This window comes from Erythrobacter sp. A6_0 (genome assembly GCF_017744235.1).
Lineage (GTDB): Bacteria > Pseudomonadota > Alphaproteobacteria > Sphingomonadales > Sphingomonadaceae > Qipengyuania.
The window spans coordinates 1-221,210 of record NZ_JAGHQR010000001.1 but is presented as its reverse complement, the minus strand read 5'-3'; the positions used below and the strand labels follow the sequence as shown (position 1 = coordinate 221,210).

The window sequence follows — 221,210 nt, the reverse complement described above, 5'->3', positions numbered from 1 at the left end:
GGTCGCGTATCAAGTGCTGGCGATGGCGTTCACCCTTGCGGGCAGCCTGTCGATATACGAGCTCGCCCGGCCGCTCGCCGATCGCTGGGGGGCGCTGCTGGCGGGGATCGCCTACCCGCTGATGCTGCCGCTTTATGGGAGCCATGCCGGGCAGAGCGAGGTGTTCTTCCTGCCGCTTCTTCTGGGCGCGCTCTATCTCGTGACGAGCGATCGCGAGCACCTTTCTTTTAGGCGAGCTGCATGGGCCATGTTGCTCGGCGGTCTGGCCCTTCAGTTGAAGTATACGGCCCTCCCCGCTTGCCTGGCGCTTGGAGGGCTCGCTCTTCTGCGCTTCCATCGCCAAGGCGTTCAACTTGACGGCCTGCCAAAACCCGCCCTCCTTTTCGCCGCGATCGGGATTGCGCCCACCGTGCTGGCTTATGCGATCTTCGCGGCTTTGGGAGCCGGTGACGCATTTTGGTGGGCCAATTTCGGCTCCTTCTTCCTGCGCGAGGGCGCGGGGCGCTGGCGCGGCGAACTGCCGATTGCCATGCTCCCGATCCTCGTCCCCGCCCTGCTCGGCCTGTGGGCGGCGGTACGGCTTGCTCCGCCACGCGATCCGATGCTTTATGCCAGCTATGCGCTGTTCGCTGTCGGACTGGTCGGGACGGTGTTCCTGCCGGGGACGGTGTATCTCTATTATCTGGCCGCGCTGGTGCCGGCGGCCATAGTGCTGGCCCTGCCCCTGTTCGCATCCCCGGCGCCGCTTGCACGGGTCTCGGTCCTCATGCTTTTCGGCTTCTATGCGCTGTTCTATGTCGGGCTCGATCAGGCGGGGAAGAGCGCGGATCGGCGCGCGAGCGTGGCGCATCTGTCGCGGGCGATCGCGCCGTTCGTCGATCGCGACAGCGAATGCCTGTGGATCTTCGACGGGCCGAGCGTTCTCTACACCACCGCCGACAGCTGCATCGCGACGCGCTTCGTCTATCCCGATCACTTGAACAACGCGCTGGAAACGGACGCGCTCGGCGTGGATCAGACAGGAGAGGTCGCGCGTGTCCTCGCGACCCAGCCCTCCGTCATCGTGACTGCAAGCGACCCGTTGACGCGGCAAAACGAAACGGCGGGGCAATTGGTTCGCAACGCGCTGCAAAGCGATTACGAGCCGCTCGCAAGTGCTAAATTGGGTGAACGAACCATCCGGGCCTGGCGCCGCCGCTGACGCCCGATTTGCGGCCCGGCCGGGTCAGTCCTTCTTCGCCGCTTTCTTCTTTCGCATCGCGTCGTGGAACCGGTCGGCCCAGCCCGGTTTCACGATCTGCTCGCCGCGCACCATGCGCAGATCCCCATCGGCCACATCGCTCGTCACCGCGCTGCCCGCGGCCACGATGGCGTCCCGCCCGATCCGCACCGGCGCGATCAGTGCGCTGTTCGATCCGATGAAGGCACCTTCGCCGATCACGGTGCGATATTTGAAATAGCCATCGTAATTGCAGGTGATCGTGCCCGCGCCAATATTGGCGCGCGCGCCCACCTCCGCGTCGCCCAGATAGGTCAGGTGGCTGGCCTTGGCACCTTCGCCCAGATGGGCGTTCTTCATCTCGACGAAATTGCCGACGAAGCTGTCCTTCGCCATGACCGCGCCGGGCCGCAAGCGGGCATAGGGGCCGACTTGCGCGTCCTCACCGATCGACGCGCCTTCGAGATGGCTGAAGCTCTTGATGTGCGCGCCATCCGCCACGGTGACGCCGGGGCCGAACACGACATTGGGATCGACCGTGACGTCGCGACCCAATTGCGTGTCCCAGCTGAAGAACACGGTCTCGGGCGCGCGCAGCGTTACGCCTTCGGCCATCCAGTGCGCCCGCTGCTCCGCCTGCCAGAGCGCTTCGGCGGCGGCGAGTTCGCCGCGCGAATTGATGCCGGCAACCTCGCCCGGATCGGCCGTGGTGACGGCGGCGCAAACGTCCCCGTCCGATATCGCGATATTGACGATGTCGGGGAGGTAGTATTCGCCCTGCGCATTGTCGTTGCCGACGCGGTCGAGCAGCGCGAACATATCCTCTGCCCGCGCCGCCATCAGGCCCGAATTGCACAAGCGGCAGGTGCGCTCGTCATCGCTCGCATCCTTGAATTCGACCATCTTCGCGATCCGGCCCGCATCGTCGGCGATCACGCGGCCATAGGCCAGCGCGTCGTCCGGTTCGAATCCGAGCACGACGACTTTCGGCGCATCCTCGGCATGGAGGCGATCGAGCATGGCCTGCATGGTCTCGCCGCGCACGAAGGGGACATCGCCGTAAAGGACCAGCACGTCGCCCTTGAAGCCCGCCAGCCGCTCCTGCGCCTGCTGGACCGCGTGGCCGGTGCCGAGTTGGGGTTCCTGAAGGCAGGTCTGCGCCGTATCGCCCAGCGCACCTTCGACCTGCTCGCGCCCTGCGCCGACCACCACGACCTGCTTCTTCGGGCCCAGCGCCTCCACGCTCGCCATCAGATGCTTCAGCATCGGGCGCCCGGCGATGGGATGGAGGACCTTGTGCAGCGCGCTCTTCATGCGCGTGCCCTTGCCTGCGGCGAGGATGATGGCGGCGAATTCGTGTTGGCTCATACTGGGCGCCTTGCCACGACAAGCTTGCGGTTTGAAGGCGTATCCTGCACCCATCCGCGCCATGAGCGATTTTCCCTTCGACATCGTGTGCTTCGACCTCGACGGCACTCTCCTCGAAACCCACCGCGATCTCGGCACGGCAGTCAATCACGCGCTGACGCTGGGCGGGTTCGCGACGGTCCCGATCGACAATGCGAAGGATCTGATCGGCGGCGGCGCGAAGGCGATGCTGAGTCAGGCGGTGGACGCCCAGAGCAAGGCGGAAGGCGGGCTCGACAGAGACGAGTTCAAGCGCCTCTACAAAGCGATGCTGGCCTATTACGGAGATCATTACGCGGTCCACACCCGTCCCTATCCGGGCGTAATCGAAACTCTCGATAGGCTGACCAAACGCGGGGCGCGCCTCGCCGTCGTCACAAACAAGTTCGAGGATTTCGCGCGCGGCGTCCTGACGGAACTGGACCTTATCGATCGCTTCGAATGTGTGATCGGTGGAGACAGCCTCGGCAAAGGCGAGGATGGACAATATCGCGCCAAGCCGCTGCCCGATCCCATCGTGGCCGCGCGGGACCGCTGCGGCGGCGGATCGCTGATCTATATCGGCGACAGCAGTTACGACCGCGATGCGGCGCGTGCGGCGGACGTGCCCTTCATCGCCGCCTGCTACGGCTATTGCGATCTGAGCGAGGATGATTTCAAAGCGGATGCGCTGATCCATCAGATGGACGAGCTGATCCCGGCGATCGAGGCGCTCTGAGGCGCGATTCGCGCAAAAATAGGCTCTCGAAGCTCGTCCCGCCCCTACGGCATCGCGCCCTGCCGTGCGGCCTGTTGCCAGCAAGCGGCGCACATGGCATTCCGCTTCCCAGATTGACCTTAACGTAAACGAGAACGGAGAGCCGCATGAGCATCGATTTCAAGGACAAGGTAGCCATCGTCACTGGCGCAGGCGGCGGTTTGGGCCGCGAATACGCGCTCGAGCTCGCCAAGCGCGGCGCCAAGGTGGTCGTCAACGATCTGGGCGGATCGCGTGACGGCACCGGCACGTCCGACGCGGCGGCCAAGGTGGTCGAGGAAATCGAAAAGGCGGGCGGCGAAGCGATCGCCAACGGCGCATCGGTCACCGAATACGATCAGATGGAAAAGATGATCGCCGACGCCAAGCAGAAATGGGGCGGTGTCCACGTCCTCATCAACAATGCGGGCGTGCTGCGCGACAAGAGCTTCGCCAAGATGGAACCGGCGGATTTCGACTTCGTCGTGAAGGTCCACCTTCTGGGCAGCGCCAACGCCACCAAAGCGGCGTGGGAAACCATGCGCGAGCAGGCCTATGGCCGCGTGCTGATGACCGCGAGTTCCACCGGCCTGTTCGGCAATTTCGGCCAGGCCAATTACGGCGCGGCCAAGCTCGGCCTCGCAGGTCTCACCAAGACGCTCTATCTCGAAGGCGCGAAGTATAACATCAAGGTCAACACGCTCAGCCCCGTCGCGGGCACGCGCATGACGGAAGATCTGTTCCCCGAACAGGCCTTCGAACTGTTCGATCCGGTGAACGTGGTTCCCGCCGCGCTCTTCCTCGTCAGCGAAGATGCGCCGACCAACGCCATCGTCGGCGCGGGTGCGGGCGGTTTCCACAGCGCCTGGACCGTGATGAACGACGCGGTGTGGCTGCCCGAAGAGCAGCGCACGGTCGAAGGCTTTGCCGAAAACTGGGACAAGATCAGCGACTTCTCTAACCTGAAGGCACCGCAGAGCGGTTCCGAACAGTCGGGCGCGATCCTGACCGCGATGCAGAAGGTCACCGGCACCGGGCCGAGCTCGGCACGCGGCTGACACGACGATCCTCAGGCGTATTGACTGAATAACACACCGGACGTAGTATCCGCCCTTCAACAGGGTAGGAGCCGTCCGGTGTATTCAGAAGAGGACATCAATTCCGCCGTCAGTGCCGGGGCGCTTAGCGCCGATGCGGCGGCTGCGTTCCGCGCGCATATGACGCAGATTCGCGACATGCCGCGCGGTGACGAAGAGAATTTCCGGCTGATCAACAGCTTCAACGACATCTTCGTGGCGATCGGCGTGGTCATCATGCTGGTCGCGGCAGGCGCGATCGGGCAGGCGATCGCGAGTGCCATGGCGCCGATGACGGATATCTGGACGCTTGGCTCCAATGTCGAACCGACCGAAGCCGAGATCGCAGCCTGGTCTGCCGCATCCGAATGGCGCAGCGCGCTCACGACCCTGTTTGCCGGGGCCCTGATCGCCGCGACTGCCTGGCCGCTCTCCGAATTCTTCACCCGCCGCCGCCGCATGGCGCTGCCCAGCATCATCCTGCTGCTGGCTTTCGTCGGTGGATGTTTCGCCGCCGCGATGGGCATCGGGCTGTCTCTTGGCGCGATGGACAATGAAAGCACCGGCGCGTTGTTCGTGGCCGGGGCTGGCCTGCTGGCCGCGGGAGCTGCATGGCTCCACTGGAAGCGGTTCATGGTGCCGATCACTGTCGCCGCCGGTGCAGCTGCCGCCGCCGTTACGGTGATCGCGCTGATCGTCTCGCTGCTCTACGGCCCGCTCGGACTGAACGAAGAAACGGTCGGCGACACCCTGCTGACACTGACCTTCCTGATGGGTCTCGGCGTCTTCGCCTTCGCGATGCGCTGGGACATGTCGGACCGTGAACGCACCACGCGCCGCAGCGATGTCGCCTTCTGGCTGCACCTGCTCGCAGCGCCCATGATCGCGCATCCGGTGTTCTATTCGCTCGGCGTAATGGAGGGTGGCGATCGGGTCGGCGTCGGTTCCGCAATCGGCGTGCTGGCGATCTATGTCCTGTTCGGCCTCGTCGCGCTGGCGATCGACCGGCGGGCGCTGCTGGTTTCCGCTCTCGCCTATGTCCTCGTGGCGCTGGCTTTCCTGTTCGACCGTTTCGGTGCGGTTGAGCTGACCTTCGCGCTGACCGCGCTGGTGATCGGATCCGCCCTGCTCAGCCTGTCGGCCTTCTGGACGCCGATCCGCAACAAGGTGGTCGCGGGATTGCCCAATGGGTGGCAGGCGCGCGTGCCGGTGGCGGGTGTCGTCGCTGGATAGAAAAAGGGGCCGGGGTCTTCGGACCTCGGCCTTTTCTCGAACGAAGCTTACGTATCGACGGCTTTCATAAGCCGCCGCTCCATCGGCGCGAGCACGCCAGCCAATTCATGGCCGCGTTTCAGCACTTGGCCGTGCTCTCCGAATAAAGTCCACATGCCCTGCCGCTGGCGCAGCGAGGGCCGCTTTTCCACGCGGGCCTGAGGCTTTTCAGCGGCGCGGCGAAAGGCGGCGAAGCTGGCGAAATCGCGCGTGAAATCCATCGCGTAATCGCGCCATTCCCCTGCCGCGACCATCCGGCCATACAGGTCGAGAATGCGCGTCAACTCTTCACGCGTGAAGCCGACCTGATCGGCATTGCGCGCAGGAAATGGCAAGACTGCCCCGCCTGATCCACCGCTCGGCTGCATCAGTTTGTCGATCCGCTCCGCTTGGCGTCCGCAATGTCGGAAGCTTCGGGCGTCGATATCTTGCGAAGCGCTTCCAGCTCGGCGCGCATTTCCGTCAGCTGCTGCTCCAGCGCCTCGAACCGGCGCATGTCGGGCTCGCACGGTTCCTCGCACGGTGTGCCGTAGGGCATGAATTCGCGCATATAGGTTTCGACCGGCACCAGCGTGCTGCGCGCCTTGAAGCCGATCATCGTCGCGCCTTCGGGCACGTCGTCGGTGACGACCGCATTGGCGCCGATCCGCGCGCGCTCGCCCACCGTGATCGGGCCTATCACCTGCGCGCCCGATCCGATGATGACATTGTCCATGATGGTCGGGTGGCGCTTGCCCCCGATCCCATTGGTCGGATTGGTCCCACCCAAAGTCACGTTCTGGTAAATCGTCACGTCGTTGCCGATCACCGCCGTCTCGCCGATCACGGTAAAGCCGTGGTCGATGAAGAAATTGCGTCCGATCTTCGCGCCCGGATGAATGTCGATCGCGGTCAGGAAGCGACTGAAATGATTCACGAACCGGGCAAGGAAATGCAATTCGGCTTCGAACAGCCAATGCGCGATGCGGTGCCAGAACACCGCCCAGACGCCCGGATAGGTGAGGATTTCCCAGCGGCTGCGCGGCGCGGGATCGCGCGCGCGGATGGAGTCGAGATAGGCGGTCAGCCGGTCGAACATGACGCAGGATTCTCCCACCAATCGCGTATCAAAGCAAGCGCCCCTGCTCCGGCCCCTGGACCGCTTCGAGCGCATCGCGCCATACCGACATGGTGGCGGGCAGTTTGCGTTCAAGGGAAATACGGTCGATTTCCGCCACCACCCTCTCGATCGCGGCATGGCTGCGGGTGACGCGCGGGACGAGGTAATCCGCCGCCGCAGGCGCGAGTTGCAGGCCGCGCTGCTCCGCATGCGCCAGGATAAGCTCGCCCGCCATGACGTCGTCCGGCGGGGCGATTGCAAGCTGGATTGATCCGCCCAGGCGCGAGCGCAGATCCGGCAGGTCGATCCTCCATCCATCCGCATCGCTGACGAGGAGCAGTGGGCGGCCATCCTCCTGCGCGCGGTTCCAGCGGTGGAACAACGCCGTTTCATCCCAGCGGTCCGCCCCGTCGATCGCCTCTCCATGCCCGGACGACGCGAACCAGCGCGCCAGCAGCGTCTTGCCCGAGCGTGGCGGCCCCACCAGAACGGCCGTGCGATAGGGCCAGTCCGATGGCTCGGCCAATGCGGCGATGGCGGCTCGATTCGCACCACCCACCACGATCCGCACCGCCCGATCGGGATCGGCGACGGAAAGCGGAAGAGCGATCTGAGACACGGGAATGGCGGTCGCGACGATGCGCCTAGCGGCTGACGGACAGCGCGTTGTTCGCCTGCCGGACCGTGAAGCCCTGGCTGCGCAGAGCGGCGGCGAGCTGGTCGATCGAACCTTCGAAGCCGACCGTCAGGACCGACGTGCCGCCGATCGCCGTGCTGCGGATCCCGGCGGTGCGAACGCCCGAAGCGCCGCGCACCTGCGCAACGCCTGCGTTGAATGCGTCGGCATCGGGCGTAGCGATCTGGACTGTGTAGAGCCCGACAGAGCCCGGCGGGGGCGGATTGTCGATCGGCGCGGACGTTACGCTCGAGCCCGGTTCGGCCTGCTGGTTCTCGCGCGTAGCGCGCGCCGCGGCCGCCGCTGCCCGCTCACGCTCGGCCTCGGCCCGGCCCAGATCGATCAAGCGCTGGATCGCCGGATCGATCTCCAGATCGCCGAGGTCCAGCGTGGGATCGGGCGCCAGCCGCCCATTGGCGAGCGCCTGTTCGAAGATCGCGTCGAAGCGGACCACGGCCTTTTCCAGCATCGCGGGCAATTGTTCGGGATTGGCGGCCGTCATCCGGAATCCGGCGAGATAGACATTGTCCGGTCCATGGCGCGCCGTGAACGTGCCTTCGATCGGTCCGCCGGGATAGGTGTATCGCAGGTCCGCGATCGGCACGAGAACGTCCGATGCGCTGAACTGATCTAGCACGGTGCGCCACCAGATTCGGCTTCGACGCCCGATCTGCCCGTAAGTGACCAGCAGCGAATCGCCACCCGATCCCGCCGGACGGACATAGTCGATCCGGCTAGACCCCGATTGATATTCGGCCCAGGCGCGCTGCCAGGGATTGCGCATCTCGTAGACCAGCTCCGTCCCGGCGGAAAACGTCACCGGTACCAGCAGCATCGGCGCGGACCGGCGCGCCTGTTCGGTGCCGCCAAGATAGGCATTGGCGCGCTGCCGGTCGAAAATGACGCCCAGCCGCGCGATATAGCGGCGCGGACCCAATTGCTCGCGTTCGATCACGATCGCCGAAACGAGACCGGCTATCTGCGAATCCGACAATTCCGGGCCCTTCAGCCGCTCCCACGCCTTGCGCTGTGCCTGCTCCCAGCCGTTAGCGCGCGCTTCGTCGCTGCTCTTGCCGGTGGCGTCGACTTCGATCCCCGTGACCGAAATGTCACTCGAGGCCGCGACTGGAGCGATGCCGCGCTCGCCCCCCACCTGCGCCCAGACCGCCGCTGCAAGCAGGACAAGCGCCGCCAACCCGGCGAAAATGGGGAGCGGACGGCGCAGCGCAGGAAGGGATGGGATCAAGTGCATGGGGGAAACCGCGCGCCTTTTGCCCAATGGCTTATGGAAATCCAAGCGCGAATGCGTATGGCAGGCGCCATGCAGGAAAAGAATTCGTCCTATACCTATTCCGATGCGGGGGTTTCGATCGCCGCAGGCAATGCGCTGGTCAAGGCAATCGGGCCGCTGGTGAAGGCCACTGCGCGCCCCGGCGCCGATGGCGAAATTGGCGGGTTCGGCGGCTTCTTCGACCCCAAGGCTGCAGGATACACCGATCCGCTGCTGGTCGCCGCGAATGACGGTGTCGGCACCAAGCTGAAGCTCGCCATCGATCATGACCGGCACGATTCGGTCGGCGTGGATCTCGTCGCGATGTGCGTGAACGATCTGATCGTCCAGGGGGCGGAGCCGCTGTTCTTCCTCGATTATTTCGCCACCGGCAGGCTGGAAAACGGCATTGCCGAGCGCGTGATCGCAGGCATTGCCGAAGGCTGCAAAATGGCGGGCTGCGCGCTGATCGGGGGCGAGACGGCGGAAATGCCGGGCATGTACCAACCGGGGGATTACGATCTCGCAGGCTTCTGCGTCGGCGCGGTGGAGCGTGGCGAACAGCTGACGGGCGAGCGCGTTCGGCCCGGCCATGTCCTGCTCGGCCTCGCCAGTTCGGGCGTGCATTCCAATGGCTATTCGCTCGTCAGGAAGCTTGCGGCGGACAAGGGCTGGAAGCTCGACCGCCCGGCCCTGTTCGATTCCGACCGCCTGCTGATCGATGCTCTGATCGAGCCGACCCGGATTTACGTGAAGAACCTGCTTCCCCTCGTACGCGACGGGCTGATCGACGCGATGGCGCATATCACCGGCGGGGGGCTGCTCGAAAATATTCCGCGCGTCTTGCCCAAGGGCGCGCATGCGATGGTCGATGCCGGTCTGTGGGATCAGCCGCGCCTGATGGCCTTTCTCCAGGCGCAGGGCGCGATCGAACCGGAGGAAATGGCCCGCACCTTCAATTGCGGCGTCGGCATGGTGCTCGCCGTCGAGCCCGCGCAGGCCGAGATGGTCCGCACGCGGATTGAAGAGGCGGGCGATACGGTGCTGGCGGTGGGCGAGATCGTTGAAGGCGAGCGCGGCTGCACCGTGCGCGGCGCGGCGGGCGTCTGGTCCGCGCGCGCCGATTGGGAAGCCGTGCATAATGCCTGAAACCGCCCTGCAACGGGCGCGCGTCGCGGTTTTCGTCTCGGGTCGCGGAAGCAATATGGCGGCGCTGCTCTATGCCAGCCGCCTGGATGGCGCGCCTTACGAAATCGCGCTGGTGGCCAGCAACGATCCGGATGCGGAAGCGCTTGCTTTGGCCGAGGCGGAGGGAATCGCGACCTTCGCCCTCTCGCACAAAGGCATGGCGCGCGAGGACCATGATGCCGCGATGGAAGATGCGGCCCGCAAGGCAGGGGCCGATCACATCGCGCTCGCCGGTTATATGCGCATTCTGACCCCGGCTTTCGTGCGGCGCTGGAAGGGGCGAATGCTCAATATCCATCCCTCGCTGCTGCCGAAATACACCGGTCTCGACACCCATGCCCGCGCCATCGCGGCGGGCGACACGCATGGCGGCGTGTCGGTCCATCTGGTGACCGAGGAACTCGATGCGGGCGAAGTGCTGGGACGGATCGCGATCGCCATCCGTCCGGGCGAGACCGCCGAGAGTCTCGCCGAGCGAGTACGCATCGCCGAACATCAGCTTTATCCGCGCATCCTCGCCGAGCATGTGCTGCGGCATGCCGGGACCTGCGCGACCGTCTGATGCCGCCCCGCCCTCACCCCCTCTGCGTGTCGCGCACCGCCACGCTGGCCAACCGCGCGATCGCCGGCATGTGGGAACGCGGGCTGACCGTGCAGCCGCCGCTCGATCCGGATTTCCTGTGGGCGAAAGGCAGCGAGGGTTTTGCGCCCGACGACGAGATATCGATCCGCGCGCCCGAGGATGTGGCCGATTTCCGTGCCCGGCTGGAGGCGCTGTGCCACTCGCTGCGCGAAGAAGCGCAGCTCAACGCGCTGGGCCACACCATGGCCTATGGCCAGATCGTCGCCGCCATCGAGAAGCGCCATGCGCTGGGCCGCTTGTGGCGCGAACGGCCCGATTTCGCGGAAACGCCGATTGCGCCACCGATCGCCGTGGTCGGCCAGATGCGCGCGGGCACCACGCGAGTCCACCGCCTGCTTGCCGCCGATCCGCGCCATGCGGGGACGCGGTTCTGCAATGCGGTCGATCCGGTGCCTCCCGCAGGCAATGTTTTCGACTGGCGTCCGCTCAAACTGCGCGCGGGCCTCGCCATAGCACGGCTCGTCAATCCGTGGCTCGACAGCCAGCACCCCTTCGGACCCACCCGCGCGGACGAGGAATTGGGCTGGCTGACCACCGCGCTCGACGTGTGCGCCTTCGAAGCGCAATGGCGCATCCCCGGCTATGTCGCCTTCAGCGAGGCGCGCGATGCAGCCCCGCTCTATCGCGAATTCGCCCGCATCCTGCGCACCGATGCCGCGATGATGGGCAATGCGGACCGGCCCAGAGTGCTAAAATGTCCGAAGTTCGCCGAAGATATCCCCGCGCTGCTAGCCGAGCTTCCGGGCACGCGGCTGGTAGTCACCAGGCGAGAGCCGGACGATGTGCTGGCAAGTTCGGTGTCGCTGGTGGCGGCGCAGTCCGCCTTCCAGAGCGCGGAGCTGTCGCTTGAGAAGATCCGGCAGGAATGGGCTCGCAAGCTGGCGCTGCGCGAAGAGCGGATGGCCGCAGCGCTCGCCGATTTCACAGGCCCTCTGGCCTGCGTCGATTTCGCAGCATTGGGGCGCGACTGGCAGAGCGAGATCGCGCAGATCTACGCCGCGCTCGGCCTGACGCTGACCGACGAGGCGCTAGAGGGCATGGGCGCCGAACAGGCCCGTGCCGCGAACGGCGCGCATCACGCGCACCGTTCGCAGATCGCGGGCTTTTCGGCGTCCTAAATCAACCGACGATTTCGTCGTCGTTGAAGAAGAATTCGATTTCGGTCTTCGCGTTCTCGTCCGAATCCGAACCGTGGACCGAATTGGCTTCGATGCTCTCGGCATAGGTCTTGCGGATGGTGCCCTCTTCGGCGTCGGCCGGGTTGGTGGCGCCCATCACGTCGCGATTGCGCTTCACGGCGTCTTCGCCTTCGAGCACCTGGACGACGACCGGGCCGCTGGTCATGAAATCGACCAGTTCGCCGTAGAACGGGCGTTCGGCGTGGACTTCGTAGAACTTCTTCGCCTGGTCTTCGCTCATCTGGATGCGCTTGGACGCGACGACGCGCAGACCGGCATCTTCCAGCATCTTGGTGACGGCGCCGGTCAGATTGCGGCGCGTGGCATCGGGCTTGATGATCGAAAAGGTGCGCGTAACCGCCATCGTAATTTCCTCGAATTTAGGGGGTGCAATGCGCGCGCCCGTAGCCGCGTGAGGGGATAACGGCAAGCATCAGTTGCGTGGCCTGTTTCCATGGAGTTGATCCACGCTGAGCTGGCCCACGGTAAGCTGGCCCACCGTCTCGTCCTCCTCGCGCGCCGCCTGGAACGTGAAATGCGTCCCGTCCTCGGCACGTCCGCCGACCATCGACAGCGTATCGGTGGCGAGCTCGACATCGACCGCGACGCCCGCCGCCTCCGCCTCGGCGCGATAGAAGGCGATCATGTCCGCCGGGGGCGCATCGCTGGCAAGTGTCATCGTGACCGAGCGCCGCTCGCCGCGCCCGACTTCCACGGTGGAGCGTATTTCGGCGTCGGGATAAACGGTGAAGCCGGTCGGCAGCTCGGCCACCTTGCCTTCGCTGCCATCCCGTGCGCGCAGGATCGTGGTGCCGTCTTCATTGGTGATCGAGGCGCGTGTCGCTCCCGTTTCGGGATCGACGACGTAATGGCCCTTGGGCTGCGGATCGTCGCGCGGCGGCTCGTCTTCGGACGCACCGCAGGCTGCGAGCAGAAACAGAGCGGCGATGGAACCGGCGATACGCAAAAGAGCCTCCTTCTCCCAACCAACAGGTGGGAGTCACAGAGGGTTCCAGCCGCCATCCTCGTTCTGGCGAAAGGCGCCGAATTCGACGGTGCCGTCGCTGGCGGCGCGCGCTTTCAGATCGCGCCACAACCCGCGCGCAGCCTCGGTCTGGTCGGGGCCGAACATCAGGAACGTGCGCGCGAAGGCGCTCGCCTCTTCGCGCCAGACGCCATCCGCGAGCAGGAGAAAGCGCGCTTCGTTGAGCGGCTCGCAGCTGTCCGACAGCAGGATCGGCTGGCGCGCGGCGTGCGGCTCCGCCGCCTCCCCATTGGCGAGGAAATGCGCCGGGCCTTCCTTCCACAATTCTTCGGCAATGATCCGGCGCTGCTCCTGATCCGCGCCGACGATCAGCATGCGCTGGCCCGCCTGCAGGGTCTTGCGGGCGAGCGCAGGAACGACCTTTTCGACCGGATCGCGGGTCAGCTGGTAGAAGTCGACGCGCATGCGATCAGGCCGATTGGCCGGTCGTTTTTGCAGAGCGGCGGCAGCGTTCGGAACAGTATTTCACACTGTCCCAATCCCGCTCCCACTTCTTGCGCCAGGCGAAATCGAGCCCGCAGGCGGCGCAGGTCTTGTGCGGCAGGTCGCCCTTGGGCCGCATCTTGCCTGTACCGCCGCCTGCCATTGGCCGATCAGCCTTCGATCGTGTCGGCGACCAGCCGGTCGATCAGGCGCACACCGAAACCGGTCGCGCCCTTGCCCCAGGTGGCACCGGGCTTGTCGCTCCACACGGTGCCCGCAATGTCGCAGTGCGCCCAGGGGGTGCCGTCTTCGATGAAGCGGTGGAGGAACTGCGCCGCCGTGATCGAGCCCGCGCCCTTGCCGCCGATATTCTTCATGTCGGCGATCGGGCTGTCGATCAGCTTGTCGTAGGCCGGGCCGATGGGAAGGCGCCACACCTTGTCTCCGCTGGCCTTGCCCGCATCGGCAAGATCCTGCGCCAGCGCATCGTCGTTCGAGAACACGCCCGCATGTTCGTTGCCCAGCGATACGATGATCGCACCGGTCAGCGTCGCGAAATCGACGATCCGGGCGGGCTTGAATTCCTTCTGCGTCCAGTGGAGCGCGTCGCACAGAACCAGGCGGCCTTCGGCGTCGGTGTTCAGGACCTCGATCGTCTGGCCGGACATGGAGGTGACCACGTCGCCGGGGCGCTGCGCGTTCCCGTCGGGCATGTTCTCGACCAGGCCGACCACGCCGACCACGTTGGCCTTGGCCTTGCGCCGCACCAGCGCCAGCATCGCGCCTGCGACCGCGCCGGCGCCGCCCATATCCCACTTCATGTCTTCCATGCCGGGTCCGGGCTTGATCGAAATGCCGCCCGTGTCGAACGTCACACCCTTGCCGACGAAGGCGATCGGCGCGTCGCCGTCATTGCCGCCGTTCCAGCGGATGGCGAGGATGCGCGAATCGCGGGTCGAGCCCTGCCCGACGCCGAGCAGCGCGCCCATGCCGAGTTCTTCCATCTTCGCTTCGTCGAGCACGATCAGTTCCGCCCCGCTGCCTTCGAAGCGCTTCTGGCAGCGTTCCACGAAGGTTTCGGGGTAGATGATGTTGGCGGGCTCGGTGACGAGTTCGCGCGTGAACTCGATCCCGTCGGCGAGATGGGCGGCCTCGTTCCAGGCGTCTTCGGCACCTTCGGGCGCGTTCAGGACGACGACGCGCTTCAGCGTCACCTTCTGCTCGTCCTTCAGCTTGGTGCGATAGATGTCGTAACGCCAATTGCGCAGTCTGAGGCCGAGCAGGATATGCGCGAGATCTTCGGCGGCGAGGCCGGTCGCATCGAAGCCGATCGTCTCCTCGCCTGCCGACTGGTACTTGGCCGAAATCGCAGCACCCGCCTTCTCGCAATTCGCCGCGCGTCCTTCGGCGTCGACAGCGCCGGTGCCGACCAGGACCAGGCGCAGGACCGCGCCGTCACGCTCGACGAAGCCGTCGAAAAGCTGGCCTGCCGAGCCCTTGAAACGCGCCGCCTTAGCGCCTTCTTCCATCGCCCGCTCCAGCCCGTCGGGCAGCGTGCCCTTGACGGTGGCCTGGGCGACGAGGCGCAATCCTTCGGGACGCGATGGGCTGAATTCGATCTGCATGGAAACTCCCGCGAGTAATAGGTGTGGCGCGGCCGCGACGCGATTTGAGGCAATGCGAAAGGCCGCTCGTGAACGCGATTGCAGTTAGGGAGCGGCGATGCGATAGGCAAGCCATGCACACGCCCAGCGTATCCGCGCCCGATTTGCACCGCATCCGGGCGGGGCTCTCGCTGTCCAGCGCGCTAAGCATCTGTCTGATAGCCGGTTTTCACGGCTCCGCCGCACTCGCGCAGGACGGCGCGGCCACCGGCATGGCGACCGCGCAGGAACAGGCCGACCGGCCTGATCCCGACCGGTTCGACGACGAGGAAGAAAGTGCCGACCTCTCCACGCGCCCGCTGGAAGATGCACCGCAGGACACGGTCGACCTGCCGACCGGCCAAAGCGCCGACAGCGAAGAGATCGCCTTCGAAGCCGACACGCTCAGCTACGATTCGTCCAGCGACACCGTCACTGCCAGCGGCAGCGTCGTCCTGCGCAGCGGCGATCGCTCGGTGCGGGCCGATCGCGTAACCTGGAACCGTAACAGTGGCGAAATCCTCGCCGAAGGACGCGTGCGCTTCGTGGACGAAAACGGCAATCAGCTGTTCTCGGACAGCGTGGTGCTGACTGACGAATTCGAAGCCGGCGCGATGGAGAACCTGCTGCTGGCGCTGCGCCAGGGCGGGCGGCTGGCCGCAGAAACCGGATCGCGCGGCGCGGATGGGACGATCGAGCTCGAACGCGCGGCCTACACCGCCTGCTCCGTCACCACGCCCGAAGGCTGCGACAAGGCGCCGAGCTGGCGCATCACCGCCGATCGCGTGACGTACGATCCCAGCGACAGCCGGGTCCGGTTCCGCAACGCCTATCTCGAACTGTTCGGCGCGCGTCTCCTGCCGTTGCCCGGCCTTTCGATCCGCACCGATGGAGGACCGGTCGCAGGCTTCCTGGTGCCCGATCTGCGCATTTCGAAGAGCAACGGCCTTGAGGTCAGCGGCAGTTATTACTGGCGTCTCGGCCCCAATCGCGATGCGACCGCCAGCGCATATGTCTTCACCGAAGCGCTCCCGATGGTAAGCGGGCAGTACCGCCAGCTGACCGATAAGGGCGCGTTCCAGATCACGGGGTATGCGACCTATAGCCGCCGCATCTCCAGTCTGACGGGCAATCGCGTCGGAGAACGCGATTTCCGCGGCTATGTCTTCGCCAACGGCCAGTTCCAGTTCGATCCCAATTGGAGCCTGACCGGATCGGTGCGCCGCGCGAGCGACCGCACGTTCCTGCGCCGTTACGACATCAGCCGCGACGATCGCCTGCGCTCCACCATCGATCTCGAGCGGATCGACCGGCAATCCTATCTCTCGATCGCCGGCTGGGCGACGCAGACCTTGCGATTGGGCGCGGATCAGGGGCAGGTTCCGCTGGCCCTGCCCGCGATCGACTATCGGTATCGGCTCAACGATCCGGTTCTGGGCGGCAAGGTCGAGCTACAGGCCAACAGCCTCGCCATCCTGCGCGACGAGGGGCAGGACACGCAGCGCGCCTTCGCCCGCGCGCGCTGGGATTTGCGCCGCGTGACCGGGATGGGCCAGCTGGTGACGCTGACCGGCCGGGTGCGCGGCGATGTATACCATTCGAGCGACAATGCGCTCACCGACACGGCGCTCTATCGCGGCAATCCGGGATGGGAAGCACGCGGTATCGCAGTCGCGGCGGTGGATGTGGAATGGCCGTTGGTGGGCCAGTTTCTCGGCTGGGATCAGGTGCTGACCCCGCGCGTCCAGTTCGCCGCCAGCCCGCCGATCCGCAACCTCGCGATCCCCAACGAGGATTCGCGCGCGATCGATCTGGAGGATTCCAACCTCTTCGCGCTCAACCGCTTTCCCGGATACGACCGGGTCGAGGATGGCGCCCGCGTGACATATGGCGTGGACTGGCAATTGCGCGCGCCGGGATGGGATCTGAAGACCACGCTCGGCCAGACCTATAGGCTGGACAAGGATCCGGGCGTGTTCGTCGATGGCACCGGCCTGTCGGAGCGCGTATCGGACATCGTCGGACGGACCCAAGTGCGGTTCCGCGATTTCGTGAAGCTGACCCACCGCTTCCGCCTCGACAAGGATAATCTGGCGGTGCGCCGCAACGAGATCGACGCGACTGTCGGCAGCGCGCGAACCTACGCCGAGGTCGGCTATCTCCGGCTCAACCGGAATATCTTCCAGGTCGAGGATTTGCAGGATCGCGAGGAATTGCGCGCCGCCGCGCGTGTCGCCTTCCGCCGCTACTGGTCTGTATTCGGCTCCGGCGTCTTCAATCTCACCAATCGCGACGAGGATCCGAATCTGGGATCGGACGGCTTCCAGCCTATCCGTACGCGGCTGGGTGTCGCCTACGAGGACGATTGCCTCGAAATGGGGCTGACCTGGCGGCGCGACTATCTCGACACGGGCGATGCGCAACGCGGCGACACCTTCCAGGTCTATTTCGCGCTCCGCAATCTGGGCTTCCGCTGACGCGTGCGGGCCGCGCCCGTTGGCATGCGGGCTCCTATGCGCTAATCGCCGCCGCCAATCAGCTACGGTTAAGCCGGACGGCGGCAATACCGGACTGTATCCGGGCGCCTGCATGGCGCCGCAATTGGACGATCTACGTGACGCGCAAACCGCTATCCTCTCTCGTTTCCCTTACGGCGATGCTCGGCCTGATGGCCGCGCCGGTGCCTGCCATCGCGCAGGTGCAGGCCGATGCGCCCGAAGCCGGCAACCCGCTCGGCCTGCCCGAATCGGTAACCTTGCTGGGCGAGAGCAATCCGAACGTTCGCACCGCGACCGCGGTCGTGAACGGCGATGTCATCACCGGAACCGATGTCGATCAGCGGGTAGCGCTCGTCACGGCAGCGAACGATCAGGAATTGAGCGCCGACGATTTCCAGCGCCTCAAAATGCAGGTGCTGCGCAATCTCATCGACGAAACCCTGCAAATTCAGGAAGCCGCAGCGCAGGAAATCGAGGTCACCGACCAGGAGGTGGAGCAGCGTTACAACGCCGTGGCCCAACAGAATTTCGGCCAGAAAGACGGCGCGATGGCGGCCTATCTCCAGCAGGTCGGTTCCTCGCCCGCGTCCCTGAAGCGCCAGATTCGCGGCGAGCTTGCCTGGCAGCGCCTGCTGCGCCGCAATGTGGCTCCGTTCGTCAGCGTATCGGGTGAAGAAGTGAACGAGCAGCTCGAGCGGCTCGAAGCCTCGCGTGGGACCGAAGAATTCCGGCTGGGTGAAATCTTCCTGTCCGCAACGCCCGAAAGCCAGGCGGCGGTGCAGGACAATGCGCGCCGTATCGTCGAACAATTGCGCCAGGGCGGCAGTTTCGTCGCTTATGCACGTCAGTTCTCCGAAGCGTCGACAGCAGCCGTGGGCGGCGATCTGGGCTGGGTGCGGCTCGGCCAGTTGCCCGCCCAGCTATCGGAAGTCGCAGGCCAGATGCAGCCCGGCCAATTGGTCGGCCCCCTGCCCATTCCGGGCGGGTTCTCGATCCTGTATCTGATCGACAAGCGTCAGGTGCTGACCGCCGATCCGCGTGACGCCGTGCTCAGCCTCAAGCAGATCTCGATCGGATTCGATCCGGGCACCACGCAGGCGCAGGCGGCTGCGCGCGTGCAGGCCTTCACCCAAGGCGTGTCGCAGATTCGCGGCTGCGGCGATGCGGACAGCGCGGCCGCTGCGCTCGGCGCCAGCATCGTCACCAACGACGAAATCCGCGTTCGCTCGCTTCCCGAGGCTTTGCAGAACGCGATTCTGCAATTGCAGATCGGTCAGACCACCCCGCCCTTCGGCAGCGTGGAAGACGGCATCCGTGTGCTGATGCTGTGCGGTCGTGACGATCCCGAACAGAATTCCGGACCCGATTTCGAGACTCTGATGAACCAGATCGAGGATGAGCGCATCGGCAAGCGCGCCCAGCGTTACCTGCGCGATCTGCGCAACGACGCCTATATCGAGTATAATTGACATGCCCCCTCTCGCCGTATCGCTTGGCGATCCGGCGGGGATCGGGCCGGAGATCATCGTCGCGAGCTGGGCGCGGCGCCGTGAAAGCAAGCTTGCGCCCTTTTTCGTAGTCGGCGGTACTACCGTGCTGGAGAAAGCGGCTGCGGTTCGCGATCTCGCCTGCCCTATCGTGCCTATCGACGATGCGGCAGAAGCGAACGACGCTTTCGATCGGGGCCTTCCGGTGCTCGGAGCGGAGGACGGCACCTATCGCCCGGGAGTGCCCGACGATGCGGGAGCGGCGCTCGCGCTCGGCTCGCTGGCCGGGGCGGTCCGCATGGCCTTGCTCGGCAAGGCGTCCGCAGCCGTCACCGCTCCCGTCTCCAAAGCCCATCTGGCGCGCGTCGGTTTCGAATTTCCCGGCCAGACCGAATTTCTCGCCGCCGCCTGCGGGCTGGGGCCAAACGATGTCGTGATGATGCTGGCCGGGCCGAGCCTGCGCGCGGTTCCGGTGACTGTGCATTGTGCTCTCGCCGACGTGCCCCGCCTGCTCGACAAGGCGACGATTGCCGCGAAAGCGCGAATAACTGCCGCGGCTCTTACGCGGGATTTCGGGATCGCGGCTCCGCGCATCGCGATCTGCGGCCTCAATCCCCACGCGGGCGAAGGCGGCAAATTCGGCAGCGAGGAGCGCGACATCATCGCCCCCGCCATCGAAACGCTGCGCGCAGAAGGCATGGCGGTGACAGGTCCGCACCCCGCCGACGCGCTCTTCACCCCACGCGCGCGCCAGACCTACGATGCGGCACTGGCGATGTATCACGATCAGGCGCTGGTCCCCATCAAGGCGCTCGATTTCGACGAAGGCGTCAATGTCACGCTCGGCCTGCCGATCGTCCGTACCTCGCCCGACCACGGAACGGCGTTCGACATCGCAGGCAAGGGCCTGGCCGATCCCGGCGCGATGATCGCCGGTCTGCGCATGGCAGGTACGATGGCTGAACGGCGCGCGAAGCCTTGATGGCCGACCTGCCCCCCTTGCGCGAAGTGATCGCCCGGCACGGCCTGTCGGCCAGCAAGGCGCTCGGCCAGAATTTTCTCTTCGACGAACATCTGCTGGACCGGATCGCAGCCGTTCCCGGCGATCTGGCGGGCCGCAACGTGCTCGAGATCGGCCCCGGCCCCGGCGGCCTGACCCGCGCGCTGCTGCGTGCGGGAGCGCGTGTCACCGCGATCGAAATGGACCCGCGCTGCCTGCCCGCGCTTGCCGAACTGTCGGAGGCGTTTCCGGACCGACTGACCGTGGTTCCGGGCGACGCGATGAAGCTCGACCATGCCGAGTTGATGGGGGGCGAACCGTTCGAAGTGGTCGCCAACCTGCCCTATAATGTCGGCACCGCGCTGTTCGTGCGCTGGCTGTCGGGCGAGGACTGGCCCCCGCTCTGGACGGGGCTGACGCTGATGTTTCAGCAGGAAGTCGCCCAACGGATCGTCGCCGCGCCTGGAGGTTCTGCCTATGGCCGGCTGGCGGTTCTGGCCCAGTGGCGCGGCACGGCGAAGCTGGCGATGAAGGTCCATCGCAGCGCCTTCACGCCCCCACCCAAGGTGATGAGCGCCATCGTCCATGTGACGCCCGCGTCCATGCCGGACGGCGTCAGCGCCCGCACGCTCGAACGCCTCACCGAAGCCGCCTTCGGGCAACGCCGCAAGATGCTGCGTCAAAGCCTCAAGGGCGTGCCGGGCGCGATCGAGGCGATGGAAACCCTCGGTATCGATGCGCAACGGCGGGCCGAAACCTTGCGCGTCGCCGATTTCGTCGCACTGGCGAGGCAGGTGGACGGGATGGCGAAACGATAGCGTCGCGCCATGCATTGACGGGCTGAAGGAGACAATTTCCATGTCCGTCAAAGCCATCGCCATCAATTGTTCGCTCAAGAAAAGCAGCGGCGAGCCCAGCTCGACCGACGCGATGATCGCATTGCTGAGGGAAAAATTCTCCAATCACGATGTCGAGATCACCGAAACGCTGCGGATCGCGGACTACAATGTGCTACCCGGGGTCACCTCGGACGAAGGCGACGGAGACGACTGGCCGGAACTGCGCACAAAGATCCTCGCGCATGATATCCTGATCTTCGGCGGCCCGATCTGGATGGGACAGATCGGTTCGATCGCCAAGCGCGTGCTCGAACGCATGGATGCGTTTCTAGGCGAAACCGACGACAAGGGCCGTATGCCGAGTTCTGGCAAGATCGCGGTGGCCGCGATCGTGGGCAATGAGGATGGCGCGCACTGGAGTTCGGCGCAGCTTTTCCAGTCGCTGAACGATACGGGCTGGACGATCCCTGCCGCTGCCGCTTGCTATTGGGTCGGGGAAGCCATGGGCAGTATCGACTTCAAGGATCTGGACGAGACGCCCGACAAGACGGACGTCACTGCGGCCACGGTGGCAGCAAATGCCGCCCATCTTGCCAGGCTGCTCAAGAACGAGCCCTATCCAGGCACGAGCTGACCTTCAGCCCGCCGCCTTCTTTTCCCGCCGCCATTGGTGCAGCAGCGGTTCGGTATACCCGCTCGGCTGATCGACGCCCTTGAAAATCAGATCCTTCGCCGCGCTGAAAGCAGGCGCGTCCTGATTTTCGAGCAGCGGTTCGTATGCCGGATCGCCCGCATTCTGTTCGTCCACCTTGGCGGCCATGCGAGTGAGCGAATCCATGACCTGATCCTCGCTGACGACACCGTGCAGCAGCCAGTTGGCGATATGCTGCGAGCTGATCCGCAGCGTCGCGCGGTCCTCCATCAGCCCGACATCGTTGATGTCCGGCACTTTGGAACAGCCGACGCCCTGATCGATCCAGCGCACGACATAGCCCAGAAGGCCCTGGCAATTGTTGTCGAGCTCCTCTCGAATTTCCTCTTCCGACCAGTTCACGCCTTCGGCCAGCGGGATCGTCAGCAGCTCGTCCAGCTTCGCCGCATCGGGCAGGCCCCGCTGGATCTCGAACACGTCCTCGCGGTGGTAATGGATCGCATGCAGGGTTGCGGCAGTCGGGCTCGGCACCCAGGCGGTGTTGGCCCCGGCGCGCAGATGGCCGATCTTTTCCAGCATCATCTGCCCCATCAGATCGGGCGCGGCCCACATGCCCTTCCCGATCTGCGCCCGGCCCGAAAGGCCATGAGCGAGACCGATACCGACATTGCGCGCCTCGTAGGCCTTGAGCCACGCAGAGCCTTTCATCGCGCCCTTGCGCAGCATCGGCCCGGCCCGCATCGAGGTGTGCATCTCGTCACCCGTCCGATCGAGGAAGCCGGTGTTGATGAACACGACGCGGTCCTTCACCGCATGGATACAGGCAGCGAGATTGGCGGATGTGCGCCGTTCCTCGTCCATCACGCCGACCTTCATCGTATGCCGATCAAGACCGAGCATATCCTCCACCGCATCGAACAGGTCGTTGGTGAAGGCGCATTCTTCGGGCCCGTGCATTTTGGGCTTCACGATATAGATCGAACCGGTGCGCGAATTTCCGAAGCGCCCCTTGCCCGCCACGTCGAGCGCGCCGATCGCTCCGGTGACGACCGCGTCCATGATTCCTTCCGGGATCTCGCCGCCGTCCCACAGCATGGCGGGATTGGTCATCAGGTGCCCGACATTGCGGACGAACATGAGGCTGCGGCCCGGCAGGCGATGTTCGGCCCCTTCCGCGTCGCGAAAGATCTTGTCTTCGCACAGCCGCCGCGTCTGTGTCGATCCGCCCTTCTCGAAGCTTTCTTCCAGATCGCCCCGGATCACGCCGAGCCAGTTGCGATAGCCGAGCAATTTGTCCTCGGCATCGACTGCGGCGACCGAATCCTCGAGATCGGCGATCGTGGTAAGTGCCGCCTCGAGGACGATGTCGCTGATTTCGGCCTTGTCGGTTTTGCCAACCGGGTGATCGGATGCGAACTGCACTTCGATGTGCAGGCCGTTGTTGCGGAACAGCAGCCCATCTTCGCTCCGGCCGACGAAGGCGCCCTTATCGGCAAGGTCGATATCCTCCGCGCCAGCGATATCGCGCCAGCTCCCGCTCGCCAGCGGCAGGACTTCGTCGAGGAACCGGCGTCCTTCCGCGATCACCGCATCGCCGCGCGCCCGGTCGTACCCGCCGGGCTTTGGCGGCGGCGCGTCGAGCGCATCCGTGCCGTACAGCGCATCATACAGGCTGCCCCACCGCGCATTGGCAGCGTTGAGGAGGAAACGCGCATTGAGAATGGGCACCACGAGCTGCGGCCCGGCCATGGTCGCGATTTCGGGATCGACGTTTTCGGTCCCGATCGTAAACGCTTCGGGCTCGGGAACGAGATAGCCGATCTCTTCGAGGAACGCGCGATACGCATCTGCATCGTGCGTCTGCCCGGCCCGATCCAGATGCCAGCTGTCGATCTTCGCCTGGAGTTCTCCGCGCGTGTCGAGAAGCGCCCGGTTGCGCGGGACGAAGCGTTCGAGAAGGGACGCGAAGCCCGTCCAGAACGCGCCCGTATCTTTGCCGAGCGGCTGGAGAATCTCGTTCTCGATAAAATCGGCCAAGGCCGGATCGGCCTGGATCCCGGCGCGGTTCACGTAATCGGTCATGAAAGGCAACTCACCCGTATACTGCTAATAATCGAAAAGCGGATCCCGGGGAGGAGCGAGCCCGTTTATGTCCCGGGGCAAGATGATTTGCAAGCCTTCGCTTGCAAGCCGATTCCCATGGCGTTTGGGGCGGTCCGCGCAGACTTGTGGCTCGTTGCCTTACGCAGCGGGCACCGGACTGGAAAAGCCTATGGACCGCCGCTAAGCCCGCTGGCGATGACCACACAAAACGCCCTGCTCGACCGCATCGACGCGAAGACCATGCTCGACCAGACGCTCGATTGGGCGTCGGTCAACAGCGGAACCGCCAATCTCGAAGGGCTGGCGGTGATGGCCGACAAGCTATCCAGCGCATTCTCAGTGCTTCCGGGCGAGGTCGAACTGGTCGAGCCCGCGCCGGTCTCCGCCATTTCCGCCGACGGGACCGAATTCGAAAAGCCGCACGGCAGGCACTTGGTCCTGCGCGTCCGCCCCGAAGCGGCTCGGCGCGTGGTGCTGACAGGGCACATGGACACCGTCTATCCGGTCGATCACCCGTTTCAGGAAAACAGCTGGCTGGACGACGAGACCGTCAACGGCCCCGGCACCGCCGATATGAAGGGCGGCCTGTGCGTGATCCTGCATGCGCTCAGGGCCTTCGAGGCGAGCGGGAATGCCGACCGTCTCGGCTATGACGTGATGATCAATTCGGATGAGGAAACCGGCAGCCTCGCCAGCCGCCCCCTCATCGAAAAACTGGCGCAGGGCAAATACGCCGCGCTGACTTACGAGCCAAGCGCGCGGCCCGACGGGACGCTCGCCCATGCGCGCGGGGGGACGGGGAATTATTCCATCACCCTGCGCGGCCAAAGCGCCCATGCCGGGCGCAATCCGCAGGACGGGCGCAACGCCATCGTCGCCGCCTCCGATCTCGTGATGCGGATCGTGGAGCTCGCCAAGGACGATATCACGATCAATCCGGCCAAGATCGAAGGCGGCGCGGCCAACAATGTCGTACCGGATCTCGCCATCCTGCGCTTCAACATCCGCCCCAAATCCACCCACGCGATGGAGCGGTTCGACGGCGAACTGGCCCCGATCCTCGCCGCGATCGAAGCGGACCATGAAATCGCGATCCATCGCCATGGCGGCGTGACCCGCCCGCCCAAGCCGGTGGACGATCGCGCGCAGAAACTGTTCGACTTGGTGAAGAGCTGCGGCGCCGAACTGGGGCAGACCATTGGCTGGCAGCCGACCGGCGGCGTGTGCGACGGCAACAACATCGCCTCCTGCGGTGTCCCCGTGGTCGACACGATGGGCGTACGCGGCGGCGCCATCCATTCGCCGGACGAATACATGATCGTCCCCTCGCTCGCCGAGCGGGCCGCGCTGTCGGCTCTGGTGCTCGAAAAACTCGCCAACGGAGACCCGCTTTGACCTTCCGCCTGCGCGCCGCCCGGCCCGAAGACATCGAACCGCTTTACGAAATGGCGAAACTGACGGGGGGTGGCTTCACCAATCTGCCCGCCGATCGCAGCGCACTGGAAGCCAAGCTGGCCCGCGCCGAAAACGCCTTCGCGCGAGAAGACGACGAGCTTGGCGACGATCAGTTCGTGCTGGTGCTGGAGAATACCGAGAACGGACAGGTGCGCGGCACGTGCCAGCTGTTCACCCAGGTCGGCCAGCAATGGCCGTTCTATTCCTATCGGCTCACCACGCTGACGCAGCACAGCCAGGAACTGGACCGCACGGTGCGCGCCGAATTGCTCAGCCTCGTCACCGATCTTGAAGGATCGAGCGAGGTGGGCGGCCTGTTCCTTCATCCCAACGAGCGCGCGGGCGGGCTTGGCCTGCTCCTGGCGCGCAGCCGCTATCTCTTCATCGCCATGCATCGCCTGCGCTTTGCCCCGCGTATCCTCGCCGAATTGCGCGGGATTATCGACGATGCGGGCGGCTCGCCGTTCTGGGACGGGGTCGCGGGGCGTTTCTTCGGGATGAGCTTCCAGGAAGCGGATTATTTCAACGCCATCAACGGCAACCAGTTCATTGCCGATCTGATGCCCAAGCACCCTGTCTATATCGCGATGCTGGACGAGGATGCGCGCAAGGTGATCGGCCTGCCCCACCCCACCGGCCGCGCTGCGATGCGGATGCTGGAACAGGAAGGCTTCGCGTACGAAAACTACGTCGACATCTTCGATGGCGGCCCCACCATGACCGCGCGGACCGATCAGGTGAAGAGCATCGCTGAAGCGACGCCGGGCACGTTGAGCGACATCTCGCTCGATATCGGGGAACGCGCGCTGATCGCCACCGGATCGCTCAAGGATTTCCGCTGCGCCTACGGTCGGCGGGAAGTCGACGCAGACGGCAATATCGCGATCGATGCGGCTTGTGCACAGGCTCTCGAAGTCGCCGTGGGCGACGAGGTCTGGAGCGTGACGCGATGAGCCTGGTCGAAATCAATTTCGACGGGATCGTCGGCCCGTCGCACAATTACGCAGGGCTCAGCCTCGGCAATATCGCCAGCGCCAGCCACAAGGGCGATCCGAGCTTTCCGCGCGCCGCCGCCCTGCAAGGCATTGCGAAAATGCGGGGGAATATGGAGCGCGGATTGGCGCAAGGTTTTCTGCTGCCCTTGCCGCGCCCGAATGACGGCCTGCTGCGCGCTATTGGCGCGGATGAGAGCCTGGACGGTCCGCTCCTCGCCGCCGCCTGGTCCGCGTCGAGCATGTGGACTGCCAATGCCGCCACGGTCAGCCCGGCACCCGATACCGCCGACAATCGTTGCCATCTGACGCCCGCCAATCTCGTCACCATGCTGCATCGCGGGCAGGAATGGCGGGATACCAAGGCCCAGCTCGACATCGCCTTTGCCGATCCCCGCCATTTCGCAGTGCATGACGCGGTGCCTTCCAGCTTCGGAGACGAAGGCGCGGCCAATCACATGCGCTTTTGCGAAAGCCACGGATCGCCCGGTGTCGAAGTGTTCGTATGGGGTCGGCAGGGCGGCAAATTCCCCGCGCGCCAGCACGAACAGGCCAGCCGCGCCGTGGCGCGCCTCCATCAGCTGAACCCCGACGCCTGCGTCTTCATCGAACAGAACCCCGAAGCCATCGCCGCCGGGGCTTTCCATAACGACGTGGTCGCAGTCGCCAACGAGCGGATGTTGTTCACCCACGCCCGCGCCTTTGCGGACCAGCAGGGCGCCTACGCAGCGATCCGCGCCGCCTTTCCGGCGCTGGAAGTGGTCGAAGTGCCCGAAGAGGCTGTCAGCCTCGAAGAAGCGATCCGGACCTATCTGTTCAACGCCCAACTTCTCACGCTGCCCTCGGGCGAAATGGCGCTGGTCGTGCCGAGCGAGTGTCGGGATAGCGCCAGCGTCTGGTCGTGGTGCGAGCGGATGCTGGAGAGCAACGGCCCGATCCGCAAGGTCATCCCGGTCGATGTGCGCCAGTCGATGGCCAATGGCGGCGGGCCGGCCTGCCTGCGTTTGCGCGTCGTCGCCGATCCCAGGACCGTGGATGCGCGCTTTCTGCTCGACGAAGGAAAGGCGACGCGGATCGAGGCGGTGGTGGCCGAAATGTGGCCCGAAACCATCCACCCTTCCGAGATCGGCAGCGAATCGCTGGCAGGGCGCGTCAGAGATGCGCGCGAAGCCTTGCTCGGCGTATTGTCGCTGGACGAATTGCTCTGACGTAGGCGCGTTCGGTCGGCGCTGTCGGGTAGCTTTACAAGAGCGTTTGCGTTAACGATCGCAAGCCGCAGGAATCCTCGCCTGGCACGGCTCTTGCGTCGGGTATGGTTAAGAAAGGATCGCGTTCCCTGTGCTGCATAAGATCAAGCGTCTCTTTGTCATCAAGAATCGCTTCGAAGCGTATCTGATCATCTTCGCCCTGGCTCTGGGCGCGATGACGCGTGGCGCGCACTACACCGAGATCTATCCCGGCCCGATGGGCTACGTCCTCATGGCGGCAACGGCGGGCGCAGTGTTTCTGGGCGGCGCGAAGATCCTCGACTGCCTGCGCTACGAGCGCGCGGAGAAGGAAGCGGCGGAACCACCAGAGGCATGAGCCTCGTCATCGCTCGATATCTTGAATGTGTGAGGTGGGGGTTTCTGTTGCTAGCTACCCCCGGAGCCCCGGAATCCGCTTCTGTTGCCCGGTGGGTCCAACCGCGCTTTAGCTTTGTAAGATCAGGCCGCTAGGCCGTCAGATTACGCAGCGAGAGCGAGTGCTTCGTTATCGTTGGCACTTGTGTGTTGCGAACAGTTTTACGGGTTACTCAGCCCGGGCGAAAATACCGTCTTTCAGCACACGTCGATCCTAGTTCGGCCCCGTCATAAACCCCGAAAATACGCGGTTTGTGGTGGAGCCGCCGGGTACCGCCCCCGGGTCCGTTGTACCTATTGCACGGCACCATTTATCGCCATAGTCGGTCGAAACCGACAGACCCCATATAGGCGCTTCCGCCTTAATGTGAAGTGGATGAAGGCGCGGATTTGCCGTCCTTCAGTTCCGCCAGGATCTTCTTCAGAACGTCCAGCTGCGGATCGGTGGGCACTTCCGGGTTGGTCGAGCTCTCTTCGGTTTCCGCCTGTTTGCGCTGAATTTCCTCGGTCACCTTGTTGACGCTGCGGACCAGCATGAAGAGCGCGAAGGCGACGATCAGGAAATTGATCATCGCAGTGATCAGCGCGCCATAGCCGATCATGGCCACGCCCGCTTCCTTCAGCTGCTCGTAATTGTCGAGCGCGCCCTCATAGCCTTCCGGAACGTCGCCCAGCATCAGGAACCAGTTCGAAAAGTCGATATCACCAAAGATCCAGCCGATCAGCGGCATCAGCACCGCCTCGGTCAATTGCGTAACGATGCCGCTGAACGCCGCGCCGATCACCACGCCGACCGCGAGATCGATCACATTGCCGCGCGCGATGAATTTCCTGAATTCGGTTCCCAGTGCCATGCCGTCCTCTCTATCTATGACCCGGCGCCGATTTGCCTTTTCCCGGCGGCGCGATCAAGCACCGGAAATCGTCCACCCACGCTTGAACCGCGCATCGGGTGTGCTATCTTTCCAAGACACTCATCAGGGGAATTTGTCGCATCATGAAACGCATCGCCGCTTTCCGTACCGCAATCGTAGCCATGGCCGCGCTCACGCTGTCGGCCTGCGGGATCAATTCGGTCCCGACCAAGGAAGAGGCGGCCAAGGCGCAGTGGGGCAATGTCGAAACCGCCCTTCAGCGGCGTTCGGATGTCATTCCCAATCTCGTTTCGGTGGTTCAAGCCGCTGCGATTTCGGAGCAGAACATTCTTCAGGGCGTCGTCGATGCCCGCGCCCGCGCGACCTCGATCAACATCACGACCGACGATCTCAGCGATCCCGAAGAGTTTCAGCGTTTCAACGAAGCGCAGAACCAGCTTACACAGGCACTGGGCCAGCTTCGCACCGTGGTCGAAAACTATCCGCAGCTCGCCAGCCAGCCGCGCTTCGGGGATTTGATGGTCGCTATCGACGAGGCGAACAATCTCATCAACACCGAACGCGTCCGCTATAATGAAGCGGCGCGCGATTATAACACGGAAATCCGCACCTTCCCCTCGACCATCGGGGCGAACATCATTCACGGTGCCGAGCCGCTCGAATATTTCGAAGCCGATGCCGTCAGCCGGGAAAATCCGGAGGTGGATATGAGCGGCATCACCGGAAATAGCGCGACGGCCGTACAGACGCCCGGAACTGAAAGCGCGAACTGAGCGGCGCGATGATGCGCCTGTTCCTTGCATGCTGGCTGCTCCTGGCGGCCCTCGCTACTGCGCCTGCCCTGGCGCAGGCGGAGCTGCCGCCGCGCCCCGACGGGCCGGTCTATGATGGCGCGGACATGCTGTCCGACGCGACCGAAACCGCACTCGACCAGCGGTTGCGCGATTACAATCGCGAAACCGGACGGTCGATCATAGTCGCGACGGTACCTTCGCTGGGCGGTGAGACCATCGAACCCTATGCGACCCGATTGTTCGGCGAGTGGGGCATCGGGGGCGAGCAGCGGGACACCGGGCTGTTGCTGCTCGTCGCCAAGGACGAACGCCGTATGCGGATCGAGGTCGGCTACGGCCTCCACCCGTATTTCGGCGGGATCATGGCCGGGCGCGTCATCAACGATGTGATCACGCCGCAATTCAAGGCAGGCGATTTCGATGCCGGAGTGACGCAGGGTGTCGATGCCATCCTGGATCACCTGGCGAACAGTCCGGAAGACGCGATCGCGATCGAAGAGGCGCAGCAGGCCGCCCGGCAGGAACGTCAGTCGCGCGATGGTGGTTTTCCCATCGGCGCGATCATCTGGATCGCCTTCCTCCTGTTCTTCTTCGTCCTTCCGATGTTGCGCGGCCGCGGGCGCAAGCGTCGCTTCGGAGGCAGAAGGCGCGGACGAGGCGGCCCATGGGGCAATGCGGCGCGCGACATCATCCTGTGGGAAGCTGGCAAGGCCGTGGTTCGCGGTCTTTCCGACGGCGACGATTGGGGTGGTGGCGGCGGCTTCGGCGGTGGTGGCGGCTTCGGAGGCGGCGGGTTCGGTGGCTTCGGCGGCGGCATGTCCGGTGGCGGCGGCGCTTCGGGAGGCTGGTAGATGGCGTATCTTTCCGAAAAGGAGCATAAGCTCGTTTCCGATGCCGTTGCACAAGCGGAAACGGCGACCAGCGGCGAAATCGTGACCGTCCTGGCCGATCGCAGCGATGGCTTTTCGGACGTCGTGCTCGTCTACGCGGCGGGCATGGGTTTTACCGCGATGAGCGTGTTTGCCGCCCTGCCCCTGCCTTTCCTCGACCTGTGGGACGCCCTGATCGGCGGCTGGGGGCACGATTGGACGACCGGAGAACTTGCGAGCATGACGATCGCACTGGGCCTCGTGGCGTTCGCGGCGACCTGGTTGCTTCTGGCCATCGATCCCCTGCGGTTCGCCCTCATTCCCAAACCCGTAAAAGCCGCGCGCGCACGCGACGCCGCGATCCGTCATTTCAAGGTCGGCGCGGAAAGCCGCACGCATGGGCGCACCGGCGTCCTCCTCTACCTCTCCATGCGCGAGCACCGCGCGGAGATCGTCGCCGACGAAACGATCGCAGGGCAGGTCCCGGCAGAGGTATGGGGTGAGGCGATGGCAGACATGCTGGCCGAAATTCGCGAAGGGCGCATCGCCGAAGGTCTGGCGGTGGGCGTACGCGATGTCGGCGCGGTTCTGGCCGAACGCTTCCCGCGCGATGCCGAGGACACCAACGAACTGCCCGATCGGCTGATCGAGGTCTGACCTTCGATTCCGCCTCTCCCGTGCCGAATGCCAGTCCCGAACGGAAATCCATGATCGATCCCCGCAACACGCCCGACCACGACGCCCCCGAAACGATCGAGTGGAAGGGCGACTATATCACCGCCAAGACGCGGGGGCGGTGGGAATATGTCGGGCGTGCGCGCAATATCCGCGCCGCCGTGATCCTGCCCCTGATCGGCGACGACGTGATCCTCGTCGAACAATATCGCGTGCCGCTGGGTTGCAATTGCATCGAACTGCCCGCGGGCCTGATTGGCGATGAAGAAGGCTATGCCGATGAAGACGATCTGGCCGCCGCAGGCCGCGAACTTGAGGAGGAGACCGGCTTTCGCGCGGGCAGGCTGGAAGAGATCGGCCGGTTCTATTCCTCTCCCGGCATGGTCAGCGAAAGCTTCACGCTCGTCCGCGCGACCGAGCTCGAAGAGATCGGACCCGGTGGCGGAACCGACAGCGAGGATATCGCGGTACACCGCGTTTCGCGCGCCGGGCTGAAGGATTTTCTCGACCGGAAACGCGCCGAAGGTTGCGGCGTCGACGTGCGCCTGCTCTTGCTGCTGGGACAGGATATAATCGCAGGAGAGTGACTATGGCCGAAGCGAATAAGAGCCGGGCGAATAAAGGCAGGTGCGCGGGCAAGCTGGCGCTGGTGACGGGTGCGGCGCAAGGTCTGGGGCGCGCCCATGCGACCCGGCTGGCTGAAGAAGGCGCGCGCGTGCTCTGCACTGACCGGAACGGCGAAGGCGCCGAAGAAACCGCGCGACTGATCAACGAGGAATTCGGCGAAGGAACCGCCTTCGCCTGCGCCCACGACGTCACCGATCCGGACGATTGGACGAAGGCGGTCGATATGGCGCGCGACAAGCTCGGCGGGTTGAACGTTTTGGTCAACAATGCCGGGATCGGCGTGGGCGGTAATATCGAGACCTGCGATTTCGACGACTGGAAGCGATGCTTCTCAGTCAATGTGGATTCGATCTTCCACGGTTGTCGGGCCGCGCTTCCGCTGATGCGCGAACATGCGCCGGGATCGATCGTGAATATCTCCAGCATTGCCGGGCTGATCGCCAGCGACACCATGCCGGCCTATAATTCGTCGAAGGCGGCGGTGTGGATGCTGTCGAAATCGATCGCGCTCCACTGTGCGAAGAACCGTATGGATATCCGCTGCAATTCGGTTCACCCGACCTTCGTGGATACGCCGATCCTGGACGGGACGGCGAAGAACCACAATCTGGACAAGGACGTGCTGCTGGAAAAGCTTGCCCGCCAGATCCCTTTGAAGAAGGTCGGCGAACCCAACGATATCGCCGATGCCGTGGTCTATCTCGCCAGCGACGAGAGCAAGTTCATGACCGGCGCGGAGCTGAAGCTCGACGGCGGAATCTCCGCTATGTAAATTTCTCTGCGATTGCTTCCGTGGAACGGCTTGGCGGCCGGGAGGGAGAGCGGATCATCTCCCTCCCCTCAATCCGCGATCAGTCCGATCGCGAGGTAGATCAGCAGGAAGCTGCCGAAGCTGAGCAGCGTGCCGAGGACGAAACCGACCCGCACCAGAGTAACGTCGATCCCGAAATGACGGGCGATGCCGGAACACACGCCCATCAGCTTGGCATTGCGGCGGTCGAGCGCGAAGCTCTTGCTAGGCGCGCCGCCAGTGGATGAGTTGCGAAGATCGTTCATGCCAGCATTCCGTTCGGAGTAGCGGGGACGATCGCGGTGGCGAGGAACACGGCCGAGAGGGCCAGCGAGAAGGCGGCTGCGAACAGCTTGCTGCCGTCGAAGTCGAACATGAGATGATTTCCTTTTTTCTAAATGGGCTTAGGCGATGAGGCCGGACGGGCTGGCGGGGACGATCGCGGCGGCCATGCAGATGGCCGAAATGGCGAAAGCGGCGATGGCGGCGAAGGCGTTGTTGGCTTTGAAGAGAGACATTTTTGAATTTCCTTTTTCCCTGAACCCCGGCCCTTCCGGGGATGCCAGAATGATTGCAACCGCCGTGCCAAACTTGAAAAACGGCTGAATTTCGCCGTTTCGGCCTCCTCGCTTCCTGACGCGTTCGTTCATCAATCCGAAAGGTTGGGAAATCTCACCACATTTTGGAATCCACCCAATTCGAGTGGCGGTATCGCGAGCGCACGGCTATCTCCTCACCCGCTCATGGCGCTCGACCGCATCTCTCTTTCGAACTTCCGCAACCATGCCGAAACCGCGATCGATGGGACCGGTCGGCTGAACCTGCTCGTCGGCGGAAATGGAGCGGGCAAGACCAATATCCTCGAGGCGCTCTCTCTCCTCGCGCCGGGCCGGGGCATGCGGCGGGCGGCGCTGGCCGATATGGCGCGCCAGGACGGGCCCGGCGGTTTCGCGATCGGCGCGAGCCTGGCTCACGATAATGTCGGTGACGAACCCGTTCGGATCGGCACTTATACCGAAGCCGCGCAGCCGGGCCGCCGCCGCGTGCGCATCAACAGCGCCGAGACCAGCGCCGTCTCGCTCGGCGAATGGATCGCGATCGGCTGGCTCACCCCGGCGATGGATGGCCTCTTCACCGGGCCTGCGCAGGATCGAAGACGCTATATGGACCGGCTGGCGCTTGCGCTCGATCCCGAGCATGCGAGCCACGCCAACCGTTACGAAGCGGCCTTGCGCGAACGTAACCGCCTGCTCGGCGAAGATCGCGAGCCCGATCCCGCCTGGCTCGATGCGATCGAAAAGCAGCTCGCCGAACATGGCGACGCGCTCTCTGCGGGACGCGCGCGGCTGGTCGATGCGATGATGGCCGAGATCGTGGCGCAACCCGAAGCGCCCTTCCCCCGTCCCGCGTTGAGCTACGCGCCGGGCGGCCCGCTCGGTTTCGAAGCCCTGTCGCAGGCGCTCCATGACGGGCGCCGCCGCGATCGCGCCGCCCAGCGGACGCTGACCGGCCCCCATCGCGACGATCTGGACGTGCTCTACGCCGCGAAACGGATGCAGGCCGCCGCCTGCTCGACCGGAGAACAGAAGGCGCTGCTGCTCGCAATGACGCTGGCGCACGCGGCGCTCGCGGCGAGAGGTCGCGCGTCGCTGCTCTTGCTGGACGAGGTTGCCGCGCATCTCGATCCCGATCGGCGCGTGGCCTTGTTCGATCGGTTGCGCAGCGGCGGCGCACAGGTCTGGATGACTGGGACAGAGACCGCTCCCTTCGAAGCGATCGCGGGCGAAGCGTCGGTCTGGGAAGTGCGCGATGGCGCGGTTACGCGCCCCTGACTCAGTGGCCCGCGCGTTTCTTGGCTTCTACTCTTCGGGCTCCGGCAAGGCCTTTGCGACCTGCGCCACCGTGTCGTTCGCCAGGACCTGCAGGCCCTCTTCGGTCGGGTGGATGCGGTCGTCCTGAAACAAGTCGGGCCGCTGATAGACCGTCTCCAGCCAGAACGGGATCAGCTCGGCTCCGTATTCCCTCGCCAGATCGCCATAGAGCGCGTCGAATTCACGCTGGAACTCCGGCCCGTAATTGGGCGGTGCCCGCATTCCCATCAGCAGGACTGGAATGCCCCGCTCACGCAATTCACCCAGCATCGTTTCGAAATTGGCGCGCGTTTCGGCAGGCGGGATGCCGCGCAGCAAATCGTTACCGCCCAGTTCCAGAATGACGAGATCGATATCCGTCTGCTTGTCCAGCACGAAGGGCAGACGCTGGCGCCCCGCCCCACTGGTGTCCCCCGACACGCCCGCATTGACGATCCGAGCATCGATCCCCCGCGCCCGCAGCGCGTCTTCCAGCTTGGCGGGATAGCTGTTCTCCACTCCCACACCGTAGCCCGCAAACAGACTGTCTCCGAAGGCGAGGATGCGGCGCTCCGGCCCGCTTACAGGGACTTGCGGCGTATCGTCGTTCGCGGCGGAGGGCGTCGCCCGACGTGCCGTTTCGTCGGCCTGAGGCGCAGGGTCGGCGCTTTGGCCGCAGGCGGCAAGGAGGATCAGCAGCGGAAGGATCGACAAACGGACGAGATGCACCAGCGAGGCTCCTTGTGACGGGCGGCACCCTGTGCCATCGCAGCGATGTGACCAATTCTCAAGCTGCGATCTCCGCCCGCAATCTCACCCTCACTCTTGGAACCGCGGAAGCGCCGGTTGAAATCCTGCGCGGCGTCGATCTCGACGTGATGCCGGGCGAAACGGTGGCGCTGCTCGGCCCGTCCGGCTCGGGCAAGAGCTCGCTGATGGCTGTCCTGTCCGGTCTCGAACGCGCGAGCGGGGGTACGCTTCAAGTCGCAGGTCAGGATTTCGTCGGCATGGACGAGGATGCGCTGGCCCATGCGCGGCGCGGGCGGATCGGGATCGTGCTGCAGGCCTTTCACCTCCTGCCGACCATGACCGCGCAGGAAAACGTCGCCACGCCGATGGAACTGTCGGGAGAGAAGGAAGCGCAGCCACGCGCCCGAACGGAGTTGGAGGCAGTCGGGCTCGGCCATCGGCTCGACCATTATCCGCAGCAATTGTCCGGCGGCGAACAGCAACGCGTCGCCATCGCCCGCGCCATCGCGCCGCGACCCGACCTGATCTTTGCCGATGAGCCCACGGGCAATCTCGACGCGGCGACGGGGCAGGAAATCGTCGAACTGCTCTTCGCCCGCCGCGCGGAAACCGGCGCGACCCTGCTCGTCATTACTCACGATCCGGAACTCGCCAAACACTGCGATCGGGTGATTCAGCTGGGCGACGGGGTGATTGCGAGCGACACGCGCACATGACCTGGGGCGAAGCCTGGCGGATCGCGCGGCGCGATCTGAATGCGCGGTTCAAGGGATTGCGCCTTTTGCTGGTCTGCCTGTTTCTGGGCACAGGCGCGCTGGCGGCGATCGGGACTCTGACTGCGGCGATCGAAGGAGAGATCGCGTCGAGCGGGCAGGAACTGCTCGGCGGCGACCTCGAAATCGAATTGTGGCAGCGTTCGCTCAACGCGCAAGAAGACGCCGCCCTCGCCGAATACGGGTCGCTGACGCGTGGATACCGGTTGCAGGCGATGGCGCGGCGCGGCGATCAGGCGGTGCCGATCGGCTTGAAGGCGGTCGACGATGCCTATCCGCTCTACGGTGCATTGACCCTGCAAGACGGTCGCAATGTGGGTGCGCCTGCGCTGGACGAGGCCTGGCTGGATCGCGGCGCTGCCGAACGACTCGGCGTCGAACCCGGCCAGACCATCGCCATCGGCACGCGCACGCTGACAGTCGGCGGCATCATCGCGACCGAGCCCGACAAATTGAGCGAGGGGTTCCAGTTGGGCCCGACCGTGATCGTGGCGGAAGGCCTGCCGGAAGCGGCTGGATTGCTTGCGCCGGGATCGATGTTCCAGAGCAAGACCCGCGTCGCTTTTGCCACGCCCCGCGATCCGCAGGCCGTGCGCGACGAACTGGAAGACCGCTTCCCGGAAGCCGGGTTCGATTTTCGCACCGCCGATCGCGCGTCGCCCGGCGCGGATCGCTTCGTCAGCCGAATGAGCGAATTTCTGACTCTGGTCGGCCTTGCCGCGCTCGTCATCGCCGGTATCGGGATCGGCGGCGGCGTAACGTCCTATCTCGACGCGCGGCGGCAGGCGATCGCGACGCTCAAGATCCTGGGCGCGAGCAGCAGCGATATCGCGCGCATCTACGCGCTCCAGATCGGGGCGGCGGCGCTGGCGGGCAGCCTTGCCGGGCTGCTGGTGGGCGTGGCGGTGACCCCGCTTCTGGCCGTGGCCCTGTCCGGCCTGCTGCCGGTCGAAACCGGCTTCGTGGTCGATCCGCTCGCTCTGCTGACCGCGCTGGCTTACGGCTTGCTGGTCGCCTTCGTGTTCGCCGCGCCGCCGCTGCTGCGCGCGCGCCATTTCCCTGCCATGGCGCTGATGCGGGCGCGGATCGCGCCGCTGGCGCGGGATCGGCAGGCCCTGATCGCCGTCGGCGCGGGGCTGGCGGCGATCGTCGCGCTGGCGCTTCTGACGGCGAGCAATTGGCAGCTATCGGGCCTGTTCCTGATCGGCGCGGCGGCCGCTCTGGGATTGCTCGCTCTCCTGGGTCTAGCGATCCGTAAAATCGCCGGGGCGCTCCCTCGCCCGCATAATCCGATCGCGCGCAACGCGCTTGCCAATCTCCACCGCCCCGGATCTTCGACTGGCGCGCTGGTTACTGCGCTCGGCTTCGGCCTTGCCGCCTTCGTGCTCCTCGCCGCAGTCCAATCCGCGATCGACGGGAATATCGAGCGCCGCGTTCCCGATCAGGCCCCCGATTACTTCGTCCTCGACGTTCCGCGCGATCGCGTTACGGCGTTCGAAGATCTCGTCCGCAGCGAAGATCCCGAAGCCGATATCCGCACCGTTCCCGCCCTGCGCGGCGCGGTGCTGGCCTTCGGGTCGGACGGCGACATGACCCGCACCGCCGAGCTCGAGGAAATCCCCGACGGCGCGTGGGCGCTGCGCGGCGAACGCGGCCTGACCTATGCCGACGAGGTTCCCCCTGGCAATACCATCGTCGAAGGAGACTGGTGGGGCCCGTTCCATGAGGGCGAGCCGCTGGTCTCGGTCGATCAGGAATTCGCCGAGGCTGCCGGGCTCGAAATCGGCGATCTGCTGACCTTCGGCGTGTTGGGGACCGAGCGGACCGCGCGCATAGCCAATCTGCGCACGATCGATTGGGAAAGCCTGGGCTTCAATTACGTCTTCGTGCTCAGCCCCAATGCGCTCGACGATGTGCCGCACAATCTCGCCGCCACGATCGAACTTGCGGACGAGACGCCCACTGCACCGATTCTCCAGGGGCTGGTGCGCGAATTTCCGTCTTCCTCGGTGATCGAGGTCGGCGGCATTCTCGAACAGGCGCGCACGCTGCTCGAACAGGTCGGCCTCGCCACGTTGGCCGCGGCAAGCGTTGCCGTGCTGGCGGGTCTTTCCGTGCTGCTGGGGGCCATCGCCGCTGCGCGTGCGGCGCGGACCTACGATACGGTGATCCTGCGCGTCCTCGGCGCGGACCGGCGGCAGGTGCTGGCGATGCAATTGATCGAATACGGCGTGCTGGCGCTGGCGCTGGCCGTGGTGGCTCTGGGGCTCGGCAGCCTGCTCGCCTGGCTGGTCATCACCCAATTGTTCGAGTTCGACTGGCTGCCCGACTGGAGCGAGATCTTCGCCGTGCTCGGCATGGGGCTTGCGGTCGTGATGGCCTTCGCGATCGGCGGCTCGCTGCCTCTGCTACGGGCCAAGCCGGCGCAGGCGCTGCGCACGCTCTGACATGCCGCTCCGCAGTCCCGGCTTTCTCAGGCTCGGATCACAGGACAAAGAAAAGGGGGCTCGAAAGCCCCCTTTCTCCTTAGTCGATGCTGTGAAGCGCGGTCTTAGAACCGGACCCGCGCCGTCACGCCGTACGTGCGCGGCTGGCTGGGATAGCCCGAGATCGAGCCCGCCTGCGCGGTGCTGGGGAAGATCTGGGTGAGGTACTGCTCGTCGCCCAGATTGCGGACATAGCCGGTCACTTCGAATCCGTTCTCCATCGCGAAGGTCAGCGAGGCGTTCACCTGATTGACTTCGCGCGTGTAGTTGCGGGCGATCGCGCGCTGCTGGTCGAATGTGCCGAACCCCGGAACGCCTTCGATCAGCTGAGTGTCGCTCTCGTGATAGAAATCCACGCGTCCGATCAGCAGATTGCCGCTCGATCCCAATTCCTGCGTATAGGTCGCCGAGGTGGCGATCGTGAACGAGGGGATCCCCGCCGGGCGCGTGCCCGTCAGATCGCCGACAGCCGAATTGGTGAAGCTGTTATAGATCGGATCGAGATGGGTCAGCGCGAAGGTGAACACCAGAGCGTCGGTCGGGCTGATCGTGCTGTCGAGCTCGAAACCCCGCGTCGATTGCTCGCCCGCATTCGCCAGAGCGAAGCCGGTGCCGGTGAAGACGTTCGACTGGAAGCCGTCCAGCGTCTGGTCGAACAGCGCGACGTTCAGCGCGAAGCCGGGATAATCGAGCTTGATGCCGAGTTCGTAGACTTCCGATTCTTCCGGCCCGGCGAAGCGCGACCCGGTGCCCAGATTCGGCACCGCAATGCCCGCGTCGCGGATCGGCGAGGACGGCGCGAGGATCAGGCTGCCGCGCGGACCGGGCGTGAAGTCGGAGGCCAGCGGCCGGCTGTCCCGCGACAGGTTGACCGAGCTCGCCTTGAAGCCGGTGGCGTAGGTGAAATACGCGTTGATATTGTTGTTCACCTCGTACGCGATGCGGCCGGTATAGCTCCAGTCGTCGTCTTCCGTCTGGCCCGGTTCGACCGCATTCGGCACGCCCAGGAAGGGCGGGATGAACTGCAGCGGCTGAAGGGCGAGCAGCGGATTGACCGCCGGATTGAGCGCGGCATTCGTGATCGCTCCGAAGGCCGGTCGCGTGGCGGGATTGGTCGCAAAGCCGTTGATGACCGTAGGGGTCACCGCGCCGGGCGCCACGTTCAGCGCACGGGCGATCTGGCCGACGATGAAGGCATCGACGAGATTCACGTTCGCCAGCGGATCGAAGGATTGCTGTGCGAGAGTGAAGTCCTTCTCGTCCTTCGTGTAATTGAAGCCACCCGTCAGCGTGATGCGATCGGTGACTTCGAAATCCACCGTTCCGAAGACCGAATAGCTTTCGTTCTGAAGCGTGAAGGCTTCACGCGAAAGCGGCCCTTGGGCGAAGCTGCCACCCTGCGGGATGCCCAGCGCCGCTTCGGCCGCCGGAAGCGCGCCGCCCGCCAAGGCGTTGAAGAACGGCCGTGCCGCCGCGCCATTGTCGAGGCCGCTGGTCTGCACCACGTCTTCGTTGAAATAGAAGCCGCCGAGCAGGAAGTTGAACGGACCGTCGAAATCCGACGTCAGGCGCAGTTCCTGCGTGAAGGTGTCGACCGCCTGGTCGCGGAATTCGCTGACCACGTCCGCGCTGGTGAAATCGACGTCCTGCTGGTTGAAAGCGCGCAATTCGCGATAGGCAGTGATCGAGGTCAGCGAAAAGGCGCCGATCTCGTAATCGGCCTGGATCGAGCCGCCATAGCTTTCGATGTCGTTGGTCGGCAGCTGGTTCAGATAGGCTTCGTAGCTGAACGGATCGTTCGCCGCGACATTGCCGCCCACCGCGCGGGTCGCAGCGAAGGTCGGCCCGGCGAGGACGTTGCCGGCGAAGCAGCAATTCTCGTCGATCTTGGAATAATCGCCGATCGCGCGGACACGCAGCGCCCCGCCATTGTCGAAGAGAAGCTGCGCGCGCGCGCCGTAGCGGTTGCGATCGTTGATCTTCTCGTCGAGGTTGACGACATCGACATAGCCGTCGCGCGTGTTGTAATTGCCTTCCAGAGAGAAGGCGACGCTGTCGGTGATCGGGCCGGTGACGTCGCCGCGCACGACGATATTGTCGTAATTGCCGTAGGTCAGCGCGGCGCTGCCGCCGAAGGTGAATTGCGGCTCACGCGTGACGACCGAGATGATGCCGGCGCTGGCATTCTTGCCGAACAAGGTGGACTGCGGCCCGCGCAGCACTTCGATGCGCGCGACATTGGCGAGATCGTTGATCTGCGCCGCCGAACGCGAACGGTAGACCCCGTCGATGAACACGCCGACCGAAGGCTCGACGCCGACATTGTTCGCACCGTTGCCGAAGCCGCGGATGAAGAAGGTGGTGTTGGCCGAGCTCTGCAGCTGGCTGACGCGCAGCGACGGCGCGACCGTCTGCAGGTCGAGCAGGTCGCGGATTTCCGCGCGTTCGAGCGTCTCGCCCGTGGTGACGCTGACCGAGACGGGCGTTTCCTGAAGAGTCTGGGCACGCTTGGTGGCGGTGACGATGATGACGTCGTTATCGGCGGCGGGGGCCACATCGGGCTCGCCATCCGTCAGGTCGGCATCGTTGTCGAGCGTCGTCGTATCTTCCTCGATCGCCTGCGCGGCGACCGCGCTGGGCATGAGGGCGATCGCGGCGACACCGGCAAACAGGCCGGCGGAAACGCCACGCGAAAACGAACGCGAAAAATTCATGAAAAAAAACCTCTCTTCTCGAAAGCGATATCGTTGGAACCGCTTTTCTCTCCGATGCGCGCGGTAAAGCCGCGCTTGCACCGCCGCCCTTTACGTGGCGCGCCCCCCCGGAACAAGCGCGATCCCGCCATTTCGACGAGCTTCGATCCGTGTTGCGCCTCCGCCACACCTTCCGCTACGGCTTGGCGAGGGTGGGAAGCCGTCTGTGAGCTTGCCGCATTGCAGCAAGTCGGCTAGGGGCCGCGCGGACAGGGTGTTCGCTCGCCCGTTCCCCCTATTTTCCGATCCTCACGAAAGCACCCCGCCCATGTCCCGCGACCTGCGCAATGTCGCCATTATCGCCCACGTCGACCACGGCAAGACCACGCTGGTCGACCAGCTGTTCCGCCAGTCCGGCACCTTCCGCGAAAACCAGCGCGTGGAGGAGCGCGCGATGGATTCGGGCGATCTGGAAAAGGAACGCGGGATCACCATTCTCGCCAAGTGCACCAGCGTGGAATGGGAGCACGAAGGCAAGACGACGCGTATCAACATCGTCGACACCCCCGGCCACGCCGATTTCGGCGCCGAGGTGGAGCGTATCCTGAGCATGGTCGACGGCGTGATCTTGCTGGTCGACGCTGCGGAAGGCCCGATGCCGCAGACCAAGTTCGTCACCGGCAAGGCGCTGGCGCTAGGCCTCAAGCCGATCGTCGTCGTAAACAAGATCGACCGCAGCGATGCCCGCCCCGACGAAGTGCTGGACGAATGTTTCGAGCTGTTCCTCAGCCTCGATGCGAATGACGAGCAGCTCGACTTCCCCTCGCTCTGGGCCTCGGGTCGCGATGGCTATGCCAGCCCCGATGCGACCGCGCGCTCGGGCGATCTCGAACCGCTGTTCAAGCTGATCGTGGACCATGTCCCGTCCCCCGGCCTCGACACCAGCGGGCCGTTCAGCTTCCTCGCCACCCTGCTCGACCGCGACAATTTCATGGGCCGCGTCCTGACGGGCCGGGTCCAGTCCGGCACGGTCAAGATCAACGATCCGATCCGCGCTTTGGATGCCGACGGCAACGTGGTCGAAGTCGGCCGCGCGACCAAGCTGATGAGCTTCGACGGGCTCGACCGCGTGCCGGTCGAAAGCGCGCAGGCGGGCGACATCATCGCCATGGCGGGCCTCGAAAAGGCGACCGTGTCGAACACCATCGCGGATCCGGCCGTGACCGAACCGATTGCCGCCCAGCCGATCGATCCGCCCACGCTGGCAATGCGCTTCTCGGTCAATGACAGTCCGCTGGCGGGCCGCGAGGGATCGAAGGTCACCAGCCGCATGATCCGCGATCGCCTGATGCGCGAGGCGGAAACCAATGTCGCCATCCGCGTTACCGAAAGCGCCGACAAGGACAGCTTCGAAGTCGCCGGGCGCGGCGAATTGCAGCTCGGCGTCCTCATCGAAACGATGCGCCGCGAAGGCTTCGAGCTGGGCATTTCGCGCCCGCGCGTCCTGTTCCGTGAAGAAAACGGTCAGCGCATGGAGCCGTTCGAAACGGTCGTCATCGACGTGGACGACGAGCATTCCGGCACGGTCGTGGAAAAGATGCAGCGCCGCAAGGCCGAGCTGACCGACATGCGCCCCTCCGGCGCCGGCAAGACGCGCGTCACTTTCTCCGCCCCCAGCCGCGGCCTGATCGGCTATCACGGCGAATTCCTGTCCGACACGCGCGGCACCGGCATCATGAACCGCCTGTTCGAGAAATACGACGCGCACAAGGGCCCCATCGAAGGCCGCCAGAACGGCGTGCTGATCTCGATGGTGGCGGGCGAGGCGACCGGTTACGCCCTGTACGCGCTGGAAGATCGCGGCGAGCTGTTCATCAGCGGCGGCGCAAAGATCTATGAAGGCATGGTGATCGGCGAGAATGCCAAGCCGCAGGACCTCGAAGTCAACCCGCTGAAGTCCAAGCAGCTCACCAACTTCCGTTCGACCGGCAAGGACGATGCGATCCGCCTGACGCCCCCGCGCGTGATGACGCTGGAACAGGCCATCGCCTATATCGACGATGACGAGATGGTCGAAGTGACGCCGCAGACTATCCGCTTGCGCAAGGCGATCCTGGATCCGCACGAGCGCAAGAAGGCCAAGCGCAAGGACGGCTGAGATCCGCCCGCCGGGGTCCGATCAGTCCGGGCAGCGGCGCAACACGAATCCGTCTCTGGTATCGTAGCGCGCCCGCATCCGGTCCGGACCTTCCAGCGCCATATAAAAGGCGTATCGGGTGCCCGGGCCGTCGCCATATTGTTCGAAGACGGTCGCGGCGGCGTAGTCGCCGCGAACCCGCACCGTGCGCACGATGCCGGTGCTTTCGAAAAAGCCGATGCGGCTCTCTCCGATGTCGTAGCGCTGGTGTCTGGGCACGCCGCAATGGTCGAGATCTTCCGACCAAAGCCCGTGGAAACGCGCCGGTATCGTGTCCTGCACGGAAGCCCCGGCAACGCCCCGCTCCTCTTCTTTTTGCGGAGCCGGGCTTTCGTTAGGCGCCAATTCCGCAGAGCTGGACGGGTCAGGTGGAGCGACCTCGCCCGGTTCGGTCCGCGTAGCGACTTTTCCGGAGTTCCGGTCTTCCTGCGAGTTTGACGGATCGTTCGAACATGCCGCTAGCAAAACAAGTGCGGCGAGCGAGCCGAGGCGAAGCGGCAGCGCGATGATAGGTCGATGGCCCAAAGTCAGTCGCCGAGCGCCATGAAATTCGGCTGTCCGTTCGACGCGCTGACCCCGCCATCGACCGGCAGGTTCGCCCCTGTCACGAACCGCGCATCCTCGCTCGCGAGAAAGGCGACGACGCTCGCCACATCTTCCGGCTCGCCGACGCGGCCCAGCGGAATGCGGCGCAGAAACGCGTCCATCAGGTTCTTATTGTCGCGAATGCCCTCGCTCATATCGGTCCGGGTCAGCGAAGGCATGACGGCGTTCACGCGGATGCCCTGCGCGCCCAATTGGAGAGCAAGACCGCGAGTCAGATTGGTCACCGCGCCTTTCGATGCGTTGTAGATCGGCATGGTCCAGTCGCCGCCGCTGCCCGACACGCTGGAGGTGTTGATAATCGAAGCACCACCCGCACTCTGGCTCTTCGCCAGTTCGGGGATGGCCGCGCGGCACATATAGAGCATGCCCTTCACGTTGATATCGATCACGCTCTCGATATCGTCCTCGTCCGCCTCGGCCAGAGGACCGGCGGCGGCGATGCCGGCATTGTTCACCAGCACGTCGAGCCCACCGAAGCGTTCGACGGTCTTCCCGACGATCTCCTTCGCAAAATCCGCGCCGCCGATCGCGCCTTCGACGATCAGAGTGCGATCGTCAGGCAGATTCTTCGCGACCTTTTCAAGATCCTCGCGCGTGCGGGAATTCAGGACGACATTCGCCCCTTCTGCGGAAAACCGGCGCGCGATCGCGGCACCGATGCCGGAAGACGAGCCTGTGACGAGGACGGTGGTTTCGGAAAAACGGTTCATGGAGTCGGGCCTTTGAAGAATGAAGGGTTCACCCCTTCAACCCTTCTGTCCGCTGGAAGGTCCGATACCTCTACCGGTCTTTTCACCCGGTCAGATAGAATTCCGCCAGCACCAGCCCTGCATACAGCGTCGCGCCAAGCAGGAACGGCCAGAACTTGCTCTCCCGCTCCTCCGGCAGTTCTTCCTTCAATATCACAAGGACCATCGCCCCGCCGACGAAAGCGAACAGACAGCCGATGGCGATTTCGGGCAGCTCCACCAACAGGCCGGTGATCCACCCCGCCAACGTGGCGCCCACCAGCGCCCAGCGACCTGCATGGTCGTAAATTTCGGGATGATCGGCGCGGCTGGCGAAATCGGCCGTGACGAAGTGGAGCAGCAGCGCGACGAAGAACAGGATCAACCCGCCCGCCGTCTCGTCCTCGCGGTGGTTGAGAAGATAGGCGACGATAAAGATGAGCAAGCCGCTCGCCGCGATGTGCAGCCAGAAGATGCCGCTGCCGGGTCGTTTGTTGGTACGATCGCGGCCCCCGCGCGAGACGACCAGCGCCCGCTCGATCCCGTAGAACAGCGCGAGCCCTGCCAGCGACATCGTATAGACCCAAGCCTCCGCCGCTCCGCGCGCTAGGCCCATGGCGCGCTGAAACGTCGCTCCATGCGCGCCCAGTTCGGGCAGGATGTGCAGGAACACATAGGCGACCGCCACCCCGCCCGCAAAGCTCAGCCAGCGGCTGCGCGGCTCGACATCGAGGAAGCGCAGTTTCCCGACGAACAGATGCACCGCGCAAAAGCCAAGCGCCATCAGCGCGGTAACAGGTTCGATCGCGGGCATCCCGCGATGCCTAGCGCGCCTCGCCCGGGGCCGAAAGGGGCGGCTCTACGAACCGCCCCGGTGACGATGTCAGAACCGGGCGGTTGCGCTCACCCCATAATGACGCGGTTCGGCGGGAATGAAAGTCGGGATCCCGAAGGCGCCGCCAGTATTGCCGGCATCGAGCAGATAGTCCTCGTCGAAGGCATTGCGGATAAACCCGGCGATCTCGAAGCTGTCGTCGGCGAAGCTCACGCCTGCGCGCGCATTCACCAGCGTCACGCCTTCCTGCGAAATCAAAGGTCTGTTCGGCACTTCGAAGAAGATGCGGCTGCGATAGGTCACGCTGGGCGTCGCGAAGGCGCGCATCCCGTTGCCGATTGGCGCATCCACGGTAAAGCCGCCCGCCGCCTGCCATTCCGGCTGGAGACGGAAGCGATCGCCCGCGAATACGCCGTTCTCCGGTTTGTCGTCGATCCCTCCGTCGATATAGCCGACATTGCCGAACAGGCTCAGCCACTCGGTCGGGTTTACCGCGAGTTCCGCTTCGACGCCGAGATTGCTGGCGCTGCCCGCGCTCCGCGTAACCGTGGTACCGTCGGGCTGCGTGATGCTGACCTGGAAGCCTTCATATTCCTGGTAATAGACGCCCAGCGATCCCGACACGATCCCGCTCGCGAATTTGAGCCCGCCCTCGTAATTCCATACGGTTTCCTCGGGCACTTCCTGCAAATTCGACACGACCGCCCCGCCCGCGCGCCGTGCGCTCAACTGCACCACCGGCGAACGGCGGCCCTTCGATACGGTGGCGAAGACGTTGAGATCCGGGGTCAGACGGTAAAGCGCGTTGAAGCGTGGGAGCACGGCGGAATAGCTACGGTCGGCCTCGAACACGCGGCCGCCGGTATCCACCTGTCCCGGGATCAGGGGCGCGCCGGTAATGATCGAGTTGGGAACATCGGTGACATAGCCGGACTTGCGCTGTTCGATCAGCAACCGCGCGCCTGCGGTCAGTTCAAGCGCGGGGGTCGCGATGTAGGTCACGTCGGCGAAAACCGAATAGCTCTGATTCTCGCCGCGGTTCTCGAAGGTCGAGGTATAGGGAATCGCCGATGCGGCCCCGCCTGTTACGAGAGCGGTGACCTGAGAGGCCGACACCGATCCGTCCGGCGCTACACACGGAATACCGGGGATCAAGGGGCGCGGTGTCGCCACCGAGGTCAGGCATTGCAGGAAGGTGCCTTCCTCGGTCGAGAACGGTACGTTCTGGCGCCCCTTCTCGGTGAAGAAATTCCACCCGAACGCCGCGCGCCACATCGGATCGACATAGCTGAAGCGGCCTTCGTGGCTGAACTGCCAGCCGTCCGCGATCTCGGCGAATTCGAGGAAGGGCGCGGGCCCGCCATCGGCATCGAACACTTCGGCGCTGTCGAATTCGCGATATCCGTTGACGGTGGTGAAGGTCCAGCTGTCGCCGAATTCGTATTCGGCAGTGAGGTTCGCGTCATAGACTTCACGGTCGAGGCCAAGCTGCGCATCGCCCAGATGTGCTTGCGAATATGGCGAGCCGCCCAATTGCGCCGGGCCGAACGGATCGGCGGAGCCATTCGCAGTCGGGAACGTGCCCGAGATGAACGGTGTGCCGCCATTGCGCTGACGGTCGAACGTCCCGATCAGGTCGACGGTCAGGCGATCGGTAGGCATGAAGCGCAGCGAGCCGCGAAGCCCCAGATTGTCCTGCGCGTACAATTCTTCCTCCTGCGAGGCGGCGAGATTTTCGACATATCCGTCGCGCGTGCGCCACTCGAAGGCGATCCGCCCTGCCAGGACGTCCGATCCGGCATTGACGTAGCCTGAGAGCAAAGTGGCATCGAAATTACCGTACCCGCCTGTGATTTCGGCCGAGAAACCGGGGCGCGGACGCGCGGAGACGAGGCTGATCGCGCCAACGGCGCTGGCCGTTCCGAACAAGGTCGCCTGCGGGCCCTTGATAACCTCGACCCGGTCGAGATCGTAGATCGCCTGATACGACCCGCGTGAGCGCGAGATATCGACGCCATTGTAATAGAGCGTCACGCGCGGCCCCTGTTGCGAGGAGCCCGAATCCGACGTGATCCCGCGAATCACCACGCCGGGATTGTTGGCGCTCTGTTCCTGAATGTTCAGGCCGGGCACGTAGTTCGACAATTCGTCGAGGTCGGTGACGCCCAGTTCCTGAATCCGCTCGCCGCGCAAGGCGGAAATGGTGATCGGCACATCGGCGGCGCGCTGTTCGATCTTCTGCGCGGTGACGATGATCTCGTTGCCTCTCGTTTCCGCAGCTTCCTCGCCTTGCTCGGGCTGGGCGGCGGCCTGTGCCTGCAAGGCCGTCACGGGAACAAGAGCGCTCGACAGGACGAGCAGGCGGACGAGCGAGGTAAGATGCGACATGGCTTTTTTCCCGTCATTGGAAGACGCGAGGGCCTTTCGTATCCGCGCATGACCGGGCCGTGTCGGTTGCGTGTCGTCTCGATGAAACTGGCGAAAAATCGGTGAGGCGGCGTCATTTTCACCACGCCGATGTGTCGGATGGGCCACATCCGCGACCCGTCGACACGGCTCGCCGGGGACAGGAAGCTTCGATCCGGTGAGCCTCAGCGTAAAGATATAAGCCGCGTAGACCCCACCGGCTTGGCTTCGATCAAATTTCCGGCCCAAGGATGACAGAGCCTCTCGCGTCTGTATGTATCGCCCCATGCAAACAGGAACCCTCATAACGCTCGCCCTCTATTTCCTCCTGATGATCGGGATCGGCCTGTTCGCCTGGAAACGATCGACCGATACCAGCGAGGGATACATGCTGGCCGGGCGCAATCTTCATCCGGCGGTCGCGGCGCTGAGCGCGGGGGCTTCCGACATGAGCGGATGGCTGCTGCTGGGCCTGCCCGGCGCGCTCTATGCGGCGGGCCTGGTCGAAGCGTGGATCGGGATCGGCCTGTTCGTTGGCGCGGTCGCGAACTGGATCATCGTCGCCCCTCGCCTGCGCCAGCAGACCGAGGAGATGGGCAATGCGCTGACGATCCCCGAATTCCTCGCCAACCGTTTTCCCGACAAGGCGAAGACGCTGCGCGTCGTGTCCGGCCTCGTGATCGTCGTCTTCTTCACGGTCTATACCGCGGCGGGCCTCGTCGGCGGGGGCAAACTGTTCGAGACCGCCTTTGCCGACATCCTGCCTGCGGGCGGGATGAGCGATTACATGATGGGCATCTGGATCACCGCGCTGGTGGTGCTGGCCTATACGATGGTGGGCGGGTTCCTGGCCGTCAGCCTGACCGATTTCGTGCAAGGCTGCATCATGGTCGTCGCGCTGGTGCTGATGCCGCTGGTGGTGATGTTCGGCCCCGGCGGCACGGCGGGCGGATCGATCGAGGCGGTCGCGGCGAGCCAGCCGGGCTTTCTCAGCCTGACGCAGGGCCTCACCTTCCTGGGCTTCGTCAGCGCCGTGACCTGGGGGCTGGGCTATTTCGGGCAGCCGCATATCATCGTGCGCTTCATGGCGATCAGCACGGTCGAAAAGGTCAAGGTCGCGCGGAATATCGGGCTCGCCTGGATGGGCGTGGCGCTGATCGGGGCGCTCGGCGTGGGGATCGCAGGCCGCGCCTATGCGCAGCGCAACGGCATCGTGCTCGACGATCCGGAGACGATCTTCATCGTCCTGTCGGACCTGCTTTTCCACCCACTCATCACCGGCTTCCTGTTCGCAGCCCTGCTCGCCGCGATCATGAGCACGATCAGCTCGCAGCTGCTCGTCTCCTCCAGCTCGCTGACCGAGGATTTCTACCGCCTGTTCCTGCGCAAACACGCCAGCGAACGCGAGGCGGTGAATGTCGGGCGCATCTGCGTGGCGCTGGTGGCGGTGGCCGCGATTTTCATCGCACGCGATCCCAACAGCGAGGTTCTCGGCCTCGTCTCGAACGCATGGGCCGGCTTCGGCGCAGCGTTCGGCCCGCTGATCATCCTGGCACTGACCTGGAACCGGATGACGGGCGCAGGCGCGGTGGCCGGCCTTCTGACCGGTGCCGCCGTGGTCGGGATCTGGATCGCGCTGGGCTGGAACAGCGATTTCATCAACGGTCAGGGCCTTTACGAAATCGTGCCCGGCTTCATCGCATCTTGGCTGGCGATCGTGCTTGTCAGCAAGGCAACGGAAGGCCACAAAGCTCCCGCCTGATTGGGAGAGAATTCAATGCGTTTCCTTACCGCCGCGGCCATCCTGGCCCTGATCGCCCACCCCGCCACGGCGCAGGATGCGAAACCCATCGAGGAGCAGATCGGCGGCGGCGGGCGCCCGGTCGGCGCGAACTGGTCGCGCAGCCCGGTGATCGCGGAAAACGGCATGGCCGCCACCGCGCATCCGCTTGCGACCCAGGTGGCGCTCGATACCCTGAAAGCGGGCGGCAGCGCGGTCGATGCGGCGATTGCCGCCAATGCGGCGCTCGGTCTGATGGAGCCGACCGGAAACGGCATCGGCGGCGATCTGTTCGCCATCGTCTGGGACCCAAAGACCGAAAAGCTCTACGGCCTCAACGGATCGGGCCGCAGCCCGCGCGGTCAGACGCTCGCTCAGCTGAAGGAAAAGCTCGGCGATGCGACATCGATACCCGCTTACGGCCCCCTCCCCGTCACTATTCCCGGCACGGTCGATGCGTGGTTCGCGCTGCATGAACGGTTCGGCAAGCGCCCGATGGCGGACAATCTCGCGCCGACGGTGCGCTACGCGCGCGAAGGCCATCCGGTCGCGCCCGTGATCGCCATGTATCTGGAACGCTCCCTCGCCGCCTATTCGCGGCGCGAGGACGAGTTCGACTTCTCGAATGCGCGGCAGGTCTGGTTTGCGGATGGCAGCGCGCCGGAAGCGGGCGAGATGTTCAGGAACCCCGACCTCGCCAACACATTGGAGACTATCGGTCGCGAAGGGCGCGATGCGTTCTATGACGGCGCGCTGACCGAGACGATGGTGGATTACCTCCAGCGTCAGGGCAGTGCCTTCACCCGCGCCGATTTCGCCGCGCATGACAGCGAATGGGTTGATCCCGCCTGCGCGACCTATCGCGACGGATTCGAACTGTGCGAACTGCCGCCCAACAGCCAGGGCTTTGCCGCCTTGCAGATGCTCAACATCCTGAAGAATGTGGATCTGGCCCAGTGGGAGCGCGGCAGCCCGGAAGCCATGCATTACATGACCGAAGCCAAGCGCCTGGCTTACGAGGACGTTGCGCGATTCTACGCCGATCCCGACTTCTCGCCGACTCCGATGGACCTCTTGAGCGAGCGCTACGGGCGCGAGCGGTTCGCGCTGATCGATCCGGCGAAAGCCACCGCCTACGGCCCCGGCGAGCCCAAGCTGGAGGGCGAAGGCGACACCACCTATCTGACCGTGGTCGATGGCGACGGCATGATGGTGAGCCTCATCCAGTCGAACTATCGCGGTATGGGCGGCGGGCTGGTGCCCGATGGCCTCGGCTTCATGTTTCAGGACCGCGGCGAGCTCTACAGCCTCGATCCCGCGCATCCCAATGCATACGAGCCCGGCAAGCGCCCCTTCCAGACGATCATTCCCGCTTTCGTGAAGAAGGACGGCGCGCCTTACATGACGCTCGGCCTGATGGGCGGCGGGATGCAGCCGCAGGGCCACGTCCAGGTGCTGGTCAACATCGTCGATTACGGGATGAACCTGCAGGAAGCGGGCGATGCGGCGCGGTTCAACCACGATGGCGGCCGCCAGCCGACCGATACTCTGGACGGCGAAATCGAGGATCCGATGGGCACGCTCTATGTCGAGCCGGGCATCCCTACCGCCACGATCGAGCGGCTGCGCGGGATGGGCCACAAGGTCGAAGTGGTCGATAATGGGATCATGTTCGGCGGCTATCAGGCGATCGCGCGCGATCCCGAAACCGGGGTTCTCACCGGAGCGACCGAGATGCGCAAGGACGGGCAGGCCTCGGGGTATTGAGCGAGTGAAGGTGACGCGGGCTCTCTTCGGCCTGCGTTAACCAGACCTGCGGCATAGCAGAGGGCATGTTTCGACGCGCCGCTGCCCTGCCGCTTCTCGTTCTGCTTGCCGCCTGCAATGCCCTTCCCGCCGGACGCGCGCCGGAGCGGGTGCCGAGCGGCCCGATCAGCCGCCCGGCCACCCCGCCCGAACCGACACGCGAAGCGCGGCGTTGTCTTGCCGAACTGGCCGAAAATCAGACGCGTTTTACGGTCCAGCCGGATGCCTATTATGGCGCGGGCTGTTCCACCATCAACACGGTGCGGATCGAGGGGTTGTCAGGCGACGCGGCCAATATCGCCGTCACCAATCTGGGCGCTGTCACATGTCCGCTGGCACAGACCTTTGCCGGATGGGCGCGCTACGGCGTCGATCGGGCGGCGCGGCAGATCCTGGGCAGTTCGCTCATCCGGATCGAGACGATGGGCAGCTATTCCTGCCGCAATGTCGCGGGCACGGGCCGCCGGTCCGCCCATGCGCGGGCCGAAGCCATCGATGTCGCGGCCTTCGTGCTGGCCGACGGGCGCAGGATCAGCGTCCTCGAAGACTGGAATGCGGGCGACGCGGAGGAGCGCGAATTCCTGCGCACCGTACAGCGCAGCGCCTGCAAACGGTTCGGAACGGTGCTGGGACCGGATTACAATGCGGCGCACGCCAATCACTTCCATCTGGAGGAAGGGAGCGGCAGCTTCTGCCGCTGATTTATTCCGGGTCGGGCTGGTAGAAACTGTAGTCGGGCAGCGAATGAAACGCGTGTTTCAGCGCATCGCCCCAGCTTGACGAGATCGCCTGGAAATACGGGTCGTCATGCGCGATCCGGTCCGTATGCGTCGCTTCGAACGTGTCGCGCGGGATCACCATCAGATCGAGCGGCAGACCGACCGAGAGATTGGCCTTCAGCGTCGAATCGAAGCTCACCATCAGCAGCTTGACCGCATCTTCCATGCTCATTTCGCGGTCGTATCCGCGTAGGATGATCGGGCGCCCGTATTTCGTCTCGCCGATCTGGAAGAAGGGCGTGTCCGCGCTCGCTTCGATGAAATTGCCTTCGGGATAGACCAGGAACAGGCGCGGCTCCATGCCTGCTATCTGGCCCGCCACGATGATCGAGGCGGTAAAACGCCCCCGCCCGCGATCGCCGTTTTCCTGCTGGCGATTGCCGACCGTGTGGCGCAGCAGGCGCCCGATCTCGCTGGCGACCTGAAACATGGTCGGCGATTTCAGCAGCACGTTGTCCCGCTCGTCCGGCGCCTTGGTGCGCTCTTCCAGCTGGCTGACCACGGCCTGCGTCGTGGCGAGATTACCCGCGGTCATCACCGTGATGATCCGCTCCCCCTCGACCCGCCAGGAGAACATCTTCCGGAAAACGGAAATGTTGTCGACGCCCGAATTGGTGCGCGTGTCGCTCATCAACACGAGGCCCTTGTCGACCATCATGCCTACACAATATGTCATTGAAACCCCTCGCCCTTCAGGCGTTACTGCTGAACCTGTCGCTGTTCGACCGCGACTTCCACCTCAAGCTCCTGCGATGCCGTGCCGAAGCTGATTCCGGTGACCGGAGCGGCATCGCGATAATCGCGTCCCGTGGCAACCCGGACGTAGCGCTGATCCGGGCTGATCCCGTTGGAAATGTCGAAACCGACCCAGCCCAGCCCTTCGACATAGGCCTCGGTCCAGGCGTGGGTCGCGTCCTGTTCGACCCGGTCGTCCATCATCAGATAGCCGCTGACATAGCGCGCCGGAATGTCGAGCATCCGGGCCGCGCCGATGAAGATATGGGCATGGTCCTGGCAGACCCCGGCCCCCTTGCCGAGCGCCTCTTCGCCTTTCGTGTCGACCCCGGTGCTGCCGATCCGATATTCGACGCGATCGAGGATCTCGGCCGACAGGGCATGAAGCATGTCGAGAGGTCCGAGATCGCGCCCGCGCAACTCCGCGGCGAGCGCACGCATCTTGGGGCCGGGCCGGGTCAGGTCGCTCTGGCTGCAAAAGCTCCATAGCGGCAAGTGCCCGGCGTGCTGCCCGATCACGCCGGCATGGTCGCTGGTGTTGACTTCCCCCCGGCAGGTGATCGTGACGATCGACGCCTCGCTATCGACAGAAACCAGCGTCGTCGTGTTGTGGTGCTGATCTTCGTAAGTCAGTTCGGGCGAGGCATTGTCGTACTCCATCTCCCAGGACACGATTTCCTGGCCCTGCGTTTCCTTGGGCGTCAGCCGCAGGCGCTGCAACGCGTGGACGACCGGTTCGGAGAAACGATAGCGGGTGGTGTGGCGAATGGAGAGGCGCATCAGGACAGGAACCTGTAATCTTCGGAAATGGCCGCGCCGATCGTCGCGTTCGACGCCATGAACTGGCGCAGGAATTCGTGCAGCCCCTGATCGAAGATCGAGTCGATAGTGCGTTCGCTCAAGGATATGTCGGCGCTGCGCATCAAGCGGTTGCTCTGCCCTTCGCTGCCGCGCATCCGGGCCAGCGCCGCGAGATTTTCGCGCAGGGCCGTCTGGCAATAGGAAAGGCTGCGCGGGAAACGCTCGTCCAGCACCAGGAATTCGACGATGCCCCGCGCATCGACCTGACCCGCATTGAGCCAGCGATAGGCGCGATCGCCCGAGACGGCGCGTAGCACCGTGTCCCACTGCCCGGTATCGAGGCTGGAGCCCACATAGGATAGCGAGGGCAGCAGCAGATAATATTTCATGTCGAGGATGCGTGCGATGCTGTCCGACCGCTCGATGAACGTGCCCGCACGGGCGAAATGGAAGCTTTCGTCGCGCAGCATCGTGCCGATCACCGCGCCGTGAACCAGTGTGCCCGCGCGCCGTACCGCCGCCAGGACGTCGCCCACCCGCTGTTCGCCCACCGGGCGGGCCAGCATCTCGCTGATCTGCAACCAGCTGTCGTTGATCGCTTCCCAGACCTCGCCGGTGATGACGTTGCGCGACTGGCGCGCATTGGACCGCACATTGCCGAGCATGGCGAGCACGCTGGCGGGATTGTCCTTGTCCCGCAGAACGTAATTCCACGCCTGCATGCCGGTATAGCTGGCGTGCTTGGCTTCGTAGCCCGGCTGCTGTCCGGCGGTGAGGATGACGGAGCGCCATTCCTCTTCCGCGCTGACGACGTCCCGCGTCAGGGCCATGCGAACGCCCGTATCGAGCAGGCGCGCCGTATTCTCGGCCCGCTCGAGATAGCGGAACATCCAGAAGAGCGAATTGGCTGTCCGGGCTAACATCAGTCCTTCAACACCCACGTATCCTTGGTTCCGCCACCCTGGCTGGAATTGACTACCAAAGACCCTTTCTGAAGCGCCACGCGCGTCAGCCCGCCCGGTGTGATGTCCACATTGTCGGGCGAAACGAGCACGAAGGGTCGCAGGTCTACATGGCGCGGCGCGAGGCCCTGCTTGGTGAAGATCGGACAGGTCGACAGCGACAGCGTCGGCTGCGCGATGTAGTTTTCCGGCCTCTCCTTCAGCTTGTCGCGAAAAGCGGCGATCTCGCGCTTGGATGCCGTCGGGCCGATCAGCATCCCGTATCCGCCCGAGCCGTGGACTTCCTTGACCACCAACTCTTCGAGATTGTCGAGCACGTACTTCAGACTGTCCTCTTCGGCGCAGCGCCACGTCTCGACATTGGGAAGCAGCGGTTTCTCGCCAGTGTAGAACTCCACGATTTCCGGCATGAAGCTGTAAATCGCCTTGTCGTCGCACACGCCGGTGCCGGGCGCATTGGCGATGGTGATGCGGCCCGCGCGATAGACATCCATGATGCCCGGAACGCCCAGAACGCTGTCCGGATTGAAGGTCAGCGGATCGAGAAATTCATCGTCGACCCGGCGATAGATCACGTCGACCGGCTTGTAGCCGCCGGTGGTGCGCATCTGTACGCGCCCGCCGACGACGCGCAGATCGCTGCCCTCGACCAGTTCGGCGCCCATCTGATCGGCCAGGAAGGCGTGTTCGAAATAGGCGGAATTGTAGATGCCCGGCGTCAGCACGGCGATCACCGGCTTGCCTTCGGTGCAATCGGGCGCGCAGGCCGCCAGGCTGCGGGCGAGGCGACGTGGATAGTTGGAAACCGATTCCACCGGAACGCGCATGAACAGTTCGGGGAACATGTTCATCATCGTTTCGCGATTTTCGAGCATGTAGGACACGCCGCTGGGCGTGCGGGCATTGTCTTCCAGCACGAAAAATTCGTCCGGCCCGGTCCGCACCAGATCGATGCCGACGATGTGCGTATAGACCCCGCCCGGCGGCGTGAAGCCGACCATGTTGGGGAGCCATGCGGCATTGTTGCGGAACAGGCGTTCGGGCACGCGGCCCGCGCGGATGATTTCCTGCCGGTGATAGAGATCGTGCATGAAGGCGTTGAGGGCCGACACGCGCTGTTCGATCCCGCGCGTCAACCGGCGCCATTCGCCGGCGGAAATGATGCGCGGCACCATGTCGAAGGGGATCAGCCGCTCTTCGGCCTCGTCCTCGCCATAGACGTTGAAAGTGATGCCGGTGCGGCGGAAAGCGTGTTCGGCATCGCGGTGCTTGCGCTTGAGAAAGGACCCATCTTGTTCCGCGAACCAATCCTGATAGCCGCCATAAGCCTCGCGCACGGAGCCGTCAGGCATGTGCATTTCATCGAATTGGTCGCTAGCGGCCATGGTCCCCCGATATGTCTCGCCCCGCCGGAATCGGCAGGTTCGATAAGAATGGTGCGGTGCAACGCCGCGTCACCTTAACAAAGGATCAACGCGCGTCCAGTTCCCGCAATACCGCTTCGATCGCCTCCGGCGTGTTCACGAAGCCCATGTGGGTACAGCGCAAGCACACCGTCCGATCGCGTTCTCCCGGGCGGCCACAGGCGCTGCGCGGGCTGACGACGCCGTCGCGCGGGCTCCACAGCGCAATCGTTTCCACCGGAGGCTTTTCGGACGGAATGGCGTCGAATTCGGGCTCGTCCACCCGATGCCCGGCAATCGCCTGATAGGCGCGCCAGCCATTGTTGGCGCGCGGACTGCCCGAAAAAGGCGAACCCATGGTGATGATCTTGGAAACCTTGTCCGGATGCAGCTTGGCGATTTCACGCGCCATGACCCCGCCGAGGCTCCAACCGACGAGGACGACCGGCTCGCCCTTGCGATCGAACAGGTCGATCAGGCGATTTTCCACCTTGCGGAAGCGGTCTTCGGTGGCGCCGAAATTGTATCCCACGCCCCAGCGTTTGGCCGTGTGCCCCGCCTTTTCGAGCTGCCGCGCCATGTAGCGCATGCGGATGGGGTGCGCGCCGAAGCCGGGCAGCAGCATCACCGTCTGCGGATGGCGGGCCTGCGGGATGTGGAGCGCGGGCCGGAACAGGCGCTTCAAGGGTTCGGCCACCCAGCCCAACTCGCCAAGCAGCAGCTTGGTCGGCGGGGTCGAGACCTCTTCCGCGCACGGCTCGCTCGCCAGCGCCCAGCGCCGCGCCAGCTCCGCCTTGTGCTGAAGCGCGGCTTCGCGCAGCGGAATGTCTTTGAACGGTAACGTTGCCATCATGGCTTCATAACGCGGACCCCCGCCGATCCGATCCCGAAAGCGCATGCGTCTTCGTCGTGTCACGAAACCGTAACGCAAGCCAAAGCGCCTCCGCCCGTTGCCTCGTGCCCTCGCGTTCCCCATATGTGCGCGCATGGCCGAACTCGTAATCCGCAGGGGGCTGGAAGAGCCCGACACCACCGGGCAATTCGTGCCCCACAAGCCCAACCGCCCGGAGAAATCCATGGGCGGCAAGCGCTTCGAACTGGTGAGCGACTATACCCCCGCAGGCGACCAGCCGACGGCGATCGCCGAATTGACCGAAAGCGCGAAGGAGGGCGAACAGACCCAGGTGCTGCTCGGCGTCACCGGCTCGGGCAAGACCTTCACCATGGCCAAGGTGATCGAGGAATTGCAGCGCCCTGCCCTGATCCTGGCCCCCAACAAGATCCTCGCCGCGCAGCTTTACGGGGAATTCAAGAGCTTCTTCCCCAACAACGCGGTCGAATATTTCGTCAGCTATTACGACTATTACCAGCCCGAAGCCTACGTCCCCCGCTCGGACACCTATATCGAGAAGGAAAGCTCGGTGAACGAGGCGATCGACCGGATGCGCCATTCGGCCACGCGCGCGCTTCTGGAACGCGACGACGTCATTATCGTCGCCTCTGTCAGCTGCCTCTACGGCATCGGCTCGGTCGAAACCTATTCGGCGATGATCTTCGACATCAAGAAAGACGAGACGGTCGACCAGCGCGAGCTGATCCGCAAGCTCGTCGCGCTGCAATACAAGCGCAACGATGCCGGCTTCGCGCGCGGCAATTTCCGGGTGCGCGGCGACAATCTCGAACTCTTCCCCAGCCACTTGGAAGACACCGCCTGGCGGATCAGCTTCTTCGGTGACGATATCGAGGAGATCGCCGAATTTGATCCCCTGACGGGCAAGAAGGGCCAGATCCTCGACAAGGTGCGCGTCTACGCCAATTCGCACTACGTCACCCCCGGCCCGACGATGAAACAGGCCGCCGAAGCGATCCGCTTCGAACTGACCGAACGTCTGAAGGAATTGAATGAGGAAGGACGCCTGCTCGAAGCGCAGCGTTTGGAACAGCGCACCAATTTCGATCTCGAAATGATCGCGGCCACCGGCAGTTGTGCGGGAATCGAGAATTATTCGCGCTTCCTTACCGGACGGCTACCGGGCGAACCGCCGCCGACGCTGTTCGAATATTTGCCCGAAAACGCGCTGCTCTTCGTCGATGAAAGCCACCAGACCGTGCCCCAGGTCGGCGCGATGGCGCGCGGGGACCATCGCCGCAAGATCACGCTGGCCGAATACGGCTTCCGCCTTCCCAGCTGTATCGATAACCGGCCCCTGCGCTTCAACGAGTGGGACGCGATGCGCCCGCAGACCTTCTGCGTGTCCGCCACGCCGGGAAGCTGGGAGATGGAACAGACCGGCGGCGTCTTCGCCGAACAGGTCATCCGCCCGACCGGCTTGATCGACCCCCCGGTCAATATCCGCCCTGTCGAAGATCAGGTGCAGGATTGTATCGAGGAGTGCAAGAAGACCGCCGCGAAGGGCTATCGCACGCTGGTGACCACGCTCACCAAACGCATGGCCGAAGACCTGACCGAGTTCATGCACGAAGCGGGCGTCAGGGTCCGTTACATGCACTCCGACGTCGAGACGCTCGAGCGTATCGAACTGATCCGCGACCTGAGATTGGGCGTTTACGACGTGCTGGTCGGCATCAATCTCCTGCGCGAAGGGCTCGATATTCCCGAATGCGGCCTCGTCTGCATTCTCGATGCGGACAAGGAAGGTTTTCTGCGCTCCGAAACCTCGCTGATCCAGACCATCGGTCGCGCCGCCCGCAATGTGGACGGGCACGTGATCCTCTATGCCGACCGGATCACCGGATCGATGGAACGCGCGATGGCCGAAACCGGCCGCCGCCGCGAGAAACAGCGCGAATATAACGAGGAACACGGGATCACGCCCCAGACGATCAAGCGCCAGATCGCGGATATCGTCGCGCACACCGCGGCGGGCGACGGAGTCACGGTCGACACCGGAGACGACGAGCGCAACAACCTCGTCGGCCACAATCTGCGCGCCTATATCGAGGATCTGGAGAAGCGCATGCGCAACGCCGCCGCCGATCTCGAATTCGAAGAGGCGGGCCGCCTCCGCGACGAAATCCGCCGCCTCGAGAACGACGAACTCGGCCTTGGAGAACAGGAGAAGAAAGCCCCGCTGGTAGGGCGCAGCAATGAAGGCAAGCCGGGCACGCGAAAGACCCGGTTTGGCAAGACGCGCTACAAGAAGATGGGCGGCAAGCCCTGATCGTGCATTTACCGGCTCGGCGGGCCCTGCCATAGCCTGAGCCATGAAATTTCCCGTCGCTTTGGCCGCTCTCGTCCTCACCGCCGTCCCGTCCGCTTCCTTCGCGCAGGAGCAACCGACTGCGGAAACTGTCGGCGAAATCGTCCCGCAGGTCAAAAGCCGCGATCTGACCGGCACGTTCGGCGGCAAGCGCGTGTCCTATACCGCCACCGTCAAGGAGAACCTCCTGTTCTCCGAAGACGAAACCAAGCCCGAGGCGGTGATCGTCACGACGAGCTATGTCGCCAATCCGCGCGACACCTCGCGCCCGGTCTTCTTCCTGTTCAATGGCGGGCCGGGCTCGGGATCGGTCTGGTTGCAGATGGGTGCCTTCGGGCCGAAGCGGGTCGCGATACCCGGCGATGCGCGCGACGACGGGGCGCCGCCCTATCCCATCCTCGACAATCCGGACAGCCTGCTTGACGTTGCGGACCTCGTCTTCATCGATCCGCCGGGCACCGGCTTCAGCTATCTGACCGAAGGGACCGACCCCAAGAAATATTACGGCATCAGCCAGGATGCGCGCGCCGTGGCGGACGTGATCCGGTTGTGGCTGAACGAGAACGGGCGCTGGAACAGCCCGAAATATCTCGGCGGGGAAAGCTACGGCACCACCCGCACCGCCGCAGTCGTCAACGAGCTGGAGGCGGGCACGTTCAACGATGTCGGTCTGAACGGTCTAGTCCTCATTTCGACCATCCTCGATTTCGCCGGGCGCGAGCCGACGCCGGGTAACGAGCTGGCCTATGTCGTCACGCTCCCCAACATGGCCGCAGCCGCCTATTATCACGATAAGGTTCAGGCGCCTTCCGTCGAGGCGATCGTGGAGGAAGCGCGCCGTTTTGCCATCGGGCCCTATGCTTCCGCGCTGCTCAAGGGGCAGGACCTGCCCGCCGCCGAGCGGGCAGCGGTTCGCGCGGAGATGGCGCGGCTGACCGGCCTGTCCGAAACCTATCTCGACCAGGCCGAACTGCGCGTGACGGACCAGCGATTCTACAAGGAATTGCTGCGCGATCGCGGCCTCACGATCGGGCGGCTCGATGCGCGCTATACGGGCCGCGATTTCGATTCCGCCGGCGAGACGCCCGATAACGATCCCAGCTTCTACGGCATCGATGCAGGCTATACCGCCGCGATCAACAGCTGGCTGCGCGAGACTTTGGGCTTCGAAACGCGCCGCGAATATCAGTCGATCGGGTTCGAACCGGGCCGCAATTGGGACTGGACGCTCGGCCAGGGTCGCGGCGCCTATCTCAATGTCGCGCCCTATATCGGCAAGGCGATGCGCGAGAATTCCGGGCTGCGCACCTTCGTGGCGCAAGGCTATTACGATTTCGCCACGCCTTTCTTCGGCGCGGAATATTCCCTGAACCGCGTCGGCATCCCGCAGGATCGGGTGGAGTTCCATTATTACGACGCGGGCCACATGATGTATGTGCGCGAAGAAGACCGCGCGAAGCTGTCCCGCGATCTGCGCGTCTTCATCCGTGCGCGCTAGGCTGGGGATAGCGGACTTGCATGCCGGGCACGATGGGGATTAGCGGGGCCGCGATGCGTCGCTTCCTTCCGTTCCTGCCGCTTCTGGCCCTTGCCGCCTGCAAGCCGCCCGCATCGGACGATTACGTCGCGCGCATCCCGATCGACGAGCGGGAAGCGCCCGCCGATCCGATCCAGTCGCCCGACACCGAAGACGCTGCCTGGGTGGAAGGCCAGCCGCGCGAGGGCGCGGTGGAGCGGATCATCTACGGAAAGCCCGGTGAGCGGCCCTTGATGGCGCTGTCCTGCCTCGACGACGAGGACGGCACGCGCGTCGCCTATGAAAGGCTGGTCCGCGCCGATCCGCGGGCGCAGGCGATTCTGGCCCTCATCGGCAATTCACATGTCACGCGGCTGTTCGTGGATTCGACCAAAATGGGCGAAGCGTGGATCTGGCGCGGCGCGAGCCCGGCGGACGAGCCGGGGCTGGACGCGCTGACCGGCGGACGCTCGGTCGAAGCGACGGTGCCGGGCGCGGGTTCGGTCATCCTGAACGCCAGCCCGCTGCCGGGCGAACTTATCGATCGCTGCCGGGCGCGGCTTCGGGCGAAAGAGCGCGCACCAGATCGGGCAGAGCCTGCGGCGTGAGGACTTGCGGCAATTGCCGCGCCTCGCCCCCCGGCGGATACCAGAGATAGAGCGGAACGCCCGCCGCGCCCTGATCGGCGAGGAAGCTGGCAATCGCCTCGTCCCGGCGCGTCCAGTCGCCGCGCAGGGTTACGACGCCCGCTTCTTCAAATGCGGCGCGGGTCGCCTCGCGCTCGATCGCGACGCTTTCATTGACCTTGCAGGTCACGCACCAAGCGGCCGTGAACCAGACGAAGAGGGGACGGCCCGAAGCGCGCGCTTCTGCCAGAGCGCTTTCGGAGAAAGGTTGAGGATCGAGCAGGCTGTCCGCAACGGAAACCTCGCGCGCGAGGGGCTGACTGGCGCTCCACCATCCAAGGACAAGCGCGGTTGCCAGCGCGACCCAGCCAAATCTGTTGCGGCGCGCCAGAAGCACGACCAGTCCCGCGACGGCCAGAATCGCGATCAGCGCTGCCAGACCGACAAACGTCCACCCGCCGAGCCGCCAGACCAGCCATCCCAGCGCCAGCACCGTCAGCCCCATCGGCAAGGCCATCCATGCGCGAAACCGCCCGAGCCAGGGGCCGGGGCGCGGGAGCAGCCGTCGCAGCCGAGGCACGAAACCGACTGCAACGAAGGGCAGCGCCAGCCCGACACCCAGCGCCACGAAGATCGCCATGCCCTCCAGCGGAGCGAGCACCAAAGCCGCGCCGAGAGCCAGCGCCATGAATGGCCCGGTGCACGGTGTCGCGACAAAGGCGGCGAGGAGGCCGGTGGCGAAGGATCCGCTCGCGCTCGGCCCGCGTCCGGAGATCGCGAAGCCGGGGAGCTCGAACAGGCCGAGGAAATTGGCCGTGATCGCGGCGGTCAGCGCGAACAGAGCCAGCACCACGCCCGGCTCCTGCAGTTGAAACGCCCAGCCGACCTGCTGGCCCGCCGCGCGCAAAGCCATCACCAGCGCGCCGAGCACGGCGCAGGCGAAGACCACGCCCGCCATATAGGCCAGCGCGTCATGCCGCGCCGCCCGCTCGTCCCCGCCCGCTTTGGCGAGAGCCAGCGCCTTCAGGCTGAGGATCGGAAAAACGCAGGGCATGATGTTGAGCAGCAATCCGCCTGCGAAAGAAGCGAGGATCAACAGCCAGAGCGACGGCAATTCCGCTTCGGAGGCGAGAGGCCTCGCGCCATCGATGGAGATCGACTGCGGGACGGCATCGAACCGCAGCCCCTCCCCGTTGCCGAAGCCGATAATGCCGGACAGGCTGGCAAGGCCGTTCCCTTCCGGCGCTGCGCCTGCCAGCGGGACATCCGCAACCAGCAGGTTGCCCTTGCGCACGAAACGCTGGGGCGCTGCATAATCCACACGCGCGCCGCCCCCCAGATCGCTCTGCCGCACGAAAATATGCGGATCGCTCAGCGCCAGATCGGCAGGCAGGGGAATCGCGACGCGCAGCGTCTCGCCGACGATTTCGAACCCGCCCTCGCGGTCCAGCAGGGGCGCGACCTCGGCTCGCCAGCGATCGAAATCGCCCCCGCGCGTCGCTTCCAGGCGCGCATCCTGCGGCACGCAGATCCGGTCGGTGCAGGCGAGATAGGCGACGAACCCCGTCAACGGCGCGTCGAGCGCGGCGGCATCGGGCCCCACCCTGACGGGGACGAGCACCGTGTAATCGCCTTCGTAGATGTGGTTCATGAGGCCTGCGATCAACAGCCGTTCGGGCACGGGATAGATCGGCTCGCCCATCGTCCAGCCGTCCGGCAGGTTCAGCGTCAGGTCCATACCCTGCCCCGCATCGCCCGGATTGGCGTAATAACCGTGCCATTCGGGCGCTCTGGGCCGGAAGCGCAAGGCAAGCATCCACTCCTCGCCCGCCACCGGCGCGCCATCGGCATAAAGCGCCACCGCCATGTTCGCATCGCCGAAGCGCGCGTCCTGCGCGCGGACCGGCTGTGCCCCCAACGGCTGGGCAACGAGCGAAAGCAGGACGACGAGGCACAGCGCCAGAGCGGCGCGAAAATCCGTCAATATCCTTGCCTCGCTCACGCGGCAGGCTCTACTGCCCGGACGTGCGCCGCGCAACGAGCTAAGGAGCCCCGACATGGCCGAAAACGATACCTGCGATCTGATCATCATCGGTGGCGGCCTCGTCGGCATGACGCTGGCGCTGGCGGCAGCGAGCAAAGGGATCACCAGCCATGTGGTCGACCGCGCCGATCCCGCCGATCTGACGGCGGAAGGCTTCGACGGGCGCGCTTCCGCCATTTCTACCGCCAGCTGGCGCCTGTTCCGCCATATCGGCCTGGGCGACGCGCTGGAGCCGTTCGCCTGTCCGATCGAATCCATCGCCGTCACCGACCAGATGAAGCCGGGCCGGATCGACTTCACGCCCGAACCGCATGAAGGCTCGCTCGGTCGGATGTTCCCGAACCGCCAGCTGCGGCTCGCTCTGTTCGAAGCCGCGCGCGCCGAGCCCGCGATCCGCTGGCACGAACGCGCCGAGATCGTGGCGCGAGAGCGTGGAGAGCATGGCGTTTCGGTCACTCTCGCGGACGGCAGCGTGCTGAAGGCGGCCGTGATGGTCGGCGCGGAAGGGCGCGGATCGCCCACGCGCGAGGAAGCGGGGATCTCGATCGCTCAGTGGCAATACGATCACCGCGCCATCATCGCCGGGCTCACGCATGCCAAGCCGCATGACGGGGTGGCGTGGGAAATCTTTTACCCCGCAGGGCCGTTCGCGCTTCTGCCGATGCGCGACGGGGAAGATGGTTCGCACCATAGCGCGCTGGTCTGGACGGTCGATGAAAAGGATGCGGCGGGCACGCTCAAGCTCGGCGACCGGGCCTTTCTGGCCGAAGTCGAGGAGCGGATGCACGGCATTCTGGGCGCTATCACCGACGTCGGCCCGCGATCGAGCTTCCCGCTCGGCTTTCATCACACCGCCACCATTACCGATCGGCGCCTCGCGCTGGTCGGCGATGCCGCGCATGGCATCCATCCGATCGCGGGCCAGGGCCTCAATCTCGGCCTGCGCGATGTCGGCGCGCTGGTGGAGGTGTTCGAAGAGGCACTGCGGCTCGGCCTAGATCTCGGCGATGCGCAGGTGCTCGCACGCTACGAGCGCTGGCGCGGGCTCGACAGTTTCATGGTGGCGCTGGCGACCGACGGGCTGACGCGCTTGTTCGGCGTGCCCGGCAAGACCGCCTCGGCCGTGCGCCGCTTCGGCATGGGCGGCGTCCAGCGCATCGGCCCGTTGAAGGACTGGTTCATGGACGAAGCGCGCGGGATCACCGGCGACCTGCCGGAGCTGCTGCGCGCCTGAAGCGTCAGAGTTCGGGTGCGCCCTGAACCGGGCTGGCCTGTTCGATCCGGTTTCCCGCCCCGTCGCGCAGGCGGCGCGGTTCGAGAACGGCTGCGGTCTCGATCAGGTCGAGCGCGCGCTGGGTGGCCGCATATTGTTCGGCGCGCGCGATCCATTGGGCGGCATTGTCCGCACCGGGCAGATTGCGCACTTCGGCGATGGCCGCTTCGGTGCGTCCGCTTTCGAGGAACATACGCGCCCGGTCGAGGCGCCGTTCGGGCTGCGGCGACGGCGTGCTTTCGCGGCGAACGACGAAGAGCTGCGACAATTCGCTGCGCACGAGATCCCAGCTGAACCGGCGATCGGGTTCCGACAGGCTGGGTGCCAGCCCGTCGAGCCGGGCGGTCAGCATGTCGAGCGTGATCGGATTGCGCGACTGGTCGATGATGGTGCGCACTGCATTGGGCATCGCGTCACCGAAGCGAAGCCGCAACTGATCGGCGAGGAAGCCCAGCTCCGCGCCCTTTTCGATGGCGCGGCGCGTGGCGAAGGCGATCAGCAACCCTTCGGCGCGGGCGGTGTTGCCTGCCGTCGCCTGCGCCTGAAGGTCGAGCCGGGCCAGCCGCTGTTCGGCGGCGGCCAATCGCTGGTCGATCCCGCCCTGCTGGTCCACCACGCGCTCCACCGCGGCGGCCTGGCGCGCGGCATTGGTGGCGCTGGCGCGCGGTGTCGGCGTGGGCGATGCGGCTGCCTGCGCCGTCTGTGGCGTCTCGCCGGCCATCATCGCCGCTTCGGCCTGCGCCGGATCGCGCTCGGCCCCGGCCTGCGCCCCAGCCTGAGCGTCGAGATAGCGATAGGTTCCGTAACCGATCACCGCCCCGCCCAGCAGGAAGGACGCGGTGAGTGCGATCAGCACCGGGCGGAAGGATTTGCGCCCCGATCCGGCACCGCGATTGGTATAAATAGTGTCGTTCATTCAGGTCCGCTTGCGATCCCGCGCTATTGCACCTTGGCCCCCCGCACCGAAATGAACCGGCGCGCCTTTACCCTGCCTTACTACACACTTGCGCAGCCAAGGCCAGCAGAGCCGCGTCCTCGGGCCGCTCTGCGATGTGGATGGCGCGCCAGCCGGTCCCGATCATAGGCACCAGGCGCGGTCCGATCAGGACCGGTTCTAAGCTGGACCGATCCAGTCCCAGACGGTCACATTCCGAAGCGAAATGGCCTGCCAGCTCGGCGGAATGCAGCACTACGACGCCGCCTACGCGCATTTGCTGGGCGAGCGCCGAAGGGATCGGTAAATGAGTAACGCGATAGACGATGACGTCCGTCACCGCGATCCCGGCAGGCACATCGAGCGCGACGCGCGCTTCCCCGCACAGGCGCAGAAGGTCGAGATTGCGCCCAGCCAGCGATGCGACGACAGGCGCCAGCCCGCCCCGCCCCACTGTTTCGACGGTGAAACCGGCAGCGCGCGCGGCTTCGGCCGTCGTCTCGCCGACACAATGAACGGGCAGATCGCGCAAGGCCGCAAGGCCTGGCCCGCCATGGCGAAACACGTTGGCGCTGCCGATCAGCAGGCCGTCGAAGGATCGTGCGGGCGCTTCCCAGGAAACGGGCTCCACGCGGGCAAGCGGCTCGCCTTCGATACCAAGGCCGATGGCGCGGGCAGTGGAGGCGCTCGCGCTCCAGCCCGGTTCCGGGCGGAGCAGGAAGGCCGGACGGCTCACGCCGCGCCTTCGAACAGAGAACGGACCTGTTCGGGCGCTTCCTTGAGCAATGTTTCGGCCAGAGCGCGCGGGCCTTCGCGATCGGCGCGCGCCATGCGGGCTTCATCCTCGATCCGGATGGCGCCTTCCGCGCTGTAGATCGCGGCGCGCAAGACCAGCTCTTCGCCTTCGATCCGGCTGAGCGCAGCGACCGGGCTATGGCACGATCCGCCCAGCCCGGCGAGCAGCGCGCGTTCGGCCATCACCTCGTCATGGCTCGCGCGGTGGTCGATCGCCGCGAAGATATCTTGCATCGTCTCGTCCCCGGCGCGGCATTCGATGCCGATCGCGGCCTGGCCGGGCGCAGGCAGCCAGTCTTCGGGATCGAGCCGCGTACCGACCGCATCCTCGCCCAGCCGGTTGAGGCCTGCAGCGGCAAGAAAGGTCGCATCGACTTCTCCGGCGGCGAGCTTCGCCATGCGCGTCGCGACATTGCCGCGAAACGTGACCACGCGGCAATCGGGCCGCCGATGCAGCAATTGGGCGGCGCGGCGCGGCGCGCTGGTCCCGATAGTGGCGCCTTGCGGGAGAGCCACGACCGTCTCCGCGCCGAGCAGCCGGTCCGCCCGGTCCTCGCGTTCCAGAATGGCGACGATCGAGAACCCTTCGGGCCGGATCGTCTCGACATCCTTCATCGAATGCACCGCCCCGTCGATCCAGCCTTCCTCCAGCCAGATGTCGAGTTCGCGCGTCCACAGCGCCTTGCCGCCGATTTCCGCCAGCGGGCGGTCCTGTATCCTGTCGCCGCTGGCGATCACCGGCATCAGGTCGACTGCGCTTTCGTCCCATCCATGCGCCGCGCACAGGCGCGCCCGGGCTTCGCTCGCCTGCGCCATCGCCAGAGGCGAACGGCGCGTGCCGAGGCGGATGGGGCGATCGAGACGAGGGGTTCTTGAATTGGAGGCTGGCATCGCGTCGCCTTGCCCTAGCGGTGTGGGTCGCTAAGGGAAAGTGCGATGGGCCTGGTACTGGGAATAGAATCGAGCTGCGACGAAACCGCGGCGGCGCTCGTCACGAGCGAGCGCACGATTCTGGCGCAGCGCATCGCCTCGCAGGATGCGGAACACGCACCCTATGGCGGCGTCGTTCCCGAAATCGCGGCGCGCGCCCATGCCGAACGGCTGGCCCCGATGATCGATGCGGTGCTGAAGGATGCGGGCAAGACGCTTGCCGATTGCGATGCCATCGCCGCCACGGCCGGGCCGGGCCTGATCGGCGGCGTGATGGTCGGCCTGGTCAGCGCCAAGGCTCTGGCGATGGCGAGCGACACGCCGCTGATCGCGGTCAATCATCTGGAAGGGCACGCCCTTTCTCCGCGCCTCAGCGATCCCGATCTCGGCTTTCCCTATCTGCTGCTGCTCGTATCCGGCGGACATTGCCAGATCCTGCTGGTCGAAGGCGTGGGCGACTATCGCCGCCTCGCGACGACGATCGACGATGCGCTGGGCGAAGCCTTCGACAAGAGCGCCAAGGTGCTGGGGCTCGGCTATCCCGGCGGCCCGGCGGTGGAACGGCTGGCGAAAGAGGGCGATGCGGCGAATGTGCCTCTGCCTCGCCCCCTGCTCGGTTCGAAAGAGCCGCATTTCTCCTTTGCAGGGCTTAAAAGCGCGGTGTTGCGGGCGAAAGATGCGGGCATCCATTCCGATGCCGACATCGCGGCGAGCTTCCAGCAGGCCGCGCTCGATTGCGTGCTCGATCGGCTGGCATTCAGCGCGGATCGGATCGATCCTGTGCCCGCTCTCGTGGTCGCCGGGGGCGTGGCGGCCAATGCCGCGATCCGTTCGGGGCTGGAGGAATTCGCACAGGCGCGCGGGATGCGCTTCGTCGCTCCGCCGCCCAGCCTCTGCACCGACAATGCGGCCATGATCGCCTGGGCGGGGTGTGAGCGGCTGGCGCTGGACGGGTTCCGGCCCGATCCGCTGGACATCGCTGCAAAGCCGCGCTGGCCGCTGGACCCGGATGCCGAACCGGCGCGCGGCGCGGGCGTAAAGGCATGAGCGCGACCGGTTCCTCTCCCACGGTCGGCGTCATCGGTGCAGGCGCCTGGGGCACCGCGCTCGCCCAGATGCTGGCGAGCGACGGGCGCGACGTGCTGCTGTGGGCGCGCGAAGAGGCTCTGGTCGAGGAAATCAATTCCGCGCGTACCAATTCGGTCTATCTCCCCTCTGCCCAGCTCGCGCTGACCATCCGCGCCACCAGCGATCTGGCGGAGATGGCCTCGCTCGACGTCGCTCTGGTCGTCACGCCGGCGCAGCATATGGGCAGCGTTCTCGAAGCGATGCCCAGCCATCCGAATGATCTGGTACTGTGTTCGAAGGGGATCGAGGCGAGTACCGGGCGGCTGATGAACCACGTCGCGCGCGATGCCGCGCCCGGTTCGGCCATCGCCGTGCTGTCCGGGCCCACTTTCGCGCACGAAGTCGCCGAAGGTCTTCCCACCGCCGTCACCCTGGCGTGCGGCGGGGGCGAGGATCAGTGGGACCGGCTCGCATCCCTGATCGCCCGGCCAGCCTTTCGCCCCTATTTCTCGAACGATGTCGCGGGCGCGGAAATCGGCGGTGCGGTCAAGAACGTGCTCGCCATCGCCTGCGGCGTGGTGGACGGGCTCGACCTCGGCCAGAACGCCCGCGCCGCCCTGATCGCACGCGGCTATGCCGAAATGCTGCGCTTTGGCGAGGCGCTGGGCGCGCGGGCGGAGACGCTGGCGGGTCTGTGCGGACTGGGCGATCTGGTGCTTACCTGCTCGTCCACCTCCAGCCGCAATTTCTCGCTCGGCAAAGCGCTTGGCGCAGGGCGCAGCGCCGCCGATCTGATGGCGGATCGCCGCACCGTGGCGGAAGGCGCACACACCGCGCCGGTCCTCGCGCGGATGGCGCGCAACATGGATATCGCCATGCCGATCGTCGCCGCCGTCGAACGCCTGCTGGACGGCGCGGAAGCGCGCGGTGTGGTGTCCGACTTGCTTGCAAGACCGTTGCGCGCGGAACGCAGCGCCTGAGCATGGGCCTGCCACCGACAACCCCCAATGTCGGGCCTGTCCCCGGCACCCCAGCCGGTACGCCACCGGAAGAGCCGGACGGCGATATCGCGGCGCTGGCCAAGGGTGGCCGCACCAACTTCTTCGGCTTCCTTCTGCGCCTTGCCGCGCGCCTGCCCTTCCTCTTCATCGCCGGGCGGCTTTACGGCGCGGCGGAACTCGGCCGCTTCGCCTCGGCCCTCGTCGTGGTCGAACTCGTCGCGCTGCTGTGCTCGCTCGGCGAGAAGCGCGGGCTTGCGCAGCGCCTGGCGGAAGGCGAGGGGAAGAAGCATCCCACCAATGTCGTCTTCGACGGCATTCTGCTGGCGACGCTGTTTTCCTCACTCGCCGCCCTGTTCTTCTGGCTCGTGCCCGCGCCGCTCTTCCCGTCGGGTGAGTATAACTGGCTCGACCTGCTGATCGTGCTCGCCATCCCCGGCTATGCGCTGACCGAGATCGTCCTCGCCGCCCAGGCCTACAAATACGACATCGCAACCACTGTCAGGGCACGCGCCGTAGTGGAGCCGTGGACGATTTCGATCATGGCGGGGGTGTTCTATTTCGTCCCCGTTCTCCAGTCTTCCGGCCTCAATCTGGCCTATCTCATCTCGATCTATGCCGGTCTGGCGACAGGCCTCTGGTCGTTCCTCAAGAGCTATGGCCTCCCCAAAGGCTGGCGCCCGCGCCCGCGCGCCATGAGCAAAATGACGGTACGCGCCCTTCCGCTGGCGACCGCGGACGCGATCGAATGGGGCACGCGGCGTATCGACATCTTCCTCCTCGGCCTGTTCGCCGCGCCCGCCGCCGTGGGGGTCTATTATGTGGCGCAGCAGGTCGCGAGCCTGCCGCAGAAGCTGAAGACGAGCTTCGAGCCGATCCTCGGCCCGGTCATCACCAAAAATCTGAAAACGAAGAATTACGTCAAGATCGCGCAGCAGGTCTGTCAGGTCGGATTCTGGATCACGGCGATGCAGGCGGGGATCGCACTGGCGCTAGGCGTGCCGGGCGAGGCGGTGATGGGCTTGGTCGGCCCGAATTTTGTCGGCGGCACCGGCGCGCTCGCTTTCCTCCTCGCCGCCGAGGTCGTCGCGGCGACGGCGGTCGTGTCGGAAGCCGCGCTGATCTATGTCGCGCGGGTCCGCAATCTTTGGATCTCCATCGCCACCATCGCCTTCCAGGCGGTGCTGACTGTGGGGCTGATCCTGCTGGTCGACGAACTGCAATATCCCGAACCGTTCAAAGCCGCCGCCGCCGCGATCGCGCTGATGATCGCGCTCGGCCTCGCAAGTCTCGTCAAGGCGATCCTGCTCGGGCGGATTCTGGGCCATCCGGTCAACAATTGGCGCTGGGCGGTGGTGTGGGCGGCAGCGCCCGCCGTGGTGGTGGGCTACGGGGTGACTCGCCTTCCCGAATGGGCGGAGCTGGTCTTCGGCATCCCGGCGATCCTGCTGACCTATGGCTGGGTGATCTGGCGCAAGGGCTTCGGGCCTGAGGACCGCGTCCTCTTCCGCCGCAACGTGGCCCCCGACACCGATTGAGACACAGGCCAGGCGGGCAAAGCCCCCTTTTGCTCCGCGCCCACGCTCGCTAAGGCGCGGGACATGTCCCTTCGCCCAACACTTTTTCTTGTCGCCGGTGCCGCGCTCGTCGCGGGAATCGGCTATGTCGCGGGCCAAAGCTATGGCGCCGGTTTTCTCGCGTCCAAATCCTCCGAAGTCGAAGCTGCGATCGCTTCCGCCGATGGCGGGACGGTAACGGCCCGGCTGATCAACCCGCTGGGATCGCCCACGCGCCATCCCGTCCTCGAAAATGCCGGATCGCTGTCGGAAGCCAAACGCGCGCGCGTGGCCGAAGCCGTCGCCGCCGTACCGGGTATCGGCGGCGTTTCCTGGGCGGACGGATCGGCCACTGCGCAGGCCGGTACGCTGCAATACACGCCGCTCCACTGTCAGGAGGATGTCGAAGGGCTTTTGCGCTCACGCTCGATCCGGTTCGAGGAAGGCTCCGCCGCGCTCGATCCGGCGAGCCGCGTTCTCCTCGACGAGGTCGCCGATGCGCTGCGCCCCTGTCTCGGATCGATCATCGCGATTACCGGGCACACCGACAACACGGGGCCCGAGCCCGGCAATCTGGCCTTGAGCCAGGAACGGGCGCGCACGGTGCGCGAAGGCCTGGTCGTTCGCGGCATTCCGCGCGACGGGCTGCGCGCACGCGGGATCGGATCGCAGGAGCCGGTCGAGGGACTGGCGCCCGGCGATCCGGCCAACCGGCGCATCGAATTCTCGGTCATCGCCACCGAACCGCTCGTCCCCACGCCCGTCGATACGCCGGGAGCCCGCTGATGCCGATCTGGTTCGAAATTACCGTGATTATGCTGAGCGCCTATGGGCTGGGCGTGGCGGCGGGATGGGCGCTGTGGAATCGCCCCGCACCCGACAGGCCGGAATTCGACAATGATGACAGTGACGGAGACGCATGATGATGGAGATGATTGAAGCGAACTGGCCGCTGCTGCTGGTCGCCTTCCTGATCGGCCTCGCGATCGCGTGGTTCCTTTTCAATGCGAGCCGCCGGACCAAGGTAAAGGGTGAGCGGCAGGACGTGCTTGACGAAGGCGCCGCGCCCGCTGCGCGCAATCAGGCGTTGATCGATTCCGCTCCCGCCGCGGGCGCTGCGCCATCCCCCTCTCCGGCTCCGACTGCCTCCGCCACACGGAAGGAAGCGCCCTCGACTGTGCCGCCCGCGACACCCATGGGGCTGGCAGGGACGGGCGCGGCGGTCTCCGCCAGCGTAGAAGACGCGCAGGAAACCCGTGCGGAAGAGGTCGTGGATACGCCTTCTTCGACAGAGACGCCTGCGCCCGCACAGCCCCAAGCTCCGGCACCGGCTCCTGCCACCGCGTCGCTGAATGCGGATGGGAAAGACGATCTGACGCGTCTCAAGGGCGTCGGCCCCAAGCTTGCCGCCGCGCTGGAAGGGCTCGGCATCACCTCGCTGGAAACGATCGCGAACTGGGACGATGCCGAGATCGATCGCGTGGATTCGAAGCTTGGCCGCTTCCAGGGCCGCATCAGGCGCGACGACTGGGTCACGCAGGCCCGCCTGCTTACCGGCGGAGACAAAGCCGCCTACGAAGCCAAGTTCGGACGGCTCGATTGATTTATGTTACAGCTTGACGTCCTCTCCTAGACCCCTAGCCTTGCGACTCGGCGCGAAACTTCGCGAGCGATGGGGGATGAGAGGAGAACGGAACTATGGGCCAGCCAGTCATTCTCGTTGCGGAAGATGAAACGATCGTCGCCTGGGATCTGTGTGCCACGGTAGAAGAAGCGGGCTACACGGTCGAAGGGCCCTATACCGATATCTCCTCCGCCATGCTCGCCTATCAGAAGCAGAAGCCCGACGTCGCCATCCTCGATGTGCAATTGGGAGACGGCAACGTCTTCCCCCTGGCCGAACAGATGATGGCCGAGGATATTCCGGTGATCTTCCATTCGGGCAATTACACGCCTGGCGAGGTTTCCGAACGCTTCCCGCACTCGCATGCCCTGGCCAAGCCCTGCCCGCCCGCCGCCATCATCGATTCCGTCCAGAACGCCCTGCGCTGATCGGGCATTTCGGCCGAGGCGGCGTCGCGGCATAACGCGGCGCCCTCATCAACGGGTTCTTCCCCTTGAAGCGCCCCCGCAAGCCTGCCATCGCTTCTATAAAGAGATGAGGAGATAATATGGCTGGCATGGTGCCCTTCGCATGGGACGATCCCTTCGCCCTGGACGACCAGTTGAGCGAAGACGAACGCATGATCCGCGACGCGGCGCATGCCTTCGCGCAAGGCGAATTGCAGCCGCGCGTTCGCGAAGCCTTCAGCTCGGAAAAGGACGCGCCCGAACTGTTCCCACTGATGGGTCAGGCCGGCCTGCTGGGCGCGACCATCCCCGAGGAATTCGGCGGCGCGGGCGCGGGCTATGTCGCCTACGGGCTGATCGCGCGCGAGATCGAGCGAGTCGATAGCGGCTATCGCTCGATGGCGAGCGTCCAGTCGAGCCTCGTGATGTATCCGATCCACGCCTACGGATCGGACGAGCAGCACCGCAAATACCTCCCCGGCCTCGCCAGCGGCGAACTGATCGGCTGTTTCGGCCTGACAGAACCCGATGCGGGCAGCGATCCCGGCTCGATGAAGACGGTCGCGAAGCAGGATGGCGACGGATACGTCATTTCGGGGTCCAAGACCTGGATTTCCAACTCCCCCTTCGCCGACGTCTTCGTGGTCTGGGCCAAGAGCGAGGCGCATGGCGGCAAGATCCGCGGCTTCGTTCTGGAGAAGGGGATGCAAGGGCTCTCCGCACCCAAGATCGAAGGCAAGATGAGCCTGCGCGCCAGCACCACCGGCATGATCGTGATGGACGAGGTGCGCGTGGGCGCCGATGCGCTGCTTCCCAATGTGGAAGGATTGAAGGGGCCGTTCGGCTGTCTCAACCGCGCACGCTACGGCATCAGCTGGGGTGCGATGGGTGCGGCGGAATTCTGCATGCACGCCGCGCGGCAATACGGGCTCGACCGGCACCAATTCGACGTTCCGCTGGCGTCCAAGCAGCTCTACCAGCTGAAGCTGGCCGACATGCTGACAGACATCGGCCTGGGCCTGCAGGCGAGCCTGCGCGTCGGGCGCCTGATGGACGAGGGCAAATTCGCGCCGGAGATGATCTCCGTCGTCAAGCGCAACAATGTGGGCAAGGCGCTGGATATCGCGCGCAAGGCCCGCGACATGCATGGCGGCAACGGGATTTCCGAGGAATATCAGGTGATCCGCCACATGGTGAACCTCGAAACGGTCAACACCTACGAAGGCACGCACGATGTCCACGCCCTGATCCTGGGCCGGGCGATAACGGGCATTCCGGCGTTCTGACTTCCAATTCCGCGCGCGCCGGACCTACGGCGCGCACCATGCATTGGGAGAGGTGATGACCCAAGACATTCGCCTGCACGGCTATTACCGCAGCTCCACCTCCTATCGCCTGCGCATCGCGCTGGAATTGAAGGGGCTCGCCCATGAATACGTGCCCGTCAATCTGCTCAAGAGCGAACAGAAGGACGAGGCCTACCGGGCGCGCAACCCGTTCGGATCGGTGCCGATGCTGGAAGCGAAGGGGCGCGACCGGGCGCAATCGATGGCGCAGCTCGAATGGCTGGACGAAGCCTATCCCGATACGCCGCGCCTGCTGCCGTCCGATATCGAGGATCGCTTCACCGCGCGCGAGCTGGCCTATGCGATCGCCACCGAACTCCACGCGCCGCTGAATCTTCCGGTGCTGAAATATTTGAAAGACCCGCTCGGCCATTCGCAGGACGAGGTAGACACCTTCTACCGCCATTTCCTGGCGCGCACGCTCGATCCGCTGGAAGAGCGATTGGCCCAGCTCGATACGAAGGACTTCCTGTTCGACCGCCCCGGCCTGTTCGAAGTCGTTCTGCTGCCGCAGATCTACAATGCGCGCCGCTTCGATTTCGGCTTTGCCGACAAGCCGCATATCGCGCGGATCGAGCGGTCCTGCCTCGCCATGACCGAATTTCAGCGCGCCCATCCCGGCGCGCAGCCCGATAATCCCGAAAACACCTGAGAGGACATACATGAAACTCGCCACGCTCAACGATGGAACCCGCGACGGGAAGCTGGTAGTCGTGTCCAAGGACCTGACCCGCTATTGCGCCGCCGACAACATCGCGCCGACATTGCAGGCCGCGCTCGACGATTGGGAAGCCATCGCACCCAAGCTGCAAGCGCTCTACACCGATGTCGAACACGAAGCGGTGCCCTGCGAACGCTTCCACGAACGCGAGGCGCATTCGCCACTGCCGCGCGCCTATCAGTGGGCGGACGGTTCGGCCTATATCAACCACGTCGAACTGGTGCGGAAGGCGCGCGATGCGGAGGTACCGGAAAGCTTCTATCACGACCCGCTGATGTACCAGGGCGGTTCGGACAAGTTCCTGCCGCCGCGTGCCGACATTCCCTTGGGCGATTCCGCCTGGGGCTGCGATATGGAAGGCGAGATCGCCGTCATCACCGACGATGTCCCGATGGGCGTATCGAAGGATCAGGCAGCGGATCACATCAAGCTGCTCATGCTCGTCAACGATGTGTCCTTGCGCGGCTTGATCCCGGCGGAACTCGGCAAGGGGTTCGGCTTCTTTCAGTCCAAGCCCTCCAGCGCGTTCAGCCCCGTCGCGGTGACGCCGGACGAATTGGGCGATGCGTGGAAGGACAGCGTGATCCATCTGCCCCTGATGGTGGACTATAACGGCGAGCCCTTCGGCCGCGCCGAAGCGGGCGAGGATGCGACCTTCAGCCTCGCCGAGCTGGTCGCCCACGCCGCCAAGACGCGCGATCTGGGCGCAGGCGCGATCATCGGATCGGGCACGGTTTCGAACAAGGGCGAGGATGGCGGTCCGGGCAAGCCAGTCAGCGAAGGCGGGCGCGGCTATAGCTGCATCGCCGAAATCCGCATGATCGAGACCATCTATGACGGCGAGCCAAAGACCCGCTTCATGCGCGCAGGCGACACCGTCCGCGTCGAGATGAAGGACCGCGAGGGCCACTCGATCTTCGGCGCGATCGAACAGAAGGTGGTGGAGGCCTAAGGCCTCCGAATATCGGAGAGGGGGACCGCTCCTAAAGCTTGGTCCCCCTTCCCGTTACGCGTAAGGATCACATCGAACGCGCGATCACCATTTTCATGATCTCGTTCGATCCGCCGAAGATGCGCGTAATGCGGCTGTCGCGGAACATGCGCGCAATCGGATAATCGTTGATGTAGCCGGCCCCGCCATGCAGCTGCAGGCACTTGTCGACCACCTCGCCCTGCAATTCGGTGACCCAATATTTCGCCATGCAGGCCGTCGGCACGTCCAACTCGCCCTTCAGGTGCTTGGCGATGCAATCGTTGACGAAGATCTTCGCCGCCGTGCCCTTCGCCTTGAGGTCCGCGAGCACGAACTGGGTGTTCTGGAAATCCCAGATCGTCTGGCCGAACGCCTTGCGTTCCTTGGTGAACTTCACCGTTTCTTCCAGCGCGCGTTCGATCGTGGTCATCCCGCCCATCGCGATGATCAGGCGTTCCTGCGGCAATTCGCCCATCAGCTGGTAGAAGCCCTTGCCCTCTTCCCCGCCGAGCACGTTTTCTGCCGGGACGAACACGTCGTCGAAGAACAATTCGCTGGTGTCCTGCGCATCCAGCCCGACCTTGTCGAGCTTCTTGCCGCGCTGAAACCCTTCGGCGCCTTCGGTCTCCAGCAGCATCAGCGAGATGCCCTTGGCCCGCTCCTTCGGGTCGGTCTTGGCGACGACGATCACGAAATCGGCGATCTGGCCGTTCGAGATATAGGTTTTGGCCCCGTTGATGCGGTAGCCATTCCCGTCCTTCAGAGCGGTGGTGGTGATGCTCTGAAGGTCGGAACCGACGCCCGGTTCGGTCATGGCGATCGCGCTGACAAGCTCGCCGGAGACAAGCTTGGGCAGGTACTTTTTCTTCTGCTCCTCGGTCCCGTGGCGGACCAGATAGGGCAGGATCACGGTGTTGTGCAGGCTGGCGGAAAAGCCTTCGACGCCGTGTTTGCCCTGCTGGTCGATCACCACCATTTCGTGGCGGAAATCGCCGCCATGACCGCCATATTCCTCAGGCACGGACGCGCCGAGCAAGCCCGCTGCGCCCGCCTCGTTCCAGAATTCGCGTTCGACCTGGCCGTCCTCGCGCCATTTCAGCACGCGCTTTTCGGGCGCATGCTTCTCGTAGAACTTGCCGACCGCGTCCGAGAAGATCGCGATCTCCTCGTCCTGCATATATTCCGGCTCGGGTACGTCGATGACGGCCATGCTTATTTCCCCTTCCAGTTCGGCTTGCGCTTCTCTGCGAAGGCGGCTGCACCTTCGCGGGCGTCTTCGCTGACGAAGACCGGGCCGATCAGCTGCGCCTGCTTGTCGTAGCGCTCGTCCATCGACCAGCCGCGCGATTCCTTGAGGATCTGTTTCGACACGCGCACTGCCAGCGGGCCGTTTTCGGCGATCTTGCGGGCCAGTTCCTTCGCGCCTTCAAGGGCGGAGCCGGAAACCACGCGATTGATCAGGCCGAGTTCGTAAGCGCGCGCGGCGTCGATGAAATCGCCCGTCAACGCCAGCTCCATCGCGATCCGTTCGGGGATCTGATCGGGCAGCATCATCACGCCGCCTGCCGCCGCGACGAGGCCGCGCTTGGCTTCGGGGATGCCGAACTTGGCACCTTCGTTCGCCACCACGAGATCACAGGCGATCATCAATTCGAGCCCACCGGCAAGCGCATAGCCTTCGACTGCGGCAATCAGCGGCTTGGACGGCGGCGCCTGGACCACCCCGCCGAAGCCGCGCCCTTCCACGCTGGGGCTTTCCCCGCGCAGGAAGCCCTTCAGATCCATGCCCGAACAGAACGTGCCCCCCGCCCCGGTCAGGATGGCGACGCGCAGATCGTCTTCCGCGTCCAGCCGATCCATCGCTGCGGCGATCCCTTCGGCCGCCGCCTTGTTCATCGCGTTCTTGGCTTCGGGGCGGTTGATCGTGACGATCAGAACGCCGTCCTCGACCTCGGTTTTTACCTCTTCGCTCATGCCTCTCTCCATTGCATTTCGAAACTGGTCTTGCCGCAGTGCTGCTTGAGGCTTACGCAAACGTCAACCGGCAATCGCCGGAGCGAGAGAGGAGTACGCCATGCCTGAAGCCTATATCATCGACGCCGTTCGCACCCCGCGTGGGATCGGGAAGCAGGGGAAAGGCGCGCTCGCCGCCATGCACCCGCAGCACCTCGCCGCGACCGTCCTCAAGGCCATCGCGGAGCGCAACGATCTCGACACCGCGACGGTGGACGATGTGATCTGGTCGGTCAGCACGCAGGACGGAATGCAGGCGGGCGATCTGGGGCGGATGGCCGCGCTCGATGCAGGCTATGACGTGACCTCGAGCGGCACCACGCTCGACCGGTTCTGCGGCGGCGGGATCACCAGCGTGGCGCTGGCTGCGGCGCAGGTGATGAGCGGGATGGAAGATTGCGTCGTCGCGGGCGGGACCGAGATGATGAGCCTGACCGCACAGATGGCGAAGGACAAGATGGCGGCAGGCCTCAGGCCGCCGATGATGGGCAGCTATAACGAGCGGCTGCAGGCGACCCACCCGCAAAGCCATCAGGGCGTGTGCGGCGATGCCATCGCCAGCATGGAAGGATTCACACGGCAAGAGCTGGACGAGGTCGGCTATCGCAGCCAGCAGCGCGCCGCCCAGGCGATTGCCGAGGGCCGGTTCGACAAATCGGTGGTTCCGGTGACCGACGACGAGGGCAACATCGTGCTCGACCGCGAGGAATTTCCCCGCCCCCAGACCACGCGCGAAGGCCTCGCCGAACTGGAGCCCGCCTTCACCAAGATCGCCGACGTGCCGCTGGACAAACAAGGCACCACGTTTCGCGGACTGGTGAATGCGAAATATCCCGACGTCGAGATCGAGCATTTCCACCATGCAGGCAATTCCTCGGGCGTGGTCGACGGCGCGGCGGCGGTGCTGGTGACGAGCCGGGCCTATGCCGAAAAGCACGGGCTGAAGCCGCGTGCGCGGATCGTGGCGACGGCCAATATGGGCGACGATCCCACGCTGATGCTGAACGCCCCCGTCCCGGCAGCGAAGAAGGTGCTGGAGAAGGCCGGACTGAGCATTGACGATATCGACCTGTTCGAAATCAACGAGGCCTTCGCGGTGGTCGCGGCGAAATTCGTTCGCGATCTCGGGCTGGACTGGGACAAGGTCAATGTGAATGGCGGCTCGATCGCCTTGGGCCACCCGATCGGCGCGACCGGATCGATCCTGATCGGCACGATCGTGGACGAGCTTGAGCGGCAGGACAAGCGATATGGCCTCGTCACAATGTGCGCGGCGGGCGGAATGGCTCCGGCGATCATCGTGGAGCGGGTTAGCGACTTCGTCGACTAGCGGGGCGCGAGCAGCGCCAGCAGCGCGAAGCTCGCCAGCCAGTGTTCGCCCATATAGTCGCCCGCCACGCTGGCTTCGGCCGCGGCGAAGTGGCGGTCGGCCAGCGCGCGCAGGTCTGTTTCGGCAGAATGCGGCGCGATGGCAGAGGCGATTTCGCGCAAGGCCCAGGCACGGCTGAGATTGAGGCCGTCGAGATGGGCGATCTTGCCGTCGCTGCGGTCGGACACGAAGGCGGGCTCGCATTCGCGCTTCAGCCAGCCATTGTCGATCACCAGCGCCTCAAACCAGGGCGCGAACCGTTCGCGCGGCCAGACACGGCTCATCAACAGGGCAGCGGTGAGGACGGGCGACAGGAATTCGTCCCCGCCCGGCTCCCACCCGCGATAGTCGCTGCGATCCGCAAAACCGGTCTCGACCCAATCGTCGATAGTCGCGACAAGCGTGGCATCGCGATGCTCCGCCCAGTCGCGCGCCAGCACCAGAGCGAAGCTGGTGTTGAAATGGGTGCCGACCGTGATCGGATAGGTCAGCAGCGGCAGATAGGCTGCAAACCGGTCCGCGAAAGCGCGGGCGAGTGGCTGCAGCCTCGCGCCCCATGCGCGATCCTCATGCCGCGCGGCCTCGGCGTGCAGGGCCAGCAGCCACCCCCAGCCATAGGGCCGCTCGAACCCGCGCGCTTCGGGGCGGTCGAGATAGGCCAGTTCGACTGCAAGCTTGTCGGGCGTGAAGGTCGCCTCGGCCAGCGCGGCGATCTCGTGCGCTTCGGGCATCGTGGGAAACAGCCGCCGCAGCGTCAGCAAAGTCCACCAGCCATGGACGCAGCTATGCCAGTCGAAGCTTCCGAAGAACACCGGATGCGCCTCGCGCGGGGGGCGGACATCCGCGTCCGAGGCGAACACGTGATCGTCCTTATAGGGATAGGGCCGCGCCACATGGCCAAGCGCGATCCGGGCGTAGCTGCGCGCGATAGTTTCGGTCAGCTCCACAACCAGAATCCCGCGACATAGATGATCGCCACATTGCACACCCAGAGCGGGATCGCCGTCCCCACCTGCTGGCGGATCACGCCGTTCTGATCGTCCAGTTCCAGCAGGGCTGCGGGGACGATGTTGAAATTGGCCGCCATCGGGGTGAGCAGCGTGCCACAAAAGCCCGCCAGCATCCCCACAGCGCCGATCACCGCCGGATTGCCGTCGAACCCCTCGACCAGCAGCGGAATGCCGATCGCGGCGGCCATCACCGGGAAGGCGGCAAAGGCATTGCCCATGATCATCGTGAACAGCGCCATGCCGAAGCAGTAGACCACGACCGAGACGAGCACGCTGTTTTCGGGGATCACTTGCCCCGCCAGCGCGCCGATCACCTCGCCCACCCCGGCGAGCGCGAACACCGCGCCCAGCGCTGCCAGCATCTGCGGCAGGATCGCCGCCCAGCCGATCGAATCGAGCAAACGCCTGCCCTCTTCAGCAGGCGCGAGCGCCGGCGGCCTCAACCAGACGATGGCCGCCACCAGCGCCACCACCACGCCCACGCCGAACAGGATCAGCGTTTCGCGCCGCGCTTCGAACAGGCCGGTCTCGCCAAAAGGCGTGTAATTGTAGAGCAGCGTGCCCACCACTGCCGTCAGCGGCACGATCAGCGCGGGCAAGAACAGGCGATTGCCGAACAGTTCGGAAAAATTGAGCCGCTCTTCCGGCGTGGTCGTCGGCGGATCGCTGCGCTTCAGCAGGCCCAACCCGGCGATAGCCACCATCGCCAGCACCAGCACGCCGTTGGCGAAATCGCCGATATGGCTGCCGAACAGGAAGCTCGCCGCGAGCAATCCCCAGAACACGCCATTGCCCCAGCGCCGGTCGCGCAAGGACAGCAGCGCCCAGACCGCGAAGAAGCCGCCTGCGAGGATGTAGAGCCATTCATAGGTGATCATGCCCGCTCCTCCCCATTCGCAGGAGGCGTGAGCCTGCCCATGCGCCGGTCCATCGCCAGGATGCGTCCGCCGTGGATCAGGAAGGCGCAGATCGCGGTCGGGATCGCCCAGACCGAGAGTTGCAGGGGCGTCAGCGGATAGCCCGCCGCTTCGAACACGCCCTGAATCAGCAGGATCGATGCGATCGCGAAGAAGATGTCCTCACCGAAGAACAGCCCGACATTGTCGGTCGCCGCCGACATGGCGAGCACTTTCTGCCGCTCGGCTTCGGGCAGGGGCCCGTGCGATTTGGTGGCAGCCGCCTCCGCCATCGGTGCGACCAGAGGGCGGACCGCCTGAGGGTGGCCGCCGATATCCTTCATTCCCAGCGCCGCCGTGATCTGGCGAAAGCCGAGATAGAGGACCAGCAGCTTGCCCATCGTCGCGCCGCGCACGCTTTCGATCAGGCTCCGTGCGCGCTGCTGCAATCCGTAGCGTTCGAGCAGGCCGATCACCGGCAGGATGATCCAGGTCACCGAGATATAGCGATTGTCGTTGAAAGCGCGGCCCAGCGCTTCGACAACCGCGACGATGTCGAGCCCGGCCAGCAGCCCGGTTGCGACCGCCGCGCCGACCACCACGAGGAGCGGATTGAACCGCAGCGCGAAACCGATGACGACCAGCGCGATGCCGAGCAGCGGCCAGTAATTCATGCGCCGTATCCTCCGCCGCCGGGGGTCAGGATCACGAAAGCATCGCCGGGTCGCATTTCGGCCGATCCGGTTGCGCCCAGATCCTCGCTTGTGCCGTCGGTCCGTTCGACCCAGTTGCGTCCCGGCTCGGCATCGCCGCCACCGCAAATGCCCTGCGGCGGATGTTTGCGGCGATTGGCGAGGATATTGGCGCGCATCGGTTCGAGGAAGGTCACGCGCCGCTCCACCCCGTCGCCGCCGGTTTGCGCGCCCTTCCCGCCCGAGCCGCGCCTTATGGCGAACCGGTCGAGCCGCACAGGGAGGCGCGTTTCGAGAATTTCCGGATCGGTCAGGCGCGAATTGGTCATGTGCGTCTGGACCGCGCTCGTCCCGTCATGGTCCGGCCCCGCGCCCGATCCGCCGCAGATCGTCTCGTAATACTGGTCGCTCTCGTTCCCGAAGGTGAAGTTGTTCATCGTCCCTTGGCTGGGCGCAAGGCGGCCCGTTGCGGCGAACAGCGCATCGGTGACGGTCTGGCTGGTCTCGACATTGCCCGCCACCACCGCCGCGCCGGGGCGCGGATTCAGCATCGATCCTTCGGGCACGATCAGATCGATCGGGCGGAGGCAGCCATCGTTCATCGGAATCGCATCGTCGATCAGCGTGCGCAGGACATAGAGCGTCGCGGCGCGGGTGATCGAGCGCGGCGCGTTGAAATTGTCCGGGCGCTGATCGCTGGTCCCGGTAAAGTCGATGACGGCGGATCGTGCTTCGCGATCGATACGGATCGTCACCTTCACCACTGCGCCATTATCCATCGGATAGGCGAACTGCCCGTCTTCGAGCCGATCGAGCAGCCGCCGCACGCTTTCTTCCGCATTCGCCAGCACGTGGCCCATATAGGCCGCAACCGTCTCGCCGCCGGAATCGCGCGCGGCGCTGTGCAGCAATTCGGCCCCGCGCGTGCAGGCGGCGAGCTGGGCGCGCAGATCGGATAGATTTCGATCGGGATTGCGCGCGGGATAATCCGCGCTCGCCAGCAGGGTTCGGACCGCATCTTCGCGGAACGCTCCTTCGTCGACGAGCAGGAAATCGTCGATCATCACGCCTTCTTCCACGATCGTGCGGCTTTCGGGCGGCATCGATCCGGGCGCGATCCCGCCGATATCGGCATGATGGCCGCGCGCGGCGACGAAGGCGTCGGGCTCCTGCGAATCCTCGCCATAGAAGACGGGAACGATCACGGTGATGTCGGGCAGGTGCGTGCCGCCGCGATCGGGATCGTTGAGCATATAGGCATCGCCACGGCGAAATCCGCGTCCATCCCGCGCGCCCCCACGCGTTTCGATCACGCGCGCGATGGAATCGCCCATGCTTCCCAGATGCACCGGAATGTGGGGCGCATTGGCGATCAGCGCGCCTTGCGCGTCGAACAGAGCGCAGGAGAAATCGAGCCGTTCCTTGATATTGACCGAACTCGCCGTGCTCTGGAGCACGACGCCCATCTCCTCGGCGATCGCCATAAAGAGATTGTTGTAGATTTCGAGCCGGACCGGATCGACATGGCGATGCGCCGAAACGCCCGCCGCCCGATCGCGCTCCACCGGTTCGGTGCGCGTGATCACGAGGCTGCCTTCCGACTGGAGGCGCGCCTGCCAGCCGGGCTCGACCACGGTGGTGGAGCCCGGATCGATGATCAGGGCCGGCCCATCCACGCCCTCATCCGCGCTCATCGCGGCACGCTCCAGCGTGGTCCATTCGCCAGAAGGCGTCCCGCCCGCCGCCACCGGCTCTACCTCCGCCGCGTCGAGCCCACCAGAAAAGCCGCTCGCCTCGACGCTCAGCGCCTCGACCACGATCGGGGCCGTATCGTCGGAATAGCCGAAGCGCTGGCGGTGCAGGCGGCGGAAATTCGCATCCATCGCGCCCTTGTCTTCGCAATCGACGGTCAGGATACTGTCGCTGCCGGAAAACCGCAGTCGTGCCCGGCTGTCGATTTCCATCGCATCCGCGGCGATCCCCTGTTCGAGCAGGGCCGCGCGCGCTTCGTCCTGCAAAGCCGCGAGGCCGTCATCATAGGATTCCTCCAGTGGCCGCACCAGACTGACCTCGCGGATCGCCTTCACCGGGGCAAGGCCAATCCCGTAGGCGGAGAGCATCCCTGCCAGCGGGTGAACCAGCACCGTTTCGATGCCCAATTCGTCCGCCACCTTGCAGGCGTGTTGTCCGCCCGCGCCGCCGAAACAGGCGAGCGCGTATTGCGTCACGTCATGGCCGCGCGCCACGCTGATCTTGCGGATCGCATTCGCCATGCTGTCCACCGCGATGGCGAGAAAGCCCTCGGCGATATCCTCGATCGGGCGCGGCTCTGGAAGAGCGGCGGCGATCTCTTCCAGACGGGCCCGCGCAGCCGCCGGGTCCAGCTGCGCGTCGCCATCGGGGCCGAATACGTTTGGGAAAAAGGCTGGATCGATCCGGCCCAGAACGAGATTGCAGTCGGTCACCGTCAGCGGCCCGCCCTTGCGATAGCAGGCGGGGCCCGGGTCCGCTCCGGCGCTTTCCGGGCCGACGCGGAAGCGCGATCCGTCGAAACTGCAGATCGATCCGCCGCCTGCCGCGACGGTGTGGATCTGCATCATCGGCGCGGCCACGCGCACGCCCGCCACCGTGCTGTCGCCGGTCAGCTCGTATTCGCCCGCATAATGCGCGACATCGGTGCTGGTCCCGCCCATGTCGAACCCGATCAGCTTCGTGTGGCCGAGCGCGGCGCCGGTCGCCGCCATGCCGACAACACCGCCCGCCGGGCCGGACAGGATCGCATCCTTGCCCCGAAACGCGCCGACTTCGGCGAGGCCGCCATTCGACTGCATGAAGCGCAGCGCTCCCGTTTCCGGCAGGCTCGCGCGCAGATTATCGGTGTACCGATCGAGGACGGGAGAGAGATAAGCATCGACGGCGGTCGTATCCCCGCGCGGGACCAGGCGGATCAAAGGCGCGACCTCGTGGCTGACGCTGACCTGCGCGAAGCCAAGCTCGCGCGCCAGATCTGCCAAAGCCATTTCGTGATCGCGATGCGTCCATCCGTGCATCAGGACGATTGCGATCGAATCGTACCCGTCCTCCCGCAAGGCCATGAAGTCGTGCCGCGCCGCCTCGATATCCAAAGGTTCGAGCACTTCGCCATCGACCGCGACGCGCTCCGTGATCTCGACCACTCTTTCGGGCAATTGTTCCGGAAGGAGGATATGGCGCGCAAAGATGTCGGGACGCGCCTGCGTGCCGATCCTGAGCGCATCGGCGAAGCCGCGCGTGATCGCCAGAGCCAGCCGCGTCCCCTTGCGTTCGAGCAGTGCATTGGTGGCGACCGTGGTGCCGACGCGCATTTCGGCGATGGTAGCCGTCTCATCGCCATTGCCAAATCGCGCCATCAATCGGCGCACGGCTTCGCTGGCGGCATCATCGTAAAGTTCGGGATTTTCCGACAGCAGCTTGTCGGTCACCAGCCGCCCGTCGGGCGTGGTTGCGACGACATCGGTGAAAGTGCCGCCGCGATCGATTGCGAAGCGCCAGCTCGGCCTGGAAGGAGCGTTTGTCATGGAGCACGGCTTGGCATGCGCCACGATGGATTACAAACGGACCGGACGCGCTGCGAACAGCCTTCAGGCTCTTGGGGAATGTCGCACGCGATCGGTCCCTTCTCCCTCAACTCTCCACCAGAGCTTCAAGAATCGAGATCGCCGCGCGAGCCGGTTCGGCGAAGGGTTTGTCCGGGCTTGCCAGCCAGCGATCGTCGCTCGCAACGAGCCCGACCGCTTCCAGAGCGTCTTCGTCCGCTTCTGTCGGCGTGAGCGCTATCGCCTTCGGGCCTGCATTCACCGCCCGAATACCGGTTTCGAGCGCGAGTATCGTCAGCAGGGCCAGATCGATCAGCGACTGCGCGGCGTCCGGCAAGGGTCCGAACCGGTCGGCCAGTTCCGCTTCGAAAGCATCCAGCTCGGCACGCCCGCTCAATCGGGCGAGGCGGATGTAGAGATTGAGGCGCACCTCTTCTTCCGGAATCCAGTCGGGCGGGAACGCACCCGTGATGCCGGTACGGATTTCAGGATGCCATTCGCGTTGCGCTTCGCCGCGCGCTCTACGTAGCGCCCCTTCGAGCAAATGCTGGTAGAGATCGATGCCGATCAATTTCATGTGCCCGGCCTGCGCATCGCTCAGAATGTCGCCCGCTCCGCGCTGATCGAGATCGGCGCTGGCGATCGAGAAACCGGAGCCGAGCTGATCGAAGGTTTCGAGCGTGCGCAGACGCTTCTCGCTCGCTTGCGAAATCGTTTCCTCCGCAGTGGTCAGGATCACCTGCCCGCGCCTTCGCCCCCGCCCCACGCGTCCGCGCAGTTGATGCAATTGCGCAAGGCCGAACCGATCCGATCGCCAGACGATCATCGTATTGGCCCGCGGCACGTCGAGCCCGGCCTCGATGATGTTGGTCGCAAGCAGAATGTCCCCATCACCGGCCGCGAACCGGACCATCGCCTCGTCCAGTTCGCCACCGGGCATCTTGCCGTGCACCTCGACGATGCTGAGGTCGGGCGCAATCGTCTCGATCCGCTCTCGCATGGCGTCCAGATCGGCGATGCGCGGGACGACGACGAAGCTCTGCCCCTTGCGCATCTTTTCCCGGCGCAGTGCAAGGCCGATCGCCGGATCGTCGATCGTGCTGGTCGTGGTGCGGATCGGCTGGCGGCGGGCGGGCGGCGTGGCGATCACGGATACCTGTTGCAAGCCGATCATCGCCCGGTGCAGCGTGCGCGGAATGGGCGTCGCGCTCATCACCAGGAGATGGACGTCGGCGGCCTGTCGCAATTTCGCCTTGTCGGCTGCACCGAAGCGCTGCTCCTCGTCGATCACGACAAGTCCGAGCCTGGCATATTCGACCGACTTGCCAACCACCGCTGCGGTGCCGACGACCACGCCGATCGATCCGTCCGCAAGCCCTGCCAGGACAGACTTCTTCTCCGCCGCGCCCGTCAGCCGGGACAGGCCGGCGACCTTGACGCCGGTATCGGCGAAGCGGCGCGTAAATTCCTCCAGATGCTGGCGCGCCAGCACCGTGGTCGGCGCGGCCACGATAACCTGATAACCCGACAGCGCGGCGATCGCCGCGGCGCGCAGAGCCACTTCGGTCTTGCCGTAGCCGACATCGCCGATGACGAGCCGCTCCATCGGCTTGCCGGAAGCCAGATCGTCGCGCACCGAAGCGATGGCGCGCGCCTGATCGGACGTCTCGTTATAGGGAAAGCCCGAGACGAAGCGTTCATAGGCCGAGGCATCGGGCTCCATCGCCGGGGCCGACTGCCTGGCCCGTTCTTCGGCCAGAGTGATCAGCGATTTCGCGGTTTCGGCGATCGCCTTGTCGATTTCCGCGCGGCGCTTGTTCCAGCCCGTGCCATCGAGCTTGTCCAGTTTCACGCTGTCGGCATCGCCGCCGTAACGCCACAGCAGGGCCGCGTCGCTGGTGGGCACCAGACGCCGCGCTTCCTTTGCATATTCGAGCGCGATCACCTCGCCCCCCTGCGCTTCGGGCGCGGGTTCCAGACCGATGACTCTGGCAAAGCCGTGATCTTCGTGAATCACCAGATCGTCCGGCTGCAATTCCGCTCCGACAAGGCCGACCTGACGCGCAGCGGAAGGCGAGGTATCGAGCAGCGCGCGCGACCCCAGAATATCCGCCGCCGCGATGAGCGCGACATCGTCATCGCGCGCTCCGCGATCGAGCGGGGCGCACAGGAAATTGAGCGCATTGTCGTCTTTTGCCGACAAGGCGCGCAGGCTCTCGCAATGCTGGACGATTTCGAAGGCATGGCTCAGGCGGCTGCGCAGAAACCGCAGGTCGCGCTCGCTGCCGACAATGGCGATAGCGCGACCCGCTTCGCGTTCGGACTTCAGAAAGCGTATGGCCGCCCGCGCCGGGGATTTCTTTTCCGCGAAGCGGGGAGTTGCTTCGAGAGCGATTGAGGAACCATCGCTTTCCAGCCGCCAGTTTTCGATCGCCGCCTGCCAGCGGGCATCGTCGACGGCGTCCAGATCGGCCTTGGTCTCTTTCGCCGCACGCTGCGCGAGCTTTGCGAACCGCCTGCGCCGATTTTCCGCCCTTGGCGACAGCAACAGGATGCCGGGTGTCATATGATCGACAAGCGTAGCCGTCGCGTCTCCCTCCGGCTCTGCCGCGCGGCCTATCGCAACCGCGTCGCAGGCATCGCTGCGCAATTGCGAGATGGCATCGAAATGATGGATCGCGGCAATCCGGCCATCGGCCAGATCGATCCGGACGGGACCTCCGGCATCGGCGGGATAGAGATCGATCACCTCGCCGCGAATGGCGATTTCGCCCGGCTCGTCGATGCGATCGTCCAGGAAATAGCCGAGTTCGATCGCCTTTTCGCGAAACTCGTCGGGATCGATCGGATCGCCTACGCGGATGCAGGGTGGTTCGGCATCGAAAGCGTCTGCAGGGAGATAACGCCGCGCGGCGGCCTCTCCCGTGGTCACCACAACGAGATCCTCTTGTCGTTCTTCGGACGAAAGCTGTCGCAGCCGCCGCAGCGCGGTGACGCGGTGGCCGACATTGGCTGGCGATGGCGGCGCATCGTCGCCCGGCAGGGTATCGCTTGCGGGAAGATGGACAATCGTCACCTCCGGCAGCAGCGCCTCGAGAGCCGTGGCAAGGCTCTCGGCCTCGGTATCGTCGTCGCACAGGTACAGCACCGGGCCATCGCCGATATTTCGAACGATGCGCAGCACCTTTGCACCCATGCCGATCGCAGCGGCGGTTTCGTCATCGGTCGAAGACAATCTCGGGAAACCCTTTCGCGGCGCGGTTGGACCAGGGAAGCGGCCGGTCGCGCACAGATCAAAAGGCCCGAGAGACAGGGCCGTTCCCCGTTCGGCACTACCCTGTCTGCCGGACGACGAGGCGCGGCGGCATCACGATGCTTTCGGTTTCCTCGCCCGACAGTCGGCGGATCAGCAGATCGACCATCGCGAAGGCGCCCGCGCGTATGTCCTGGCGAACGGTGGTGAGCGGCGGAGAGGTCTGGGCGGCCAGCGGGAGATCGTCGAACCCGATGATGCGCACCTCGTCGGGCACAGAGATGCCGAGCGCCTTCAGCCGCGCGAGACTGGCGATCGCGAGCGTGTCGGTCGCGGCGAAGATGGCGTCTCCGGGCACGAACGGACGATCGAGATTGGCGGCCACTTCCGCTTCCAGCCGATCGCTGGAGAGGTGGCTCGTCAGGGGTGTGACCGTCACGCCAAACCGGCCTGCCGCATCGAGCGCGCCGGCATAGCGAGCTGCGAATTCGACTGCGGATGTGTCGCCCAGAAAATAGATATGCCGCGCGCCGCCAGCGATCAGCCGCTCGGTCGCAAGCCGCCCGCCCAGGCGGTTGTCCGTGCCGACCACGCAATGGCGCTGCCCTTCGGCATGATTGCCCCAGACGACCATCGGCAGATAGCCGTCGGCTGCATCCTCGATCCGGTCGAACTGGTCGGACTGGCCGATCACCAGCACTCCATCGACCAATCCCGATCCGATGAAACGGTCCAGCCAGTCCTCGTCGCGTTCGGGGATCACGCGGCGCAGCATCAGGTCGTACCCGCGCTCGGTCAGTGCATCGGCGAGATGGCCCAGCAGCGTCATGAAGAAGGTGTCGGAAATCTGCTGTCTGCGATCGTGGCCCAGCGGGATGGCGATGCCGATGACGTCGGTCTTCTGGCGGCGCAGACTGCTGGCCATCTTGTTCGGACGGAAACCATGCTCGCGCGCGAGAGCGACGATGCGATCGCGCGTGTCCGTGTTGACCAGGCTGTTGCCTGCAAGCGCCCGGCTGACAGTGCCTGCAGACACCCCGGCAATGCGCGCGAGATCGCTGAGGGTGCGGACGGCGGGGCGGCCCCTGGGTGTTTCTTTCGCGCTCATCGTCCCAGCGTCTACACGCGACTAGGCCGGCGGAATAGACGCGGCCTCCGACACGGCCCGTGCGGGACGTCCGCCTGCCTGCACGAACAGAGTCGCCACCGCGCCCAGAAGCATCAGCCCTCCTCCCAGCATCAGCGCATTGCGCGGATCGGAGCCCAGCAGAGGTTCGTAAATCAGCGGCATCGTCACCGTTTCGATCAGCATCGGAATCACGATGAACATGTTGAAGATACCCATATAGATGCCCGTTCGCGCAGGCGGAATCGCATCGGCCAGCATGACATAGGTGTTGCCCATCATGCCCGCCCAACCCAGCCCGATCCCGAGCATCAGCACGAACAGTCCGGCCTTGTCTTCCATCCCGGGTATCAACAGCATCGCCGCGCCCGACGCGGCAAGGCAAACCGCATGGACCGATCGCGCTCCCAGACGGCGCACGATCGGGATCAGGGCCAAGGCGGAAGCGAAGGCGATGAAATTGTAGAAAGCACCGATCTGCTGCGCGGTGAGCGTCGCTTCACGAAAGGCCGCGCTTTGGGGATCGGCAGTATCGTAGAGCGAACGACCAATCGCAAAGGCTATGTACTGCCAGTACACGAACATTGCATACCATTGGCACAGCATTGCAAAGGCAAGCTGGCGCATCGGCCTGGGCATCTCGCGAATGGCGGTAGCGATGTCCGAAAGGGCGGATGAGGCGGATAGCGGGCGCGCGGCGAGGTCAGCCTGCTCCGCTTCGCTCAGAGGCAATTCCGGCACGCGCCAGATCGACCACACGATCGTGCTGATCGACAGGATCGCTCCGATGATGAAAGCCACCCTCACGATCGCCGGAACGCCGTTCGCGTCGATTACGTCCTTCGCGAAGAACGCCGTCAGCAGAGTCGGCGCCAGATAGCTCAGCGTCTGCGCGAGACCGGTGAAGGCGCTTTGCGTGAGGAACCCTACGGGCCGCTGGTCGGGCGCGAGGCGGTCGGAAACGTAGGCTCGATAGGGTTCCATCGTGATGTTGTTGCCCGCATCGAGGATCCACAGCAGGGAAGCCGCGACCCACAATGTGGGCGAATACGGCATCGCGAACAGAGCCAGCGAACACAGGATGGCGCCGATCAGGAAATAAGGCGTGCGCCGCCCCAAACGGCTCGACGTACGATCGCTCAATGCGCCAACGATGGGCTGAACGATCAGGCCGGTCATCGGACCCGCCAGCCACAAAAGCGGCATGGTCGCCTCGTCCGCGCCCAGGAAACCGTAGATCGGCCCCATATTGGCCTGTTGCAGCCCGAAACTGAATTGCAGCCCGAAAAAGCCGATATTCATTTCGACGATTCGAAGCAGGGAAAGCCTTGGTTTTGCCGCGTTTTTCATGGCGGATCCTCTCGTCTGGGGCCCTCTCGATGGGGGCTCTTGAGCGACTTGATGACAGCACGGAGTACGATTTGCAATCGTTTGCAACAAATCGCTTGCAAACGATTGCAAGAGAGGTAGTCCTAAAGCCGAATCGCGCCATCGACGCGAATGCAGGAGGAGAGCTGCCATGAAAATCCGTCACACCCTTGCCCTGAGCGCTGCGCTTTCGGCGTTCGCCATGCCTGCCATGGCGCAGGATGCCGCCGCATCGGAAGAAGATCCGCCCGTCATCGACGCATCGGAGATCGTCGTCACGGCAGTCGCGCGCGGTCAGAACGTGCTGGACAGCTCGGTTTCAGTCAGTTCGATCGATAGCGAGGCGCTCGTCGATCTCGCGCCGCGGTCTTCGGCGGAACTCATCCGCCAGATCCCGGGCATCCGTTCGGAAAGCTCGGGCGGCGATGGGAATGCCAATATCGCCGTGCGCGGTCTGCCGGTCGCTTCGGGCGGTGCCAAGTTCCTGCAGCTTCAGGAAGACGGTCTTCCGATCCTCGAATTCGGCGACATCACGTTCGGCAATGCCGACATCTTCCTTCGTACCGACTATTCGGTTGCTCGAGTCGAAGCGGTGCGCGGCGGGTCCGCATCGACCTTCGCGTCGAATTCGCCCGGCGGCGTCATCAATTTCATTTCCAAGACCGGCACGCGCGAAGGCGGATCGCTGGGTCTGACCGCCGGGCTGGACTATCGCGAGTTCCGCGCCGATTTCGACTATGGCGGCAGCATCGATGACAACACCGATTTCCACATCGGCGGTTTCAGCCATATCGGCGACGGTCCGCGCGATGTCGGTTTTGACGGGTCACGCGGCGGCCAGATCAAAGCCAATATCACTCGCAATTTCGCAAACGGCTATGTGCGCGTCTACGGCAAGTATCTGAACGATCACTCGGTCGCCTACCTGCCGAACCCGGTATTCGTAACCGGCAGCGATGCCGACCCGACCTATACCAGCATCGCGAATTTCTCGATCAATTCGAATTCGCTCCATTCGCGCAATTTCAGGCCGATCACGACCCTCGATCAAGCGAACCAGGTCCAGACCTACAACATCGATGAAGGTATGCACCCCAAAGTGCTGGCCGGCGGCTTTGAAGCGCAGTTCGATGTCGGCGGTTTTACGGTGACCAATCGCTTCCGCTATGCCGACATCAGCGGCGCGTTCGTCTCGCCCTTCCCGGGTAGCGTGACCGGAGCGCAGGCCGCCGCCGATGCGATCGGCGGTCCGGGCTCGAGCCTCTTCTATGCCAGCGGCCCGCAGGCAGGCCAGATCGTCGCCAATCCCGCATCGCTCGGCGGCAACGGGCTGGTGGCCAACATCGTCACTTTCAACACGAGGCTCAACAGCCTCGACAATCTGACCAACGATCTGCGGGCGACGACCGAATTCGATGTCGGCGGCGGTTCGGCAAGCCTGACGGGCGGTTTCTATTATTCGCAGCAGGATATCGACACCGCCTGGCTGTGGACTTCGCATCTGATGAGCGTCCAGGGCGATGGCGATGCCGTGTTGCTGGATGTCCGCAATGCCGTAGGCGTGCCGCAGACCCAGAACGGCACGGTCGGTTACAGCGCCGCGTTCTTCGGCAATTGCTGCCGTCGCTCCTACGATCTCGATTATACGACCAAGGCACCCTTCGCCGCTCTGGGCCTGGAATTCGGCGGACTGTCTCTCGATGGCAGCGTGCGCTGGGATTTCAGCGAGGCCAAGGGCCGCACGTTCGGCGATGGGCCGGTGACGACTCGTGACATCAACGGAAACGGGGCCATCAACCGGGCCGAAACGCTGGTCAGCGTGCTGCCCACCACAGGCGCGGCCCTGGTCGATTACGACACGGATTACCTCTCCTACTCGGTCGGTGCGAATTATCTCGTCTCGGACTCCTTCTCGATCTTCGGGCGCTACAGCCGGGGTGGCCGGGCCAATGCGGATCGCATCCTGTTCAACGCCAACAATGTCGATCCGGCTACCGGCGAGCTGCGCAATAGCGACGTGGCAGTCGATTTCGTCAAGCAGGCGGAAATCGGCGTCAAATATCGCGCCGGCGGCCTGTCCTTTTACGCCACGGCATTCGATGCGCGGACCGAGGAGGAGAATTTCGAAGCAACCACGCAGACCGTCTTCAGCCGGGCCTACAAGGCGCGCGGCGTGGAGCTGGAAGGCTCTTACCGGATGGGTCCGTTCAGCCTGTCGGGCGGTGCGACCTACACCGATGCCGAGATCGACCGCGACAATATCAGCCCGGCCAATGTCGGCAACACGCCGCGCCGCCAGGCCGACTGGATCTATCAGGCGACCGCGGCCTATGACAGCGAGCTGTTCGGACTGGGCGTGAATGCGGTAGGCACCAGCGATAGCTACGCGCAGGACAGCAACCAGCTCGTCCTCCCCGGCTTCACCGCCGTCAACGCCTTCGTCAATCTGCGACCGGCGGACGGTATCACCCTGTCACTGAACGCCAACAATGTCTTCGACGTCGAAGGATTTACCGAAGCGGAGGAAGGCGCGATTCCAGCAAACGGGATCGTCCGTGCCCGTTCGATCAACGGGCGCACGCTGTCGGCTTCCGTACGGTTCGACTTCTGATCCCCCCGCTGGCATCGCTTTGTTTCGAGATAATCCGAGGACGCACCGTGACCACTGCATGGACCAGGGCCCACGCGGCCGCGATCGCACCCGAAAGCTGCCCGTCAGTCCCGAAAATCGGCAACGCGCCGCGACCGGTGGGGGGCGAGGACCGATATTATTGGGATATGTGGCCGGTCCAAAATCGTGACGGAACGATCGCCCGATTGGGGCCGCGTGAGATGTGGATGGCCCTGTCGGCGCCCGATCGGGGCGATCCCGAGGCCCGACATTTCGAAGCCGACATCCGCTGGCTCGTGCGCGAGCAAGAAGGATGGGTGGACAATGGAGCCGTCCTTCCACGATTTTCCGTGCCTTATGAACGCGAATGGGCCGGTTCCGCCCTGTTCGACGAAGGTAGGCTGACGCTGTTCTTCACCGGCGCCGGTATCGTCGGGCGGTCCCGCGGCTATCAGCAGCGCCTGTTCGAAGCGAGCGCGCCCGTTTCCGGTGATGGAACGATCGGAGAATGGTCTGCCCCCCGCCCCTCGATCGAGACTCTGACCCCCGAATATTGCGCGGCGGACGAGCATCACGGCGAGCCGGGCCGGATCAAGGCGTTTCGCGATCCGGCCTTCTTCCGCGATCCGATGGATGGCGCGGAATATCTCGTCTTCACCGCATCGCTCGCCGCGACCGGTTCGGATTACAACGGCGCTGTCGGGTTAGCACGACGGGACGGGTCGGGATGGTCGCTCTTGCCGCCGCTCGTCCATGCGGATGGCGTCAACAACGAACTCGAACGCGCCCATGTCGTTTTTCGCAACGGAATGTATTATCTTTTCTGGGTGACACAGACGTCAACCTTTGCGCCCGATGCGAATGCCGGACCGACCGGACTGTATGGCATGGCTTCACACTCGCTGTCGGGGCCGTGGGCTCCGCTCAACGGCAGCGGCCTCGTGCTCGCCAATCCGGCGGACGATCCCCGCCGCGCCTATAGCTGGTTCGTGAGTGCGGAAGGCATCGCGGCGAGTTTCGTCGACGATCCGGGGGCGCACGGATTCGTCGGTGCGCCTGCCCCGCTCCTGCAGCTTGCTTTCGATAGCGAAACCGTCAGCCTAGCTGGCGAGGTGCAGGCGCGATGATCGGCGGAATAGAGGCGGGCGGCACCAAGTGCGTCCTCGCGGTCGGACCTTCGCCGGACTCGATCGCCGCCACGCACACCATTCCCACCCGTGGCCCGGACGAAACGGTCGCCGACGCACTCGACTGGTTTGCCTCGCAACCCGCCATATCGGCGCTGGGCCTGGCGACGTTCGGCCCGGTCGGGCTCGATCAGCAGCGGCCGGACCATGGTCATATCCTGGCCACCCCCAAGCCGGGCTGGAGCCGGTACGATTTCGCCGGTGCGCTTGCCGAGGGTCTGAGCGTCCCCGTCGCGGTCGAGACCGACGTCAACGCCGCCGCGCTCGCCGAGGCGCAGGCGCGGGACGAAGCGGGTTCGCTGGCCTATATGACCGTGGGCACCGGGATCGGTGTGGGCCTGGTCATAGACGGACGCTGTGTCCATGGCGCCGCCCATCCCGAAATGGGCCATTACTACCCGCGTCGGCCCGCGGATGATGTCGAGTTTGCAGGGGTATGCCCTTTTCACGGAGATTGCCTGGAAGGCCTCGCCAGCGGACCGGCCATATCCGCGCGCTGGGGAGCGACGCTGTCGGACCTGCCCCCTACCCATCCCGCGCATCACCGCGTGGCGGGATACCTCGCTCAGGCCTGCCACACGCTGTTCGCGTCGACATCGGTGGAAACGGTGGTCCTGGGGGGCGGTGTTCTCGAAACGCCGAACCTGCGCGAACGGATCGCTGCGCGGGCACGCGAACTCGATGCCGGCTATCTGCCGGGAGGGACGCGGCACACAATCGTCGCACCGCGCCTTGGGTCCCGATCGGGTATAATCGGGGCCATGATCCTAGCTACTTGATGTATCCGCGCGGGGACCGGGGGTGGCGAAAGAGAAGTCTTAGTCCACTTTGCCGCCGCGCCCTGCTCCGCTCGTGAACCGGCTCGCGCCAGCGCTCGCTTCGGCGCGCAACGGCTTGGCCCCTTCGCGCCCTTCGAAGCGAAGCGCGTCGGCGAGGTCGAAATCCCACTGGCGATAGGCGGACATGCGATCGATCCGCATGCACATTGCGGGAAAGCGCACGATTTGCGCCGCCAGTTCCTGCGCCGCGCCAAGCGCGCCGCCTTCGTCGACCACGCGATTGGCAAGCCCCATCGCCAGAGCTTCATCGGCATCGACCGGCCGCCCTGTCAGGATCATATCGAGCGCCCTTCCCTGGCCCACGATGCGCGGCAAGCGAACCGTACCACCGTCGATCAAAGGGACGCCCCAGCGGCGGCAGAACACGCCGAACACCGCACTGCACGAGGCGACGCGCAGATCGCACCACAGGGCGAGTTCAAGCCCCCCTGCGACCGCATGACCCTCGACTGCGGCGATGACCGGTTTCGACACCAGCATTCGCGTCGGCCCCATCGGTCCGACACCTTCTGGCTCATACGCGTCGTCACCCCGGCCCACAGCCCTCAAGTCGAAGCCGGCACAGAAATATCCGCCCGCCCCGGTCAGGACAGCTGCCGCCAGGCTGTCGTCTTCCTCGAACTCGGTGAACGCCTGGCGCAATGCAACGGCCGTTTCGGGATCGACGGCGTTCCGGCATTCCGGCCGATCGATCGTGACGGTACGAACCGCGCCTTCGTCTGAAATCCGGACGCTCATGTCGAAGGCATCGCACGGTCGATGATTGCGCGCGTATCGATTGCGGCATCGAAGGCACCGAAGGCATGGCCGCGCGGCTCGAGCCGCAGACGGCAGAAGGCTTCGGCGATCGGATTATCCTGTCCGATCAGCACCGCCGCCTGCGCTGCTAGGGCCAGTCTTTCGACCAGCAATCGCGCCGTTCCTTCCCCTATGCCGCGCAAATCGATCCCGTCGATCCAGGCATCGTAGGCCGCAATGCGACCGCGCGCCTTGGCCAGATAGGCCTGCAGCGCTTCCACTCCGTCAGGCTCGCGATTGATCGCGCGCAGCACGTCGAGCGCAATGACATTGCCCGAGCCTTCCCAGATCGCGTTCAGCGGAGACTGCCGGAACAGGCGCGGCATCGGTCCTGTTTCCACATAACCCGCGCCTCCATGCGCTTCCATCGCTTCGTAGACCATTCCGGGCGCCCGCTTGCACACCCAGTACTTGGCGATCGGGGTCAACAGGCGCGCCAGGGGATCGCTGTCGTCGAAAGCCTGTGCAAGCCGGAAGCCCAATGCGGTCGCCGCTTCGCTTTCGATGGCAAGGTCTGCAAGCAAGGCTTCCATCGCCGGCTGGTCGATCAGGCGCTTCTGGAAGGCGGAGCGGTGCGCTGTATGCCAGAGCGCCTGGGCAAGCGCGCCGCGCATCTGCTGCGCCGATCCGATCACGCAATCGAGGCGCGTGTGCTGAACCATCTGGATTATGGTCGCGACCCCGCGCCCTTCGGGGCCGACACGCTGCGCCAGCGCGCCATGATATTCGATCTCCGACGAAGCGTTGGATCGATCGCCCAGCTTGTCCTTCAGGCGCATGATCCGGAAGCCCGCATTGCGTTCTCCGTCCGGAAGCCATCTCGGCACGAGGAAGCAGGTCAGGCCTCCCTCGGCATACGCGAGCGTCAGGAATGCATCGCACATCGGCGCGCTGCAGAACCATTTGTGGCCCGTAAGACTGTACCACCCCTCCTCTGCGACAGGGACGGCGCGCGTTGTGTTGGCCCGCACGTCGCTGCCGCCCTGCTTTTCCGTCATCGCCATGCCGATCGTGACGCCCGCTTTTTCCTCCGGCGGGCGGAAGGCTGGATCGTAGCGGCTTGCAAGAATACGCGGCAGCCATGCCTCGGCGACGGCGGCCTCGGCGCGCAGCGCAGGCACTGCGGCATAGGTCATAGTCATCGGGCAACTGGTGCCGGAATCGGCCTGCCCGGTCAGGAACAGGATTGCCGCGTGAAGCGCATGCCCTTTCTCGCCGGGCAACCATGCCGACGCCGCGAACCCCGCATCGAGGCCGAGGCGCATCAATTCGTGATAGGCGGGATGGAACCGCACCTCGTCGATGCGGTGTCCGTAGCGGTCGAAACTTTCCAGAACCGGCGGGTTCCGATTGGCTTCGACGCCCCATGCGATCACTTCGGCCGATCCGCAGCGTTCGCCAAGCGCTTCGAGACGCGCCGCATCCGTGTCGCCCCCCGCGTGCGAAAAGGCCTCGGCAAGGCCGCGATCGCTCGTAAACAGATTGACGTCCTCGAAGGGCGGCGGTTGGTTCAGCACCTCGTGCGTGTCGCGCCGTTCGATTGTCGGTATCGGCGTTTTCATCCTTGTCTCTCAGTCCTCTTTCGGCATGCGCTTCGACACCTGGCTCGCGATCGGATCGCCGCTGTCGCGTTCGGCTACCGCTTGCTTGAAGCCGACTTCCTGAGCGCGTTCGCGAAACCAGATACCTTCCGGCGAATGGCGCGAGACGCCATCGAACAAAGTAGCGAACATCTGCGTCGTGTTTAGACCCATATTGTCATAGGCCTGATTGACGACCGTCTTGGTCATCATCAGCTGATTTTTGGGAACGCCGCGCAGTCTGCCCGCAAGGCGATCGACCGCATCGTCGAGCGCCGCCTCCGGCACGGCCTCCAGCGCGAGGCCGATACGCACCGCTTCGCGCCCGTCGATCAGATCGCCGGTCATCATCATCCGCTTCGCCATCTGCGGACCCAGGCGGTAAACCCACATCGCCGGCGTGGGCACACCCCAGACGCGCGCGGGCGGATATCCGATGCGCGCATCCTCGGCCATGATCAGGAAATCGCAGCACAATGCGATGTCGGAGCCACCCGCGACCGCCGCGCCGTGAACCCGCGCGATCGTCGGCTTGGTCGCGCGCCAGAGAGCCATGATATCCTGCGTGTTGCGCCACATCATCTGGAAGTCGAGCGTGGGATCCCACGGCATGTCCTGCGAACCGCTGATGGCACCCTTGCGCTCCGCATAGTGTTTAAGGTCGTAACCTGCGCAAAAGCCGGGCCCCGCGCCGCGCACGATGATGACATGGACATCGTGATCGGCTTCCGCCAGCTCGACTGCGGCGCGGATCTCGCGCGGCATTTTATGCGCGATCGCATTGAAATGTTCGGGGCGATCGAGCGTGATCGTCGCGATGCGATTATCCACCGAGTAAGTCAGCGTTTCGAAATCCATCAGTTCTTCTCCCCGGGCGCGTGCATGGCGCCGCTTTCGAAGGCAGCGGAGATTTCCGCCGGGCTCAGCCCGACCGCCTGGAGGACACTGTGGCTGTGTTCTCCCACTCGCGGCGCATGGCTATCGAGTTCGCATCTCGCGCCATCGAACCGCGCCACGGGGCGCGTTCGGCGGACGCGGCCTGCCTGCGGATGGTGGGTGACGGTCACGAATTGGTCATGAGCCACCTGCACGTGGTCGGGCAGCGATCCGGAACGATTGACCACCCCGCACGGCACTCCTTCTTCGGCGAGGCGTCGGACCGCTTCCTCGGTCGAAAGCCTGGCAATGTGCGGAGCGCACGACGCCCTCAGTTCGTTCCAATTGAGAAACCGCTTAATCATGTCGGCGAAGAGAGGATTTTCGAGCAGATCGGTGGCTTCGATCGCGCGTGCCCACCCTTCGAATTCGTCCTGCGACAGCATGACCACCACGATCCAACCGTCCCTCGTCGCCCAGGGGCGATAGACCGAGCCGATATCCGGCATATGCGATGGGCTGTCGGGGAAAGCGAGATCGCCATGCAGGTCGATCCACCCATAGGCGATTGCAGCTTCGAGCATGGAAATGTCGATCACCGCCCCCTTCCCGCTGCGTTCGCGAGCAAACAGCGCTGCGGTGGCTGCCTGCGCGGCATAAAGCCCTGCATTCTTGTCGCACATCCACTGCGGCGCGAGGATCGGACCATCGCTGGTCCATGTCGCCATGCCGGCTTCCGCCTGCACGATCGGATCGTAGGCGCGCACCGCGCTCATCGGGCCTTCCGGTCCGAATCCGCTGATCCTGGCTATGACGAGATCCTGACGGAGCGCATGCAGAGCATCGACGCCGAGCCCCATCCGCTCCATCACGCCGGGCCGGAAATTGTGAATCAACAAATCCGCCTCGGGCACCAGTCGGCGCAGCATCGCAATTCCGTCCGGACAGCCCAGATCGATGGCGATCGACTGCTTATCCGCGTTGAGCGCGACATGCGTCGAACTGAAAGCGGGAGATGCCACCGCCCCCAGAAACCGCGAACGATCGCCTTCGGGCGGCTCGACCTTCCAGACGCGGGCACCCTGCTGGGCGAGAATCTGGGTAGCAAGCGGCCCCGCGACAACGCTGGTGAGATCGATTACCGTTATGCCTTCAAGCGGCACCATTCCTGCCTCCCATCAAGTTGTTTCACAACCTGTCACGTTTGGACGAAACGCGCAACATGCTAATTGACAAGGCCGATACGGAGATGATGAGCGCAAGGACGGTGATCCTCGACCTCTTCGATACCGGCGATCCGGCCGATTTCTCGGTCGCCGAGCTGGTCCGTGCAGGGGCAGCTCTCGGTATCGAAGCGCCCGGCATCCGCACGGCCCTGACCCGATTGAAGGCCGACGGGCGGGTGCGCCCGATCGCTCGCGGACGTTACGCGATCGGCCCCAAGGCAGAGCCGCTCAAGCAGCGCATTCTCGGATGGCGCACGCGATTGAGCAGCCGGGTCGAATGGCAGGGGCATTGGCTGCTTGCCATTGCCGGCCCCCAGGAGCGGGCCGACCGGACAGCCTGGCGGAGGACGTTGCGTGCGCTCGAGCTGGAAGGGTTCGCCGAAGCCGAAACCAATGTCTGGGCCCGCCCGGACAATCTCCTGGCCGGTGCCGATGCCGCACGAAGCCGCTTGGCTAAACTCGATGCAGTGTCTTCGCTCCTCGTGATCGAGGCTCGCGAACTGGATAAGGATCGCGTCGACCGCTATCGATCGCTCTGGCAGGGCGAGGCGCTTCGCGCGGCCCACCTCTCGCTCGCCGAACATCTCGATCGAAGCGCCATTGTCGTGGAGAGCATGGAGCGCCCCGCCGCCGCAGCGGAAACGTTGCAGCTCGGCCGCAGGGCAATCAGGCAGATCACGCGCGATCCGCTTCTACCCGAAGCGCTGTGTCCTTCCGACGGTTTGCAAAGCCTGATCGAGGCGATGGTCCGTTACGATCGGATCGGGAAGCAAATCTGGCGCGCCTATCTCGCGCAATGATCGCGAGCGCGGCATCGAGCGGCGCCTGCAACGATCAGCAGCCATTGAGCAAAATCCGCAAAAGGAGTGGCGGAGCAGGAGGGATTCGAACCCTCGATACGGGGTTACCGTATACACACTTTCCAGGCGTGCGCCTTCGACCACTCGGCCACTGCTCCGCATTCCCGGGTCGGCGCGTCAATATGCGCCGGGATCGGGAAGGCGGCGCTCTAGCGGTCGTATGCCTCGTGTGCAAGCGGGGGATGATCGGGCCTGGTCACGAAACGAAAATCCGGGGTCACAGACCGATGGCGTTGCGCACTCGTTCCAGCAGGCCGGGCGCATGCCGGGATGCGATCGCGGCATCTTCGGACCAGACGATGGGTTTCCGTTCGCTTGCGAGCACGCCGACCGGTTCGCCCGCAAGCATCACCGGTACGCCCGCTTCGTAAGCGCGCAACCCGTAATCGAGCGCGGCGCGCGGCCCGTCCAGCCCAGCGTCCAGAATCCCGAGTTCGGCATGAGCGGCGCGCGTGACCAGCACAGCCTCGCCCGAAACGCTCGCTGCCATTTGCGGTACGCGGTCGGCCCTTATCAGATCGAGTTCGAGCGGGTGGGCCGGATCGCGCTGGACGAAAGCGCCGCCGACAGGGCGATCGCGTGAAGGGGCCAGCACCGCACCCGCCATCACCAGCGGCTCGTGCGGGTCCGCGACCATGACCGCATCCGCGAAGAGGCGATCGAGCGCGCCGTGATCGAGGATCAGATCTTCGTCGATCCACAGAAACGCATCGTAATCGCGTTCCGTCGCGATCGCGGTCTCCCACGCGCGGTTCAGCGTTTCGGCCCAATCGGTCCCGGTCGCGAGGAACAGATCGTCCTCGTGAAAGCCGCGCTGGCCGTTAAGCGAAGCGAGGCAGGATACAGGCCCATCGGTGAGGCGGGCGACGAGGATCGCGATGCGGGGAGTGTGCTCCATCGCCTGCAAGCCTAGCCGGGCGATGCGCGCTTGCAAGTAAGGATATGCATGGCAGGATGGCGGCCATGATCCGCACCCTCACCGCCATCCTGGCCACCCTCACCCTGCCCTACCCCGCAGTCGCTCAGGATGCGCCCCGCCCGAACCAACCCAGTCCGAACCAGATCGTCGCTGAGGCGTCAGCGGACGAATGGGTCGCCATTCCCGCCGAAGATCTGCTGGTGATGACGCTGGCCCCGGACCGGGACGGGGAGCCGCGCAAGGTCGTGATCCAACTGATGCCCGAACCTTTCAGCCAAGGCTGGGTCGCCAATATCCGCACCCTCGCCCGCGCGGGCTGGTATGACGGGATCAGCGTCAATCGAGTGCAGGACAATTACGTCGTCCAGTGGGGCGATCCCAATTACGACAATCCGGAGGCGGAGGGTGCGGCGAAGTCTTTGCCGGAGGGGCTGCGGGTGATGGAGGAGAGCGACTATGTTGCTCCTTTCGAAATTCAGCCGCTTTATCCGGTCACTGCCACTCAGCGGATGTCGGCGGTGGCGGACCTCATTGAGCGGGGCGGCATGCCAGACTTGCCGCAGGTGCGGCAGATAATCGAACGACAACAAGGGGATAGTTACGCTGTAGAAACAATGATGATCAAAGGTTGGCCATTCGGAGCCGGGGCGGGAGAAGGAAGCTCGGAAGTTGTCTGGCCCGTCCATTGCTACGGCATGGTCGGCGTCGGACGAGGGATGTCGCCCGACACCGGCTCGGGCGCGGAGCTATACACGGTGATCGGCCATGCGCCGCGCCATCTCGACCGAAATATCGCGCTCGTCGGCCGGATCGTTTCGGGAATGGAGCACCTCTCCTCGCTCCCGCGCGGATCGGGCGCTCTGGGTTTCTATACGAGCGAGGAAACGGACGAGCGCACGCCGATCCGCTCGATCCGAGTGGCGAGCGATCTGCCCGCCGCCGAACAGCCCCGTTTCGAATATCTCTCGACCGAAAGCGAGACCTTCGCCCGCTATGCCGAAGCGCGGGCCAATCGGCGCGATCCGTTCTTCATCGTGCCTGCGGGCGGCGCGGATATCTGCAACATCCCCGTGCCGGTAAGGACGTCGCCTGCCGACTGAAGGCGACTAGATACGCTCCGCCTGCGCGACCGAGTCGCTGGCTCTCAGGGCGCTCAGGATCCGCGTCAGATGCGCCAGATCCTGCACCTGCAGGTCGACCTCGTAGGTCGTGAAGGGATGGTCGAGCTGGACCTGATCCAGCGAGGTCACGTTGACGTTGTTCTGGGCGAATATGCCCGCCATCTCGGCCAAGGTTCCGGGCCGGTCGTAAAGCGTCACGCACAGCCGCCCCACCGCGCCGACCGACTGACGCGTCCACGAGAGGTCGATCCAGTCTGAATCGATCCCGCTCGCCAGCCGGTGGCAGTCGATCGTGTGGACCTCCACCTTCTCGCCCGTGCGCCGCGTGCCGACGATCCGGTCGCCGGGAACCGGATGGCAGCATTTCGCGAGGTCGAAGCCGACGCCCGGCGTCAGACCGCGGATCGAGAGCGCTTTCTTCCCCGGCGTCCAGTCCTGCCCCTCAGGCAATTCGGTGGTGCAGCCGGGCAGCAGCGCCTCCATCACCTCCCTGTCCTCGATCTTGGCCGAACCGATCGCGAAATAAAGATCTTCGGGCTCTTCCATTTCGAGACGTTCGAGCGCTTCGCCGAGCGCCTTCTTGCCGATCTTGGCAGGAACCTTGGCGGCGATTTCCTGATAGAGTTTCTGGCCGATCTCGGCGAGTTCGGCGCGCTCCTTCAGCCGCACTGCGCGGCGGATGGTGGCGCGCGCCTTGCCGGTGACGACGAAGGCCAGCCAGGACAATTGCGGCTCGGCCTCCTTGCCCTTGATGATCTCCACCACATCGCCATTCGCCAGCGGCGTGCGCAGCGGAACGTGGCGGCCGTTGATCTTCGCGCCCACGGTCTGCGTGCCGAGATCGCTGTGCACCGCGAAGGCGAAATCGACCGGCGTCGCCCCTTTGGGAAGCTGGAACAGCGCGCCCTTGGGCGTGAAGGCGAAGATGCGATCCTGATAGATGGCGAGCTTGGTATGTTCGAGCAGTTCTTCGGGATCGTGGCTCGTATCGACGATCTCGATCAGATCGCGCAGCCAGCCGACCTGCCCGTCCGGCCTGACCGTACCGCTCGCGCCACCCTGCTTGTAGGCCCAGTGCGCGGCGAGGCCGAATTCGTTCAGCCGATGCATTTCGCGCGTGCGGATCTGCACTTCGACGCGCATCGAATTTTCGTACATCAGGCTGGTGTGAAGACTGCGATAGCCGTTGGTCTTCGGCGTCGAGATGTAGTCCTTGAACTTGCCCGGCAGGAATTGCCACGTGCGGTGGAGGACGCCCAAGGCCGCGTAGCAATCCGCCTCGTCATCGGTGATAACGCGGAAGGCCATGATGTCGGTCACCTGTTCGAAGCTGACATGGCGTTCGGCCATCTTGCGCCAGATCGAATAAGGGTGCTTCTCGCGGCCCGTCACTTCGACCTTCAATCCCGCCTCGGCGAGCGCGTGCTTGATATCGAGTGCGATCTTGTCGACCTGCCCGGTGTCGAGCGCACGCAGTTGATCGAGACGGTTCTCGATGGTGCGATAGGCTTCGGGCTCCAGCTGTTCGAAGGCGAGCAGCTGCATCTCGCGCATATATTCATACATCCCCACCCGCTCCGCGAGAGGGGCGTAGATATCCATCGTCTCGCGCGCGATGCGCTGGCGCTTGTCCGGATTCTTAATGAAATGGAGCGTGCGCATATTGTGCAGCCGGTCGCCCAATTTGACGAGCAGCACGCGGATGTCCTCGCTCATCGCGAGCAGGAATTTCCGGAGGTTTTCCGCCGCCCGCTCGTTTTCGGGCATCTGTTCGATCTTCGACAGCTTGGTGACGCCATCGACCAGCCGCGCCACCTTGGGGCCGAAGTTCAGCTCGATATCGGCGATGGTGGCGAGCGTATCTTCCACCGTATCGTGCAGAAGCGCGGTAGCGATCGTTTCCTGGTCGAGCTTGAGATCGGTCATCAGTCCGGCGACTTCGACCGGATGGCTGAAATACGGATCGCCGCTCGCCCGCGTCTGGGTACCGTGCTTCTGCACGGTATAGACATAAGCGCGATTGAGCATCGCCTCATCGGCGTCGGGGTCGTATTCCTTGACCCGTTCCACAAGTTCGTACTGGCGCAGCATCGTCGCTAGATGTGCGGTGGCGGGCTGTTTATTGCAACGCAAAACCTGCCGTGGCCCGGCGTCGATCGGCTCTTTTCGACGCCGGGCCGGGACAAGGCCGCTTATCCGGCGATCCCCAGCACCCGATCGACGCCGGCCCGCGTCACGGCATGATAGCTGTCCCGCGTTTGGGCGTAGATCCGCCGCGCGATCGGCTGGCCCCATTCGCCCTCGCCCATCAGCACTGCGAATAGCGGCCGCACGAATTTCGCGCGGCCCACGCGAGCGAGGAATTCTTCGGCCTGCGGCACCGCCGGCTCGTACCGATTGGCGAGCGCCAGTTCGAGCCACAGGAAGCGGATCTCGTTATTGCCAGTCCCTGACAGGTTCAGCTGCCGGTCCAGCTCGGCAAGCTGCGCCGCGCTGCGATCCTTGGGGATGTTGTCGAGGAAGCGCATCCGCTCCGCCGCAGTCCAGCCGTTCCAGCCAGCGGGGATCGTGCCATTGCTTGCGTAGGTGTCGACCGCGCTATCCACTGCGGCGAAGGCCGCCGGATCGGGACGCGCGACATTGCTCGGAAGGCCGGGCTCGAAAATCCATTCGCGCAGCATGAGGCGCTCCGCTTCGGCGGGAGAGCGGACGAGGTTTTCCTGCATGTCGGCGAGCAGCAGCGCGCTGGTCGCCGGTTCGAAAGCGTGGTTGTCGAACCACTGGCGCAGCCACGCATCGAAGCGTTCACGGCCCACGATCCGTTCGACCGTGCGCATGAAGAAATGCCCCTTGTCGTAGGCGATGGCGCTGCCGATCAGTTCGCCGCTGCCATCATTATGCAGCGCGGTGCCCGGCGCATCCCGGCCGACTTCGGCCAGCGTCTCCTCGATATTCGCAAAGGCGAGCGCGGCTTCCTGTTCGGCGCGCTTCTTGCCGTAGACTTCTTCCACGATTCGGTTTTCGAAATAGCTGGTGACGCCTTCGTTCAGCCAGCCATCGCCCCACACCGCATTGGTAACCAGATTGCCCGACCAGCTATGCGCCAGCTCGTGCGCGACGAGGCCGTTGTTCGACCGGTCGCCCGCGATGAAGGTGGGGGTGAGGAAGGTCATCACCGGGTTTTCCATCCCGCCATAGGGAAAGGCGGGGGGCAGCACGATCATGTCGTAACGGCCCCAGCGATATTCGCCGTAGAGGTCTTCCGCCGCCGCGATCATCGCTTCGGTATCGCCCACTTCGCGCGCGGCCCGTTCGATTACCGACGGTTCGGCCCAGACGCCGCTGCGCGGACCGAGCGCGCGAAAATCGATATCGCCCGCCGCGATCGCGATCAGATAGGGCGGCACCGGCTTGTCCATCACGAAGCGGAAGGCGCGGCGTCCATCGCCCAGATCCTCCGGCTCGCCCTGGCGCACCCCGCTCATCACCACGTCGAGCGGCTTGGGCGCGGTGATCCGCGCTTCCCAGGTCTGGCGGATGCCGGGGCTGTCTTGCGTCGGGATCCAGCTGCGATTGAGGATCGCCTGGCCCTGGCTGAAGAGGAACGGGTATTCGCCGCCCGCGGTCTGTTCCGGGCTCAACCATTGCAGCGCTTCGGCATCCTCGGGCGCGGCATACCGGATGCGAATCGTGCGCGCATCGCCCATCGTGATGGTCAGCGGCGCGCCCTTGCCGCCTTCGGCCACCGCCTCACCCACGGTGAACGGCAGATCGCGGCCCGCAGCATCGGTGACGCTGGCGATGCGCAACCCGTTCGAATCGAGCACGATCTCGCGCGCATCGTCGCGGGCCAGCACATCGAGCGTCGCGGTCCCGCCAATGCCCTGCCCTTCGAAATCGAGCGCCAGGTCGAGCGCGACATGCGTGACCCGCGCGATCTGCGGCTGCGCATAGGTCAGCTTATCGAACGCTTCAGGCCCGGTCAGGATGGGCGAAACCATGGGTTCGGGCGTTGCGGTGGACAGGGGCATCTCACCCGACATCGAAGTGCAGGCGGTGCTGGCCAGCAGCAGGGCGAAAGGGGCGACGATGCGACGCATGAAGGATTCTCCGCAAAATATCTGTTCGTTCGGTCAATGCAGGCAGGCTCTGCGAGTTTCGGGCACGATGCGCAAACCCTGCTTTCGCGATGCTGACTGGATGGCAGCCATCGGGGCTGGCCAAAGCCGCGCAATGCCTCCATGATAACGTTCACAAGAAAATTCAGGGAGCAGGTCGATGATGAAAACCCGTTTTGCGCTCGCAAGCCTGGTCGCGCTCGCCGCATGCCAGCCAGCCAGTCAGATGAACCGGCCCGATGCGCCGCTCACCGTGCAAACCGCAGACGCCGAACGCGAGCTGATCTTTGCCGACGAATTCGATGCGCCTGCGCTCGACCGCGCCAAATGGAATATCGAAGGCATGGATTTCTGGGTCAATGACGAACAGCAGGCCTATACCGACAGCCCCGAAACGATCGCCTTTTCCGACGATGTGCCGGGCGCCGACGGCGGCGCGCTGATCCTGCGCCCGGTGTGGAAGCCGGGGGCCGACACCAAAATAGAACGCCAGGCCGATTTCATTTCGGGCCGGATCGATTCGCGCGGCAAGTTCGATTTCACGCATGGCCGCGCCGAAGCGCGCATCCGCATGCCGCGCGAACGCGGCGCCTGGCCCGCCTTCTGGCTGCTCGGCAACGGGCAATGGCCCTATACGGGCGAGATCGACATCATGGAATATGTCGGCGAACCTGAATGGACCGCCGTGGCAATCCATGGCCCCGGCTATTCGGGCGAGACGCCGCTGGTCGAACGCCGGCAATTCCCCGCCGGGCAGAACGCGATGGGCTGGCACGTCTACGGCGTGGAATGGACCGACCGGAAGATCGCCTTCGATGTCGATGGTGACGTATTCTATACCGTCACGCGCGAAGAGATCGAACGCTATGGCGAATGGCGCTTCGATACGCCCAAGCACCTGATCCTCAATTTCGCGATCGGCGGCGTCTATCCGGGCAAGGTCAACAAGATCGAGAAGCCCTATTACGGCATTCCGCAAAGCACGGTCGACGCGGTGAAGGCGGGCGGCGTGCAGATGGAAGTCGATTGGGTCCGCGTCTGGGCCGACCGCGACTGATCAGGTCCAGACCGCTTCCGGCGGCAGGCTCATCAGGATCGCGTCGATATTGCCGCCGGTCTTGAGACCGAACAGAGTGCCCCTGTCGTACACCAGATTGAATTCGGCGTAGCGCCCCCGCCATTCGAGCTGGGTCAGCTTGTCTTCGGGCGTGAAATCGCTTTCCATCCGGCGGCGGACCAGTTCAGGGAAGATGTCGAGGAAGGCTTCGCCGACATCCTTGGTGAAGGCGAAATTGCGCGCGAAGGCGTCCTCGTCCTCGCATTCGAGATGGTCGTAGAAGATCCCGCCCACCCCGCGATGGACGCCGCGATGGGGGATGTAGAAATACTCGTCCGCCCATTTCGAAAAACGCTCGTAATAGGTCGGATTGTGCGCGGCGCAGGCGGCGCGGAACCGGGCGTGAAAGTCTTCGGTGTCTTGCGGATAGGGGATCGGCGGATTCAGATCCGCCCCGCCCCCGAACCACGCCCTGCCCGTCACCAGGAAGCGCGTGTTCATATGCACTGCGGGAACGTGCGGGTTCTTCATGTGCGCCACCAGACTTATACCGGTAGCTGTGAAGCGCGGATCGTCGGGATCGACGCCGTTCATGGTCTTTGCGAATTCGGATTCGAACCGTCCGCGTACGGTGGACACGTTGACCCCGACCTTCTCGAACACTTCGCCCTTCATCAGCCCGCGCGTGCCGCCGCCGGGATCGGGATTGCCCTCTTCCTGCCGCTGCCAGGGCAGATATTCGAAGGCAGCGCCGGATCCCGCCTCGCGCTCGATCGCTTCGAATTCGGCGCAGATGCGGTCCCGCAAGGTTTCGAACCAGGTGCGGGCGGTTTCTGTCTGCTGGGTCCAGTCGGTCATCCTGCCCCCTTGCCAAGCCGAATCCACAAGGGCAATAGCGGGCCATGGTTCCCCTTTCGTTCGCCGATCAGGAATGGCTGCTTACCACAGGACGCGCGCTCTACTGGCCGCGCGAGCAGGCCTTGCTGGTGGCCGACCTGCATCTGGAAAAAGGCAGCTTCTTTGCGCGCCACGGCCAGCCCATCCCCCCCTATGACAGCCGCGAAACGTTGGAGCGGGTGGCGCTGGCCATTCGGGAGACCGGCGCGCGCCGGGTGATCACCCTGGGGGACAATTTCCACGATTCGGACGGCAGCACGCGCCTGGAACCGCATGCCTGCGGCATGCTGGAAGCGCTGACCAAGGCGGTCGACTGGGTATGGATCACGGGAAACCACGATCCCGATATGGAGGCCCGCTGCGGCGGCACGCTGGTGGAGGAGCTGGAGATCGGCGGCACGATCCTGCGCCATCGCGCCCTCCCCGGCGAAACCCGGCCCGAACTGTCGGGACATTATCACCCGCGCGTGCAATTGACCGTCCAGCGCCGCCACATCCGCCGCCCCTGCGCGGTAATCAGCGCCAATGACAGCGTGGACGGCAAGCCTTCGGGCCGCATGATCCTTCCAGCCTTCGGCGCCTATACGGGCGGCATGAACGCCGCCGATCCGGCCATTCTCAAGGCGCTCCAGCCCGCCAATGCGATCGATGCGGTGGTGCCCGCAAAGGGGCGGTTGGCGCGCTTCCCCCTTTGGCGGGCGGGATAGTCTGGACGGGCGCGCGCGACGTCGCCGTCACGTCCGATACGGCTAATCCGCACTATCCACTTCCGAATCCGCGCGAGAATGCCTACATGGGGCGATCCAAGGCAATGATACAGGAGATAGCCCCATAGCCCGTCCACCCCGTCGTTCCATGCAGCCGCCGGTCAAGAGCGGCCCTCGCTACGACAATTTCATCCAATCGCCCAAGGTCCGCGTCATTGATGACGAGGGAGAGAATCTGGGCGTCATGTTCACCCGCGAAGCGATCGAGCAGGCCAACGAAAAGGGCCTGAACCTCGTCGAAGTGTCCCCCAATGCGGACCCGCCGGTGTGCAAGTTCCTCGATGTCGGCAAGCATCGCTACGAGGCGCAGAAAAAGGCGAACCTCGCGCGCAAGACGCAGAAGACCCAGGACATCAAAGAGGTCAAGATGCGCCCGAACATCGACACGCACGATTACGACGTGAAGATGCGCAACGTGGTCAAGTTCATCGAAAACGGTGACAAGGTGAAGTGCACTCTGCGCTTCCGCGGCCGCGAAATGGCGCACCAGCAGCTCGGCATGGACCTGCTCAACCGGGTCCGCGACGATGTCGAGGAAATCGCCAAGGTCGAAAGCTTCCCGCGCCTCGAAGGACGCCAGATGCTGATGGTGCTCGCGCCGAAATAAGGCGCGTCCATTTCCGCTCAAGACCGGGGGAACGGCGCTGGCCGCCCCTGGTTGAGGCGGCATGGCCCATCCTTTCCGACGAACCCTCATTTTTTTCGGCTTCGCCGGCGCGCTCGTACTCGGCGGCTGTTCGGATGGCGACGAAATCGAAGTGACCGAACGCAGCGGTCCCGCGAAGCTCGGCACATCGGAACCGCCCGTGCCCGCCGGGCAAGCCCCGCCTACGCCGAGCCTCGACACGCCAAGCGCTGAAACGCCGCCTTCGGGCTATTCCGATGGGTCAGGCATCGACGATGGCTACCCCGATCTCTCGCCCCCTGTCCTCACGCCCGAAGCCGAGCGCGGGGAAACCGGCGCACGCAACGTGCTCGTCAATTTCGCCCGCGCCGTCGAATTGCGCGAATATGGTCAGGCATGGCGATTTTTCAACGACACCGCAAAGACGCGCTGGAGCGAGAAACGGTTCGACGCTTTGTTTGCAGGCCTACGCGATATAACCGTCTCCGTCCCATCGGGACGCATGGAAGGCGCTGCCGGGTCCAGCTATTACACAAGTCAGGCAGAGATCGCCGCAACCGATCCCGACGGCAGGCGGATACGTCTGGAAGGCCCGATCGTCTTGCGCCGGGTCAACGATGTTCCAGGATCAAGCGCCGAGCAGAGGCGCTGGCACATCGAGCAGTTCGATCTGTCGGTTAGGCCCTAACCGAGGCGCGCTTCATTCGATCTCGAAATCGAGCAGAGTGAAGCTGGCCCGACCGGTCGCGTAGACTCCATGGCCCCGGCCGCTGTCCGATCCGAAAGTGAACCCGACCCGGCCCGCTTGAGCAAGCGCCGCGCGGAACGCTTCCGGGTTCTGACTCGAAGGTTTACCGTAAACCGATATCCAGTCGCCCCCCAGCGGGATCGTTACAGTGTGCGTCCCGGCCCGTAGCGGAATCTTCCTGTCCGAAGGCGAATACCAGCGGAAATGTTCGTAGGGTCCCTTTGCGTTCCAGCTATCGCCACGGCGCTGGAAGAACAGCGACATGTAAGCCTGCTCCTCAGTAGATTCCTGAGGGACGAACCGCGTGCCAGGCGCGGCATCGACGCGATAGCGCATCGTGATAGACCGCGCCCCGCGCAAGCTGCCCGGATCGAACGTGACGTAATGGACGTGGCCATAGCGTTCACGGATATTCGGTATGTCGAAGGTGATGCCCTCGCGCGTGTCCTCTGGCTGCAATGGCATGCCGACGGAATAATTGCGGCCTTTGATGATGGGGCCGATTTCCCAGGCGCGCGCCGGCGGAACTTCCGCGAGAACGGGAGCGGCGACAGTGGCGGCCGCTCCCAGAGCCAGCGCGGCGGTCAATCCGCGGCTAGAGGAACCGAAGGCGAAGCGGGAGAAAAAGCGAGTCATACCGCCATCTATCGCATCGCCCGTGAAACGATCCTGAAAGTCTCGTAAACCAACCGGCAAGCTTCGCCGTGGGTTGATCGCTTGCCGCGCCGCTTCTACTCCGCTTCCATCACAGTCTGTGGCGGAGAAGCGTTCCTGCGGAGGTTAGGAACGGGTGCCCCGCGGCTGCCAGGACATTTGCGATCCCCCGCCTTCCTGGGGGTTCGACATTTCATTCAGGAGCTCCAACCCGTGAGCGAGACCGACATCATCGACCCCACCACGCCGCGCAAGAACCCCAAGCCGGAAGTCACCAAGATCGACGGACGCGCGCTGAAGCCTGCAACCTTGATGATGGGCCATGGCTACGATCCGACTCTGTCGGAAGGCAGCCTGAAACCGCCGATCTTCCTTACCAGCACCTTCGCTTTCCCCAGCGCGGCTGACGGCAAGCGCCACTTCGAAGGCATAACCGGCAAGCGCCCCGGCGGCGCGGACGGGCTGGTCTATTCGCGCTTCAACGCGCCGAACCAGGAAATCCTCGAAGATCGCCTGTCGATCTGGGACGGGGCGGAAGACGCGCTGAGCTTTTCCAGCGGCATGACCGCGATCTGCGTGCTGATGCTGGCCTATGCCAGCCAGGGCGACGTGATCGTCCATTCCGGCCCGCTCTATGCCGCGTCTGAGGGCTTCGTAGCTAAGGTGCTGGCGAAATTCGGCGTCACCTATGTCGATTTCCCCGCCAGCGCCACGCGCGAGGAAATCGACGCGGTGCTGGAAAAAGCCAAGAGCCAGGCTTCGGATCAGGGTGGCAAGGTCTGCATGATCTATCTCGAAAGCCCCGGCAATCCGACCAATGCGCTGGTCGATATCGAAGCGGTCAAGGAAGCGCGCGACGCGGCGCTCGACTGGGATTGCCCGATCGCGATCGACAACACATTCCTTGGCCCGCTATGGCAGCGCCCGCTAGATCATGGCGCGGACATCGTGGTCTATTCGCTGACCAAATATGTCGGCGGCCATTCGGACCTCGTGGCAGGCTCGATCGCCGGCGCTAAGAAGTGGATGGATCCGGTGCGCAGCTTGCGCAACACGATGGGCGGCATCTGCGATCCCAACACGGCCTGGATGCTGCTGCGGTCCTTGGAGACCGTGGAACTGCGCATGCAGCGCGCGGGCGAGAATGCGGCCAAGGTCTGCGACTATCTCAGCAAGCATGAGAAGATCGAAGGGCTCGGCTATCTCGGCATGATCGAAGGCGCGCGTCAGCAGGACATTTACGACCGCCATTGCCTCGGTGCAGGATCGACCTTCTCGCTGCTGCTGAAGGGCGGCGAGGCTGAATGCTTCCGCTTTCTCGACGCGCTCAAGATCGCCAAGCTCGCCGTCAGCCTCGGCGGGACGGAGACGCTGGCCAGCCATCCCGCGTCCATGACCCACCTCTCGGTTGCCGAAGGGCGCCGGACGGAACTCGGCATTTCGGACAATCTGGTGCGCATCTCGATCGGGATCGAGGATGCGGACGATCTGATCGCCGATTTCGAACAGGCCCTCGAACAGGTCTGAGCGGCTCCCGACGGATATCGCCACCCCGGACTCGAGCCGGGGTGGCGTGAGGCTTTTCATATGATCCGCATCGCCTTCCTCGCCTGCGCCGATACGCTTCCGGGCCCCGGCCCCCGACGCGGCGATGCGTTCGAGCACGATCTCGAAATCGCCGCCTTGAGGCCCGCTTTCGAAGCCGCCGGACTCGATCTGGTCGAGATCGACTGGCGCGCGCCGCTCGAAACCTTCGATGGTGCCGCGCTGGCCCTTTTGGGCACTGCCTGGGATTATCAGGACTACCCGAAGGATTTCCTCGCGAAGCTCGACGCGCTGGCAGGAAAAGGCATCACCGTCTGCAATCCGCCGGAAATCGTCCGCTGGAACGCCGACAAGGGCTATCTGCTGGACCTGTCCGAGCGCGATGTACCAGTCATTCCGACTATCTGGCACGACGATGCGGGGCGCGCGGACATCGCCGCCGCGCTCGACCGGTTCGAGACCGACCGCGTGGTGGTCAAACGCCGCGTCGGCGCGGGCGCGCTGGGTCAGCACAGCTTTTCCCGCGATGCCCTGCCCGACACAGACTGGCACATGGGCCATGCCAGCCTTATCCAGCCCTTCCTCGCGAGCGTGGTCGAGGAGGGCGAGTTCACCTTCGTCTTCATCGACGGAGAGTTCAGCCACGGCGTCCTGAAACAGGCGGCTGTGGGCGACTATCGCATTCAGTCTCTCTATGGCGGGAAGGAAAGCGTGTTCGCGCCGAACACTGCCGATCTCGCCAGCGCCCGTGCGGTGATCTCCGCCCTGCCCTTCACCGCCCCCCTCTATGCCCGCATCGACATGGCGCGGCTTCCGTCGGGCGAACTGGCAGTGATGGAGGCGGAAATGATCGAGCCCTATCTCTATCCCGAACAGGGGCCCGACCTCGGCGAGCGATTGGCAAAGGCGGTGCTGAGCCGTCTGGAGCGGTCGGCCTAGCTGCTCTCGCTATCACGGGCAGATGCGGCGTTTCCTTCCATGCGATAGAAGACACGTGTCTCGCAGCCGGTGATCGCCTGCCCTTCCTGCTTGCTCGACCGCTCTATCATCCGCTTCGCCGCTTCGCCGAAATCGTCGATCGGTTCGGCGCGCAGGATGCGGACATTGCCGATCTCGCCCCAAGGCGCGACATCGTAGGCGATATCGGCCCATCCCTCGATCGAACGCGAGCGGTAGGCTTCGCGAAAAACGAGCTGTGGGGCGCGGTCCCATTCCAGGGCTTCGCAGGGATCGGACCAATCGGCCCCGCGCGGCGGCGCGGGCGGTGCAGGCAAGACCGCCGCATTGCGCCAATACCGATAGCTGCAATTATGCCGCATCGGACCTTCGTTGAAACGGCTGGTCTCAACCGCCTCTTCCGCCGCCCCATCGAGCGGTTCGTTGCCGGTTCCGTAAAGGTGGCGAACATTAGACGTTTCACCCGAAGGCTTCACGTCGAACCCGATCGCCGTCCAGTCGCGAACACCGGGCGTCGCGGGGATCTGGTCGAAATTCGGATAGGCCCGCAGGATCGGCTGCGTGCCCGCGCGGCACTCGTCGTCGGCATGAAGCCGATCGTAAGCTTCCCTCGAAAGGCGCGGGGTCTGGCCGGTCATGACGTAGGATACCAGCTCGACCGGCTCCGCCTCTTCTATCGGGCGCATCACGGGCCGATAGGTAATGGAGCATCCATCAAGCGCGGCATTGGCCGCGAACCGGCTCGACACCATTGCGGCGGCGCCGGAGCCATGATTGGAATGCGAGGGCGACGTCCGCGTGATCGAGACAGGCCGCCCCGTCGCGTCGATGGCGAAATCGAAACTCATCGCCGGCGGCTCCGACCCGCGCCCGGACCACAGCGTATTGTAGGGCCTGCGTCCCTCAACGACCGAGGCGACCTCGCCATTTTCACAGCGGACCGGACCGGGCATCCAGCTGACCAATCTCTGGCCCGACAAACCGTGCGACGAGGAAGCGATCGGTACTCCGACCGTGGCCACGGGCGGTTCCGGCGGGATCGCCGATGCGGCGGATCCGAGCAAAGCCGACAAAAGTCCGATCATCTCCGCATATCCTCGTTTTTACTGCCGGATCGGCTCGCCTAGCCCTTCCACTCGCGCCGTTCCTCGGCGGCTTTCAGCACTTCGTAGGCGACCTGCAATTTCTGGAATTCCTGCGCCGCTTCGGCATCGTTGGGCTTCACGTCGGGATGGACAGTTTTCGCCTTTTCGCGCCAGGCTTTCTTGATCGCGGGGAAGTCGGCATCGCTCTCGAGGCCGAGCGCATCCAGTGCGCGCATCTCGTCCTGGGTGCGCGACCCATCGCCGCTGCCGCCCCAGCCATAATGCTGCGCTTCGGCATAGCCTGCATTTTCCGCCTGCTCGGCCTTGGCGCGTGCAGCCTTCTCGGCCTTGTCGAGGCCTTCGAAATAATCCCATTTCTGATTGTATTCGGCGGCATGGCGCTGGCAGAAATACCAGCGATCGCGGCTGTTAGGCGCCTTGGGCGCGGGGCAATCGCCCACTTCCTCGCAGCCATGGCGATCGCACAATTTGACGTTCGCCGCCGCGCGTTCGCTTTCATAGCCGCGCCAGCGGGGAAAGCCCCAATCGTTGGAACGACGGGGCTTAGGCATCGAAATGAGTCACTTTGAAATCGGGCATCGCCAGTAATCTAGGCTCTCGCGCCCGCAATGCCAATGTCGCAGAGGCGAGAGAGCGTCCTGTAACAGGAACGCTCCCCCGCCCCGCAATCGGATCAGTTGATCACGACGCTCGCAGCGCGGCGGTTCTGCGCCCAGGCGCTTTCATTGCTGCCGAGCGCAACCGGGCGTTCCTTGCCGTAGCTGACGGTGCGGATGCGTGTCGCCGGAATGCCGAGGCTGACGAGATAATTCTTCGCCGCATTCGCACGCCGCTCACCCAGAGCCAGGTTGTATTCGCGCGTGCCGCGCTCGTCCGCATGGCCTTCAACGGTGAAGGTGATCTGCGGATACTGGCTGAAATACTGCGCCTGGACCTGAAGGCGGCGCGTGTCCTCCGCATCGATATTGTAGCGATCGGTGTCGAAATAGACGACCGTGTTCGCCGCGCCGATAGTCTCCGTGAAATGGCGCTGCGTGCCGGGAGCGGCCACGCCCGGTCCGGTCGGCGTCGTCGCGCCGGTATCGGGCGTGGTCTGCTGCGGTGGCGGCGGCAGCTCTTCGGGCGGCTGCTTCTTGCAGGCGGCGAGCGCGAGCGCGCTGGCGAGGCAGACGGTGGCGGTCAGGCGGGTGTTCATAGCGGCCGATCCTTTTCGACTGTTCCAAAACCGGTGTGCGACCCGGCAGATGCAATACTCAAACCAATGATCCTAAGGCAGGATCGGTCCCCAGGCGGGGTCCGATCCGTCGACCGGCGTCGGCAACTGGCGCTCGTTCTCGCCCGTCAGATCGACCTGCCACAACCCGGTGTTGCCCGAATTGCGCTCGGTGCGGAAAAACTGGACGATGCGGCCATTGGGCGACCAGGTGGGCGCTTCGTCCTGCCATCCGCTGGTCAGGCGGCGCGCATTCCCGCCGCTCGGCGTCATCACATAGATGTTGAAATTGCTGGCATTGGTGAAAGCGATCTGGTCGCCGCGCGGGCTCCATTCGGGCGTCGCGCAGCGCGATCCGCCGAAGCTGATCCGGCGCTGGTTCGTGCCGTCGGCATTCATGACATAGCATTGCTGATTGCCCGACCGGTCGCTTTCGAACACGATCTGGCGGCCATCGGGCGAGAAGGATCCACCGATATCGATCCCCGGCGCGTCGGTCAGCCGCGTACTCTGGCCGCCTGTCACGGGCACGCGATAGATGTCGGTATTGCCGCCCACGGCCATAGAATAGAGGATGTAGCGCCCGTCCGGGCTCCAGCGCGGGGCGAAGGTGGGATTGGCGCTTTCGGTCACCAGCGTCTGGCTGCCCGTGCCCACGTCGTAGACGTAGATGCGCGGATTGCCGTCGACATAGCTCAGATAGACGAGCTGGCGATAATCGGGGGAATAGCGCGGGGTCAGCGCAGTCGAACGCCCGGTGGTGATGAAGCGATGGTTCGCCCCGTCGCTGTCCATAATGGCGAGCCGCTTGGTGCGGTTATCCTTGGGGCCGGTTTCAGCGATGTAAGCGATGCGGCTGTCGAAAAACGGGCTTTCCCCGGTCAGACGCGAATAGACGAGATCGGCGCATTTGTGCGCGGCGCGGCGCCAGTCGGCGGCCGGAACCACCCAGCCTTCGCGCACCAGCTCGTCACGCAGAGCCATGTCGTAGAGATAGCAGCCGACCGTCAGCCTGCCGTCGCTGCGCCCGCGCACATAGCCATGCACCAACATTTCGGCGCGGCGATTGTCCCACGTGGCCCAGGCAGGCGCAGTGATTTCGGCATAGCTGGGCGTCGGGAGCGAATCCGGGCCGGTCGGCTTGAACAGGCCGTTATTGCGCAGGTCCGATGTGATGACGCGCGCCAGCTCGATCCCGAGCGCGGACGTGCCCGACTGGTTGGCGGGCGTCGGCACGTTGCGGTCGGTCGCGAAGGCGGGAATGGCGATGCCGAGATCGTCGAGCCGACCTTCGTAGCTGACCGAGACATTGAGGCCTTCACCCTCGTCAACGGTCTCGATCACCCCACCTTCGGGAGGCGCTTCACCCAAATCCTGATTCTGGGCGCTGAGCGGGGTGGCGATGAGCGCTGCGGTGGCCAGCAGCGGGGCGAGAATACGCGAAATCATTGGGCGAGCCTCCAGTCGAGGTTTGCGGTGATGGTCTTCCAGGCCTCGTAATATTCTTCCGGCAGGTCGAACGGCGCGGCCAGTTGCACGGCGCGGATCGCCTGTTCGGCATGGCGGTCGGCCTGGGCGCGGTTGGTGTCGTTGACGCCGGTCTGACGCGCCACGGTGGGGCGCCCGCGTAATTTGCCGTCCGTGTCGAGCTGGAAGCGCACATAGGTGACGATCTTCTCGACCTCCGGGCCGTTCGGCGGCTGCCAGTGCGGCTTGATCTGGCGCGCGACGGCGGACGCGATCGAGGCCTTGGCGCTTGCCCCGATCTGCGAGGCGGGCGTGCGGGTTTCGGTGCTGGTGGCGCTGTCGCCTGCTCCGGCGAGGAAATTGTCGCCGATGCGCGAAGCGCCTCCGGTCCGGGCAGCGGGTTGCGCCGGGCGTTCGGCAGTGCGGGTAGGCGCCTCGGCACGGCGCGACGGGGCAGGCGCAGGTGCGGGCGTGCGCGCACGTTCCGTCCGGCGGGGCGTGGGGCGCTCTGCCGCACGCGGTGCCGGGCGTTCCACTGGACGGGTTACGGGCCGCTCGACCGGTCTTTCGACGGGCCGTTCCACCGGTCGCTCGATCGGTAGTGGGAGGATCTCGGACGGTGGCGCGGGTGTGTCGCTCAGGACGGGCGCCGTCGACGCGGCGCTCTCGCTGACCGGATCGGGCGCGGTCGACGTCAGGCCGACCTCGTCCGTCAGATTGACCGTCATCCGCTCGATCGGCTGCACGCTCTCACGCTTCGTCGGCTGAAGCAGGAGCACGATCAGCAGCAGGACATGCAGTGCGATGGCCACGAACAGGCCGACGCGCTCTTCCCCTACAAGACCCGTTCTCTCCATCATCACGCGGCTATGGCGCGTCCGATGAACGACCGGTGACCAGCGAGATGCGGTTAAGCCCCGCGCGGTTCAGTTCGCCCATGATCGCCATAACGCGGCCGTAATCGAGCGCACGATCGGCGCGCAGCACGACATCGGGACCGTCTGCGCTCTGGTCAATTCCTTCGAGCGCCTCGGCGAAGCCGCCGGCAGGCACGGGCGTATCGTCGATAAAGGCGTTGCCCTCAGCATCCAGGCTGATCGTGATCGACTGCGCCTCGTTATCCATGGCGTTGGCGCGGCTGTCGGGAAGGTCGAGCGGGACGCCCGAATTCAGCAGCGGCGCGGTCACCATGAAGATGATCAGCAGCACCAGCATCACGTCGACGAAGGGCGTGACGTTGATCTCCGCCATGGGCGCGCGCCGCGAGCCGCCGCGCCGCCTCCGGCTGGAGGACGAGCCGAGCGACATCGCCATTATTTAAGCTCCAGTTGGCGGCTGAAGCTGGAGTGCAGGCGGTCGGAAAAGCGCGTCAGCCGCGCTTCGTAGCGATTCACCGAATGGCTGAAGCGGTTATAGGCGATCACCGCCGGGATGGCGGCGAAGAGCCCGATCGCGGTGGCGAAGAGCGCTTCGGAAATACCCGGCGCCACCACGGCCAGCGAGGAGTTTTCCTGCGCGCCGATCTGGAAGAAGCTGTTCATGATGCCCCAGACCGTCCCGAACAGGCCCACGAAGGGCGCGACCGACCCGACCGTGGCGAGGAAGTTCAGCCGGTCCGCCAGAATGTCCGCCTCGTTCGCGACCTGGCTTTCCATCGCCGAGGCAAGCCGCTGCCGCACGCCGTCGCGATCCTTTACGCCGTCGCGCGTCGAACGGCGCCATTCGGCGACGCCCGCATTGGCGACGCGTGCGGGCGGCAGATCCTTGCGCCCGCGTTCGGACATGAAGCGGTCGAAATTCTCCGCCTGCCAGAAATCCTCCTCGTAGGATTTGGTCTGCCCATTCAGCCGCCCCATCCTGAGGCCGAAGCCGACGATGATCATCCACACCCAGATGCTGGCGAGCAGCAGCCCGGCCATAACGAGCTGGACGACGATATCGGCGTCAAGAAACAGTTCCACCGGATCGAGCCGGGTCGGCCCTGCGGCAGCAAGAAGGGAAATAGTGGTCATTTACGGTCCTGAGTTTTCCATAAAACGGGCAAAGGCGTCGCGCCATTCTTCGGGCTGGCGGCGCGGGCGGCCATCGGGCGCGACGAAGCCGACCCGCAATTCCGCTTCCGCCAGCACTTCGTCGCCGCGGCGCGCAGTCTGGTGCATCCGGCAGCTCGCCGCGCGCATTTCGGTGCAGCGCGTTTCGATCATGACGTCATCGTCGAGCTTAGCGGGGCGCAGATATTTCAGACGCACTTCGGAAACGGCGTAGGCCCCCACCCCCGCCTCGATCGCGGCGCGCTGGTCGATATCAAGGCGCCGCAACAGGTCCGACCGAGCCCGTTCGAACCAGCGCAGGTAATTGGCATGGTAGGTGATGCCCGAAAGATCCGTATCCTCGTAATAGACGCGCACCGCATAGAAATGCGACGCGCCGTCTATCGTGCCATCGGGAAAGGAAGGTCGAGCCATTGCGGCGCGTTAGCCGAGACCGGACTCCCCCGGCAATCGAAACCGACGAAGCGTTGGTGCGGGACGACGGGCTCCCGAAACGAAGGGCCTAGCGCCGTGCGATCATCGGCCCCAGCGGTTCGCCGCCGAAAAGGTGGACGTGGAGATGCGGCACTTCCTGCCCGCCATGCGCCCCGATATTCGCAAGCAGGCGATAGCCCGGCTCGACCAGCCCCTTCTGCCGCGCCACCGTGCCCACGGCGCGGACGAAGCCCGCGATTTCTTCGTCGGAAGCGCGGGCCGAAAAATCGTCCCAGCTGACATAGCGCCCCTTGGGCACGATCAGCGTATGGATTTCGGCCTGCGCGTTGATATCCTCGAAAGCGTAGGCCCAATCGTCCTCATAGGCCTTGGTCGAAGGGATCTCGCCGCGCAGGATCTTGGCGAAGACATTGTCGTCGTCATAGGGCTGGGTCGCATTGATCGGCATCAACGGCTCCTGTTCGCTTTTTCCTCGAGCCCGGAAACGCCTTCGCGGCGATCGAGTTCGGCCATCACTTCGGTCAAGGTCACGTTCTTTTCCGCCAGCATGACCAGCAGGTGGAACAGCACGTCGGCCGCTTCACCGACCAGTTCCTCGCGGTCTTGCGCCAACGCGGCGACGACCGCCTCGACCGCTTCCTCGCCGAATTTGCGCGCGATCACCGGCAGGCCGCGCGCCGCGAGGCTGGCGACATAGCTGGTGTCGGGGTCCGCACGGCGGCGGTCGGCGATCGTGGCTTCTAGGCGAGCGAGAGTTTCCATGGCCGCGCATCCATGCGGCGCGATGGTTTCGAAATCAACATCGCGCGCGGATGTCGCCTCAATCCTCGCTCGGCGTGCCCGAGCGGATACCGATCAGGCGCCCGGCCACCAGCGCACCGCAAGCTGTCAGGAACACGGCAAGCGCGCTCGGCTCGCCGACGGCATGCGACATGGCATGCACGAACGGCAAGTCCGCGACCTGGGAAGCGAAAGCGGCAAGGTGATTCGTCATGGGCGGCCTTTAACATAGGACATCGGGCACAAGCGCATCGCGCACGCGCTGTCCCTTGGAGAGACGGCTTCGGTAGGCTGTTTGCGGCCCCTAGACGCGCACCGGCAGGCCCGCGGCGCGCAGGGCATCGTGCGCCTCGGCAATCGAATGCTGGCCGAAATGGAAGATCGAAGCGGCGAGCACGGCGCTCGCATGCCCCTCGGTCACCCCTTTGACGAGATGATCGAGCGTGCCGACGCCGCCGCTGGCGATCACCGGTACGCGCACGGCATCGGCGATGGTACGCGTCAGAGCGAGGTCGTAGCCCGCTTTCGTCCCGTCGCCGTCCATGGAGGTCACCAGCAATTCGCCCGCGCCCAGTTCGGCGAGCCGCACGGCGTGTTCGACCGCATCGATCCCGGTCGCGCGGCGCCCGCCATGGGTGAAGATCTCCCACCCATCTCCCGACCGGCGGGCATCCACGCTCGCCACGACGCACTGGCTGCCGAAACGCTGGGCGATCTCGGCGACCAGTTCGGGCCGTTCGACCGCCGCGCTGTTGACAGCGACCTTGTCCGCGCCTGCCAGCAGCAGCGCGCGCGCATCCTCGGCGCTGCGCACGCCGCCACCCACGGTCAGCGGCATGAAGCAGACCGCGGCAGTGCGCCGGACGATGTCGAGCAGCGTCCCGCGCCCTTCGTGGCTGGCGGAAATATCGAGGAAGCACAATTCGTCGGCGCCCGCCGCATCGTAGGCCTGCGCCTGCTCGACCGGGTCGCCCGCATCCTTCAAGTCGACGAAATTGACGCCCTTGACCACGCGGCCATTCGCCACGTCGAGGCAGGGGATCACGCGGACGCGGACGGTCATCGGCCCGTCACCCGCGTCCTGCCTCTCGCCGGGCCATCGCCAGCGCCGCTCCTAGATCCAGCCGCCCGTCATACAGCGCCCGCCCGGTGATTACGCCCTCGATCCCCTCGTGAGCGTGCAACGACAGGACATGGATATCGTCCAGCCCCTTCACTCCGCCGCTTGCGATCACCGGCATATCGGTGCGGCGCGCAAGGTCGAGCGTGGCGTCGATATTGCAGCCCTTCAGCAGCCCGTCGCGCCCGATATCGGTGAACAGCAGCGAGGCGACCCCCGCATCCTCGAACCGGCGGGCCATGTCATGGACGGGCACGTCGGACACTTCCGCCCAGCCCTCGGTCGCCACCATCCCGTCGCGCGCATCGACTGCGACGACGATGCCGTTCTCCCATTCCTTTGCCATGTCCTTGACGAATTGCGGGTCTTTCAGGGCCGCCGATCCGATCACCAGTCGCGATACGCCAAGCGCGAACCAGCCCTCGACATCGGCGGGTTTGCGAATGCCTCCGCCCAATTGGACATGGCCGGGAAACGCCTCGACGATCCGCTCCACCGCCGCGCGATTGCGGCTCTCGCCCGCGAAGGCTCCGTCGAGATCGACCACATGCAAGTGCCCGGCTCCCGCCTCGGCAAACAGCAGCGCCTGCGCGGCGGGATCGTCGCCATAGACGGTCGCGCGATCCATATCGCCTTCGGCGAGGCGCACCACCTGGCCGTTCTTCAGATCGATGGCAGGAAAGACGATCATCGGGTCAGGGCCGCCATGCGAGAAACCTTTCGAGCAATGCCAGCCCGTAGGCCTGGCTCTTTTCGGGATGGAACTGGACGCCGAGCAGATTGTCCCGCCCGACCGCCGCGACGAGACCGCCGCCATGATCGGTCATGGCGATCACGTCGCGCCCGTTATCCGCGTGGAAATGGTAGGAATGGAGGAAATAGGCCTCGCCCGTCTCGATCACCGGATCGTTTTGGGCATGCGGGGTCAGCGCAACGTCGTTCCAGCCCATATGCGGCACCTTTACGCTTGCATCGATCGGTTCGATCGCGCGCACTTCGCCCGCGATCCAGTCGAGGCCGGGCGTGGTCCCATGTTCGAGCCCGCGCGTCGCGAGCAATTGCATGCCGACACAGATTCCCAGGAACGGCGCGCCGCCGACCCGGACCCGCTCCGTCATCGCCTCGACAGCGCCAGTCTGCGCCCGCAATCCCTCCGCGCAGGCCCTGAACGAACCGACGCCGGGAAGAACGATCCGGTCGGCGCTGCGCAAAACGTCCGGATCGGCGGTGACGGTCACCTCCGCCCCGACCTTGCGCAGCGCATTCTCGACCGAATGGAGATTGCCCGCGCCGTAATCGACGAGCGCGACGCTTTCAGCCATTTTTCGTCTCCGCACGCCCCTCCGGGCGCGCGAAATCCTCGCGCCTTCCGGCGCTGCGGGCGGCCCTGCAGGTGGCCTTCGGCCAGCTGCGTCTTAGACTGCGCTTCCGGCCTTGCGGCTGCTGCGCAGCCGATGTCTGGAAATTACCCACCGAGCTGGCCCTTCGTGCTCGGAATCGCGCCGCCTTTGCGCGGATCGATTTCGACCGCCTGGCGCATGGCGCGCGCGAAGCCCTTGTACATCGCTTCGCAGATATGGTGATTGTTGCTGCCGTAGATCAACTCGCAATGCAGCGTGATGCCTGCCGTCTGCGCGACCGAGTGGAACCAGTGTTCGATCAGCTCGGTATCCCACTCGCCCAGTTTGGTCTGGGTGAAACCGGCTTTCCAGACCAGCCACGGACGGCCCGAAATATCGAGCGCCACGCGCGCCAGCGTCTCGTCCATGGGCGAATAGGCCGTGCCGTACCGCGCGATCCCACCCTTGTCGCCCAGTGCCTGACTGAGCGCCTGGCCCAGCGCCAGCGCGCTGTCCTCGGTCGTATGGTGCTGGTCGACATGGAGATCGCCATCCACTTTCAACGTCACGTCGATCAGCGAATGGCGGCTGAACTGTTCGACCATATGGTCGAGAAAGCCGATCCCCGTCGCGATGTCGTAACTGCCCGTCCCGTCGAGATCGACCTCGACGAGGATTTTCGTTTCCGCGGTGTTCCGCTCTATCCGGCCGGTGCGCATGGGGCGCGCTATAGAAGCTGTGCACGGCTTCGCAAGCATTCCGGCTTGACCGGCGCGCGAGGCCGCTCCACCTAGCGGGCCATGAGCGACGAAACGCCCGACAGCCTGATCCCCTATGACGCCATCGTGCAGGAAGCCCTGCGCGCCGTGGTCGGCCGCGTCCTCGGCGAAATCGTCGCCGGGGGCAGCGAATTGCCCGGGGCCCACCACTTCTACATCACGTTCAAGACGCATGCTGCGGGTGTCAGCGTTCCGCCGTCCCTGCGCGAACGTTTCCCCGACGAGATGACGATCGTGCTCCAGAACAAGTTCTGGGATCTGAAGGTGGAAGAGGACCATTTCAGCGTGGGCCTCAGCTTCAACCAGATTCCCGCCGAACTGGTGATTCCCTATGCCGCGATCACCCAATTTGTGGATCCGGCAGTCGATTTCGGCCTGCAGTTCCAGGCGACGGTCGAGGATATGGACCCGACCGAGACCGAAGATCCGGAAAACGATGGCGCGGAACAGGGCGATGCGCCGCTCGTTGAGAAAAGCGAAGACGGATCGAACGTCGTCACGGTCGATTTCGGCCGCAAGAAATAGGCGCACCATCGCTGCGCCGGACAGGGGCAGTACTATGGTAAAACACGTCAGCACTTACGGCGCGAGAGCAGTTGCGAAGGCGCGGACCAAAACGCCGGGCCGGACCGACGGCATGCCCGGCCCGACCGACAATCCCGCAACCAATCTCATGATGGCCGACGTGGTGATCCGCGCCGGGTCCTATGTCGCCCGCCGCGCGATCGAAAAAGGCATCCTGCGGGGCCGCTACGGCAAGGATGTCGCGAAGAATATCGTGCAGAACAAGACGCTGGGCCAGTCGCTCGTCAGCTTCGGCCTCGCCAAGCTCGCGACGAAGAACCTGCCCGGCGCGATGATCGTGGGCGGCGGAGCGCTGGTCAAAACCCTTTACGATCGCCGCAAGAGCCGTGGCGGACAGCGCCGCGAAGGCGATCGTGAACTGATCGAACAGGCGCGCGGCGAGGACTGATAGCCGGCAGGCGTGTCACCCGATCGATAGGCTGCGGACTTGATTCGCAGGCACGGGCCGTCCCATAGGCTCGCATGGCCGAATCTTCTCCCACCCCCTCGTCCGACGCCGACACCAATCTCCATCGCCGTGGCTTGATGTTTATCCTGTCCTCCCCAAGCGGGGCGGGCAAGACGACGATCAGCCGCATGCTGCTGGACGCGGATGAGGAAATCCGCCTTTCGGTCAGCGTGACGACGCGCCGTCCACGCCCCGGCGAGATCGAGGGCGTCCACTACCACTTCGTCAGCGATGCCGAATTCGACGCGATGATCGAAGAGGACGATTTCTACGAATGGGCCCCCGTCTTCGGTAACCGCTATGGCACGCCCAAGGGCAGGATTCGCAACGCGCTGAAGGACGGGCAGGATTTCCTGTTCGACATCGACTGGCAGGGCACCCAGCAGCTTTATCAGAAAGACCAGCAGGATGTGGTGCGCGTCTTCATCCTTCCCCCCAGCATCGCCGAACTGCGCAGTCGGCTGGAAGGCCGCGCGACGGATGATGCCGATACGATCGACGCGCGCATGGACCGCGCGCGCAGCGAAATCAGCCACTGGGACGCCTACGACTATGTCGTCATCAATGACGATGTCGAAGCCTGCTTCGCCAAGGTGCGCGAAATCCTCCATGCCGAGCGGATGAAGCGCCAGCGGCAGACCGGCCTCATCCCCTTCGTGCGCGAATTGATGAGCTGATCCGGTGGCGGAGGGGGTCCAAGATCTGACCGAGCGCGAAAGGGAGGTTTTGCGCCTCCTCCTCGCAGGCCACACTGCCAAGTCCGCCGCGTCCGAGCTCGACCTGTCGGTCCACACGATCAACGATTACCTGCGCGAAGCCCGCAAGAAATTAGGGGTGTCGAGCAGCCGGGAGGCCGCACGAATCTTGGGGGACGAGGAGAGCGCCGCCCCCCAAAAAACCGCACCCGAACAAACCGGGATGGGCGGTTCCGCACCGCTCGGCGATCATGCGAAGCCATCAGCAACCCCGGGGCCGCGATCCTATCGCCCCTGGATCATAGGAGCTTTCGCAATGCTAGCCGCCCTTATCGCCGCAACTCTCGCTTTTACCGCCGGTACCCCGTCCGATCCCATCGCGCCCGGTCAGGTCGCCTCCGAAAAGGGAGAAGAGACAATGGAAAACCTCGTTCAGGAAAACGCCGTCGCCACCGAAGCCGCCCGCAATTGGGTGCGCCTGATCGATGCGGGCGAATATACCGAAAGCTGGTCGGAAGCGGGATCGATGTTCAAACAGGCCGTGACCGCCGATGGCTGGGCGGCGCAGGTCGCACCGATCCGCGAACCGCTCGGGTCGCTCGTCAGCCGGACGGAAAAATCGATCGAAGCCCGTACCGACCTGCCCGGCGCGCCGGCCGGCGATTATCGCATGATTTCTTTCGATACCGCCTATTCCGCCTCGCCCGAGCGCGTCGAGACTGTGGTGATGCACAAGGAAAACGGCCGCTGGAGCGTGGTGGGCTATTTCATCCGCTGAGGCTTTCCTCCGATACGAGAATGCGGGCCGCGGACATTCCGTCTGCGGCTCGCAGTGCTTATGGAGCCCACCTGCCCTGGGAATCCGGCCCCGCCTCGTGGCAAGTACCCAGCGGATTAAAACTTGGTAGGAACCCCCTTGGTCCGGCCCGATGCGCCCATCCCGTTTGCGCGTGTCGCGATTCGAACCTAGGCTTGCGCCGATGATCGACGCAGCCACAGCCTCTGTCTTCGAAACGCTCACTGCGAAGCAACGCCAGGCCATGGCGCTTGCTGCCGATGGCCTCACGTCCAAGGAAATCGCCCGCGAACTCGATATCTCGCCGCATTCGGTCGACAAGCGCATCGATGCGGTGCGAGGTCGGCTCGACGCCCGGCCGCGCAGCCAGATCGTGCGCGACTACCGCGCATGGAGCGATCGGACCGGTGAACCGATCACCGGTGATCGATCCCCCCTCACCCACCCCTCTCCCGACACGGCATCACTGGAACCGCAGCCGGAGGGCGAAACGCTCCCGTTCGACGACGCTCTCATCTTCGAGCGGACTTCCGAATGGGATCGCCAGACCGGATGGCTGCACCGGGGTGTCAAACCTTCCGATCTGGGTGTTGGCGGACGTTTACTGTTCGTCGTGGCCGGAGCGTTCCTGGTGGCGGCGGCTTTCGTGCTGGTCGCTGCTTCGGGCAATGTTCTGATCGATCTGCTCAGTTAGGCTGGCCTGCTCCCCGGCGCTTCAACCGCCTTTGGGAGACCCAGCATGCTCGATAGCCATTCCGCCACCGCACGCCTCGTGCGCCAGATGAAATCGACCGAAAGCGCCGTTTCGAACGCGCTGATCGAAGCGCTCGGCCTGATGCACACCGCCGCCATCGCGCAGCGCGATGTGGCCGCACCCGTAGCCAAGACGCAGGCCGCGATGCAGCGGATGAGCAAGATGGTCGAAGGCCTCGTGTCCGCCCAGGGCGATACGCTGCGCGTCCATGGACAGCTGCGTGACGTGTCGCGTGTGGTGAACGCACCCGACGAACCGACTTGCCCCGACCAGGAAATCTTTACGACCGCGAGCGCGTCGCAAGTCGCCTGATTGCTTTCGGCGGCGGGATCATCCAGCGTTCCGAGATGGTACGATTTGCTATCCAAGTGACCATTGTGTTCCTCGTCGTCTTTTTTGCCCTGAAAAAGGGAGGGAGACCTGAGCGCCATGTTGCCATCGTACTTTTTGGAATGTTGGCCGCCGTCATCGGCCAAGCGCTCATCCGAGGGCACTGGACCCAATATGACGGTATTCCATGGTTCCGAGTTGCGATCGATGTCGTGGCATTCGCAATCGTTCTCGCGATCGCTCTTCGCGCCGATCGATGGTGGCCTCTATGGGTAGGGTCCGTTCTGCTCCTTTCCGTTCTCGCCCATCTGCTGCGGATCGTCCACGCGGAGATACCGCCTCTCGTTTACGCAATTATGGAGCGATGGCCCTTTATGATCGCGACGGTTATTACGGGTCTGGGAACGTACTTGCACGCCCGCAGGGAACGGATCGCCTCGCCGAATTGATCTTTCGGCTTCGGGGCAAGCATCCCGATCCCGCTTCCGCTGCGCGCAAGCTGCTTGCTCCCTACGGATCGGTGAGCGCTTTGCGGCCCGATACGGGCCAACCACCGGACGGTGGCGGCGCGACGGCGGATGGCTGGGCCGCAGCGACGGTTCGCGCCCGCACTCTCCTTCGCCGCAGTCGCAAGCAGGCACCCATTTCGAGGAGACGACCTATGACCGGGATTTCTATACCCGATGGGCTGCTGCTGGCCATGCGCGACATGCACACCGAACGGATGGTCGCCATCTTCGCCGATACCCACGGTCGCATGCTGGCGCACGAATTGGTGGCGGAAGGGAATCACACCGGCCTGCGCCTGTCGCTGCGGCAGATTTTCACCAAGGCGCTATCCCGCGATGCGCGGCGGATGGTGCTGGCGCACAACCATCCGTCCGGCTCGGCCGAGCCGAGCGACAGCGATATCGCCAGCACCAGACGGTTGAACCAGTTCGCCGCCAGCCTGGGGATCGCGCTGGAGGATCATTTGATCATCGGCAAGGACGCCATCACCAGCATGCGGGCGCGCAAGTTTATCGTCTGAATGAAACGGGCCGGGATCGTCCCGGCCCGTTGCAGTTCTCGATCAGCGTCCGGCAGCCGGATCCGCGAAATGGGTCGGCAGATGGGCGTTGACGATGCCGCCATCCACGGTGACCGTTTCGCCGATCGTGTAGTCGCCCGCCCGGCTGGCGAGGTAGACCGCGGTGCCGCCCATATCGAACTTGTCGCCCACGCGCTTGTTCGGAATGCGCTTGGCGCTTTCCTCTTCCATGTCGCGCGCGACCTTGTTCATGTTCGACGGGAAGGCGCCGGGAGCAAGGCTGGTCACGTAGATGTGATCGTCCACCAAACGCGCGGCCATGCGCCGGGTCAGATGGATCAGCGCGGCCTTCGAAGCCTGGTAGCTGTAGGTTTCCCACGGATTGACGCGCTGCCCATCGACCGAGGTGATGTTGATGACCTTGGCTGGCCGATCCGCGCTGGCGGCGGCGGTGAGGAGCGTGTGAAGCTTTTGGGTCAGGAAGAACGGCGTCTTGACGTTCAGGTCCATCACCTTGTCCCAGCCCGCTTCGGGGAAATCGGTATAGTCCGCACCCCAGGCGGCCCCGGCATTGTTGACGAGGATATCGAGCTTGTCTTCCTTGCCGGACAGCTCGGAAACCAGTTCCTCAATGCCTTCCATGGTCGAGATGTCGCCCTGGATCGGGACGACCCGGTCGCCCAGTTCCTCGGCCGTTTCATGCAATTCGCCGCCCTTGCGCGCGGTGATGTAGACGCGGTCGATACCGGCGGCGAGGAAGCCTTCGACGATCATGCGGCCGATCCCGCGGCTCCCGCCGGTCACGAGCGCGACGCGCCCCTTGAGGCTGAATAGGTCTTCGAGGGTCATGTCTTGTCTCCTTGCCCCGTCGGGCGGGGCCTGTCTCTTAGTATCCGCTCAGTTCCGCCACGCGGTTGGCGTGGTAATACTGGTCGCCGAGGAACTCCTGCAGCGCGCGGTCGCGCTTCATATAAAGGCCGATATCGTATTCGTCGGTCATGCCGATGCCGCCATGCATCTGCACGCCTTCGCGCACTGCGAGGCCTGCCGCCTTTGCCACCTTGGCCTTGGCGACGCTGGCCATCAGCTCGGCCTTTTCGCTGTCGCCGTCGAGCAGCTGCGCCGCCTTGATCGTCACCGCGCGGGCGATTTCGACTTCGGAATAGAGATGCGCGGCCCGGTGCTGAAGCGCCTGGAACTCGCCGATCAATTTGCCGAACTGCTTGCGCTGCTTCAGATAATCGACGGTCATGTCCATCGCCCCGCGCGCCACGCCGACGCCTTCGGCAGCCGCGCCGACGCGACCGGCGGTGAGCATGGCGTTCAGGACCGAACGCCCGCCATCGACCTCGCCGATCACCGCATCGCCATCCAGTTCGACACCATCGAACGTGATGTGGCTCGCCATCGAGCTGTCGACCAGACGCACGCTGTCATGGCTCATGCCGCTGGCGTCCTGCGGAACGGCAAACAGCGTCACGCCGTCTTCGTCGCTATCGTTGCCGGACGTGCGGGCGGCGACTACGATCATCTCGGCGCTGGCGCCATAGACCACGAAATCCTTCTTGCCCGACAGGCGGAACCCGTTGCCCGATTTTTCGGCCTTGCAGGCGATCCGTTCGGGGCGGTGCTTGGCCCCTTCGTCGATGGCGACGGCATAGACCTTTTCGCCAGCGACCATGTCGGGCAGCCAGCGGGTTTTGACGTCGGCGCTACCGTGTTGCAGTGCCGTTGCAGCGAGTACGGAAGAGGACAGGAAGGGCGACGGCGTCAGATTGCGGCCGATCTCTTCAAGCACGATGCCGGCTTCGACATGGCCCATGTCGAGCCCGCCGTAATCTTCGCCCACCAGAATGCCGGTAAAGCCCATTTCGGCGAACTGCTTCCACAATTCGTGGCCGAAACCGTCCTTGCAATTGCGATCGCGCCAGTGGCGCAGCTGTTTCTGAATGCCGCCCTGTTCGGCCATGAACTGTTCGGCGGTTTCGGCGAGCATCGCCTGATCTTCGTCGTGATAAAGGGGCATAATTCAGCCTTTTATATCGTCATCCCGGTGCAGGCCGGGATCGGGTGCGGGCATGTCGGACGATGCCGACAACGCCCCGGCTTTCGCCGGGGCGGCGCGATTGGAAAGAAGTCTCAGGCCCCCGGCAGGTCGAGGATGCGCTTCGAAATGACGTTCAGCATCACTTCGCTGGTGCCGCCTTCGATGCTGTTCGCCTTGGTGCGAAGCCAGCTGCGGGCAGTCTTGCCGCCGCTCGTCTCCTCGCTCTCCCATTCGAGAGCGCGGCTGCCGCCTGCCGCCATCAGCAATTCGTGACGACGCTTGTTGAGCTCGGTCCCGGCATATTTGAGCATGTTCGGCTGTGCGGGATGGCCCTTATTGACCTTGAGCTCGTCCATGAACTTCTCGCTCATCGCGGTGAAAGACAGCGCATCGACATCGAACATCGCCATCTCCGCGCGCAGCACCGGATCGAGTTCGCCCTGACGGCTGGTCGCCGCACCGAGCGAGGAGGCGCGATCGCCGCCGCCCGTCGCCGAGATCATCTCACGCTCGTGGCCGAGCAGATATTTGGCGACGTCCCAGCCGCGATTGATCTCGCCGACATAGCCGGGGATGTCCTCGCCATAGCTTTTCGGCACCTTCACATCGTCCATAAAGGTTTCGCAGAACGGGCTGTTGCCGCTGATCAGCTTGATCGGCTTGGTCGAAACGCCCTCATTCGCCATGTCGAAAAGCATGAAGGTGATGCCCTGATACTTGTTCTGCTTGTCGGTGCGGACCAGGCAGAAGATCCAGTCCGCCTCGTCGGCATAGCTGGTCCAGATCTTCTGGCCGTTGACGATCCAATGATCGCCCTTGTCTTCGCCATAGGTCTGCATCGAGACGAGGTCCGACCCGCTGCCCGGCTCGGAATAGCCCTGGCACCAGCGGATTTCGCCCCGCGCGATTTCGTTGAGGAAGCGCCGCTTCTGCCCTTCGGTCCCGAAATGGAGCAGCGCCGGGCCGAGCATCCAGATGCCGAAGCTCGACAGCGGCGGGCGTGCCCCGATGCTGGCCATTTCCTGGCGCAGGATCTTGCCTTCCGCAGGCGTCAGGCCCGCGCCGCCATATTCCTTGGGCCATTCGGGCACGGTGTAACCCTTGTCGCGACACGCTTCGAACCATGCCTTCTGCGCATCGTTTTTGAAGCTGGCGTTGCGGCCGCCCCAATAGACGTCTTCCTCGTCCCGCACGGGCTGGCGCATTTCGGGCGGGCAATTGGCTTCGAGCCAGTCGCGCACTTCGGCGCGGAAGCTTTCCGGATCGGACATTTTTGGGGCCTCTCTCTCGTTTTCGACTCTTCGTGTTGACGTAAACGTTAAGTCGATTCGCACCCCTTCCGCAAGGGCCATCGCGCCGAGCCGCCATGCCGTAGCGTCGAGCGGTTTCGATTGACGCCGGTGGCTGCAAGCCTAGGCTCGAAACCGGGAAAGAGGAGCGAGAAATGGCCACCAATGCGCGAATTCGTCGCGGTTCCGGGGTGTCGTCTTGACGGCGTTCACCACCGGCCCGCTGCCGCAGCGCCTCAAGATCGTGCATGGGTTCGGTGCGGTCGCCTTCGGCGTGAAAGATAGCGGGTTCAGTTTCTTCCTGCTGATCTTCTACAATCAGGTTCTGGGGATGAATGCGGCGCTCGTCAGTGCGGCGCTCGCCTGCGCGCTGCTGGTCGATGCGGTTATCGATCCGATCCTCGGCTATCTGTCCGATCGCACCTACACGCGCTGGGGCCGCCGCCTCCCCTGGCTCTATGCCGCCGCGTTGCCTTTGGCCTTGGCATGGGCAGTGCTCTGGAACCCGGCGACCGACGGCCCGCCCACTTTCTGGGAATTGCTCGGCATCGCGATCGTCGTGCGCGTCCTGTTGTCCGCCTGCGAGGTGCCCTCTGTCAGCCTGCTGCCCGAGATTACGCAGGATTACGACGAGCGCACCACGCTATTCCGTTATCGTTATTTGTTCGGCTGGGTCGGCGGGATCGCGATGATGTTCCTTGCCTACACGGTCTTTATGCCCGGCCCCGAAGGGATGTTGGAGCCCGGCGGCTACAGCCTGTTCGGCATCTTCGGGGCGTGTCTCATCTTTGTCTCGGTGGTCGGTTCGGCAATCGGCCAGCACCGTCTTGTCGCCCATCTGCCCGAGACAAAGCCCGCGCCCTTTGCGTTGCGGCTGGCCTTCGCCGAGATCGCAGAAGCGTTTCGAGAGCGTGCCTTCCTGATCTTCGCGGCAGGCGCGCTCGCGGCCTATGTCTCGCAGGGCATGACCTTCTCGATCAGCAATTATCTGAACCTGTTCGTATGGCAGTTCGATCGTCTGGCCCTGATCCTTTATCCCGTGGTTTTGTTCGCGAGCGTTGTGCTGATGTTCTTCATCGTCGGCCCGATGCATGCCCGCTGGGGCAAACCGAAATCGGCGGCGATCGGTATGCTGGGGTCCTTCGCATTGGGCTTCGCGCCATATGTCTTGTTCCTGCTGGGAGCATGGCCGCAGGTCGGCGGCATCGCCTCCACCGCTGGCTTCTACGCCTTTATCCTGGTCGCGAACGCGTTCGGGATCGTCGCGCTGATTTCGGCCAGTTCGATGATTGCGGAAATAGTAGAGGCCTTCGAAGAGCGAACCGGACGCCGGGCGGAAGCGACTTTTTATTCCGGCAATTGGTTCGTCCAGAAATGTGCAACCGGCGCGGGCATCCTCGTGACCGGTCAGGTCATCGCTTTGTCCGACCTGCCCAACGATGCCGTTCAGGGGGCCATCGCGAGCGACGTCATCGCGACGATGGTGCTGCTGTTCGGCGGGCTTTCGGCGGCTCTGGCGGCCATTGCGGCGTTCTGGCTGGCTCGGTTTCCGATTACGCGTGCCGAACATGAAGCGAGGCTTGCCGCGCTCGACGCTACGGCACGCGCCGATCGCGACGCACAGATCACCCCACCCTGAATATTGCGCGGCGAATAGGGGTTGGCGCGGCTATTTTGCTCTGCCAGTTTCGCGCCGCGAACCGATTGAACGAGACGAGAGAGAGGACCTTCAGACATGGATTTCGAACCCACCGAACGGCAGGCCTATTGGCGCGATCGCGTGAAAAGCTTCATCGCCGATCACATCCGCTCCGCCGTGCCGACCTATCTCGAACAGGATGCGGAAGGGGAACGCTGGAAGGTGATCCCGGTGGTCGAGGAGCTGAAGGCCAAGGCCAAGGCACAAGGCCTCTGGAACCTCTTCATGCCGCCGCGCAACGACAGCCATCATCATGTCGATGAAAGCTTCGAATTCGAAGGCCCCGGCCTCACCAATCTCGAATACGCCATGTGCGCGGAAGAAATGGGCCGCATCGGCTTCGCCAGCGAAGTCTTCAACTGCTCCGCGCCCGACACCGGCAATATGGAAGTCTTCCATCGCTATGGCACGCGCGAGCAGAAGGACCAGTGGCTGAATCCGCTGATGAATGGCGAAATCCGTTCCGCCTTCCTGATGACCGAGCCCTATACCGCCAGCTCGGACGCCACCAATATCGAGACGCGGATCGAAAAGGATGGTGACGAATACGTCATCAACGGCCGCAAATGGTGGTCCTCCGGCGTAGGCGATCCGCGCTGCAAGGTCGCGATCGTGATGGGCAAGACGGACTTTTCCGCTCAGCGCCACGCGCAGCAATCCATGATCCTGATGCCGCTCGATGCCGAAGGCGTGACGGTGCTGCGCCATCTGCCCGTGTTTGGGTATGACGATGCGCCGCACGGCCACATGGAAGTCGAACTGAAGGACGTGCGCGTGCCCGCCTCGAACATGCTGCTGGGCGAAGGGCGCGGCTTCGAGATCGCGCAGGGCCGCCTCGGCCCGGGCCGTATCCACCACTGCATGCGCACCATCGGCGTCGCCGAGGAATCGCTCGAAAAGATGTGCCGCCGTCTTCAGGAGCGCGAAGCGTTCGGCAAACCGATCTACAAGCATTCGGTTTGGGAAGAGCGCGTGGCACGCGCCCGGATCGACATCGACATGACGCGCCTCCTCTGCCTCAAGGCGGCGGACATGATGGACAAGGTCGGCAACAAGTCCGCCAAGCAGGAAATCGCGATGATCAAGGTGCAGGCGCCCAACATGGCGCTCAAGATCATCGATGATGCGATCCAGGCCCATGGCGGTGGCGGCGTGTCCAACGATTACGGGCTCGCGAACGCCTATGCCCACCAGCGCACGCTGCGCCTGGCGGACGGTCCGGACGAGGTCCACGCCCGCTCCATCGCGCGAATGGAATTCGCCAAGCACGCGCCCAATGAAGGGCCGGGGTCGAACGCGCTGCGGGGCGGCAACGCTCATTCCGCAAGCGCGGGAAGCGCCGGAGCCAGCGCAGGCATGAGCAGCGGTGACGTAGGAGCTTCGCGCTGATGGCAAAGGCCGCAATTCTCGAACAGACCGGCAGCCTCACGATCGGCGAGGTAAAACTCGCCGATCCGCTGCCGCACGAGGTCCTGATCGACACCAAGGCGTGTGGCCTGTGCCATTCGGACCTCCACTTCATCGACGGCACCTACCCCCACCCCATGCCAGCCATTCCGGGGCACGAGGCGGCGGGCGTGGTGCGCGCGGTCGGGTCCGAAGTGAAGACGGTGAAGCCGGGCGATCACGTCGTCACCTGCCTTTCCGCCTTTTGCGGCCATTGCGAATTTTGCGTCACCGGACGGATGGCGCTGTGCATGGGGGCGGATACCCGCCGCCCGCAGACCGCCGATCCCCGCATCATGCGCGCCGACGGCAGCGCCCCTGTCGCGCAGATGCTGAACCTTTCGGCCTTCTGCGAACAGATGCTGATCCACGAACACGCCTGCGTCGCCATCGACAAGGACATGCCGCTGGATCGCGCCGCCATCATCGGCTGCGCGGTGACGACGGGTGCGGGCGCGGTGTTCAACGCCTGCTCGGTCGTGCCGGGCGAAGCGGTCGCGGTCGTCGGCTGCGGCGGGGTCGGCCTTGCCGTGGTCAACGCGGCCAAAATCGCGGGCGCGGGCAAGGTGATTGCGATCGATCCGCTGAAGGAGAAACGCGATCTCGCCGAAGCGCTCGGCGCCACGCACACGGTGGACGCGATGGCGGAAGATGCGGTCGAACAGGTGATGAAGATCACCGGCGGCGGCGTCCATCACGCGATCGAGGCGGTGGGGCGCGACGCCTCGGCCAAGCTCGCGGTCAAGCTGCTGCGCCGCGGCGGCACGGCCACGATCCTCGGCATGATGCCGCTGGACTGCAAGGTCGGCCTTGGCGCGATGGATCTGCTTTCGGGCAAGAAGCTTCAGGGCGCGATCATGGGGATGAACCACTTTCCGGTCGATCTGCCCCGCCTCGTCGATTTCTACATGCGCGGCTTGCTCGATCTCGACACCATCATTGCCGAGCGTATTCCGCTGGAAGACATCAACAAAGGCTTCGATACGATGCGCGATGGCCATTCCGCCCGCAGTGTGGTGGTGTTCGACTGATGGCGGACACGGCGAACACCACGGAGGCGATCGATTTCGACAAGGAGATGGTCGGCACGGTCGCAGTGCCGGATACCGACACGCTCGACCTCGACCGGCTGACGACATGGTTCGAGACCAATGTCGAAGGCTTCGAAGGGCCGATATCCTATTCGAAGTTCAAGGGCGGCCAGTCCAATCCAACCTATCGGATCGACACCCCTAACCGCAGCTACGTCCTGCGCCGCCAGCCCTTCGGTAAATTGCTGCCGAGCGCGCATGCGGTTGACCGCGAATACAAGGCGATGTCGGCGCTGGGGCCGACGGGGTTTCCGGTGCCGAAGACCTACGGCCTTTGCGAGGATACGGACGTCATCGGATCGATGTTCTTCGTCATGGGGCTCGCCGATGGGCGGTCCCTGTGGAACGGGGCGCTCCCCGGCATCGCGAAGGAGGATCGCCGCGCGATCTATCACGCGATGATCGATACGATGGCCGATCTCCACACGACGGACCCGGCAAAGATCGGCATGGACGATTTCGGCAAACCGCAGGATTACTGCGCCCGCCAGATCGCGCGCTGGACCAAGCAGTACCGCCTGTCCGAAACCGAAACGATTCCGGAAATGGACCGGCTGATCGAATGGCTGCCCGAGACGATCCCGCCGCAGCACGAAAGCTCGGTCGTCCACGGCGATTACCGGCTCGACAATCTGATCTTCGAAAAGGACGCCAATCGCGTCCTCGCCGTGCTCGATTGGGAGCTTTCCACACTCGGCGATCCGGTCGCGGATTTCGCCTATCTCATGCTCAACTGGCACAATCCGGCGGATGGCCGCGCGGGGCTGCTCGGGCTCGACCTCGATGAGCTGGGCATCCCGTCGCAGGACGAGGCAGTCGAACGCTATGTCGCACGCACCGGCTATCCGGTCCCGCCGATGGACTGGTATTTCGCCTATAATTTGTTCCGGCTCGCCGGGATTATGCAGGGCATCAAGAAGCGCGTGATCGACGGCACGGCCAGTTCCGCGCACGCCAAGGCGATGAGCGAGCGCGTGGTCCCGCTGGTCCAGCGCGCCCACCAGTTCGCGCTGGATGCGGGGATGCCTGCCTGATCTGGACGCCGCGGCCGACTAAAAGCCGCGGCTCCACGTCACCGCCCCGCCCGCATCTGCTGGTGCCTGTGCGTAATGCCCCGGATCGGTGCGGTAATAGAGACTGGCCGAGGCCCAGCCCTTTGCCAGCGGACCGCGCCACGCGATCTCGCCCACGGTCTCACGGCCGGATGGCGCAAGCGAGAGGCGGCGCGTGGCAAAGCCGGCGGTCTCGCTTGCATAATCGTAGCTCACAGGCAGCGTCAGATCGATCCCGCCGCGCGTGACGCGCAGCGGCTGCGACACTCTGAAACCGAGCGTATCCGCATTTCCGAACACGCCCGCGCGCGTCAGATCGAGCGACCAAGCCTGGCTTTCGAAACGCGATCCGCTCGAAATAAGTCCGCTCGCATCGGCGCGACTGAAGCCATGGCGATAGGCGGCACCCAGTGCCCAGCCGCGTGCGATATCCCACCGGCCGGATGCATCGACAAACAGCGTATCCGCCCCGCCCGCACCGAAACCCTGCGCCAGATAGGCGCCGAGGATCGTCTCCTCCTCCTGCAACCAGGACAGGCCGAGCGTGGTATCGAGCGCGCCGAAGCGGCGATCGGCGGCGAGCGCGAAACTGTGCGTCTTGCGCCGGTCACGCACGCCTCTGAACACATCTTCGCCCTGGCGGCGATTGCCGATCCAGGCCTCGCCGCTTTCGGCGCTGGCGGTGAGGCCGAGACTGCCGAACTCTCGCCTTACGGCCACGCTCGCATCGGTGCTGCGCGCGAAGCCGACATCGCCGCCCGCATCGCTTGCAATGAGGAAAGCCGGGCGATCCTGTGCCTGCATCCGGCTGGCGAGCCCGAATGCGCCCTCGCGCATCGCGAAGCCGATCTTCATGTCGGGCGCGATGCGCGCGATCATCCGTGCGGCCAGCACCTCCGCCCCGTCGGCTTCGTGCGTCGTGAGTTGCATCTGGCGCGCCATCGCGCCTTCGGCCGTGGTCTGCGCCGCGAACCGCGCATCGCCAACGGTGAAGCCCAGCGAAAGCGCATCGCTGCCGCCGCCGATCTGGCGCTGTCCACCTCCAAGCGCATTGTGGAGGCGGTATTCCGGCACCGCGCCTCGCGATCCGTTCGTGAGATCGTATTCGTATGCGCGTTTGTACTCGTCGAGCAGGATACCGGACAGGCCCTGCGATCCCGCCGACGCATCGCCCATCGGAGCGGAACCGATCACCGACGTCTCGCCGATCCGCATCACGCTGGTGCTGCCCGCCACGGTGGTCGCACCGCGCGGCGCGAAGGCCGCCGCGATGTCGAGCACGCCGCGCCCATAGGTCGTATCGATGCCCGTCTCACCGAGATCGCGCGCCGTTTCGAGCAGGATCTGCACGATCTGCGCGCCGGTAAGATTGGGAAAGGCCTGAGCCATCAGGGCGACGGCTCCGGACACTTGCGGCGCGGCGAAGCTGGTGCCCGAAAACAGCAGGCGGAAACTGCCCCTCTCGTCCGTTCCGACGAAGATTTGACCGTTTTCGTAGACGCAGCAGATCCGTTCTCCGCGCGCCGTCAGGAAGAAATTGGCCTGGGCTCCGGCCCGCTGGCTGAAGCTCGAAATCTGCGATCCCTCGTCGACCGAGCCGACGATGATGACATTGGCACCGCCCGCGTCGCGGATGTTGCTCGCGAACGGTGTCGGTTGATTGGGATCGATATCGGCCTTGCTACCGTCGCCGCCATTGCCGGCGGCAACGACGATGACCACGCCAGCGCTTGCCGCGCGGCGCACTGCGGCGAGTGTCGCCTGTCCGGCAGCACCTCCGCCAAGGCTGAGATTGATGACCGTCGCGCCCGAGCTGACCGCCTGATCGATCCCGCGCGCAATATCGCCATCGCCGAAGCTGCAGGTCAGATTGGTGTTCTCGGGCGTGTCGCTGCCGCACGAACCCGGCCTGTCCGCACGCAAGGCCAAAACCCGCGCGTCGAACGCGATACCGAGAATGCCCTGATTGTTGCGCGCCGCCGCGGCAACGAGGGAAACGTTCGTACCGTGATCGTCCTCGCCATCCACGCTGCGGCTGCCTGCGACATCGCGGGAATCGGGATGGATGCGGCCCGCAAATTCGGGACTATCGAGATCGATGCCGGTATCGATGACCGCGATGGTCCGGCCCGATCCGGTTGCGCCGCGCTGCCAGGCGCTGACCGCCTTATGCTGTTCGGGCCCGTCCGACATGCGAAATTCCGCCGTGTCGAACGAGGATGGCGTAGGCGTAGGTGTAGGTGCCGGAGTCGGTGCGGGGGCAGGCGCCGGAGTGGGCGTAGGTGTCGGTGCGGGAGCCGGTTGCGGCGCGGGCGTGCTGATGACGGGGCCTCCTCCGCCCCCTCCCCCGCAGGCGGCCAGCAGGGCGAGCGCCCCCGACGCCGCGCCGCTGCGCAGCATGAGGCGATAATTGCGAACGGTGTTTCTCGATGCCATGGCGAACCCTCTTCGTCCGCCTTTCATACACCAAGCTGATGTCGCGATTGTTAACGCTGTTTCGCCCTGCGCTTGCCCGTTCGCACCCATCTATCTAACAGCGCCTCGACCGCTCGTTTCGATCACTCGTTCAAGGATTGTCCCAATGACCGCACAGCTCGCCCAAGCCATCGAAGCTGCCTGGGATGACCGGACCTCGGTCACGCCCGACAGTCGCGACGTGCGCGATGCCGTCGAACGTGCGCTCGCCATGCTCGACAGCGGCGAGGCGCGCGTGGCACAGCCCGATGGTAATGGCGGCTGGCAGGTCAATCAGTGGCTTAAAAAGGCCGTTCTCCTTAGCTTCCGCCTCAACGACAACCGCGTGATGGAAGGCGGCAGCGCCGGCCATCCGGCTTTCGACAAGGTGCCGAGCAAGTTTGCAGGCTGGGACGATGCGCGCTTTCGCGAGGCGGGCTTCCGCGTGGTGCCGGGCGCCGTGGCGCGGGAAGGTGCCTATATCGCGCCCGGCTGCGTGCTGATGCCCAGCTTCGTCAATATCGGCGCCTATGTCGGCAAAGGCACGATGGTCGATACCTTTGCCAGCATCGGCAGCTGCGCCCAAATCGGCGAGAACTGCCACATCTCGGCCGGTGCCGGAATCGGCGGCGTTCTGGAACCGATGCAGGCCAATCCCACGATCATCGGCGACAATTGCTTCATCGGCGCACGCTCCGAAATCGTCGAAGGCGTGATCGTGGGCGAAGGATCGGTGGTGGCGATGGGCGTCTTCATCACCCAATCGACCAAGATCGTCGAGCGCGCGAGCGGCAAGGTCACGCGTGGGGAAATTCCGCCGTTTTCGGTCGTGGTGCCCGGCACTCTGCCCGATCCCAACGGCGGCCCCTCGCTCGCCTGCGCGGTGATCGTGAAGACGGTGGATGCCCAAACGCGCGAAAAGACCGGCATCAACGAGCTGCTGCGCGATTGACGCGCCGCGCGAGAGGGAACATTAGGGACTGCAGGCGGTAACGATCCGACACCGACCGCGCCTGATCTTAAGGGAAGAAGCGACACATGCGTAGCGAAGGCAACGAAACCCACGTCTCCGAAACCGAAGCCAGCGGCGGCTCGAAAGAAGGCGTGGTTCGCTGGGTCCTGATCATCGGCACCGTGCTGGCCGTCATCCTGCTTTCCGCCGTCTGGATTTTCGGCGCGGCTTCGCAGGGCGAAGTCGAATCCGAAGTCAACGTTTCCGATCGGATTGAGGCGCAGGACGAAGAGGCCGGTATCGATGGCATCGAAATCGACGATGCCGACAATATCGAAGGCACCGGCAACGACGCGACAGACGGCACTCCGCTGCAAACGGTCGAAAACTGACGGCCCGCTCCGCCGCAGCTTCAGGAACGCCCTTCGCTCTGACGGATTGAACTCCTCGACATTGTACGAGGAGAATTTCCGTGAGCAATTCCAATAGCTACCAGACCGACCAGTATGTCGAATGGGAATGGGGCAACGGCACGGCGAGCGGCCAGATCAAGGAGCGTTTCGAACGCGAAGTGACGCGCACGCTCAAGGGTAGCGAAGTCACCAAGGATGGCACGGAAGACAATCCCGCCTATCTGATCAAGCAGGAAGACGGTGACGAGGTGCTGAAGCGCGGCAGCGAATTGTCGGCGAAGAACTGATGCCCGCTCGGAGCAAGGCGCAGCAGAAAGCCGCTGGAGCCGCTCTGTCGGCCAAGCGCGGCGAGACCAAGGTGGGCGACCTTCAGGGCGCTTCGAAGCAGATGTACGACAGTATGAGCGAAGAGGAGCTGGAGGACTATGCCTCCACCGACCTCGACGGTCTGCCCGAGCATGTCGATGAGGACGACAGTTGATGGCCTCCGACACCGACGACGATCGCGAAGAGACCTGGTCCGAATTTCGGGACTGCGTCAACATGGCGCCCAAGGAGCTTGAGGACTGGCTCGATACCGAGGAGTCCAAGTCGGTCGGCGATAGTGACGGAAGCGAGAGCACCGGCCACAAGTCCGGGCGAAGGATCGTCGAGATCAAGCGCACCAACAAGGACGATCTCACCGACAGCCAGTGGGACCACATGGACAAGGTGGTCGGCTATATTCACCGCCACCTCGCCCAGAGGCCGGACGGCGATGTCGAGGATACGGATTGGCGGTACAGCCTGATGAATTGGGGCCACGATCCGCTCAAATCGGACTGACGGGCATGGCCGACGCCGATCGCTTCGACCATTTTCTCGCCGCACAGGACGATGTTTTCGACACGGCTCTGGAAGAATTGCAGGCGGGCAGGAAACAGGGCCACTGGATGTGGTTCGTCTTTCCCCAGATCGCTGGCCTCGGTTCGAGCGCGATGGCGGCGCGGTATGCCCTGTCCGGTCGAAGCGAGGCGCGTCGTTTCGCCGATCACCCCGTTCTGGGGGACCGGCTGGAGCAGGCGACCGAAGCCATGCTCGACTGGGCCGGGACTTTGTCGGCGCAAGATATTCTCGGAACGGTCGACGCGATGAAGTTCCGCAGTTCCATGACCCTGTTCGAAGCGTCGGCGGCCGATGCGGACGCTTTCATCGCGGCGCTCGAACAGTTTTACGACGGGGAACGCGACCCGTTGACGTTGGAGCGCCTGTAGCCTGCCGTCATCGACGAAAAAGCCGAGCGGCCATCCTGAATAACGATTGCGCTGGAAGGACCAAGCGCTTCGCGAACGCCAAGGCCCCTACCGGATAGCGTTCGCACGTCTTAAGAGAGCGAGGACATGATCCGTACCGTCCTACGCCTCGTCCTCGCGCTGCTCTATGCGATTGCGGGGGTGCTCCATCTGGTTGCGCCACGCCCGTTTCTTGCGATCATGCCCAGCGGGCTGCCTTTCCCGACCGAGATCGTCTTCCTGACCGGTATCGCCGAAATTCTTGGAGCTGCCGCGCTGGTGCAGGGGTGGTCGACATCGTTACGGAAAGCGGGCGCGATCGGGCTCGGACTCTACGCCGTCTGCGTCTTCCCAGCCAATATCAATCACTTCGCGCTCGAAATGGCGCGGCCCGACCAGGGGCTAGGCCTGGCCTATCATGTTCCGCGCATGATCGCACAACCGATCATCGTCTGGTGGGCGCTGTGGGCCGGCGGCGTAACGGACTGGCCGTTCCGCCGCCGGCCACACTGATCACGCGGTTGTAATCAGCTCATGTGCTTGGAAACGGCACCGGTCATCTTGAACATCGAGATCTGTTCCTTGCCGATCACCGCGCCCAGCTTGTCGTCCGGATTGATCATGCGGCGATCCTTGGAATCCTGCAGATCGTTCGCCTTGATGTGGTCCCACACTTTGGAAGTGACCTGAGCGCGCGTCATCGGGCCCTTGCCCACGACGTTTTCGAGTTCCGGCGAGAGATTCACCGGCTTCTGCAATGCGTTGTTCTTGCCAGCCATGATATGTCCTTTCCTGTCAGGCTTGTATTATCGAGATGCGGCCCCGGCACGGAGCGCGCACCATTGGGTAATGGTCAGTCGAGATCGAGATCGTCCGGATCGATGCCGAGATCCTCTTCGAGATCGAGTTCTTCGCGCTCGTGCCCCTCGAACCGCCCCGTCAGCACCGCGCAGGCGGTGATATGGCCCTCGATGGAGGCTTCGACGTCTTCGCGGCTGGCGCCGGGCATCAGCGTCATCGGCAGATCGAGCGCAAACAGCTGGAACACATAGCGATGCTCCTTGCCGATCGGCGGATCGGGCAGCAGCCATTCGGAATTGCCGCGTGCATTCTTGCCAGCGCGCGGCGGCACCTCGCCTTCGAACAGCTTGCCGCGCTGGCCGGGGAAGCCCCATGCCAGCCAATGCAAAAGCGGCTTGTCCGCTGGGGCGTCCGCATCCTCCACGATCAGAACGATCTCCTGCGCTCCGGGCGGGGGAGCGGTCCATTCGAGCGGCGGCGCGACGGCATCTTCCTCGATCGCGGTGAAGCTGGGATCGAGCTCGCCGCCATGCTGGAAGGCCGGGCTGGTCAGCGCAAAGCCCGAACGACCGAGCAGCTTCTCCGAACCGAAGCGCGCGATCGCCAGATCGTTGGCGAAGGCTCCACCACCGACCGCGCGGGTCACCCAGGTCTGACTATCGCTCACGCTATTTAATCCTTCGATTGCCTTTTCTCGATCGCTTCCTGTGGGCTGCGCCGTATCGCGATGCCATGGGAAAGCGCGGACTATGCACCGTTTTTATCCGAAAACACCCCTTTTTTAAGCAGCGCTGCGTCGATCGACCGTCTGTGCTTGGCACTCAGCCACGATTAAGGCACACTGACAGATGCTTGGTCCGGGGGGAGAAGCTTCTCCCGATATCGCAATCATCTATTCGGAGTCGCATCTATGGCTTTTGCCCGTACGGTCCTGTCCGCTACGCTCGCTTTTTCGCTGGTCGCTTGCGGAGGCGGCGGGTCGAGCTCTTCCGCGCCGCCGGTCAACGTCTCGCCCACGCCGACGCCGCCGCCCGCTACCGGCGGAGACAGCTGCTCTCTGGCCAATCGCCAGCAATTCGTGCGCGACGTGCTGAATGAATGGTATCTGTTCCCCGATCTGCTTGCGACGAATGTCAATGCGGCGAACTACACGGATATTCAGGATTATATCGATGCGCTGGTGGCCCCGGCACGTGCGCAGTCGAAGGATCGCTTCTTCACCTACATCACCTCGATCAAGGAAGAAAACGCGCTGATCCAGAACGGGTCGAGCGCCGGCTTCGGCATTCGCCTCGGCTACGATACCAGCGCCAATCGCGTCTTCGTGCTCGAAGCGTTCGAGGCAGGAACGGGCTTCCAGGCGGGCATGGATCGCGGCACCGAATTGCTGACCATCGGCGGCCAGTCGGTCGCGTCCCTGATGTCGAGCGGCGGCCCGCAGGCGGTGATCAATGCGCTTGGCCCGTCGGACCCCGGCCTTTCGCGTTCGTTCACCTTCCGCACGCGCGAAGGCACCGAACGCAACGCCAATATCAGCAAGACCGAATTCTCGCTCGACCCGATCTCGGATCGCTACGGCGTCAAGATCCTGAACGACGGGACCGGACCGGTCGGCTACATCAATCTGCGCACCTTCATCGTACAGGATGCGGGGCCGCAATTGCGCACCGCGTTCCAGCAGTTCAAGAATCAGGGGATTACCAAGGTCATCCTCGATCTGCGCTATAATGGCGGCGGGCTGGTTTCGGTTGCGGAACTGCTCGGCGATCTGATGGCAGCGGACAAGAGCGGGCAGGTCTTCAGCAAGACCGTGCTGCGTCCGTCGAAATCGTCCGAGAACGAGGTGGATCGCTTCACGGCCCAGTCGGAAGCGATCTCGGCGACCAAGATCGCTGTGATCGGACGCGGCGGCACGGCTTCGGCGAGCGAGCTGGTGACCAATTCCTTCATTCCCTATCTCGGCAATAATCTCGCGCTGGTCGGCACCAATACATTCGGAAAGCCCGTCGGCCAATTCGCTTTCGATCGCTCGGCCTGCGACGATCGCTTCCGCGCGGTGGCGTTCAAGACGACCAATGCCAACGATCAGGGCGAATATTTCACCGGTCTTGCCAGCGTGGTGCAGCGGACCTGCGCAGCGAATGACGGAATTTTCGAAGCTCTTGGCGATCCCAACGAAACGTCCATCAGCGCAGCGCTGGACTTTCTGGGCGGGCGCACCTGCACGCCGATCAGCGGCGGACAGGACCAGACGATGCAATCGGCAGGCAACCGGCAGCAATTGCTACAGCCCAGGATCCCCACCCCTGCGCAACGCGAAGTACCGGGCCTGTTCTAGGCGAGGTCTGGCTCAGAAATTTTCGGGGCGGCGGAGCAATCCGTCGCCCCGTTTCATCTGGAGTGCGTGTCTAGACGCTCGCTATTGGGCAGCGGCCGCACTCGGCGCATCGTCGTTCTGTGCGTTGCGCAGCTCGACCAGAGCAGTCGCGATGACCTTGTCCGAGGATGCGGGCTTGGGAACGTAAACCGCGTCGAGCATGTCGAATACGTCTTCCTGCCGGTCCGCATCGCCCGAATGGATGATGTAGGGAATGGAGCGTTTGGTCAGTTCGCGCGCGATCGGCAGGCAATTTTCGCCCCCCACCAGATTGAAATCCAGAACGGCGACATCGACGCCTTCGTCGATATGATTCATCGCTTCCCCGACGCAGGACGCACAACATGGCGTGAAGCCCCGATCTTCGGCAGCGAATTCCAGGTCCATCAGGATCAGGGGTTCATCATCCACCAGCAATATCGAGATCGGATCAGGCAAGACAGGCATCCTATATCGTTACCTCTACAACCGCCTTCAAACCGTCCGGGTTCCACACCCGATCGATTTTCCCGGCTGCCGAACGAACGATGCGGTCCATGATCGCCGTGCCAACTCCCGGCTCGATCGTCGCTTCGTCGATCCTGGGTCCGCCGCTTTCGCGCCATTCCAGCCGCGCCTTTTCACCATTTTCGATGATGCCCCAGTCCACCGTGACACTGCCGCCTTCGGTCGACCAGGCGCCATGCTGTTCCGCATTGGCGGCGAATTCGTGCAGCACGAGGCCGATCACCGATACGCTGCCGAAAGGTACGCGAGCGCCGTTCCCGTCGATCGAGATCGCCATGCCCGCCATGCGATAGGGTTCAAGAATCGCACGGATCGCCGGGCCCAGTTCGATCGATCCGCTGGCCGCGTCGTCCAGCGTGGTTTCGTACGCGCGGCCCAGCGCCTGAATCCGCGAATTGATTTCGGCCGCCTCGCCCTCGATCTTGTGCATCCGCCCGCTGACCGTGACGATTCCCGAAATGACGGCGAACATGTTCTTCATGCGGTGCGACAATTCGCGGGCCAGCACACGGGCATGCTGCTCTCCGGCGCGCGCGCTCTTGACGTCGGTGACGTCCCATTGGCTGCCGAAGAAATAGATCAGATCGCCCGCATCGTTGTAGATCGGCCCGAGATGCAGCGCATTCCAGAACGCGCTGCCGTCCTTGCGATAGTTCAGCAATTCGACGATCGTGACCTCTTCGCTCTCGATCGCGCGGCGCATGGCCTGAACCTGTTCGCGATCGGTGCGGCGCCCCTGGAGGAAGCGGCAATTGCGACCGAGGATTTCGTCCTCGTCATAGCCGGTCAGCTCGCGGAAGGCGCGATTGGCGAAGACGATGGGATTGTCGTGCTGGTTGGGATCGGTGAGGCAGATCGCCATGCGGGTCTGCGCCATGGCCTGTTCGAACAGCATGCCCGAAGCGCCTTCGAACTTGCCCTCTCCGCGCGAGGCCAGAAAGCGGCCGGGGCTTTCGTCGAACAGCATTTGCGATTGGTTGCTGGACCGCTCGTCACCGTCGCGATCTTGCGTCCCGTCCGGCGCATCGCTGGAGGGCCGATCCTCCGACCGGTGTTCGCTGTCATCCTTCACTTCGGATCCTTGCTGTCGGTTCGAGCCTGTCCCACGTCACCTGACCACGCTCGTCGCCCAAAATCGTTCCGCTCTGTGCACTTTGCGCGCTCGACTTGACCCACTTGCAACAGGAACGCAAGCTGCTTGCCATGGCCCGCATCTACACCACCTTCGCCGAATTCTGGCCGTTCTATCTGCGTGAGCATTCCAAGCCGCGCACTCGCGCGCTCCACTATATCGGCACCAGCCTGGTCGTCGCGCTTGCTGTGGTCGCGCTCGTCACCGCCAACTGGTGGCTGCTCGTCGCGCTGCCGATCGCGGGCTATTTCTTCGCCTGGATCGCGCATTTCGGCGTCGAGAAGAACCGCCCGGCCACGTTCACGTACCCCGCCTGGAGCTTGAAAGCGGATTTCAAGATGTGGTGGCTATGGCTGACCGGACGGCTCGGCCCCGAGCTCGAACGGGCAGGCGTCGGACGGATTTAGGAGAGCGCGGCGGCGATCGTCAGCGCGCCGAGGCCGAGCGAGAGCGGAATGCGCAAGGCCAGCCACCAGCGCGGCGCGAGCGGCCCGAGAGCGCGATCGACCAGCGGGCTGAACAGGATCGCCCCGCCAAGCGCGACCAGCGAAGGTTCCGGCCATATCAGGTCGAACACGAAGGGCAGGAACGCCGCCAGCGCGATCAGACTGGGCAGCACCGCCGCGATCCAGACCCAGCCGAGCGTCCGCCGCCGTTCGGCTGCGGGTGCCGAGGCAGCGATCCCCCACCATGTCCCGCCCAGAAAGGTGAAGATCAGCGCCGCATAGGCGAATGCAATGAGCACCGCCGGTTCGCGCCAATCGGACGGCCCGAGATACAGCACGGCGACGCAGGCGATCTGCGGCAGCAGGCCCCCGAGGCCAAGCAGGCGGGGCAGAAGCGGGACTTGACCGGTCACCCGCGCCTCATGGCCGATCCGGCCCACTGAACGGCTGCCGGTCGGTATAGGCGCAGCCACTGCGCGTCTCGCTGCCGATCACCACGGTCGCGACGAAGGGATAGGTACGGTCGCTCATCCGGTCCGAGCATTCGCCCGGCGTGACGGCGACGTCGATCGATTTCCCGCCTTCGCCCGGGATCGTGCCGCTGAACGAGAGGCCGTTATTCCCTGCAAAGCGTTCGACCGGAAATTCGCGCCCTTCCTGATCTTCCATGGTCGTATACCGCATCGTGCCCTCTTCGATCCGCGCGTTCCAGAACGGTTCGGTGCCCGACAGCAGGATCGCCTCGCCGCTCGCAATCCCGTCATACGCAGTCGTCTCGCGCGCATCGGGACCGCCGCCGCTCGCGCCGCACCCCGCGAGTGTCAGCGCGCCGAAAGCCGAAAAGACCATGCGAAGAGAGGGAGCAATCATCGTCCGTCCTATGAGACATGGCGGGCGGCGCTTCAATGGTCTGGCGCCCGCGATCTAACATCGCCTCGTGGATCGGAACGCGAAGGCGGATTGATGCGTTATTCCCACCATGAGGCTCGCTCCGAAAATCGCTTTCGCCGCAGCAGTCATCGCCATCGGCGGTGCGACCGGGGGCGCGGTTATCGGTGCGCAGATCGGCGATGCGGAAATTCTCCAGCGCGCCAGCGTGGGCGGCGAGCGGCCGGGATACGATTTCCAGGCCGATTCCGACGCACCGAGCCTCGCCCGGACCGCGGAACGCCCCGCCGACCAATACGCCATAGAAACGCCCGAAGGCCGGTTCGAAGTCGGCGAATTGCGGAACCGCGGACTGTACCGCAATCGCCGCTATTCGCATTACGACGCCGCTCTCGCGGCGGAAGACCGCGCATGGGATGCGGAAATGGCCACGCTGGAACGTGGCGATTGGCAGCCCGATCCCGGCTTCGCCGACAGCGAATGGAGCCGCGCGGGCGGGAATGCCCATCAGAGCCAGGCATACGGTGTGACGGTCACTCGAAACGTGCCTAGCCGGACGAGGGTCGCGATGGCGCCCGAACCTCAGGCTCAAACCGTCCGTTCCGACATGGCACCGCCCGCCATCGGACCCGATCAGGTCCAGCCGCTCGATGTGTCGGCTCCGGTAACGCTTCCGCCACCTTCCCCCTCGATAGATTGAATTCCTTTCCGCGAAAGGGCGAAAAGGCCCTTCGAAACTCGAGCGCAACCAGGCACAAAAAAGGCGGCCCCGAACCGGAGCCGCCTCTCTTTTATCTTACTGTGCCGACCGAATTATTCGGGCATCAGCACCGTATCGATCGCGTGGATGACGCCGTTTGACGCTTCCACATCGGTCTGGGTCACGATCGCCGTGTTGCCAGCCGCATCACGAAGGACGACATTGTCGCCGTCCATCATCGCAGTCAGCGTGGCGCCATTGACGGTGTTGATCGTGTAACCATCGGCGCCTGCATCCTGAATAGCCTGCGTCAGCGTTGCAGCGTCGACATTGCCTTCAACGACATGATAGGTGAGGATGTTCGCCAGATCCTGCTGACCGGCCGGGCTCATCAGCTCGTCACGCGTTTCCTGCGGGACCTTTTCGAAGGCCGCATTCGTCGGCGCGAACACCGTATACGGGCCGGTGCCCGACAGCGTGGTCGCCAGATCGGCGGATGTCACGGCCGAAACCAGCGTCGAGAAATCGGGATTGCCCTGCGCGACTTCGACCACCGTGCCGGCAGCCATGTCGTCATTCGCCATCTGATCGGCCATCGCCGTATCTTCGGTCATGGTCGTGTCTTCTTCGGCGGGCGAGCCGCAGGCGGCCAGCGCGAGAGTGGCGGCCGAGGCGAGAGCGATAGTGAGCTTCTTCATGAATTGCTCCTTGAGAGTGGTAAGCCAGGATAGGCATTGGCGCGGGGCTCGGACCTGTTCAGGTCTTCCGATCCCCGCGCCTTCATCCCTAGCTACGAACGCCTCGGCGCCTGGTTCCAATAGAGGCCGAAAGATGGCCTCTTACGGTCCAGCGATCGTCACATAACCTTTTCGGGCTTTGGGTCGTGCTTATGCTTGTCCGCCTTGCCGAGATGACGCTCCAGCCGTTGGGCCAGCGTGTTCGCCGCTTTGCGCGCCGCGCCATCGACCGTGTCGGACTTGCCGGTGACGCCGATGGGCTTGCCGCCGCTGATGCGCGCTTCGATCGTGCAGGCCTTGTCGTCCGCCCCGTGCTTCGCGCCGTTTTCGTCGCGCACATGGATTTCGATCCGGGTCAGCTTGCTTTCGAACCGTGCCAGCTTCTCGCGCACTGCCACCTCGATCCGCTCGGCGACGTTTTCCGTGCCCATGACCGAGCTGTCGGAATTGAATTGAACTTGCATGATGGGGGTCCTCCTGGCCGTTAGTGACTACTCCTCTGAAAACGGATGGCCCGGTGGCGCGTTCCCCCGCGCCGTCGCTCGCACCGCACCTGCCAGCCGATGGACGAGCGCCCGCGAGAAACCGAATTGATGCAAGGGTTTTGCAAAAGCCGCGTAGGGTCGCTGCGGGGCCTTCCGCCCCGATTGGAAGAGACCATGGCCAAGGGCCAGCAGAAGAAGAGCCGCGAGAATCGCAAACCCAAGAAGGAAAAGGTCAAGACCAACGCTTCCAATCCGAGCGTGAAGCCCGGATCGGTCAAGGGCCTGGAGAATATGAAGAACTCGTGAGGGCCTAGCCCTCTTCGCGCTCGACCGGCAGTTGCGCGCTCGGGCTGGAGGCCTTCGCCTTGTGCTCTGCCAGCAGCCGGTCGATCTCGGCGATCCGAAGCCGCTCGGGCGTGTCGCGCTTCAATCCCTTGAGGCGGCAGGTCGCCCACAATTGGCGGCGTTCGGATTCGAGGTTCTTGCGATAGAGATCGGCCATGCGCCGCTATGGGCGGGTTGTGCCGCGAAGGCCAGCGGGGATGCGCCTCGCCCCGAACGGTTCACCCCGCGCAGGGAAGCCGCTCGTTCCGCTGTTTCGCGGGGTGCGTATTTGCTAGGTCGGCGCGCATGAACCCTGTGACGATCTTGGTGGATGCCGATGCCTGCCCGGTGAAGGAGGAAATCTACCGCGTGGCCGAACGATACGGCGCGCATATCCGCGTCGTCAGCAACAGCCCCTTCCGCGTGCCGGTGAGCGAGCGGGTGAAGCGCGTGGTGGTGAGCGACGGTTTCGACGCGGCGGACGACTGGATCGCGGAACACGCCGGGCCGCGCAGCGTGGTGATCACTGCCGACATCCTGCTGGCAGAACGCTGCTGCAACGCGGGTGCAACGGTGCTGCGACACGACGGAAAACCCTTCAACGCCGCCAACATCGGCAGCGCCCTTGCCACCCGCGCCATCATGGAAGGCCTGCGCGCCGGGATGGACGGCATGGGCGGTGGCCCGCCGCCGTTCAGCGAGGCGGATCGCTCGAAATTCCTTCAGGCGTTGGACCGGGTGCTGGCAGGGATGCGCTAGACGAGGTGCTGGCGGAACCAGTCGGCAAGTTCATCTTCCGACAGTTCGCCAGCGGCCAGGGCGACGAACGCCACGACAAGTTGGGCATCGGTCGCCTGCAAGGCTTGACCGTTGAGCATGAGAAAGGTTTCGCTGATTACCGCTGCTGTGCGCTTGTTCCCATCGACGAACGGATGGTTGCGCGCGATGCCGTAAGCGTAGGCTGCTGCAAGATCGGCCACATCAGGTTCGCCGTAATCGGCAAGGTTACGCGGACGTGCCATCGCGCTATCGAGCATTCCGGCATCACGAATGCCGTCACCACCGCCATGCTCGGTCAGCTGCTCGGCATGCGCCGCCAGCGCCACCTCGGTAGCGATCCAGACCCATTTGCGGGCCAAGGCTACTTCGCCAGTTCGCGCAGCGCGCGCTTGCGCGCCGCCATCACCTTGCGCGCCGCCGCCATCTGCTCCTCGAAATCAGGTTCCCCGCCGACGAGCTCGATACCGTTCGGCCTGAGCACCAGCGTCAGCTCGTCCCCCACCTTCCGGTCGAGATGCGCCAGCACCTCCTTGGGCAGGACGATCCCGGCGGAATTGCCGATCTTGGTGATCTTGAGGGGCTTATCCATACGGTTATTATAAAATACGATGAAGCTAAGGGCAACGGCTTCCAATTTCGCTCTGAGTTCTATCGCTCCATTGAACGGTCGAATTCACCCGCATCGAGCACCTCTTCGATAAGTTCTTTGGGCCATACAATACCGAGATGAGCTCCCAATGGATCGCTATCTTCGAAACGACCAGAGTATAATCCTATGAACTTCGTACCCGATCCACGGGAAAATAATGTTCCGTGTTCATCTTCGAAGGGTGAGAATCTACGCAACACAACGGGAGAGCCAGACATCCCTGTTCGAGAGGCGCTATCTACCAACCAAAATGGAGCCGATGGTCCCCGTGCCGTGTCCGGATCTACTGCCAGTGCACCCTTCTTCCAAAGGGGCGCCAAGCCGCGATCAACTCCTCGGGGGAAGCCTATGATGAAAACATCAGCACCAACCTCAAGGGGTAATGCACGATCATCAAGCTCTCCTATAAATTCATTGATAGCTTCAGAAGGCCATTTTGGAATAGGGATCGCAACAAGATCAGCGCTCTGCTGATGTTTGGGGTGGATCAACCAAGCCGGGTTGCCGTTTTCATCGTACAAGCCGAGGTTCAAATAGAGTATAGATGAAACATCAGAAGTTATGAAACGAACTGCAAAGTTGGTTGGTCGAGCGCCGGTATTAGAGATAGATTGCCCAGTAGCGGGATGGATCCCCGTGACATTGTGCCACGCTGTCACCAAATATATTCTAGAATCTCTTTTGTAGAAGAAGCCTGTTCCAATCGCCAATTGTATCGGGTCACTTGGCCTCTCGTGCCTATAAATTTCAAGCTTGGTAACGCATAATGAATATGGGTCGAGTCTGACAACGGCACGTTCATTAGCCATATTTTTCATCAGCCAACTCAACCTCTAAACCTGAAGGTTCCTAGCCTTACGGTATAGCTTTACCGAGCAAGGAGATAGGCGCGAAATTTCAAAACGTATTTAGCATATGGAGCATCGCTCGTGCCCTAATACTACCTATTTACCATCAGCTTGTCGAAGGACTGTTTATTGGCTTCCAAATGCTGCGCACGAAGAGGCACGGCAGCGATTGGCGCTGCCCGGTTTATTCGGTCCGGACATGCTCAGACGAGCGGAATTCCTGCAATGGCGCTCAATCCTGCGCCTACCCTTCGGGCAGATACAACCGCTCGCCCTTCTCGCGGTACACCTTGCTCATCTCCTCCATCCCCTCGCGCGCTTCTTCGGCCTCTTCGGCCGAAGTGTTGTTATTGATGTTCTCGCTCGCGAGGTAGCTGTCCGAATTCTGCTTGGCGGCGAAATCGCGCACAACCTGCTTCGCTTCCTTACTCCCGCTCCCCACCCGCAATCCGCCGATGCTCATCGACGCTGCGGCGCATTTCCCTGGCCTGCAATTGCAGCGCCTTATTGCTCAGTCTGATCTCGCGGCTCTGCTGGAAGAAGCCCAGAACCAGCCACAGAAAGGCGAGCGGGCTGGAGACCCCGCCCAGGAAGTCGCCCAGCTCGTTCAGGCGCAGATCGGCCGGGTTCTGGCCCTGTACCGCCAGATATATGACGAGACCGACGACATAGATCGCAGACAGCCACAGGCCGATGATCGGCAGGCGGCGCCGTTCGCGCCGGTCCTGTTCGAACGGATCGTCGAGAATGGCCTCAGCGTCGGCCTCCGTCATAGGGTCGGATACTCCTATTCCGTCTCGCCTTCGGGCAGGTACAGTTTCTCGCCCTTCTCCCGGTACACCTTGCTCATCTCCTCCATGCCCTCGCGCGCTTCTTCGGTCTCTTCTGCCGAAGTCTCGCGCTTGATGTTTTCGCTCGCGAGATAGCTGTCCGAGTTCTGCTTTGCGGCGAAGTCGCGCACTTCCTGCGTGATCTTCATCGAGCAGAATTTCGGGCCGCACATCGAGCAGAAATGGGCCGTCTTGGCGCCTTCCGCGGGGAGTGTCTGGTCGTGATATTGCTCGGCGGTTTCGGGGTCGAGGCTGAGGTTGAACTGGTCGCGCCAGCGGAATTCGAAGCGGGCTTTCGACAGCGCGTCGTCGCGGACCTTGGCGGCCGGGTGGCCCTTCGCCAGATCCGCCGCGTGGGCGGCGAGCTTGTAGGTCACCACGCCGACCTTCACATCGTCACGGTCGGGCAGGCCGAGATGTTCCTTCGGCGTGACGTAGCAGAGCATCGCCGTGCCGTACCAGCCGATCTGCGCCGCGCCGATGCCGCTGGTGATGTGGTCGTAACCCGGCGCGATATCGGTGACGAGCGGGCCGAGCGTGTAAAACGGGGCTTCGCCACACGCCTCCAGCTGCTTGTCCATGTTCTCCTTGATCTTGTGCATGGGTACGTGGCCCGGCCCTTCGATCATCACCTGCACGTCCTGCTCCCAAGCGCGCTTGGTCAGTTCGCCCAGCGTGTAGAGCTCGGCGAATTGCGCTTCGTCATTGGCGTCGGCGATACTGCCGGGGCGCAGGCCGTCGCCCAGTGAATAGGCGATGTCGTAGGCCTTCATGATCTCGGTGATCTCGTCGAAGCGTTCGTACAGGAAGCTCTCCTTGTGATGCGCGAGGCACCATTTCGCCATGATCGAACCGCCGCGGCTGACGATGCCGGTGACGCGCTTGGCGGTCATGGGCACGTAGGGCAGGCGCACGCCGGCGTGGATGGTGAAATAGTCGACGCCCTGTTCCGCCTGTTCGATCAGCGTGTCGCGAAAGATTTCCCAGGTCAGGTCTTCGGCAATGCCGCCGACCTTTTCGAGCGCCTGATAGATCGGCACGGTGCCCACCGGAACGGCGGAATTGCGGATGATCCATTCGCGCGTGTCGTGGATGTTGCGGCCGGTGCTCAAGTCCATGATCGTGTCCGCGCCCCAGCGCGTCGCCCAGACCATCTTGTCGACTTCGCTCGCCACGTCACTGGCAACCGCGGAGTTGCCGATATTGGCGTTGATCTTGACCAGGAAATTGCGCCCGATCGCCATCGGTTCGCTTTCCGGGTGGTTGATGTTGTTGGGAATGATCGCCCGCCCCCGCGCGATTTCGTCGCGGACGAATTCGGGGGTCACATATTCCGGGATCGCGGCGCCCCAGCTATTCCCGTCGAGCTCGCGGGCGACATAGTCGCGGCCGATATTCTCGCGCTCGGCGACATATTCCATCTCGGGCGTGATGATGCCCTGACGCGCGTAATGCATCTGGCTGACGTTCGCCCCGGATTTGGCGCGCAGGGGCCGGTGGTTGACGTTCGGGAATTGCGGCACGCCGCCCGAACGGTCGGGGCCGAGCTGGCCGTTATCCTCCGGCTTTACTTCGCGCGCGTCGTATTCCTCGACATCGCCGCGCGACATGATCCAGTCGCGGCGCAGCTTGGGCAGGCCCGCCTGAATGTCGATCTGCGCGTCGGCATCGGTATAGGGCCCGCTGGTGTCGTAGACGCGGACCGGCTCCTCGCCGCCCTCGAGCTGGATCTCGCGCATGGCGACGCGCACGCCGCTGCCGCTTTTCGCGCCGACATGAACTTTGCGGCTGCCGCGGATCGGGCCGGTGGTGACACCGATCTCGAATTTGGAATTGATATCGGCCATGCGTCTCTCTCCATCGCGACGGAGAAGGAGCGGATGTCCGGATCGAGGCCCGCCCACTCCCTCCGCCGATCTTAATCGGTTCAGGTTCGACGGGTCGGGCGGTGCTACGCGCCCCTCTCAGCGTCAGCACGCTCCCCGGGGATGGCTCGACACTAGGCGCGCCGAAGGGCATAGTCCAGCCATGCCAGAAACACCGCACGTCACCGTCCACCGCTTCGGGCATGAGAAGCAGCCGGTGGTGCAAATCGACGGCTTCAGCGGCAGAGCGGACGAACTGCTCGCTCGCGGGCGCGCGGCGGAGTATCAGGACGGGGGCGCCAGCTATCCGGGCATCAGGGCCTGGTGCGAGCCCGATTATCTGGACCGCAATCGCGACCTGATGTTCTCCGCCCTCCAGCAGGTGTTCGGATTTCGGCAGGGTATCAGCCTCGACGTATCGACCTTCTCGATCGTCACTCTGCCCGAGCAAAAGCTGAGTCCGCTCCAGCGCATCCCGCATTACGATCATGCCAGCGGCGAAATCGTGGCGATCATGCATTACCTGCTGGGGCCGGAGAGCGGCGGGACCGCCTTCTATCGCCATCGCCGCACCGGGTTCGAAACGATCACGCCCGCACGCGAAGCCGCCTACAATGCCGCTTTGGCCGAGGACGAGCGCGAATACGGGATGCCCCAGCCGCGCTATCATTACGGGGACAGCGATCGCTACGAACTGATCGGAGAGGTCGAGGCGCAGCCCGACCGACTGATCCTCTATCGCGGCAAGCTGCTGCATTCGGGCGTCATACCCGATCCCGGCGCGCTTACCGACGATCCGGCCGAGGCGCGCCTGACGATCAACATGTTCCTGCGCGGACGGTGATTGCGGGGTCGGCTTCTATTTGAAGGTGTTCTTCACCTTCTTGCCCGCCATGATCCCGAGCACCAGGAAGACGACGAAGAGCACGGTCGCGATGACGGCAAGAACGATGGCGACGTCCACCATCGTCCCGGCAAGGCCCCCGAAACCGAGGATGGCCGCAACGGCGGCGACGACGAGGCAGAGGATCGCGAGTTTTATCATGGGAAGGGAATGGGCGGCGCGGCTGCCGGTTCCTCGGCACGCGAGGTTTCACACCATCGTCCACCGCAGGTTCACTTGCGGCTTGCTCCCTTGCACGCGTGGCCGCTACCGGCTGCGCTTCGATACCGTGCGCTTCGGCGCCTCCCGCCCCTGCCCTGACGCGATCGGGCATCGACCGGAGTGACCATGACCGAATTTCCGCCCCCCGCCGATCAGCCCGATCCCGCCGTGCCCGCCAAGAGAGGCGCGTTCACGCGCTTCCTCGACGGGGTGGAATGGCTGGGCAATCTGCTGCCCCATCCGGTCACTTTGTTCGCGCTGCTGGCGCTGGGCATCGTCCTGCTGTCCGGCATCTTCGGCGCGCTGGGCGTGGCGGTGACCGATCCGAGGCCGCAGGGCGCGCCGGGCGTGGCCGAGGACGGGATGATCCGCGCAGTCAGCCTGATGAATGGCGACGGGCTTCGCCGCATCTTCACCGGGCTGGTCGATAATTTCACCAGCTTCGCGCCCCTGGGCGTGGTGCTCGTCGCGATGCTGGGCGTGGGCGTGGCGGAGAAATCCGGGCTGCTGAGCGCGGCGGTGCGATCGATGGTGCTGGGCGCTCCGCCCAAGCTTGTCACTGTGGCGATCGTGTTCGCAGGCATTATTTCGAACACCGCGAGCGAAGTCGGCTATGTCGTTCTGATCCCGCTGGGCGGCGCGATCTATTACGCGCTCGGCCGCCATCCGCTCGCCGGAATGGCGGCGGCGTTCGCAGGCGTTTCGGGCGGATACAGCGCCAATCTGCTGATCGGGACGATCGACCCGCTGCTTGCCGGGATCACGCAGGAAGCCGCGCAGCTGATCGATGCCGATTATCGCGTGCTGGCGACCGCGAACTGGTATTTCATGGTCGCGAGCACTTTTCTCATCACGGCGATCGGCAGCTTCGTCTCGATCTACATCGTGGAACCGCAGCTCGGGAAATACGACGCGTCGAAAGCCGATCCCGACATTCTCGACGACGAGATGATGAAACCGCTCGACGCTTCGGAGCGCAAGGGCCTGCGCTGGGCCGGGATCGCCATGCTCGGCGTCTTCGCGCTGATGGCGCTGACGCTGTGGCCCGAATGGGGCGTATTCCGCAATCCGGAGACGGGCGACCGGATGGACTCGCCCTTCTTCGACGGCTTCGTGGTCTGGATCCTGATCTTCTTCGTGGTGCTGGGATACGCCTATGGCCGCGCGGCCAAGACGATGAAGAGCGATCGCGACGTGATCGACGCGATGGCGGGCGCGCTGTCCTCGCTCGGCCTGTATATCGTGCTGGTGTTCTTCGCCGCGCAGTTCGTCGCGTTCTTCGGCTGGACCAATCTGGGCGGGATCACGGCAGTGACCGGGGCCCAATTCCTGGTCGATACCGGGATGACGGGGCCGACGGTGTTCTTCCTCTTCATCCTGCTCTGCGCGCTGATCAATCTCTCGCTCGGTTCCGCAAGCGCCCAATGGGCGGTCACCGCGCCGATCTTCGTGCCGATGCTGATGCTGATCGGCTACTCTCCCGAAGCGATCCAGGCTGCCTATCGCATCGGCGATTCCACCACCAACATCATCACCCCGATGATGAGCTATTTCGGGCTGATCCTGGCATGGGCGACGCGCTATCAGAAGGATCTGGGCGTCGGCACGCTGATCGCGATGATGCTGCCTTATTCCATGTTCTTCATCGTAGCGTGGAGCGCGTTCTTCTATCTGTGGACCTTCATCCTCGGCCTGCCGGTGGGGCCGGGATCGCCGACCTATTACGTGCAGTAGGGACTGCGCGAAGCGACGGAGTCAGACCCCCAGCCACCATCGGATCACCATCGCGACCGCGCCCAGCACGGCGACGCTGCCCGCCCAAATGGCAACCATCCAGGCGAGGCGTTGCCAGAGAGGCTTTTCGCGGGGCTCCATGGGTTAGTGATACCCCTCATGCCCGACTTTGCCGCGGAATACGTAATAGGCCCAGGCGGTGTAGGCGATGATCAGCGGCATGGTGATCGCCACGCCCACCAGCATGAAGATCTGGCTGCGTTCGGGCGCGGCGGCATCCCAGATCGTGACGTCCGGCGGAATGACATAGGGCCAGATGGTGACGCCCAGCCCCGCCATGCCGAAAAAGAACAGCGCCAGGCTCAACCAGAACGGCTTCGAATGCCGTTCCACCGACAGCGCGCGTAGCAGCGCCAGCGCGATCAATCCGGTCAGGATCGGCACGGGCGCGGCGTAGTAGATTTCCGGCGCGCTCAGCCAGCGTTCGGCGTATTCGGCGTTGAGAAACACGTTGTAGAGGCTCACCGCCCCCATCAGCACGAAAGTGGCCCAGGCAGCGCGCTTGCCCAGCTTGCGGGCGTGATGCTGGCTCTCGCCGTCGAGCTTCCAGACCAGCCAAGTCGCGCCGAGAAGAGCATAGCCCGCCACCGTGCCCAGACCGGTCAGCAGCGTGTACGGCGTCAGCCAGTCCCACCAGCTGCCCGCATAGGCGCGATCGACCACTTCGATCCCCTGCAACAGCGCGCCCAAGGTCATCCCCTGCGCCATCGCCGCCACCAAGCTGCCGCCGGTGAAGGCCACGTCCCACAATTTGCGATGCGACGGATCGCGCCAGCGATATTCGAAGGCGACACCGCGAAAGACCAGGCCGAGCAGCATGGCGATGATCAAGGGATAGGTTGCGGGCAGGATCACGGCATAGGCCAGCGGAAAGGCCGCGAACAGCCCGCCCCCGCCCAGCACCAGCCAGGTCTCGTTCCCGTCCCAGACCGGCGCGATCGAGTTCATCGCCCGGTCCCGCTCCGGCCCGACCTCGAATGTCGGAAACAGGATGCCGATGCCGAGATCGAAGCCGTCCATCACGACATAGGCGAAGACGGCGAAGGCGATGATGAACGCCCAGATGGTGGTGAGGTCCATGGTCATGGCCGCTCCTCCGGTTCCTGCTTGCTGCCGGACAGATCCTTGGTGGTCTCGTCGGACGGGTCCTGCGTGAGACCGGGCGTGATACCGGCCGTACGGATCGGCCCCTTGTCGCCGCGCTTGACCCCGTATTCGCCCGCATGGGGCGCCTTGCGCATCAGGTGCAGGATGTACCAGACGCCCGCGCCGAAGACGAAGAAATAGACCACGACGAAGGCGACCAGCGAAGCGCCGACCGCCGGTGCGGCGAGAGGGCTGGCGGCATCTTCCGTGCGCAGCAGATTGTAGATCACGTAAGGCTGGCGGCCCACCTCGGTGGTGATCCACCCAGCAAGGACCGCGACGAAGCCGCTGGGTGCCATGACCAGCGCGGCGCGGTGCAGCCAGCTCCAATCGTAGAGCTTCCCCCGCCACCGCGCGAGCAGGCTCCACAACCCCACGCCCAGCATGGCGAACCCCATGGCGATCATGATGCGGAAACTCCAGAACACGATGGCGACCGGCGGCTGCTCGTCGTCGGGAATGGTGTCGAGCCCTGCCAGCGGCGCGTCGAGATCGTGCTTCAGGATAAGGCTGGAAAGCTTCGGAATGCCGACCGCGTAATCGAGCCGCTGTTCCTCATCGTTCGGAATCCCGAACAGATAGAGCGGCGCGCCATCGGGGTGGCTCTCGTAATGCCCCTCCATAGCCATGACCTTTTGCGGCTGATGCTCCAGCGTGTTGAGGCCGTGCATGTCGCCCGCCACGATCTGCACGGGAACGACGAGGGCGGCCATCAACATCGCCATCGAGAACATCTTCCTCGCGTGGGCGTTCGTGCGATCCTTGATGAGATGGAAGGCCCCCACCCCGCCGACCACGAAGGCCGTGGTGATGAAGGCAGCGAGCACGGTGTGGACGAGGCGATAGGGGAAGCTGGGATTGAACACGATCGTCCACCAGCTCGGCCCCGGCAGAAACTGGCCATTGGCGCCCATCTCGTAACCCACGGGCGTGTGCATCCAGCTGTTGACGCTGAGGATCCAGAAGGCGGAAATCGTCGTGCCGACCGCCACCATCAGCGTGGCGGCGAAATGGAGCTTCTTGCCGACCCGCTCCATCCCGAACAGCATCACGCCGAGGAAGCCCGCTTCGAGGAAGAAGGCGGTCAGCACTTCATAGGCCATCAACGGCCCGATCACCGGCCCGGCCACGTCCGAAAACACCGACCAGTTGGTGCCGAACTGGTAACTCATCACGATGCCGCTCACGACGCCCATTGCGAAGGCGATCGCGAAGATCTTCAGCCAGTATTTGAACAGGTCGAGATAGAGCGGCTTGCCCGTCTTCAGCCATAACCCTTCGAGAACCGCGAGGTAGCTCGCCAGCCCGATCGAAAAGGCCGGGAAGATGAAATGGAAGCTCACCGTGAAGGCGAACTGTATGCGGGCGAGCAGCAGGGCGTCGAGACCATCAAACATCGTATCGACTCCGATAGACCAGCGGCCCCCTCGCGGCCATGGCGTTGCGCGCAATATCCGTTGCGCCGGAGAGCGGTTCGATCATGAGTAGGCAGCGCGAAGGAGGAACGCTTCGCGCTCCCAGCCTTTATTCACAGCAACGGGTCACGCACATTTTCGGGGGAACATCATGGCGGAAGCATCCGCGCCTGCGGGTAGCAAACCGAAACTCGCCAAAAGCCTAAAGCTTTTCGACGTCTATGCGGTGGCCACCGGCGCGATGTTCTCGTCCGGCCTCTTCCTGTTGCCCGGCATCGCCGCGGCGCAAACCGGCAATTCGGTCTGGCTGGCCTATCTCGTCGCGGGCCTGATGATCCTGCCCGCCATGTATTGCATGGCCGAACTGTCCACCGCCATGCCGCGTTCGGGCGGCACCTATTTCTTCCTCGACCGCAGCATGGGGCCTTTGATGGGCACGGTCGGCGGTTTGGGATCGTGGGTCGCGGTGGTGTTCAAGAGCGCCTTCGCCCTCGTCGGCATGGGCGCGTATCTCGCGCTCTATATCGATCTTCCGATCACGGTGACCGCCATCGCGCTGACCATCGCCTTCGGACTGTTGAACATGTTCGGCGCGAAGGAGACCACGCTGTTGCAGCGCATCCTGGTGGGCACGCTGGTCGTAATCCTCACCGCCTTCTGCATCTTCGGTCTCGCGCGGACGGGCATCGCCGACGCCTTCGCGCCCGAGCCCGGCTATGGCAGCTTCTTCCGCGACGGGTTCGGCGGCTTCTTCGCCACGATCGGGTTGGTATTCGTATCGTATGCGGGCCTGACGAAAGTCGCCAGCGTGGCCGAAGAGATCGAGAACCCCGATCGCAACATCCCGCTCGGCATGACGCTGTCGCTCGCCACGGCGACGGCGATCTACACTTTCGGAACGCTCGTGATCGTCACCGTCATGCCGCCCGACGAACTGTTCGGAAGCCTGACCCCGGTTGCCGATGCCGGCTCGCGCTTCCTCGGCTGGCTGCCCTACGATCTGGGCGTCACGCTGATCGTGGTGTCCGCCGTCGCCGCCTTCGCTTCCACCGGGAATGCGGGCATCATGTCCGCCTCGCGCTATCCCTATGCGATGGCGAAGGACAAATTGCTGCCCGCCCGTCTCGCGCGTCTAGGCAAGAGCGGTACGCCGATCCTGGCGATCGCCATCACCGTCCTCGTCATGATCGCGGTCCTGATCGTCTTCGACGTCGAATCGGTCGCCAAGCTCGCCAGCGCCTTCCAGCTCCTGCTGTTCGGCCTCGTCTGCCTGGCCGTGATCGTCATGCGCGAAAGCCGGATAGACAGCTACAGGCCGGGCTTCCGCACTCCGCTCTATCCGTGGGTGCCGATCGCGGGCGTTTTGCTCGCCTTCTGGCTGATCCTCGAAATGGGCGCGGTCGCGATCCTGTTCACCATCGCCCTGTCCGTCGTGTGCGGCCTGTATTACCAGTTCTACGCCTCCAAGCGCGTGAAGCGGCGCGGCGCGATCTTCCACATGCATCGCCATCTCGGCCACAACACGTTCGAAGGGATCGAGCACGAGCTGACCGCGATCGTCCACGAACGCACGCAGCCCCAGAACCTGAGCTACGAAAGCGTGGTGGCGCGCAGCGCGCTGATGGACCGTACGCGCGGCACTTACGATCGCAAGGCACTGATCGAGGAGATGGTCAGCGTCGGTCAGGACCGCTTCGGCATGAGCGAGGAGGCGATCCGCAACGTCTTCGAAGGCGAACGGATGGACGTGCACGCCATCCGGCCCAACATGTATCTCGCCTACAAGACCGTCCCCGATATCGAGGAATCGCAGCTCTTCATCTTCCGCTTCGGCAGCCGCGCCAGCGTCGACATCCTGGGCGCGCGCAACGTCCACACGCTGATGTATCTGATCCTGCCCGAAGAGCCCGCCGGGCTCGATCTCAGGATCGTCGGCCACCTCGCCGAAGTGGCGCAAAGCGACCGGTTCGAGGAACGCTGGCTGGCGGCGAAGGACGAGAACGAGCTGGCCGAAGTGCTCGTTCGCGACGATCATTTCGTACGCGAGCGTGCGGAAAAGATCCCGGCCCTGGCTTCGCAACTCGAAGTCCCGCTACGCGAGGTCGATCTGCCCGGCTCCTGCCTCGTCATGATGATCGAGCGCGCCGGACAGCTGATGATCGCCAAGCCGCGCCTTGAGCTGAAGGCAGACGATCTCGTCTCGATCCTGGGCGAACCCGAAGATCTCAGCCTGCTTTACGATCCGACCTACCTGGACCGATCGGAAGATTGATGGCGGAGAGGGTGGGATTCGAACCCACGGTACGGTTGCCCGCACACTGCATTTCGAGTGCAGCGCATTCGACCACTCTGCCACCTCTCCGCATAGTGCGCGATCATCGGGCCGTGGCCCGATCGGCATCCCCGGTCGTTTGGGAGCCGCGCCGTTAGCGCAGGGCCGCGGACTTGCCAAGGCAATTATACGCGCTCCGCAAACGATAACCGTGGACGACCCCTTTCCCGCCCTTGTGCCCACGCGGCCGCACCCCATATCCAACATCTATGGAACGCGCCCTGTTCTTCTCTCCCCAGGCCGGTCGCACGATCGACGCCCCCGCCCTTCTCAAGACACGCTTCGCCATCGGCGATGTCGTGCGGCACCGCATGTTCGATTTTCGCGGTGTGATCTTCGATATCGATCCGGTCTTCGCGAACAGCGAGGAATGGTACGATTCGATTCCCGAAAGCATTCGGCCCGATCGCGATCAGCCCTTTTACCACCTCTTCGCCGAGAACGAGGACGAGAGCTACGTCGCCTATGTCAGCCAGCAGAATCTGGTGCGCGATGCGGCGAATGGCCCGGTCGACCACCCCGAAGTCGCGCGTCTGTTCGATGGCTTCGCGCAAGGCCGCTATCGCATGCAGCGGGCCCTCACTCACTAAAAACCATTCACTGATGGTGCGGAAGCGCCAGCTTCAGGCCTTGATCTTCCAGCCCGATTTCAGCAGCTTGTAGCAGATGACGGCCAGCGCCAGATTGAATGCGCCCAGCCCGATTCCCGCCCAGACCACCGGCATCGTGCCCGCGCCGATATCGCTTGCGCCGAGGAATCCGTACCGGAAGCCCGAGATAACGTAAAAGAACGGGTTGAGACGGCTGATCGTCTGGAAGAGCGGGGCCAGATTGTCGATCAGGTAGAACGTGCCCGAAAGGAGCGCGAGCGGCGCCACCACGAGAGTCGTTATCGCCGCATTGTGATCGAATTTCTCCGCCCAGAGCGAGGTGACGAGGCCGAACAGGCTCAGCATCGCGGCACCCATCAGGCCGAACCACACGATGGCGAGTGCTCCGCCCCAGCCCGCCAGATGCAGATCTGCGCCGGGATACAGCGCGATCGCCAGGGCCAGCGCCGCACCCACTGCCACAGCGCGCGTCATCGCTGCGAGGACGATGCCCGCCATCAGCTCGCCTTCGGAAAGCGGGGGCATCAGCAGATCGATGATCGTCCCCTGGATCTTGCCCGACAAAAACGAGAAGCTCGCATTGGCAAAGGCGTTCTGCATCATCGCCATGACAATCAGGCCCGGTGCGATGAAATCGGCGAAGGGCACGCCCAGCACACTGCGATCGCCGCGCCCCAGGGCCACGTCGAAGATCACCAGAAACAGGACCGTACTGACCGCCGGACCCCAGATCGTCTGCGTCTGGACCTTGAGAAACCGGCGAACCTCCTTAATATAGAGGCTCCAAAGGCCGATGCGGTTGATGCCGGTGATGACCGGTTGTCCGCGCGGCGCAAAGCGAGTCCTTCCCGCATCCCCACCCGGCACGAATGTGGCATCGGTGTCGGCTGCGAACGCGGCGGGACTTGATTGGGGAGTCTGGGCTTGATCGGCCATGATGGCGCGACTAGGCCCTGGCACCCGCGCTGGCAAGGCTTGCCCGGCCCGGTCGTCCCGCAAATTCGCAGCGGGCACGCTGCGGCCTCAGACAGGATACGATTGACGCATGAGCTGGACCGACGAACGCATCGCGACGCTGAAGAAAATGTGGGAGGGCGGCTCCACCGCCAGCCAGATCGCGGAGGAATTGGGCGGAGTCAGCCGCAATGCCGTCATCGGCAAGGCGCATCGCCTGGGCCTGAAGGCGCGCCCGTCTCCGGTGAAGGCCGCCGAAAAGAAAGCTGCGCCAGCCAAGAAGGCGGCACCCGCCGCCAAGCCCGCAGCGGCGAAGAAACCCGCCGCCAAGAAGGCCGCGCCGACACAAGCACCTGCGCCCGCAGCCGCTCCGGCGCCGACGCCTGCCCCAACTGCACCTGCGCCCGCCGCTGCGGCTCCGCCGCCCGTTAACAATTCCGCCAACGCAGGCGGCGCCACGTCGCAGCCGATGCCCAACAAGCAGTCGGATTCGCCCAAGATCGTTTCGGTCGGCCCGGGTGGCTTCCTGCGTCAGGGCCCCGGCGATCAGCAGCCGCCGATCCCGCCCGCGCCGCCGCGCCGCCTGGTGCCCGCCAAGCCCAGCCCGGACATCGCCGACAAGACCAGCCTGCTGGATCTGAGCGAAAAGGTCTGCCGCTGGCCGATGGGCCATCCGGGCGAGCCGGATTTCCATTTCTGCGGCGAAGCGGTCAATCCCGGCTTCCCCTATTGCGTCGAACATTGCGGGCGGGCCTATCAGGCACAGCTGCCGCGCGGTGCGCGACGTCCTCCGCCCCCGCTGCCGTTCGGCGGTCCGCGCGTGCGCTGATGGTATTACCCGTGCGGATCCGCCCGCACGGGCCGCGCCCGGTCGAATTCGGGCAGCCGTAACTGCGGCGTTAACGCTGTCGCTTAAGCGAACCATAGCCCCGAAGCGGCAATATATTGCCGGGGCCGTCGCAGCGTGCGAGAGAGCCCCTTAGGGGACACGGAAGCGCACGGATGGATTGGGCGAGTTTCACGATCGGGGCATGGACCGCCTGCATGCTCGCCTTCGCGGCGGGCGCGGCGGGCCTTTATTTCGTGATCGGACGCCAATTCCTGCTCTGGATCAGCGCGCGCCTGCTCGCGATCGGCCTGCTCGCCTTCACCTTTCCGCCAATGGCGGGTTTCATCTTCGCCGATCCGCAGGCGCTGCTCGTGGCACGTCTCGTCGCTACCGATGTGAGCATCGCACTCGCGGGACCAGTCATGGCGACCTATCTCGAACGCTCGCTCGGACTCAATCATTTGCGTCGGCTGTTCTGGGGGGTCTTCCCGATCGGCCTCGGCCTCGCGCTATGCGCACCGCTGATCGCGCGGGATATCCTCCCGCTGTGGCTGCACAGCGCTGTGGTGCTGGTGATGGTGCTGATGATGACGTTTGGCCTTTGGTCCGCGATCCGCCAGAAAAGCCGTCCCGCCCTGTTCCAGTCGATCGCCTGGGGCCCCGCCATCGCGGTCGGTCTGGTCGCTATCTATAGCGAGCTTATACTGGGAGGCCCGCTTCCCTTCTATGCCCAGGCCATGCTGGCTGCCTTGATGGTCGAGTTGATAGTGACACCGATAGGCATCGGCGACGGGTTTCGGATCGTGCAGGACCAACGCGACCGTGCTCTTGTCGGAATGCGCCAGGCGACCGAAGCCAGCGCGCTGGACCCCCTCACCGGGATTGCCAATCGGCGCGGACTGGAACATCGCTTCACTTCCTGCGCGGTGCGGCCCGTCGGCATCGCGGTGCTGGATTGCGATCTCTTCAAGCGCATCAACGACAATTTCGGCCACGATACGGGCGATAGGGTGCTCGTCGCCGTCGGCGCGGCGCTCGGTGCGGGAGAAAACATCTTTCCGGCGCGCATGGGGGGCGAGGAATTCGTCCTGCTTCTCTATGGCGAAGACTGGCGGCGCGATGCCGAAGCCGCCAGGCGAAACATCCCGGCCGTGGTGGCGCAGCGCGTTCCGGAACTGCCCTTCCCCGTCACTGCCAGTGCCGGGCTGTCGGCCGTACTGGCCGAAGAAACCCTCGAAACCGCGATCAGGCGCACCGACAGGGCGCTTTACGCCGCCAAGGATGCCGGGCGGGACCGCTCGATCGCGCTGACCGATTTCCGCCGCCATCTCACCCGTCTCGAAGAAGTCGCCTGACCCCGTCCGCAAGTCCTCAAGGAACCGCTATGCCCATCTCGCTCCACGCAGCCTTCGTTCCCAGCGCATTGCAGATCATCGGCAGCACGCGCGGCCTGATCGATACCGCCGACACATGGTGCGATGAGCAAGGCCGCGCTGCCGAGACGGTGCTGGGCGCACGCATCTACGAAGACATGCTGCCATTCGCCTATCAGGTGAAAAGCGTCGCCGTGCACACCCAGTCCGCGATCGCAGCGTTGAACGAAGGCCGCTTCAGTCCCGACATGGCGCCCCCGCCAGCCAGCTTCGACGGTCTGCGCGCGCAGCTGGACGAGGCCAGGGCCGCGCTGGAAAAGGTTGGCGTGGAAGAACTCGAAGAAAAGATCGGCCAGGAGGTCCGCTTCGAATTCGGCAAGCTGTCGCTTCCCTTCGATGCCGAGGATTTCCTGCTGAGCTTCAGCCAGCCCAATTACGCGTTCCACGCCGCCACGGCGTACGACATTCTGCGCATGCTGGGCATCAAGATCGGCAAGACCGATTTCCTCGGTCGGTTGCGCATGCGGCGCTAGGTCGTTTCGACCCTGTTGCTCAACTCTTGCGAGCAAACCAGATCGTGTGGCGCGGGCCCTTATTGTTGGGCCGTGCGCGTACCGCGCGGACATCCACGGCAAAGCCCGCTTCCTTCAATCGCACGGTGAACTTGTGGTCCGGCGCGGCGGACCAGATCGCCAGGATACCGCCCGCATTCAGCGCTTCGCGCGCCTTGGCGAGGCCGGTGCGGGTATAGAGCCGACTGTTCTGGTCGCGCACGATTCCATCGGGCCCGTTATCGACATCGAGAAGGATCGCGTCCCACTTGGGCAGCGTGCCGTCATTGGCATCGTCGATCAGCGCCGCGACATCGCACAGGACCACCTCGCCGCGCGGATCGGACAGGGACCGTCCGGTAAGTTCGGACAGCGGCCCGCGCGCCCAATCGAGGATTTCGGGCACGACTTCCGCCACCGTCACGCTGCCACCCTCCGGCAGATGCGCCAGCGCGGCTCGAAAGGTGAAGCCCATGCCATAGCCGCCGATCAGCACCCGTGGCTTCGGACGCGCCAGTTCGGCGAGCGTGAGCTCGGCCAGCTGTTCTTCGGAGAACTGCATCCGCGTCCCCATCAGCTCGTCCCTGCCGAGCATGATGACGAAATCGCGTCCGTGGGAAATCAGGGTCAGCGTGTCGCCGCCGGGTATCTGCGCAGTGGCAAGGGTTTCGCGAGGAAGCATGGCGACAGGCTCTAGCGCCGCGCTCGCTGCGATGCACGTCGGAACTGTCCGGCCTGGGCAGCGGTTGATCGGGTAGATACGAAGGAGACACCCCTATGCCCAACCAAGCTCGCATCGCCATGGTCGAAAAAGCCGGAGCGGATTTCGAAATCGTCGAGAAGACCATCGACGATCCCGGCGCGCATGAAGTGCTGGTCGAATTGGCCGCAGTGGGCGTGTGCCATACCGATCTCGCCGTGCAGAACGGCGATCTGCCGACGAATTTCCCCGTCGTGCTCGGGCATGAAGGTGCCGGTACCGTCAAGGCCGTGGGCGAGCATGTCCGCGATCTGGCGCCGGGCGACAAGGTGGTCCTCTCCTACGGATCGTGCGGCCATTGCCGCCCCTGCGAGGAAGGCGATCCAGCCTATTGCCAGGATTTCAACGCACTCAATTTCATGAACAAGCGGCAGGGCGACGAGGACGCGGTTTTCGCGGACGGGCCCAACGCCGCCTTCTTCCAGCAATCGAGCTTCGCCACGCTTTCGATCGCGCATGAACGCAATGTCGTGAAGATCGAGGAGGATGTCGACATCTCGCTACTCGGCCCGCTGGGCTGCGGCATCCAGACCGGCGCAGGCGCCGTGTTGCGCACGGCTAAGCCCCAGGCGGGTTCGGCCCTCTTGGTCTCGGGCGTCGGCAGCGTGGGTATGTCGGCGGTGATGGCGGCCCGCCTTGCCGGGTGCAGCACGATCATCGCAGTCGATATGAATGCCGAACGCCTGAAGCTCGCAAAGGAACTGGGCGCGACGCATTCGATCGAGGTGTCGAAGGACACCGATCTCGGCGAAGAAGTCCGCAAGATCGTGGCCGAAGGTGTCGATTACGCGATCGAGTGCAGCGGCAATGCCAGTGCCGCGCGCGCCGCCTGGGGCAGCCTTGCCAAGCGCGGCACCATGGTCGTGGTCGGCGCGCCGCCTTCGGGCACAGATTACAGCTTCGATGCCAACGAACAGATCCTGTCGGGCCGCAAGATCGTCGGCTGCGTGGAGGGCGATTCCAAGGTCAAGCAGTTCATCCCCGAACTGGTGCGCCTGCACCTTCAGGACCGCTTCCCGTTCGACCGGCTGGTGAAGCGCTACAGCTTCGACGACATCAACCAGGCGGTTAAGGACCTGCATGACGGCAAGGTGATGAAGCCGATCCTCGAAATGGGCTGACCGCCAGCAGAGAGAAACTGCCGACACGAAAAAGGGGCCGCAGCATCGCCGCGGCCCCTTTTCTGTTGGTCCATCCGAAGGATCAGTCCTTCAGGAAGTCCGGCACATGCGCCGGTCCATCGTTGGAGCCGCCATCGCGGTTGCCGCCCCGGTCATTGCCGCGTCCGCCGCCGCGACCACCACGGTCGCCGCCACGGCCACCGCCGCCGCCGCCACCACGCGGGCCACGGCGATCGCCGCCACGGCCGCCGCCGCCTTCACGCGGTTCGCGCGGAGGACGGGTGTCCTCCAGCTCTTCGCCGGTTTCCTGGTCGACCACGCGCATCGACAGGCGGACCTTGCCGCGATTGTCGATTTCGAGGACCTTGACCTTCACTTCCTGGCCTTCCGACACGACGTCGGTCGGCTTTTCGACGCGCTCGTTCTTCATTTCGCTGACATGGACGAGACCGTCCTTGCCGCCCATGAAGTTCACGAAGGCACCGAAATCGACGATGTTTACGACCTTGCCGTTGTAGATCTTGCCGACTTCCGCTTCTTCGACGATGCCTTCGATCCACTTCTTCGCGGCTTCGATCTCGTCGGCATTGCTCGACGAAATCTTGATCGTGCCCTCGTCGTCGATGTCGACCTTGGCGCCGGTTTCGGCGACGATCTCGCGGATCACCTTGCCGCCCGTGCCGATCACGTCGCGGATCTTGGACTTGTCGATCTGCATCGTCTCGATGCGCGGCGCGTGCTTGGACACGCCCGAACGCGACGAGCCGAGCGCCTTGTTCATTTCGCCCAGAATATGCGCGCGACCGGCCTTGGCCTGTTCGAGCGCCTTGGTCATGATCTCCTGCGTGATACCGGCGACCTTGATGTCCATCTGGAGCGAGGTGATGCCCTTTTCCGAACCCGCGACCTTGAAGTCCATGTCGCCGAGGTGATCTTCGTCACCCAGAATGTCCGACAGGACGGCGAATTCGTCGCCTTCGAGGATGAGGCCCATGGCAATGCCGGAGACCGGACGTTCGATCGGAACGCCGGCGTCCATCATCGACAGACACCCGCCGCAGACCGTCGCCATCGAGGACGAGCCGTTGGACTCGGTGATGTCGCTCAGAATGCGGATCGTGTAAGGGAAGTCTTCGTGGTTCGGCAGAACCGGGTGCAGCGCGCGCCAGGCAAGCTTGCCGTGGCCGGTTTCGCGGCGGCTGGTGAAGCCGAAGCGACCCACTTCGCCGACCGAATAGGGCGGGAAGTTGTAATGCAGCATGAAGGGCGAATAGGAGAGCCCTTCCAGCCCGTCGATCATCTGCTCGGCATCCTTGGTGCCCAGCGTGGTGGTGCAGATCGCCTGCGTTTCACCGCGGGTGAACAGCGCCGAACCGTGCGTGCGGGGCAGCAGGCCGACCATCGCTTCGATCGGGCGGACCTGATCGAGCTTGCGCCCGTCGATACGCTGGCCGTCCTTGAGGATGGCGCCGCGCACGATCTCGCTTTCCAGCTTCTTGACCGCCTTGTTGGCGACCATCTGGGTCTGCGGTTCTTCGTCGGCAAAGGCTTCCTTGGCCTTGGCGCGGGCGGCGTTGAGCGCGTCCGAGCGAGCCGACTTGTCGGTCAGCTTGTAGGCAGCGGCGATGTCGTCACCGACGATGCCGCGCAGCTTTTCCTTGATCGCCGAGGTATCGTCCGACGTATCCATGTCCCACGGATCCTTGGCGGCCTGTTCGGCCAGATCGATGATCGCACCGATGACCTTGCGGCTTTCCTCGTGCGCGAACATCACGGCGCCGAGCATTTCCTCTTCGGTCAGCTCCTTGGCTTCGGATTCGACCATCATCACCGCGTCCTGCGTGGCGGCGACGACGAGGTCGAGGCGACCCTCTTCGTCGAGCGCGCTGGAAAGCGACGGGTTCAGTTCGTATTCGCCATTGCGGAAGCCGACGCGAGCGGCGCCGATCGGGCCCATGAAGGGTACGCCGCTGATGGTGAGCGCGGCCGAAGCGGCGATCATCGCGACGATATCGGGCTCGGTCTCGCCATCATAGCTGAGAACCTGCGCGATAACGTTGATTTCGTTGTAGAAACCTTCCGGGAAGAGCGGCCGCACGGGGCGGTCGATCAGACGGCTGGTGAGCGTTTCCTTCTCCGTCGCGCGGCCTTCGCGCTTGAAGAAGCCACCCGGGATACGACCCGCAGCGGAGAATTTTTCCTGATAGTGCACGGTCAACGGGAAGAAATCCTGCCCTTCGCGCACGCTCTTGGCGGCGGTCACGGCGCACAGCACCACGGTTTCGCCATAAGTGGCCAATACGGCGCCATCGGCCTGACGGGCGATGCGGCCGGTTTCCAGAGTGAGGGTCTTTCCGCCCCACTCCAGCGATACGGTTTTCGTGTCGAACATGTATTTTCCTTAACGATCCCGCGCGCCACATTGCGTCGCGGGGCCTACTGTGCCGGGTATTCCGTCCCGGTCCGGTCCGAGGCTTTTCGCCTCCATGGTCCGCACCCTGCCGTATTGCACGGGTGCCGGATAAACGAAGGGGCGACAATCGAGCCGCCCCTTCGCAAAAACTCTTACTTACGCAGACCCAGCTTCTGGATCAGGGCGTTGTAGCGCTCGACATCCATCTTCTTGAGGAAGGCGAGCAGCTTGCGCCGCTGGTTGACCATCATCAGGAGACCACGACGCGAGTGGTTGTCCTTGTGATTGTCCTTGAAATGCTCGGTCAGGTTGCGGATGCGTTCGGTCAGGATGGCGACTTGGACTTCGGGAGACCCAGTGTCGCCCTCGCTCTGGGCGTTGTCCTTGATGATTTCCGCTTTGCGTTCGGCGGTTACCGACATGTATTCTACTCCGCGACATCGGGAAGGTTGAAGCCCCGCACGACCCTGGCCGTGCCGCCTTCGATCTCCATCAAGGCGATCGGGACAGCGCCCAGTTTCGCGAAATGGAGCCCATCGGGCTGGGACAATTCCGACAAGACCCGGCCCTGGCGGACCGCCTGCGCGCTTGTCGGGTCGAGGGGTAGGACCGGGATGTCGTCCAGTCCGGCCTCCAGCGGCAGGAAAAGGTGTTCAAGTGGCGCGCCCTTAGCGATTTCCTCAAGAGTGTCCAGCGAAATCGCCTGTTCCTCGCGGAACGGCCCGGCCTTGATGCGCCTGAGATAGGTGACATGCCCCACAGTTCCAAGCGCGTGTGCGATGTCCCGTGCAAGCGAACGGATATACGTCCCCTTGGAAACATGCGCGACGAGTGTGACGCTATCGGCGAGTTCCAGCGGCGCTTGCGGATCGTAAGGGTCAGGCCGACCGAGCGTGGTGGCGAAGGACGAGGCCGGAAGCGGTTCGACTTCGCCCGTATCGTCAACAGGTTCCCGAAACGGGCGTAAATCGTGCACCGTCACGCGGCGGGTCTTCATCTCGACCTCCTCGCCCGCGCGGGCGAGGTCGTAGGCGCGCTTGCCGTCGATCATGAGCGCGGAATATTTGGGCGGGACTTGCTCGATCTCTCCGGTGAAATGGTCGAGCACCGCCGCTACCGCCGCCATCGGCGGGCGCCGGTCGGACGTGCGCACCACCTCGCCTTCGGTGTCGAGCGTGTCGGTCTCTTCGCCGAACTGAATGGTGAAGGCGTATATCTTGTCGCTGTCGAGCATGCGCCCGGCAAGCTTCGTCGCCTCGCCCAATGCGATCGGAAGCACCCCTTCGGCCAGCGGATCGAGCGTGCCGCCATGGCCGACCTTGGTCTTCGCATGGCCGCCCTGCCGCAACACGCGCTTGACCGCGCCGACCGCCTGGGTCGAGCCCATCCCGCGCGGCTTGTCGAGTATCAGCCAGCCGGAAGCGGGGTGACTCATCCCGCTATCCCCCGTGCCACCGCATCGGCGATCCCGGCGAAAACCTGTTGTGCCCACATCACGGGCGGGAGGACCACATTCTCAACGATCCCGCTATCGGGAAAGGCCCACGTCGCCGCGATCAGGACAATAAAGAAGACCATGCCCAGCCCCTGCGCCTTCTGCCAGTGACGGGCATAGCGCCGGGGGAGGAGGCCGCCGAGGATGTGCGAGCCGTCGAAGGGCGGGATCGGCAACAGGTTGAACAGCGCGAGAAAGACATTGATCAGAATAAAGGTGCCTCCCGCCGTCACCGCCCAGTCGGGCAGCGCCTCGCCCGCATCGAAGGCGAGACCCGCGAACACGCCCACCAGCACCGCACCGATCAGCGCCAGAACGAGGTTCGTCCCCGGCCCCGCCGCCGCGACTGCCATCATCCCAAAGCGCGGATTGTTCAGCCGCCGCGCATTCACCGGCACCGGCTTCGCCCAGCCGAAGATCGGCCCGCCGAACAGCGCCAGCGCGCCCGGCACCAGCAGCGTGCCGATGGGATCGACATGGCGGATCGGGTTCAGGGAAAGCCGCCGCTGCTCCTTCGCCGTCGGATCGCCGAGCATCAGCGCCATCCAGCCATGCGCCACCTCGTGGAAGACGATGGCGACGATCAGGCACGGCACCAGGATCGCGGCGAGAAGGAGGGTTTCGGTCATGGGGCTTAGATAGGATGCGCGCGGTCAGCCCGCCAGCGCGCTGGTGAAATGCTTGCGGCAAAGCGCGACGTAGCGCTCGTTGCCGCCGATCTCGGTCTGCTCGCCCGCGCGGACGGCCTTGCCGCTTTCATCGACGCGCAGATTCATCGTCGCCTTGCGCCCGCAATGGCACACGCCCTTCAGTTCGACCAATTTGTCCGCAATGCCCAGCAATGCGGCGGAACCGGGGAAGAGCTCGCCCTGAAAATCGGTCCTCAGGCCATAGCAGATCACCGGAATGCCCGCTTCATCCGCCAGCCGCGCGCATTGCCAGACCTGATCGCGCGTCAGGAATTGCGCCTCGTCGATCAACACGCAATCGAGCGGTTGCGCATCATGCGCCGCGCGGATCGCTTGCCACAGGTCGGTTCCGGGATCGTAGAGATGCGCATCCGCCTCCAGCCCGATGCGGCTCCTGACCATGCCCTCGCCACGTGTATCGAGCCGCGCGCTCCATACCATCGTGCGCATGCCGCGCTCGCGATAGTTGAAATCGGCCTGCAACAGCGTGGAGCTCTTCCCCGCATTCATGCTGGCATAGTAGAAATAGAGCTTGGCCATCAGTCCTCGTCGAGGTCGCGGGCCACCTTGGGATCGCTCAGCAACCGTTCGATCCGGTCGGCCTCGTCGAAGCTCTCGTCGGGCTGGAAACTCAGGCGCGGGGCGAATTTCAGCCCCAGCCGCTGCGCGACCTCCTTCTGGAAGAACGCAGTGTTGGTGCGCAGCGCTTTCAGCACTGCCGTCTCGTCCTCGCCCATCAGCGGCTTCACGTAAGCCTTGGCGTTTCTGAGGTCCGGCGTCATCCGCACCTCGGTCACGCTGATGGTATGCGCGCGCAGCACGTCGTCATGCGCCTCGCCCCGGGCGAGCAGTTCGGACAGGATATGCCGCACCCGCTCCCCCACCTTGAGGACGCGGACGGATTGCTGTTCGGACGAAGACGCGTGCTTTGCCATCGCGGGTCGGCGAGCGGACTAGAGAGTCCGCTCTTGCTCCGTCACCTCGAACACTTCGAGCTGGTCGCCTGCGCGGATGTCGTTCGTATCCGCCAGTACCACGCCGCATTCGAGACCCGAGCGGACCTCGTCCACATCGTCCTTGAAGCGGCGCAGCGAGGCGATGGTTGTGGCCGAGACGATGACGTCGTCGCGCGTAAGGCGCGCATGGACGCCCTTGCGGATGATGCCTTCGACCACGAGCAGGCCTGCCGCCTTGTCCTTCTTGCCGGACTTGAAGACTTCCTTGACCTCGGCGCGGCCGATGACGTTCTCGACCTTGAGCGGCCCGAGTTCGCCGAGCATTTCCTTCGTGATCTCTTCCGTGAGGTGATAGATCACGTCGAAATACTTCATCTCGACATTGTCGCGCTTGACCAGTTCGCGCGCCTTGGGATTGGGACGCACGTTGAAGCCGATGATCGGCGCATTGCTGGCGGCGGCCAGCTGCACGTCGCTTTCGGTGATGGCACCCACCCCGGCGTGCAGGACGCGCACCTTGATGTCGTCGTTCGACAGGTTGTGGAGCGCCGAATTGATCGCTTCGACCGAACCCTGCACGTCCGCCTTCACCAGCACCGGGAATTCGATCACGTTCGACTGGAGGCCAGCGAACATGGTGTCGAAATTGGTGGGGGCGAGCGCGGTGCGCTTCTCGGTCGCCTTGGTCTGGCGGAACTCCGCGACCTCGCGGGCGCGCTGTTCGTTCTCGACCACGGTGAGCGTGTCGCCTGCATTGGGCACGCCGCCAAGGCCCAGGACCTCGACCGGCATGGACGGCCCGGCTTCCTTGATCTGCTTGCCCTGATCGTTGACGATCGCACGGACACGGCCGCTCTGGGTGCCGACCACGAACGTATCGCCGCGCTTCAGAGTGCCGCGCGTGACCAGCACGGTCGCGACCGGACCGCGGCCCTTGTCGAGCTGCGCTTCGATCACGGTCGCCTCGGCCTCGCGATCGGGGCGCGCCTTCAGTTCGAGCAGTTCGGCCTGAAGATTGATCGCCTCGAGCAATTCGTCGAGCCCGGTCTTCTCCTTCGCGGAGATTTCGACATCCTGCGTGTCGCCCGACATCTTCTCCACGATCACTTCGTGTTCGAGCAGGCGATTGCGGATATTGTCCGGATTGGCTTCGGGCTTGTCGACCTTGTTGATCGCCACGATCATCGGGACGCCGGCGGCCTTGGTGTGATTGATCGCCTCGATCGTCTGCGGCATCACGCCGTCGTCGGCAGCGACAACCAGCACCACGATATCGGTGACATTGGCACCGCGCGCACGCATTTCGGTAAAGGCGGCGTGGCCCGGCGTGTCGAGGAAGGTGACCGCGTCGCCCTTCTTCGTCTTCACCTGATAGCTGCCGATATGCTGGGTAATGCCTCCGGCTTCACCCTTCACCACATTGGCACCGCGCAGCGCGTCGAGCAGGCTGGTCTTGCCGTGATCGACATGGCCCATGATAGTGACGACCGGCGGACGCGGACGCAGCGTCTCTTCGGGATCGTTGTCCTCTTCGTTGACGATGTCGACATCGGCTTCGGACACGCGCTGGACGTTGTGGCCGAACTGATCGACCAGCAATTCGGCGGTATCCTGGTCGATCGTCTGGTTGACGGTGACCATCATGCCGAGATTGAACAATTCCTTCACCAGATCCGCGCCCTTTTCGGCCATGCGGTTGGCGAGTTCCTGCACGGTGATCGCCTCCGGCACGACCACGTCGCGAACCTGCTTCTCGCGCGGCTTGCTGGGGCCGCCATGCGTGCGACGTTCCTTTTCGCGAGCACGCTTGAGCGCGGCGAGCGAACGGGCGCGGCGGCCCTCGTCCTCGTTCAGCGCCTTGGTGACCGACAGCTTGCCGGAACGGCGCTTGTCGGGACGCTCCGCAGTCGTCGCGGTGCGCGACTTCTTGTCGTCCTTCTTGGGCTTTTCGGGGCGCTTGGGCTCAGGCCGGGCGACCGGCGTGAATCGACGCGGCGCGGGCGCGGCCGGAGCATCGGCGGCGGCTTCCCCGGCTGCGGCATCGCCCGTTGCGGCATCGGAGGACGCCTCCTGCTCGCTCGCGGACGCTGCCTCGGCGTCCTTCTCGGCGCGGGCGGCAGCATCCTTTTCGGCCTGCTGCTCGGCTTCCTTCTGCGCTTCCTTTTCCTGCGCCTTGGTCTCGGCGCGCTTCTTCTCGTCCTCGACGGCCTGTTTCGCCTCGCGCTCCTCACGGACGCGCGCTTCCTCGGCCATGCGCAGGCGGTCTTCCTCGGCCTCGCGCTGGAGGCGGGCGACGCGTTCCTGTGGCGTCTCGTCGGACGGCGCGGGACGCTTGGGCGCAGGGGCCTTCGTAACCGGCGCGGGCGCCGGGGCCGGAGCGGGGCTCGGCGCTGGAGTTTGTGCCGGAGCGGGCGCAGGCGCCGCTTCGGGAGCCGGTGCGGGCGCAGGCGCGGCCTCGCCGGGCTTCACGAGCTTGCGGCGGCGCTTCACCTCGACCGCCACCTTGTTGGTGCGGCCATGGCTGAAGGTCTGCTTGACCTCGCCCGGCTGGCTGCCCTTGAGGGACAGCGGCTTGCGGGCAGGTTTCTTGTCGTCGTCGCTCATCTAGCTCGTTCTTTCTTCCGTATTCGTCTCGCGACCCGCCCCGATGGGGGCCGCCGCGTCGTCATTCATATCGTTCGCGCCCCGATCCGCGTTCGGTGCGGCGCCTGGGGTTGCGCCTGAGGCCGCGCCTGAGTCCGCGTTCCGGGCGGGAGCATCGGATGCGCTCCCGGTAAAATGGACCAGTCGTTGCAGGAGTCCTGCGATCCGCGCCGCCGCCGCGGGATGCCCCACGGCCAGATGCACCACGTTCTCGCGGCCCAATGCCACAGACAGCGCCATCCGGTCCAGCGGCAAGACGAGGCCGCGATCGCCGCTGCCTTCGCGCTCGCTTCCGACGCGCCAGGCCTGGTCGAGCTTCTTGCGCCCGTCCTCGCTCGCATCTTCGGCGTGGAACAGCAATGCAACCGCCCCGCCGCGCGCCGCTTCGGCGATGCGCTGGGCGCCCAAGATAATACTTCCCGCCCTCAGTTCCAGTCCCAACCGGTCCAGCAGGATGCGGGCCAGAGCGTTTTCGATCTTTTCGGGCAGATCGGGCGGAATTTGGAGATCGCCGGACTTGAACGCCCGCGCCAGCGCCGCCTTCAGACGGCCTTTCGCGGTGGCATCTTCCAGTTCCGCGCGCGTCACGCCGATCCAGGCGCCCCGCCCCGGTGCCTTGGCCTGCACATCCGGCAGGACCAGGCCCGAAGGCGATACGGCAAGCCGGATCAGCCCCTCGCGCGGCGAGGATTCGCCTGCAAGGATGCAGCGCCGCTCGCTCTGCTTGCGGTCGGCACGCGCAGCCTTCCGGCCCTCGCCCCCATCAGGGAACGAAGCCGGTTCGGCTCGGTCTGTCTGGGACGCTAGGCGCTCATTGTTCGGAGTCCGCATGCGCGGCCTCCTGTGTTTCGGCGACAGGGGCGGCCGCAGGCTCTTCATCCTCGAACCAGTGTGCGCGGGCAGCCATGATGATCTCATTGCCCTGCTCTTCGTTCAGACCGAATTCGCCGAGCACGCCGCCCTTGTCTTCAGGACGCTGCGCGGGACGGCGCATCGGCGGGCCGCTCATATCCCCGGGCGCCGGCTGGCGGCGGCGCGGCGCTTCGCGCTTCTTGGCGATCAGTTCGTCGGTGGCGAGATCGGCCAGATCGTCGAGCGTCTTGATCCCGGCCTTACCGAGCACGACCAGCATCTGTTCGGTCAGATGCGGCAATTCCGCCAGATCGTCTTCGACGCCAAGCTCGCGGCGCGTTTCGCGATGCGCGGCTTCCTGGCGCTCGATCGCTTCCAGGGCACGGCTCTGCAGTTCCTCGGCCAGCTCCTCGTCGAAGCCTTCGATAGCGGCCAGCTCGTCCAGTTCGACATAAGCCACTTCGTCCAGCTCGGCGAAGCCTTCGGCCACGAGCAGCTGCGACAGCGTCTCGTCCACGTCGAGCTCTTCCTCGAACATCTTGGAGCGTTCGGCGAATTCCTTCGACCGCTTCTCGCTCGCCTCTTCCTCGGTCATGATGTCGATCTGGTGACCGGTCAGCTGGCTGGCGAGGCGCACGTTCTGGCCGCGGCGGCCGATTGCGAGAGACAGCTGGTCGTCAGGCACGACGACTTCGATGCGGCCCTCTTCCTCGTCAAGCACGACGCGTGCGACGGTGGCGGGCTGGAGCGCATTGACGATGAAGGTCGCCTGCTCTTCGCTCCAGGGGATGATGTCGATCTTTTCACCCTGCAATTCCTGGACGACCGCCTGGACGCGGCTGCCCTTCATGCCGACGCAGGCCCCGACCGGGTCGATCGAGCTGTCATGCGAGATAACGCCGATCTTGGCGCGGCTGCCCGGATCGCGGGCGGCGGCCTTGATCTCGATGATGCCGTCATAGATTTCGGGCACTTCCTGCGCGAACAGTTTGCGCATGAAATCGGGCGCGGCGCGGCTGAGGAAGATCTGGGGCCCGCGATTGTTGCGTTCCACCTTGGTGATCAGCGCGCGCACGCGCTCGCCCACACGGGCGGCTTCGCGCGGGATCTGCTGGTCGCGGCGGATGACGCCTTCGGCCCGGCCCAGATTGACGATGACGTGGCCGAATTCGACCGACTTGATCACGCCGGTGATAACTTCGCCCGCGCGGTCCTTGAATTCCTCATACTGGCGCTCGCGCTCCGCGTCGCGGACCTTCTGGAAGATGACCTGCTTGGCCGATTGCGCATCGATGCGGCCGAGATCGACCGGCGGCAGCGGGTCGACGATGAAATCGCCGATCTTGGCATCGTCCTGAAGCTTTTGCGCGGCCTTGAGATCGACTTCCTTGAAATAGTCCTCGACCTCCTCGACGACTTCGACGACGCGCCACAAGCGCAGGTCGCCGCTGTTCGGATCGAGCTTGGCGCGGATGTCGTTCTCGGCGCCGTAGCGGGCGCGCGCGGCCTTCTGGATCGCCTCTTCCATCGCTTCGATCACGATGGATTTGTCGATCATCTTCTCGGATGCGACCGAATTGGCGATCGCGAGGAGTTCGGCCTTGTTGGCGGAAATGGCACTGGCCATCAGTCGTCTGCCTTTTCTTCAGTTTCGACGATTTCGTCGGCGCCACTCGTATCGAGCGGCTGGGTGGCGGCGATCAGCGCGTCGGTCAAGACGAGCTGCGCCGAATGAATCTGTTCTCGCGGTACGCTGGTTTCGCCCGCCTTGCGATCGACGACGGTCACCATGCCATCCTCGATACCCTTGAGATCGCCGCGCAAGGTGCGCTGGCCGTCCCAGGCCTTGTCCATGCTGATCTTGACCTCGTGCCCGGCCCAGTCGGTGAAATCCTTCACGCGGGTCAGCGGGCGGTCGATTCCCGGCGAGCTGACTTCGAGGTGATAGGCCCCGTCGATCAGCACTTCGCCCTCTTCTTCGAGCGTATCGATCCGGTCGGAAATACGGCGCGACAGAGCGGCGCATTGTTCGATCACGAGCTGACCGGTCTTGGGATCCTCGGCCATGACCTGAAGGGCCTGCCCACCGTCTCCGGCTTCGGACGGCATCATCTTGACGCGCACAAGTTCGAAGCCGAGCGCTTGGGCTTCGGGTTCGATCACTTCGGTCAGACGCGCCAGATCGGCCATTCGTTCTCCAAATCTCAAAGACACCGCAGCGACAGAGCTGCGTGGCCGGCCCCTCGCGGCGCCAGCCCCTCCAGTGTCGCGACAATGTCGGGATGCGTGTGAGATAGAGCGAACGGCTCCGACTTGCAAGTCGGAAACGGATAGGGCACCCAATCATCTGTTTAGTGGATGGGGTGAAAATGAAGGTTTCGACAGTAATCTTGGGGATGTCGGCTTTCGCGCTATCGGCGTGTGGGGCAGACGAGAGCGGCAATGACTTGGTAGTCGGAAGCGAAAATCAGACCCGAACCGTGTTCGTGACGCTTGACGGTGCAAAAGACGACATTTTCCCAATGCTGACCGCTTTGGGTGAAGAAGATCTGGTCATCGAGACGACGCATTCGCAATTTCGTGCAGATCAGAATATTCAGGCCGTCGAAATCCGCTTCAACGATCGCATTTCTCAGGAACGTCTCGATCAGCTCAAGCGAGAAGCGACGGCCAAGGGATTGGATTATAAAACGCGCATCGTAACCGAGTTCAGCTGATCAACCATCCTCGCCCAGCCCGTGCTTCTTTATGCAGTGACGCAGCTGGTCGTAGCTGAGGCCCAGCGCCTTGGCGGTCTGGCGCTGATTCCAGCGATGCTTGCCAAGCGCGTGTTCGACGATCGCGCGCTCGTGTTCGTCCACCGCGGCGCGTAGATCGGCGATCGAATCGTAATCGAGCGCCGCTGGAGCCGCCGCAGTCGCCCCAGTCGCCATTGCCGCCCGCTTGTCCGACGGCAGGGGTAGGGGCGCAGGCTTCCACGGGCTGTCGAACGGATCGAAGATGACGTGCCCGATGGGCGTTTCCCAATCGTCCCAGCGATAGACCGCACGTTCGACCACATTGCGCAATTCGCGGACATTGCCCGGCCAGGCGTACTGCTCCATCTGTTCGCGGACATGGTCGGCAAAGCCGGGCCAGCCGTCCCAGCCGATCTCCGCCGCCATGCGCCGCCCGAAATATTCGGTCAGGACCGCCACATCGCCCTCGCGCACCCGCAGGGGAGGCAGCGTGATCACTTCGAAGCTCAGGCGATCGAGCAGGTCGGCGCGGAAATCGCCGCGTTCGGCCTTGGTCGGCAAATCTTCGTTGGTGGCCGCGACGATGCGGACATCGACCCGCACCGGACGGCTCGCGCCGATGCGCGTCACCTCGCCATATTCGACCGCGCGCAGCAGGCGCTCCTGCGCGCCCATCGACAGCGTGCCCAGCTCGTCGAGGAACAGCGTGCCCTTGTCCGCTTCCTCGAACCGGCCCACGCGCTGCTTGGTCGCGCCGGTGAACGCGCCCGCCTCGTGGCCGAACAATTCGGCCTCGATCAGCGTTTCGGGCAGAGCGGCGCAGTTCATCGTCACCAGCGGTTCGTCCCAGCGGGTGGACAGGCGGTGGAGGCGTTCGGCGATCAATTCCTTGCCGGTCCCACGCTCCCCGATGATCAGGACAGGCCGGCGCATCGGCGCGGCGCGGCTGGTCCGCTCCACCGCATCGAGAAACGCCCCCGACTGCCCGACGAATTGATTTTCCCGCTCCATTCCCATGGATTAGCGAAAATCCCCACATCTTGGCAACCGACACCAGCATGTCGTTCGTCGAATTACAAGATTTCTTTGTATATCAGTTGCTTGTGAAGTTTGGCACACAGATTGCTAATCTATGAACAACACACACTGCCAACCCGGAAAGACCACCCATGTACGACCTTCGCTTCTTCCGCACCCGCCTCGGCCAGGCCGCGATGGTCAGCGTGGCCGCAATGGTCACCTTCGTCGCCTTCACCAGCCAGGCCCCGGCCAATCCGCCCGCCCCGCCGATCGGCGGCTTCGCGCAGGTCGAACTGGCGTGAGCGAGCGAGAGGACCCCCGCCTGATGAGGGAAGAAAGCAATCTGCGTCCCGAGCGCGGTCCCGAGCGACGCCCGTCGCGCATCGAGGAGGAGGTCGAGCGCCTGCGCCGGTCCCCCACCCCGACCCAGCGCGAGCGCCAGTCCGACCGATCGGACAGAATGTCTGCCGGAGACTGGATGGACGGCGCCAGGGTCGAAGCGAAACTCAACGAATTCTTTTCCAACGGAGCACCTTTGATGGGAATTTTCAGCCGCACCCGCGATATCATCGCGGCCAATTTCAACGATATGCTCGACAAGGCGGACGACCCTTCGAAGATGATCCGCATGATCATCCTCGAAATGGAGGAGACGCTGGTCGAAGTCCGCGCCAGCGCGGCGCGCACCATCGCCGATCAGAAGGAGATGCACCGGAAGACCGTGCAGCTCGACCGGTTGCAGGCCGACTGGTCCGAAAAGGCGCAGCTCGCGCTCAGCAAGGATCGCGAGGATCTGGCCCGCGCCGCGCTCGTCGAGAAGAAGAAGGCCGCCGATATCTCCGACCAGCTCAAGCAGGAGATCGCGGTGCTCGACGATGCGCTGCGCGCCTATGAGCAGGACATCGCGAAGTTGCAGAACCGTCTGCGCGAAGCCCGCAGCCGCCAGACCGCCATCGCCGCGCGCCTTGAAAGCGCGGAAAACCGCGTCAAGCTGCGCACGCTGATGAGCACCGAGCGGACCGACGAGGCGCTGGCGCGCTTCGACCAGCTCGAACGCCGCGTCGATTACGCTGAAGGCCGCGCCGATGCGCTGTCGATCGCCGACGATGGCGACCGCAACTCGCTGGCCGACGAGATCGCCGCGCTGGAAGGCTCGGACGCGATCGACGACGAACTGGCACAGATGAAAAAGGCGCTCGGCAAGCCCGAAGACGCCGGAAATAAGGAGGGTTGATCCATGGAAGAAGTCTTTTTCGTTGTCGCTCTGCTGATCGCCCTGCCGTGGATCGTCCTTCACTACGTCACCAAGTGGAAGACCTCCGCCAGCATCACGACCGATGACGAGGCCCTGCTCGAAGAGCTCTACAATCTCGCCAAGCGACTGGACGACCGGATGGACACGGTCGAACGCCTGGTCGCCACCGACAATCCCGATTTCAAGCCCGCCCGCCTCGTCCATGACAGCGAGGTCGACAACCAGCAGCTGCGCGAACTCGAGCAGATGATGGCCGAGAAGAAAGGATCGATGAAATGAACAGCCCCCGCACCACTCTCTATCGCGACAAGCAGAATGCGAAGCTGATGGGCGTGTGCTCGGGCCTCGCGGATTATACCGGGGTCAATGTGTTCTGGCTGCGCATGGCAGTCGTCATCATGGTCCTCATCACTGGCTTCGCCCTGCCCGCCTATTTCATCGCCGGCCTGCTGCTCGATAAGAAGCCGCCCTATCTCTACGCCGATCAGGACGAGAACCGGTACTGGCAGCGCGTGCGGCAGAGCCCGAAGCGCACGGCCCGCGAAATCCGCGCCAAGATGAAGGACGTGGATCGCCGTCTGGCCGAAGTCGAAACATTCTATGTCAGCTCGAACCCGCGGCTCACCGCAGAGATCGAGCGCCTGCGCTGAGGGGCGCAGGATAAGGGGAACAGGAGGAATTTACGATGGATCTGGGGATTTTGATACCGCTTGCAGGTATCGTCATGGGGTGCGGCATTCCGATGGTCGCCATCTGGTCGAAGCAGAAGATCAAGGTCGCGGAAATGCAGGTTTCCGCCACTGCGCAGCACACCGCCGAACGCGCCGCCCAATATGCCAGCCAAGTCCAGAAGCTCGAAGACCGGGTCCGCGTCCTCGAACGCATCGTGACCGACAAGGGCTATGACGTCGCCACCCAGATCGAGGCGCTGCGCGACACCCGCACGGTCGAGACCGAAGATAGCGGCACGCCGCTGAGCTTCGAAAAGCGGGAGATGGCGTGATGCAGTTCACCGACCTCCTCCCCTATCTCGGCTGGATCATCGGGGGCGCCTTCACTCTCGGCGCGGCCGGGATCATCGCTTCGGTCCATACGACCCGGCTCAAGATCAAGAACGGCTATCCCCTCGAAGGGATGTGGGGCCAGTCCTTGAAACCGGGCAACACCAGCCAGGCGCAGGAGCGCGTGGCGCTGCTGACGCAGGAAAACGCCCAGCTTCGCGCCGAGATGGGTGCGATGAAGGACCGGCTCGCCAATGTCGAACGCATCGTCACCGACAGCGGCTACCAGCTCAGCCACGAATTCGAGCGGCTGAAGGATAGCGGCAAGGAGGCGAACTGATGGGCTGGGAAATCATCCCCATCATGATCGGCTCGGTCGCGCTGGTCGCCATCGTCCTGGGCATGGCGCAGGACACCTTCCAGACCTGGCTCAAGCACAAGGAAAGGCAGATGGAGCTGATGGCCAACAAGACCGCCGAACAGGCCGCGCAATACGCCGCCAAGGCGCAGAAGCTGGAAGCCCGCGTGCGCGTGCTCGAACGCATCGCCACCGATCGCGGCTCCGATCTCGCCATGCAGATCGAGGATCTGCGCGACGGCGGTGAGCTGAAGGAGAGTGTGCAATGACCGGTTGGGCTCTGGTCGCGCTGGTCGGCATCGTCATCTGGGGTATCGTCCAGATCTACACGAGGCGCCACGACCATACGCTGGGCGTGACGCGCGACGAGGACGGCAATCCCGTCTTCGCACCTTCACGCGATGACGGCGAGGCGCGCGAAATGCGCCGCGAGGTCGAAAATCTGCGCGAACGCATCCGCGTGCTCGAACGCATCGCCACCGACAACAATTCCCTCGATGCGCGCGAGACACGGCGGCTTTCCGCCGAGATCGACGCGCTGCGCGCCGAGGACGAGAAACACGACAAGGACTGAAGGGCCTGGGGGCCCGTTTGAGGAAAGGACATGAGGGAAATGTTCGAACCCACCATTATCATCGCGGTCGCCGCCCTGATCGGGCTGGCGATCACGGCCACGGCCCTGCTGGTCGGCTGGCGCGGCTGGCTGGCGCTCAAGGAGCGCGAGCTGGCCGGCATGAACCACGCGCCCGAAACCGGCAGCACCATCGGCGCGGCCCGGATCGAGATTTCGGACCTGAAGGAACGCATCCGCAAACTGGAAGCGATCGCAAGCGGGGTGGATTTGTGAAGCGAAGCGCCTAGATGGCGAGCATGCGCTCACTCGACGACATCGCCGAAGAATATGAATTCCTCGAAGGCGACGAACGCTATCGCCTGCTGATCGAGCTGGGGCGCGATCTGGAACCCATGCCCGATGCGCTCAAGACCGACGCCACTCTGGTGCGCGGCTGTTCGGCGGCGGTGTGGGTCTATCCCACCGGCGATGCAGGCCAGTTGCACTTCCTCGCGGACAGCAATGCCGCGATCACCAAGGGCATCGTCGCGCTGGTGGTCGCCGCCGTGCAGGACAAGCCCGCCGGCGAGGTCGCGAAAATGGATGTGGCGGACGCGCTCGCCCCGTTCGATCTCAAGAACCAGCTGTCGAGCAACCGCACGCAAGGGGTGCCGAACATGATCGCGCTGGTGCAGGAACACGCCGCGCGGCTGTCCGCCTGAACGGCGCGGCGCGGCGCTCCCCATCATGCGCCGCCTCTATCTCGCACTCGGTTTGCTGAGCCTGGGGCTCGGCGCGATCGGCGCGTTTCTGCCTCTCCTGCCCACCGTTCCGTTTCTGCTGCTGGCCGCCTTCTTCTTCGCGCGGGGCAATCCCGCATGGGAGAAGCGCCTGCTCGACCATCCGCGCTGGGGACCGCCGATCCGCGAATGGCGGGCGCGGCGCGCCATCGGGCGGCGGGCGAAAATCCTCGCTCTGGTCTCGCTGGCGGCGGGCGCGGTGCTGACCTACTGGACGCTCGGCGCGCCCTATTACTGGATTTCGCTGGCGGTTCTGGCGATCACGGGAAGCTGGATCGCGACGCGTCCTGAATAGCCAGTCCGGCGGATAGCTAGCCCGCCCGGTCCAGCCCTGCGCTTTCGCGCACCACCGCCTTGCCTTCCTGGCGCTGGCGCTTCAGCTCCGCCTTCAATTTGGCCGGATCACTCGCGAACACGAATCCGAAACTGACCCCGCCTTCCTTGCCCACGGTCGCGTGATGCAGCTTGTGCGCCTGCACCAGCCGTTTGGCATAGCCGCGCTTGGGCACCCAGCGGAACAGGCGCTGGTGGACCAGCCCGTCATGGATGATCGTGTAGATCAGGCCATAGCAGGTGATTCCGAAGGCGATCCACCACAGCAGGTCCGAATAGACATAGCCGATGGCGAACATCGCGAACACGATCGTGCCGAAGGTGACGGCGTAGAGATCGTTCTTCTCCAGCGCGTTGTCATGCGGTTCGTGATGGTCGCGATGCCATGCCCAGCCCCAGCCATGCATCACGTATTTATGCGCCCACCAGGCGAATATCTCCATGCCGACGATCGACAGGAACACAGTCAGGAGGATGGCGGGAAGGCTCACGGGCGGGTCTCTTGGACGGTCATGGAACGCCGCGCGGCGGGCAGGCCCCACCAGGGGACGTGCGGAGCGCGGTGATGTTCGTGATGATAGCCGAAATGGAAGCACGACACCAGCGATGCGAGCGTCCCCAGATCGTCGCTGCGCGCATTGTGGCGGTCGGCGAAACCGTCCTCTGCATGGCGATGCGGGCGAAAGGTGCCGAAATAGAACAGCTGGAGCGAGGACCCGATCGCGGGCAGCCCATACAGCAGGACGATATTCGCGATTGGAACGCCGAACACCAGCCAATAGACGGTAACGACCGTGCCGACGAAGGCCATCGACTGCCAACCGAAATAGCGGCGCAGGAACACACCGTACCACGGCCAGAACCGCGTGGGATGATCCACGCTGAAATCGGGATCGCTGGCCGTGCCGGGCGCCTTGTGATGGGCGAAATGGGCGCTCCGCATCCGCTTCCACGCGAACCCCGCATAGACGAACAGCAGAAAGCCGCCGATGCTATCGTTGATCCGCCCGCCGCCCGGCACCAGCGATCCGTGCATGGCATCGTGGCTGGCTATGAACATGCCCACCGACAGCCAGCACAGCAGCGCCGCCATTACGACGGCAAGAGGCAGGCTGGCCCAGGTCAGGTCGAAACCGAACATGGCATAAAGATGCAGGCCCAGCCACGCGGCGAAGATGGCCGCCGTCAGCGCAAGGCCGGTTGCGGCCTGCAATCGCGGCCCCGAGGTCGCGACAGCTCTTTCGGTTCGGCTGGGCATGACAGGAATATAGGAGCGCCGCCGCATCGGCGCAAAGGTTTCCCGGCGGTTGGCCTCAGGCCTCGGTGGTCTTGGCCTTTGCGGGCAGTCCGAAAAAAGTTTCCGCCACGGCCTTGCTGATGCGCGCCGGGCGATGCGTTTCGCTGTCGAGGCAGCACCACATGCTCTGCACTTCGGCCAGGACTTCCTCGCCCCGGCGAATCACCGTGTTGTAGAACGAGCGCGCGCCGGCGATCTTTTCCAGCACGGTTTCCGCAATCACGGCATCGTGAAGGAATGCCGGGCGGCGATAGGTGATCTCGTGCTTCAGGGCGACCCACGCCTTGCTCGCCACCTCTTCCGCAGGGGCGAGTTTCTGCCAATGGGCGAGCACCGTGTCCTGCACCCAGCCGAGATAGCGGGCATTGTTCACATGGCCCATGAAGTCGATGTCTTCGGGGTGGACGGTAATCGGATGGCTAAAGGGCTTTGCTGACATAAGTGTCAGTTAGCGCATTAAACCTTACCTTTCCATGACATTCGTAATCCCATCGCGCATTAAGGCGTTGCCGTCTTGCGCGGGCGCGGGCCGTGCCGCACACAAAGCATCATTATGGCCAGCCGCCCCCGCACTCTCTACGAGAAGATCTGGGACGCCCATGTCGTGGCGCGTCCAGACCTGACCGATTCCGACGATACCTGCCTTCTCTATATCGACCGCCATTTGGTCCACGAGGTGACCAGCCCGCAGGCCTTCGAAGCGCTGAGACTGGCCGGGCGCACGGTTCGCAGGCCCGATCTGACGCTGGCCGTGCCCGATCACAATCTGCCGACCACTGCGCGGCTCGCGCCCGACGGGGCCCGCCTTCCGATCGACGATCCGCAAAGCGCCGCGCAGCTCGCCGCTCTGGAGCGCAATGCGCCCTCCTTCGGCATCCGCTATATCGACGCGATCGCGCCCGAGCAGGGGATCGTCCACGTCGTCGGCCCGGAACAGGGCTTCTCGCTTCCCGGCGCGACGATCGTGTGCGGCGATTCGCACACCGCCGCGCATGGCGGTGTCGGCGCGCTGGCTTTCGGGATCGGTACCAGCGAGGTGGAGCATGTGCTGGCGACCCAGACGCTCCAACTGCGTCGTTCCAAGACGATGGAAATCCGCGTCGAGGGCGAACTCGGACCCGGCGTCACGCCCAAGGATCTGATCCTTCACATCATCGGCGTGATCGGCACGGGCGGCGGGACCGGCCATGTGATCGAATATCGTGGGGCCGTGTTCGAGAAGATGAGCGTCGAGGGACGCCTGACGGTCTGCAACATGTCGATCGAAGGCGGCGCGCGTGCCGGACTGATCGCGCCCGACGATACCGTTTTTTCCTATCTCAAGGGCCGCCCCTACGCCCCGCAGGGCGAGGCGTGGGACCGTGCGGTCGAATGGTGGCGCTCGCTCCGCACGGATGAAGGCGCCGTCTTCGACAAATCGGTCGTGATCGACGCCGCCGATGTTGAACCGACCGTAAGCTGGGGCACCAGCCCGGAAGACGTGATCGCGGTCGGCGCAAAAATCCCTTCACCTGACAGCTTTGCTGACCTCTCGAAGCAGGCCGCCGCGCGCAAGAGCCTCGATTACATGGGGCTCGAACCCGGCGTCGCGATAGCCGATGTCGGGATCGAGAACGTCTTCATCGGCAGCTGCACCAACAGCCGGATCGAAGATCTGCGCGCCGCCGCCGAAGTGCTGCGCGGGCGGAAAAAGGCGGCGAGCGTGCGCTGGGCGATCGTGGTGCCGGGATCGGGCCTCGTCAAACGGCAGGCGGAGGAAGAAGGGCTCGACCGCGTTTTCACCGATGCCGGGTTCGAATGGCGCGAGCCGGGCTGTTCCGCCTGCCTCGCCATGAACCCCGACAAGGTGCCGCCCGGCGAACGCTGCGCCAGCACTTCGAACCGCAATTTCGTCGGCCGTCAGGGCCCCGGCGCGCGCACCCATCTGATGAGTCCCGCAATGGCCGCCGCTGCTGCCGTCACCGGGCGCATCGCCGATGTACGCCAGCTTTGATCTTGCCAGCCTTCGCCACCTTCCGCATGAGACTTTCATGAGCAAGCTTCCCAAATCCACCGCCGCGATCGCAGGTGCGATCGGCTCCGCCGCCATCGCCGCCGCGCTGCTGTATGCCGGCAAGCGCAAGCAGAAGTCGGATCGCAACAAAGCCAGACAGCCGGGTCCGATCCCCTCCGGGGAACAGCCCGAAACCGACTGATGCGCGCCGTTTCCACCATCCACGGTCGCGCCATTCCGCTGGGACTCAAGAACGTCGATACCGACGTGATCATCCCCGCGCACTGGCTCAAGACGGTCAGCCGCGAAGGCCTGGGGAAAGGCGCGTTCGAAACGATCCGCCAGGCTCCGGGAAATCCCTTCGACGTTGAGGATTTCGCCGGTGCGCCGATCCTGATCGCGGGCGACAATTTCGGCTGCGGGTCGAGCCGCGAACACGCCGCCTGGGCCATGCTCGACATGGGATTGACCGCCGTGATCGCGCCCAGCTTTTCCGATATCTTTTCCGGCAACGCCTTCAAGAACGGCATATTGGCGGTCGAACTTCCACAGGATCAGGTCGATCGGCTACTCGAAGTCGCGCGCACCCACCCGATCACCATCGATCTGGACAACCAGGTGGTGACGACCCCGTTCCAGGACCGTTTCGCCTTCGATGTAGACCCGTTTCGCAAGCGCTGCCTGCTGGAGGGTCTCGACGAGATCGGTCTGACGCTCGCCAGCGGCGATGCGATCACACATCACGAGGCCGGGCGGGCGCAAGACCTTCCCTGGCTGGATCGCCCACTGGCGGTCAGCCGCTAAACCCAATTCAACGAAAATCAGGAGAGAGCCGCCATGAAAGCAGTCTTGTCGAAAGAAGTCGGCGGGCCCGAAACGCTCGTCGTCGAGGAACTCGAACGCCCCACGCCGGGCAAGGGCGAGGTTCTGATCGATGTCGCCGCCTGCGCGATCAATTTCCCCGACAGCCTGATCATCAAGGACATGTACCAGATGAAGCCGCCCCGTCCTTTCTCGCCCGGCGGCGAGATTTCGGGGACAATCGCCGCGCTGGGCGAGGGCGTCAGCGGCTGGCAGGTCGGTGACCGGGTGATCGCCGGAACCGGCGCGGGCGGCCTTCGCGAACAGGTCGTGCTGTCCGCCGCGCGCCTGTTCAAGATTCCCGAGGGTATCGACCTCGTGCAGGCCAGCGCGCTGCTGATGACTTACGGCACCACCATCCACGGCCTTAAGGATCGCGGCGACATCAAGGCGGGCGATACCGTGCTGGTGCTCGGCGCGGCGGGCGGCGTCGGCCTCTCGGCGGTGGAACTCGCCAAGGCCTATGGCGCACGCGTGGTCGCCGCCGTCTCGACGGAAGAAAAGGGCGAAGTCGCGAAAAAGGCGGGTGCCGACGAGGTGGTGATCTACGACCGCGCCCCGTTCGACAAGGACCAGTCGAAAGCGCTCGCCCAGCAATTCAAGGACGCCGTGGGGCCCGAAGGTGCCGACATTGTCTACGACATCGTCGGCGGGGACTATTCCGAACCGGCCCTGCGCTCGATTGCGTGGGAGGGCCGGTTCCTGGTGATCGGTTTCCCGGCGGGCATCGCCAAGATGCCGCTCAACCTCACCCTGCTGAAAAGCTGCGATATTGGCGGCGTGTTCTGGGGCGCCTTCACCGCACGCGAGCCGGAGAGAAACGCAGCCAATATCGCCGAACTGTTCCAGCTTTGGCAGGATGGGAAGATCGCCCCGCTGATCAGCGAGACCTACCCACTCGACAAGGCGCACGAAGCCATCGCCAAGCTCGAAAGCCGCAGCGCAATCGGCAAGCTCGTCGTCACGATGTAAAAATCCGGTGCAGCGACCGGCTTGCCCGCGTCTCGCCGCGCGCCTATCTGCGCGGCGACCTGATTTTTCGAGAGGATGACGATTATGGACTTCAAGGATCGCGAGCGGGGCGAAGAAGCCAAATTCGCTTTTGACGAGGAAAACGCCTTCAAAATTGCCGCGCGTCGCAACCGGTTGCTCGGCGAATGGGCGGCGGGCCTGATGAATCTGAGCGACGAGGAAACCGACGCGTATAAGAAGGCGGTCGTCCAGGCCGATTTCGAGGAAGCGGGCGACGAAGACGTGATCCGCAAGCTGCTCGGCGATTTGACCGCAGCCGATTGCGACGTGACCGAAGCCGATATCCGCAGCAAGCTCAACGCATGCAGCGTCGAAGCCCGTCGCCAGTTCATGGGCGAAGCATCCGGCGGGGGGGCCTGATCCCATGCCGATGGCAGCGGACGAGATCGACCGGCTGATCCGCGAAGGGCTTCCCGAAGCCGAAGTGACGATCCGCGATCTGGCAGGCGACGGGGATCATTACGCCGCGCATGTCGTCAGCCCCGCCTTTGCGGGCAAGAGCCGGGTGCAGCAGCACAAAATGGTCTACGAGGCCCTGGGCACGCGCATGGGCGGGGAACTGCACGCCTTGCAACTGACCACCCAAGCCCCCACGTCCTGACCACCCGTTTTCAGTTATCGAAGGATCGGTCTTTATGTCCGACGTAAACAGCCGCATTTCCGACATCGTCGGTGCCAACGACGTCGTCCTTTTCATGAAGGGCACACCGCTATTCCCGCAATGCGGGTTTTCCAGCCGCGCGGTCGCCATTCTGGACCATTGCGGCGTCGGCTATGAAAGCGTGGACGTTCTGCAGGACATGGAAATCCGCCAGGGGATCAAGGCCTTTTCCGACTGGCCGACCATTCCGCAGCTTTATGTGAAGGGCGAATTCGTCGGCGGCAGCGACATCATGATGGAAATGTTCGAAGCCGGCGAAATGCAGGCGCTGATGGATGAAAAGCAGGTCGCCAAGGCGGAAGGCTGATCCCGACGGGACGGGCTCCTCGCCCTGCTCCATCAAAACCTAAAAGTAAGCCCCCGCGACGACCAAATCGCGGGGGCTTCTTTTTTGCGGAAGAGGCAAGCCAAAAACCAGGAACGGCCCGCCTCCGATCGAAGACTTCTGGAGACGGAGAATACTAAGCACTTTGCGTGCCAAATCGCTCGATCTGCACGAAACCTAATCCTCTATGGTTAACGAAACCCTGCGATATTTCCCCGGTGTAAATTTTTCCGACAACATCGATGTGCGGCCCTGCTTGGCAAGACTGCCCCCGGCATGCACTACTCGCCTTCATGCCCCCTCCATCTGATCCGATTCCCGCCGCCACCCTGGTCGTCTTTCGCGAAGGACGATCTGCGCCCGAGCCCGAGATCCTGATGGTCGTGCGCTCCAAGCAATTGCGCTTCGCCGGCGGAATGGCCGTCTTCCCAGGGGGCCGCGTCGATCCCGAAGACCGCGATCTGGCAGCGCGACACGCACCGGGCGAGACCGAAAACGTGCAAGACGATCTAGCGCACCGGATTGCCGCGATCCGCGAGACGCTGGAGGAGACCGGGCTGGCACTGGGATTGTCCGGCGCGATCGACGCGGAAAGCGCTGCTGCGGCGCGAAAACTGGCGCTTCAAGAGGGCGCGCTCGCCCCGGTGCTGGACCGGTTCGGCTGGAAGATCGATGCGCAAGCATTGGTACCCTTCGCGCGCTGGCTGCCGCTCGGCCTGGCGCATGACCGTATTTTCGACACGCGCTTCTATCTCGCCGATCTCGGCACCGGAGCCGTCGATGTGGCCGTCGACGAGACCGAGAACACGCGCCTGTTCTGGACCAGCGCCAAGGGCGCGCTTGCCATGGCGGACGAAGGGGAGATTTCGGTAATCTTTCCGACGCGGCGCAATCTCGAACGCCTGGCCCAGTTCGCCAGCTACGAAAAAGCCCGCGCTCATGCGCTGGCTACTCCCGTACGCACGATTATCCCGCAAATCGACGAAAGCGGCCCACAGCCGATGCTCCGTATTCCAGAGGATGCAGGCTATCCTGTTATCGAAGAAGCGTTCGGCAGCGCGCAAAGGGGATGAGCGAAGTCGGAGAACGGGCCGATAGCGGCTTGCGCAAGCGTTCCACCCACAACAGGAGCACGGACAGGTTTATGCCGCACCTACTTGGCGCCGTGCTCGCCGGGGGACGCAGTCGGCGGTTCGGATCGGACAAGAGCGATGCGCTGCTGAACGGCAAGAGCCTGCTCGCCCATGCCATCGAGTCTCTGGACGAGCGCGTCGCGCAGGTCGTGGTATGCGGGCGTGATTCCTCGCGGCGCCTCGCGGAAACGCAAATCCTTGCCGACCGTCCGGAAGCGGGCCTCGGCCCGTTGGGCGGATTGTGTGCCGCGCTTCATTTCGCGCACGAAAAAGGTTTCGACGCCGTGCTGACCGTTCCGGTCGATGCGCATCCCATTGCCGACGATTTGCTCGCCACGCTGGAAGCACCCGGACCTGCCGTCATCGCCGACCACTGGCTGTTCGGCATCTGGCCGAGCGCTTTGGCGCAGAAACTTGAGAACCATCTGCACAGCGGCAATCGGTCCGTTCGGTCCTGGGTGGAGGCGTGCGGCGCGGATCGCATCGAATATCGCGGTCGCCCGCCGATCAATGTCAATGGGCCCCAGGCTCTGGCTGCGCTGGAGACAGGGATGGCGCTCGGCGCGGGGGCGGAGACCCATCCGGTGCGGGAGCTCGACTTCGAAACTCTCGACACTTCGGATGCGACACGCGTGGTTCCGGTCGAAATCCCGATCGCCATCGAGTTCAACGGCATCGGATATGCCGTGATGATGGCCACGCCGACCGATCTGGAAGATTTCGTGACCGGCTTCGCCCTTGCAGAAGGGTTGGCTCGCCCGGAAGAGATCGACGGGGTCGATTTATTTGAGACCGGGGGTGGCTGGGTCGCGCGCGCCAATCTGCCTGCGCGCAGTCATCAGCGTCTGCTGGAACGTGCTCGCAGCCGGGTTTCGGAAAGCAGCTGCGGCATATGCGGCATCGATTCCGTGGCGGCGGCGCTCGCCCCGATCGATCCCGTGGACGCGATTCCCACGGTCGGTCCCGCCGCGATCAAGCGCGCGCTCGATACCATGCGGTCGTATCAAAAGCTGGACCAGGCCACCGGAGCCGCGCATGCCGCAGCCTTCTGCAATTCGGAAGGCGATATCGTTCTGGTCCGCGAGGATGTCGGAAGGCATAACGCGCTGGACAAGTTGATCGGGGCGCTCGGCCGCGCCGGGGTCGATCATCGGGAGGGGTTCGTACTTCTTACGGCCAGATGTAGCCAGGAGCTGGTCGAGAAGACGGTGCGAGCCGGGATTCCCATGCTGGCGACGATCAGCGCCCCGTCCAGCCTTGCCATCGCCCGAGCGCGCGAAGGCCGCCTGACCTTACTGGCGCTGGCGCGAAGCGATACCGCGCTCGTGGTCAACGATCCTCACCAGCTCTTCGCGAAGAACCGGCCTTAGCCGACTAACGGATGGCCAGCGCGTCGAGCACCTCCGCAATCGCGCCATAGACCCGAGCGAGTTGCTCGGCCGTGATGCAATAGGGCGGCATCACGTAGACGGTGTTACCCAGCGGGCGCAGCAGAACGCCGCGTTCGCGAAACATCGCCAGCATGCGCGGGGCGAGGTCCGAGAGGTAGCCGTCCGCTTCGCCCACCTCTAATGCCGTGATCGTGCCCACCTGCCTGGCGCCGCGAACCAGAGCGTGGTTTTTCAATTGCTCCAGATGCTCTTCCTGTCGCCGGGCAAGCGTGGCGATCCGCTCGATCACCGGCTCCTCGCGCCAGATTGCGAGATTGGCGTTCGCCGCGGCGCAAGCGATCGGGTTCGCGGTATAGCTGGACGAATGGAAGAACATCCGCGCGCGATCGGGACTCAGATGCGCTTCGAAGACCGGCTCGCTCGCCATCGTCACTGCCAGCGGAACGGCGCCGCCTGTCAGCCCTTTCGACAGGCAGAGGATGTCGGGCTCGATCCCCGCCTGTTCGCAGGCCAGCAGCGTGCCCGTGCGGCCCCAGCCGGTCATCACCTCGTCCGCGATGAACAAGGTGCCGTATTTCGCACAGATGCTCCGCATTTCCGACAGGACACGCGCCGAATACATCAGCATGCCGCCTGCCCCCAGAACCAGCGGTTCGACGATGAAAGCGGCGGCTCCCTCCCTGCACGCGGCGTCCAGCGCGTCGTATGTCGCCTGCTCCAAGCCCGACGCTGGAAAGGGTATCGAGGTGACGTCGAACAGCAAGGGTTCGTAAGCGCGATTGAAGGCCCCGCGTGCGCCGACCGACATCGTGCCGATGGTATCGCCGTGATAGCCGTTATCCATCACCACGATCCGGTGCCGATCCTCTCCCCGATTGAGCCAATAGCCGAGCGCCATCTTGAGCGCGACTTCCACGCTGGTGGAGCCGGAATCGGAAAAGAACACTCGCGTGAGAGTGTCGGGCATCAACGCCCGCAAGCCCCGCGCCAGATCTTCTGCGGGCCGATGCGTCCAGCCAGCGAAGATGATCTGGTCGAGCCGCGCCGCCTGCTCGGCGATGGCCGCCGCGATTTTCGGGTGTGCGTGGCCATGCGTCGTGACCCACCAAGACGAGATCGCATCGATCATCTCGCCGCCGTCCTTGCGGTACAACACCGCGCCATCGGCATGCGACACTTCCGGGATCGGTTCGTTCAATCCGTGCTGCGTAAAGGGGTGCCAAATGGGGGGCTTGCTCACTGGAATTCCTCCAGCGCGAAATTGTCGGAAAAGGCGAGCGCTAGCGAGTCCGCGTCGAGGGACTCGAGCATGGGCAGTCGTCCGAGCCGTCTGACGCCGCCGATGGCGCAGATCGTGTTCTCGCTGTCCTCCTCCGCCGCGCCGACGAAGGCCATGCCGTGGATCGATATTCCGCGACTGCGTAGCGCTTCGATGGTGAGAAGCGAGTGGTTGATCGTGCCGAGCCCGGTGCGCGCGACGATCACCACTGGCGCGCGCCACGCCGCGAACAGATCGGCATAGAGCAGCGTCCGCGTGACCGGGACCAGCGCCCCGCCCGCCCCTTCGACCACCAAAGGCCCCTCGACTTCAGGCAAAGCGAGCGCCGCCCGATCGATCGTGACCCCGTCCAGCTCGGCGGCGCGGTGGGGCGAGCAGGGCGTCGAAAGCCGGTAGGCTTCCGGCAGGATGTGGGCACCGGGCCCGGCCAGCGCCGCGACCCGCTCGCGATCGGACCCGTCGTCGAGTCCGGCCTGCACCGGCTTCCAGTACGTCGCGCCTAGCGCGCGCGTCAGGCCTGCGGCAAACACGGTTTTGCCGATATCCGTATCGGTGCCAGTGACGATGAAGGTCCAGCTCACAATAGCCTCTCCAGAATTGCGGCGAGATCGCGTATGTCGCTTGCCTCGCTGTTGAGCGTAATCGATACCCGCAGCCGCGAAGTGCCTGCGGGCACGGTCGGCGGACGAATACCGCGTATGTCGAAGCCGTTATCCTGCAGCGCGCCCGCGATCCGCATGGTGCGCGCCTCGTCGCGCAGCACGATGGGTTGGATATGCGTCCCGCTGGGCGCGAAACCGAGCGATGCGAAGGCGTCCGCAGCCGATGTGGCGAGCGCGCGGAGGCGCTCGCGCCGCTCGTCGGCCTGTTCCACGATCCGCAGGCTCGCCCGCACGACCGCCGCCATCAATGGGGAAGGAGAGGTCGAGAAGACGAAGCTGCGGCCTCGATTGACCAGGAAATCGCGGAACAGCGCCGGGCCCAGGATCAACCCGCCTTCGCAGCCGATCGCCTTGCCGCAGGTCACCAGCGAGACGACGTTTTCGCGCCCCGCGAAACCGGCGGCCAGCCCGCGTCCGTCCGGGCCGAAAACCCCCGCGGCGTGCGCTTCGTCCATCACGAGGACTGCGCCCGTTCGCTCGGCAAGCGCGAGGAATTCTTCGATCCGCGCGCGATCGCCATCCATGCTGTAAAGCGTCTCGATCGCGATCCAGGGCGTGCCGGTCCCGCCTGCCGCGCGCCAATCGGCAATCGCATCGGACGCTGCGTCCACATCGTTGTGAGCGAAGCTTACGCGGGGCGCGCGCGACAATTTCATGCCCTCATGCGCACTCGCGTGGATGAGGCTGTCATGCACGATAAGATCATCGGGCTGGGGCAGGGTCGAGAAGATCAGGCTGTTCGCAGCAAAGCCCGATCCGACGAACAGGGCGCTCTCGCTGCCGAAAAAGCGCGCTGCCTCGGCCTCCAGCGCCTCGTGCTCCACCGTATTGCCTCGCAGCAGACGCGATCCCCCGGACCCGAGCGCCACACCACGCTCCAGCGCCTCGACAGCAGCGTCGCGCAAGTCCTGCGATCCGGCGAGGCCGAGATAATCGTTCGAGGAAAAGTCGCGCCCCGACGAAAGCACGAGGCTACGGCGACGGTGGACGCGTTCGAGGGAGTCGAGATCGTTACGGTAGAAGCGGGAAATCATGGGCGCCGCCGCCTTAGGGAGGCGATGCGATGGTGAAAACCCCTCCGTCCGGCGGCAAGCTGCGAGGCTGGCGCCGCAGCCGGTCGCAATCATGAAGGCACCATGGGATCCGTGCAACTTGAGAGAGAGGCTGCCTTCCAGCCATCCCATCAGATCGCGTAGGAATTTCTTAATGCCCGGCGTATATCTATGAAATTATAGACTTAATGGACCGAAAGTTTGACGCAATTAACGTAGGCAATTGGGGGCGGAGTCGTGGCTAAGATTTTTCTCGTAGACGACGATGAGATTACTGCCCAGGTAGCCAGCGAGGCGTTCTTCGATGCCGGCCATACATTCGGTTGGCTGGAAGACGGGCAAGAAGCGCTCCACACCATCCGATGCAGGCGCCCTGACGCCGTTATTCTCGACCAGAGAATGCCCGGAATGCCTGGGATGGAATTGCTTCGCGAACTTAGGCGGGACGCCAAAACAACGCTGCTTCCGGTCATGATGCTGTCGGCCGTTGCCAGCCAGAACGACCAGTCCATCGCATTCTACGAGGGTGCCGACGACTATCTCACCAAACCCTTCGATGCCGAGATGCTGGTCTTCCGGGTCGAAGAGCTACTTGGACGATCGCGAAGGGTTCTTGCGAGCTGACCGATCCGCGTGAGGCGATCTAACGATCGTTGAGACACTCGAATGGCGCGCCCGGCAGGACTCGAACCTGCTGCCTCAAGATTAGAAGTCTCGCGCTCTATCCAGATGAGCTACGGGCGCGCGCCGGGGGCGTCATAACGCCGCTTTGCGAGCACGCCAATCGTGGATAGACAGGCCGATAATGGAAAAGCCCGAAATTCCGCGCGACACCGCGCCGCATGAAAGCCCGCGCTTCCGCTATTTCGATCTCGTCATGGCGGGCTTCGTCACCGTTCTCCTGCTGTCGAACATCATCGGCGCGGCCAAGCTTTCCGCCGTGCCCGTGCCGTTCTGGCCCAATGGATGGTGGCCCGCCGCCGACGGCACTTTCATCTTCGGCGCAGGCATCCTGTTCTTCCCTGTCAGCTACGTGCTGGGCGACGTACTGACCGAGGTGTACGGCTACGCCCGCGCCCGGCGCGTAATCTGGGCGGGCTTTGCGGCGCTGATCTTCATGGCGGCGATGAGCGCAGTCGTCGTGGCGATGCCCCCGGCAGCCAGCTGGACGGGCCAGGATGCTTACGAGCAGGTTTTCGGCCTCGTCCCGCGGATCGTTCTCGCCTCGATCGTCGCTTTCTGGGCGGGCGAATTCGTCAATTCCTTCGTCATGGCGAAGATGAAGATCTGGACCAAGGGCCGCGCGCTGTGGACGCGCACAATCGGATCGACGGTGGTCGGGCAGGGCGTGGACAGCCTGCTGTTCTATCCGATCGCGTTTCTCGGCGTCTGGGAGACGGGCGACGTCCTGCTGGTGATGGTCACGAACTGGGCGCTGAAGGTTTTGTGGGAAGCGGTGCTGACCCCCGTTACCTATGCCGTCGTCGGCTGGCTGAAACGACGCGAAGGGCTCGAAATCTTCGATACCGAAACCGATTTCTCGCCCTTCGCCAAGGACCGATCGCGGATATGAAAAGGGCCGGACGTGACGCCCGGCCCTCCCCTCCCTGTCCTTTCAGGATCGACTCTAGAAGCTTGCGCCCACCGCGATGCCGTAGCGCCGGGGATCGAGCGTGAAGATATTCGTGAAGTTCCCCGAGCTCGCATCGGTCACGTAAAGCCCCGTGATCGAGTTCGCATCGAAGATGTTCTGGACGAAACCGCGCACGAAGAAACGATTGTCTGGACCGTTCAGCTGGATCTGCGCATTCGCCTGCACGAAAGGCTCGATCCGGTTGACCCGTCCGTTGAACACATTGCCGAACTGCTCGCCCGTCAGCGCGAGGTCGAAGCGCGGGATCAGGCTCATGCCATTGTCGAAACGCATGGTGTATTGCGCACCGACCGAGGCCTTGAGATTGGGCGCCTGCGGCAACGTGTTGCCGCGCAGATTGACCTCTACCCCCGGACTCAGCACCTGAATGCCGCCGAAGGCCGGACCGATCGCCGCCGCCTGCTGGGCCAGCACCGAACAGATCGAGAAAGCACCTGTCGATGCGATCCCTCCGTCTGACGGGAAGGCGGTCGGTCCGCGCAAGCCCAGTGCCGGGTTGACTGCCGAAACGAAAGCGCGCGCCCCCGCTCCGGTCACCGCGCAGAGCGAACCGTTCGAGATATCCTTGATGATGACGGCATTGGGATCGCCGCCGCCGGGATCGCGCGGATTGCTGAAGAACTGATCGCCCGCCACCTTGGCGCTCAGCACGCTCAGATTCATGTTGATCAGCAGATCATCGCTCGGGCGGAACACGGTTTCCAGCTCGGCACCGTAGATGTCGGCATCGATCGTATCGTTGACCGAGGTGCGCGCGACGATGCGGCTGAGCTGCAGATTTTTGTACTTGTAGTAGAAGCCGGTGAGATTGATCTGCGCCGCGCCGTTCAGGAAGATGTTCTTCGATCCGATCTCGAACGCGTCGATCTGCTCGGAATCGAAGCTTTCCGGGACGGCGAAAACCGGAGCGAGCGGCGGATTGATACCGCCCGATTTGTAGCCACGCGAATAGCTGACATAGAGGTTGTTGTCGGGCGTGATCTCGTAATCGAGCACGGCACGTCCGGTGATCGCATCGAACGAAACGCTGCGTTCCTGCAACAGCTGGTTGCCCGCCAGACCCGCATCGGCGTCGAACGTGCCGACGAAGGGGGAAGCGAACGGATCGCCGTCATTGCTGAACGGGTTCAGGAAATTGGCAAACGTTGTGCGCGCGGCCACGGACTTGCTGTCGTCGTTGTAACGGATACCGCCGGTGAAAGTCAGCCGGTCGGTAAGATCGACATAGGCTTCCGCGAAGATGCCGAAACTCTCCAGCTTGAAGTCGGTCGTGTTGTTCCGATACATCGACGTTGCGAGATAGGATGGCGGCAGGCCGTTCGCGAAAGCGGAGAACGTTCCGAGAATGCCCGCGGCGTAATCGAGGCCGAACGAGTTCACGTAGTAACTGTTCTCGCTCACCTCCGTCTCGGCATAGATGCCGCCGATCAGGAAGTTGAACGGCCCGTCGAAATCGCTGCTCAGGATCGCTTCTGCAGACCAGGCGGTCTGGTCCTGGTTCGAACGGTCGAAGGCCAGCGGGACGCTGGAGCACAGCGAATTGCCTTCGAAGGCGCCGCGATTGCCTTCGTCATTGTCGGACGTGCAGAGCGGTCCACCCGGCCCCTGCGGGGTGAGCGCAGAAGCGATCGGCGCGAAATAGGCGTTCGATCCCGGTACGAAGGCGGGAAATGGCGGCGCGAGGCCGGTGGGCAGGCCGTTCGCGGCAAAGAAGGCCAGCGTGTTGAGCGCGGTCGCATAGCCCGACCGGTCGAGCACGCCGAGATTGTAGTCCTGACGCGAATCGACCGTGGTTTCCTGGTAGAGGCCGGTCAGCGACAGGTTCATCGCACCCAATTGCTGGTCGAGATGCGCCTGCACCTGCAATTCGTCGGCGAAGTAGTCGGGCGTGAAGGCCGTGTTGACCGTGCGCACATCGTTCGGCTCGTCGAAATTGGCGTAGCCGTCGGGGCCGTACACGCTGCCCAGGCCGAGCACGCCCGGGATGCCTTGGATGCGGAACAATTCCTGCGAGCTCAGCACGGAGGCAAGCGTGGAATTGGCATTGGTTTTGTCGAAATCGAGCCGGTTGTTGAGGCAGCCGAGCACGCCGGTGGGGTCGCGCTGGCACAGCTGTTTCTGGATGCGCAGCCGGTCATCGTTCTCGCGGAAATAATATCCCATGAGGTCGATCGTGGTGCTGGCGGTGGGCTCGAACCGCAGCGATCCGCGCACCGCATACATATCGCGCCCGTCGATCTGGGAATCGTCGAACAGATTGGTCGTGAACCCGTCCCGGTTCAGATAGAAGCCCGCCACGCGCGCAGCCAGGCTGTCACCGAGGGGCACGTTGATCATCCCCTTGGCCTTGATGCTGTCGTAATTGCCGTATTCGAATTCGGCAGACCCGGCGAACTGGCCCATTTCAGGCTTCGCGGTGACGACGTTGACCACGCCAGAGGTCGCATTGCGACCGAACAGAGTTCCCTGCGGCCCGCGCAGCACCTCGATCCGCTCGAGATCGAAATATTCGGTTTCGAACAGGCGCGTACCGAACAGCGGCGATCCGTTGGTGTGGATCGCCGTCGCGCTGTCGCAGGTCACGCCTACGCACAGATCGCCGATCCCGCGAATGGTGAAGCTCGACGCGGTAAAGTTCGATTTGGTGAAGGAAACATTGGGAAGCGTCAGCTGAAGGTCCGCTGCGTTCTCGATCTGCTGCGCTTCAAGCGCTTCGGCATCGAAGGCGCTGACCGCGATGGGAACTTCCTGAAGGCTCTGGCTCTGTCGCTGGGCAGTGACGATGATGGTCGGCGAATTGATCTGCGGATCTTCGAGATCGCTGTCGCCTGCCGATTGCGCCTGAGCTGGAATTGCGAATGCACCGGCGCACAGACCGGCCAATAGAGTGGCCTTAACCCTCATGTTTCCTCTCCCTGTCGATGCCGCTTTCCTGCGGTCTATCGCGAACAGGCTAACACAAAGCAGGTCCTTGGCAAGTCCCCTGCGCAGCAATATTACACGATGTGGAAATCCCGTGGTGTACGCAGAGACGATCGCGCAGTTCGTCCGCGCAAGATTCTAATGCGTCACACGAGATCGGCGCTGAGCGAAATATGGCTGATTCCGCGTCCGCCGCGATCGTCGCGGCCCAGCTGGACGAGCACGTCGATCACGCTGGCGGCATAGGCGATCGTATCGCTGCGGGTCAGCCCGATGCCGGTCTGCATCACCATCAGCGACAATTGTTCGAGCGCGCCGCGCAGGCTGTTGGCGTGGATGGTGGAAAAGCTGCCCGGATGGCCGGTATTGATGGCGCGGAGGAAGCTGACGCTTTCCGATCCGCGCAATTCGCCGAGCACGATCCGGTCGGGCCGAAGGCGCAGGGCCGCCTGGAGCAGTTCGTTGGACGTGACTTTGGCTTCGCCCAGTTCGCCCTTCACCGCGACCAGGCCGACGCCGTTTTCGCCCGGCAGTTTCAGTTCGGGCGTATCCTCGACCAGCACCACACGCTCGTGCTTGGGAATTTCGCCGAGCATGGCATTGAGAAAGGTCGTCTTGCCGGTGCTGGTGCCGCCCGAGATCAAGATCGTGCGCCGCTGCCGGATCGCTTCGCGCAGGAACGGGATCGGCTCCTGCTGCGGATCGGGCATGGCGCCGTGGACGGCGGGGCGCAGGGGCCCGCGATCGTAAGCGTCGAGCGGCAGGTCGAGCCTGCGGTGACGGCGGATCGCCATCGCCCAGTGGCGGCGCGAGGCCGGTGGGCCGCAGAACTGGACGCGCGCGCCATCGGGCAGCGTCGCGCCCAGAAGCGGATGTTCGCGATTGATCCCCTGATGGCTTACGCGCGCGACCTGTTCGGCCAGGCGCTGGATCAGCCGGTCGTCGATCTCGGGCATGGGATGACATTGCATGCCGGAATGGGCGCTGTCCTCCACCCACACTTCGCCCGGACCGTTGACGAGAATCTCGGTGACCGTGTCGCGATCCAGCCACTCGCGAAAGGGGGCGAGATAGGCGTCGAGATAGACGCTGCGCTCGCCGATGACGGGCGCGGGATCGACATCCTCGGGCTCGCCCTGAAAGGGGTGGATCTCGGCGCTCATCGCGTCTCCGTCCGGCTCAGCTGACCTGCGTAAAATCGAGATCGCGCGCCGTGAAGATGCGGATCGGTTCGCCTTGGCGCACACGCACCGTGGGGCTCCGCTGGCTGTCCTGCTGCGCCGCCGTGGCCGCAGCGGAGGTGCCCGCGCCGCCAAGTACCACCGCGCCCGCACCGCCGGTCGCCAACGTGCCGAGCCCGCCGACGACGGACAGGAGCATGGCCGATCCGAAGCGGCTGAAGAACCCGTCGCCCGAAACCTTGCCGGCGAGGCCCGTCGTCCCGTCGAACCCGATCGCGGGCGAGGCGAGATTGACCGAAGCCCCGTCGGGGCGGATCAGGCGCGTCCAGATGACATAGGCGCGCTTCTGCCCGCCCTGGATGCCGGACTGGTACTGGCCGATCAGGCGGCTGGACCGGGGCACGAGCACGCGCGTCCCGTCGAAGCTGCGCACGTCCTGGCTTACGACCGCGCGGACATAGCCGGGTACGTTGGTGTCGATGGCAGTTTCGAGCACGGCGGGGATCAGCGTGCCCTGCGTGACCGTGGTGCCCGGATTGGCCATTGCCTGCGCGCGCGCGGGAGCGCCGCCGACACCGCCGACGCGGCTCGCGAAATCGCCGGGCGAATTGCCCGCCGTCACCGCGCTCTCGCCTGAGGCAGGCGCGCCGGTTTCACCCGGAGCGAGCCTGGCGGGCGATGCGCCGGAATCGAACACCACTGTGGGGCTGGCATAAGGATTGCCCATCGGAGTCGGCGTGACCAGCGGCGGGGCGGAATAGACCGGGGACGGTGCCGGATCGGCCTGATAGCCCTGTGCGGGCGTCACCGCCGCTTCGGGGATGACCATCCCCTGGGGAACCTGCTGATCGACAGCCGCCTGTTGCGGCGCGGGCTGGACCTGCTGGCCGCCGACGCCCTCGGGCTCTTCCATCCGCGCCGAGCTCATGCTCCAGAGCGTGACCAGACCAAGCCCCGCGACCAGGGCGATGCCCGCCACCATGCCGAGCCCCTCGGTCCTGCCCTTCTTGGCAGCGACGGCGGGATAGGCATTGCGCGAGGCGAGATCGATGATTTCGGCCTCGCTCTCGTCACGCGGATCTACATCGTTGGCTGCACCCGTCGTCTCGCTCTTGGGCGGAAGTCGCATGGCCATACGCATCAGTTCATCTCCTTAGCGGAAGCGAAAGCCGTTCTGGCCCCGTTCGTCGCGGCGGCACCGCGCTGCGGGCGCTCGGGCCCCGAATTGACAAGTGTGGCACGGTCCTCGCCCGATCGCAGCACGATTTCGCGCGGCACGCCGTCCACCACGATCGTATCGCCGCGCACGGTGAAATTGACCGGGCCTTCCAGCCCCTTGGGCCCGGTGGTCAGAATGGCGGGGACGGCCCGGCCTTCGGGCCAGGTCATGAACACCGCTTCGCCATCGTCGAAGGTCCGCACGGGGAGAAGCTCGGTGTCGCCGGATGCTGCCCAGGCGAAATTGAGGTCCGCCGGATCCTGCACTGCCAGCGGATCCTGCGCGGCCGCGACTTCGGTCGGGGTGCGCGCGTCCGCCATCTGGGTTTCGCCGGGCAATTCGATGGGCTTCGGCTTTTCCGGATAGGTAAAGCTCAGCACGTAGATCGGCCGCGTCGAGGGGGAAGCGACGAGATCGAACAGATAGGTTCGCTCGTTCGTCACCACCGTCATATTGGTCGTGGCGCGCGGGCTCAGCGGCTTTACGAACAGCAGATTCGCGCGCTTGTTGGGCGTGACCTGCCAGCTCTCGCTATCGCCGATGGCGACATTCTCGATCGCTTCGTCGTCGGCGAACTTGATCGTGGCCTGGACCTTTACCTGGCCGTTGATGCGGACCACGCGGGTTTCGTCGTAGCGCACTTCGACAAGGCGGGCATCGTCGGCGAATGCGGGCGCGGCCAGCGGCCCCGCGGATGCGAGCACCAGAGCGAGCGCCGTTGCGACCGGGCGGATCATCGTTTTTTCTCCAGAGATTGCGAACCGGGCCCGCGCGTTTCGGGGGAACGGAACCGGCTGCCCACCCCCTGCGCACGCGACGGACCCGATGTAAGCGGCGATGCCTGAGCGCCACCTGAAGCGGTGGCGAGAACCTTGACGGTGCGCGAACCACCGCCCCCGCCCCCATAGGCTGCGCCCATGCTTCCATCGTTTGCGGCGGATGCGACCTGCTGGGCGGACAGATTGATCTGGCGCGCCTGGGCCATCGAATTGCTCGCCGCCTGCGCCGCTTCGGTCTGGCGGGCAGCATAGCCCGCCGTGGTGGGAGCGGCAGGTGCAGCCGCCATGTTCGGGCCGGTATCGCGGTCTCTGTCCGATCCGGCGAGGCCGAAGACCGTCCACCCGCCGACCATCGTCGCCGTCGTTTTCAGCACCAGGAACATCAGCGCGACATGCACCGCGCCGATCATGAAGAAGCCCATCGCGGCCTGCGGATTGATCTCGCCCGGATTCGCCACCAGAGCGCTGAGGATCGGCACGGCGAGTTCGAGCATCACCGTCCCGCCCAGCACCGCGAATAGCGGCGCGAGCGCCAGCATCACTACGCCTTTGATCCAGCCCGCGAACAGCCCGCGCGTGCCGTTGAACAGCGCCATCACCACGAATATCGGCCCCAGCGCCAGCATTATCGCCAGCGCGATCTTTGCCGTGACGAGCAGGCCCAGCGTGCCGAGCATGAACAGCATCGCGCCCATCCACATCATCCCCGGCGGCGAGAAGGCGGAAATATCCTGCTGCCCCTGGCTCGCTTCCTGAATGGCGAGGAAGACCACGTCGATCTTCTGCGCGAACACGTCGGTCGCCGACCCGTCCACGCCGGTCAGAAGCCCGGCAATCTGGTTGGGACCGCCGACGACGAGATTCCAGACCACGCTCTGATAGGCGATCCAGCTCGTCGCGAAGGTCAGCACGAAGCCCAGCGTAATCATGCGCGGGACGAGCGAGCGCACGCTCAGATTGGTGCGACCGGTAATCAGCAGGAAGCCGAAGACCGCGATAAAGAGGGTGAGCAGGATCGCGAGCACCGTGGCCAGCGATCCACCCGGCGCGAACAGGCGGCCGAAGGCTTCGGATGTGACCTGGCCCGCAGTGCAGTCGACCGCGCGCAGCGCTGCCGCGACGCCCGAGCCTGCCTGCGCGGCGACCTGGGAGCAATCGACGCTCATTCGGCGGCCAGTCGAGTGACGTTGAGCTTTTCGGGAATGTCCGCAAAGGCATCACCCGCATCGCCCGGCCAGGGCGCGCCGGTAAGCGTGGGGAACCAATCGGCAGGCGCATCGCCCACCGCCGAACGCAGAAGGTCGAGCCGGCGAACCGCACTTTCGCGGCCCGACAGCACGGTCAGCACTTCGGGCGCGCCCGAGAGATCCAGCCGGACGACGACGCTTGCATCGGGCTGGCGGATCAGGAAGCAGCGGCTGTGCGCAGGCAGCGTGCGGATCAGCGCCAGCTCGTGCTGGGTCAGGCCGAACCCGTCGCAGTAATCCTCGGGCCGCGCGCGGCTGTTGGGCATGAACACCATGGTGGCGGTCTGTTCGACCAGCGCGGTCGAGATGCGGCTTTCCAGCGCATCGCGCGCGCTCTGCGTGGCGAAGCCGACCAGCGCGTTGCGCTTTCTCAAGGTCTTCAGCCAGTCGCGGATGCGCGCGGCGAAAATCTCGTCGTCGAGCGCCTTCCAGCCTTCGTCGATCAGGATCATGGTCGGATCGCCGTCCAGCCGCTCCTCGATGCGGTGGAAGAGATACATCATGGTCGGCGTGCGCAGCTTGGGATTTTCGAGCAGCGCGGTCATGTCGAAGCCCAGCACGCGCGCGCCGAGATCGAGCTTGTCCTCCGCATTGTCGAACAGCCAGCCATGCTCGCCATCCCCGATCCAGGCGGCGAGGCGATCGGCCAGATCGCCCGGCTGCGGACGGCGCGCGCCCGAAAGCAATTCCTTGAAATGCCGCAGGCGCCGCAGCGACCCGTCATTGGCATAGGCCGCATCGACCGCGGTCGCGATGGTCGCGTCCTCTTCCGGCCCCTCCGCCTTCAGCATCACGCTGAGCCAATCGCGCAGGAAACCGCGATTGCCGGGCGTATCGGGCAAAGCGAGCGGATTGAACCCGGTCGGCTCGCCCGATCGGATGGAATCGTAGCGCCCGCCGATCCCGCGAATGAACAGTTCCGCCCCGCGATCCTTGTCGAACAGTACGGTGCGCGGCTTGAACTTTTGCGCCTGCGCGGCGAGGAAATTCATCACCACGGTCTTGCCTGACCCCGACGGGCCGATGACCGAGAAATTGCCCAGATCGCCGTGGTGGAAATTGAAGAAGAAGGGGGTCGAACTGGTGGTCTGGAGCAGCGTCACCGCCTCGCCCCAGTGGTTTCCGTCCGGCTTGCCGAGAGCGAAACCGTGCAGGCTTCCGAAGCTTGCCATATTGGCGCTGGAGATCAGCGCACGGCGCACCAGATAGCCTTCGTTGCCGGGGAACTGGCCCCAGAAACTGGGTTCGAGATTGGTGTCTTCGCGCACGGCGATTGCCCCGGTGTCGGAAATCGCGGCGGCGCAGGCGGCGGCGGCATCGTCCAGCCGGGCCAGATCGCGCTCGCGCACCAGAACGGTCAGGTGATGATCGCCGAAGCCGACCGACCCCGCACCCAGCGCGTCGCGCGCGGCCAGCATGTCGCCGCGTTCGGCGGCCGCTTCCTCATCGGCGGATTTCAGGCGGCGGATCGCCAGATCCATCCGCTCGCGCGCGGTCTGCCGCTCGGTCGGCGCGTAGCTTTCGCTTACGATCATCTCGTAAGGCAGGCGCAGCAGCGCATCGAGCAGGCCGGGCGTGGTCGCTTCAGGATAATCCTTGAGGCCCAGGATCGCCGAGAAATCGGGCGCGCCCGAACCACGCTGTTCCAGCGCGTCCAGGCCGAAGCTGACCCGGCGATAAGGCAGCATGTGGCCGATATCGACGTCGTCGCCCGGACGGCGTACTGGGCGCATTTCGCCATTATAGAGGGCGGAAAGCAGTTCGAGCAGTTCGTTGTTCGTCGTGCCGTTCGGGCCGGCATAATCGCCCAGCGGCTGGGCGCCGTAAGCCGACAACGAGGCGGCAAGGCCGGTCGCCGCCGCGCGCAGCGAGCGCAGATCCTTGGGATCCACCTCGATCTCTGCGCCGCCCTTGCCCTTCTTCTTCCAGGCCTTGGCCGTGCGCTCCACCCAGCCCGCCTTGCCGCGAGCGGGGCGGCGGATCAGCGTCACGAACTGATCGTTGATGAAGAGCGATCCCGAACCCAGCCGTTCCTGCCAGCGCGCATCGATATGGCGGCTGAGCGGATCGGGAAAGGCCGCGTCGAGATCGACTTCCACCCGGCGACGGATCACGTGGTGATACATCACGAAACGCGCATCGAGCGTCGAACGCAGCATCACTTCGCGCGTGGCGGCGTGGGCGTTCAGCGCCTCGCTATCCTCGGTCTCGAACAGCAGGCCGGGAACCTGCAATGCGGTCATCAGGCTGCCGTCGCGCAGCAGCAGCGTGCTCTCGTCGACCAGGCGGGCATAGGGCAGCCGGTCTCCGGCGCGCGCTTCCTTCGCGCTCCAGGCCGCTGCGCCTTTCCACTTGCTCATAGGTCGCGATCCTTATGGTTTGGCAGGCCAGATCGGCCCGCCGGTTCTAGGCGGCGTAACTGTTGCAGCCCCACTTGTTGTAATTCTTCACCCGCGGACACTTGGACACTTTCGTGATCCAGAGGTCGAAGATCCGCGGTTCGCGCAGGCAGGCGAAATAGCCGATGGCGTGCATCACCGCGAACACCAGCAGGGCCAGCCAGCTACCGGTGATCAGGAACGCCTCGGTCGTCACCATCCCGTTGATGATGAAATAATTGAACGTCACGCCCGCGAACATCTGCGGGCGAGTCAGCGCACGGTGCACGGGATGGCGGACCAGCTGGCTCATCCTACACGCCCGAAGCCGCGCCCTGGATGCCCGCGACGATCGATGCGGCACCGAACAGGATGAAGACGCCGATGATCACGGTCGCCCCGAAGCGCCAGTTGAGACGTCCAGTCAGCATCATGAAGCCGACCGCGGCTACCGCCATGACCGCCACGGCGGTAGCGACATTGCCGAGCAGCGTGCCCTGAAGCCAGCCGAGTGCGGCGACGATGGGCTGCGAACCGGCGGGATCGGCGGCTTGCGCGAAAGCGGCGGTGGGCAAAGCCAGAAGCGCCAGAGCGGCAGCACGAAATACGGAACGCATAGAAATATCTACTCCCGGGAATGATCGGACAGGCGGCCCATGATGGCCGCAACGTAAAGCTGGGTTTCGCGAATGCGGGGGATCCCCCCTGCGCGCATCACTCTCCCCGGACCAGCATTATAGGCCGCGAGCGCTTTCTCCAAGTCGCCATCGAAGCGATCGATCTGTTCGCGCAGATACCGCGCCCCGCCTTCCAGATTGGCGAAAGGATCGTCCGGATTGACGCCCAGATCGCGCGCAGTGCCCGGCATCAATTGCGCAAGGCCGCGCGCGCCGACGGGCGAGCGGGCATCGTGGCGCCAGCGGCTTTCCTGCCAGACCAGCGCTTCGATCAGCGAAGGGCTGAGATCGAACCGCGCAGCCAACTCATTCACCTTGGCGCGGTAATTTTCCGGTACGGCCGCCGCATGCAGGCGCGGATCGGCAAGTACGCGATCGGGCAGCATCATGCCTTCCACTGCTTCGAAATCGCCATCGACGGCCAGAACCGCCGTTTCGGGCAGAGCTTCGGGAGCGCCACCGGCGATCCAGCGCGCGGCGCCATCGTCGATCTGCAGCACGTCGGCCTGGGCGGGCACGGACAGCATGGCCGCGCCGAGCAGCGGCAAAACCCGCAAGGCGTGCCATGTCGTTCTGTTTGCCCAAGCGGCTCGAATCATTGCGCCCTCCACCATCCCGGTCGCTCTGGCTACAATACATGACACGGGGGTGACACGGATATGAACCAGTTCCCCCCGTTCGTCCCAACGAAAAAACGGCTCACCCGATAATTCGGGCAAGCCGCTATAGTGCCTGCGCCCATGGGCGCGGTCGTTAAACTGCTTTAACGTGACGCGATCGACGCGGTGGAGGCGAATTCCCCGCGTGCGAGCATGGCGAGCCCCTTGCGCGCCAGCACGCGCGAATCCACCCAACGACCGTCAATTGTTTCGAGCTCGGCGCGTTCGTCATGCGCCATTGCGGCTTCGAACAGGTCGCGCGCGCGTTCTTCATCTCCGCGTCGCGCATGCGCGACGGCAAGGTTGATCAGCAGCGCCGGATCATCGGCTGCCTTGTCGGCTTCCGCGGTCAGCGTGCGAAGAGCGGCACCATTGCGACCTTCCACCAGTTCCTGCGTCCCGTAATCGGGCCCGGCAGGGTCAGCGGCCAAGGCCGCAGGGCTTTGCGCGGCAACGGCCAGCGCGGCGATTTGTGCGAGAGCGATCATCAGGCATCTCCTTCTTTCCCGCAGCCTGTATGCCGCGCGAAGCCCCCGCCCGCAACAAAACTGTAACATTGTCATTTAGGTGTCATTTTGGACCCCGGCGGCGCAGCGATCATCGGTCGGAAACGGTAAAACGCCCCGATTTCAGCCCTCCCGATCCATTCGTCCGGTTTTGTAAGCGAAGTGTCACGGACGGACACAAACTGTCACGCAGCAGGCCTAGCGGGCGAGTCGCGATCAAGGTTCGCGATACATTTTCATCCGGTTTTTTGAGGGGACCGCTGCCCGTGACTATTCTTTTCCGTACGCTCGTTCTCGGCACCAGCGCGCTCGCATTGGCGAGCTGCGGGGCCGACGAAATCGTCTCGCCGGGCACCGGCGGCGACATCACGATCAACAATCCCCCGGCACCAGCGCCCGCTCCTGCGCCGACGCCCACGCCGACCAGCACGCTGGTGACTCCGGCGGCCGGCTGCCCCACGATTTCCAACCCCGATCAGCTGGTCAATGACGGCACGATCTCCGGTCCGACCGGCGAATATCGCGTCTGCACCATGCCCGCGCGCTTCACCGCGTCGAGCACGCTGCCGTTCAACCGCGGCATCCTCTACCGCATGAACGGCCGCGTCGATGTCGGCACCGATGGCGGCCCCGCCCCCGACGGTTCGGACGGCGCGACCGACAGTAACGTCAATCTGACGATCGAGCCGGGCGTGCGCGTCTATGCCGCCGGTTCCAGCTTCCTGATGGTCAATCGCGGTAACCGCCTGACCGCCGTGGGTACGCAGTCGCGTCCGATCATCTTCACGAGCCGCGACAACGTTCAGGGCCTCAACAATGACAGCTCGTCGGGCCAGTGGGGCGGGATCGTCCTCGCCGGCCGTGCGCCCGTGACCGACTGCATCGCGCCGGGCGCCACGCCGGGCAGCGTGAATTGCGAACGCCAGGTCGAAGGTGCGGCGCAGCCCGCTCTGTTCGGCGGCGCCACGCGCAACGACAAGAGCGGCGACCTCGCCTATGTCCAGATCCGCTATTCGGGCTTCGTCCTTTCGGGCGATAACGAATTGCAGGCGCTGACCACCGGCGGCACCGGCACCGGCACCACCTTCGACCGCGTGATGAGCTACAACAGCTCGGACGACGGCGTCGAATTCTTCGGCGGCAGCGTCAACGCAACGCGGCTGATCGTGGTCGGCGCGGAAGACGATTCGCTCGACACCGACACGGGCGTGAAGGCCAATCTCCAGTTCGTGATCGCGGTCCAGCGCGCCGGCGTCGGTGACACGATCATCGAAGCGGATTCGAGCAACGCCTTCAACAATTCGACTCCGCGGCAAAACACGCAGATCTCGAACGCGACCTTCATCGCGAATAGCGGCACGCGCGATCAGGCGATCCGCATTCGCGGCGGTGCCGATTATGCGATCGTCAACAGCGTTTTGGTCGATCGTTCGGGCTCCACGCCGTGCCTGCGCATCGACAATTCCGAGACGATCCAGACGACGGGCGACGATGAGCTGGGCGCGCCGCGCTTCAATTCCTTCGTGCTCGATTGCGCCACCGACTTCCGCAACGGCAGCAACGTGACCGCAGACCAGACGCAGAGCATCTTCAACGCCGGTACGAACACCAACGCCAATTTCACGAACACGCTGTCCATGACCTTCGTCAACGGCGCGAACGAGAATGGCGTGGCGGTGTTCAACCCGACCGCGCTGAGCAGCTTCTTCACCAATCCGACCAATATCGGGGCCGTCTATCCGGGCAACGACACCTGGATCAACGGCTGGACCTGCAACTCCGCCGCGGCGACGTTCGACAATGCGGTGAGCGCCTGCACCTCGCTGCCGGTCTATTCCTGATCGCAATCCCGATCGGGGGAGCGGGCGTATCGGCCCGCTCCCCTTTTCATCACCTTCGATAGGGCCGGGTCCGGCCCCGCACCGACCATAGAAATTCGACCAAATGAGGGGGTCACCCATGTCCTTCGGCATGTCCACCGGCAGAAAGCTGACCGGATTGCTGCTCTTCACCACGGCGCTGTCCTGCCCCGCCCTCGCCTTCGCACAAGGAACCGGCGGCCCGCCCAGCGGCGTGGCCCAAGGCGAAGCGCCCGATCCGGCGGACGACGACGTATTGACCGATACCGCCGAAGGCACGGGCCAGGATACCCAGCTGGAAGAGACGCCCGAAGTATCCGTTCCCGGCGGTGACGTCATCGTCGTGACCGGTCGCCGCCGCGTAGAGCCCGAGCGCAATTCGACGCAGGTCATCTCTGTCCTGAGCGCCGAAGCCATTGCGCGCACCGGCGAAGGCGACATTGCAGGCGCCCTGAGCCGCGTGACCGGCCTGTCGACCGTGGGCAACGGTCTCGTCTATGTCCGCGGCCTCGGCGATCGGTATTCGCTGGCGCTTCTGAACGGCCTCCCCCTGCCCTCGCCCCAGCCATTGAGCCGCGTGGTCCCGCTCGATATCTTTCCGACCAATGTCGTCGCCTCCAGCCTCGTCCAGAAGACCTATTCGGCGAACTTTCCCGGCGAATTCGGCGGCGGCGTCATCAATCTGACGACCAAGGCCATTCCGGACGAAAGCTTCGTCACGCTGTCCGCCGGGATCAGCGGCGACGAGCAGACGACCTTTTCCAAGGGCTACACCTATTACGGCTCGCAATATGACTGGTTCGGCTTCGACGATGGCAGCCGCGATATCGTGCCCGCACTCCAGGGCTTCCTCGACAGCGGCGCGCGCATCAGCGATCCCGGCGTCGACAGCCAAGCGATCCTGACCCAGCTCGGCAATCCCAATCGCATCCTCTTGCAGAAGACCGATTGGACGCCCGCCAATTTGTCGGGCGGGATCACCATGGGCACCAGCGCCGATTTCGGCGATACGGGCCGCATCGGCGTGATCGCCACCGCCTCGCTCAGCAACAAATGGCGCAATCGCCGCATAACCCAGCAGACCGCGATCAATGCCGATCTCGAATTGCGGTCCGACTTCACCGATTTCGTCACCGACAACCGCATCCTTTTGAACGGATTGCTCGGTTTCGGGCTGGAAATCGGCGAACACCAGTTTCGCTTCACCAACCTCTTCATCCGCGACACTCTGAAGCGCGGCTCCCTCTCTTTGGGCGAAGATCTCCAGAACGGCGATACCGACCTCGTGCAGGATACCTCGTGGTTCGAACGTCAGCTCTACAATTCGCAATTCGTCGGCGAGATGGAGTTCGGCGATCTCTCGGTCGATCTGCGCGGCGGTTACGCCCAGACCCAGCGCGAGGCACCGTATGAGTGGGAATTCACCTATACGCGCACCAACAATGCCGGCGATCCGCTGGGCGATCTGTTCCTCAACACGCTCGATCCGCAGCGCGGCGGCGCGGTGGTCGCGTTCTCGGATCTCACCGAAGATCTCTATTTCGGCGGCATCGACCTGAGCTATCGCGTGTCGGACTGGCTCGGCGTCACGATCGGTTATGCCTATAGCGATACCGACCGCTTCTCGACCCGGCGCGAATTCGACATCCGCGCCACCACCGGCTTCCCCGACGCACTCGGCGCGTTCCGTCCCGACAATCTTTTGGGCGATGCGCTGATCCAGCTGGGTTACGACCCGGCGGCGCAGGCAGCGGCTGGGATCGGACCGTTCAATTTCAACATCTTCGAAACCACCCAGAGCGATCCGGCCTTCGCCGCCAATCTGACCGTTAATGCGGGCTATGCGAAGGTGAATATCGTTCCCTTCGATACCGTCACACTCGATCTGGGCGTGCGGTACGAAGATGCGGAACAGACCGTGACGCCGGTCGAAGTGTTCGCCGTTCCGCTGAATTCCGGCAGCGGCACGAATCTGAACAACGATTATTTCCTGCCTGGCGGCACGATCACCTGGGAAGCGACCGATCGCCTGCAAGTGCGCGCCAGCGCGTCTAAGACGATCGCCCGGCCCCAATTCCGCGAGCTGATCTTCCAGACCTATTTCGATCCCGAAACCAATCGCCAGTTCAACGGCAATCCGCGCCTCGTCGACAGCGAGCTGATCAACGCCGAAGCGCGCGCAGAATATTATCTCGGCGGGGGCGACAAGATCAGCCTGGCGGGCTTCTACAAGGATATCGAGAACCCGATCGAGGTGTTTTCTAGCTTCTCCGACAACGAACAGGTAAGCGGCTTCGCCAACGCACCGGCGGCCACGCTGTACGGGCTCGAATTCGAATCGCAGCTGAGCAAGAATCTCTACGATTGGGGCGGCTTCTTCGAAACGAAGCGCGCCATCCTGATCGCGAACTACACCTACACGACATCCGAACTGAAGGTCGGCGACACTGACATCGTCAGCGTCTTCCCCTTCGCCGACCAACCCGCGTCGAACTTCTTCAACGATGGCGTGGCGTTGACCGGGCAGTCCGATCACCTCGTGAACCTGCAATTGGGCCTCGAGGACACCGAGGATCTGCAGCAATTCACCATGCTGCTGAGCTATGCGAGCGAGCGCGTGACCAGCCGTGGCACGGCGAACCTGCCCGATATCGTCGAGGATCCGGGCCTCAGGCTCGATCTCGTCTATCGCCAGGGGCTGAATCTCGGCGGCGTGCCGCTCGAACTGAAGCTCGAAGCCCGCAACGTCACCGGGCGCGATCATTTCGAATTTCAGGACAACGGCACGCGCCGGATCGACATCAACAGCTACGAAGTGGGCCGCAGCTTCGGCGCGTCAATTTCCGCCGAATTCTAAAGGGTCTTCGATGCTAACAAAAAAGGCGCCTCCCGACCGGGGGCGCCTTTTTCGTTGTCCGAGTGCTCAGGCCTCAGAGGATATATTTCGAAAGGTCGGTATCGCCCGCCAGATCGTCCAGCCGTTCGCGCACATAGGCCGCGTCGATCGTGATCGTTTCGCCCGCATGCTCCTCGGCTTCGAAGCTGATATCTTCGAGCAGGCGCTCCATTACCGTCTGAAGCCGCCTTGCACCGATATTCTCGACACTCTCGTTCACCCGCGCGGCGATCTTGGCGACCTCGCTGATGGCGTCCTCGGCGATGTCGAGCGTCACGTCCTCGGTGCCGATCAGAGCCTTGTACTGTGCAGGCAGATTGGCGCGCGTTTCGGTCAGGATGGCGACGAAGTCCTCTTCGGTCAGCGCGCGCAGTTCGACCCGGATGGGCAGGCGGCCCTGCAATTCGGGCAGCATGTCGCTGGGCTTCGAAACGTGAAACGCACCGCTGGCGATGAAGAGGACGTGATCGGTCTTCATAGGCCCGTATTTGGTCGCCACGGTGGTGCCTTCGATCAGCGGGAGCAGATCGCGCTGGACGCCCTCGCGCGAAACCGAGCCACCGCGCACGTCCGACACCGCGATCTTGTCGATCTCGTCCAGAAAGACGATCCCATTGGTCTCGGCATTTTCCAGCGCGACGCGGGCGACGTCCTCCTGGTCCATGCGCTTCTCGCTCTCCTCTTCGACGAGGCGATCCCACGCATCGGGCACTTTAAGTTTGCGGCGCTTCAGATTGGACTTGCCCATCGCCTTGCCGAGCATGTCGGATAGATCGATCATGCCGACATTGCCGGGCATTCCGGGCACTTCCATCGCGCTTTGCGGCTGATCCTTGACCTCGATCTCCACTTCGGTGTCGTTCATCGCATTCTCGACAATGCGCTGGCGGAACGCCTCGCGGGTCGCTTCGCTGGCGTTCTCGCCGACGAGCGCGTTCAGGAGCCGGTCCATCGCGGCCTGCGATGCGGCTTCGCGCACCGCCTCGCGGCGGCGGTCCTTTTCCAGCCGGATCGCTTCTTCGACCAGATCGCGCGCGATCTGCTCGACGTCGCGACCGACATAGCCGACCTCGGTGAACTTGGTCGCTTCCACCTTCACGAACGGCGCGTCGGCCAGCTTGGCGAGGCGGCGCGAGATCTCGGTCTTGCCGCAGCCGGTCGGCCCGATCATCAGGATGTTCTTGGGCGTAACCTCGTCGCGCAGATCGGCGGCGAGGCGCTGGCGGCGCCAACGATTGCGCAGCGCGACCGCAACGGCGCGCTTGGCATCCTTCTGGCCGATGATGTGCTCGTCCAGTGCGGCGACGATCGCCTTGGGGGTGAGGGAGTCAGACATAGATGTGAAAATTCCGATTGGTGCGGCCATTCGTGCGGGCGGGAAGACCTAGACCTCTTCCACCGTCACATTGCCGTTGGTGAAGACGCAGATATCCGCGGCGACCTGCATGGCTTTGCGCGCGATCGTTTCCGGATCATCCTCGTATTCGGCGATCGCCTTGGCCGCGGCGAGCGCATAATTGCCGCCCGATCCGATCGCGGTGATGCCGCCTTCGGGTTCCAGCACGTCGCCATTGCCGGTGAGGACCAGCAGATTGTCCTTGTCCGCGACGATCATCAGCGCTTCCAGATTGCGCAAATATTTGTCGGTGCGCCAATCCTTGGTCAGCTCGACAGCGGCGCGCAGCAGCTGGCCGCTATATTGCTCCAGCTTTTTCTCGAGGCGTTCGAACAGGGTGAAGGCATCGGCGGTCGCGCCCGCGAAACCGGCAACGACCGCATCGTCCTTGCCGATCCGGCGGACCTTACGGGCATTCGGCTTCATCACCGTATTGCCCATGGAGACCTGCCCGTCGCCCGCGACGACGATCCGATCGCCCTTGCGTACGCCGATAATGGTGGTGCCATGCCACTGGGTCAGGCCGTGGCGGTTTTCGCTGTCACTCATGCGGCGCGATATGGGGCCGCGCCTGTTCGGTTCAAGAACGGCGTATCAGCCGCCCGGACCGCGCGGCGCTCCGCCGCCTGCACCCGGCGCACCGACCACGCCGATATTGCCGAACAGGTCTTCGAGGAAACCGCGCTCGCGGCCCAGAGTGGGCGTCGTGTCGCTTTCCGGCGAAAGATAAACCACCTGATCGATCCCCGACGTATCCGCCGACAGGACATTCCCGGTCTGATCGAAACGGATGGCGAGCACGCGATGCGCTTCGATCTGCGGGCGGACGAAGGGTTTGCGGCCCGTGGTGCTCGACACGTAGTACCACGTCGGCTCGCCGAACTGGCTCATGAAGGTCGGACGGCCCAAGGTGGCTTCGACCGAACGCTGGTTGTCGAGGCCGGGCTGGATCGCGTTCACGAGAGTGCTGTCGACGATATAGCCGCGGTTTTCGCGGATCGAGGTGCAGGCGGGCAGCACGGCGACCGCCCCTGCGAGAAGCGCGAGGCTGGCGATCTTGCGACCATAGGCACGGGTGGAAACCACAGAAACTCCATATCGTCTGGCGCGCCGGGCATAACGGCCGGGGCGCCCTGAACCGGTGGCCCCGCCTTAAGCGCCCGCGCCCGGGCTTGCAAATATTTGCGTGCTTGCGCTTGGAAGGCAGGGCTTGAATTGCCGCTGAACGCAGCCGACCTTGCCCTTTGCACCACGCCCTTCAGGAGCCCCAACCCCCAGATGAGCCTATTCGACCGCCTGTTCCGCAAGCCGACCGACCCGCGCGAAGCGATGCGCCCCCTCTGGCATCGCACGATAGAAATCGCGCGCGAACCGGAATGGTACCGGCATTGCGGCGTTGCCGACACGCTGGAAGGGCGCTTCGACATGGTGACCGCTGCGCTGGCGGTGGTGATGCTGCGTATGGAAGGCGATCCGGAGCTTGCGCCGCGCACCGCCTACCTCACCGAGATTTTCGTGGAGGATATGGACGGGCAATTGCGCCAATCGGGCGTAGGCGATCTGGTGGTCGGCAAGAAGATCGGCAAATTGATGAGCACGCTGGGCGGGCGGCTCGGCGCCTATCGCACCGGCTTTGCGGACAATGGCCCCACGCTCGAAGAGGCCGCGCGCCGCAATGTCACGCTGACCGACGAGGCGCTGGCCCGCCAGTTCGCCGATCGGCTGCGCGCCCTGCGCCTGCGTCTCGACGCGACGAGCGCGGATGCGATGCTGGCGGGAGATATCACGTGACCGCAATCGAGAACCGCGCTCCCGAAATGAGCCGAATCGTGAAGATCGATCGCCTCCCCGACGCTCCGTTGCGGATCGAGGCGAACGAAGACGAGCGCCGCAAGCTGGCCGGGCGGTTCGGCCTGCCCGCGCTGCACGCGCTGGTGGCCGAGATCGCGCTGGAAAGCGATGGAGAGGAAATTGCGGCGAAAGGGTCTCTGACCGCGCGCTTCGACCAGGCCTGCGCGGTTTCGGGCGAGCCCTTCGCCAATCGCGTGGACGAGACGGTCGCCCTGCGTTTCGTGCCGCAATATTCCCACGCCGATTCGGCGAGCGAGGAAGAGGAAATCGAACTGTCGGAGGACGATCTGGACGAGGTGCCTTTCGAAGGCCAATCCTTCGATTTGGGCGAGGCGATCGCGCAGAGCCTCGGCCTCGCCATCGATCCCTATGCGCGCGGGCCGGAAGCCGATGCCGCGCGCGAGGATGCCGGTCTTGACGATCCCGAGACCGGTGGCGCGTTTGCCGCGCTCGCCGCTCTCAAGAAGGACTGACGCCCCGAAATAGCTGGACCCGCCTAGAACGGGATATCGTCGTCCAGATCGTCGTAATTGGAGCCGCCGCCCTGGCTTCCACCCGAGCCACCGCCCTGATTGCCGCCGGAGCCGCCACCATAGCCGCCGCCCGACTGGCCACCGCCATAACCGCCGCCCGATTGGCCGCCGCCGCGGTAACATCGTGGTCTCGCGCCGCGCCGTACTGGAAGAAACC

Annotated in this window: 232 protein-coding genes, 3 tRNA genes, 1 other RNA gene and 1 riboswitch (1 of these 237 running past the window's edge); of the genes, 113 read left to right on the top strand and 123 right to left on the bottom strand. The window is 64.4% G+C overall.

What is annotated here, in order from left to right:
* Positions 1-1,201: the 3' portion of a glycosyltransferase family 39 protein gene (locus J7347_RS01175; protein WP_209160547.1), read on the top strand. Its footprint begins 269 nt before the window's first position; only the last 1,201 of its 1,470 coding nucleotides appear in the window; its start codon lies off the left edge, out of view; its stop codon occupies positions 1,199-1,201.
* A 24-nt stretch (positions 1,202-1,225) separates the two neighbouring features.
* On the opposite strand, the gene glmU is transcribed toward J7347_RS01175, so the two are convergent.
* Positions 1,226-2,587 (bottom strand): bifunctional UDP-N-acetylglucosamine diphosphorylase/glucosamine-1-phosphate N-acetyltransferase GlmU, encoded by a 1,362-nt coding sequence (glmU, locus tag J7347_RS01170; RefSeq protein ID WP_209160546.1) that lies wholly within the window; start codon positions 2,585-2,587, stop codon positions 1,226-1,228.
* A 61-nt stretch (positions 2,588-2,648) separates the two neighbouring features.
* Here glmU and J7347_RS01165 point away from each other — a divergent pair, with 61 nt between their 5' ends.
* The 3 genes from J7347_RS01165 to J7347_RS01155 all read left to right on the top strand — a co-directional run bounded on the left by J7347_RS01165 (position 2,649) and on the right by J7347_RS01155 (position 5,671).
* Positions 2,649-3,344, top strand: coding sequence for an HAD hydrolase-like protein (locus J7347_RS01165; protein ID WP_209160545.1), 696 nt, complete (start codon positions 2,649-2,651; stop codon positions 3,342-3,344).
* Between the two features lie 146 nt (positions 3,345-3,490).
* Positions 3,491-4,420 (top strand): SDR family NAD(P)-dependent oxidoreductase, encoded by a 930-nt coding sequence (locus tag J7347_RS01160; RefSeq protein ID WP_067678520.1) that lies wholly within the window; start codon positions 3,491-3,493, stop codon positions 4,418-4,420.
* Positions 4,421-4,498: 78 nt separating this feature from the next.
* Positions 4,499-5,671, top strand: coding sequence for a hypothetical protein (locus tag J7347_RS01155; RefSeq protein ID WP_209160544.1), 1,173 nt, complete (start codon positions 4,499-4,501; stop codon positions 5,669-5,671).
* A gap of 47 nt (positions 5,672-5,718) precedes the next feature.
* On the opposite strand, the gene J7347_RS01150 is transcribed toward J7347_RS01155, so the two are convergent.
* From J7347_RS01150 to J7347_RS01135, 4 genes are read right to left on the bottom strand one after another with little or no spacing between them, the layout of a single operon-like run.
* Positions 5,719-6,078 carry a DUF2794 domain-containing protein gene (locus tag J7347_RS01150; protein ID WP_209160543.1) on the bottom strand — a complete coding sequence of 120 codons (360 nt, stop codon included), beginning with the start codon at positions 6,076-6,078 and terminating at the stop codon, positions 5,719-5,721.
* Positions 6,078-6,788 (bottom strand): serine O-acetyltransferase EpsC, encoded by a 711-nt coding sequence (gene epsC, locus J7347_RS01145; protein WP_067678525.1) that lies wholly within the window; start codon positions 6,786-6,788, stop codon positions 6,078-6,080. Before epsC ends, J7347_RS01150 begins: the two co-directional genes overlap by 1 nt.
* A gap of 28 nt (positions 6,789-6,816) precedes the next feature.
* Positions 6,817-7,428 (bottom strand): DnaA/Hda family protein, encoded by a 612-nt coding sequence (locus J7347_RS01140; protein ID WP_209160542.1) that lies wholly within the window; start codon positions 7,426-7,428, stop codon positions 6,817-6,819.
* 25 nt (positions 7,429-7,453) lie between these two features.
* Positions 7,454-8,737 (bottom strand): hypothetical protein, encoded by a 1,284-nt coding sequence (locus tag J7347_RS01135; RefSeq protein ID WP_067678533.1) that lies wholly within the window; start codon positions 8,735-8,737, stop codon positions 7,454-7,456.
* Between the two features lie 69 nt (positions 8,738-8,806).
* On the opposite strand from J7347_RS01135, the gene purM reads away from it, so the two are divergent.
* From purM to J7347_RS01120, 3 genes are read left to right on the top strand one after another with little or no spacing between them, the layout of a single operon-like run.
* Complete coding sequence (purM, locus tag J7347_RS01130) at positions 8,807-9,904, top strand: phosphoribosylformylglycinamidine cyclo-ligase (RefSeq protein WP_209161165.1); 1,098 nt, start codon at positions 8,807-8,809, stop codon at positions 9,902-9,904.
* A complete protein-coding gene (gene purN, locus J7347_RS01125) occupies positions 9,897-10,505 on the top strand; it encodes a phosphoribosylglycinamide formyltransferase (protein ID WP_209160541.1) in 609 nt (202 codons plus the stop codon). Before purM ends, purN begins: the two co-directional genes overlap by 8 nt.
* A complete protein-coding gene (locus tag J7347_RS01120) occupies positions 10,505-11,704 on the top strand; it encodes a sulfotransferase (protein ID WP_209160540.1) in 1,200 nt (399 codons plus the stop codon). Before purN ends, J7347_RS01120 begins: the two co-directional genes overlap by 1 nt.
* A 1-nt stretch (position 11,705) precedes the next feature.
* Here J7347_RS01120 and ndk read toward each other — a convergent pair whose 3' ends face one another.
* The 5 genes from ndk to J7347_RS01095 form a co-directional block, all read right to left on the bottom strand.
* Positions 11,706-12,128, bottom strand: a complete 423-nt coding sequence (ndk, locus tag J7347_RS01115; protein ID WP_209160539.1) for a nucleoside-diphosphate kinase — start codon at positions 12,126-12,128, stop codon at positions 11,706-11,708.
* A 69-nt stretch (positions 12,129-12,197) separates the two neighbouring features.
* Positions 12,198-12,731 carry a hypothetical protein gene (locus tag J7347_RS01110; RefSeq protein WP_209160538.1) on the bottom strand — a complete coding sequence of 178 codons (534 nt, stop codon included), beginning with the start codon at positions 12,729-12,731 and terminating at the stop codon, positions 12,198-12,200.
* Positions 12,732-12,764: 33 nt separating this feature from the next.
* A complete protein-coding gene (locus J7347_RS01105; RefSeq protein ID WP_209160537.1) occupies positions 12,765-13,214 on the bottom strand; it encodes a DNA polymerase III subunit chi in 450 nt (149 codons plus the stop codon).
* A gap of 4 nt (positions 13,215-13,218) precedes the next feature.
* Positions 13,219-13,395, bottom strand: a complete 177-nt coding sequence (locus J7347_RS01100) for a DUF2256 domain-containing protein (RefSeq protein ID WP_245173754.1) — start codon at positions 13,393-13,395, stop codon at positions 13,219-13,221.
* A 7-nt stretch (positions 13,396-13,402) separates the two neighbouring features.
* Entirely contained in the window at positions 13,403-14,857 is a 1,455-nt protein-coding gene (locus J7347_RS01095) for a leucyl aminopeptidase (protein WP_209160536.1), read from the bottom strand.
* A gap of 113 nt (positions 14,858-14,970) precedes the next feature.
* On the opposite strand from J7347_RS01095, the gene lptD reads away from it, so the two are divergent.
* From lptD to J7347_RS01070, 5 genes are all read left to right on the top strand, one after another.
* Complete coding sequence (gene lptD / locus J7347_RS01090; RefSeq protein WP_209160535.1) at positions 14,971-17,352, top strand: LPS assembly protein LptD; 2,382 nt, start codon at positions 14,971-14,973, stop codon at positions 17,350-17,352.
* Positions 17,353-17,543: 191 nt separating this feature from the next.
* Positions 17,544-18,842, top strand: coding sequence for a peptidylprolyl isomerase (locus J7347_RS01085; RefSeq protein WP_245173809.1), 1,299 nt, complete (start codon positions 17,544-17,546; stop codon positions 18,840-18,842).
* A 1-nt stretch (position 18,843) separates the two neighbouring features.
* Positions 18,844-19,842, top strand: a complete 999-nt coding sequence (gene pdxA, locus J7347_RS01080; protein WP_209160534.1) for a 4-hydroxythreonine-4-phosphate dehydrogenase PdxA — start codon at positions 18,844-18,846, stop codon at positions 19,840-19,842.
* Positions 19,842-20,678, top strand: coding sequence for a 16S rRNA (adenine(1518)-N(6)/adenine(1519)-N(6))-dimethyltransferase RsmA (rsmA, locus tag J7347_RS01075; RefSeq protein ID WP_209160533.1), 837 nt, complete (start codon positions 19,842-19,844; stop codon positions 20,676-20,678). The genes pdxA and rsmA overlap by 1 nt, the downstream gene beginning before the upstream one ends.
* A 40-nt stretch (positions 20,679-20,718) precedes the next feature.
* Complete coding sequence (locus J7347_RS01070; RefSeq protein WP_209160532.1) at positions 20,719-21,333, top strand: NAD(P)H-dependent oxidoreductase; 615 nt, start codon at positions 20,719-20,721, stop codon at positions 21,331-21,333.
* Positions 21,334-21,336: 3 nt separating this feature from the next.
* Here the strand turns inward: J7347_RS01070 and J7347_RS01065 are convergent, their stop codons facing one another.
* Positions 21,337-23,433, bottom strand: coding sequence for a malate synthase G (locus J7347_RS01065; RefSeq protein ID WP_209160531.1), 2,097 nt, complete (start codon positions 23,431-23,433; stop codon positions 21,337-21,339).
* A 216-nt stretch (positions 23,434-23,649) separates the two neighbouring features.
* Between J7347_RS01065 and J7347_RS01060 the strand changes: the two genes are divergently transcribed.
* The 4 genes from J7347_RS01060 to J7347_RS01045 all read left to right on the top strand — a co-directional run bounded on the left by J7347_RS01060 (position 23,650) and on the right by J7347_RS01045 (position 27,485).
* A complete protein-coding gene (locus tag J7347_RS01060; protein ID WP_209160530.1) occupies positions 23,650-24,849 on the top strand; it encodes a hydrolase in 1,200 nt (399 codons plus the stop codon).
* Positions 24,846-25,862 (top strand): arginine N-succinyltransferase, encoded by a 1,017-nt coding sequence (locus tag J7347_RS01055; protein ID WP_209160529.1) that lies wholly within the window; start codon positions 24,846-24,848, stop codon positions 25,860-25,862. The genes J7347_RS01060 and J7347_RS01055 overlap by 4 nt, the downstream gene beginning before the upstream one ends.
* Positions 25,859-27,109 carry an N-succinylarginine dihydrolase gene (locus J7347_RS01050; protein WP_209160528.1) on the top strand — a complete coding sequence of 417 codons (1,251 nt, stop codon included), beginning with the start codon at positions 25,859-25,861 and terminating at the stop codon, positions 27,107-27,109. The genes J7347_RS01055 and J7347_RS01050 overlap by 4 nt, the downstream gene beginning before the upstream one ends.
* A 130-nt stretch (positions 27,110-27,239) precedes the next feature.
* The gene (locus J7347_RS01045; protein ID WP_209160526.1) at positions 27,240-27,485 is read left to right on the top strand and encodes a hypothetical protein; all 246 of its coding nucleotides are present in this window, start codon (positions 27,240-27,242) and stop codon (positions 27,483-27,485) included.
* A 69-nt stretch (positions 27,486-27,554) separates the two neighbouring features.
* Here J7347_RS01045 and ssrA read toward each other — a convergent pair.
* Both ssrA and mscL read right to left on the bottom strand, forming a co-directional pair.
* Positions 27,555-27,899: a transfer-messenger RNA gene (gene ssrA / locus J7347_RS01040) on the bottom strand.
* The gene (gene mscL, locus J7347_RS01035) at positions 27,886-28,377 is read right to left on the bottom strand and encodes a large conductance mechanosensitive channel protein MscL (protein ID WP_067678577.1); all 492 of its coding nucleotides are present in this window, start codon (positions 28,375-28,377) and stop codon (positions 27,886-27,888) included. Before mscL ends, ssrA begins: the two co-directional genes overlap by 14 nt.
* A 143-nt stretch (positions 28,378-28,520) precedes the next feature.
* Here mscL and J7347_RS01030 point away from each other — a divergent pair, with 143 nt between their 5' ends.
* From J7347_RS01030 to J7347_RS01010, 5 genes are read left to right on the top strand one after another with little or no spacing between them, the layout of a single operon-like run.
* Positions 28,521-29,171 carry a LemA family protein gene (locus J7347_RS01030; RefSeq protein WP_067678579.1) on the top strand — a complete coding sequence of 217 codons (651 nt, stop codon included), beginning with the start codon at positions 28,521-28,523 and terminating at the stop codon, positions 29,169-29,171.
* Positions 29,172-29,179: 8 nt separating this feature from the next.
* Complete coding sequence (locus J7347_RS01025) at positions 29,180-30,043, top strand: TPM domain-containing protein (RefSeq protein ID WP_245173753.1); 864 nt, start codon at positions 29,180-29,182, stop codon at positions 30,041-30,043.
* On the top strand, positions 30,044-30,718 hold the full coding sequence (locus tag J7347_RS01020; protein WP_209160524.1) for a hypothetical protein: 675 nt from the start codon (positions 30,044-30,046) through the stop codon (positions 30,716-30,718).
* 50 nt (positions 30,719-30,768) lie between these two features.
* Entirely contained in the window at positions 30,769-31,323 is a 555-nt protein-coding gene (locus tag J7347_RS01015; protein ID WP_209160522.1) for an NUDIX hydrolase, read from the top strand.
* 2 nt (positions 31,324-31,325) lie between these two features.
* Positions 31,326-32,135 (top strand): SDR family oxidoreductase, encoded by an 810-nt coding sequence (locus tag J7347_RS01010; RefSeq protein WP_209160520.1) that lies wholly within the window; start codon positions 31,326-31,328, stop codon positions 32,133-32,135.
* Positions 32,136-32,203: 68 nt separating this feature from the next.
* Here J7347_RS01010 and J7347_RS01005 read toward each other — a convergent pair whose 3' ends face one another.
* The 3 genes from J7347_RS01005 to J7347_RS13220 are packed head-to-tail and all read right to left on the bottom strand — an operon-like array spanning position 32,204 to position 32,803.
* Positions 32,204-32,419 carry a PspC domain-containing protein gene (locus J7347_RS01005; RefSeq protein ID WP_209160518.1) on the bottom strand — a complete coding sequence of 72 codons (216 nt, stop codon included), beginning with the start codon at positions 32,417-32,419 and terminating at the stop codon, positions 32,204-32,206.
* Complete coding sequence (locus J7347_RS01000; RefSeq protein WP_209160516.1) at positions 32,416-32,529, bottom strand: recombination protein F; 114 nt, start codon at positions 32,527-32,529, stop codon at positions 32,416-32,418. Before J7347_RS01000 ends, J7347_RS01005 begins: the two co-directional genes overlap by 4 nt.
* Positions 32,530-32,557: 28 nt before the next feature.
* Positions 32,558-32,803 (bottom strand): hypothetical protein, encoded by a 246-nt coding sequence (locus tag J7347_RS13220; RefSeq protein WP_156501923.1) that lies wholly within the window; start codon positions 32,801-32,803, stop codon positions 32,558-32,560.
* A gap of 93 nt (positions 32,804-32,896) precedes the next feature.
* On the opposite strand from J7347_RS13220, the gene recF reads away from it, so the two are divergent.
* Positions 32,897-33,985, top strand: coding sequence for a DNA replication/repair protein RecF (gene recF, locus J7347_RS00990; protein ID WP_209160514.1), 1,089 nt, complete (start codon positions 32,897-32,899; stop codon positions 33,983-33,985).
* 27 nt (positions 33,986-34,012) lie between these two features.
* On the opposite strand, the gene J7347_RS00985 is transcribed toward recF, so the two are convergent.
* The gene (locus tag J7347_RS00985; protein WP_209160512.1) at positions 34,013-34,732 is read right to left on the bottom strand and encodes an arylesterase; all 720 of its coding nucleotides are present in this window, start codon (positions 34,730-34,732) and stop codon (positions 34,013-34,015) included.
* A gap of 14 nt (positions 34,733-34,746) precedes the next feature.
* Between J7347_RS00985 and J7347_RS00980 the strand changes: the two genes are divergently transcribed.
* A complete protein-coding gene (locus J7347_RS00980) occupies positions 34,747-35,469 on the top strand; it encodes an ABC transporter ATP-binding protein (RefSeq protein ID WP_348521529.1) in 723 nt (240 codons plus the stop codon).
* Positions 35,466-37,973, top strand: coding sequence for an FtsX-like permease family protein (locus J7347_RS00975; protein ID WP_209160510.1), 2,508 nt, complete (start codon positions 35,466-35,468; stop codon positions 37,971-37,973). Before J7347_RS00980 ends, J7347_RS00975 begins: the two co-directional genes overlap by 4 nt.
* Before the next feature lie 104 nt (positions 37,974-38,077).
* On the opposite strand, the gene J7347_RS00970 is transcribed toward J7347_RS00975, so the two are convergent.
* Entirely contained in the window at positions 38,078-40,726 is a 2,649-nt protein-coding gene (locus tag J7347_RS00970) for a TonB-dependent receptor (protein ID WP_209160508.1), read from the bottom strand.
* A gap of 307 nt (positions 40,727-41,033) precedes the next feature.
* Here J7347_RS00970 and typA point away from each other — a divergent pair, with 307 nt between their 5' ends.
* On the top strand, positions 41,034-42,863 hold the full coding sequence (gene typA, locus J7347_RS00965) for a translational GTPase TypA (protein WP_067683860.1): 1,830 nt from the start codon (positions 41,034-41,036) through the stop codon (positions 42,861-42,863).
* Between the two features lie 21 nt (positions 42,864-42,884).
* Here the strand turns inward: typA and J7347_RS00960 are convergent, their stop codons facing one another.
* From J7347_RS00960 to J7347_RS00945, 4 genes are all read right to left on the bottom strand, one after another.
* Entirely contained in the window at positions 42,885-43,184 is a 300-nt protein-coding gene (locus J7347_RS00960; protein WP_209160506.1) for a hypothetical protein, read from the bottom strand.
* A gap of 245 nt (positions 43,185-43,429) precedes the next feature.
* Positions 43,430-44,218, bottom strand: a complete 789-nt coding sequence (locus tag J7347_RS00955; RefSeq protein ID WP_209160504.1) for an SDR family oxidoreductase — start codon at positions 44,216-44,218, stop codon at positions 43,430-43,432.
* Between the two features lie 82 nt (positions 44,219-44,300).
* Positions 44,301-45,050, bottom strand: coding sequence for a hypothetical protein (locus J7347_RS00950; protein WP_067683870.1), 750 nt, complete (start codon positions 45,048-45,050; stop codon positions 44,301-44,303).
* Positions 45,051-45,119: 69 nt separating this feature from the next.
* Entirely contained in the window at positions 45,120-47,459 is a 2,340-nt protein-coding gene (locus J7347_RS00945; protein ID WP_209160502.1) for a TonB-dependent receptor, read from the bottom strand.
* A gap of 304 nt (positions 47,460-47,763) precedes the next feature.
* On the opposite strand from J7347_RS00945, the gene putP reads away from it, so the two are divergent.
* From putP to J7347_RS00930, 3 genes are all read left to right on the top strand, one after another.
* Positions 47,764-49,239 (top strand): sodium/proline symporter PutP, encoded by a 1,476-nt coding sequence (gene putP / locus J7347_RS00940; protein WP_209160500.1) that lies wholly within the window; start codon positions 47,764-47,766, stop codon positions 49,237-49,239.
* 15 nt (positions 49,240-49,254) lie between these two features.
* The gene (ggt, locus tag J7347_RS00935; RefSeq protein ID WP_209160498.1) at positions 49,255-51,024 is read left to right on the top strand and encodes a gamma-glutamyltransferase; all 1,770 of its coding nucleotides are present in this window, start codon (positions 49,255-49,257) and stop codon (positions 51,022-51,024) included.
* Between the two features lie 65 nt (positions 51,025-51,089).
* The gene (locus J7347_RS00930; RefSeq protein WP_209160496.1) at positions 51,090-51,764 is read left to right on the top strand and encodes an extensin family protein; all 675 of its coding nucleotides are present in this window, start codon (positions 51,090-51,092) and stop codon (positions 51,762-51,764) included.
* A gap of 1 nt (position 51,765) precedes the next feature.
* On the opposite strand, the gene J7347_RS00925 is transcribed toward J7347_RS00930, so the two are convergent.
* The 5 genes from J7347_RS00925 to J7347_RS00905 all read right to left on the bottom strand — a co-directional run bounded on the left by J7347_RS00925 (position 51,766) and on the right by J7347_RS00905 (position 56,593).
* Positions 51,766-52,518, bottom strand: coding sequence for a proteasome-type protease (locus J7347_RS00925; RefSeq protein ID WP_209160494.1), 753 nt, complete (start codon positions 52,516-52,518; stop codon positions 51,766-51,768).
* 23 nt (positions 52,519-52,541) lie between these two features.
* Positions 52,542-53,357, bottom strand: a complete 816-nt coding sequence (locus J7347_RS00920) for a transglutaminase family protein (protein ID WP_209160492.1) — start codon at positions 53,355-53,357, stop codon at positions 52,542-52,544.
* On the bottom strand, positions 53,357-54,301 hold the full coding sequence (locus tag J7347_RS00915) for an alpha-E domain-containing protein (protein ID WP_209160490.1): 945 nt from the start codon (positions 54,299-54,301) through the stop codon (positions 53,357-53,359). Before J7347_RS00915 ends, J7347_RS00920 begins: the two co-directional genes overlap by 1 nt.
* Positions 54,301-55,725, bottom strand: coding sequence for a circularly permuted type 2 ATP-grasp protein (locus J7347_RS00910; RefSeq protein WP_067683891.1), 1,425 nt, complete (start codon positions 55,723-55,725; stop codon positions 54,301-54,303). Before J7347_RS00910 ends, J7347_RS00915 begins: the two co-directional genes overlap by 1 nt.
* 85 nt (positions 55,726-55,810) lie before the next feature.
* Entirely contained in the window at positions 55,811-56,593 is a 783-nt protein-coding gene (locus J7347_RS00905; RefSeq protein WP_209160488.1) for an alpha/beta fold hydrolase, read from the bottom strand.
* A gap of 136 nt (positions 56,594-56,729) precedes the next feature.
* Between J7347_RS00905 and uvrB the strand changes: the two genes are divergently transcribed.
* From uvrB to J7347_RS00890, 3 genes are read left to right on the top strand one after another with little or no spacing between them, the layout of a single operon-like run.
* Positions 56,730-58,925: an excinuclease ABC subunit UvrB gene (gene uvrB, locus J7347_RS00900; protein ID WP_209160486.1), complete on the top strand. Its 2,196-nt coding sequence runs from the start codon at positions 56,730-56,732 to the stop codon at positions 58,923-58,925.
* Between the two features lie 43 nt (positions 58,926-58,968).
* Positions 58,969-60,462, top strand: coding sequence for a peptidase S10 (locus tag J7347_RS00895; protein ID WP_209160484.1), 1,494 nt, complete (start codon positions 58,969-58,971; stop codon positions 60,460-60,462).
* A gap of 53 nt (positions 60,463-60,515) precedes the next feature.
* Positions 60,516-61,088, top strand: coding sequence for a hypothetical protein (locus tag J7347_RS00890; RefSeq protein WP_209160482.1), 573 nt, complete (start codon positions 60,516-60,518; stop codon positions 61,086-61,088).
* Here the strand turns inward: J7347_RS00890 and J7347_RS00885 are convergent.
* Positions 61,018-63,090 carry a thioredoxin family protein gene (locus J7347_RS00885; protein ID WP_245173752.1) on the bottom strand — a complete coding sequence of 691 codons (2,073 nt, stop codon included), beginning with the start codon at positions 63,088-63,090 and terminating at the stop codon, positions 61,018-61,020. The genes J7347_RS00890 and J7347_RS00885 overlap by 71 nt on opposite strands.
* A gap of 73 nt (positions 63,091-63,163) precedes the next feature.
* Between J7347_RS00885 and J7347_RS00880 the strand changes: the two genes are divergently transcribed.
* Positions 63,164-64,384 carry a UbiH/UbiF/VisC/COQ6 family ubiquinone biosynthesis hydroxylase gene (locus J7347_RS00880; protein ID WP_209160477.1) on the top strand — a complete coding sequence of 407 codons (1,221 nt, stop codon included), beginning with the start codon at positions 63,164-63,166 and terminating at the stop codon, positions 64,382-64,384.
* Between the two features lie 4 nt (positions 64,385-64,388).
* Here the strand turns inward: J7347_RS00880 and J7347_RS00875 are convergent, their stop codons facing one another.
* From J7347_RS00875 to hemC, 3 genes are all read right to left on the bottom strand, one after another.
* Positions 64,389-65,339, bottom strand: a complete 951-nt coding sequence (locus J7347_RS00875) for a hypothetical protein (RefSeq protein WP_209160475.1) — start codon at positions 65,337-65,339, stop codon at positions 64,389-64,391.
* A 67-nt stretch (positions 65,340-65,406) separates the two neighbouring features.
* Positions 65,407-66,093, bottom strand: a complete 687-nt coding sequence (locus tag J7347_RS00870) for a uroporphyrinogen-III synthase (protein ID WP_209160473.1) — start codon at positions 66,091-66,093, stop codon at positions 65,407-65,409.
* Positions 66,090-67,043: a hydroxymethylbilane synthase gene (gene hemC / locus J7347_RS00865; protein ID WP_209160471.1), complete on the bottom strand. Its 954-nt coding sequence runs from the start codon at positions 67,041-67,043 to the stop codon at positions 66,090-66,092. The genes J7347_RS00870 and hemC overlap by 4 nt, the downstream gene beginning before the upstream one ends.
* A 45-nt stretch (positions 67,044-67,088) precedes the next feature.
* Between hemC and tsaD the strand changes: the two genes are divergently transcribed.
* From tsaD to J7347_RS00815, 10 genes are all read left to right on the top strand, one after another.
* Complete coding sequence (gene tsaD / locus J7347_RS00860) at positions 67,089-68,129, top strand: tRNA (adenosine(37)-N6)-threonylcarbamoyltransferase complex transferase subunit TsaD (protein WP_209160469.1); 1,041 nt, start codon at positions 67,089-67,091, stop codon at positions 68,127-68,129.
* Positions 68,126-69,130 (top strand): NAD(P)H-dependent glycerol-3-phosphate dehydrogenase, encoded by a 1,005-nt coding sequence (locus J7347_RS00855; RefSeq protein ID WP_209160468.1) that lies wholly within the window; start codon positions 68,126-68,128, stop codon positions 69,128-69,130. The genes tsaD and J7347_RS00855 overlap by 4 nt, the downstream gene beginning before the upstream one ends.
* Before the next feature lie 2 nt (positions 69,131-69,132).
* Positions 69,133-70,686, top strand: coding sequence for an oligosaccharide flippase family protein (locus tag J7347_RS00850; protein WP_209160466.1), 1,554 nt, complete (start codon positions 69,133-69,135; stop codon positions 70,684-70,686).
* Between the two features lie 63 nt (positions 70,687-70,749).
* On the top strand, positions 70,750-71,490 hold the full coding sequence (locus J7347_RS00845; protein WP_209160464.1) for an OmpA family protein: 741 nt from the start codon (positions 70,750-70,752) through the stop codon (positions 71,488-71,490).
* Positions 71,490-71,627, top strand: a complete 138-nt coding sequence (locus tag J7347_RS00840) for a hypothetical protein (protein ID WP_209160462.1) — start codon at positions 71,490-71,492, stop codon at positions 71,625-71,627. The genes J7347_RS00845 and J7347_RS00840 overlap by 1 nt, the downstream gene beginning before the upstream one ends.
* Positions 71,627-72,307, top strand: a complete 681-nt coding sequence (locus J7347_RS00835) for a hypothetical protein (RefSeq protein ID WP_209160460.1) — start codon at positions 71,627-71,629, stop codon at positions 72,305-72,307. Before J7347_RS00840 ends, J7347_RS00835 begins: the two co-directional genes overlap by 1 nt.
* A gap of 95 nt (positions 72,308-72,402) precedes the next feature.
* Positions 72,403-72,756 (top strand): response regulator, encoded by a 354-nt coding sequence (locus J7347_RS00830; protein ID WP_209160458.1) that lies wholly within the window; start codon positions 72,403-72,405, stop codon positions 72,754-72,756.
* 128 nt (positions 72,757-72,884) lie between these two features.
* Positions 72,885-74,060: an acyl-CoA dehydrogenase gene (locus J7347_RS00825; protein WP_209161160.1), complete on the top strand. Its 1,176-nt coding sequence runs from the start codon at positions 72,885-72,887 to the stop codon at positions 74,058-74,060.
* A gap of 67 nt (positions 74,061-74,127) precedes the next feature.
* Positions 74,128-74,772 carry a maleylacetoacetate isomerase gene (gene maiA, locus J7347_RS00820; RefSeq protein ID WP_067683972.1) on the top strand — a complete coding sequence of 215 codons (645 nt, stop codon included), beginning with the start codon at positions 74,128-74,130 and terminating at the stop codon, positions 74,770-74,772.
* A gap of 10 nt (positions 74,773-74,782) precedes the next feature.
* Entirely contained in the window at positions 74,783-75,793 is a 1,011-nt protein-coding gene (locus tag J7347_RS00815; protein ID WP_209160456.1) for a fumarylacetoacetate hydrolase family protein, read from the top strand.
* A gap of 67 nt (positions 75,794-75,860) precedes the next feature.
* On the opposite strand, the gene J7347_RS00810 is transcribed toward J7347_RS00815, so the two are convergent.
* Positions 75,861-77,024 carry an acyl-CoA dehydrogenase family protein gene (locus J7347_RS00810; protein ID WP_067683933.1) on the bottom strand — a complete coding sequence of 388 codons (1,164 nt, stop codon included), beginning with the start codon at positions 77,022-77,024 and terminating at the stop codon, positions 75,861-75,863.
* A 2-nt stretch (positions 77,025-77,026) separates the two neighbouring features.
* Positions 77,027-77,788: a crotonase/enoyl-CoA hydratase family protein gene (locus J7347_RS00805; protein ID WP_209160454.1), complete on the bottom strand. Its 762-nt coding sequence runs from the start codon at positions 77,786-77,788 to the stop codon at positions 77,027-77,029.
* Positions 77,789-77,888: 100 nt separating this feature from the next.
* On the opposite strand from J7347_RS00805, the gene J7347_RS00800 reads away from it, so the two are divergent.
* Entirely contained in the window at positions 77,889-79,157 is a 1,269-nt protein-coding gene (locus J7347_RS00800; RefSeq protein WP_209160452.1) for an acetyl-CoA C-acetyltransferase, read from the top strand.
* Here J7347_RS00800 and J7347_RS00795 read toward each other — a convergent pair.
* The 7 genes from J7347_RS00795 to J7347_RS00765 form a co-directional block, all read right to left on the bottom strand.
* On the bottom strand, positions 79,154-80,143 hold the full coding sequence (locus J7347_RS00795) for a DUF2891 domain-containing protein (RefSeq protein WP_209160450.1): 990 nt from the start codon (positions 80,141-80,143) through the stop codon (positions 79,154-79,156). The genes J7347_RS00800 and J7347_RS00795 overlap by 4 nt on opposite strands.
* Positions 80,134-81,084, bottom strand: coding sequence for a DUF979 domain-containing protein (locus J7347_RS00790; RefSeq protein WP_209160448.1), 951 nt, complete (start codon positions 81,082-81,084; stop codon positions 80,134-80,136). Before J7347_RS00790 ends, J7347_RS00795 begins: the two co-directional genes overlap by 10 nt.
* A complete protein-coding gene (locus tag J7347_RS00785; RefSeq protein WP_209160446.1) occupies positions 81,081-81,776 on the bottom strand; it encodes a DUF969 domain-containing protein in 696 nt (231 codons plus the stop codon). The genes J7347_RS00790 and J7347_RS00785 overlap by 4 nt, the downstream gene beginning before the upstream one ends.
* Positions 81,773-85,351, bottom strand: coding sequence for a hydantoinase B/oxoprolinase family protein (locus J7347_RS00780; RefSeq protein WP_209160444.1), 3,579 nt, complete (start codon positions 85,349-85,351; stop codon positions 81,773-81,775). Before J7347_RS00780 ends, J7347_RS00785 begins: the two co-directional genes overlap by 4 nt.
* A gap of 106 nt (positions 85,352-85,457) precedes the next feature.
* Positions 85,458-88,604, bottom strand: coding sequence for a DEAD/DEAH box helicase (locus tag J7347_RS00775; protein WP_245173750.1), 3,147 nt, complete (start codon positions 88,602-88,604; stop codon positions 85,458-85,460).
* A gap of 97 nt (positions 88,605-88,701) precedes the next feature.
* Entirely contained in the window at positions 88,702-89,730 is a 1,029-nt protein-coding gene (locus tag J7347_RS00770; protein WP_209160442.1) for a LacI family DNA-binding transcriptional regulator, read from the bottom strand.
* 21 nt (positions 89,731-89,751) lie between these two features.
* The gene (locus tag J7347_RS00765) at positions 89,752-91,098 is read right to left on the bottom strand and encodes an MFS transporter (protein ID WP_209160440.1); all 1,347 of its coding nucleotides are present in this window, start codon (positions 91,096-91,098) and stop codon (positions 89,752-89,754) included.
* Positions 91,099-91,267: 169 nt separating this feature from the next.
* On the opposite strand from J7347_RS00765, the gene J7347_RS00760 reads away from it, so the two are divergent.
* From J7347_RS00760 to J7347_RS00750, 3 genes are read left to right on the top strand one after another with little or no spacing between them, the layout of a single operon-like run.
* Complete coding sequence (locus J7347_RS00760) at positions 91,268-93,727, top strand: TonB-dependent receptor (protein ID WP_209160438.1); 2,460 nt, start codon at positions 91,268-91,270, stop codon at positions 93,725-93,727.
* A gap of 47 nt (positions 93,728-93,774) precedes the next feature.
* Positions 93,775-94,854 carry a glycoside hydrolase family 68 protein gene (locus tag J7347_RS00755; protein WP_209160436.1) on the top strand — a complete coding sequence of 360 codons (1,080 nt, stop codon included), beginning with the start codon at positions 93,775-93,777 and terminating at the stop codon, positions 94,852-94,854.
* Complete coding sequence (locus J7347_RS00750) at positions 94,851-95,693, top strand: ROK family protein (RefSeq protein WP_209160434.1); 843 nt, start codon at positions 94,851-94,853, stop codon at positions 95,691-95,693. The genes J7347_RS00755 and J7347_RS00750 overlap by 4 nt, the downstream gene beginning before the upstream one ends.
* A 39-nt stretch (positions 95,694-95,732) precedes the next feature.
* On the opposite strand, the gene J7347_RS00745 is transcribed toward J7347_RS00750, so the two are convergent.
* Genes J7347_RS00745 through J7347_RS00730 form a run of 4 tightly spaced genes read right to left on the bottom strand, consistent with a single transcriptional unit; the run spans position 95,733 to position 100,173 of the window.
* Entirely contained in the window at positions 95,733-96,491 is a 759-nt protein-coding gene (locus J7347_RS00745; protein ID WP_209160432.1) for a crotonase/enoyl-CoA hydratase family protein, read from the bottom strand.
* Entirely contained in the window at positions 96,488-98,113 is a 1,626-nt protein-coding gene (locus tag J7347_RS00740; protein WP_209160430.1) for an acyl-CoA dehydrogenase family protein, read from the bottom strand. Before J7347_RS00740 ends, J7347_RS00745 begins: the two co-directional genes overlap by 4 nt.
* Positions 98,114-98,122: 9 nt before the next feature.
* Positions 98,123-98,989 carry a crotonase/enoyl-CoA hydratase family protein gene (locus tag J7347_RS00735; protein WP_245173749.1) on the bottom strand — a complete coding sequence of 289 codons (867 nt, stop codon included), beginning with the start codon at positions 98,987-98,989 and terminating at the stop codon, positions 98,123-98,125.
* Positions 98,989-100,173, bottom strand: coding sequence for a CaiB/BaiF CoA-transferase family protein (locus J7347_RS00730; protein WP_209160428.1), 1,185 nt, complete (start codon positions 100,171-100,173; stop codon positions 98,989-98,991). The genes J7347_RS00735 and J7347_RS00730 overlap by 1 nt, the downstream gene beginning before the upstream one ends.
* 56 nt (positions 100,174-100,229) lie before the next feature.
* Here J7347_RS00730 and J7347_RS00725 point away from each other — a divergent pair, with 56 nt between their 5' ends.
* Positions 100,230-101,033, top strand: a complete 804-nt coding sequence (locus tag J7347_RS00725; RefSeq protein WP_245173748.1) for a hypothetical protein — start codon at positions 100,230-100,232, stop codon at positions 101,031-101,033.
* A 67-nt stretch (positions 101,034-101,100) separates the two neighbouring features.
* Here J7347_RS00725 and J7347_RS00720 read toward each other — a convergent pair.
* Positions 101,101-101,191 (bottom strand) — tRNA-Ser (locus J7347_RS00720).
* Positions 101,192-101,310: 119 nt separating this feature from the next.
* Complete coding sequence (locus J7347_RS00715; protein WP_209160426.1) at positions 101,311-101,991, bottom strand: hypothetical protein; 681 nt, start codon at positions 101,989-101,991, stop codon at positions 101,311-101,313.
* A gap of 65 nt (positions 101,992-102,056) precedes the next feature.
* Here J7347_RS00715 and J7347_RS00710 point away from each other — a divergent pair, with 65 nt between their 5' ends.
* Entirely contained in the window at positions 102,057-103,112 is a 1,056-nt protein-coding gene (locus J7347_RS00710; RefSeq protein ID WP_209160424.1) for a peptidylprolyl isomerase, read from the top strand.
* A gap of 6 nt (positions 103,113-103,118) precedes the next feature.
* Here the strand turns inward: J7347_RS00710 and J7347_RS00705 are convergent, their stop codons facing one another.
* Both J7347_RS00705 and J7347_RS00700 read right to left on the bottom strand, forming a co-directional pair.
* Positions 103,119-105,224 (bottom strand): bifunctional (p)ppGpp synthetase/guanosine-3',5'-bis(diphosphate) 3'-pyrophosphohydrolase, encoded by a 2,106-nt coding sequence (locus J7347_RS00705; RefSeq protein WP_067677646.1) that lies wholly within the window; start codon positions 105,222-105,224, stop codon positions 103,119-103,121.
* Positions 105,225-105,325: 101 nt separating this feature from the next.
* On the bottom strand, positions 105,326-107,233 hold the full coding sequence (locus J7347_RS00700) for a M1 family metallopeptidase (protein WP_209160422.1): 1,908 nt from the start codon (positions 107,231-107,233) through the stop codon (positions 105,326-105,328).
* A gap of 178 nt (positions 107,234-107,411) precedes the next feature.
* Here J7347_RS00700 and J7347_RS00695 point away from each other — a divergent pair, with 178 nt between their 5' ends.
* Positions 107,412-108,308 carry a glycoside hydrolase family 16 protein gene (locus tag J7347_RS00695; protein ID WP_209160420.1) on the top strand — a complete coding sequence of 299 codons (897 nt, stop codon included), beginning with the start codon at positions 107,412-107,414 and terminating at the stop codon, positions 108,306-108,308.
* On the opposite strand, the gene hemF is transcribed toward J7347_RS00695, so the two are convergent.
* On the bottom strand, positions 108,309-109,166 hold the full coding sequence (gene hemF, locus J7347_RS00690) for an oxygen-dependent coproporphyrinogen oxidase (RefSeq protein ID WP_209160418.1): 858 nt from the start codon (positions 109,164-109,166) through the stop codon (positions 108,309-108,311).
* 44 nt (positions 109,167-109,210) lie between these two features.
* Between hemF and pdeM the strand changes: the two genes are divergently transcribed.
* From pdeM to J7347_RS00675, 3 genes are all read left to right on the top strand, one after another.
* Positions 109,211-109,912 carry a ligase-associated DNA damage response endonuclease PdeM gene (gene pdeM, locus J7347_RS00685; protein ID WP_209160416.1) on the top strand — a complete coding sequence of 234 codons (702 nt, stop codon included), beginning with the start codon at positions 109,211-109,213 and terminating at the stop codon, positions 109,910-109,912.
* Between the two features lie 148 nt (positions 109,913-110,060).
* Positions 110,061-110,579 (top strand): translation initiation factor IF-3, encoded by a 519-nt coding sequence (infC, locus tag J7347_RS00680; RefSeq protein ID WP_067677661.1) that lies wholly within the window; start codon positions 110,061-110,063, stop codon positions 110,577-110,579.
* A 61-nt stretch (positions 110,580-110,640) separates the two neighbouring features.
* Positions 110,641-111,285: a hypothetical protein gene (locus tag J7347_RS00675; RefSeq protein WP_209160414.1), complete on the top strand. Its 645-nt coding sequence runs from the start codon at positions 110,641-110,643 to the stop codon at positions 111,283-111,285.
* A gap of 12 nt (positions 111,286-111,297) precedes the next feature.
* Here the strand turns inward: J7347_RS00675 and J7347_RS00670 are convergent, their stop codons facing one another.
* Positions 111,298-111,981 (bottom strand): hypothetical protein, encoded by a 684-nt coding sequence (locus J7347_RS00670; protein ID WP_245173747.1) that lies wholly within the window; start codon positions 111,979-111,981, stop codon positions 111,298-111,300.
* A 231-nt stretch (positions 111,982-112,212) separates the two neighbouring features.
* Here J7347_RS00670 and J7347_RS00665 point away from each other — a divergent pair, with 231 nt between their 5' ends.
* Together J7347_RS00665 and J7347_RS00660 are read left to right on the top strand one after the other, a co-directional pair.
* Positions 112,213-113,526: a cystathionine gamma-synthase family protein gene (locus tag J7347_RS00665; RefSeq protein WP_209160412.1), complete on the top strand. Its 1,314-nt coding sequence runs from the start codon at positions 112,213-112,215 to the stop codon at positions 113,524-113,526.
* 60 nt (positions 113,527-113,586) lie between these two features.
* Positions 113,587-114,483 carry a hypothetical protein gene (locus J7347_RS00660; protein ID WP_209160410.1) on the top strand — a complete coding sequence of 299 codons (897 nt, stop codon included), beginning with the start codon at positions 113,587-113,589 and terminating at the stop codon, positions 114,481-114,483.
* On the opposite strand, the gene J7347_RS00655 is transcribed toward J7347_RS00660, so the two are convergent.
* From J7347_RS00655 to hisB, 15 genes are all read right to left on the bottom strand, one after another.
* The gene (locus tag J7347_RS00655; protein ID WP_209160409.1) at positions 114,480-115,586 is read right to left on the bottom strand and encodes an energy transducer TonB; all 1,107 of its coding nucleotides are present in this window, start codon (positions 115,584-115,586) and stop codon (positions 114,480-114,482) included. The genes J7347_RS00660 and J7347_RS00655 overlap by 4 nt on opposite strands.
* 38 nt (positions 115,587-115,624) lie before the next feature.
* A complete protein-coding gene (locus tag J7347_RS00650) occupies positions 115,625-116,158 on the bottom strand; it encodes a J domain-containing protein (RefSeq protein ID WP_209160407.1) in 534 nt (177 codons plus the stop codon).
* Positions 116,159-116,280: 122 nt separating this feature from the next.
* On the bottom strand, positions 116,281-116,802 hold the full coding sequence (gene pal, locus J7347_RS00645) for a peptidoglycan-associated lipoprotein Pal (protein WP_209160405.1): 522 nt from the start codon (positions 116,800-116,802) through the stop codon (positions 116,281-116,283).
* Positions 116,803-116,874: 72 nt separating this feature from the next.
* Entirely contained in the window at positions 116,875-118,269 is a 1,395-nt protein-coding gene (gene tolB, locus J7347_RS00640) for a Tol-Pal system beta propeller repeat protein TolB (protein ID WP_067677683.1), read from the bottom strand.
* Complete coding sequence (locus J7347_RS00635; protein ID WP_233999123.1) at positions 118,266-119,147, bottom strand: energy transducer TonB; 882 nt, start codon at positions 119,145-119,147, stop codon at positions 118,266-118,268. Before J7347_RS00635 ends, tolB begins: the two co-directional genes overlap by 4 nt.
* Before the next feature lie 7 nt (positions 119,148-119,154).
* Positions 119,155-119,601 (bottom strand): ExbD/TolR family protein, encoded by a 447-nt coding sequence (locus J7347_RS00630; RefSeq protein WP_067677690.1) that lies wholly within the window; start codon positions 119,599-119,601, stop codon positions 119,155-119,157.
* Positions 119,601-120,299 (bottom strand): protein TolQ, encoded by a 699-nt coding sequence (gene tolQ / locus J7347_RS00625; RefSeq protein WP_209160403.1) that lies wholly within the window; start codon positions 120,297-120,299, stop codon positions 119,601-119,603. Before tolQ ends, J7347_RS00630 begins: the two co-directional genes overlap by 1 nt.
* Positions 120,300-120,752 carry a YbgC/FadM family acyl-CoA thioesterase gene (locus J7347_RS00620; RefSeq protein ID WP_067677696.1) on the bottom strand — a complete coding sequence of 151 codons (453 nt, stop codon included), beginning with the start codon at positions 120,750-120,752 and terminating at the stop codon, positions 120,300-120,302.
* An 88-nt stretch (positions 120,753-120,840) separates the two neighbouring features.
* Positions 120,841-121,221 (bottom strand): histidine triad nucleotide-binding protein, encoded by a 381-nt coding sequence (locus tag J7347_RS00615; protein ID WP_209160401.1) that lies wholly within the window; start codon positions 121,219-121,221, stop codon positions 120,841-120,843.
* The gene (locus J7347_RS00610; protein WP_067677702.1) at positions 121,221-121,535 is read right to left on the bottom strand and encodes a phosphoribosyl-ATP diphosphatase; all 315 of its coding nucleotides are present in this window, start codon (positions 121,533-121,535) and stop codon (positions 121,221-121,223) included. The genes J7347_RS00615 and J7347_RS00610 overlap by 1 nt, the downstream gene beginning before the upstream one ends.
* A 58-nt stretch (positions 121,536-121,593) precedes the next feature.
* Complete coding sequence (locus tag J7347_RS00605) at positions 121,594-121,767, bottom strand: hypothetical protein (protein WP_209160399.1); 174 nt, start codon at positions 121,765-121,767, stop codon at positions 121,594-121,596.
* Positions 121,768-121,857: 90 nt separating this feature from the next.
* Positions 121,858-122,616 (bottom strand): imidazole glycerol phosphate synthase subunit HisF, encoded by a 759-nt coding sequence (gene hisF / locus J7347_RS00600; RefSeq protein WP_209160397.1) that lies wholly within the window; start codon positions 122,614-122,616, stop codon positions 121,858-121,860.
* Positions 122,617-122,623: 7 nt separating this feature from the next.
* Complete coding sequence (hisA, locus tag J7347_RS00595) at positions 122,624-123,364, bottom strand: 1-(5-phosphoribosyl)-5-[(5-phosphoribosylamino)methylideneamino]imidazole-4-carboxamide isomerase (protein WP_209160395.1); 741 nt, start codon at positions 123,362-123,364, stop codon at positions 122,624-122,626.
* A gap of 4 nt (positions 123,365-123,368) precedes the next feature.
* Positions 123,369-123,995 (bottom strand): imidazole glycerol phosphate synthase subunit HisH, encoded by a 627-nt coding sequence (hisH, locus tag J7347_RS00590; RefSeq protein WP_209160393.1) that lies wholly within the window; start codon positions 123,993-123,995, stop codon positions 123,369-123,371.
* A 143-nt stretch (positions 123,996-124,138) separates the two neighbouring features.
* Complete coding sequence (gene hisB, locus J7347_RS00585) at positions 124,139-124,732, bottom strand: imidazoleglycerol-phosphate dehydratase HisB (RefSeq protein WP_067677715.1); 594 nt, start codon at positions 124,730-124,732, stop codon at positions 124,139-124,141.
* Between the two features lie 81 nt (positions 124,733-124,813).
* Here hisB and J7347_RS00580 point away from each other — a divergent pair, with 81 nt between their 5' ends.
* The 8 genes from J7347_RS00580 to J7347_RS00545 all read left to right on the top strand — a co-directional run bounded on the left by J7347_RS00580 (position 124,814) and on the right by J7347_RS00545 (position 129,430).
* A complete protein-coding gene (locus J7347_RS00580; RefSeq protein ID WP_067677718.1) occupies positions 124,814-125,317 on the top strand; it encodes a ClpXP protease specificity-enhancing factor SspB in 504 nt (167 codons plus the stop codon).
* A gap of 34 nt (positions 125,318-125,351) precedes the next feature.
* Complete coding sequence (locus J7347_RS00575) at positions 125,352-125,765, top strand: hypothetical protein (protein ID WP_209160391.1); 414 nt, start codon at positions 125,352-125,354, stop codon at positions 125,763-125,765.
* A 74-nt stretch (positions 125,766-125,839) separates the two neighbouring features.
* On the top strand, positions 125,840-126,502 hold the full coding sequence (gmk, locus tag J7347_RS00570; protein WP_209160389.1) for a guanylate kinase: 663 nt from the start codon (positions 125,840-125,842) through the stop codon (positions 126,500-126,502).
* A gap of 334 nt (positions 126,503-126,836) precedes the next feature.
* Positions 126,837-127,298: a DUF4019 domain-containing protein gene (locus J7347_RS13215; protein ID WP_245173746.1), complete on the top strand. Its 462-nt coding sequence runs from the start codon at positions 126,837-126,839 to the stop codon at positions 127,296-127,298.
* Between the two features lie 202 nt (positions 127,299-127,500).
* Positions 127,501-128,010, top strand: coding sequence for a helix-turn-helix transcriptional regulator (locus J7347_RS00560; protein WP_209160385.1), 510 nt, complete (start codon positions 127,501-127,503; stop codon positions 128,008-128,010).
* A gap of 45 nt (positions 128,011-128,055) precedes the next feature.
* On the top strand, positions 128,056-128,382 hold the full coding sequence (locus tag J7347_RS00555; RefSeq protein WP_067677734.1) for a hypothetical protein: 327 nt from the start codon (positions 128,056-128,058) through the stop codon (positions 128,380-128,382).
* Between the two features lie 56 nt (positions 128,383-128,438).
* On the top strand, positions 128,439-128,849 hold the full coding sequence (locus J7347_RS00550; protein ID WP_209160383.1) for a hypothetical protein: 411 nt from the start codon (positions 128,439-128,441) through the stop codon (positions 128,847-128,849).
* Positions 128,850-129,061: 212 nt separating this feature from the next.
* Complete coding sequence (locus tag J7347_RS00545; protein WP_209160381.1) at positions 129,062-129,430, top strand: JAB domain-containing protein; 369 nt, start codon at positions 129,062-129,064, stop codon at positions 129,428-129,430.
* A 42-nt stretch (positions 129,431-129,472) separates the two neighbouring features.
* Here the strand turns inward: J7347_RS00545 and J7347_RS00540 are convergent, their stop codons facing one another.
* The 3 genes from J7347_RS00540 to J7347_RS00530 all read right to left on the bottom strand — a co-directional run bounded on the left by J7347_RS00540 (position 129,473) and on the right by J7347_RS00530 (position 132,748).
* Positions 129,473-130,279 (bottom strand): SDR family oxidoreductase, encoded by an 807-nt coding sequence (locus J7347_RS00540; protein WP_067677742.1) that lies wholly within the window; start codon positions 130,277-130,279, stop codon positions 129,473-129,475.
* Positions 130,280-130,316: 37 nt separating this feature from the next.
* Complete coding sequence (locus J7347_RS00535; RefSeq protein ID WP_209160379.1) at positions 130,317-131,456, bottom strand: acyl-CoA dehydrogenase family protein; 1,140 nt, start codon at positions 131,454-131,456, stop codon at positions 130,317-130,319.
* 113 nt (positions 131,457-131,569) lie between these two features.
* Positions 131,570-132,748, bottom strand: a complete 1,179-nt coding sequence (locus J7347_RS00530; protein ID WP_067677748.1) for an acyl-CoA dehydrogenase family protein — start codon at positions 132,746-132,748, stop codon at positions 131,570-131,572.
* Between the two features lie 217 nt (positions 132,749-132,965).
* On the opposite strand from J7347_RS00530, the gene J7347_RS00525 reads away from it, so the two are divergent.
* The 4 genes from J7347_RS00525 (at position 132,966) to J7347_RS00510 (ending at position 138,036) form a co-directional block, all read left to right on the top strand.
* Positions 132,966-134,405 carry an MFS transporter gene (locus tag J7347_RS00525; protein ID WP_082851215.1) on the top strand — a complete coding sequence of 480 codons (1,440 nt, stop codon included), beginning with the start codon at positions 132,966-132,968 and terminating at the stop codon, positions 134,403-134,405.
* A gap of 96 nt (positions 134,406-134,501) precedes the next feature.
* The gene (locus J7347_RS00520) at positions 134,502-135,854 is read left to right on the top strand and encodes an acyl-CoA dehydrogenase family protein (protein WP_209160377.1); all 1,353 of its coding nucleotides are present in this window, start codon (positions 134,502-134,504) and stop codon (positions 135,852-135,854) included.
* Complete coding sequence (locus J7347_RS00515; protein ID WP_209160375.1) at positions 135,854-136,942, top strand: Zn-dependent alcohol dehydrogenase; 1,089 nt, start codon at positions 135,854-135,856, stop codon at positions 136,940-136,942. The genes J7347_RS00520 and J7347_RS00515 overlap by 1 nt, the downstream gene beginning before the upstream one ends.
* Positions 136,942-138,036: a phosphotransferase family protein gene (locus tag J7347_RS00510; protein WP_209160373.1), complete on the top strand. Its 1,095-nt coding sequence runs from the start codon at positions 136,942-136,944 to the stop codon at positions 138,034-138,036. The genes J7347_RS00515 and J7347_RS00510 overlap by 1 nt, the downstream gene beginning before the upstream one ends.
* A gap of 18 nt (positions 138,037-138,054) precedes the next feature.
* Here the strand turns inward: J7347_RS00510 and J7347_RS00505 are convergent, their stop codons facing one another.
* Positions 138,055-140,490: a S8 family peptidase gene (locus J7347_RS00505; protein ID WP_245173745.1), complete on the bottom strand. Its 2,436-nt coding sequence runs from the start codon at positions 140,488-140,490 to the stop codon at positions 138,055-138,057.
* A gap of 145 nt (positions 140,491-140,635) precedes the next feature.
* On the opposite strand from J7347_RS00505, the gene dapD reads away from it, so the two are divergent.
* The 7 genes from dapD to J7347_RS00470 all read left to right on the top strand — a co-directional run bounded on the left by dapD (position 140,636) and on the right by J7347_RS00470 (position 143,657).
* Positions 140,636-141,460 carry a 2,3,4,5-tetrahydropyridine-2,6-dicarboxylate N-succinyltransferase gene (gene dapD, locus J7347_RS00500; protein WP_209160371.1) on the top strand — a complete coding sequence of 275 codons (825 nt, stop codon included), beginning with the start codon at positions 140,636-140,638 and terminating at the stop codon, positions 141,458-141,460.
* Positions 141,461-141,546: 86 nt separating this feature from the next.
* Positions 141,547-141,852 (top strand): hypothetical protein, encoded by a 306-nt coding sequence (locus J7347_RS00495; protein WP_067677760.1) that lies wholly within the window; start codon positions 141,547-141,549, stop codon positions 141,850-141,852.
* Between the two features lie 80 nt (positions 141,853-141,932).
* Positions 141,933-142,160, top strand: a complete 228-nt coding sequence (locus tag J7347_RS00490) for a DUF2945 domain-containing protein (RefSeq protein WP_067677767.1) — start codon at positions 141,933-141,935, stop codon at positions 142,158-142,160.
* Positions 142,160-142,354 carry a DUF3008 family protein gene (locus J7347_RS00485; RefSeq protein WP_209160369.1) on the top strand — a complete coding sequence of 65 codons (195 nt, stop codon included), beginning with the start codon at positions 142,160-142,162 and terminating at the stop codon, positions 142,352-142,354. Before J7347_RS00490 ends, J7347_RS00485 begins: the two co-directional genes overlap by 1 nt.
* A complete protein-coding gene (locus tag J7347_RS00480; RefSeq protein ID WP_209160368.1) occupies positions 142,354-142,698 on the top strand; it encodes a DUF3140 domain-containing protein in 345 nt (114 codons plus the stop codon). The genes J7347_RS00485 and J7347_RS00480 overlap by 1 nt, the downstream gene beginning before the upstream one ends.
* 5 nt (positions 142,699-142,703) lie before the next feature.
* Entirely contained in the window at positions 142,704-143,126 is a 423-nt protein-coding gene (locus J7347_RS00475; protein WP_067677776.1) for a DUF1810 domain-containing protein, read from the top strand.
* Between the two features lie 126 nt (positions 143,127-143,252).
* Positions 143,253-143,657 (top strand): DoxX family protein, encoded by a 405-nt coding sequence (locus J7347_RS00470; protein WP_209160366.1) that lies wholly within the window; start codon positions 143,253-143,255, stop codon positions 143,655-143,657.
* Positions 143,658-143,671: 14 nt separating this feature from the next.
* Here the strand turns inward: J7347_RS00470 and J7347_RS00465 are convergent, their stop codons facing one another.
* A complete protein-coding gene (locus tag J7347_RS00465) occupies positions 143,672-143,923 on the bottom strand; it encodes an SWIB/MDM2 domain-containing protein (RefSeq protein ID WP_006833160.1) in 252 nt (83 codons plus the stop codon).
* A 74-nt stretch (positions 143,924-143,997) separates the two neighbouring features.
* Positions 143,998-144,612, bottom strand: a complete 615-nt coding sequence (locus J7347_RS00460) for a YbhB/YbcL family Raf kinase inhibitor-like protein (RefSeq protein WP_348521527.1) — start codon at positions 144,610-144,612, stop codon at positions 143,998-144,000.
* A 243-nt stretch (positions 144,613-144,855) separates the two neighbouring features.
* Between J7347_RS00460 and J7347_RS00455 the strand changes: the two genes are divergently transcribed.
* The gene (locus J7347_RS00455) at positions 144,856-146,283 is read left to right on the top strand and encodes a S41 family peptidase (RefSeq protein WP_209160364.1); all 1,428 of its coding nucleotides are present in this window, start codon (positions 144,856-144,858) and stop codon (positions 146,281-146,283) included.
* An 81-nt stretch (positions 146,284-146,364) separates the two neighbouring features.
* Here the strand turns inward: J7347_RS00455 and J7347_RS00450 are convergent, their stop codons facing one another.
* Entirely contained in the window at positions 146,365-146,760 is a 396-nt protein-coding gene (locus J7347_RS00450; protein WP_245173744.1) for a response regulator, read from the bottom strand.
* A gap of 10 nt (positions 146,761-146,770) precedes the next feature.
* Positions 146,771-147,901, bottom strand: coding sequence for a PAS domain-containing protein (locus J7347_RS00445; RefSeq protein WP_348521526.1), 1,131 nt, complete (start codon positions 147,899-147,901; stop codon positions 146,771-146,773).
* Positions 147,902-148,032: 131 nt separating this feature from the next.
* Between J7347_RS00445 and J7347_RS00440 the strand changes: the two genes are divergently transcribed.
* Positions 148,033-148,368 carry a DUF962 domain-containing protein gene (locus J7347_RS00440; protein ID WP_067677893.1) on the top strand — a complete coding sequence of 112 codons (336 nt, stop codon included), beginning with the start codon at positions 148,033-148,035 and terminating at the stop codon, positions 148,366-148,368.
* On the opposite strand, the gene J7347_RS00435 is transcribed toward J7347_RS00440, so the two are convergent.
* Positions 148,365-148,820, bottom strand: a complete 456-nt coding sequence (locus J7347_RS00435) for a DUF3429 domain-containing protein (RefSeq protein ID WP_067677896.1) — start codon at positions 148,818-148,820, stop codon at positions 148,365-148,367. The genes J7347_RS00440 and J7347_RS00435 overlap by 4 nt on opposite strands.
* Positions 148,821-148,827: 7 nt before the next feature.
* Positions 148,828-149,277 carry a hypothetical protein gene (locus tag J7347_RS00430; protein ID WP_209160360.1) on the bottom strand — a complete coding sequence of 150 codons (450 nt, stop codon included), beginning with the start codon at positions 149,275-149,277 and terminating at the stop codon, positions 148,828-148,830.
* 109 nt (positions 149,278-149,386) lie between these two features.
* Here J7347_RS00430 and J7347_RS00425 point away from each other — a divergent pair, with 109 nt between their 5' ends.
* A complete protein-coding gene (locus tag J7347_RS00425; RefSeq protein WP_209160358.1) occupies positions 149,387-149,995 on the top strand; it encodes a hypothetical protein in 609 nt (202 codons plus the stop codon).
* A 113-nt stretch (positions 149,996-150,108) separates the two neighbouring features.
* Here the strand turns inward: J7347_RS00425 and J7347_RS00420 are convergent, their stop codons facing one another.
* Positions 150,109-150,693 carry a fasciclin domain-containing protein gene (locus J7347_RS00420; RefSeq protein WP_067677795.1) on the bottom strand — a complete coding sequence of 195 codons (585 nt, stop codon included), beginning with the start codon at positions 150,691-150,693 and terminating at the stop codon, positions 150,109-150,111.
* A 158-nt stretch (positions 150,694-150,851) separates the two neighbouring features.
* Complete coding sequence (locus J7347_RS00415; RefSeq protein ID WP_209160356.1) at positions 150,852-151,196, bottom strand: HPF/RaiA family ribosome-associated protein; 345 nt, start codon at positions 151,194-151,196, stop codon at positions 150,852-150,854.
* 195 nt (positions 151,197-151,391) lie between these two features.
* Here J7347_RS00415 and J7347_RS13390 point away from each other — a divergent pair, with 195 nt between their 5' ends.
* A complete protein-coding gene (locus tag J7347_RS13390) occupies positions 151,392-151,523 on the top strand; it encodes a hypothetical protein (protein WP_255362940.1) in 132 nt (43 codons plus the stop codon).
* A gap of 4 nt (positions 151,524-151,527) precedes the next feature.
* On the opposite strand, the gene J7347_RS00410 is transcribed toward J7347_RS13390, so the two are convergent.
* Complete coding sequence (locus J7347_RS00410; protein ID WP_209160354.1) at positions 151,528-151,719, bottom strand: hypothetical protein; 192 nt, start codon at positions 151,717-151,719, stop codon at positions 151,528-151,530.
* 128 nt (positions 151,720-151,847) lie between these two features.
* On the opposite strand from J7347_RS00410, the gene J7347_RS00405 reads away from it, so the two are divergent.
* Positions 151,848-152,300 carry a YaiI/YqxD family protein gene (locus J7347_RS00405; protein ID WP_209160352.1) on the top strand — a complete coding sequence of 151 codons (453 nt, stop codon included), beginning with the start codon at positions 151,848-151,850 and terminating at the stop codon, positions 152,298-152,300.
* Here J7347_RS00405 and J7347_RS00400 read toward each other — a convergent pair.
* The 6 genes from J7347_RS00400 to thiC form a co-directional block, all read right to left on the bottom strand.
* Complete coding sequence (locus J7347_RS00400; RefSeq protein ID WP_209160350.1) at positions 152,297-152,680, bottom strand: type II toxin-antitoxin system death-on-curing family toxin; 384 nt, start codon at positions 152,678-152,680, stop codon at positions 152,297-152,299. The genes J7347_RS00405 and J7347_RS00400 overlap by 4 nt on opposite strands.
* Before the next feature lie 2 nt (positions 152,681-152,682).
* Complete coding sequence (locus J7347_RS00395; protein WP_209160348.1) at positions 152,683-152,910, bottom strand: AbrB/MazE/SpoVT family DNA-binding domain-containing protein; 228 nt, start codon at positions 152,908-152,910, stop codon at positions 152,683-152,685.
* A gap of 59 nt (positions 152,911-152,969) precedes the next feature.
* Positions 152,970-153,788: a trypsin-like peptidase domain-containing protein gene (locus tag J7347_RS00390; RefSeq protein WP_209160346.1), complete on the bottom strand. Its 819-nt coding sequence runs from the start codon at positions 153,786-153,788 to the stop codon at positions 152,970-152,972.
* Between the two features lie 274 nt (positions 153,789-154,062).
* Complete coding sequence (locus J7347_RS00385) at positions 154,063-154,227, bottom strand: hypothetical protein (RefSeq protein WP_209160344.1); 165 nt, start codon at positions 154,225-154,227, stop codon at positions 154,063-154,065.
* Positions 154,228-154,243: 16 nt separating this feature from the next.
* Positions 154,244-154,591 carry a hypothetical protein gene (locus J7347_RS00380; RefSeq protein ID WP_209160342.1) on the bottom strand — a complete coding sequence of 116 codons (348 nt, stop codon included), beginning with the start codon at positions 154,589-154,591 and terminating at the stop codon, positions 154,244-154,246.
* A 14-nt stretch (positions 154,592-154,605) separates the two neighbouring features.
* Positions 154,606-156,495, bottom strand: coding sequence for a phosphomethylpyrimidine synthase ThiC (gene thiC / locus J7347_RS00375; RefSeq protein WP_209160340.1), 1,890 nt, complete (start codon positions 156,493-156,495; stop codon positions 154,606-154,608).
* A 39-nt stretch (positions 156,496-156,534) separates the two neighbouring features.
* Positions 156,535-156,643: riboswitch (TPP riboswitch) on the bottom strand.
* 33 nt (positions 156,644-156,676) lie between these two features.
* Here thiC and J7347_RS00370 point away from each other — a divergent pair.
* Positions 156,677-157,357: a DUF6445 family protein gene (locus J7347_RS00370; protein ID WP_209160338.1), complete on the top strand. Its 681-nt coding sequence runs from the start codon at positions 156,677-156,679 to the stop codon at positions 157,355-157,357.
* A gap of 15 nt (positions 157,358-157,372) precedes the next feature.
* Here the strand turns inward: J7347_RS00370 and J7347_RS00365 are convergent, their stop codons facing one another.
* Positions 157,373-157,558 (bottom strand): DUF1328 family protein, encoded by a 186-nt coding sequence (locus J7347_RS00365; RefSeq protein WP_209160336.1) that lies wholly within the window; start codon positions 157,556-157,558, stop codon positions 157,373-157,375.
* Between the two features lie 186 nt (positions 157,559-157,744).
* Here J7347_RS00365 and J7347_RS00360 point away from each other — a divergent pair, with 186 nt between their 5' ends.
* Positions 157,745-159,352 carry an AbgT family transporter gene (locus tag J7347_RS00360; RefSeq protein ID WP_245173743.1) on the top strand — a complete coding sequence of 536 codons (1,608 nt, stop codon included), beginning with the start codon at positions 157,745-157,747 and terminating at the stop codon, positions 159,350-159,352.
* Positions 159,353-159,373: 21 nt separating this feature from the next.
* Here J7347_RS00360 and J7347_RS00355 read toward each other — a convergent pair whose 3' ends face one another.
* Genes J7347_RS00355 through J7347_RS00345 form a run of 3 tightly spaced genes read right to left on the bottom strand, consistent with a single transcriptional unit; the run spans position 159,374 to position 161,955 of the window.
* Complete coding sequence (locus J7347_RS00355; protein WP_209160334.1) at positions 159,374-159,493, bottom strand: DUF2474 domain-containing protein; 120 nt, start codon at positions 159,491-159,493, stop codon at positions 159,374-159,376.
* 3 nt (positions 159,494-159,496) lie between these two features.
* Positions 159,497-160,492 carry a cytochrome d ubiquinol oxidase subunit II gene (gene cydB, locus J7347_RS00350; RefSeq protein WP_280635666.1) on the bottom strand — a complete coding sequence of 332 codons (996 nt, stop codon included), beginning with the start codon at positions 160,490-160,492 and terminating at the stop codon, positions 159,497-159,499.
* Between the two features lie 2 nt (positions 160,493-160,494).
* Positions 160,495-161,955, bottom strand: coding sequence for a cytochrome ubiquinol oxidase subunit I (locus J7347_RS00345; protein ID WP_209160330.1), 1,461 nt, complete (start codon positions 161,953-161,955; stop codon positions 160,495-160,497).
* A 169-nt stretch (positions 161,956-162,124) separates the two neighbouring features.
* On the opposite strand from J7347_RS00345, the gene J7347_RS00340 reads away from it, so the two are divergent.
* Entirely contained in the window at positions 162,125-164,245 is a 2,121-nt protein-coding gene (locus tag J7347_RS00340; RefSeq protein ID WP_209160328.1) for an amino acid permease, read from the top strand.
* Here J7347_RS00340 and J7347_RS00335 read toward each other — a convergent pair.
* Positions 164,246-164,335, bottom strand: a tRNA-Ser gene (locus J7347_RS00335).
* Between the two features lie 179 nt (positions 164,336-164,514).
* Between J7347_RS00335 and hspQ the strand changes: the two genes are divergently transcribed.
* On the top strand, positions 164,515-164,895 hold the full coding sequence (gene hspQ / locus J7347_RS00330; RefSeq protein ID WP_209160326.1) for a heat shock protein HspQ: 381 nt from the start codon (positions 164,515-164,517) through the stop codon (positions 164,893-164,895).
* 33 nt (positions 164,896-164,928) lie between these two features.
* Here hspQ and J7347_RS00325 read toward each other — a convergent pair whose 3' ends face one another.
* Positions 164,929-165,852: an ABC transporter permease gene (locus tag J7347_RS00325; protein ID WP_209160324.1), complete on the bottom strand. Its 924-nt coding sequence runs from the start codon at positions 165,850-165,852 to the stop codon at positions 164,929-164,931.
* A 109-nt stretch (positions 165,853-165,961) separates the two neighbouring features.
* On the opposite strand from J7347_RS00325, the gene J7347_RS00320 reads away from it, so the two are divergent.
* The 3 genes from J7347_RS00320 (at position 165,962) to J7347_RS00310 (ending at position 168,605) form a co-directional block, all read left to right on the top strand.
* Positions 165,962-166,699, top strand: a complete 738-nt coding sequence (locus tag J7347_RS00320) for a GcrA family cell cycle regulator (RefSeq protein ID WP_209160322.1) — start codon at positions 165,962-165,964, stop codon at positions 166,697-166,699.
* A 173-nt stretch (positions 166,700-166,872) separates the two neighbouring features.
* Complete coding sequence (locus J7347_RS00315; protein ID WP_209160320.1) at positions 166,873-168,054, top strand: GGDEF domain-containing protein; 1,182 nt, start codon at positions 166,873-166,875, stop codon at positions 168,052-168,054.
* A 29-nt stretch (positions 168,055-168,083) separates the two neighbouring features.
* Complete coding sequence (locus tag J7347_RS00310; RefSeq protein ID WP_209160318.1) at positions 168,084-168,605, top strand: DUF1993 domain-containing protein; 522 nt, start codon at positions 168,084-168,086, stop codon at positions 168,603-168,605.
* Between the two features lie 19 nt (positions 168,606-168,624).
* Here J7347_RS00310 and J7347_RS00305 read toward each other — a convergent pair whose 3' ends face one another.
* On the bottom strand, positions 168,625-169,305 hold the full coding sequence (locus tag J7347_RS00305; RefSeq protein ID WP_209160316.1) for a spermidine synthase: 681 nt from the start codon (positions 169,303-169,305) through the stop codon (positions 168,625-168,627).
* Between the two features lie 95 nt (positions 169,306-169,400).
* Here J7347_RS00305 and J7347_RS00300 point away from each other — a divergent pair, with 95 nt between their 5' ends.
* On the top strand, positions 169,401-170,504 hold the full coding sequence (locus tag J7347_RS00300) for an NAD(P)-dependent alcohol dehydrogenase (RefSeq protein ID WP_209160314.1): 1,104 nt from the start codon (positions 169,401-169,403) through the stop codon (positions 170,502-170,504).
* Between the two features lie 82 nt (positions 170,505-170,586).
* On the opposite strand, the gene pnp is transcribed toward J7347_RS00300, so the two are convergent.
* The 10 genes from pnp to rimP all read right to left on the bottom strand — a co-directional run bounded on the left by pnp (position 170,587) and on the right by rimP (position 181,742).
* Complete coding sequence (pnp, locus tag J7347_RS00295; protein ID WP_209160312.1) at positions 170,587-172,896, bottom strand: polyribonucleotide nucleotidyltransferase; 2,310 nt, start codon at positions 172,894-172,896, stop codon at positions 170,587-170,589.
* 173 nt (positions 172,897-173,069) lie between these two features.
* Positions 173,070-173,339, bottom strand: a complete 270-nt coding sequence (gene rpsO, locus J7347_RS00290; protein ID WP_067679500.1) for a 30S ribosomal protein S15 — start codon at positions 173,337-173,339, stop codon at positions 173,070-173,072.
* A gap of 5 nt (positions 173,340-173,344) precedes the next feature.
* Entirely contained in the window at positions 173,345-174,352 is a 1,008-nt protein-coding gene (truB, locus tag J7347_RS00285; protein WP_209160310.1) for a tRNA pseudouridine(55) synthase TruB, read from the bottom strand.
* Positions 174,349-175,041 carry a site-2 protease family protein gene (locus J7347_RS00280; RefSeq protein ID WP_209160308.1) on the bottom strand — a complete coding sequence of 231 codons (693 nt, stop codon included), beginning with the start codon at positions 175,039-175,041 and terminating at the stop codon, positions 174,349-174,351. The genes truB and J7347_RS00280 overlap by 4 nt, the downstream gene beginning before the upstream one ends.
* A 24-nt stretch (positions 175,042-175,065) precedes the next feature.
* Positions 175,066-175,641 (bottom strand): thymidine kinase, encoded by a 576-nt coding sequence (locus J7347_RS00275; protein WP_209160306.1) that lies wholly within the window; start codon positions 175,639-175,641, stop codon positions 175,066-175,068.
* On the bottom strand, positions 175,641-176,036 hold the full coding sequence (gene rbfA, locus J7347_RS00270; protein WP_067679510.1) for a 30S ribosome-binding factor RbfA: 396 nt from the start codon (positions 176,034-176,036) through the stop codon (positions 175,641-175,643). Before rbfA ends, J7347_RS00275 begins: the two co-directional genes overlap by 1 nt.
* Positions 176,037-176,054: 18 nt before the next feature.
* Positions 176,055-178,661 carry a translation initiation factor IF-2 gene (gene infB / locus J7347_RS00265; RefSeq protein WP_209160304.1) on the bottom strand — a complete coding sequence of 869 codons (2,607 nt, stop codon included), beginning with the start codon at positions 178,659-178,661 and terminating at the stop codon, positions 176,055-176,057.
* Positions 178,662-179,531: a DUF448 domain-containing protein gene (locus J7347_RS00260; RefSeq protein ID WP_209160301.1), complete on the bottom strand. Its 870-nt coding sequence runs from the start codon at positions 179,529-179,531 to the stop codon at positions 178,662-178,664.
* Entirely contained in the window at positions 179,512-181,179 is a 1,668-nt protein-coding gene (gene nusA / locus J7347_RS00255) for a transcription termination factor NusA (protein ID WP_209160299.1), read from the bottom strand. The genes J7347_RS00260 and nusA overlap by 20 nt, the downstream gene beginning before the upstream one ends.
* Positions 181,179-181,742, bottom strand: coding sequence for a ribosome maturation protein RimP (gene rimP, locus J7347_RS00250; protein ID WP_209160298.1), 564 nt, complete (start codon positions 181,740-181,742; stop codon positions 181,179-181,181). Before rimP ends, nusA begins: the two co-directional genes overlap by 1 nt.
* A gap of 179 nt (positions 181,743-181,921) precedes the next feature.
* On the opposite strand from rimP, the gene J7347_RS00245 reads away from it, so the two are divergent.
* Positions 181,922-182,269 (top strand): hypothetical protein, encoded by a 348-nt coding sequence (locus J7347_RS00245; RefSeq protein WP_209160296.1) that lies wholly within the window; start codon positions 181,922-181,924, stop codon positions 182,267-182,269.
* Here J7347_RS00245 and pspF read toward each other — a convergent pair whose 3' ends face one another.
* Positions 182,270-183,301 carry a phage shock protein operon transcriptional activator gene (gene pspF / locus J7347_RS00240; RefSeq protein ID WP_209160293.1) on the bottom strand — a complete coding sequence of 344 codons (1,032 nt, stop codon included), beginning with the start codon at positions 183,299-183,301 and terminating at the stop codon, positions 182,270-182,272.
* Between the two features lie 158 nt (positions 183,302-183,459).
* Between pspF and J7347_RS00235 the strand changes: the two genes are divergently transcribed.
* The 11 genes from J7347_RS00235 to J7347_RS00185 are packed head-to-tail and all read left to right on the top strand — an operon-like array spanning position 183,460 to position 187,572.
* Entirely contained in the window at positions 183,460-183,612 is a 153-nt protein-coding gene (locus tag J7347_RS00235; protein ID WP_209160291.1) for a hypothetical protein, read from the top strand.
* 23 nt (positions 183,613-183,635) lie between these two features.
* On the top strand, positions 183,636-184,544 hold the full coding sequence (gene pspA, locus J7347_RS00230) for a phage shock protein PspA (RefSeq protein WP_245173742.1): 909 nt from the start codon (positions 183,636-183,638) through the stop codon (positions 184,542-184,544).
* A 3-nt stretch (positions 184,545-184,547) separates the two neighbouring features.
* A complete protein-coding gene (gene pspB, locus J7347_RS00225) occupies positions 184,548-184,844 on the top strand; it encodes an envelope stress response membrane protein PspB (protein WP_067679529.1) in 297 nt (98 codons plus the stop codon).
* Positions 184,841-185,215: an envelope stress response membrane protein PspC gene (gene pspC / locus J7347_RS00220; protein ID WP_067679533.1), complete on the top strand. Its 375-nt coding sequence runs from the start codon at positions 184,841-184,843 to the stop codon at positions 185,213-185,215. The genes pspB and pspC overlap by 4 nt, the downstream gene beginning before the upstream one ends.
* 35 nt (positions 185,216-185,250) lie before the next feature.
* Positions 185,251-185,568 (top strand): hypothetical protein, encoded by a 318-nt coding sequence (locus J7347_RS00215; RefSeq protein WP_209160289.1) that lies wholly within the window; start codon positions 185,251-185,253, stop codon positions 185,566-185,568.
* Positions 185,568-185,906: a hypothetical protein gene (locus J7347_RS00210; protein ID WP_209160287.1), complete on the top strand. Its 339-nt coding sequence runs from the start codon at positions 185,568-185,570 to the stop codon at positions 185,904-185,906. The genes J7347_RS00215 and J7347_RS00210 overlap by 1 nt, the downstream gene beginning before the upstream one ends.
* On the top strand, positions 185,906-186,193 hold the full coding sequence (locus J7347_RS00205) for a hypothetical protein (RefSeq protein WP_209160285.1): 288 nt from the start codon (positions 185,906-185,908) through the stop codon (positions 186,191-186,193). The genes J7347_RS00210 and J7347_RS00205 overlap by 1 nt, the downstream gene beginning before the upstream one ends.
* A complete protein-coding gene (locus J7347_RS00200; protein ID WP_209160283.1) occupies positions 186,190-186,498 on the top strand; it encodes a hypothetical protein in 309 nt (102 codons plus the stop codon). The genes J7347_RS00205 and J7347_RS00200 overlap by 4 nt, the downstream gene beginning before the upstream one ends.
* Before the next feature lie 39 nt (positions 186,499-186,537).
* Positions 186,538-186,771: a hypothetical protein gene (locus J7347_RS00195; RefSeq protein ID WP_209160281.1), complete on the top strand. Its 234-nt coding sequence runs from the start codon at positions 186,538-186,540 to the stop codon at positions 186,769-186,771.
* Positions 186,772-186,794: 23 nt separating this feature from the next.
* Complete coding sequence (locus tag J7347_RS00190; protein WP_067679593.1) at positions 186,795-187,199, top strand: SufE family protein; 405 nt, start codon at positions 186,795-186,797, stop codon at positions 187,197-187,199.
* A 22-nt stretch (positions 187,200-187,221) separates the two neighbouring features.
* Positions 187,222-187,572, top strand: coding sequence for a DUF454 family protein (locus J7347_RS00185; protein ID WP_209161150.1), 351 nt, complete (start codon positions 187,222-187,224; stop codon positions 187,570-187,572).
* A gap of 16 nt (positions 187,573-187,588) precedes the next feature.
* Here the strand turns inward: J7347_RS00185 and J7347_RS00180 are convergent, their stop codons facing one another.
* The 3 genes from J7347_RS00180 to J7347_RS00170 are packed head-to-tail and all read right to left on the bottom strand — an operon-like array spanning position 187,589 to position 189,346.
* Complete coding sequence (locus J7347_RS00180; protein WP_209160279.1) at positions 187,589-188,101, bottom strand: sterol desaturase family protein; 513 nt, start codon at positions 188,099-188,101, stop codon at positions 187,589-187,591.
* Positions 188,098-188,868, bottom strand: coding sequence for a fatty acid desaturase (locus tag J7347_RS00175; RefSeq protein ID WP_209160276.1), 771 nt, complete (start codon positions 188,866-188,868; stop codon positions 188,098-188,100). The genes J7347_RS00180 and J7347_RS00175 overlap by 4 nt, the downstream gene beginning before the upstream one ends.
* A 55-nt stretch (positions 188,869-188,923) precedes the next feature.
* Positions 188,924-189,346 (bottom strand): thioesterase family protein, encoded by a 423-nt coding sequence (locus tag J7347_RS00170; protein ID WP_067679553.1) that lies wholly within the window; start codon positions 189,344-189,346, stop codon positions 188,924-188,926.
* A 114-nt stretch (positions 189,347-189,460) separates the two neighbouring features.
* Between J7347_RS00170 and leuC the strand changes: the two genes are divergently transcribed.
* The 9 genes from leuC to fdhD all read left to right on the top strand — a co-directional run bounded on the left by leuC (position 189,461) and on the right by fdhD (position 196,282).
* The gene (gene leuC / locus J7347_RS00165) at positions 189,461-190,900 is read left to right on the top strand and encodes a 3-isopropylmalate dehydratase large subunit (protein WP_209160274.1); all 1,440 of its coding nucleotides are present in this window, start codon (positions 189,461-189,463) and stop codon (positions 190,898-190,900) included.
* 37 nt (positions 190,901-190,937) lie between these two features.
* Positions 190,938-191,102, top strand: coding sequence for an isopropylmalate isomerase (locus J7347_RS00160; RefSeq protein ID WP_067679560.1), 165 nt, complete (start codon positions 190,938-190,940; stop codon positions 191,100-191,102).
* Positions 191,102-191,704: a 3-isopropylmalate dehydratase small subunit gene (gene leuD, locus J7347_RS00155; RefSeq protein ID WP_209160272.1), complete on the top strand. Its 603-nt coding sequence runs from the start codon at positions 191,102-191,104 to the stop codon at positions 191,702-191,704. The genes J7347_RS00160 and leuD overlap by 1 nt, the downstream gene beginning before the upstream one ends.
* A gap of 33 nt (positions 191,705-191,737) precedes the next feature.
* Positions 191,738-192,733 carry an NADPH:quinone oxidoreductase family protein gene (locus J7347_RS00150; protein ID WP_209160270.1) on the top strand — a complete coding sequence of 332 codons (996 nt, stop codon included), beginning with the start codon at positions 191,738-191,740 and terminating at the stop codon, positions 192,731-192,733.
* Positions 192,734-192,814: 81 nt separating this feature from the next.
* Complete coding sequence (locus J7347_RS00145) at positions 192,815-193,153, top strand: DUF1476 domain-containing protein (protein ID WP_209161149.1); 339 nt, start codon at positions 192,815-192,817, stop codon at positions 193,151-193,153.
* 4 nt (positions 193,154-193,157) lie between these two features.
* Positions 193,158-193,394, top strand: a complete 237-nt coding sequence (locus tag J7347_RS00140; protein ID WP_067679573.1) for a BolA family transcriptional regulator — start codon at positions 193,158-193,160, stop codon at positions 193,392-193,394.
* A gap of 34 nt (positions 193,395-193,428) precedes the next feature.
* Positions 193,429-193,761 carry a Grx4 family monothiol glutaredoxin gene (gene grxD, locus J7347_RS00135; RefSeq protein ID WP_209160268.1) on the top strand — a complete coding sequence of 111 codons (333 nt, stop codon included), beginning with the start codon at positions 193,429-193,431 and terminating at the stop codon, positions 193,759-193,761.
* Positions 193,762-194,072: 311 nt separating this feature from the next.
* Positions 194,073-194,852 (top strand): NUDIX domain-containing protein, encoded by a 780-nt coding sequence (locus tag J7347_RS00130; RefSeq protein WP_067679579.1) that lies wholly within the window; start codon positions 194,073-194,075, stop codon positions 194,850-194,852.
* Positions 194,853-194,923: 71 nt separating this feature from the next.
* Complete coding sequence (gene fdhD / locus J7347_RS00125) at positions 194,924-196,282, top strand: formate dehydrogenase accessory sulfurtransferase FdhD (protein ID WP_209160266.1); 1,359 nt, start codon at positions 194,924-194,926, stop codon at positions 196,280-196,282.
* Positions 196,283-196,286: 4 nt separating this feature from the next.
* Here fdhD and J7347_RS00120 read toward each other — a convergent pair whose 3' ends face one another.
* From J7347_RS00120 to J7347_RS00110, 3 genes are read right to left on the bottom strand one after another with little or no spacing between them, the layout of a single operon-like run.
* A complete protein-coding gene (locus J7347_RS00120) occupies positions 196,287-197,543 on the bottom strand; it encodes an adenosylmethionine--8-amino-7-oxononanoate transaminase (protein WP_209160264.1) in 1,257 nt (418 codons plus the stop codon).
* On the bottom strand, positions 197,540-198,166 hold the full coding sequence (gene bioD / locus J7347_RS00115; RefSeq protein ID WP_209161148.1) for a dethiobiotin synthase: 627 nt from the start codon (positions 198,164-198,166) through the stop codon (positions 197,540-197,542). The genes J7347_RS00120 and bioD overlap by 4 nt, the downstream gene beginning before the upstream one ends.
* The gene (locus J7347_RS00110) at positions 198,160-199,278 is read right to left on the bottom strand and encodes an 8-amino-7-oxononanoate synthase (RefSeq protein ID WP_209160262.1); all 1,119 of its coding nucleotides are present in this window, start codon (positions 199,276-199,278) and stop codon (positions 198,160-198,162) included. Before J7347_RS00110 ends, bioD begins: the two co-directional genes overlap by 7 nt.
* 255 nt (positions 199,279-199,533) lie before the next feature.
* Between J7347_RS00110 and J7347_RS00105 the strand changes: the two genes are divergently transcribed.
* On the top strand, positions 199,534-199,920 hold the full coding sequence (locus J7347_RS00105; RefSeq protein ID WP_067684099.1) for a response regulator transcription factor: 387 nt from the start codon (positions 199,534-199,536) through the stop codon (positions 199,918-199,920).
* A gap of 43 nt (positions 199,921-199,963) precedes the next feature.
* Here the strand turns inward: J7347_RS00105 and J7347_RS00100 are convergent.
* Positions 199,964-200,040: transfer RNA gene (locus J7347_RS00100), tRNA-Arg, on the bottom strand.
* 61 nt (positions 200,041-200,101) lie between these two features.
* Here J7347_RS00100 and J7347_RS00095 point away from each other — a divergent pair.
* Positions 200,102-200,869, top strand: coding sequence for a queuosine precursor transporter (locus tag J7347_RS00095; RefSeq protein WP_209160260.1), 768 nt, complete (start codon positions 200,102-200,104; stop codon positions 200,867-200,869).
* A 54-nt stretch (positions 200,870-200,923) separates the two neighbouring features.
* Here the strand turns inward: J7347_RS00095 and J7347_RS00090 are convergent, their stop codons facing one another.
* The 10 genes from J7347_RS00090 to J7347_RS00045 form a co-directional block, all read right to left on the bottom strand.
* On the bottom strand, positions 200,924-203,854 hold the full coding sequence (locus J7347_RS00090; RefSeq protein ID WP_209160258.1) for a TonB-dependent receptor: 2,931 nt from the start codon (positions 203,852-203,854) through the stop codon (positions 200,924-200,926).
* 164 nt (positions 203,855-204,018) lie between these two features.
* Positions 204,019-205,035 carry a P-type DNA transfer ATPase VirB11 gene (gene virB11, locus J7347_RS00085; protein WP_209160256.1) on the bottom strand — a complete coding sequence of 339 codons (1,017 nt, stop codon included), beginning with the start codon at positions 205,033-205,035 and terminating at the stop codon, positions 204,019-204,021.
* A 16-nt stretch (positions 205,036-205,051) separates the two neighbouring features.
* Positions 205,052-206,194 (bottom strand): TrbI/VirB10 family protein, encoded by a 1,143-nt coding sequence (locus J7347_RS00080; protein ID WP_245173739.1) that lies wholly within the window; start codon positions 206,192-206,194, stop codon positions 205,052-205,054.
* Complete coding sequence (locus J7347_RS00075) at positions 206,194-207,009, bottom strand: TrbG/VirB9 family P-type conjugative transfer protein (RefSeq protein ID WP_209160254.1); 816 nt, start codon at positions 207,007-207,009, stop codon at positions 206,194-206,196. Before J7347_RS00075 ends, J7347_RS00080 begins: the two co-directional genes overlap by 1 nt.
* Entirely contained in the window at positions 207,006-208,217 is a 1,212-nt protein-coding gene (locus J7347_RS00070) for a type IV secretion system protein (RefSeq protein WP_209160252.1), read from the bottom strand. Before J7347_RS00070 ends, J7347_RS00075 begins: the two co-directional genes overlap by 4 nt.
* A complete protein-coding gene (locus J7347_RS00065; protein ID WP_067684084.1) occupies positions 208,214-210,658 on the bottom strand; it encodes a VirB4 family type IV secretion/conjugal transfer ATPase in 2,445 nt (814 codons plus the stop codon). The genes J7347_RS00070 and J7347_RS00065 overlap by 4 nt, the downstream gene beginning before the upstream one ends.
* Positions 210,659-210,704: 46 nt before the next feature.
* Positions 210,705-210,989: a VirB3 family type IV secretion system protein gene (locus J7347_RS00060; protein WP_067684081.1), complete on the bottom strand. Its 285-nt coding sequence runs from the start codon at positions 210,987-210,989 to the stop codon at positions 210,705-210,707.
* Position 210,990: 1 nt separating this feature from the next.
* Positions 210,991-211,293, bottom strand: coding sequence for a TrbC/VirB2 family protein (locus J7347_RS00055; RefSeq protein WP_156502132.1), 303 nt, complete (start codon positions 211,291-211,293; stop codon positions 210,991-210,993).
* 8 nt (positions 211,294-211,301) lie between these two features.
* Entirely contained in the window at positions 211,302-211,880 is a 579-nt protein-coding gene (locus tag J7347_RS00050) for a lytic transglycosylase domain-containing protein (RefSeq protein WP_067684109.1), read from the bottom strand.
* A gap of 236 nt (positions 211,881-212,116) precedes the next feature.
* On the bottom strand, positions 212,117-212,500 hold the full coding sequence (locus tag J7347_RS00045; protein ID WP_209160247.1) for a hypothetical protein: 384 nt from the start codon (positions 212,498-212,500) through the stop codon (positions 212,117-212,119).
* Between the two features lie 284 nt (positions 212,501-212,784).
* Here J7347_RS00045 and J7347_RS00040 point away from each other — a divergent pair, with 284 nt between their 5' ends.
* Together J7347_RS00040 and J7347_RS00035 are read left to right on the top strand one after the other, a co-directional pair.
* The gene (locus J7347_RS00040; RefSeq protein ID WP_209160245.1) at positions 212,785-214,359 is read left to right on the top strand and encodes a hypothetical protein; all 1,575 of its coding nucleotides are present in this window, start codon (positions 212,785-212,787) and stop codon (positions 214,357-214,359) included.
* Positions 214,360-214,489: 130 nt separating this feature from the next.
* Positions 214,490-217,234: a TonB-dependent receptor gene (locus J7347_RS00035; protein WP_209161146.1), complete on the top strand. Its 2,745-nt coding sequence runs from the start codon at positions 214,490-214,492 to the stop codon at positions 217,232-217,234.
* Positions 217,235-217,307: 73 nt separating this feature from the next.
* On the opposite strand, the gene hslU is transcribed toward J7347_RS00035, so the two are convergent.
* Genes hslU through bamE form a run of 3 tightly spaced genes read right to left on the bottom strand, consistent with a single transcriptional unit; the run spans position 217,308 to position 219,725 of the window.
* Complete coding sequence (gene hslU, locus J7347_RS00030; RefSeq protein ID WP_209160243.1) at positions 217,308-218,609, bottom strand: ATP-dependent protease ATPase subunit HslU; 1,302 nt, start codon at positions 218,607-218,609, stop codon at positions 217,308-217,310.
* Between the two features lie 48 nt (positions 218,610-218,657).
* A complete protein-coding gene (gene hslV, locus J7347_RS00025) occupies positions 218,658-219,218 on the bottom strand; it encodes an ATP-dependent protease subunit HslV (RefSeq protein ID WP_067678311.1) in 561 nt (186 codons plus the stop codon).
* A 45-nt stretch (positions 219,219-219,263) separates the two neighbouring features.
* Positions 219,264-219,725, bottom strand: coding sequence for an outer membrane protein assembly factor BamE (bamE, locus tag J7347_RS00020; RefSeq protein WP_209161144.1), 462 nt, complete (start codon positions 219,723-219,725; stop codon positions 219,264-219,266).
* Positions 219,726-219,947: 222 nt separating this feature from the next.
* On the opposite strand from bamE, the gene J7347_RS00015 reads away from it, so the two are divergent.
* The gene (locus J7347_RS00015) at positions 219,948-220,460 is read left to right on the top strand and encodes a ubiquinol-cytochrome C chaperone family protein (protein WP_209160241.1); all 513 of its coding nucleotides are present in this window, start codon (positions 219,948-219,950) and stop codon (positions 220,458-220,460) included.
* On the top strand, positions 220,457-220,993 hold the full coding sequence (locus tag J7347_RS00010) for a YceD family protein (protein WP_348521525.1): 537 nt from the start codon (positions 220,457-220,459) through the stop codon (positions 220,991-220,993). Before J7347_RS00015 ends, J7347_RS00010 begins: the two co-directional genes overlap by 4 nt.
* Positions 220,994-221,016: 23 nt before the next feature.
* On the opposite strand, the gene J7347_RS00005 is transcribed toward J7347_RS00010, so the two are convergent.
* The coding region (locus J7347_RS00005) for a hypothetical protein (protein ID WP_209160239.1) at positions 221,017-221,210 on the bottom strand (194 nt) is incomplete at its 5' end.

What these genes read in the sequence shown, in the direction of transcription:
- glmU (WP_209160546.1), bottom strand. Translation starts at nt 2,587, where the DNA reads ATGAGCCAACACGAATTCGCCGCCATCATCCTCGCCGCAGGCAAGGGC.
- J7347_RS01165 (WP_209160545.1), top strand. Translation starts at nt 2,649, where the DNA reads ATGAGCGATTTTCCCTTCGACATCGTGTGCTTCGACCTCGACGGCACT.
- J7347_RS01160 (WP_067678520.1), top strand. Translation starts at nt 3,491, where the DNA reads ATGAGCATCGATTTCAAGGACAAGGTAGCCATCGTCACTGGCGCAGGC.
- J7347_RS01150 (WP_209160543.1), bottom strand. Translation starts at nt 6,078, where the DNA reads ATGCAGCCGAGCGGTGGATCAGGCGGGGCAGTCTTGCCATTTCCTGCG.
- epsC (WP_067678525.1), bottom strand. Translation starts at nt 6,788, where the DNA reads ATGTTCGACCGGCTGACCGCCTATCTCGACTCCATCCGCGCGCGCGAT.
- J7347_RS01135 (WP_067678533.1), bottom strand. Translation starts at nt 8,737, where the DNA reads ATGCACTTGATCCCATCCCTTCCTGCGCTGCGCCGTCCGCTCCCCATT.
- purM (WP_209161165.1), top strand. Translation starts at nt 8,807, where the DNA reads ATGCAGGAAAAGAATTCGTCCTATACCTATTCCGATGCGGGGGTTTCG.
- purN (WP_209160541.1), top strand. Translation starts at nt 9,897, where the DNA reads ATGCCTGAAACCGCCCTGCAACGGGCGCGCGTCGCGGTTTTCGTCTCG.
- J7347_RS01120 (WP_209160540.1), top strand. Translation starts at nt 10,505, where the DNA reads ATGCCGCCCCGCCCTCACCCCCTCTGCGTGTCGCGCACCGCCACGCTG.
- ndk (WP_209160539.1), bottom strand. Translation starts at nt 12,128, where the DNA reads ATGGCGGTTACGCGCACCTTTTCGATCATCAAGCCCGATGCCACGCGC.
- J7347_RS01105 (WP_209160537.1), bottom strand. Translation starts at nt 13,214, where the DNA reads ATGCGCGTCGACTTCTACCAGCTGACCCGCGATCCGGTCGAAAAGGTC.
- J7347_RS01100 (WP_245173754.1), bottom strand. Translation starts at nt 13,395, where the DNA reads ATGGCAGGCGGCGGTACAGGCAAGATGCGGCCCAAGGGCGACCTGCCG.
- J7347_RS01095 (WP_209160536.1), bottom strand. Translation starts at nt 14,857, where the DNA reads ATGCAGATCGAATTCAGCCCATCGCGTCCCGAAGGATTGCGCCTCGTC.
- lptD (WP_209160535.1), top strand. Translation starts at nt 14,971, where the DNA reads ATGCACACGCCCAGCGTATCCGCGCCCGATTTGCACCGCATCCGGGCG.
- J7347_RS01085 (WP_245173809.1), top strand. Translation starts at nt 17,544, where the DNA reads ATGGCCGCGCCGGTGCCTGCCATCGCGCAGGTGCAGGCCGATGCGCCC.
- pdxA (WP_209160534.1), top strand. Translation starts at nt 18,844, where the DNA reads ATGCCCCCTCTCGCCGTATCGCTTGGCGATCCGGCGGGGATCGGGCCG.
- rsmA (WP_209160533.1), top strand. Translation starts at nt 19,842, where the DNA reads ATGGCCGACCTGCCCCCCTTGCGCGAAGTGATCGCCCGGCACGGCCTG.
- J7347_RS01070 (WP_209160532.1), top strand. Translation starts at nt 20,719, where the DNA reads ATGTCCGTCAAAGCCATCGCCATCAATTGTTCGCTCAAGAAAAGCAGC.
- J7347_RS01065 (WP_209160531.1), bottom strand. Translation starts at nt 23,433, where the DNA reads ATGACCGATTACGTGAACCGCGCCGGGATCCAGGCCGATCCGGCCTTG.
- J7347_RS01060 (WP_209160530.1), top strand. Translation starts at nt 23,650, where the DNA reads ATGACCACACAAAACGCCCTGCTCGACCGCATCGACGCGAAGACCATG.
- J7347_RS01050 (WP_209160528.1), top strand. Translation starts at nt 25,859, where the DNA reads ATGAGCCTGGTCGAAATCAATTTCGACGGGATCGTCGGCCCGTCGCAC.
- mscL (WP_067678577.1), bottom strand. Translation starts at nt 28,377, where the DNA reads ATGGCACTGGGAACCGAATTCAGGAAATTCATCGCGCGCGGCAATGTG.
- J7347_RS01030 (WP_067678579.1), top strand. Translation starts at nt 28,521, where the DNA reads ATGAAACGCATCGCCGCTTTCCGTACCGCAATCGTAGCCATGGCCGCG.
- J7347_RS01025 (WP_245173753.1), top strand. Translation starts at nt 29,180, where the DNA reads ATGATGCGCCTGTTCCTTGCATGCTGGCTGCTCCTGGCGGCCCTCGCT.
- J7347_RS01020 (WP_209160524.1), top strand. Translation starts at nt 30,044, where the DNA reads ATGGCGTATCTTTCCGAAAAGGAGCATAAGCTCGTTTCCGATGCCGTT.
- J7347_RS01015 (WP_209160522.1), top strand. Translation starts at nt 30,769, where the DNA reads ATGATCGATCCCCGCAACACGCCCGACCACGACGCCCCCGAAACGATC.
- J7347_RS01010 (WP_209160520.1), top strand. Translation starts at nt 31,326, where the DNA reads ATGGCCGAAGCGAATAAGAGCCGGGCGAATAAAGGCAGGTGCGCGGGC.
- J7347_RS01005 (WP_209160518.1), bottom strand. Translation starts at nt 32,419, where the DNA reads ATGAACGATCTTCGCAACTCATCCACTGGCGGCGCGCCTAGCAAGAGC.
- J7347_RS01000 (WP_209160516.1), bottom strand. Translation starts at nt 32,529, where the DNA reads ATGTTCGACTTCGACGGCAGCAAGCTGTTCGCAGCCGCCTTCTCGCTG.
- J7347_RS13220 (WP_156501923.1), bottom strand. Translation starts at nt 32,803, where the DNA reads ATGAACGAACGCGTCAGGAAGCGAGGAGGCCGAAACGGCGAAATTCAG.
- recF (WP_209160514.1), top strand. Translation starts at nt 32,897, where the DNA reads ATGGCGCTCGACCGCATCTCTCTTTCGAACTTCCGCAACCATGCCGAA.
- J7347_RS00975 (WP_209160510.1), top strand. Translation starts at nt 35,466, where the DNA reads ATGACCTGGGGCGAAGCCTGGCGGATCGCGCGGCGCGATCTGAATGCG.
- J7347_RS00970 (WP_209160508.1), bottom strand. Translation starts at nt 40,726, where the DNA reads ATGAATTTTTCGCGTTCGTTTTCGCGTGGCGTTTCCGCCGGCCTGTTT.
- typA (WP_067683860.1), top strand. Translation starts at nt 41,034, where the DNA reads ATGTCCCGCGACCTGCGCAATGTCGCCATTATCGCCCACGTCGACCAC.
- J7347_RS00955 (WP_209160504.1), bottom strand. Translation starts at nt 44,218, where the DNA reads ATGAACCGTTTTTCCGAAACCACCGTCCTCGTCACAGGCTCGTCTTCC.
- J7347_RS00950 (WP_067683870.1), bottom strand. Translation starts at nt 45,050, where the DNA reads ATGCCCGCGATCGAACCTGTTACCGCGCTGATGGCGCTTGGCTTTTGC.
- J7347_RS00945 (WP_209160502.1), bottom strand. Translation starts at nt 47,459, where the DNA reads ATGTCGCATCTTACCTCGCTCGTCCGCCTGCTCGTCCTGTCGAGCGCT.
- putP (WP_209160500.1), top strand. Translation starts at nt 47,764, where the DNA reads ATGCAAACAGGAACCCTCATAACGCTCGCCCTCTATTTCCTCCTGATG.
- ggt (WP_209160498.1), top strand. Translation starts at nt 49,255, where the DNA reads ATGCGTTTCCTTACCGCCGCGGCCATCCTGGCCCTGATCGCCCACCCC.
- J7347_RS00930 (WP_209160496.1), top strand. Translation starts at nt 51,090, where the DNA reads ATGTTTCGACGCGCCGCTGCCCTGCCGCTTCTCGTTCTGCTTGCCGCC.
- J7347_RS00925 (WP_209160494.1), bottom strand. Translation starts at nt 52,518, where the DNA reads ATGACATATTGTGTAGGCATGATGGTCGACAAGGGCCTCGTGTTGATG.
- J7347_RS00920 (WP_209160492.1), bottom strand. Translation starts at nt 53,357, where the DNA reads ATGCGCCTCTCCATTCGCCACACCACCCGCTATCGTTTCTCCGAACCG.
- J7347_RS00915 (WP_209160490.1), bottom strand. Translation starts at nt 54,301, where the DNA reads ATGTTAGCCCGGACAGCCAATTCGCTCTTCTGGATGTTCCGCTATCTC.
- J7347_RS00910 (WP_067683891.1), bottom strand. Translation starts at nt 55,725, where the DNA reads ATGGCCGCTAGCGACCAATTCGATGAAATGCACATGCCTGACGGCTCC.
- J7347_RS00905 (WP_209160488.1), bottom strand. Translation starts at nt 56,593, where the DNA reads ATGGCAACGTTACCGTTCAAAGACATTCCGCTGCGCGAAGCCGCGCTT.
- uvrB (WP_209160486.1), top strand. Translation starts at nt 56,730, where the DNA reads ATGGCCGAACTCGTAATCCGCAGGGGGCTGGAAGAGCCCGACACCACC.
- J7347_RS00895 (WP_209160484.1), top strand. Translation starts at nt 58,969, where the DNA reads ATGAAATTTCCCGTCGCTTTGGCCGCTCTCGTCCTCACCGCCGTCCCG.
- J7347_RS00890 (WP_209160482.1), top strand. Translation starts at nt 60,516, where the DNA reads ATGCGTCGCTTCCTTCCGTTCCTGCCGCTTCTGGCCCTTGCCGCCTGC.
- J7347_RS00880 (WP_209160477.1), top strand. Translation starts at nt 63,164, where the DNA reads ATGGCCGAAAACGATACCTGCGATCTGATCATCATCGGTGGCGGCCTC.
- J7347_RS00875 (WP_209160475.1), bottom strand. Translation starts at nt 65,339, where the DNA reads ATGAACGACACTATTTATACCAATCGCGGTGCCGGATCGGGGCGCAAA.
- hemC (WP_209160471.1), bottom strand. Translation starts at nt 67,043, where the DNA reads ATGCCAGCCTCCAATTCAAGAACCCCTCGTCTCGATCGCCCCATCCGC.
- tsaD (WP_209160469.1), top strand. Translation starts at nt 67,089, where the DNA reads ATGGGCCTGGTACTGGGAATAGAATCGAGCTGCGACGAAACCGCGGCG.
- J7347_RS00855 (WP_209160468.1), top strand. Translation starts at nt 68,126, where the DNA reads ATGAGCGCGACCGGTTCCTCTCCCACGGTCGGCGTCATCGGTGCAGGC.
- J7347_RS00850 (WP_209160466.1), top strand. Translation starts at nt 69,133, where the DNA reads ATGGGCCTGCCACCGACAACCCCCAATGTCGGGCCTGTCCCCGGCACC.
- J7347_RS00845 (WP_209160464.1), top strand. Translation starts at nt 70,750, where the DNA reads ATGTCCCTTCGCCCAACACTTTTTCTTGTCGCCGGTGCCGCGCTCGTC.
- J7347_RS00840 (WP_209160462.1), top strand. Translation starts at nt 71,490, where the DNA reads ATGCCGATCTGGTTCGAAATTACCGTGATTATGCTGAGCGCCTATGGG.
- J7347_RS00835 (WP_209160460.1), top strand. Translation starts at nt 71,627, where the DNA reads ATGATGGAGATGATTGAAGCGAACTGGCCGCTGCTGCTGGTCGCCTTC.
- J7347_RS00830 (WP_209160458.1), top strand. Translation starts at nt 72,403, where the DNA reads ATGGGCCAGCCAGTCATTCTCGTTGCGGAAGATGAAACGATCGTCGCC.
- J7347_RS00825 (WP_209161160.1), top strand. Translation starts at nt 72,885, where the DNA reads ATGGTGCCCTTCGCATGGGACGATCCCTTCGCCCTGGACGACCAGTTG.
- J7347_RS00815 (WP_209160456.1), top strand. Translation starts at nt 74,783, where the DNA reads ATGAAACTCGCCACGCTCAACGATGGAACCCGCGACGGGAAGCTGGTA.
- J7347_RS00810 (WP_067683933.1), bottom strand. Translation starts at nt 77,024, where the DNA reads ATGGCCGTCATCGACGTACCCGAGCCGGAATATATGCAGGACGAGGAG.
- J7347_RS00805 (WP_209160454.1), bottom strand. Translation starts at nt 77,788, where the DNA reads ATGAGCGAAGAGGTAAAAACCGAGGTCGAGGACGGCGTTCTGATCGTC.
- J7347_RS00800 (WP_209160452.1), top strand. Translation starts at nt 77,889, where the DNA reads ATGCCTGAAGCCTATATCATCGACGCCGTTCGCACCCCGCGTGGGATC.
- J7347_RS00790 (WP_209160448.1), bottom strand. Translation starts at nt 81,084, where the DNA reads ATGATCACCTATGAATGGCTCTACATCCTCGCAGGCGGCTTCTTCGCG.
- J7347_RS00785 (WP_209160446.1), bottom strand. Translation starts at nt 81,776, where the DNA reads ATGAATTACTGGCCGCTGCTCGGCATCGCGCTGGTCGTCATCGGTTTC.
- J7347_RS00780 (WP_209160444.1), bottom strand. Translation starts at nt 85,351, where the DNA reads ATGACAAACGCTCCTTCCAGGCCGAGCTGGCGCTTCGCAATCGATCGC.
- J7347_RS00770 (WP_209160442.1), bottom strand. Translation starts at nt 89,730, where the DNA reads ATGAGCGCGAAAGAAACACCCAGGGGCCGCCCCGCCGTCCGCACCCTC.
- J7347_RS00765 (WP_209160440.1), bottom strand. Translation starts at nt 91,098, where the DNA reads ATGAAAAACGCGGCAAAACCAAGGCTTTCCCTGCTTCGAATCGTCGAA.
- J7347_RS00760 (WP_209160438.1), top strand. Translation starts at nt 91,268, where the DNA reads ATGAAAATCCGTCACACCCTTGCCCTGAGCGCTGCGCTTTCGGCGTTC.
- J7347_RS00750 (WP_209160434.1), top strand. Translation starts at nt 94,851, where the DNA reads ATGATCGGCGGAATAGAGGCGGGCGGCACCAAGTGCGTCCTCGCGGTC.
- J7347_RS00745 (WP_209160432.1), bottom strand. Translation starts at nt 96,491, where the DNA reads ATGAGCGTCCGGATTTCAGACGAAGGCGCGGTTCGTACCGTCACGATC.
- J7347_RS00740 (WP_209160430.1), bottom strand. Translation starts at nt 98,113, where the DNA reads ATGAAAACGCCGATACCGACAATCGAACGGCGCGACACGCACGAGGTG.
- J7347_RS00735 (WP_245173749.1), bottom strand. Translation starts at nt 98,989, where the DNA reads ATGGATTTCGAAACGCTGACTTACTCGGTGGATAATCGCATCGCGACG.
- J7347_RS00730 (WP_209160428.1), bottom strand. Translation starts at nt 100,173, where the DNA reads ATGGTGCCGCTTGAAGGCATAACGGTAATCGATCTCACCAGCGTTGTC.
- J7347_RS00725 (WP_245173748.1), top strand. Translation starts at nt 100,230, where the DNA reads ATGCTAATTGACAAGGCCGATACGGAGATGATGAGCGCAAGGACGGTG.
- J7347_RS00715 (WP_209160426.1), bottom strand. Translation starts at nt 101,991, where the DNA reads ATGGAGCACACTCCCCGCATCGCGATCCTCGTCGCCCGCCTCACCGAT.
- J7347_RS00710 (WP_209160424.1), top strand. Translation starts at nt 102,057, where the DNA reads ATGATCCGCACCCTCACCGCCATCCTGGCCACCCTCACCCTGCCCTAC.
- J7347_RS00705 (WP_067677646.1), bottom strand. Translation starts at nt 105,224, where the DNA reads ATGCTGCGCCAGTACGAACTTGTGGAACGGGTCAAGGAATACGACCCC.
- J7347_RS00700 (WP_209160422.1), bottom strand. Translation starts at nt 107,233, where the DNA reads ATGCGTCGCATCGTCGCCCCTTTCGCCCTGCTGCTGGCCAGCACCGCC.
- J7347_RS00695 (WP_209160420.1), top strand. Translation starts at nt 107,412, where the DNA reads ATGATGAAAACCCGTTTTGCGCTCGCAAGCCTGGTCGCGCTCGCCGCA.
- hemF (WP_209160418.1), bottom strand. Translation starts at nt 109,166, where the DNA reads ATGACCGACTGGACCCAGCAGACAGAAACCGCCCGCACCTGGTTCGAA.
- pdeM (WP_209160416.1), top strand. Translation starts at nt 109,211, where the DNA reads ATGGTTCCCCTTTCGTTCGCCGATCAGGAATGGCTGCTTACCACAGGA.
- infC (WP_067677661.1), top strand. Translation starts at nt 110,061, where the DNA reads ATGCAGCCGCCGGTCAAGAGCGGCCCTCGCTACGACAATTTCATCCAA.
- J7347_RS00675 (WP_209160414.1), top strand. Translation starts at nt 110,641, where the DNA reads ATGGCCCATCCTTTCCGACGAACCCTCATTTTTTTCGGCTTCGCCGGC.
- J7347_RS00670 (WP_245173747.1), bottom strand. Translation starts at nt 111,981, where the DNA reads ATGACTCGCTTTTTCTCCCGCTTCGCCTTCGGTTCCTCTAGCCGCGGA.
- J7347_RS00660 (WP_209160410.1), top strand. Translation starts at nt 113,587, where the DNA reads ATGATCCGCATCGCCTTCCTCGCCTGCGCCGATACGCTTCCGGGCCCC.
- J7347_RS00655 (WP_209160409.1), bottom strand. Translation starts at nt 115,586, where the DNA reads ATGATCGGACTTTTGTCGGCTTTGCTCGGATCCGCCGCATCGGCGATC.
- J7347_RS00650 (WP_209160407.1), bottom strand. Translation starts at nt 116,158, where the DNA reads ATGCCTAAGCCCCGTCGTTCCAACGATTGGGGCTTTCCCCGCTGGCGC.
- pal (WP_209160405.1), bottom strand. Translation starts at nt 116,802, where the DNA reads ATGAACACCCGCCTGACCGCCACCGTCTGCCTCGCCAGCGCGCTCGCG.
- tolB (WP_067677683.1), bottom strand. Translation starts at nt 118,269, where the DNA reads ATGATTTCGCGTATTCTCGCCCCGCTGCTGGCCACCGCAGCGCTCATC.
- J7347_RS00635 (WP_233999123.1), bottom strand. Translation starts at nt 119,147, where the DNA reads ATGATGGAGAGAACGGGTCTTGTAGGGGAAGAGCGCGTCGGCCTGTTC.
- J7347_RS00630 (WP_067677690.1), bottom strand. Translation starts at nt 119,601, where the DNA reads ATGGCGATGTCGCTCGGCTCGTCCTCCAGCCGGAGGCGGCGCGGCGGC.
- tolQ (WP_209160403.1), bottom strand. Translation starts at nt 120,299, where the DNA reads ATGACCACTATTTCCCTTCTTGCTGCCGCAGGGCCGACCCGGCTCGAT.
- J7347_RS00620 (WP_067677696.1), bottom strand. Translation starts at nt 120,752, where the DNA reads ATGGCTCGACCTTCCTTTCCCGATGGCACGATAGACGGCGCGTCGCAT.
- J7347_RS00615 (WP_209160401.1), bottom strand. Translation starts at nt 121,221, where the DNA reads ATGCCGATCAATGCGACCCAGCCCTATGACGACGACAATGTCTTCGCC.
- J7347_RS00610 (WP_067677702.1), bottom strand. Translation starts at nt 121,535, where the DNA reads ATGGAAACTCTCGCTCGCCTAGAAGCCACGATCGCCGACCGCCGCCGT.
- J7347_RS00605 (WP_209160399.1), bottom strand. Translation starts at nt 121,767, where the DNA reads ATGACGAATCACCTTGCCGCTTTCGCTTCCCAGGTCGCGGACTTGCCG.
- hisF (WP_209160397.1), bottom strand. Translation starts at nt 122,616, where the DNA reads ATGACCGTCCGCGTCCGCGTGATCCCCTGCCTCGACGTGGCGAATGGC.
- hisA (WP_209160395.1), bottom strand. Translation starts at nt 123,364, where the DNA reads ATGATCGTCTTTCCTGCCATCGATCTGAAGAACGGCCAGGTGGTGCGC.
- hisH (WP_209160393.1), bottom strand. Translation starts at nt 123,995, where the DNA reads ATGGCTGAAAGCGTCGCGCTCGTCGATTACGGCGCGGGCAATCTCCAT.
- hisB (WP_067677715.1), bottom strand. Translation starts at nt 124,732, where the DNA reads ATGCGCACCGGCCGGATAGAGCGGAACACCGCGGAAACGAAAATCCTC.
- J7347_RS00580 (WP_067677718.1), top strand. Translation starts at nt 124,814, where the DNA reads ATGAGCGACGAAACGCCCGACAGCCTGATCCCCTATGACGCCATCGTG.
- J7347_RS00575 (WP_209160391.1), top strand. Translation starts at nt 125,352, where the DNA reads ATGGTAAAACACGTCAGCACTTACGGCGCGAGAGCAGTTGCGAAGGCG.
- gmk (WP_209160389.1), top strand. Translation starts at nt 125,840, where the DNA reads ATGGCCGAATCTTCTCCCACCCCCTCGTCCGACGCCGACACCAATCTC.
- J7347_RS13215 (WP_245173746.1), top strand. Translation starts at nt 126,837, where the DNA reads ATGCTAGCCGCCCTTATCGCCGCAACTCTCGCTTTTACCGCCGGTACC.
- J7347_RS00560 (WP_209160385.1), top strand. Translation starts at nt 127,501, where the DNA reads ATGATCGACGCAGCCACAGCCTCTGTCTTCGAAACGCTCACTGCGAAG.
- J7347_RS00555 (WP_067677734.1), top strand. Translation starts at nt 128,056, where the DNA reads ATGCTCGATAGCCATTCCGCCACCGCACGCCTCGTGCGCCAGATGAAA.
- J7347_RS00545 (WP_209160381.1), top strand. Translation starts at nt 129,062, where the DNA reads ATGACCGGGATTTCTATACCCGATGGGCTGCTGCTGGCCATGCGCGAC.
- J7347_RS00540 (WP_067677742.1), bottom strand. Translation starts at nt 130,279, where the DNA reads ATGACCCTCGAAGACCTATTCAGCCTCAAGGGGCGCGTCGCGCTCGTG.
- J7347_RS00535 (WP_209160379.1), bottom strand. Translation starts at nt 131,456, where the DNA reads ATGCCCCTTTATCACGACGAAGATCAGGCGATGCTCGCCGAAACCGCC.
- J7347_RS00530 (WP_067677748.1), bottom strand. Translation starts at nt 132,748, where the DNA reads ATGTCCGATCCGGAAAGCTTCCGCGCCGAAGTGCGCGACTGGCTCGAA.
- J7347_RS00520 (WP_209160377.1), top strand. Translation starts at nt 134,502, where the DNA reads ATGGATTTCGAACCCACCGAACGGCAGGCCTATTGGCGCGATCGCGTG.
- J7347_RS00515 (WP_209160375.1), top strand. Translation starts at nt 135,854, where the DNA reads ATGGCAAAGGCCGCAATTCTCGAACAGACCGGCAGCCTCACGATCGGC.
- J7347_RS00510 (WP_209160373.1), top strand. Translation starts at nt 136,942, where the DNA reads ATGGCGGACACGGCGAACACCACGGAGGCGATCGATTTCGACAAGGAG.
- J7347_RS00505 (WP_245173745.1), bottom strand. Translation starts at nt 140,490, where the DNA reads ATGGCATCGAGAAACACCGTTCGCAATTATCGCCTCATGCTGCGCAGC.
- dapD (WP_209160371.1), top strand. Translation starts at nt 140,636, where the DNA reads ATGACCGCACAGCTCGCCCAAGCCATCGAAGCTGCCTGGGATGACCGG.
- J7347_RS00495 (WP_067677760.1), top strand. Translation starts at nt 141,547, where the DNA reads ATGCGTAGCGAAGGCAACGAAACCCACGTCTCCGAAACCGAAGCCAGC.
- J7347_RS00485 (WP_209160369.1), top strand. Translation starts at nt 142,160, where the DNA reads ATGCCCGCTCGGAGCAAGGCGCAGCAGAAAGCCGCTGGAGCCGCTCTG.
- J7347_RS00480 (WP_209160368.1), top strand. Translation starts at nt 142,354, where the DNA reads ATGGCCTCCGACACCGACGACGATCGCGAAGAGACCTGGTCCGAATTT.
- J7347_RS00475 (WP_067677776.1), top strand. Translation starts at nt 142,704, where the DNA reads ATGGCCGACGCCGATCGCTTCGACCATTTTCTCGCCGCACAGGACGAT.
- J7347_RS00470 (WP_209160366.1), top strand. Translation starts at nt 143,253, where the DNA reads ATGATCCGTACCGTCCTACGCCTCGTCCTCGCGCTGCTCTATGCGATT.
- J7347_RS00465 (WP_006833160.1), bottom strand. Translation starts at nt 143,923, where the DNA reads ATGGCTGGCAAGAACAACGCATTGCAGAAGCCGGTGAATCTCTCGCCG.
- J7347_RS00455 (WP_209160364.1), top strand. Translation starts at nt 144,856, where the DNA reads ATGGCTTTTGCCCGTACGGTCCTGTCCGCTACGCTCGCTTTTTCGCTG.
- J7347_RS00440 (WP_067677893.1), top strand. Translation starts at nt 148,033, where the DNA reads ATGGCCCGCATCTACACCACCTTCGCCGAATTCTGGCCGTTCTATCTG.
- J7347_RS00430 (WP_209160360.1), bottom strand. Translation starts at nt 149,277, where the DNA reads ATGATTGCTCCCTCTCTTCGCATGGTCTTTTCGGCTTTCGGCGCGCTG.
- J7347_RS00425 (WP_209160358.1), top strand. Translation starts at nt 149,387, where the DNA reads ATGAGGCTCGCTCCGAAAATCGCTTTCGCCGCAGCAGTCATCGCCATC.
- J7347_RS00420 (WP_067677795.1), bottom strand. Translation starts at nt 150,693, where the DNA reads ATGAAGAAGCTCACTATCGCTCTCGCCTCGGCCGCCACTCTCGCGCTG.
- J7347_RS00415 (WP_209160356.1), bottom strand. Translation starts at nt 151,196, where the DNA reads ATGCAAGTTCAATTCAATTCCGACAGCTCGGTCATGGGCACGGAAAAC.
- J7347_RS13390 (WP_255362940.1), top strand. Translation starts at nt 151,392, where the DNA reads ATGGCCAAGGGCCAGCAGAAGAAGAGCCGCGAGAATCGCAAACCCAAG.
- J7347_RS00410 (WP_209160354.1), bottom strand. Translation starts at nt 151,719, where the DNA reads ATGGCCGATCTCTATCGCAAGAACCTCGAATCCGAACGCCGCCAATTG.
- J7347_RS00405 (WP_209160352.1), top strand. Translation starts at nt 151,848, where the DNA reads ATGAACCCTGTGACGATCTTGGTGGATGCCGATGCCTGCCCGGTGAAG.
- J7347_RS00395 (WP_209160348.1), bottom strand. Translation starts at nt 152,910, where the DNA reads ATGGATAAGCCCCTCAAGATCACCAAGATCGGCAATTCCGCCGGGATC.
- J7347_RS00390 (WP_209160346.1), bottom strand. Translation starts at nt 153,788, where the DNA reads ATGAAAAATATGGCTAATGAACGTGCCGTTGTCAGACTCGACCCATAT.
- J7347_RS00380 (WP_209160342.1), bottom strand. Translation starts at nt 154,591, where the DNA reads ATGACGGAGGCCGACGCTGAGGCCATTCTCGACGATCCGTTCGAACAG.
- thiC (WP_209160340.1), bottom strand. Translation starts at nt 156,495, where the DNA reads ATGGCCGATATCAATTCCAAATTCGAGATCGGTGTCACCACCGGCCCG.
- J7347_RS00370 (WP_209160338.1), top strand. Translation starts at nt 156,677, where the DNA reads ATGCCAGAAACACCGCACGTCACCGTCCACCGCTTCGGGCATGAGAAG.
- J7347_RS00365 (WP_209160336.1), bottom strand. Translation starts at nt 157,558, where the DNA reads ATGATAAAACTCGCGATCCTCTGCCTCGTCGTCGCCGCCGTTGCGGCC.
- J7347_RS00360 (WP_245173743.1), top strand. Translation starts at nt 157,745, where the DNA reads ATGACCGAATTTCCGCCCCCCGCCGATCAGCCCGATCCCGCCGTGCCC.
- J7347_RS00355 (WP_209160334.1), bottom strand. Translation starts at nt 159,493, where the DNA reads ATGGAGCCCCGCGAAAAGCCTCTCTGGCAACGCCTCGCCTGGATGGTT.
- cydB (WP_280635666.1), bottom strand. Translation starts at nt 160,492, where the DNA reads ATGGACCTCACCACCATCTGGGCGTTCATCATCGCCTTCGCCGTCTTC.
- J7347_RS00345 (WP_209160330.1), bottom strand. Translation starts at nt 161,955, where the DNA reads ATGTTTGATGGTCTCGACGCCCTGCTGCTCGCCCGCATACAGTTCGCC.
- J7347_RS00340 (WP_209160328.1), top strand. Translation starts at nt 162,125, where the DNA reads ATGGCGGAAGCATCCGCGCCTGCGGGTAGCAAACCGAAACTCGCCAAA.
- hspQ (WP_209160326.1), top strand. Translation starts at nt 164,515, where the DNA reads ATGGAACGCGCCCTGTTCTTCTCTCCCCAGGCCGGTCGCACGATCGAC.
- J7347_RS00325 (WP_209160324.1), bottom strand. Translation starts at nt 165,852, where the DNA reads ATGGCCGATCAAGCCCAGACTCCCCAATCAAGTCCCGCCGCGTTCGCA.
- J7347_RS00320 (WP_209160322.1), top strand. Translation starts at nt 165,962, where the DNA reads ATGAGCTGGACCGACGAACGCATCGCGACGCTGAAGAAAATGTGGGAG.
- J7347_RS00315 (WP_209160320.1), top strand. Translation starts at nt 166,873, where the DNA reads ATGGATTGGGCGAGTTTCACGATCGGGGCATGGACCGCCTGCATGCTC.
- J7347_RS00310 (WP_209160318.1), top strand. Translation starts at nt 168,084, where the DNA reads ATGCCCATCTCGCTCCACGCAGCCTTCGTTCCCAGCGCATTGCAGATC.
- J7347_RS00305 (WP_209160316.1), bottom strand. Translation starts at nt 169,305, where the DNA reads ATGCTTCCTCGCGAAACCCTTGCCACTGCGCAGATACCCGGCGGCGAC.
- J7347_RS00300 (WP_209160314.1), top strand. Translation starts at nt 169,401, where the DNA reads ATGCCCAACCAAGCTCGCATCGCCATGGTCGAAAAAGCCGGAGCGGAT.
- pnp (WP_209160312.1), bottom strand. Translation starts at nt 172,896, where the DNA reads ATGTTCGACACGAAAACCGTATCGCTGGAGTGGGGCGGAAAGACCCTC.
- rpsO (WP_067679500.1), bottom strand. Translation starts at nt 173,339, where the DNA reads ATGTCGGTAACCGCCGAACGCAAAGCGGAAATCATCAAGGACAACGCC.
- truB (WP_209160310.1), bottom strand. Translation starts at nt 174,352, where the DNA reads ATGAGTCACCCCGCTTCCGGCTGGCTGATACTCGACAAGCCGCGCGGG.
- J7347_RS00280 (WP_209160308.1), bottom strand. Translation starts at nt 175,041, where the DNA reads ATGACCGAAACCCTCCTTCTCGCCGCGATCCTGGTGCCGTGCCTGATC.
- J7347_RS00275 (WP_209160306.1), bottom strand. Translation starts at nt 175,641, where the DNA reads ATGGCCAAGCTCTATTTCTACTATGCCAGCATGAATGCGGGGAAGAGC.
- rbfA (WP_067679510.1), bottom strand. Translation starts at nt 176,036, where the DNA reads ATGGCAAAGCACGCGTCTTCGTCCGAACAGCAATCCGTCCGCGTCCTC.
- infB (WP_209160304.1), bottom strand. Translation starts at nt 178,661, where the DNA reads ATGAGCGACGACGACAAGAAACCTGCCCGCAAGCCGCTGTCCCTCAAG.
- J7347_RS00260 (WP_209160301.1), bottom strand. Translation starts at nt 179,531, where the DNA reads ATGCGGACTCCGAACAATGAGCGCCTAGCGTCCCAGACAGACCGAGCC.
- nusA (WP_209160299.1), bottom strand. Translation starts at nt 181,179, where the DNA reads ATGGCCAGTGCCATTTCCGCCAACAAGGCCGAACTCCTCGCGATCGCC.
- rimP (WP_209160298.1), bottom strand. Translation starts at nt 181,742, where the DNA reads ATGGCCGATCTGGCGCGTCTGACCGAAGTGATCGAACCCGAAGCCCAA.
- J7347_RS00245 (WP_209160296.1), top strand. Translation starts at nt 181,922, where the DNA reads ATGAAGGTTTCGACAGTAATCTTGGGGATGTCGGCTTTCGCGCTATCG.
- pspF (WP_209160293.1), bottom strand. Translation starts at nt 183,301, where the DNA reads ATGGAGCGGGAAAATCAATTCGTCGGGCAGTCGGGGGCGTTTCTCGAT.
- J7347_RS00235 (WP_209160291.1), top strand. Translation starts at nt 183,460, where the DNA reads ATGTACGACCTTCGCTTCTTCCGCACCCGCCTCGGCCAGGCCGCGATG.
- pspA (WP_245173742.1), top strand. Translation starts at nt 183,636, where the DNA reads ATGAGGGAAGAAAGCAATCTGCGTCCCGAGCGCGGTCCCGAGCGACGC.
- pspB (WP_067679529.1), top strand. Translation starts at nt 184,548, where the DNA reads ATGGAAGAAGTCTTTTTCGTTGTCGCTCTGCTGATCGCCCTGCCGTGG.
- pspC (WP_067679533.1), top strand. Translation starts at nt 184,841, where the DNA reads ATGAACAGCCCCCGCACCACTCTCTATCGCGACAAGCAGAATGCGAAG.
- J7347_RS00215 (WP_209160289.1), top strand. Translation starts at nt 185,251, where the DNA reads ATGGATCTGGGGATTTTGATACCGCTTGCAGGTATCGTCATGGGGTGC.
- J7347_RS00210 (WP_209160287.1), top strand. Translation starts at nt 185,568, where the DNA reads ATGCAGTTCACCGACCTCCTCCCCTATCTCGGCTGGATCATCGGGGGC.
- J7347_RS00205 (WP_209160285.1), top strand. Translation starts at nt 185,906, where the DNA reads ATGGGCTGGGAAATCATCCCCATCATGATCGGCTCGGTCGCGCTGGTC.
- J7347_RS00200 (WP_209160283.1), top strand. Translation starts at nt 186,190, where the DNA reads ATGACCGGTTGGGCTCTGGTCGCGCTGGTCGGCATCGTCATCTGGGGT.
- J7347_RS00195 (WP_209160281.1), top strand. Translation starts at nt 186,538, where the DNA reads ATGTTCGAACCCACCATTATCATCGCGGTCGCCGCCCTGATCGGGCTG.
- J7347_RS00190 (WP_067679593.1), top strand. Translation starts at nt 186,795, where the DNA reads ATGCGCTCACTCGACGACATCGCCGAAGAATATGAATTCCTCGAAGGC.
- J7347_RS00175 (WP_209160276.1), bottom strand. Translation starts at nt 188,868, where the DNA reads ATGCCCAGCCGAACCGAAAGAGCTGTCGCGACCTCGGGGCCGCGATTG.
- J7347_RS00170 (WP_067679553.1), bottom strand. Translation starts at nt 189,346, where the DNA reads ATGTCAGCAAAGCCCTTTAGCCATCCGATTACCGTCCACCCCGAAGAC.
- leuC (WP_209160274.1), top strand. Translation starts at nt 189,461, where the DNA reads ATGGCCAGCCGCCCCCGCACTCTCTACGAGAAGATCTGGGACGCCCAT.
- J7347_RS00160 (WP_067679560.1), top strand. Translation starts at nt 190,938, where the DNA reads ATGAGCAAGCTTCCCAAATCCACCGCCGCGATCGCAGGTGCGATCGGC.
- leuD (WP_209160272.1), top strand. Translation starts at nt 191,102, where the DNA reads ATGCGCGCCGTTTCCACCATCCACGGTCGCGCCATTCCGCTGGGACTC.
- J7347_RS00150 (WP_209160270.1), top strand. Translation starts at nt 191,738, where the DNA reads ATGAAAGCAGTCTTGTCGAAAGAAGTCGGCGGGCCCGAAACGCTCGTC.
- J7347_RS00140 (WP_067679573.1), top strand. Translation starts at nt 193,158, where the DNA reads ATGCCGATGGCAGCGGACGAGATCGACCGGCTGATCCGCGAAGGGCTT.
- grxD (WP_209160268.1), top strand. Translation starts at nt 193,429, where the DNA reads ATGTCCGACGTAAACAGCCGCATTTCCGACATCGTCGGTGCCAACGAC.
- J7347_RS00130 (WP_067679579.1), top strand. Translation starts at nt 194,073, where the DNA reads ATGCCCCCTCCATCTGATCCGATTCCCGCCGCCACCCTGGTCGTCTTT.
- fdhD (WP_209160266.1), top strand. Translation starts at nt 194,924, where the DNA reads ATGCCGCACCTACTTGGCGCCGTGCTCGCCGGGGGACGCAGTCGGCGG.
- J7347_RS00110 (WP_209160262.1), bottom strand. Translation starts at nt 199,278, where the DNA reads ATGATTTCCCGCTTCTACCGTAACGATCTCGACTCCCTCGAACGCGTC.
- J7347_RS00095 (WP_209160260.1), top strand. Translation starts at nt 200,102, where the DNA reads ATGGAAAAGCCCGAAATTCCGCGCGACACCGCGCCGCATGAAAGCCCG.
- J7347_RS00090 (WP_209160258.1), bottom strand. Translation starts at nt 203,854, where the DNA reads ATGAGGGTTAAGGCCACTCTATTGGCCGGTCTGTGCGCCGGTGCATTC.
- virB11 (WP_209160256.1), bottom strand. Translation starts at nt 205,035, where the DNA reads ATGAGCGCCGAGATCCACCCCTTTCAGGGCGAGCCCGAGGATGTCGAT.
- J7347_RS00080 (WP_245173739.1), bottom strand. Translation starts at nt 206,194, where the DNA reads ATGCGTATGGCCATGCGACTTCCGCCCAAGAGCGAGACGACGGGTGCA.
- J7347_RS00075 (WP_209160254.1), bottom strand. Translation starts at nt 207,009, where the DNA reads ATGATCCGCCCGGTCGCAACGGCGCTCGCTCTGGTGCTCGCATCCGCG.
- J7347_RS00070 (WP_209160252.1), bottom strand. Translation starts at nt 208,217, where the DNA reads ATGAGCGTCGATTGCTCCCAGGTCGCCGCGCAGGCAGGCTCGGGCGTC.
- J7347_RS00065 (WP_067684084.1), bottom strand. Translation starts at nt 210,658, where the DNA reads ATGAGCAAGTGGAAAGGCGCAGCGGCCTGGAGCGCGAAGGAAGCGCGC.
- J7347_RS00060 (WP_067684081.1), bottom strand. Translation starts at nt 210,989, where the DNA reads ATGAGCCAGCTGGTCCGCCATCCCGTGCACCGTGCGCTGACTCGCCCG.
- J7347_RS00055 (WP_156502132.1), bottom strand. Translation starts at nt 211,293, where the DNA reads ATGCGTTCCGTATTTCGTGCTGCCGCTCTGGCGCTTCTGGCTTTGCCC.
- J7347_RS00050 (WP_067684109.1), bottom strand. Translation starts at nt 211,880, where the DNA reads ATGCTGTCCGTGCCCGCCCAGGCCGACGTGCTGCAGATCGACGATGGC.
- J7347_RS00045 (WP_209160247.1), bottom strand. Translation starts at nt 212,500, where the DNA reads ATGATCGCTCTCGCACAAATCGCCGCGCTGGCCGTTGCCGCGCAAAGC.
- J7347_RS00035 (WP_209161146.1), top strand. Translation starts at nt 214,490, where the DNA reads ATGTCCACCGGCAGAAAGCTGACCGGATTGCTGCTCTTCACCACGGCG.
- hslU (WP_209160243.1), bottom strand. Translation starts at nt 218,609, where the DNA reads ATGTCTGACTCCCTCACCCCCAAGGCGATCGTCGCCGCACTGGACGAG.
- hslV (WP_067678311.1), bottom strand. Translation starts at nt 219,218, where the DNA reads ATGAGTGACAGCGAAAACCGCCACGGCCTGACCCAGTGGCATGGCACC.
- J7347_RS00015 (WP_209160241.1), top strand. Translation starts at nt 219,948, where the DNA reads ATGAGCCTATTCGACCGCCTGTTCCGCAAGCCGACCGACCCGCGCGAA.